Origin of the sequence: Mobiluncus mulieris (assembly GCF_014204735.1) — a bacterium.
In the GTDB taxonomy this organism is placed as follows: Bacteria; Actinomycetota; Actinomycetes; order Actinomycetales; family Actinomycetaceae; genus Mobiluncus; species Mobiluncus mulieris.
Genome location: NZ_JACHMA010000001.1, coordinates 2,133,844 through 2,364,529, shown reverse-complemented (window position 1 = coordinate 2,364,529; position 230,686 = coordinate 2,133,844). Strand labels below are relative to the sequence as shown.

Below are 230,686 nucleotides of genomic sequence, written 5' to 3'. Positions count from 1 at the left end.
CGTATTACCTTTCCTTTTTGGACTCGACGGCTGGATGGGAATCATCAGCGCGACTCTCGCTGTGGCCATAATCTTACTGTTCATTGGTGGTACCATGGGAATCCTGGCTGGCAAACCACCGTGGCTGCGAGCTTTACGCCAAGCCGCCCTGGGATTCGGCGCCGCCACCGTGACTTACCTGTTGGGAAATCTCGCCTCTAACGTCCAGTTTTTTTAGGAGTCACCGTGTTGGAAATCTTGCTCTGGCAACCCAATCCTCCCGAAGAGCTGTTAAAGAATGGTTTGCCGGAACTCTTTAGATTCATGGACTTGACCGGGGTTTTCTTAAACGGCATCCTGGGAGGTCGACTCGCGCGGCAAAAAGGCTTCGACCCAGTAGGTTTCGCGGTGTTGGCCATTATGAGCGCCTTGGGAGGCGGGATTATCCGTGATGTCATGCTGAATAACGCCCCACCCGTTGCACTCACCGACCGCTATTATCTGACTATGGCCATACTCGGAGCCTGTTTGGCATGGCTGTGGAAATTCGATGGCAAATGGTCGCGGCGTGCCCTGATTATCTGCGACGGCCTGGTGTTGGGGGTCTGGGCTGCCACCGGCACCCAAAAAGCTCTGGCATTAGGATTTGCTTTTATTCCCTCGGTATTAATGGGGGTTATCACCGCTATCGGGGGAGGTATGGTACGAGATGTCACCGCTGGGAATGTACCGGCGGTTTTTGGTGGCAGCACGCTCTATGCCATTCCCGCCGTGATTGCCTCGGTTCTGGACGCGATTCTGTTCAGCAGTGGCTATCCCCTGTTGGGGATGCTCATCGCCGCCGTCGTGGGTTCGGGGATTACCGTTATGGCTTCGTGGCGACGCTGGATGCTGCCCAATATGAATGACTGGTCGATTTCGATGACCCCCAAACAATGGCGCAACTTTCAAAAAAAACGACAGCAGGCCAAACAGAAAACTCGACAAAACCAAGCGAAATCCAATCCTAAAAATCCTCCAACCGAGCCAAACCCCCAGACTTCAACTCCAGATTCGGCTTTCTGATGCCTTTTTAGCGAGCTAATTCGAAATTCCTTAAACCCTGTGGAAAACGGAGTTTTCCACAGGGTAAGCCCGGCAGAGTTGCCCCGACCAACTATTCCCTCCAGGCTAGAACTGTGTTTAGATTCCAACAAGTAACCCTCGGGGATATCGCTTTGGTTATCCTCGCGGGACTGTGTGCCTGGGCGGTGATTCCCGGCCTGGGACCTGAACTCGCTAATTTACCAACACCTGGGTTTTCTTGCCAGGTAAAACCCCATTCTAAAATTGACGTGGTTGACGCTTGGCAGGAACTTTGTTCCCTACGCTTGCGTCAAGATTCAGGACCGGGCGGGTATAAACGCGATTTCTTTGGCGGCTGGAAAGATCTGGATCACGACGGCTGTGACACTCGAGCCGAAATCTTGGCACGGGATTTTCGCCATGCTCGCTTCGATAGTGCCAAACCTTGCCGATTGGTGGGTGGGGTGTTCCACGACCCCTATACCGGGAAAACCACGAGTTTCACCGCCGCCCCGGGAGCCGTCGTACAGATTGACCACGTGGTGGCGTTAGGCGATGCTTGGGCCAGTGGGGCGAACCAGTGGAGTAACGCCCAACGGCAAAAATACGCTAATGATCCCGCCGTTTTGCTAGCTGCAGACGGAAAAGCGAACCAAGACAAAGGCAAACTCGCCGCCGATGGGTGGATGCCTCAGAATAAAAACTTCCGCTGCACCTATGCCCGCCAGCAAATCAATATTAAATACCGCTGGGATTTATCCGTAACCCCACCAGAACGCCAAGCGCTGCTGCTTGCCCTCAGCCGGTGCTGAATTGAACATGAGGGGCAGGTTTACGGCCTGCCCCTCATGAATCCGACCCCATAACGGGACGAAACGAAACCAGAAGGAGTACTCAGCTACTAGCCAAAGCTGCGGCGACTACCTGTTTAGCCTCGGCCTGAACCTGTTTAAGATGCTCGGGGCCTTGGAAGGATTCGGCGTAAATCTTGTAGACGTCCTCGGTCCCCGAGGGACGCGCCGCGAACCAAGCATCGGCGGTGGTTACTTTTAAGCCGCCAATCGCCGCTCCGTTACCGGGTGCCTTTACCAGACGATCCACAATGTCTTGACCAGCGAGCTTACTGGCCGTCACGTCTTGTGGAGTCAACCTCGCCAACTTGGCCTTTTCAGCTTTAGTGGCCGGAGCATCAACCCGTTGGTAGAAAGACTCCCCGAAACGCTGTACCTGGTCGAAGTGCAACTGCGAAGGAGTCCGACCGGTAACCGCCAAGATTTCAGAGGCCAAAAGCGCGGCCACAATCCCGTCTTTGTCCGTCGTCCACACCGTGCCGTCTTTGCGCAAGAAAGAAGCCCCGGCGGATTCCTCGCCACCAAACCCTACCGAGCCATCAAGGAGTCCAGGAACAAAGTGCTTGAACCCGACGGGAACCTCGACAAGTTTACGTCCCATCGCGGCGACCACCCGGTCAATCAAGGCTGATGACACCAGGGTTTTACCCACCGCGCAATCTTCACCCCACCCGGAGCGATGCGTGTAGAGGTATTCAATGGCCACCGCCAGATAGTGGTTAGGATTCATCAAGCCGTCAGCGGTAACGATGCCGTGACGATCAGAGTCGGCATCGTTACCAGTAGCAATGTCGTAAGGGGCAGAACCGCCCTCCATGACTTTACGCAGCGCCGCCATCGCGTAGGGCGAAGAGCAGTCCATGCGAATCTTGCCATCCCAATCCAAAGTCATGAACGACCAGGTCGGATCGACCTTTTCGTTTACTACTGTCAGGTTTAAGCCGTAGCGTTCCGCAATCGCCGCCCAGTAGTCCACCGCCGCGCCACCCAGGGGATCAGCCCCGATACGAACCCCCGCAGATTTAATGGCATCCACGTCAATCACGTTAACCAGTGAATCGACATAGGACGGGAGAAAATCAAATTTTTCTATACAGTCTGCAGCGAGAGGATGCGACTTGCGCGGCACATTACGCCAGCCCTCTTTAAGGATTTCATTCGCTCGCGCAGCTATCCACGAAGTGGCATCGGAATCGGCCGGTCCACCGTGAGGAGGATTGTATTTAAACCCGCCATCACGCGGCGGATTGTGCGAGGGAGTAACCACTATGCCGTCGGCTAGCCCTGCCCCACCCAGGCGCACTCCCCCGGGAGTGCCCGCCCCGTTGGCTTTCAAAATGGCGTGCGACACCGAAGGCGTGGGAGTATAGGCATCACGGGCATCGGTGTAGGTATGCACCCCGGCAGCAGCTAAAACCTCTAGGGCACTCTTCCACGCGGGTTCAGATAGAGCGTGGGTATCACGCCCAATGAACAGCGGTCCATCAATTCCCTGCTGGCGGCGATACTCTACGATGGCGGCAGTGGTAGCCACAATGTGAGCCTCGTTAAAAGCCCGGTCAAGGGAGGAACCACGATGCCCGGAAGTTCCGAAAACCACTTTTTGGCTTTCTTCGTTAACATCCGGTTCGAGGTCATAGTATGCGCCAAGTACGGCGGAAACATCAATCAAATCTTGCGGTTGCGCAGGTTGTCCAGCTCTTTCATGCATGTCCTCATTCTCTCACCAACTTGGGATTTTGGGAAGATTTTCACGCGGGTAGCCTGCGTTTGTAAAATCTTGGCTTTTAAAATTACTTTACTTAGTTTTTATAAATTGGAAAAATAGGCTTTAGAATGAAGTATGCTCGAAACCGAAAAACTCCCTAAAGTCGCGGTGGTTATCCCCGCTAAGGACGAAGGGGACTCCATTGCCGCCACGGTCAGAGCCTCGAAAGCCATTCCGCGTGCGGATTTATTCGTTGTCATTGACGACGGTTCTAGCGATAACACGGGAGATGCGGCTCGTTCTGCCGGTGCGGTCGTGGTGCGTCATTCGGTGAACCGCGGTAAAGCCTCGGCGATGGAAACCGGGGCGAAGGTTGTGGCCATGCGCGATTCCGAAGAAGATCCGGCTCGCTTAATTCTGTTTTTGGACGCAGATCTAGGTGATTCAGCGGCCGAAACCTATCCCCTGGTGAAAGCAGTAATGTCCGATGGAGTGGATTGTGCGATTGCAAATTTACCAAAACAAGCGGGGGCAGGAGGCCACGGTTTCGTCACTCGCCTGGCACGAAGCGCCATCCGCTGGGCTACCGGATGGGAACCAGCCCAACCGCTGTCTGGACAACGCTGCTTGCAGCCTAAAGCCTTCTTTGACTGTCTACCACTCTCCCCTAGCTGGGGAGTGGAAACCGGCATGACCATAGACCTGCTGGTACAAGGGTATTCGGTACAAGAAGTTCCCTGTGAATTGACCCACCGAGCCACCGGTAATGATTTCGCGGGTTATACACACCGTCTCCACCAGTTTCTCTATGTGCTCCTGGCGGCTACCATGCGCTTCATTCGTCATGTCCGCGCCCCGCGACAGCTACGCCTTAGTGCCAGCGATACCCAGGTATCCGGGGCTGTCTATCAACTTAAAACCACAGGATAATAGTTGACGTGGTTGACAAACTTGGCACAGCGAAAGCCCGGAGGATTGCCGCCGATTTCAATCCCAGAACAACCTAAGAGACACTACTTTGCTTCCAGGTATTTATGCGCAAACAGCGAAAGCCAGGCCGGGGCGGCGACGGTAAATCCGACTAAACCAACCAGCACCGTAGAATCATTGAGAGCCATCCCCAACATCATGGCGGTAAACCACGCCCAGATAAAGGCTTTTTCAGGCGCACTCAGTGGTATCCCTTCGGGGGCGGTTTGTGCCCGAGCAGATCCCAGAAGCCAGGCATAATCGCGTCGATAAGGATTGCGCCAGTTGGAAAACAAAGGCCAAGCTAGCAAGGCGATACCCACGAAGAAAATCGCGGTGGTTAGTCCCACTACAACGGGATTCCACCCGGCGGTAGAGAGCTGGGTGAGTTTCCCCCACAAGATTTCACCCAGCTTGCCGTCCCGCACCGAGTCCACAAAGTGACCCAGGTGGGTGCGCTGCGAGGGCGGGCGCAACCAATCCAGATAAGCCAATAGCGCCGCCAAGCCAAATGCGAACAAGAGCACCACTAGTGATAACAGAGGTTTTAAAGGTTTGGAACGCAGCTTAACGAACAGGACGACGAAAGCGGGAAAGGCGGCAAGTAGTCCCCCGAAATCTGCCCCCAAAAATGGAATCGCATCAATTGCCATTACCCCGACGGCAAACAACAGCAACACCGCAAACAGGGGGCGACGCGTATTTTCGCCGGCTAAGCCATAGATTAGCGAGCACAGCAGCAACGCACCGGTGAGGTAAATCGCAAACATCATATTGTCAATCCCGTAAAAACGTCCCCCGATGGTAGATTGGGCTCCCATCACAGCATCCAACATCATCGGCGAACCAATCCACGGGTCGAATAAGCCTATTACCAGCGACGATACGCTTATTATCGCCAAAGGGCCAAATAAAGCATTTAAGCCTAATCCCGACCAAAAAATGCTTATTATTCCAGCTACGGCAAAAGGCAACAACGCCCCAAACCAGTAAAACTCACCGACCGCCACTTCGGTTTCGCTCGACCCGGCCTCCCACCACGGCACAAGATTCATCAGAAATGAAGCGGCGGGCACCAAAGCCAGGAACAAACCCATCCCGCGCCAAAATCGCAGCAACCGACGGGGACTTTCCCAGGTGGAACCCAGATTCGGGTGCAGGCGCCGATTCAAAGACCACACCCCCGCAATCAAAACTATCGAGAGCAGGGTGGATAGCAGCGGGATAAAGCAACGTTGCGCTGGCAGAATAATGGCGGCGCGGCGCGCGGCCGATGCCAGCGTCCTGACCGACACATTTTGTTTGGCTCCAATCGGCTGACCCTTGACCTGGGGGGGAATCACCGCCCCGAAATAATCCAGAATAGTGGCACTCACATCCGCTAGTTGCACCAGGCCAGGGCGCCGGGTCGAAGCCGAAGTAGCCGCCCCACTACCAAAATAAGACCCGAAACCCAGAAACGCTTGCAGGCGCGGCTCTCCCCCAACACCCGGGGCATCAGATGCTGAAATCGCCATCAGATTCCAGCCTTGATCACGCGCCTGTTCAAGCAAGGCAGCCACCATCGAGAACTGTTTTTCCCGAGGCACCACCGTGATATCAATAAAGCTGACGCTCCCAGGCCGCAAAGCCGTGCCCAGCAAAGTGGCGAAAACTCCCGGGTCGGCATTCTGAAAATAGGCATCTGGATAATACAAATCCGACCCGGAATGCCCCGGACGCGATTTTTCATTTCGAAACCAGGTCGACACCTTAGAGCCAAAGGTATTAAGAGTGATGGCACCTAATGAATCCGCCGTCAACTGCGCCGCCAGATTCCAGTTCCTCGCAGCCTTCCCGGATCGGTTACCCACCGCCAGTGCCGCCAAGCCTTCCGAAACACTCGTCGTGTCCCCCACCGTGCGTGTTACCAGGTTGGCTTTTAGCCCGGTATCAAAAAACTGATTTACCGGTGAATCACGCCACACCGCAGTGTCCCAACGCCACTGTTGTCCCAGCACCACCACCAGGGGCGGACGCGAACCTAGCGGAGACAGCGAAGCGGCTAGGCTTTTGGGCCCGTGTGACCCACCGGGGATTTTCCCGAAGCGAGCGGCGGTTTCCCCCCCGCTGGAGGCTGGGAGGCCGTGGGCGTTTGCGGCGCACCGGGAACCTCGAAAGTCGCCCCGGGCGCCGGGCTTTCCTGGCTGGGAGGCTGGCTAGCGTTCGCCTCGCGGTCAGGCGATTTGCGGGGCGTATCCGTATCGCTTTTGTTCCCACTGTTAGTGTCGCCGGTTGCTTCGCTCGTCGTTTGATGAGTCTGACGTTTAATCGCATCGGAAGTACGGCGCCCCGACTGGTTCAAAGCCCCCGGATCTAAACCAGGAATATCGTTCTTTTGGAAGGGATCCCAGTGCAGTTCCTGTTCCGGAGCCCAAGGCTTGGTATCAAACTGGGATACGGCACTCATTGCCCCAGTTATTAGCCCCATGCTCAAAAGAATAGCCGTCAACCCTGCGACCAGATACCGCGTCGTAGGCAGGGGCTTATAGGGACGTTTCAACGGCTTTCTTGATTTAACCGTTGACTTTCCCGAGCCAGAACCGCGCAGGGTATTCATTCCGGACACGCCGGGTTTAGCTGCTCCCGGGCGCGGGGTACCCTTGGTAGCGGAGGCTGAGGTTCGCATAGTCAAATCATAGTGGAAATTGTCTTTTTTTCCGAGCTTTACGGAAATGTAACGTAATGAGAACCGGATTCTCACCGCCGAAATCTGATTCCTCGTATTGGGGCTGCCCCCGATGAAGCCAAGTGCTCTGGGTGGGGCGGTATGATTTAGCCATGATTGATATGCGCCTAATGAAAGAAAATCCCGAACCGATGCGTGCCTCCCAGCGGGCACGCGGCAATGACCCTGCCACCGTTGATGCCGCTATTGCTGCCGACGACAAGCGTCTAGAGGCCTTACAGGCGTTTGAAAATGCCCGCGCCGAACAAAAGGCATTCTCTAAGCAAATTGGGAAGGCTTCCAAAGAGGAACGCCCCGCATTGCTGGAAGAGGCCAAGCGGATGAGCGAAAAAGTCAAGACTCTAGAGGAGGCTGCTAATGAAGCCGCCACAGCGGCGAAGCAAGCCGCGATGGTGTTGGAAAATCAGATTCTGGACGGGGTTCCCAGTGGCGGCGAGGATGATTACGAAGTCCTGTCCCAGGAAGGCACCCCGATTCGTGATTTTGCCGCCGAAGGCTTTAAACCCAAGGATCACTTAGATTTGGGACTCGGCTTGGACGCGATTGATACCGACCGAGGAGTAAAGGTTTCCGGGTCGCGTTTCTATTACTTGAAGGGAGTGGGGGCTCGGCTGGAGCTGGCGATTTTGAACGCCGCGATTGATACCGCGATTGCCCACGGTTTCACCCCGATGATTACCCCCTGTATGGTTTCGCCCGCCACCATGAGTGGCACCGGATTCCTGGGCGAGCATTCAGACGAAATCTATTACCTGCCGGCTGATGACCTGTACCTGACCGGCACCTCTGAGGTGGCTCTGGCTGGCTATCACACCGATGAAATTATCGACCTGTCCGCCGGTCCAAAACGTTATTCCGGCTGGTCAGCCTGTTTCCGTCGCGAAGCCGGGTCTTATGGCAAGGATACGCGCGGGATTATTCGGGTACACCAGTTCCACAAGGTAGAGATGTTTTCCTATTGCCGCCCGGAGGAATCGGTGGAGGAGCACCAAAAACTGCTGAATATGGAACGTGAAATGCTGGCCAAAGTGGAGTTGCCCTATCGGGTAATCAACACTGCAGCCGGGGATTTGGGCTCTTCAGCCGCCCAAAAGTTCGACTGTGAGGCGTGGCTGCCGACTCAACAGCGGTTTATGGAGGTGACTTCTACCTCTAACTGCACGACTTTCCAGGCACGGCGCTTGAATATCCGTTACCGTGACGAAAATGGAAAGACCCAAACCTGTGCCACGCTTAATGGAACGCTCGGTACAACTCGGTGGATTGTAGCCATTTTGGAAAACCACCAGCAAGCCGATGGTTCGGTGCGGGTTCCTGCCGGTTTGCGCCCCTATATGGGGGGGCTGGAAGTGCTCGAGCCAGTCAAGTAATCGCTGTGCAGCGTGAGCGGCATGAGGTAAGGTTCAAAGTGGGCAGTTACGCTTCTATGGTGAGATTTCACGAGGAGAAGCTGCGGAATTTACGCCTTCCTTCCGCGCCAAGTTCGTTGCTGCTTGCCTTGGATATTGACGGCACTATTCTGGAAGAAGGCCATCCTCTATCGGAACGATTGGTACAAAATGTGCAATATTTGCGCCGAGTCGGGGTTCATATCTGTATCACTACAGGTCGCTCGGTACCCGCAACTGTACCAATCGTTCAACAACTGGGATTAAGTAATACCTGGATAGTTAGCGCCAACGGCTCGCTAATTGGACGCTATAGCACCGATACCGGATATGTTTTGACCAACCAGTACACTTTTCCGGTTCATGAGGTGCTGGCTCGGGTTTTGGATGCCATGCCGGATGCCCTGATTGGAGTCGAGGATTCCCCAGCCGGATTTCGAGTACTAAAACCCTTTCCCCCCGGAGAACTGCGAGAAACCATCGCGGTGCAATCCCTGGAGGAATTGGGCGCCAAACCAGTGTCTCGCGTAGTTGTGCGCAATCCCCTCATGAACAATGAAGAATTTGCCACCACCGTAGCCAAAATAAACCTTTCCGGCGTACAGTCCGCCATCGGGTGGCGCGCTTGGTTGGACATCAACCCCCCGGGAACTTCCAAGGCGAAAGGCCTGCAAATCGTGTGTAAAAATCTAGGCGTGGATTCCCGCCATACCCTAGCCATAGGGGATGGGGCGAATGATATTCCCCTGTTACAGTTCGTGGGCTACGGGGTGGCGATGGGTAATGCTAATCCAGCAGTGAAACACGCTGCCGATAGCACCACCCTGGCGGTGGAAGACGACGGCGCGGCGGCAGTTTTAGAGGCGATTTGTGCAATATTACCTGGTGAAACCGTATTTGAATCCCCCTCAATCGCGGACTAAATCCGAGTTTTTCGTGTCACTCACAGCTTAAAGAAACAAGAATCTTCCCACAATTCCCCAGTGACGTATAGAATTGAAACAACCGATTGAGGGAAGGTTCTAAACATGGCAAGATTCGATACTGCGGAGCACCTGCGGTGGTTATCCCATCACATGCAACAAGTCCTTGAATACGGACAACGTGCGTTTTTACCAGGTGGATTTGGATATATCTACGCTGATGGCACCACGGATAGAACCTCGCCAGTGGAACTAGATTTGACCGCTCGTTCCACATATATTTATGCGTTGGGGACATTGTTGGGAATTCCCGGCTCGGCACGCCGCTGTGACCACGGATTGAGAGCCCTGCAATACACATTCAAAGACCCCGAATATGACGGCTGGTTTAGCTTAGTAGAGCCGATGACCGAAAAGGCAGTCAAGGCACGCACCCCCGGGAAACCGGTGGGACCGGAAGAAAAACACAAGAGCTCCCGGTCTATGTCCTATCTGTTAGAAGCCGCAGCGGCAGCTACTATTGCGCAACGCCCCGGGGCGAAAGAACTGATGGAACAGGCCATTGCGGTAGAGGAAAAATATTTCTGGGACGAAACCGTCGGGCGGGTCAATGACTCGTTTAACCGAGATTTTTCCGCGATGGAAAACTATCACGGGATGAGCTCAAATCTGCACGCTGCCTCAGCTTTCCTGACGGCGGCGGATGCCACCAAGAATTCCGAGTGGATTCGACGTGCCGCACGAATTACCGAATTTGTAATCGAAGAAGCCCGAAAGAACAACTGGCGGATTCCCGAACACTTCGACGTAGAGTGGCAAGAAGACAAGGAATATCACGTTGGCACCCCCGCCGATCCGCGCCGCCCCTATGGAGTTAACGTAGGGCACTGTTTTGGGTGGTCACGAAAAATCATCCAGGTCGCGGCGGCGATGCAAGAATTGGGCGAACCGTTCCCGGAAGACAGCTTCGAGGTTGCCAAGAATATCTTCGACCGCATGGCCGAAGACGCGTGGAAACAGGACGGACACCCGGGTTTCTTCTTTACGGTGGACTACCAAGGCAAGCCCCTCATGCGCCAAAGTTTCGCGTGGGTGGCGAGCGAAGCAATTCAAGCCCTGACCGCCCTAGGTTTCGCCATGGCCGAAAGAGGCGTGAGCATGGATGAAATCGGCTACTACATGAGCTATTACAACGAGTGGTGGGACTATCTAGAGGGCTATGTTATCCAGCCGGATGGCTACTGGGTGGGAGAGTTGAATCCGAATAACCAACCTGATGATACCGTGTGGCCGGGTGCCCCCGATATTTATCACTCCGTGCGGGTACTGCTGGCTCCTCGGCTGCCCAATACCCCGTCGAAGCCTTTAGCAATTGCCAGTGGCTGTTTGGACCACCCCGTCGACCACGAACACCACATTCATATTTGGGTGTAACTGCGGGTACCCCAATTGTTTGGGGGATGGAAGCTTCACACTTCCATCCCCCAAACAATTCTAGGTTCAGAATTTTACACGTCGTCTTTACTTCCCACGAAGTGGACACGAATCGAGTTGGTATGCCCGTCTTGCCCCGGGGGCAACCCCCCGACATATATCACCACATCGCCTTTTTCCGCCAAAGACTTGGCAAGCACGGTTTTCTCGGCATCGTGAATCATGGTGTACATACGTTGCGCCAAAGTCACCGGATAGGCTTTTATCCCCCAAGCTAGTTGGAGTTGACGCCGGATTTCCTCGTGGTAGCAGAAGGCATAGAGCGGAGTAGCGGGGCGCAAGCGCGCCAAGCGACGCGCGGTAGCTCCCGAATTGGTGAAGGCCGCCACAAACTTCGCCCCGGTTTTCTGAGCGATAAGCACCCCGTGACGGGCAATAATCGACCCTAAATCCAAGTCGGTGTCACGTATCTTGGCAAAGTGGCGCGCCCCATCATTCTCGGCAGATTCGATAATTTTTGCCATGGTTTTCACGGCCTCTACCGGATACGCCCCTACGGCGGTTTCCCCGGAAAGCATCACGGCACTCGCCCCATCCCACACCGCATTAGCACAGTCGGAGGCTTCGGCACGGGTCGGGCGCGGGTTGAAAATCATGGACTCCAAAACCTGAGTCGCTACGATTACCGGTTTTGACTCCAAGCGGGAAAGTTCGATGGCACGTTTTTGTACCGTAGGGACTTCCTGCAGGGGCATTTCCACGCCCAAATCCCCACGTGCCACCATCACCGCGTCAAATGCCTGAATGATTTCCTTGAGATTCTCTACCGCTTGAGGTTTCTCGATTTTCGCAATCACCGGTAGACGTCGTCCAACTTCGTCCATAATCTGGTGAACATCCTCGATGTCCTGGGCACGACGCACAAAAGAAAGCGCAATAAAATCAACGTCTTGCTTCAGCGCCCAGCGCAAATCATCGGTATCTTTTTCGGATAAGGCTGGGACGGAAACCCCCACTCCCGGCAAATTTAAACCCTTATGGTCGGAAACCTTGCCGGGAACTTCCACCGTGGTCTGTACCTCGGTTTTGGTCACCCCAGTTACCCGCAGCCGAATATTACCGTCGTCAATCAACAGTTCATCCCCAGGACTGCAATCCCCAGGCAGGCCTTTATACGTGGTGGAAACCATTTTGGAATCCCCCTCAATATCACGGGTAGTTATAGTGAAATCCTGGCCTTTAACCAGTTCTTCGGATCCATTAGCAAAGGTACCTAGGCGAATTTTGGGGCCTTGCAGATCCACCAAAATCGCTACTGGCTGGTCAAAGTTAGCCGAAACTCGGCGCACCATGGCGATTACGGCTTCGTCTTCTTCCTGGGTGCCATGGGAACGGTTAACCCGCAATACATTCGCACCCGCTTCGATTAGACCCCGAATAGTTTCTTCCGAAGAAGTAGCCGGACCTAAAGTACATACAATTTTAGAACGTCTCATGCCTCTACAGTATCCAAGCAAAATGACTTTGGCTAGTGGTTTTACTCGCTTTTTACGCAATATTTTGAGATGGATTCATGAGGTGCTAGCCCGGTCACTTCGCTTTTTCCGAAACGGTGAACCCGTAATTATTGCCCAAGTGGCGGAGGGCGAGGGATTCGAACCCCCGGTGAGTTTCCCCACAACGGTTTTCAAGACCGTCACATTCGGCCGCTCTGTCAGCCCTCCATGCGGTGACTTTACATCCCCATTATTCTAACAGGTTGGAACCAAAGCTCTAAGTTTTCGACGTACCCGACGGTGACGCGATATAACCAGGTAAAAACTGATGCCAAGTATTAGGCAGTCAACACCGACCCAAAAGTCATAATTCCGGTCTGAAGCCGGCAAAATGGAATTGTTCCAAGTTAAGGTGCCCAAGCTACTAGACTAAGAGGTAAGGGTGAAACGAATCCGACGCAGAATCGAGGGATGATGACTGGAACAAACCAAGGCTGGAACCCAGGGAACAACCCGGGAAATTTTCCACCTACCGGCAGATCCGCCACCCCGGGGGTGCCTAATCCGGGGATGGCACCTCATGCACCCGTACCCCGACCTACTACCCTACCCGACCCCACCGAGAAAAGCCGCAAAAAATGGATTATAGCCATTGTAGCGGCGGCAGTGGTGCTGCTGGTACTGCTGATTACCTTCGGAGCCTTGTGGCTGCTGGGAGGCGATTCGCAAGGGGCACGTTCAGCCTGTACCAAAGCAGCGACGGATTTGACCAAAAAATACGAAACCCTGCAAGACTCCGTGAAAAAAGCCGAGGAACTGTTACAAAACACGGATGCGACTACCCTGACCGATCCGCAGCTACTGTCGGATTTGAAACTAAAGACACAACAAGCCGGTAAGGCGATAACCCCGCTAGCTTGCGACTCCACGATGAAACAGGAGCAGCTGGCTAAAAATGCCTCTGAGATGCTGGCCACCACTGAAAAACTATCCGCGCAGCTCGACGACCTGGATAGAGCCATTGCTTCTTTACGCGATTCCCAAAACATCAAAGATTTAGGCGAAGTGAAAACCGAGTTGGAAAACACCGTGAAAAGCGGCGATGACCTGATGAAACAGTTAGAAAAAGAAAAACTGGACGACACCGAAGCCCTGGCGGCGCTTCAGGCACAACTCGACGATGCCAAACGCCTCTTAGACCAGGTAAATTCCCTGAAATCTGCCAGCGAAGATAAGGTCAGCGACCTCTCTGAATCCATGCGCGCAGCTCAAACCCGGCTGCAAGAAGACATGGAGGCAGTCAAGAAAGCGGCAGCTAAAAAACGCGAAGAAAAAGCACGTCAAGATGCCGAAGACAAAAAGAGGCAGGAAGAACAAGAACGGCTCGAACGGGAACGCGAAGCTAGCGAAAAAGCTCGGACACACACACCTTCCCCCAGTACCACAGAAGGCGCGGATGGAGATTACGAAGGCCAACCCGATGGTACCGCCAACAAAAAACCACCGGCCTGCGCGGTGGGTTCCACGATGACCGACCCGAATGGCGGTAAGTGGCAGTGCGCAAATACGCTTGACCCCACCACCGGCACCTCTGCCCCGTCCTGGGTACAAGAGACTCCCGCCACTACTCCCGCGAACTAATTTAGGATGTAGCCGGGGATGCGGAATTCGACGGGACGCTAGGGGTTTCACTCCCTTCGGGGGTTTGAGAAGGGGACTCGGCGGGAGTTGTCGGCGGAGCGGGCGGTGCCACCGCCACAGTGGCACGCAACTGCGAGCCCAAGGCGACAATTTGGCCGGCCTTGTCCAGACTCAACACGGTACCGGGCGCGGCCGTGTCGGTTTCTTTCTCGGAAGTAATCAGGCTAACCCGGTTGGCTCCTACGAATTTCTGGAGGGCATCTAGGGTTCCGCCCTGCAGTTCGGAGGGAATCAGCACATTACCAGAAGCCAGCTGCAAATCTACCGAATCACCTTTTCTGGCCGGAGATCCCTGTTCAGGATTAGTCGACACTACCTTGTCTTTATCGATGGTGCCAGAGTTAACCGTGGAAATATTGCCTAAAGCCAGTCCGGCGGCCTTCAGGGCACTGCGAGCCTGTTGCTGGGTCAAGCCCTCTAGGGATGGCACCACCGTGTCGCCCGGCCCGGTAGAGAAAGCCACTTTCACCTTGGAGTCCTTTTTTACCATAGTTCCCGGAGCCGGGATGGATTTCACAAACAAGCCCGGCGCGATTGTCTCAGAATTCTCTCCGGGAGACATGGTCATTTTCAGCCCTGCCTCGGTCAAGGCGGTGCGTACCTCTTCTTGATTCATGCCTTTCAGCTGCGGAACCGCCACCAAGTCAGAAGCACCGCCCTCACCCCCGACGAAAATCCAGTAATACCCGAATCCCAAGACGGCGATAATCAACACTGCCAACAGCGTAAAGACCAGCGGTAACCGGCTTTTCTTCGTCGGGGTACCGGGACGCGTCAGGCTCTGAGTCCGGTAAAGATTGGAATTAGGCACTTGCCCCGGCGTAGCCGAGCCGTCCAGCGGCGCAGCAGCGGCAGGATTGGAAACCGGCGGCAACACAGTGGTACCACCCCCGGGGGCGGTGGGCGGCAATGCCCAGGTTTGGGTATCCGGCGCGGTTACTTCCATGCCGTGCAGGGCAGCATTCAAATCGGCACGCATCGCGGCGGCATCCGCGTAACGCTCCTCGCGGTTCTTAGCTAAAGCCTTCATCACCACCCGATCTAGAACAGGCGGAATATCGGGGGCAATCGAGGAAGGCAAAGGCGGCAGCTGCGAGACATGTTGAAAGGCCACAGCCACGGCCGAATCACCTTTAAACGGCGGTTTACCAGTCAACAGTTCAAACAGCAAACACCCGGTGGAATACAAATCCGAACGGGCATCTACCTGTTCTCCGCGAGCCTGTTCGGGCGACAAATACTGGGCGGTACCCACCACCGCGTCGGTTTGGGTCATGGTGGTTTGAGAATCAGACAGAGCCCGGGCAATCCCAAAATCCATCACCTTAACCTTCCCGGTAGTAGTAATCATCACATTGCCGGGTTTAATATCGCGGTGTACCAGGTTTTGGTGATGTGCATATTCCAGGGCATCCAAAACCCCGGAAACAATCTCGATGGCCTCGTCTATAGGCACGGGGTTTCCATCGGTCAACAGTTCGCGTACCGTGTGTCCCTCGACATATTCCATCACGATATAAGGAACTTGAACGGTCGCTCCATCCGAGGCGGTAAAGGTTTCTTCGCCCGTGTCATACACCGCCACAATCGCGGGATGGTTAAGATTGGCCGCCGCCTGGGCTTCGCGCCGGAAACGCGCCTGGAACACAGGGTCACGAGCCAAATCTTGGCGCAAAATCTTGATGGCAACAACCCGGTTCAATCGGGTGTCGTTGCCCACGTGCACCTGCGCCATTCCGCCGCGCCCGATGAGCTGGCGAATCTCGTAGCGTCCCCCAATAATCCTATCCGACTGGGTCAAGGCAGTCCTCCTCCGTAGCCGTTTGCGTCACAATCCTGGATTCACCCAGCGTCTGGCTGTAATTTACCCTAGCCGAAGCGCTGTGTCCTTGCGTTGAAGTTATCAATCCAATAATCAAAGTCATTAAAACTACTGCCGTAATCACAATAGCAGCAATAATTTTGCTCCTCTCGCTGCCGGAGTGTTTGTCCAAGCGACTGTCTGCCCGGCGCCGCGCGGAAGGCTCTAAACGGTGTGCCGCCTTGCGATTTTGGTTTTCTAGGGCAGTGCGGGACACGGGAATGGCGGCGCGTCTCGGGCTGGGTGGGGTGGTAGCTCCGAATCCGGGTCTCGCGGGGGAAGTCGCTGTGGAGGCGGGCACAGCTGCGGCAGGTCTGGGCGACACGGATAACGGGACTGGCGGGGCAGAGTCTCCCGGAGATGCGGCTGGCTGGGTGCTTGTTGGGGTGCCGGTCGTTGTGGAAACGTCAGCCGGGTGGGTCGCCTCCCCTTCATGAGGTGCCATCCCCAAGGCGTCCGCTCCCCTCGAGTCATGATCCGGTTCGGAAACAGTGGGGATACCCTGGGTAGGTTCTAACGGTCGGGTGGGACGCGCAAAACTCATCCGGGGAGTGAAAGCCGGGGGAACTTCGCCGTGCCACAACAGGCGAATTCGCTGCTGAATTTCGGCGGCCGAAGCGGGTCGCAGCGCGGGGTCTTTTTCCAGCATCGCATAGACCAGCTGCGCCACTTCCGGAGCAACCGTATTCGGCAGGGGCGGCACCGGGTTTTTGACGTGCGCCAAGGCGATATCAACCTGGGTGGAACCGGTAAATGGACGTTTTCCAGCCAGGGCTTCATAGGCTATCACTCCCAAGGCGTAAATATCGCCGGCTGCCGTAGCAGTGTGCCCCATGGCCTGTTCGGGAGGCAGATACTGGGCGGTTCCCATAACCATCCCCACCGCTGTCAAAGCCTCAGCTCGGGGTGCCAAGGAAATCCCAAAATCAGTTAGTTTCGCTACACCCTTGTCTGATATCAAAATATTCGAGGGTTTCACGTCACGGTGAATCACACTACCGGCATGGGCGGCTTGCAAGCCACCCGCCACTTGCATCAGTATCGGCGCGAGTTGATCCCAGCTCAAGGTGTGTCCCCCTGCCAGAATATCCGACAGAGGTCGACCCTCGACCAGTTCCATCACGATCCAGCCCTGACCTTCGGTTTCCCCCCAGTCAAACACAGCTGCCAGGTTCGGGTGGTGCAGTCGCGACGCATTAATGGCTTCGGCACGCAGCCGCGCCAGGAAGGTTTCTTGACCGCTCAGTTCATCTTTCAAGACTTTTACGGCCACCACATTTTGGCTGCGTTTATCCCAGCCGCGCCAGATTACACCCATACCACCTTTGGCCAGCACCGATACCAGTCTGTACCGGTCGTTCAAAACTGTGTTAGCTCCAATCATCAGCTCACCCCCGCCTGGAGGATGCGCTGGGCTAGGGGGGCGACGGTATGCCCACCGGTGCCCCGGATGCCCTGGGGATCTTCAATTACCACGGCCACCGCAATTCGCGGTGCTTCGGCGGGGGCAAAACCCACGAACCACAGGTCTTGCCCCGAAGCGATGCCAGTTTGAGCCGTACCAGTTTTCCCGGCCACGGTTATCCCTGGAATTGCGGCGGCCTTGCCGGAACCTGTTTTCACGACCTCTTGCATTAGAGTATTCAAATCGGCGGCGACCTGAGGTGAAACCGCGCGACCCAGTTCTTGGGGAGCGTGTTGTTGCACCACTTGGAAATCCGAGGATAAATCTTGGTTGATCAAATAGGGTTTCATCACCATCCCACGATTGGCCACCGCCGCAGCCACCATCGCCATCTGCAGCGGAGTGACCCGCACAGATTGCTGGCCTATCGCCGCATTGGCCAGGAAGGAGGGGGCTTCGGGCAGGGGGAATTGCGAGGCCACACCGGGCATAGGAATTTGGACGGAAGTAGCGAAGCCAAAACGTTTAGCCTGGTCTTGCAAGGCCTTGCCCCCCAGGTTCATCCCCAGCTGCGCGAAGGGCGTATTGCACGATTGCGCGAAAGCAAACCTGAATGGTACCTTTCCGTTTCCACACGGGTAGCCCCCGTAGTTGGACAAGGTAACATTCGTGTTTGGCAGCGGCAAGGTGGTGGGCGCATCAACCTCGGTATCGGGCTGGATTTGCCCGCTAGAGAGCAGCGCAGCAGCGGTAACAATTTTGAAGGTTGATCCGGGCGGGTACAGTTGCGATATGGCTCGATTCATGAGGGGCTTGCCCGGATTGGAACGTAATGCCTGGTAGTTATCCAGTACCTGTTTCCCATCGGCACCGCTCAAAGTATTGGGGTTAAAGGAAGGTGCGGAATACATCCCCAGGATTTCACCCGTAGCGGGATTTAAAGCAACTGCCGCCCCGGTTTGACCATGCAAAGCCTGGACACAAGCTTCTTGAATTTTGGGGTCAATCGTCAAGGAAACATTCCCACCCCGAGGTTGTGAGCCGATGAACAAGTCCTGTAGGCGTTGCAGCCATTGAGCATCGGATTTCCCGGAAAGCACGCTGCCCGCTTCTTTTTCTAGCTCGGTGACCTGGCCATGTACCGCCGCCGGGAAATAACCCGTGATATGCGCATAGTGTTCACCTTGGGGATAGGAGCGTTGATAGCTAGCATTCACTCCTGTACCAGTCGGTACAGATTGAGCCAGGATGAGTTGCCCCGCCACGATTTTGCCACGTTCTTGACCCCAATAGGCATCCGTTACCCGCCGGTTGTAGTCATTAGCATAGAGCCTGGGCGCATCAATGAAGGCGTGATAGGTCAAAGCCAACATTAGCGCCAAAACCATCAGGGTCAAAGCAAGATAGAGTCTACGAATTTGGGAATTCATCGGTTCACCACCTCGGTGGGAGCGCCAAGAATCGCCTCTACCGCACTATTTGTACCGCTCGTTCCATTATTTTGCCCGGGTTGGGATTTAGCATCCAGAGTGACTGGAGCCGGGCGGGGACGGCGCGCTGAATCTGAGATACGCAACAAGATAGCGATTCCAATCCAGTTAGCGAATAGTGAGGCTCCCCCGGCTGCTACAAAAGGTGTAGTCAGACCGGTGGAAGGAATCAGGCGCGTGATACCCCCCACCACAATGAACAGTTGCGCGCCAATTCCGAAAGAAATCGCGGTAGCCAGCAACTTCCCAAAACCATCACGCACCCCCATCGCAGTGCGCAAACCACGCTGCACCAAAATCAAATATAACAAGAATATTGCCAGCATTCCCGTCAAACCCAATTCCTCGGTTAGCGCCGAGACGATGAAATCGGAATTTGCCAAGGCGGTGCGCCAAGCCTGACCGCGTCCCCATCCATTACCGCTCAAGCCCCCTGAGGCAATTCCGAACAGTCCGTTTACCAACTGATAGGATCCCCCCGGTCGGTCGATAACCGCCGGGTTAAAAGCGTCCAGCCAGTTCGATACTCGCTCTTTGACATGTGAAAACATGGTATAGGCCAATACGGCTAGGGGTACCATCAGCAGAGCGCCGAAAATAATCCACGAGGGGCGGTCGGTGGCGACATAGAGCACCGCCACGAAAATCGTGAACATCAACAAGGCTACGCCCAAATCTTTTTGTGCCACCAGCAAAGCCAAAGAGGCTAGCCAGGCCACTAGCAGCGGAAGGAAGTCCCGCCACCTTGGCAATTGCAAAAACAGGATTTTCTTGCCTGCAATCGCCAGGGAATCACGACGGTATTCGAGGTATCCCGCAAAGAAAATCGCCAAACACAATTTCGCGAACTCGTTGGGTTGGATGGATTGACCCAAAATCCGTATCGAAATATAAGCCCCGTAGGATTTCACTCCCAGGCCAGGAATCAAGGTGGCCATCATCAGCAAAATTCCTAATACTAAGCCCGCCCAGGCGAATTTGCGGAAAAAACGGTGGTCGCGGAAACACACCAGGATGGTCAGGGCACCACCAGCCGCCACCAGGGTCATGATTAGCTGTTTATCCCCCGAAATTTGAGCCAAACTGGCCGGGGTGTTCATCCGCATATACTCCAAATCCAGCCGAGAAATCATGGCTAAACCAATCCCGTTTAAGGCCAGGGCAATGGGCATGATTACCGGGTCGGCGAAGGGCGCCAGGATGCGCAACGCCAGGTGCAAAATCAAGCCAGAAAAGGCGATACCGGCACAGTGCCAGTACCACAGCGCCGGAGCCTCCGGGTGGAATGCCATTACTGACAGGTAGCCTCCCACCCCCAGGGCGATGGCCAACAGCGTTAAGGTCAGTTCTGAGTTACGCCCCGAGCGCGCCGGATATTGAACCACAGTAGCCATTACTCGTCCTCCGCCGGTTGGGGTTTAGTCGCAGTTTCCGGGGGAGAAACCGTTGGTTTAGCGGCGTTTTTTGACCGTTTAGTCAAACCGGTTTTCCGCCAGGAATCAAGGATTTTGTTGGCTTCTTTGGGGGATTGCAACGCGATGGTAGCGTCGAGTCTATCCTGGATTACCGGAGCTAGATTGGCGTAACGTAAGCCCTGTTTTTTGACCGGATGGTACAAATCCCAGGTTCCGATTGACTGGTTGATTCCCTGGAACAAAGTAACTTCCCCGTCCTTAACACCCAAGAAATACTGAGTTTGGCTCCACTGATAGGCCTGATAGGTACCAAATCCCAGAGCCGCGAGCAACACCAACACCGTGAGGATAGTGAAAATCTTGGCTTTGAGGCTCAACTTTCGCGGGTCACGCACGGGAGCGCGTTCGGTTTCCTCCAAGGGCTTACCCCGGCGCAGCATCGCAGCGCGTTCGGCGGGAGTAGACTGCCCGATGCTAGCTCCCGCCGGGGTGGTAGAAGCCGCTCCCACCACCTGGGCGGCGGTGGGAGTGAGTTCGTCATCAGAATCCACTACATCAGCCACCACCACAGTGACATTATCCGGGGCGCCGGATTTCAAAGCTAGTGCCACCAGTTGTTCGCAGCAGGCTTCGGGATTGGGCTCAGAACGCAGGACATCCCCGATAGTCTCGGCAGAAACCACTCCGCTCAACCCGTCGGAACACAGCATCCAACGGTCGCCCATCACTGCCGCACGCATGGATTCATCCAGGGTCACTTCCCCTTTAGAGTCCCCCAATACCCGCAGCAAAACGGAACGTTTGGGGTGGTGAGCCGCCTCTTCGGGGGTGATTTCACCGGTTTCCACCAGATACTGTACAAAAGAGTGATCCGTGGTCACCTGAGTTAAATCAGCATCTCGCAACAGATAGGCACGCGAATCCCCAATGTGAACCATGCCCATCTTGTTTCCAGAACGCAAAATCGCCACGCAAGTCGTCCCCAGCCCCGCGAGTTCTTCATAAGATTCAGACAGTTCCACCAGCTCCTGGTGAGCTTCTTGAATCGCGGCGCGCAGCAAATTCAGCAGGTCATCGGCCGCGTGGGAATCCTGGTCAAGAGGAGCCAAATGCGCCACCGCCACCGAGGAGGCGATATCGCCACCGGCCGGTCCGCCCATCCCATCAGCCAAAACCAGCAAATGTGGCCCCGCATAACCGGAATCCTGGTTGTTTTTGCGCACCAAGCCAACATGGGAACGAGCCGCGTAACGTAACTGGATGGACATCAGCGTAGCTCCACTATGGTTTGTCCGAAGCGAACTGGAGTCTTGGCATTTAGCGGGGTGGGGGCGGTGATACGTACTCCTCCCACGACCGTACCATTGGTAGATCCCAAGTCCTCTACGTACCACTGGTTGTCTTGCAGATATATCCGGGCATGTTGCGCCGAGGCATAGTCATCATCTAACACCAGGGTAGAAGTGGGGGCACGACCGACAATAATCGGGCGATTAGAGAGCTGCAAGGAAGAACCCGTCAAGGGACCCTCCGTGACCAACAGGGTAGAGACCGCTTTAGATTTAGCATTTTTTTTGGGTCGTTTTTTGCTTTTAGCCGCGCGAGTTCTGCGGGTAACCATAGTGCCATAGATGTCTCGGCGTAATACCACCAAAGCACCCCCCACCAGCAACCACAGTAAAACCAGGTAGCCGATGCGCAGCAGCGTAAAGCTCAGTTCGTTCACTAGCCCTGACCTTTCGCGCCTGCTGGGTAAATGAAAACCAGTTTGCTTTGTCCGATGGTAATCGTATTGCCGTGCATCAGGGTGGCTTCGTGTACCTTATGGCCTTCGACATAGGTGCCGTTGGTAGACCCCAAGTCACGCAGGATATAGAACTGACCCTGACGAGCCACTTCGAAATGCCGGTGAGAAACACTCGTGTCTTGAAGCGAAATATCAGCAACCTCACCACGTCCCACTACAGTGAGGTCTCCGACCAACAAATAAGTCTGTCCACCCACGACTTCTAACAGGGGCTTGTCGGCATTTTCTTGCAACAGGGCTGCTTCGCTGGAAGACTCCGAATTGGGGGATACCCCGGGGTCAGCGGAAGATACCGGGGGAAAATTAGGTGTCCAGTTTTGACCATCCAGTACAGAGTGTTCCGGAATGTTTTGACCGTCTGGTACACTTTGGGCGGGGGTTTCTAGCGGCGCCACATTCTGTATCGAGTGGGCTTTCACCTCGGTTTTCCGCGTTCCTTCCGGGGCGACCAACAGCTCTATCTGCACCGATCCCACCAGAGAATAGTTTTGTTCCCGGGCATAGCTTTGGGCATCGCGAGTAAACTCGCTGAGCAAAGCCTCCTTGCCCCATTCCGTGAAAGCCGCATCGGTTTGGGGCGTGAGGAAGACCTGAAACTGGTTCGGAGCCACCGTACGTTCCCGAGACATTGGAATCGCCTGGCGATCCATGACCTGTCGGATAGCTTGAGTAATATCAATGGGTTTATCTGGCCCAGCCTTGTGAAACTTTTCAATCATCCGGTCGAAAATCTCCACAGTCCCCTCCCCTCCTCGCTTAATTAATCTTGGAAACGGGTCAATGTTATTATGCTGGGTATTTTACCGGCTTTAGATGGATTAACCCTATTCCTAGGACTTTTTTGTAAAAATCTAGCGATGATCCACTCTATGGGTCAGAAAATCTCCCAGATACTGAACCGCCATCACGATAACCCCGATAACGACTATAGAAACAATCATGGTGTCACTCTGCCAGCGGAAACGACCGTAGTTAATTGCCATTGCCCCCAGTCCGCCGCCGCCAAGCGAACCGGTAATCGCCGTATAACCAATGATGGTAATAACCAACACAGTGGTGGATTGCATGAGTGCCGGCAAGGCTTCGCGCACCTGTACTCCCCACATGATTTGGGTGCGAGATGCCCCCATCATCTGCGCGGCCTCGATTTTTCCTTTATCCACCCCCATGATGTTAGATTCCACCAAGCGGGCAAAGAACGGAGTCGCCCCGATAATCAAGGGTATAGAGGATGCCTGCCACCCGACAGTGGTGCCCACCACGAGGCGTGTAAGTGGGGTCAAAAACACGGCCAAAATCAAGAAGGGAATAGAGCGACCCAAATCTATGATGAACCCCGTAATCTTATTCACCACCACGTTGGGAATCAGTCCATCCTTACTGGTAGCAACACAAAATAGTCCCAGGGGAATCCCTAACAGCACAGCAAAAACCCCAGAAATAGCCGAGATAGCTAAGGTTTCCAAGGTGGCGGGCAGCATTTCCTTGGTAATAGCTGGGTTATCCCCCCAGGTGGGATCGCCATAACCCGTAGCAACTATGGTGAAAATATCAGACGCGAACTGAGTAAATATGGGATTAATCAAGTAAATCACCGACCTTTTTGGTTTCGATTTCGCGTTCGGTGGCATCAATACCTTTGGAACGCATTGTCGTCAACAGGTGGGAAACATTTTCCCGGGGCACCGCTAGAGCGAGACGCCCCACCTGGGTGGCACCGACAGTTTCAAAGGTTCCGGCCGCCACATCTGCCCCCTCGGCCGCCACCAGACCCATCACCGCTGATCCGGTGGGCTTACCAGGGGTGGAGTTAAATGCAATATCTATCACCGCTGCGGTTTTCCCGTTAAGTTTCGGAGTTTCGTCCAGACGCGGCAGGGGCACCAGCTCCAAAGCCAAACGGCTGTTGGGTTGGGTCAAAATTTCTTCCACCGTGCCGGACTGAATAATTTTTCCGTGTTCCAACAGAGTCACTGAGTCACAAATTTCGCGAACCACCGACATTTCGTGGGTGATGATTATCACGGTAACCCCCAGATCGTCGCGCAGCTGGCGAATCAACTGCAGCACCTGGCTGGTGCTTTCCTGGTCTAGAGCCGAGGTGGGTTCGTCGCACAACAGCACCGGTGGGTTCGTCGCCAAACCCCGAGCGATACCCACGCGTTGTTTTTGTCCCCCCGACAGTTGCGACGGGTACGAACTGGCGCGGTCTTTCAAACCTACCAGTTCCAGCAGACGCATCACTTGTTCGTGACGCTTCCCGCGCGGCACCCCTGACAAATACAGAGGATAGGCCACATTCCCAGCCGCAGTGCGTGAATCCAATAGATTCGCGGCCTGAAACACCATGCCGATATTACGTCGGGCTTCACGCAGTTGGGATTCGCTGAGAGCGGTCATTTCTTGACCGTCGACGGTAATCGAACCCTCGGTGGGCTGTTCCAAAGCGGTCAAACAGCGGATTAGCGTGGATTTGCCAGCTCCGGACTGGCCGACAATACCGTGGATAGAACCTTTGGATACCTCGAGGTTGATTCCGTCCAGAGCACGCACTATCCCCCCGGCTGCCGACTTCACGTGGTAAATCTTCGTGACATCCTTTAGCGCAATCATCGTTTCAGTCGTTTTCATCTGCTTCATTCTACCCCGTTAAACTTGGGTTCATTTTCAGGGGTTCATGAGGTGCTAGCCCGGATGTTGGACGTAAATTGAAATTTCCCCGGTCCGCTGGATCGCAGCGGGTTCCGGGGAAAGGGCGCGCCCGAAGGGACTCGAACCCCCAACCTTCTGATCCGTAGTCAGATGCTCTATCCATTGAGCTACGGGCGCAACAGTGTTTTAGTTTAAGACTTCTGGCTTAGATTTCCAAATTCGCTAAGCCTCGCGCAATTACTTACCGCCGCGCGAGAAAACTTGCTATATGTCGGTTACCCGGTTACCGGAACTCGCGAGGAACCGCAAACCCTAAAATTCCAAAGCAGACCGAAACAGCGGATTTGCGAAACTCGCACTATTACAGCAAAACCCCGCCTTATCACCAATAAGACGGGGGTCTGGCGGAGACGACAGGATTTGAACCTGCGAGGGACGGATGCCCCTAACACCTTAGCAGGGTGCCGCTTTCGGCCGCTCAGCCACGTCTCCAAGGGTTTTAACTGTACCTAAAATCTAGGTTTTTTCCAACCTGTGGGAACTCAGGGAAGACATGAGAAAATTAGATATGATGGAAAAAGAAGGATACGGTCGATTTTAGATGGGCAACTCATGAACAATTTAGTAAAAATGCGGGAAAAAGCCCGAGATCCCAACACGCCTTTGACCACTTTACAGGCCATCGCTCAAGATTACCCGACTTTACGTCCGTCTTTAGCCCTCAATCCCTCGACCTACCCTGATTTACTTAACTGGCTGCGGGAACTCAACGATCCTGAAATTAACGCAGCTTTATCCGAACGTGCCGACCGAGAGGGTCAAGAGGCAAAACCCCACCAAACAGACCAGGAAGATTCTAAAGACCCTGACAGCAATCCGCCAATCACCCAGTCGGCGCCAGTGGAAGATACCCCGGTGGACGACATTGATATCACCGACCAAATTATCGAGGTAGAACCCGACGACGTTCCCCTCGACTATGAAGTTGATTACGACGAGGAATACGAACTTAACGAAAACGCTGAATACGAGGCAGACTACCAAGAGGAGCCCTCGGCGGTGTCTAGTCCCCACCCAGCCGCCGTGACTTCCCCAGTGCCGCCCCCGGACAGCGCTATGTCCGCCCGCGTCGCCGCTCCGAAACCCGATACAGCCGACTTGGATTCCAAGGGCACCGCCCGGTCACTGTCGAGTACCGAAGTCGCCAGACGACGCCGCACCAGTTTCCTCGTGATGTGGACTTTGCTGGGACTGATAGCCGTGGCCATAACCATCGGGGTGATAATCACCAACATGGGCGGCTCGAAGCGCGGCAGCTCGGCCGATATTTCGGTAGACAGCCCCACCCCCATCACCACCGGCCACCCTGGTACGAAAGCTCCGGCTAGCGGAACAGCTACCGTCACCGAATTACCCCCCGGCTACACCGGTCCCGTGAAAACTATTGAAGTTCCCGGTGCAGTTCCCGGCCAGAGCATCAAAAAAATCGTTCCCGACCCGGAGGCAAGCGCGAAATCCTCCGCTTCCAACTCGGCATCGCCCAGTACCTCCGCCAGCGCTTCGCCCAGCGCCACCCCCACTCAAACCCCCACCAATCCTCTGGCACCGGCAGATAACGCCAAGACCTCCGGCAGCTTCACCACCACCGATGGAAACGTACGCTGCGTATTTGCGGCGGGACAAGTGCAGTGCTACGCGAACACCATTAAGGCAGCTACCAACTGTGAAACTCGACAAAACGACACGGGATACACACTGGTATTATCGGGGTCGAACACTTTGCAAGCCGATTGTGTGCCCCCGCAAAACATGCCGACCGAAACCACACTGCAGGCCAATGAAACCGCCAAAAACGGGCGATTTGCCTGTAAAAATTCACCAGCCGGCAACTCGGTGATGTGTTGGGATACTAAAGACGGAGACGGATTTGTAATCGGAAAGAACGCGGTGCGCCGCTTTGGTACCGGTTCGAAACTGCCGGAATTTCCCGGCTAAGACCCCCCGAAACTAAGAGGCGGCCACCCCGCGATTAGCGGAAACCTGAGCCATATCGAGATTGCGTACCTGGTGGAGCAGCTCGTCCAATTGGGTGCCCTGCAGCAGGCCAGCCTCGCGGAAAACCAATATAGATTGACGGAAAATCATCAAGGTCGGAATGGAAACAATCCCCGCCGCGCTGACCAGGGATTTTTGTTCCTCGGTGTTGACAGTACCGAAGTACACATCGGGATTACGGATGGAAGCTTGCTCGTACACGGGAGTAAACAACCGGCACGGCGCACACCAAGAAGCCCAAAATTCCAAGACTACGATGTCATTGTCGCTCATAGCGGATGCCATGTTCTCTTGTGTAACGACCTGAACAGCCATTTCAGAATCCTCCCTCCACTTTGAATGTTATCATAGAATTACTAATCGTCTTCCTTATAAAGCTGCGCAGCAACGATTTCCGCCAGTTGAACTGCGTTCAAGGCGGCTCCTTTACGCAGATTGTCACCACAAACCACCATAATCAGCCCCCGGTTATCCGGGACGGCCTGGTCTTGGCGGATTCGCCCCACCAAGCTGGGGTCGATTCCAGCCGCATCCAACGGAGTGGGTACGTCTTGCAGCTTGACTCCCGAGGCACCCGAAAGCGCTTGTTTTGCCTGCTCCACGGTGAGGGGGCGCGCAAATTCGGCGTGAATCGTGAGAGTGTGCGAAGTCAACACGGGAACCCGCACGCAAGTACCAGAAACCAACAAGTCCGGGATGCCCAAAATCCGGCGTGATTCATTACGCAGCTTTTGTTCCTCGTCGGTTTCCAGCGACCCATCGTCGACATAACTGCCAGCCAAAGGCACCACGTTGAAAGCAATCGGGGCGGCGTATACCTGCGGTTTCGGCCAAGACACCGCGTGTCCATCGTGTACCAGCGCGTCAGTATCCTGAGGCACTTTCACCGCTGCGAGCATAGTTTCGAGTTCTCGCACTCCCTTAAGCCCAGAGCCGGAAACCGCCTGGTAGGACGACACGGTGAGGCGGCGTAACCCCGCCAAGTCGTGCAAGACTTTCAAGGGTGGCATCGCAGCCATCGTGGTACAGTTCGGGTTGGCGATGATTCCTTTGGGGCGTTTGGCGAGGTCGCCGGGGTTTACTTCGGCCACCACGAGGGGACAGTCCGGGTCTTTGCGCCACGCCGAGGAATTGTCCACCACCACTGCCCCGTGTTCCGCAAACTTTGGGGCGAATTCGCGAGAGGCCGCAGCCCCGGCTGAAAAAATCGCGATATCCACCCCCGCGAGGTCGGCGGTGGCGACATCTTCCACCGTGATTTCCTGGTTCTGAAAAGAAACCACGGTGCCAGCCGAGCGCGGCGAAGCAAAGAACCGGTAGTGGGTGGCCGGGAAGTTTCGCTGTGCGAGAATTCGGCGCATTACCCGGCCAACCTGGCCGGTAGCGCCCACCACTGCTAAAGTTAAGTCCTGTTTCATCGTCCGGTACCTCCGTAAACTACTGCTTCTACTTCACTGGAATCCAAACCGAAAGCCGTGTGTACCGCCCGTACTGCATCGTCGAGCTGGTCGAGGGACACCAGGACGGAAAGCCGGATTTCAGAGGTGGAAATCATGTCAATGTTAATGCCGGCAGCCGAGAGCGCCCCAAAGAGTTTCGCGGAAACCCCCGGGTTGGTGCGCATCCCCGCGCCAATCAGCGAAAGCTTCCCCACGTTGCCGGTGTGCGCTATCTTGGCGTAGCCGATTTCGTTTTGAGCAGCTTCCAAAGCTACTAGGGTAGCCTTCGCGTCCACGTGTGGCATGGTGATGGTCAAGTCGGTAGCACCCTTTTGCACGGTGGACACGTTTTGCACAATCATGTCGATGTTTGCCCCGGCTTCAGCGATAATCTCGAAGATATGCGCGGCGGAACCCGGTTTATCGGGCACCCCCACCAAAGTGAGCTTGTCTTGTGAACGGTCGTGGGCAATACCGGAAATAACTGGGCCTTCCACGGTTTCCTCCTGACAGTAGTGGGTTAGGGCACTTTCAGGGACAATGCCTTGGAGTGCCGGATTAGCGGTAGTGTTAGAAATCCAGGTGCCATCTTTTTCGGAAAAAGACGAGCGCACATGCAGGGGCACCCGGTAGCGGCGCGCAAATTCCACGGCGCGCAAGTGCAAGATTTTGGCTCCATGAGCCGCCATTTCAAGGGTGGATTCAAAGTCGATGGTGCGAATGCGCCGTGCGGTAGGGACGATACGCGGATCGGCAGTAAACAAACCGTCCACGTCGGTATAAATTTCACACACATCAGCCTGCAGACTGGCGGCCAGTGCCACGGCAGTGGTATCCGAGCCCCCGCGGCCGAGCGTGGTGATATCGTCGCGCTTGTTCACACCTTGGAAGCCAGCCACAATCGCGACGTTACCCTCATTGATAGAACGAGCGATGCGCTCGGGCATCATCGAAACAATCGCGGCTTTGCCGAAGTGGTCGTCAGTGTGCACCCCCGCTTGTTGTCCGGTGAAAGACAGAGCGGTTTCCCCCAGTTCATTTACCGCCATGGCCAGCAATGACATCGAGATTCTCTCGCCCGCCGACAGCAGCATATCCATTTCGCGCTCTGGGGCGTGAGCCGTGACCTGGGCTGCCAAGTCGAGCAGGTCATCGGTGGTGTCCCCCATAGCGGAGACCACGACAACCACGTTGTGGCCGTGTCGCTTGGTTTCCACGATGCGTTTGGCCACACGTTTAATCGCTTCCGCGTCGGCAACGGAAGATCCACCGTATTTCTGCACTACCAGAGCCATCAAAACCTCCTTTGAAGGTGTTTCTGGGCTTCCCGCTAATATCTCCCACCACCGATTCCGAAAATCCCGATAATTTCCATCAAGAATGCGCGGAGCCGAAGCCATATTTGCGAGCAACAGGGTTAATCTATCGTGTTTTCAACAAAAAACAGTAATTTCGTGATTATTCCAAGCTGTGTCTTCCTTCCAGAGCGCGGCTCAGAGTCACTTCATCGGCGTATTCCAAGTCGCTGCCCACCGGAAGCCCGCTGGCCAAGCGTGAGGCCGGAATCTGGAGCGTCGCCAGCAACCGAGACAGATACGTAGCGGTGGCTTCCCCTTCCACATTTGGGTTGGTGGCGATGATGACTTCTTTGACCTCGGCATCTTGCAGGCGCTCCATCAGGGATTTGATGCGCAACTGGTCGGGTCCAATACCGTTTATAGGGTCGATTGCCCCGCCCAGCACATGGTAAAGCCCCCGGTAGGAGCGGGTTTTTTCCAGGGACGCAATATCCTTGGCTTCCTCTACCACACAGATGAGCGAGCGGTCGCGTCGAGGGTCGACACAAATCTGGCAGACCGGGTTTTCGGTGATATTCCCACAGGTTTCACAAAACCGAATCGTGTCTTTCGCGGTTTGGAGCGTCGCCGCCAGGTTTTTGATGTTTTCCGGGTCGGTTTGCAGTACCCAAAACGCGATGCGTTGGGCTGATTTCGGTCCCACTCCGGGCATTTTCCCCAGCGCATCAATCAGGTTTTGCAGGGCATCGGTGAAAATCTGGCTCATCGGGATTTGTTACTCCCGTCGAGAATTTTTCCGCCCAAGACGGCCTGAGCCGTCTCGATTCCCGGGAGCATCTCAGCGGCGGGGGCAGTGAGTTGCAAAGGTTTAGTTCCGGATTTCACCGGTGAGGTTTTGGGTTCCGGTTTCGGGGCTGCCACCGGTTTCGGGGCTGGTTCGGGTGCATGAGGTGCCCGCTCCGCTTCCTGGATTGAGGCAAGTTTTGGTGCCGATTTGGGTTCGGGTTCATGAGGTGCTGGCTCGGGCTCCGGGCTGGGCTCCGCAACGAGCGGCAGTTCAGGTTCACAATCCGGTTCCGGGGGATAGTCCGGTTCCGGGGGAAGCGACTCGGAATCCGGTGGGGCGGGCAACCGAGATACAGATTGGGGTGCGGTTGACGGCGAACTGGGAGCCCCAAAACCAGCCACCACCCCGGTTACCACTACGTTTTGGCCGGTTACCTGGGTAATAACCCCAGCCAAAGCACTAACGTGGCGTTCCCCAAAGGCTCGCAACATCCCTTGGTTTTGGAAGGCTATTTCGACGGTATTGCCCCGCATTCCTTGCAGCTGGCCGTGAGTGGACAGCAAGCTTTCGGTAGCGGAGTGATGGGCTTTTAAAACATCCATAATCTCGCCCCACCGGGATCGGATTGCCTCGTAGTTGTCGGATGAGGCTGGCATGGCGGATTCCAGGGCAGCTTTTGCGGGTTTCAAAGTGGTTTTACCCGAAACCGCTTCGCCCGAAATTCCCCAAGGCGTGGGTTTAAATTCCCAGACCGGCTCTGGTTGTGATTCTTGCGGGAACGGAGCTGGCACCTCATGAACCCTGGGAGAAACAGCGGCAGGCACCGGAATTGGCGCAGCGGACGAAACCGGTGCAGCGGACTGTTGCGAAACAGCCGTAGGGGCAGCCGGGGCGGGAACCGCAGGAAACCCGGCAGACGAGGCTGCGGCCGAAACAGCCGGTGTGGAGACAGACGATACCGGAACAGCCGGTGCCGGTGCGGACACGGCACCCCCAGACACGCCGAGCGAGACGGCCGGTTCCCCAACCTCCACGCCGAACTCCAGCAGTAACTGCGCCACCAGCAACTCCAGGGACAAACGCGGCGAAGAAGCCCCACCCATTTCACTCAAACCCGCATTGACTTGTTCGGCTGCCCGGGTCCAAGTGCGCGGGGGACGCGCCGCTACCTGAGCCCGCATGGCCGAGAGCTGGACGGCCGGAATATCACCCAAAACCGCTTCGCCACCCACCCCCGCCAACCGCAAAATCACTAAATTGCGCAGGTATTGCAAGAGATCTTCCACAAAGCGACGCGGATCGTGTCCGGTTTGAATCATGCGGTCAACCACCCCGTAAGCATCCGCCCCACAACCGTCAACCAGGGCATCCACCAATCCTTGCAATAGACCCGAATCCGTGTACCCCAACAGAGCCACCGCTCGGTCATAGTGCAAGATTGGCTCGGCTTCCCCCGCCATCAACTGGTCGAGAATCGACAGGGAATCACGCACTGAACCCCCACCGGCTCGCACCGCAAGACCCAGCACGCCATCCTCTACCGTCACCCCCTCGCGGTGACACAAATCCGCCAGATAATCGCGCAGAATCTCGGGGGCAACGAGGCGGAAAGGATAGTGGTGAGTGCGGGAACGAATCGTGCCGATGACCTTGTCCGGATCCGTGGTGGCAAAGATGAATTTAATGTGCTCCGGGGGTTCCTCTACCAGTTTCAGTAAGGCATTGAAACCCGCAGCGGTGACCATGTGTGCTTCGTCAAGGATGAAAATTTTGAAACGGTCACGAACCGGCGCAAATGTCGCGCGTTCACGCAATTCTCGGGCATCATCCACGCCCCCGTTAGAAGCCGCGTCAATCTCTACCACGTCGAGAGAACCTGACCCCCCGGTGGCTAAATCCCGGCAGGAATCGCATTTCCCACACGGAGTCGGGGTGGGTCCCTCGGCACAGTTCAAACAGCGCGCCATGATGCGCGCCGAAGTGGTTTTCCCACAACCACGCGGCCCGGAAAATAGATAAGCGTGGTTGATGCGGCCATTGGCCAGCGAGGCTTCTAGCGCCTTGGTAACGTGGTCTTGGCCGATGACCTCGGCGAAAGTGTCGGGGCGATAGCGTCGATACAGGGCAGTCATCATGTCTCTACTTTAGCGCGAGGGGCTAGGCCAAAAATTACGCTTTGCCGCATCCCCTAGGAAAGGCTGGGATTGCAAGGGAAACTCGGGATATTAGCTGGCACCTCATGCAGCGGGAGGCACCGCCAGCCTCGAGCCCCCCACGCAACGAGCAGCCGACGGGAGCGAAAATAGAGGATTCCCCGTACACCCGAAAGAGCGCCCTTATCCTTGCTGCCTTCCGGCCCTGGGGAGGTTCAGACGATATCGCCGCACGGGGAATCAAGGTCTATTTTACTGGAAGGGCGACGCGGGGGGAAATCTGGAGGGAAAATCGGAGAAAAGTTGGAGGGAATCTAGAAGGAATCCAGAAGGAATCTAGAGAGATAGGCAAAAAATTTCTTAAATAAGTAAATCTAGGAGGCGGATTTGCTTATTTAATAAAATCTGGATTGGGTTACTTGCGCCGAAACACAGCGTTTTACGCCGAGAGGACCGTATCGGCCGCTACAATCACGAATTCACCGGCTATGACCTGATTGGGACGCGGACGCGAGGGCATATCGGATTCGCCGACACAAATTGTAAGGGGAAAGCCCACATTGGCTTCGATTACCCAGAAGTTTTGGCCAGTCAAAGTGTTGGAATGCAGTTCGGCAGCCGCGATTTCCCCCGCCAAGACTGCCCCGGCGTGGGCGCCTTTTTGTGACAGTACTGACACGGCTCCCATGGAGATAAAGGTCGGGAGGGTAGCGGCGGGGTCGGTGGGGGTCGGTGGGGTAGGGACGTTTTCATGAGGCGCTACGGGGGTGGCGGGTTCATGAGGCGCCACGTGAGCCGAGGCAAAGATTCGGGCAGTTTCGGAATTCGCATAGCTACGTGCCCCCTCGTAGAGTTCGACGCGCTGCGCCAAGGCGGCTACGGCCAGCTCGCCCTGACCCCCGCGGCCCGGCTGGTTTTCCAGCCCGGCACGCAAAGCCACGCAGGCTTGCCCCACTGTCTGGCCGTTGGCATCGCGAAAATCAGCTAACGCGAAGCGGTCGGGCATCTCTACCCACCGCGCCGCGACGGTGGTGGTCGCCGCGAAATCCTCGTGAATATCTTGAATCTTTTCGTCAACCACGTCAAACACTAAAGCCGCTCCACTGCGGTCTTTTGAAATAAAAACTCCATTCTTCATGTCGCCAGCTACCGGGGTACATTTATCGGAGGCCTGCGCCAAGACCTCGTCGGCGCGAGCCTCGGAGGTCATTTCAAAACCAATCGCCCTCCAGGTAGCACCGGTGGTAAATACGTGGGAAGAAGAGGAAGCGGGAGGTTGTGACATGGATTCTCCTTAGAATATTACGGGACTGAGGTAATTCTAAACCAGTTCGGGTTTCAGGACAGAGAAATTCACAGCCATTTTAAGCTACAATAGTCACCGGAGCCGCTGAGTTGCCTAAGGTTACCCCCGAAAAACCAGACTTTTCCGCGTTATGACGCGCTAAACTAACGGGGAGTTTCCGGAACGAACCCGGTGGCTGCCAACCCAACAGTCGAAGACGATAAGTAAGGAAAACATCAATGGCAAGGATTGTTGTACTGGGTGCCGGCATCTCGGGTCATACGGCTGCCATGCATTTGCGCCGCAAGCTGTCCCGACGAGAACACGAGATTGTCGTGATTTCACCACGCGCCAACTGGAACTGGGTTCCCTCTAATATTTGGGTTGGAACCGGGAAAATGGATAAAGAAAAAGTGGTGTTCCCCCTGGCTCCGATTTATCGACGTAAAGGGGTAATTTTTCACCAGGCCGCCGCCAAGATTATCTACCCAGAAGGCCGAGATAATGACACCAAACCCCAGGTAGAAATCGAGTTCACTGCGGGGAAAAACCAGGGGCGACGCGCCTTTGTCCACTATGATTACTTGATTAATGCCACCGGCCCGAAGTTGAATTTCGCCGCCACCCCTGGGTTGGGACCAGATGCCGGAAATACGTATTCAGTGTGTACCCCCGACCACGCCCAACAGGCCGGCGCGGCCTTCCAAGAACTCGTGGCCGAGTTGAAGGCTGGGGGGCACAAGCGAATCGTAATTGGTACCGGCAATGGGTCTTGTACCTGTCAGGGCGCGGCTTTCGAGTATTGTTTCAACACGGAATTCGATTTGCGCCAGGCCGGAGTACGCGACCAGGTGGAGTTGGTTTACCTGACGAACGAAGAAAAACTGGGTGACTTCGGGATGCATGGAATGCGATTTCGGGAAAATGGTTATAGCACCGATTCGCAGCTGTGGACCGAGTCGCTTTTCCGGGAACGTCAGGTAAAGGCTATTACCGGAGCCGGGGTGCGCGAGGTGCGAAAGAACTCGCTGACCTGGGAAGATTACGATGGGAATATGCATGAGTTAAATTTCGACTTTGCCATGCTGCTGCCGCCATTTACCGGGGTTCCGCTAGAGGCTAGGAAACCGGACGGTGCCCCTATCCCGGAGATGTTCAACGCAGCGGGGTTCATGAAGGTGGATGGGAATTACGCCTCAAAACCCTACGAGGAATGGTCACATAAGGATTGGCCTTCAACCTACCAGTCCCCGCTGTATCGCAATATTTTTGCCATCGGGATTGCCTTTGCTCCTCCGCACGGGATCTCCAAGCCGCATCAGACCCCCAATGGAACGAATATCTCTCCGGCTCCCCCGCGAACCGGGATGCCTTCAGGCAGCATCGGCAAGGAAGTAGCTATGTCTATTGTGGACTTAATCAAGAAAGGCTCTAACGCTCCCCTGCACGAAGCCTCGATGGCGGTGCTGGGGGCGGCCTGTGTGGCTTCCACTGGTACCGGGCTGAAGAACGGATCAGCAGCTGCCATGGTGATGTTCCCGATTGTACCTAACCAGGAAAAGTATCCAGATAATGCAGGGCGACATCCCCGCTTGAGTTTTGGGAAAATCGGACTGTTTGGACACTGGACAAAATTGCTGTTGCACTTCGGGTTTATCTACAAAGCTAAGTGGAAGCCTTTCTGGTGGATTATTCCGGAATAACAGAGATAAGGATTTGACGTGATTTACGTTCAAAACGATGGAAACGCTTGACCTAGTTGACGAATCTTAGCTGATTTTTCAAGCCGGTTACGCTTCCTCTAAGTAATTGACGTGGTTGACTATAAATTGACATTTTGATGACTGACAATGAACTCAACGCTTAACGAAAGGAAAGCTTTATGAATGAAGAGACTTGGACTATAGAACAGATGAGTCCCGAAACCAATGAACGCATCGCCAATGCGCCGAATCCTTCCCCGGCGACTCTGCGACGTCGGCAAAATCCACTCCTGCAGCTATTCGCTTTTGCGGGTTTTAACTGGCGGATTTTGCGCTTGGTCACCATCGCGAAATTCGGTGGTCACAAATAGCGTGTGCCGCCGTTCCTTGGGTCGGGTTCATGAGGTGCGAGCCAAGATTACCGGCTAGGCTACATGGTGACCAGCCAGCCATAAAAGGCCTGACCCAGCGAGAGCCCCCCATCATTGGCAGGGATGCGCTGATGTGTCAACCAGGTCAACCCATGTTCTTTGACAGCTGCACCTATAAGCTCGGTTAATAGAGAATTGAGTGCGCTGCCGCCGGTGATACCGGCGGCAGCGCACTCATATTCTGCAGCCAGCGCACATGTGGTGGTGGCAAAGAGTTTTGCCACCACCACATGAAACCGAAACGCCAGTTCCCCCGGGCATATTCCGGCCTTTATCCCCGCTACCAGCTCGGTGATAATTCCCGCCATCGGCAGTTCCCGAGCAGCGGGGGGTACAGTCCCAATTCCCGACTGGGAAGCAGCCGCGTCGCAGCTGACTCCGGTTTGGGGCGGCGGGGAAGCCGTCCATTGCGCCACTACCGGGCCATCACTCGAGGTGGTACCGAGCTGGAATAGGTAGCGGTGAACAATCTGCGCGGCGGCACGGGGGTTTTCCGCCTGCCAACGCCTCGCAGCGGTTTGTACTGCGACTGGGGCGGCGGCCTCGTGACTTGAAATCTCGCACAGCCCCAGCAATGCCGCCACCGCATCAAAGTAACGTCCCAAAGCGCAAGACCAGGGGCTGGAACCGGAATCCACCTGGGATAACACCGTCTGGCCAAGGGGGCTGCACCAGCGTGACTCCAGAGGTAAACCGGTGGCGGAAAGCCCCAGGGAGCGCAACAGTGCCACCGCTTGACGCCACGGTTCACGCACCGCCAAGTCCGCACCCGGTAAGGGGAAATACGGCAGATGAGCCAGACGCGGCACGCCCGCTTCGCCTTGCGCCGCCACCCTGGACGTATCCACCAAGAACACTTCAGAGCCCCAGATTTTCGCGTCATCACCGTAGCCGGTGCCATCCACGGCTATCACAATAGCGTGGGGGACGCGGGTTTCAGCCAAGAGCGACAGGGCATGTGCCCGGTGATGTTGCAAAGCTAGCAGCCGTAGCGTCCGGCCAGAATCCCGAGCTGATGCCACGTAGCGCTCTGCCCAGGCAGTGGTGGCATAGTTCGGATGCAAGTCACGAATCACAATGGTGGGATGCTCGCGGTGAATCTTGGTTAACTGTCCGATAGCTTTTTCATAAGCCAACTGCGACGCCAGCGAACCCATATCCCCCAGATGAGCCGAAGTGAAAGCCAATCCATCCCTAACTAAGGTAAAAGTATTCTTCAATTCACCGCCTACTCCCAATATTACTGGATTGACCTGATTGACGCTTATGCATGGTTGTGACGCGGGGTCTCGCGATGGTTTTTCGGGCAGGGGGAAAGGCAGCGGCACGTAGCCGCGAGACCGACGCACCGGCAAAAAAGCTGTCTTTAGACTTAGGGAACTAGGTAAGGTGAGCGGCGCGGCCATAATCACCGAGTCTTCTACCGGCACGGCAATGCCCCGGTTGTGCAGCAAAAAAGTATCGGCGATACTTCCCAGGCGACGTAAGGCATCCGCATTCGTGTAACACAGGGGCTCGCTAGACAGATTCCCCGAAGTCGCTACTACTGGTCGTCCCACCCGTTCTAAGAGCAGCAAGTGCAACGGGGTGTAGGCCAGCATCACTCCCAGGTTGTCCAACCCGGGTGCTACCGAGGGAGCAATGGCCGCTCCGTGACGCACAGCCAGAACTATGGGGTGGGCAGGAGAAAGTAATAGTTGTGCTATCGGGTTTTCCGGGGTATCAATATCCACCAGCGCTCTAGCCGCCGCGAAATCCGCCACCATCACCGCCAGGGGTTTACCGTCACGGTGTTTACGCCGTCGCAATCGCGACACAGCGGTTTCATTAGTGGCATCCACCAAGAGGTGAAAACCTCCCAAGCCTTTGACCGCCACAATCTTGCCCGACCTCAAATCCGCTGCTGCCGCGTCCAGTACCGCATCCTGTTCCGCCGGACTGCGACCACCCCGAGACCCGTCAACCAGGTCAACACCTAAGTCTTGGCTAGAAAAGGGGTCTGCTAGACCGGTGGGCAGCTCCGACGCAGCGACCAGCCACAGGTGCGGGCCACAGTCATAACAGGAAATCGGCTGGGCATGAAAACGTCGATCGCCAGGGTCGCGGTATTCAGCCGCACAAGCGGCACACAATGGGAAATCCCGCATGGTGGTTTGAGGGCGGTCATAGGGCAAGTCCTCGATAATCGACAGTCGCGGCCCACAGTTAGTACAGGTGGTAAAGGCATAGCCGTAACGCCGGTTCCCGGGGTCGCGAATATCCGCTAAGCAAGCGGCACACAAGGACACATCCGGGGGTATCAAGGTGCGTGCCCCCACGCCCCCACGAGAGGCCACAATCCGAAACTCGTTTTCCGAGTCAACCACGTCAATCGTAGTTTCCTGGCACCTCATGACATAAGACAAAGGAGGTGCCTCACCAACCACCGCCGCGATAAAAGCCCTCAAAACCGACAACTCGCCCTGAGCCTCGATGAAAACCGAAAGGGAATCATTGCCGCAAAATCCAGTCAACCCCGCCCCAAAACGCGAAGCCACTCGGGCAACGTGAGGACGAAAACCCACCCCCTGAACGATACCAGTCAGAATCCAGCGTCGGCGCACCACCGTGTTGTCCATCAAGACTTTAGTGCCGCCCTGGCTTTACCTGCCAAGCCTCCCAGGCGGAACGCACGATCTGTTCCAGGTCATAGCGCGGCTCAAAACCCATAATCTGGCGAATCCGCGTGGAATCCGCAATCAAACGCGGGGGATCCCCGGCACGACGCGCACAAACCTCTGGAGTGAAATCAATCCCCGTCACCTTAGCAACCACGTCAACCACTTCTTTCACGGAATAACCGGTAGAAGTCCCCACGTTGAACACATGGTATTCCAAATCCTGACCAGCGGCTTCGGCACGGCTCATATAGTCCAAGGCCTCGAGGTGCGCCTGAGCTAAATCCTGAACATGCACATAGTCACGCACACAGGTTCCGTCCGGGGTAGGGTAATCATCCCCAAAAATCAGCGGATTTTCCCCCGCCACAATACGCTCAAACACCATCGGAATCAGGTTCAAAATCGCGGGATCACCCAAATCCGATGCCCCCGCGCCAGCAACATTAAAATACCGCAACCCAATCCAACGCAGTCCAAAGGCGCGTTGACAGGCCGCCATCATGGTTTCCCCAAACAGCTTCGTTTCTCCATAGGGATTAATAGGGCGTTTTTCAATATCTTCGGGCACGATTTCCGTGTCGGGCATCCCATAGACCGCCGCCGAGGAAGAGAAAATCATCTTGCCAACCCCGGCCTCCCCCATGGCTTGCAGCACCAAAGCCAGCCCGCCAATGTTTTGCTGGTAGTACCAGGCCGGCTTCTGAACCGATTCACCGACCTGTTTACGGGCGGCAAAATGGATTACGGCATCTACCCCACGCATGGCCGCCAATAGCTGCGGGTAACGCGAGGCATCGGCGCAGTCCAACTTCACCAGTTCCGCCCCCCCAATACGCTCGGGTGAACCGTAGGATAAATCGTCAACCACGACAATTTCATCCCCGCGTGTTTCCAACAATCGCACTACGTGAGCGCCAATATAACCGGCTCCACCAACCACCATTACTTTCACTGCATTCCTCCTAGTTCACGGTGTTTTCACCGAGGTGGAAGGTCTCGACCGCCCAGGGGAAACCCCACTGGAACAGCGCCGCCACCACCGCCAATATCACAATCATAACTTCCAAAATCCGTAACCACTTAGGTCCGGGCAGAATCGAAAAAATCCAGGCATACATTGAGCAACCCCCCTATTGCGCCGGAGTACCCGCCGGAGTACCCGCCGGAGTACCCGCCGGGGTACCCGCTGACGCATCCCCCGTCGCCCCGCCAGCGCCACCCACCGACTGCATTGCCGCGATGCCCTGCAAAGCCACCGGACGCCCCGCAGAACGCGGCACCCAATACGACAGTTTGGAATACACAATAAAACGCTCGGTACTCCCATATTCCGGGTGACAGGTCGTCAAGGTCATCAGTCGCTCAGTAGGCACCGTATCCTTAGGCTTGTGGGGCACCGGGTGGATGACCTCGCCCTGGGTGGGTAACACCACTTCGGTAGAAGACACCTGGTAGACCAGCCACGCCTGGGCAGTTTCCACCACCAGCGGATCCCCAACCTGCAGTTCCTCTACGCGGCGAAACGAGTTGCCATACGAACGCCGGTGTGCCGCCAGGGCAAAGTTGCCTACTTCTCCCGGCCCTTGAGTTTCCTGATAATGCCCAGCATATCCCGTGTCCAAAACGGCACTGGTGGTGCCCTCCATAATAGGGATTACCATTGCGTCCCAACGCGGCACATGCAAAGTACCGAAGGTCTGACCAAAGGGCGGAATCGTCACCGGCGGAGGCGGGTCAAACCGCTGTTCCTCGGTGGTTTTAGTAGCCTCTTGCACCCCCGATTTCGTGAAAGATTCCACCGCTGCGGCTCTCGCCCCCTGCACCTGCCAGGTAGTGACATAGAGCTGCCACACCACAAACAAGGCCAGCACCACCCCGGCAGTCAACATCGTTTGTCCCACCCCCGACATGACCAGCACAGAGACAGAGGTTTTCCGTTTCCGATGCGGGGAATTCGCCGCCACCGGACTGGTCGCCTTATTGGGTTTTTCACCCATCAGAGTGTCCCAGTCCGGTTCGGATTCTACTTTGGTGGGGAATGCTGGGGTGAGGTGGGGTTCATGAGGTGCTTGGGGTTCATGAGGTGCTGGCACCTCATGAACCGAGTTCGAAGCGGCCACCGAACCGGCTACCAGCGGCGACCCAACCCCCGTCGAACCCGCTTGTTCCCGCATTTCGCGGCGCTGCCGACGCGAGATTCGAGGCGGCGCAGAGTTTCCAGGAATTGAGCTTCCGGGCACCGAACTTACAAACCCTAAGCCTTCAGGCGCCGAACCAGAACCTCCCGGCATCGCATCCCCAGACATAAACCCACTCTCCCACCAAGAAAAAATTAGACACTTCAATTTTACCAATTTCCGCGTAACGCGACGAAAAGATATCATAGAAGTTAGATTTAAAATGTCTTTTACTTGATAGGGGAAACTGTGCCTGAATCAAAGAAACGCAAGCGCGACGCGAAAAAAGTCCAGTCCGACAGTGAACTGCGCCCCTCGTGGACCGAGGATATCAAGCGCTCGCCACGGTGGTATGCGCCGCTGGCGGTAACGATTATGCTGCTGGGGCTGCTGTGGATCGTGGTTTTCTATGCCCTGGCCTTGGGATTTGGCGGCTACAATCTCTTGGGTATCGGGCAATGGAACCTCGCCGTGGGATTCGGGGTTATTATGGTCGGTTTCATTATGCTGATGTGGTGGAAATAAGACCCGCAACTCATGAACGGTGACCCAGGGGACACCGACGGGCAGCTACCATCCGCGACCTAGCAAAACGAACCGGGCGCAAAACTCGAAAACAGGGTAACCGGCAGAATACCGAAAAGCTAAACCAAAGGGAGACTGGCTCGCCAACCAGTCTCCCAGAAGTTTTAAATCACACGCGCGGCAGCGAATCGCCGCCCCGACACGCCGGCACGGCGCAGCGGCTATTTATCTTCGCCTTCCTCGCCGTAATCCGTAACCACCACCAGGTCGTCGTCGTCAATATCTTCCCAAGATTCCTCGGCCCAGGGGTCTTCAACCGGACGCGACCGGCTCCACAACACAAAACCGATGACCGCAGCGGCGCCAGCCACCACAACAGTCAACAGCCAAGGGTGGCCGATTGGACACTTTTTCTTCGGTGGATTCAACGCTGTCATGACACCATCACTCGCTTTCATAACTTTACTTTTCAGGGAACCTTCACCGGTAACCGCCTTGGTTACGGCGTTTTGCGCCGCTTGGGCTCGCGGCAGCAGGTCTCGTTTCATTCTAGCAGAGAATTCCTCGACCGCATCACGAGCCAACACCACCGTGCCCGCAGCGTTTTGCGCCACGTCGCCAGAAACCCGCTTCACACAGTCCATGTCCAGGCATTTCGCGAAATTATCCAACATCAATATCCTTTCCAATATGGGTTCTGGGTTCCAGACATTTTCAAACCTAAAATCCCAACCATGCTCAAGCCGAGTCATTGACTCAGCGGGTGCAGCTGTCTCTATTTTGCACCTTTTTTGGCAAACTTGCCACCGATACACCGTTGTTTTGTATTCAGATTCAGCAACGCGCTTGTCCAGGCTTGTCGGGATTCCAGGTTTTCGACACATTTCCCGCCCCATAGCGTTGCGCCGGGGGGCGGGGGCATGAAAAGATTAGTCCATGGAAGCTATATTGCACACTTCAGAAGGTGACATCCACCTCGAACTCTATCCCCAATCCGCACCGGTAACGGTAAAGAACTTCGTGGAACTCGCCAGCGGCCAGCGCCAGTGGACGCATCCGTTAACCGGCGAGGTTTCAACCGACCCGCTATACAACGGGACGGTGTTTCACCGGGTTATTGACGGTTTCATGATTCAAGGCGGCGACCCGCTGGGCACCGGCACCGGCGGCCCGGGTTATGTCTTTGACGATGAAATCGACCCGAACCTTGCCTTCACCGAGCCGTACCTGTTGGCGATGGCCAATGCAGGCACTCGCGGCGGCCAGGGCACTAACGGTTCCCAGTTCTTCATCACGGTGGCTCCCACCACCTGGTTGAATGGTAAACACACCATCTTCGGACGGGTCACGGACGACGCTTCTCGCGTGGTGGTGGACAAGATTGCCACCACCGCCACGGATCGTACGGATCGCCCGCTGGAAGACGTGATGATTGAAACCATCGAGATTGTCGAGTAAACCTTGAGTGAATCCGAGTCCTATTCCGAGAATACTCGAGCCCCAAAGCCCCCAAAATCCTTTGTGACCTGGGGGCTTTGCCTTGCCATGTTGGTGATTTGGGTCGCGACGCTGTTGTTTCCGACGCTAATTCGCGACTTTGCTTTCATGCCGGCGGCGGCTTTGTTTGAACCGTGGCGGTTTTTGTCGGCAGCTTTCTTGCATTCTATCCCGATGCCTTTCCACCTTGGTTTTAACTGTTGGGCCTTGTGGGTGGTGGGTCGCGCCTTGGAACCCATCATGGGGCATACGAAACTGCTTTTGTCCTTTGTGATTTGCGCGCTGGCAGCTTCGTTGGCGTGTTGCCTGACGGCTTTGCTGAATCTCCAGGCCTGGTTGACTTTCACAGTGGGCGCCTCAGGGGCGGTATTCGGTTTTTTCGGGATAATGTTGGCGATTCAGCGGATGCTGCGCCTGCCGTACACCGAGATGGCCGCCTTGATTGGTATCAACTTCGTTATCGGTTTCGTTTTGCCTAACGTGGCGTGGGTGGCACACCTGGGGGGGCTAGCGGCCGGACTGGCGATTGGTGGGTTCACGGCGTGGCGGTTGCGTCACGCCACTTTGGTTGAAATCCCCGTTCACGAGGTGCCAACCCCGGATAACCCCAATCCCCCTAAAGCCGTCGTCTTACACCGGGTGATTACGACCCGCGACCGCATGTACGATGTTTTGTTTTACGCAGGTTTTGTGTTGTTGCTTTTGGGCGCGAGCTGGTTGTTCTATCACTTCAACTATCACACGATTTATAGCCTGCTTGGTTTCTAGGTTTTGCGCATAACTAAGGAGCCGGCTCAGCGAATGCTGAGCCGGCTCCTTGACTTACGGCCTAGTGCCGAAGGTTATTCTGTTGTTTCCCGCTTGCGCCGGGCTGCAAGCAACCCGATGGCGCCACCGGCGGCAATCATCGCCAGGGACAGCATGCCTACTAGTGCAGCCTGAGCACCGGTTCGTGCCAGTGTCGGCGGCATCTTGGCCTGAGCCGGCGGGATGGTTGTGGCCGGGGCTACCGGCGGAGCCGGCGGCGGCGGAGTCGTCGGCGGAGTGGTCGCGGACGGGCTCACCGGCGGAATCGGCGGAGTCGTCGGCGGAGTCGTGGTCGACGGACTTACCGGAGGCGTGGTGTACGGCGGGGTATCCGGCGGGGTGGTCGGCGGGGTATCCGGCGTCTCTACTACGGTGACGGTCTGGCCAGCATCCTTGAAATCCTCGTGAGCCAGTATCGGCTTCAGGTTGGGGTTGCTAGCAGCATCTTCCATTTTACCGAGATAGGCCTTTTCAAAGACCACCAGTTCATCGCCCTGCTTCAGATTCTTAGTCTGTTCAGCGGTCAACGGAATGTCCATTGTCCACTTGCCAGAACCCGAGGCATCCGCAACCAATCCTGTCTTGGTAACCGGGGTGGACACATCCTCGCCGTCGGTCTTTCTAACCAGTTTGCCTACCAGAGTGTAGACTCCGCCGGCCTTCAAGCCGTTGTAGGAAACGGTATCGGTAATCTTCACTGCCTCGCCAGTCTTGATGGTCTTGACATCCGCACCTATGGTGGCGACAGTCTGCATTTCCAGTTTGGGTCGGCTCGAAACTACCTGCTTGGGATCCTTGGGATCTTTGTGCTCCACTATCGGCGGGTTGCTGGGATCTGTGGGATCTGGTGGCTTGGTGCCAGCATCACCGGGCGTGTTCGGAACCTCAAAGAGGCTTTCAAAGAACACCAGGTCACGCTGCGAATCCGTGGTTTCAGGAACCACCAGCGGGTTTTCTCTGTCAACTACCCAGGTGCCCTGGCCATCTTTACCGGCACTAACCTTGGTCCAGCGCGCCAGCGGCTGGCCGTCAGCACCCAGTACCGGGGTGGAATCGTCGGTGTAGACCAGTTGCGTCAGCAACCAGTATTCGCGATCCGCTACCAGACCGGAATAGGTCACGGTATCGAGAACCGGGGTGGCCTCGCTAGGTTTGAGCATCTTGGCGCCGTCCACAGTGGTAGCCAAAGTAGCCAGTTTAGGATACGTGCTCTCGAAGTGGTTAGTAGCCTTCACTTGCAGCAAACCACGTGGCTGAATCTTGACAGTCACCTTGTCGCTCTTACGGTCACTGCTCCAAGCCTTGGTTTTCGCCTTACCGTCGGCAGTCGCCCAGGTGGTGCTCATGGTGGCACCAGTCGGCATCGTACCCTCCACACCGGTTTCGGTGATGGCCACCTCGGTGCCCACAGGGAAGCCCTCGAATACGGGGCTCTTTGCAAGAGCCGGATTGCTCGAATCCACCGTCAAGGTGAACTCACCTTTCGGTTGAGTGCCAGGCTTGAGCAAAGCTCCGGCGGGTAGTTTTGCCTCGTATTCGAACTTGAAGGTCTTGGGCAGTTGCCTCGAGACATTCTCGCTCAAACCGGCACCATTCTCCACGGTCTTTTCGACCTGGAAAGAGCCGTAGTTAGAGGAAACCTTGAACCACTGGTAGCCGTCACCCTGCTGTTCGCTAGTTTCATGGTGAGACACCACCAGTTTCGCGACCTTAGAGGTTTCTCCGGCCGACAGTTTATTCAGACCATCCTTGAACTTGGTCATATCCGCTGTCTGCGGTGCGACGTAAACGTCTTGCCACACGACAACCTTCTTGCCGACCTCATGCAAGGTATCCGGGATATCGACACTCACCGTCCAGGTACCGTTGTACCCATTTTCGGGGGTGGTGGCATCCGCTTTCACGGTTTGTTCCGTGACGTAGGAAGGCACGTAGTCAATCTTCTTGGCTACTGTCTTACCAGTGGCCTCGTCCTTGACCATCTCGACAAAGTAGGTGTGCAGCACGTAGTTACCCGCAGGCATTTGCTTGTAGGTTACGGTGTCGGTGAGCACCCCACCATTTTCGAGCACCTTGCCGAACTGGCTGATGGTGTTAGTGGTGATAACTGGGTCGTAGCTAAACGAGTTTTCTGCGGTTACTTCGACATTCGCCACCGTATCACTGCCATTAGCGGTGCCACCAATCTTGACGACAGCCTCACCATTCACCTGGGAATCAACAGTAACACCGTTGACCGCAGTGAACTTCACAGTATCTTTCAGGCCTGCCTGGTTCACCGCACCTTGGACATCCTCGCTAATGGTACAGGTGTCACCCAGCGGAATGCCCTCTACCGTCTTTTCTTCACCTTCCTTTAAGGTGAACTCATCGACGCTGCCCTTTTGAACACACTTGACAGTGAACTTGTAGCTAGCCTCGGGGCGTGCCACCTTGGCGAAGGCATCCTCCCAGCCAGTTACAGTCTTGGTCAACTTCAAAGAACCGAATTGCGGCTCGGCAGTGATTGACTGCGAAGAGGACTGCGGGTCATTGTGCTTCGCTACTGGTTCAGACTTGCCCTTCGGGGTAACTTCAGTATCGTTTACCTTTTCGTAGGTGCCTTCCGCCCAGAGTTGTTCGTAAACAACCAACGCTATATCGTCCTTTACCACCTGGTTCTTCGTCAAGTCTTCACGCTTCACGGTCAGATCCATCTCGGTTTCGTAAACCTTGACATCCTCGCCGTACTTGGTCTTCTCTACTTCGGTGGCAGGTTTAGCCATCGAAGCCGTGACCTTGACAGTCGTGGCAGCCTTAGCCAAGGCGCTACCTTCGTCCCCGGCAACGCTTTGTTCGTAGAGTTGGCCGGCAATCGCGTAGGTCTTGCCTTCCTCGACATTGTAAAGACGCACGGTGTCCTTGATGGTGAAGGCATCCTTCTTGCCATCGGTCACGTCGAAGGCCTTGAGCTTGTCTACCGTAGCGTAGGTGCCCACTCCAGGCTTCTTGGACGTAACCGTCTGGTTTTCATCCTTCGGGTCTTCGTGGGAAGCCACCGGGTTGCCGTCAATCGTGAGGTACTCGTAGGCCACGAGTTTCTCGTTACGTTCGAGTACTTCGCGCGGCACAGTGAACTTCACCACGGCCGTACCAGAAACCGTCTGGGCACCGTTAGCAGCAGCCGGGGTAGTGAATTCGGTAGTGGCTTTCACTCCCGTGTCAGACAAACTCTCGGCACTAGTTCCGCCCATCAAGTTGCCACTCAGGGTGTACTTGGTCTTGGGCTGCAAGTTGAAGTATTCCACCGTATCGGTCAGTTCGACCTTGTCAGCTACCCACACCGTCTTGGACTGGCCGTACTTGAGGGTGGTTCCAATCTTGGGAGCCTTCACCACGGTGACGGTCTGACCAGCATCGTTGGGATCTGCGTGAGTCGCAGCCCAAGTCTTACCGGTCTTGAAGCCCACCGCTTCAATCTCCGAAGTGGCTTCCTTGTTGACAATATCGGTGTCGCTGTCCAAAGCCAGGTATTCATAGGCCACCAACTTGAATTCTGCGCTCGGGTCAGACCCGGCGAGTTCTTGCAAGGTTTCCTTGGGTACCGTGAATTTCACGGTTACGGACCTCAACTGGTCGCCCGTGGCGGTGAATTCCTGCATTCCAGCGGACACAACTTGATCCGGGTTAGCCTGGTTGACCAGTTTCGAGAACACGTGGTACTTAGCGCCCTCAATCAGACCCGTCTGGGTGACCCTCACCACGTCCTTTAGCTGAGCATCTCGGGTAAGGCTAATAACCTTGCCGTCGGTGCCTTTGGCTGCCTGCGCATCCGTCAGGGTAGTAGTGATACCCGGGTTATGCTCCGACACCACCGTTTGGTTCGGATCCTTGGGATCCTCGTGTGGCGGCGGTACCGGCTTGTCCGGTTGACCGGGTCGAGTCATCTTTTCATAGGCCACATACTTGTAGCCAGCCTTGAGCTTGCCCGTAATCCCGTTGAAGGTCACCTGGGCGGTGCCATCAGAGGTCTTAGCGGTGAACTCAGTGTAGCCAGTAGCCACCGGAGTCTCCGAGACTTTCCCGGTAACTGGGTTGATTTCCATCAACTTGGCATCCAAACGGTAGGACACACCCTCGGTCAGACCGGTGTACAGTACCGTGTCAATCAACGAATCGCTGGCGTGAGGCACGGTCGGGATATTGGTATTGTTCTCGACCCATTCGCGCTTCCCGTCAGCCGAGAGCACGGTCTTTAGAGACGGGCTCGTGCCGGATTTTACGGTCTGGTTTTCGTCGGTAATATCCTCGTGGCTGGCTGCCGGTTGGCTCTTGCCAGTCTTCGTGTCCTTCGGAGTTACCGTCTTGGTCTTGGTATCCACCGTGACCTCATTGGCAACCCAGAGCTTCTCGAAGACCACCAGTTCGGTATCGGCCTTTACGGTACCGGCTGGAACCGTAAATGACACCGCATCAGTCTTAACGAAGGCACCAGATTCGGCCTTGAGAGGCTCGGACACAGCGGTTATCGCCTGCATGTCTTTACCGAGTACCGGCTGACCGGTAGCCTTGTCCATCAACACGCCCGAAAGCACGTAGGTTTCCCCAGTCTTCAAGCCGCTCAAGGTCACGGTGTCTTTGATGGTGGAATCCTTGTCCGCCAGCAACAGGTTGCGTTCACTGTCTACACGCGCCTGGGTCTTAACACTCGGGGTGTAAACCGTCTGGGCGTCATCATTGATGTCGTGGTGAATCAGGAATTCTCGACCCTCTTCGTACACCGTTTCGAAAGCAACCAGCACCTTACCTTGCGTCAGTTTCGCTGGAACCTGGAAGGACAGTACCACGGAACCGGCTCCGGAGGTGATTTCCTCTTCTACCGGGCGATTTTGGTCTCCCACTCGGTAAACCGAGTTGGCCGCACCAATCACGCGCTCTACTGGAGCAACACCCGCAACGGGTTTGCCAGTGGCCTTGTCCATCAGCTCACCCCTGACCAGATAGGCCTTAAGGGTGCCATCCGGATAGGTAGCCGCCAGGTTCAAACCGGAGTAATCTACCTTGTCGTTGATGGTCACAGCCGCAGCATTATCCGCATGCTTGTTACCATCAGCCGCATCGGTAGCGGTGGTATCCAGAGAACCAACCGTAACAGTTTGGTCATCGGACTTCGGGTCTGCGTGAGTAGCCACAACCTGGCCAGATTTATCCTTGAGAATCTGGTAGACCACGAATTGAGAACCGGACTTGACCTTGTCAACCGGCAGCTTGAAGGTCATCTGGGCTTCACCAGTGCTGGTGGTGGCACCGGCTTTGCCGGCGGCAACCTCAACCTTTTGGGTCTGTCCTTTAGCCACAGGGGTATTAGAAACGAGCTGGCCGTCCTTGACCTCCATGAGGGAGCCTTCTAAGGTGTAAGTTCCGGGAGCCAGGTTAGCCCAAGTAATCTGGTCGGTGACAGTGAGGTTTTCCTTGCTGTCCTTCTTCATCTGGATTACCTTCGCCCCATTGACGGTGGCAAGGGTGCGCAGGCTCGGGTGGTACACGACCTGGGAGCCATCGTCGATGTCCTGGTGGGTCGCAACTTCTACTGTCCCCTGGTACAAGGTTTCGAAGACAACCACTGGGGCGGTCGCCAACGCGGTCTTTTGCACCTCGAACTTGACGATAGCCTTTACGGCACCGGATTCGTCAGAACTGGCCTTGTTGGCCGTAATCTTGACGGGAGTAACGTTCACGTACTGGGCGGGAACCTCGTCCCCACGCTTGACCTGGGTGCCGTCGGCCAGGGTAGCATCAGCCTGGTAGTGCAAGGTACCGGTGATGGTGTATTCCTCGCCTACGTTCAGTCCCTTGTAATCCACCTGGTCGTAGATGGTTACGGTTTCCTTGCTGGCATCGAGGTTTTTATCCTTCGGGTCGGACTTGTCGCCCGCCGCGCCGTCGTAGGCCGTGGTGGTAATCTCTACCTCTTGCACGGTGATGGTTTGGTCGGGATCGTTGGGGTCTTCATGAGATGCCACCGGAGTGCCGTCTTTCTTCTTCGCATCGAAGAGCTTTTCAAAGACCACCATATTCTGGCCAGCTTTAATGTATTCGGCCGGAACCGTGAATGTCATCTTTTGCGCGGCAATCGCACCATCCTGGTCGCTTTGGAAGGTCTTTGTCTCAGTCTTCGTACCAGGAACCACCGTGCCATTCACGTAGTGCAGTTCACCAACCAAGGTGTAGCTGTGCGACTTTTCAAAGCGTCCGTTGAAAGTCACGGTATCGACAACTGCAGCGCTCTTCTGACCAGGAACCATAGCCTGGTTTTCATCGGCAGCATCTACCGCCTTGGTCTTTAGACCACCGTTGTAGACAGTCTGCTTCTCGTCCTTGATGTCGTGGTGAACCGCAACCTTCTTGCCGTCTAGCGAGAGATCCTCGAAGACCACAATCGGCTTGCCTACCAGCCCGAGATCCTGAGCCTGCTGCGCCGTGACCGGGAACTCTAGCACGGTCTCGCCGGTGCCATCAGCCTTGGCAGTGATGGTACCCGTCTGCTTGATACCAGTGGTCGCACCCTGAGGCGTACCGTTATCTACCATCAACTCACCGGAGACATCGTAGGTCTTGCCCGGAATCAAACCGGTGGCAGTAACAGTGTCCTTGATAGTGAAGTTTTGGCTCGAATCGACGTACTTGTCGCCGTCACCATCGGTGGCATCCGTGGTGACACCGGGTACGGTTACAGTCTGACCTTTATCTTCGGGGTCAGCGTGCGAGGCGATAGCCTTCTTGGTGTCCGGCTTGTCCACCTGGAAGTCACCGGCTTTGAACAGGTACTCGTAGACCACATAGGTCTCGCCGCTTTGCACCTTGAGGTCACTGAAGGTCACGCTTTGGGTTCCATGAACCCCCGTAACAGCATCCACAGTAAAGGAGTGCGAAGATGTCTTAGCAGTAGAAACTTCCTTGCCATCGCTCAGCTTCTTCAGCTCACCGTAAAGCACATACTTGCCGGCTTCGAGCCCGTGGTATTCCACGGTGTCTATGACAGCCACATTTCCGAGTTCCGCCTTGCGGGAATCCTTACCCTTCAAAGGCTTGGCATTACTCATGTCCACCGTGGCCGGCGTATCCGCTGTAGCACTGAATCCGGGTGCTGCCGAAGCAGTGGTGCCAATCTTGGGAGAGTAAACAGTCTGGGCTTCATCCGTGATATCCGCGTGCGCAGCTACCAGGATATTACCGTCCTTGACTTCCTCGAAGGCTACCACAATCTTTTGCTGCAGCTTCTCGACCGGAACGGTGAACTTCAAGGTAACCGTGCCGCTGTGACCCTCGGTGGCTTTCTGGCTTGTCAAATCGATTGTTCCGGAAGCCGAATCCACACCTGGCAGTTCGCCGCCATCAGTACCATCGGCACTCTTGAAGTGCAACTTACCGGTAACGGTGTACTTCTTGCCACCGGGCAGGTTCCGGTATTCCACCTTGTCAAAGACCTCCACTGTGCCCGTGGCATTGGCATCCACTGTCTTGGTGCCATTCTCGGAGCCCACCGTGGCGGTGGTTCGCAAGGTTGGGGTAAAGAGCTGCTGCATCACGTCGTTATCATCCACGTGCGAGGCCACAGCCTGACCTTTCAGGGTCTCCACAGCCGCCCCAGAAGTAGCACTACCCTTTGGCAACAAGAACTCGTAGGTCACGAAGCCCTTAGCGTCATTCTTTACGGCATCTTCCAGAGAGGCAGTGTTGACTTTAATCTGGTCGTTATTCCATTCGCCGGAAGAAAGCGCATTTGAACCCGCTTCGGCAGTGGTGACATTAGCGGTACCCTCACCTATCACTAGACCCTCGTTACCAAGAGCCACAATCCGTCCATAGAGGTCGTAGCTACCCGGTGCGACATTCGTGTAGGTCACAGTATCAGCGATGCTCTGGATTTCTGGAGCCCCCTTACCAACCTGAAGCATATTGCTCTTGGTAACCGGGTTCAAAACCTGAGTCTTAAGTTCGCCCTTCCAGATCGGCTTCACTTGCTGGTTTTGCGGCAAGGTAGGTTCGACTGCCATCAAGCCACAGTTACCAGCACACTGTGGATTCCAGTAGTCACTACGGTAAACCGCCACACCAGCAGCAATTCCATCGGGATTGGCTTCGAACAGACTGACCGGGATTTCATAGGTCAAGGTGACCTTGGCACTATCGGCATTAACCTCTTGGTACACGTAGTTCCAAGTGTGACCCTGCGGGTTCTTCCAATTCAGGTACTGGTTTGGATTATTGAAGTCCGCTGCAGTCAGTTTTCCAGACTTGGAGGCATTGAAAAGACGACCCATCACAGTGTAGTTACGCTTGGGTAAATTCTTGAACTCTACAACGTCAGTGAGAGTCACCCAGTCGGTGTACTTGTTGGTGCCGTCAGACTTCTTTTCGCTCAAATCAATCTGGCGTACTCCATTCACCTTCTTCGCGTCCGTCAAGTTGGTACCTAACTCCGAGGTCACCTTGGAGAAGCAGTCCCAGTTATTAGTCATCTTGACTTCGACCTTGGTCTTACCGCTGACATCAAAATCGATGGCGGCCTGAGCCTTATCATCTTCTACCGCATCGAAGTCATAGCGCTTGGAAACGTCGATTCCATCTAAGGACTTCGCGCTCATATCAACCGAGTGACGCCAACGCCCGTAGAACAGCATCTTGTAGTCATTGAAGCCCTTGTCAAGCTCCGCTACCGTACACTTCGAACCGATAGCCACCTTTACGGGCAGGTCAATCTTGCCGTTAAGCGGTACCTTCCAGATGCCCTCCGGGTGAGCCTTATCAGCCACCGGCTTATCGTTACAAGTCACCTGCATCTCTACAAAGTTGCGGGTCACGAAGCCGCCCCAAGCCTGGTAGTAGCTGTTCCAGTAATTGAACTTGTCTACCGAGAGACCCGGATCCCCGTTGTTATTGGAGGACTGCGCCACCTTTTCTAGGGACAAGTCCACATAGGTCTGCTTGACCTCGTTGGTCGCGGTCAAGATTTGCTCGGAGCCGTTCTTACCGATGGTGAACTTACCGGCAGAATCGCCTTGCTTGCCAAAGACGAAGGCCTGTTCAGAGTCCACCAACACCGGTGCCTTCACGGATGTCGCGCCCTGGGTAGTCTTGGTTTCGGCCAAACTCCAGGTGACCTCCACATTGGCTCCCACAGCGGCAAAGTCACCAGTGGGCTTCACTTCGCGAATGCCGCACTCGGAACCAGAGGCAATCTCGCCGGATTCGAAAGTTTCGCCCTGCTTCAAGGAGAACGTGTTCCACTTCTGGGGAGCTTCCGCACCCTTCGGTCCACACCACCATTCGAAGTTGTAGGTCGCATTGAGAGGCAACGCCAGTTTATCGCTGTTTTTAACTTCCTTCGTGACCTTGAACTTCCCGGTGGAATCCGTGAAGTCGTTAGTGGCTGTCAAGCTAGCCGTCTGAACCTCGGATTTCTGGATGACGAAGGTCTTTTGCGACAGGGTGTGTGCCCACTTCGCGCCCTTCACCTTCGGATCTACCTCGGAGACCTCGCACTTGTAGCCCACCGGAATCTGTTGGGAGGATACCGCAGCCTCGCCCACATTCAGGATGCCCTGCTTCACTTCCGCCTTGGAATCCTTGGGATCCTTACAGGTGTACTTGAAGTCGAAGCTGCTGGGTTTTTCGATATAGGACTGCGCGGTGGTCTTCTTTTCAATCTTGAAGATACCGAAGTCGCGGGTATAAGTGTTCTCGACGTTCACCGTCTTCGCCTCGACGGTGGTGATTACCTTAGCGGTATACCCCGGTTCTGACTTGGTCTGGTCGGCTTGTTTGGTTTCAACCGTCAGAGCCTTACCCCCGTCCTTCATGGTCACGGCCAGGCTGTAGTTTGCCACCGCCGCGTTCTTTTCGGTGACGGTGCATGAGGCACCAACGGGAATGGGCACGCCGTTTACATCAGCCTCGAAATTCTTCGAGTCCTGGCCGCCCTTTACAAGCTCATCTTTAGCGATGACATGCTCGGCATCATCAGTCGGATAAGTACAGGTCACATCGAACTTAAAGCCCTTGTCGGCTGGGACGTGGTATCCATCAGTCTTATTGGTGACAGTCTTGTGAATCTTAAACGAGGTGCTCGGAATATCGAATTTGTTCGTAGCAACCACATTTACCGGAGTGCCCTCGGTTTCCACCTTGAAGGTCACCCCATTGGCATTAGTGTGTTTAACACCATTGTGATCCGTGACGGAACCGCTGGAAACAGGCTTACCGTCAATAGTCCACGTGGTAGAAACCTTTTCAGCGTTCTTCGGGTTAACCTTGTTTTCCCACAGGGTACACTCGGTGCCCACCGGCAGGTTTTCCACCTTGACTGGGTCATCAGCGCTCTTGAGCTTCGCGTCACCGGAACGAACTTCCTTCGGGGTTTTACAGGTGTAACCGAAGCTGAACTGCTGGTCTTGGTACTTGCCAGCGTTGTTACCATCGAGCGTCTTCTTGAACTGGAAACCAGTAATTTCTTCCACGTAGGTGTTCGTGGCGCTTACCGTCACCATCTGGCCATCAGCAGTGAACTCCGCCGAGGTCAATCCAGTCACGGTCTTGTCGCCCACCTTAATGGAGGTGCCGTTTTCCTGGTACTTCACCGGATTGCGATTCGGGTCATTCACCAGCTTCGGCAAGTCCTTCGGATTAGCCTCGCTTACGGTACACTTCGAGCCCTGCGGCACGGTGATTATCCCGGAAGGTTGACCAGCCTTGACATTGATGGTGTCAACCCCAGTTTGTGCTCCGAAAGGAGCCTTCTGGGTAAAGGTCTTGCCATTCGGCGCTTTACAGGTGTAGGTGAACTTGAAGCCATCCTCGAAAGCCAGGTTTTCCGTGGAGGAGATCACTTTTTGGATTTGGAAGGTGGCCTTGTCGTAAACCGCCTTGTTAGTCGCGGTAAAGGTCAAATCCTTGAACCCGGTAGCGGGGATGGTGACATCGATGCCGCCATCGGTACGAGCCGTAGCATTCTGACTCCAGCTGACGGGGTCGAAGGTTACGCCCGCAACAGTGGCTGGCACCTCATGAACGGAGCACTTGGTACCGACCTTCATCTTGCCCTCCGGCAGGGTCTTGGTTTCCCCACCCTTAAGAGTTACCTTCTGGTCGTCGAGACCCGGGCACTTCACGGTGAACTCGAAGTCTTTGGACTTCACGTCCTTGTCGTTTTGGGCATCACCAGCCAGCTCCTTGTGCAGACTGAAGATGCCATATTGAACCGTAAGGTCGTTGACGGCCTTGACGTTTACCTGCTGGACATCGCCCTTTTCACCGCCGATAACGACCTTACGGACATTAGCGGCATTATCCGGATCCACCGCATTGGTGCCATCCCCTTCCCAAGACAGGGTGCCAATCACGGCCTCGGTCTTAACCGGGGTTTCCTTAATGAAGCATACCGATCCAACCGGGGCATCCTTAATGACAGTCTGCGGTGGCGCACCCGCCTGCAGCGGTACCGTCACAGCCTGAGTCTTTGCTCCCAGACCATTGTCGGCTGGGTCATAGCAGGTCACTTCGAACTGGTATTGATGGTTAGGCAAGGGGTTGGCCTTGGCGTCTTTGGAGACATCATGGCCGTTGACTTTGGCAATCTTTTGCAGTTGCAAAGCGCCCTTGTTGCGATCATAGGTGTTGGTCGCGGTTATGGTTACATCCGCGTCGCCAGTAGCTGGCAGAGTGAAGTTCACCCGCTTCGCGTCCTTGTCCACGCTGGTATCCACGCCCTTGCCGTCTACCTGGTAATCCAAGGATTTCCAAGTGTGGGACTTGAAGGCTTGCTCGCTAGTCTCCTCAAGGTGACACTTCACCCCGGAAAGAATCTGGGGGGTCTTGAGTTCCGAGGATTCCCAAGTGTACTTGTTGTCCTTATTCAAGGTCACCGACTGGGTCTTGTCCCCACAGGTCACCTGGAACTTAAAGTCGCCGTCCAAAGTCTTGTCAGCCTTTATGACCTTCTTCAGGGTGAACTTCACCTGGTAAGGCGTGTAGGTGTTGGTGGCCACCACCTCAGCAGTCTGACCTTCCTTGATGGTAACCATGCCAGAGTCACTGGTGGTCGAACCAATCTTCCAGGTCGGAGCCGTCGGGGCAGCAAAGCCAGTCGGAGCCGTTGGAGCGGTCTCTTTCAGGGTACAGGTAGCATCCGTCGGAATGTCCTTGACTTCCACGGTCTGCTTGTCCTTGGTCAAGTCGAGCTTGCCTTTACCGTTTTTGACGGTCTTGCCGTCAAGAACACAGTCGTAGGTGAACTCGAACTTGCCATTATTGGCGTCGGCAGCCTTCGCGAAGTCAATTCCTTTGCCCGCAACTGCCTTGGTCAGTTTGAAGCCGCCCACCTCGCGCTTATAGTCGTTGACCAGCTCTACCGTGTTCTTGGCCTTGTCTTTTTCGGCTGACAGACCCTTAGTCGAAACCTGGTTGGGGTCTTTGACCTCGAGCTTCCAAGTGTGACCGGCCACCTTCGCGGAAGTTTCATCCTCAGTTACGGTGCACTTGGCTCCTACCGGAATCGCAGTACCGGTGTCGTCGGTCTTGAAGGTCTTGGACTGGCCGTTGGTCAAGGGCTCGTCAGTAGCAATGGTATGCTCCGCCTTATCGGTCGGGTAGACACACTTGATACTGACCTTGAAAGACTTAGAATCGGCAATCTCCGAATTGTTGTCCTTAGTGACGGTCTTCTTGACAGTCAACTCCGTGCCGGAAACCTCAAAGGTGTTCTCTGCCGTGATAGACACAGCCTCGTTTTCCTTGTCGACCTTGAACTTCACAGCATTGTCGTGAGGGGTGCCCTGGTGGTCTGTCTGCTTAGAACCAACAACCGGCTTAGCCGCGCCAACCGTCCAGGTGGTAGAGATTTTCTCGCTAGGCTGGGTTTTTTCTACCGATTCTTCCCACAGGACGCATTCGGTACCTACCGGCAGGTCGGTGACATTCACCGCCGGGTCATTAGCCCCCAGTTGTTCGGTCTTTACCGCAGTCTTTTGACCATTAGGCAACTTGCAAGTGTAGCCGAAGTTGAACTTGCCAGGGTGGTTGGCCACATTGTTGCCGGAAACTGCCTTAGAGAACTGGAAACCGGTGGTTTGTGGCACGTAGAGGTTCTTGGCGGTAGCCGTCACCACTTCCGTACCTTTCGTTACTGTGAACGACGCCGAAGTCAGACCCTTCCCGCCCGGGGTGAACTGAGTACCGGAGTACTTCACCGGGTTTGCTCCCTTGTTGTCCACTGCCGGAGTAGTCTGCGGGTCTGCCTCAGTTACCGTACACTTCGAGTCGGTCGGAACAATAATTTCCGCAGATTCCTCACCGGCAGCCACCGAAACGTACTGGGCAGATGCCTGGTTGTTGAATGGCGTGGCTTGGGTGTAAACCTTGCCATTAGGCGCCACACACCGGTAGGTGAATTGGAAGTCACCCAAGAACTTGGTCGCCACCGGGTCGACGGTCTTCTTGATCTTGAAAGCAGCCTTGTTATAGGTGACATTGTTCACGGCATTGATGGCCACATTCGGGGCTCCCACAGCGGGAATCTCGACGGAGACACCGTTATCGGCGACGGGCGTACCGGAACCCTGCCAGGTCAACTCAGAGCTTACGCCGGTGACCTTAGCTGGCACCTCATGAACGGTGCAGGCCGTGCCCACCTTGACCTTTTGACCAGTAGCGGTCGCGTAATCAACCGGCGCGCCACCGGGGATAACCGTGACAGTCTGTTCGGACAAGTCGCCACACTTCACCTTGAAGTTGACGGGAGTCTTGGTGACATCCTCATCGGCAGCAGCCTCGCCCGTGAGCGTCTTTTGCAAGGTAAAGGTGCCGTAGTGAACCTCAAGCCGGTTCGTGGCCGTAACCGACATGGCCGGGGTCTTGCCCTGGTCTTCAGCAATCACCACGCGGCGAGCATTAGCCACCCCATCCGGGGAGGTGACGGTAGTACCCGCATTCTCCCAGGTCAGCTGGTTGGTCACATCCGGGGTGTCCGCCACGGTTTCTTTCACGAAGCACACGGTGCCGACCTTGGCCTTTTCGACCACGGTCTTGGTTTCACCGGCTTTGAGAGAGACAGCCTTGGTGGAAAGTTTTTCACCCACCTGCTCGCCCTCACCGGGCTGGTAGCAATCCACCGTGAAGCCATAGGACTTGTTGTCCCACGGGTTCGCGGCATTGTCCTTGACGGAGACGGCCTTGGTCAGTTGCAAGGAACCCAGCTGGTGGTCATAGGTGTTGGTCGCGGTGACGGACACGCTCGCGTCGCCAGTCTTGGGCAGGGTGAAGGATACGCCCTTGGCGGGTGCCTTATTGCCTTTGGTTACGCCAGAGCCGCTGACCGTGTATTCCACGGACTTGTGGTTGTAGTTGGCGATGTCGGCCGTGCCGGTTTCCACGATGGTGCAGGTTTCACCCGACAGAATCGGCTTGCCCGCAAACTTCGAGGAATCCCAGGAGTAATCATTGGCCTGGTTCAAAGTCACGTCGACAGAGGTCTGAGCGCAGCTCACTTGGAAGGTGAAGTCGCCGTCCAGTTTCGCCTGGTCATTGGCTTTCACAAGCTTCTTCAGGTCGAATTTCACCTGGTAGGGCGTGTAGGTGTTGGTGGCATCCAGCGTAGAGGTATTGCCCTCGGTGATGGTGGCAGTACCGTCGGCGGCTTGGGCTCCGTCGAGCTTCCAAGACAGGGTGGGGACGGCGTATCCATGAGGTGCTTTCACCTTAGGTTCGCTGACCACACACTTGGCGCCAGCCGGGATACCGGTAATCTCGGTCGACATCTGGGTGGCAGAAAGACTAATCGTGCCATCCTTGACCGGCTTGCCGTCTAGCTTGCAGTTGTACTTGAACTCGAACTTGGCATCATTAGCGGCCAGCGCGGTGTTCGCGTCCACACCCGCGACGAACTTGCTCAGTTTGAAACTGCCGACCTTACGCTGGTAGTCATTGGTGATGGTGACGGTCTTGCCAGCCTTGGGTACCTTCACCTGGGTGGTGTAGGTCTTGACAACCGTAGATCCGTCCGCAATCTGCACACTCCAGTTGTGACCCGGCACATCCGCGCTGGCCACATCCTCGGTGACGGTACAAATCGCACCCACCGGAATCGGGTTCTTGCCGGACTTGTCAGTCTTGAAAGTCTTTTCCTGGTTGTGCTTGAAGACACCATCCTTTTCAGCGTCAGCAATGGTATAGGTTTGCCCGTCAGTTGGATAGACACAGGTGACATTCACCGTGAATTGCTTGCCTGCGGCAACCTCCGAAGCCTTGTCAGCCTTGACCAGTTTCTTGACTTTCAGTTCAGTGCTGGGAATATCAAACTTATTCTGGGCGGTGACACTGAAGGTGTCTTTTTCAGACTTAATCTCAAAGTTGACTCCATCGTGGGTGTTACCCTGAGCATCCTTGACCTTTTCAGTCTTGATTTCAGAGCTGCCCTGGAGCCACTTGGTTTCGGGCTTTGCTTCGTCCTCTAGCTTCTTGAAGGAATCCTCCCACAGGGCGCACTTGGTGCCCACCGGAAGTTTAGTAACCTTCTTGTTGCCCTTGTCAGACAGGTTTTGGCTACCAGAGAAGACCTGCTTGTCACGAGCCTGGCAGTACCAGTGGAAGTTGAACTTGTCCTGGGTGTGCTTGCTGGCGTTGTTACCCACGACGGACTTGAAGAATTCAAAGCCGCCTTCCTGGGAGACATATTCGTTGACGGCCTCGAACTCGATCACTTGGTCTTTCCCGACGGTAATCGCCTTCGAAGCAAGCCCTGGCACCCCTTGGAAACTGGTGCCTTGATACTTCAAGGGGTTCTTATCGTCGGCCACTACCGGCTTTGGAGCATCCTTGGGGTCGGCCTCGGTGACAGTACAGGTCGAGTCGGCTGGAACTGTAATCTCGGCAGAGGCTTCGCCGGCGGGAACATCTACCTCGCCGTTCAAGGCCAAATCCGGTTTCACCGTCTTGCCAGCCGGAGGGGTGCAGTTGTAAGTGAAGTGGAAGGCTCCCTCGAAGCTGGTGCCTTGCGGGACGACGGATTTGCGAATCTTGAACTTGCCAAGGTTGTAATCCACCTGGTTGTTAGCGGTGAACACCACGGGTTGCGCCCCAGGCTCGGTCTTAGCGACATTCACGGTGATGCCGTTGTCATCCGCAGGGGTGTAGCCGTTGCCTTCCCAACCAGCGAAAGTCGAGCTTAGACCGGGGATTTCGGCTGGCAACTCATGAACCGTACAAGTGGAGCCAACCTTTACCTTGCCGTCAGGCAGCGCCCAAGTGGCACCGGGCTTAATCTTCACGACTTCGTTGTAGGCCTCGCCGCAGTTGACGCGGAAGTTGAAGTCTGTGTTCAAAGCCTTGGCATCGTCGGCCGCGTCACCCGAGAGTTTCTTGGCCAGGCTAAATGTGCCGTACTGTACCGTCAGGTGGTTCTTGGCGCTCACCTTGACCCCGGAAGTGCCCTTCGAGTCGGCCTTGATGGTGACCTTGCAGGCCTGGGGGTGTTCGACACCCTGCTTGTCCGTATAGGGTTCAACGGCCTCACAGCCATTCTCCCAGTTCAGCTGGTTAATCACGTCAACAGTGTCAGCTGTGTTTTCCCAAACATGGCACACAGAACCGACCCAACGACCGCGATGCATCTGGCCTTTCTTACCAGCCTCGACCTCGACCCTGTCGTGGTCACTCCAGTTCATCACCGGGTTCGCACAGTCGGCTTCGAAAGAGTAACGCTTGCCATCCCACGGGTTTTTAGCATTGTCCGCGATGGTGACGATTTTTTCAACTTCAATCGATCCCTGCTGGCGTCGGTAGCTGTTGGTCGCGCTTACCGCCACACTCACATCGCCCTTTGGTGGGAAAGCAAAGGTGACGCTGTGCTTGGCTGCATCCGTGGCGGCCGAGGCATTGCTGACGCTGTATTTCACACCTTGGTAGGTGTAGCCCTCGAGTGTCGGCAACACGGTTTCGGTGACGGTGCAGGACTTCGCCGAAAGGCGCGAGAACTCGGGTGTGCTCGCGGAATCCCAGGTGTATTTATTGTCCTGGTTGAGTTTCACATCTTTAGTGGCACCTTGACCACAGTCAACGTGGAAGCCGTATTCTCCACCTGGCTGGGTGTGGTCATCGGTGTTCACAATCTTGCGCAGGTTGAACTTCACCTGGTAAGGGTTATAGGTGTTGGTGGCTTCGAGCACCGGGTTTTGGGTGGCATCGGTCTTTTCAACAATCTTAATCACGCCCGATGCGTCAGCCCCGTTAACCTTCCAGGTGGGGCTTTCGGGAGCCCGGAAGCCGCTGGGAGCGGTCACAGCCTTTTCGGTCACGGTACAGGTCGCGCCAGCCGGGATATTGTTGGCTTCCGCCCCGGTTTGCGGGGTGACTTCCAATGTTCCGGTCTTGACGGATTTGCCGCCCAGGGCGCAGTCATAGGTGAAGACAAATTTACCACCGTTAGCTTGGAGTGCTTCGGCCGTGTCTAGGCCTTCCCCGGTCACAACTTTGGTCAGTTTGAACCCGCCCACCTTGCGGTTGTAGGTGTTTTCGACGGTGACAGTCTTGCCCTCGGCGGGAACGGTGATGTTTTCAGCCTTATTGGCATTGGAATCCGCGATGTTTTTTCCGCCCACCTTCAGTTGGATGGCCAGGTTGTGGCCTTCCAACTCGGCGCTGGTGCGGTTTTCTTCCACGGTGCATGAGGCGCCAACGGGAATCTTGATGCCGTTTTCGTCGGCTTCGAATTTCAGAATTCCGTCAGCTTTGAGTGCTTTGTCGGTGGCGACAACGTGGTTGGTCTTATCCGTGGGATACACGCAAGACACGCTCACGCGGTATTCCTTGTTGTTATCCACGACAGCCTGGTCACCTTTCACGACCTTCTTTTGGACAGTCAGGATGGTGTTGGGAATATCGAAGGAGTTATTGGCTTCGACGACGATGGCCGCGCTTTCCTTGTCGACAGTGAACTCCACGGCGTTGGCATGATTGTTGATGGTTTTGCCTGTTACGGCTTGTTGGCCGGGCAAAGTCCACTTGGTCTGGTTATTTTCGTTAGCCTTCGGGGTAGCGACGTTTTCCCACAAGACACACTTGGTGCCCACCGGCAAATCGGATACCGTGTGGGAGCCGTTGTCTGCGAGCGTCACTTTACCGTCGATGGCTTTGCCTTCACGTGGCTGGCAAGACCAACCGAAGTTAAAGGTGTCACTGGCGTGGTTGGCCTTGTTATTACCGGTGACCTTCTTGGAAAGCTGGAAACCGGTGGTCTTCGGGGTGTAGTGGTTGGTAGCAGAGACCGTCAGAACCTGATTCTTGCTGGGGCTAAACTCCCCGGAGGTTTGGTCTTGACCAGCGGGATTAAAAGACAACTTGTTGTACTTCAAGGGGTTCTTGGAAGCATTGTCCTTGACACTGGGCAGGCTTTTACTCTCGGTGACATGGCACTTAGAGTTGGCCGGAACGGTGATTTCCTCGGAGGATTGACCAGCGGTTACCTCGATGAAGTCTTTGACCGCCTGAGCGCCATAAGGCTTGGTATTGGTATAGACGTTCTTGTCCGGGTCGGTACAAGAGTAGGTGAACTTAAAGTTACCGTTGAACTCGGTGCCCTGGGGCTGGACGAGTTTTTGAATCTTGAACTTCGCGGTGTCCTTGGTAACCGTATTGGTAGCCGAGACAGTTAGCTCGGGTTCACCGGCGGCGGGCACAGTAATCTTTAAATCATTGCCTTCCTGGACACTGTTATTGCCCTCCCAAGCGGTCAGCTGCGAGGTGATACCTTTGATATTCGCAGCATCCTCATGAATACGGCACTGAGTACCGGCCTTGACTTTTTGCTTGGTGTAAGTGGTGAAGTCCACAGCCTGATCGGGACGTACTTTTACGGTCTGTTCGTTTAGGCCGACACAGTTAATCTTGAAAGTGAATTCGTGGTTCTTTACTTTCGCGTCCCCAGCAGCGTCCCCGGTGACCTTCTTGGAAATCTTGAAGCTGCCGTAAGGAACTTGGAAGTCGTTGGTGGCTGTCAGGGCAATGCCCGGAGTGCCACCGTTATCCGCAGTTATAAAGACCCCGCGTGCCTTGGTGTGCGTCCGGGAAGCACCGTCGGTGTAGGTAACACTGTCGCCCGCACCAGTCCAGGTCAGGTTCGGCCTCACGTCACCACCGACTTCATTTTCCCACACCAGACACATGGTGCCCACCGGCAGGGTCTTGTTAGCGAGAAGCGTTGGCGTGTCGGGCTTGACATTTACCGGCCTAATCCAGACGGCGCTGGCCGCCTCGGCACCAGTACGCCTACGTTCAAAATTAGTTTGGCCTGCCCAAGAGTTTTGGCCGGGGCGCGGTACGAAGCAGTCCGCCTCGAAAGAGAAATTCTGGTTTTTCCACGGGTTGTCTTTAGCATTAGTGCTGACGCGCTTGGTGACCTGCAGCGATCCCTTCTTGAGCTCGTAAGTGTTGGTCGCAGTCACCACTGCCGTCGCCTGAGAGGCACTGGGCAGCACGAAAGACACGCCGTTGTCCTCCGGCATACCGGTCGTTCCTTGCACTGAGAAGCTCACTGATTGCCAATCGTGGTTGGGATGCTGGTGTTGCGAGACTTCCTTCACCGTACACTTGGTGCCGGCCTTGAGCGCTTTGCCCTTGAGTTGCGTGAATTCCCACTGATAGCCGTTTTCTCGCTTCAAAGTCAGGGCATCGCTGGGGTAACCCGCACAGTCCACAGTGAAACGATAGCCGCCGTCACCAAGAGTGGAACCGTCGGTGGTACGAAATTCTTTCTTGAGGATGAACTTCGCGGCATGATCAGCCTGGTAATTGTTAGTGGTGTTCACGGTAACCTGGGTGGAATTCGTCGGCACTGTGAAATTGGTCGTGGCGATGACACTGTGGCCACCAGCCCCCACCTGAACGTTCGTGGGAGCATTAAGCTGACCCGCTTGGTTCACAACCGTGAAGGATACCTGTTCAGGGGAGAACTTCAAATTTTTAGACTCGTAGCGCTCTCTAACTTGGCAGATAGAACCGGGAGCCACCGGAACTTCCTGAGCCGAGCCGTTTCCTGTGACAGAAGCCGGGCCACCTGTCGCCGGGGCGTAAAGGGTCTTGCTGGCAGTGGGTTTACCGTCCTGACTAATACAGTTCACATCGAAGCGTACATTGCCCTCGGCGTTCGCGGTTTCACCGCTGGCCACCTTGTTGATAACCAGCTTGGCAGCACCCTGCTTAACTTCCACGGTCTGGTCGGGGTTTTCACCTTCGTGAGAAACAACAACGCTCAACGGACCGTACCATCCGCTTTCCACCTTTTTGTTTTTCTCGTATCGAGGATCAGTGGTAAGGATGTACTCCTCGTAATAATACTTATCACCGGCTTTCATGTCAGAAACTTTAAGCTGTACCGGAAATATTCCTTGGAAGCTCCCTGCAGGAATATCCTTAATATCTTGCAACATAGGCCTCACCGGCATCTCTATGGTCTTCCCATCGCGGACTCGCTTAAGCTTACCAACGAGATAATAATTATCTTTGGAGATAGCGAATTTGGCCAATCCACTGTATGTCACACTATCTGTGAGAGTAATAGTGTCATTCTGACCGTATTTAGAGATATCTACTGTTTCCGGACCCCCGGGATTTTGGTTATTACCGTTAACCAATACAGTAGTGCCAACCTGCGGATCAGAAGAAGCCGTGGTACCCCACTGAATCTTCAAGGAACCAGAAACAGTTATTTTTTTAGAAAGAACAGTAACCTGCGCTTGGGTATCGTGACTCGGCTTATCCAAGAAGTACGCATCTTGCGCGTTATTCAAAGTACCGGCGAATGCAACGCTGAACTGGTCTTGATTTTTAACCAGGAAATGTACTCCCCTTTCAGCCTCTTCCAGACTTACTCTATCGACAGGTTTACCTTCAGGAGTAGTCGCACCTGTAACCCGCAAGTAAACACTGTTACCTATAGCCCTACGAATCTCGGAGCTCTTGTCGTAGTCATTCAGTTGCAGGAAAATTACCTTAGATTTACCATCAGGAGCTGTATCCACAGAAATCTGATCCAGGTGCATAGACTTCAGTGCCTGAACCACACTTGGACGAGTTTTATACGCTGACTCAGCAGCGCTGATAAGTCCTGCTGAAGATCCTGGTTCAGAAACCCAGAGTCTTCCTATTCTATCCCAAGAGCCAACCATACTTGGAAGACCCATAACAACAGACCAAATAGCGTTTTGATATTTGGCATATTCTTTAGGTTGAGCGAATTGCTTGTAATGCCAGGCCAGAGCCTTGACAAGCTCAGCCTTTTCTGGATGCTTTTGAGCCCACTCCAGGGTAGAAGGATGTGTATAGATATTGTGTGTACCAGGCTGTAACCCCTTAAGAGGTTCCACACAGAAAGAGTCGGCACCATCAGCCTTTATGTTGCCAGATCCTTCGCCGGCATATTGTATCAGCCTGCCGATAGTGTAGTCATTTTGTTTTACACCTAAATACCAGGCTTTCTTATTATGGTTATCATAGCGAGCTTCGTTAACCAAAACTAGAGAACCGTCAGGGACAATCGGCCCGCTCTGTTGGCAGTTACGCCACTCATCAGCGCCTATAGCACCCTTCGCGTACTTCTTTTCCAGGAATTCGACAGCTTGCCTCCGCATATTCTCAAACTGGATATTCAATTTAGTCCGGAACTTGTCCGCAATATCCTGGGGAACGCGGTTCTTTGTCACAAATTCATCGAGCTGCTGCAAGGCATCTTTCTGTATCTCATCAACCTGCTTATTAACATCTTCAATAGCTTTATCTTTGCTCTTCTGGGGATCGAACTTTACTTTTAATTCTTTAGTCTTCAGCTGAAACGCACTAAACAGCACAGCGCGATCCTGGCCGACAGCCGAGCGATCCTTACCCTGATTCTTATCCGCCTTATTTGAATCTTCAGCGCTATCCTTGCCTTGCTTAGAAACAGCAGACCGATCCTCGAGAGATTTTGATTCTTTATCGAGATTACCAGCCTTGTGTCCTTTTTCCTCTACAAATTGACTAGAGGGTTTTGTTTCCGACGGTTTTTTCGTCTCTTTAGGCTCAGTCTCAGTAGTACTAGTCTCTGCGGGCGTAGGCTTAGCTAGCTCAGGTGCAGATTCAGAATTCGAAGAGGACTCAGAGCCATTGGGGGGGACATCCTTGGCCTGGGTTTCGCCCCCCTCCTTAGAGGCTAGGGACTCTTTAGGGTTCTCCACTGGAGACTCAGCAGTCTGTTTCTGTTCTTTTCCCGTTTTCTCGTTGGGGAGTTGCGAATCAGAAAACTCCTTATCCGCCGCCGCCGCGGCATCACCAGCAACGTCATCGAAGCTCAGTTCATCCAACGTCAATTTTAACGTATCTTCAGTATCATCGGCATCGTCCACATCAGAGGGGGAATCCACTGAACGATCCGCAGAACGGGACTTCGAGCTATCCACTGAGAAACTCTTAGATCCATTTGGATAAAGTACCCACGCGCCATAGCGCCTTCCCAAGTATCCAGGTCCTCCTTCATCCATCTGGATGAAATCTTCTAAGGATTCACTAAAAATCCTGTCATCACGTACAAAGCAGGCGCGGGGCAAGTACTGCGCCGTAAAATCACCCAGTTGTTCCGTCTTCCCGTACATCTTTTGGGCATAGACACGGTCTACCGTGGTAAAGAGGTTTGTACTTAGAGCCGCATAGTACAGGTCTGCATTTTGTCCAGCCAGACCTACGTTAGCTGTGCCACCACCACTGATGTTAACCTCAGGATGTACTTTTCCTATCACCGCCGGTTCGGCCGCCATGGAGGGCATGACGAGGCCGCCGACGGTCCAGGCCACTGCGACGGAGGCAGCGACGAAGGCCGCCCCCCAGTTCCGAGTCGTTCGCCTCCGTTTCCCTTTCCCTACTTTAATGAGTCCACTTACTGGCATCCTGCCCTGCGTTCCCCTAGTTTTGTCACCCATTAGAGAATCCCTCCGTTGTAATTACTGTCCGGCAATCGAGCCTTAAAGTCTGACAGCTCTCCTGTCTATACACCTGGTAAGTTTATCAGAGCATTCAGGTAATTCCTAGATTACTTTAAGACATGTACTGACAAGCTTACCTACATCCATAATTACTTCGGTTATCTTCGGGGTACCTTTAGGTAAAGCCAAGAATTTCAAGTAAAAAACGCACTAATTGAGGGATGTTTCCAGGGTTTTACCAGGTTTTAACCCTGGAAATGTATGTTCCAATCCGGAATTTTTTGAGAGTAAATTAAGTGTAAAATATGAGTATCCACACTGGTTATCGCGCATTTCCCTAGATTTCTGAGATTTTGCTGAAATTTATAAGCCAAACCTGAAAACTACTCCACTTCGCTCCGCCGCTGTCCCAACCCGGCAACATGTAAAGAAAAACTCGTATTTCTTACATCTTGTTCTGGAGCGTAAAACCACTTTACATGTGAGAAACTCGGCGCGTCCTTCGCCATGCCCCGCACGCTTCCATAGATAAACTTAGGCGATTTACCGTGGTTTAAACCCAAATCCCGCAACTCTAAAACGCTCTGACCTAGAGTTTACTCCATCTGTGGAGCTAAGGGGACTCGAACCCCTGACCCTCTGCTTGCAAAGCAGATGCGCTACCAGCTGCGCTATAGCCCCTCATGAACCCGCCGAACCGGCAGAAAACTTGCGATACCAAGACACCGCGCGGTAGCGACTCCCGCAGCCTCGGGCGAACTGCCCCACCACAGTGTGGGCCTGGCTGGGCTCGAACCAGCGACCTCAGTCTTATCAGGACTGCGCTCTAACCAACTGAGCTACAGGCCCGTAGGCACGTAAAAATAGTAACCGAAAGCTGCGGTTACATGCAAATTCAGATTTCGACCAGCGCTCCAGGAAACAAGGCCTGGCAGAAATTCAGGAAAAATTGGGGGTGAGGCTCAAATATACAGAGCCTCACCCCCAAAAAATCCTTGATTTCTGCCAGCACTACAACCAAACCCACAGCGGAACGCAAATTCCCCACAGCAAAACCATCAGTACCCAGTCACGAACCCGCCAACGCACCTGGTGCAACTCGGTACGCTGCGGCCGCGCCCCAAACCCACGCGAATCCATCGACAATGCCACTCGCTCGCCGTGTTGCACCGCCAAAATCATCAGCGGAACCAGGGAAGCTACCCACCGCTGCATCGACCCCAAGGGGCCGAAGCGTTTTCCAATCCCGCGCAGCGCCTTCGCCACCCGCAACAGGCGAAAATCCTGGGTAAAACGCGCCACAAACGCCACCGCCGCCGTCCCCGCCGAAGTCACACGGTAGGGCACCTTGAACGTAGTACTGAGCGTTATCAACAAATCCTGCGGGTCGGTGGCAATCCCCGACACCAACACCAACCCCAATAGGGCACCCACCCCGGTGGCGGCACTGGGCGCATCATGAATCGAATACACCTTCGAGATGCCTTCCACCGCGCCGGCCCGCGACAGACTAAACAGCAACAATCCAGAGACTACCCACGGCAACAGCACACACAGTGCTGTGCGTCCCCACCCGGCGCGCGCCGCCAAACATGCCAGAGATCCCAGTGCCAGCAAAACCAGGTTAAAACGCAGGTTTTGCAACACGAATATCATCACCATCAGCGGCAACAGCGCGACAAACAATGTCACCGGGTTCAAACCGGTAAACAGCCCCGCGCGTTTTCGCGGACGCGGCGTAACCGACGCTAGCGCGGTAACTGTCGTAAAGGTAGCTACTGGGGCAACGTTAAAGTCTCTCACCTCAAGGTGGTTCGGTTGGGGTTTGTCGTTGTGTGGATGGTTGGTTTTCCCCTGGTTCATGAGGGGCTGACGTGAAATCACCGATTCGCCTGAATCCACATCCCGACCGGATTGCGCCAAGGCGGCCGGGGCGGCCGGGGCAGCGATGGTGGGAGCAGTCGGGGCAACCGATGAGGTTGCGTCGGGGGTTTCCCTTGCGGACGTGGTGATAGATGCGGATTGGGGCAGAGCCACCAGGTGGGTGCAGTTTGCCAAGGCCAGTTCCAGGTCATGAGTCGCCATCAGCACCACCCGCCCATCGGCGCGCAACTGTTGGATGAAATCCATCAGTTCACAGGTATTTGCCCAATCTTGGCCATAGGTCGGTTCGTCCAAGACGATGACCTGGCGTTTTTCAGCCACCATCGTGGCGACCGAGAGTCGGCGCAATTGCCCACCGGAAAGTGTCAGGGGATGCTGGGTGCGTACCTGGGTCAGATGGAAGTTTTCCAGCAGTTCAGCGACGGTTTCCGGGCTGGTTCCCCCGACCGCGAGTTCGCGTTCCACCGTGGATGCGACCATCTGGTGTTCCGGGTTTTGGAACACGTATCCCACGCGGTGGCGGCCACGTGCCGGGGGTTTGCCGGCAATCTGGGCGCGGGTCGCGCGGAAGCGCACCAGCCCCGCCAGCGCCGACAAAATCGAGGTTTTCCCCGACCCGTTGGGCCCGACTATCGCCACAAATTCCCCACCGTGCAACTCTAGGTCAATCGCCGGCGATCTCCCCGGCACCTCGAAATCTTCGAGCCACACCAACGCTTCGCCCTGGTCACCGCCGCGATTCCGTTCGCTTTTGCCCGCGCCCGCAGCCGCGTTCCATTCTTCTTTTCCGCTTTCTCGTTCCCAGGTTTCGGTGCCGTCCTCGGCAGTAGTTTTCCGCCAATAGCTGACCTGTTCGTCGCACAGGTCACTCAACTGCGGCAACTCAATGCCCGCCTCTGCACACGTCAGCGGGGGAGCTTCCCCCTCGTCCGAGCGGGGGCGAAGCGAATGCGCAACACGAGTGCGGGACTGAGGGGTTTTATTTTGGTGCTCCGGCGGCAACAGCGAATCGTCGCTGTTGCTTAATCGCCTACGCCGTTTAGCGTGTGGCTCATGCGGCTCCGCCGCTGCCACACGCCCCACTTCTGTCCCGCACGTGTGCGCATCGCGAGCCGCCGCGCCGCCACCACCGACGCCACCGCCGCCACCGGGCTTGGCGCAACGAGGATTCGCCCCAAACCGCACCGCGCGCGGCAACCAAATCCCGCACTCCGCCAACGCCGCAGAATGCCCAAAGAATACTTCGCGCGGACTGCCAGCGGCAATAATCCGCCCGCCACTATCCAAGGCAATAACCTGGTCACATATCGGCAACACCGGGTCGAGGTCATGGTCTATCAACACGACCCCAGTACCGTCCGAAACAAGCCTGGACACCAAATCATAAAACTCCACGCGCCCTTGGGTATCAATCGTCGAGGTCGGTTCGTCCAGTACTAGCAACTTCGGGCGCGTCACTGCGGCCGCCGCTATCGCCAGCCGCTGGCGCCCACCCCCGGACAAAATCCACGGGTCGTCCCACAATCGGTCTGTCAACCCCACCAGGCGCGTGGCTTCGACCACCCGCGCCTCGATTTCCTCTACCGGCACGCACAGGTTTTGCAGCGGAAACGCAATGTCATCATGCACGCTGCGGGTTATCACGGCCGCATCGGGGTTTTGTCCCACATAGGCCACGTTTTCGGCCAGGAACTGTACACTGGCATCGGCAATCTCCGTCCCGTTCACGCGCACGCTCCCGACGTATTCCGATGGCAGACAGTGTGGAATCAACCCGCAAATCGTGCGCACCAGCGTGGTTTTTCCACATCCCGAAGGCCCGACTATCGCGGTGACCTGCCCAGCCAGGTGCTCCAAGTTGACCTCGTCCAACACCCATTTGTCTTGCCCCAAATAGCGCACGGACAGCCCTTTGACTGTCACTTGCGCGGTGTTTCCGGTGGCTTCGGTTTCACGAGGTGCCAGTCCGGTTTCCGCGCTTTCGCCGGAAATCCCTGCTGGCGCCTCATGAACACCCGTCCCGCCGACAGCAGAAACACCAAAGTTTGTGAATCTAGTCGACGACTTGCCTAATTTCAGAGGTGTCCACCACCACGGGTTGATGTGCTTTGATATGCGTCAACGCCACCACCCCGGCAATCGCAATAAACCCACAAGCCATAACCGCCAGGCCAACCCCGGGGTTGAAACGCTGTCCCTCGCCCAGCACGAAAATCCCGAAACACACCGCTATCACTGGCGAAGTAATCGTCATCGAGGCCACCACCATCTCGGCCTGACCGGTGGCATAACCCTGTTGCACCATCCAGCCCGCCGTCACCGAGCCCACCAGCAAACACGCCAAAATCCCCCAAAACAAAGGGTTGTCCAGCCAGTTGTGCTGGCGCGCAAAGTTAATCAAAGTTCGCACCAAGGAAGCCTCGAGCCCATAGAACATAGCGCCGCCCGACCCCCAGAACAAGGATCGCCATGTTTTCGGTCCGTGCGTCCCCAACCCCCCGAAACTGGCCGCCAACAGGTAAATCACCAACGCACCTGCGAAAACCTTCCACACCGTCAACTGGGATTCACCCGCCGCATAGAACGAGACTATCGCCGTAAAAATCGCGGTCGCCCCCACCGTCACCGCAACCAGCCCGGCCTCAGTGCGCCCAATGCGCCGCCGCGCCAAACGCGCCTGGAGAATCACCGACCAGGGGAAAGCCATCAACCCCACGGGCTGCACCACCGTGACGGGGGCAAAGAACAGTGCGGTTATCTGACACCCCAAGGACACCCCCATAAAAGCCATCCCCTGCCACCAACGTGGATTCTTCAGGCTGGCCCACAGTTGTTCGCCTTTCAGCGAGTGCCGGTTCTGGTTGTGGCGCACCTCGCGGCGAATCGCGCTGTTTTGGTAGCGCGCCGACAGAGCAAAGCAAAACGAACCGATAAGCTGCAAGACAATTGCCAGGGGAATGCTCTGCACGTAGCCCCTCGCTTTCTGTAGTATTAGTCGGTTATGGGTCTTGTCTGAGCCACAGGTTGCGGCCTTGCCTGGCTATTCTACCCGGTTAAACTCCGCTAGTCCTGCGCAAGAAAATTCATATTCTCCCGTTTCCCCGCCAGGAACGGCGCCACCACATTGTCAAACCGCGACAGCGCCGAAGCAATCGCCATGTGCATATCCAAGTACTTATATGTCCCCAGGCGCCCCCCGAACAACACATTAGGCTCGGTGGCCGCCGCCACCCGATAGGCTTCCAGGCGCTTACGATCCGCGGCCGCGTTAATCGGGTAATACGGCTCGTCGCCGGGGGCGGCGAAACGCGAGTATTCCCGGGCAATCACGGTTTTATCCTGGGGATAGCAATCGGCGCGCTCGGGGTGGAAATGACGGAATTCGTGAATCCGGGTAAAGGGCACCTCGCGATCCCCGTAGTTCATCACCGCACAGCCCTGGAAATCCCCGGTGGGCTTGACCTCCAGCTCCAAATCTATCGTGCGCCAGCCCAGTTCACCCTCGCGGTATTGGAAATACTGGTCAATCGGGCCAGTGTACACCACCGGGACTTGCCCCACGGTCTGGGACTGGCAATAGGCGCTGTCGGGGTCGAAGAAATCCGTATTCAGTTTGACCTCGATATTCGGGTGATCGGCCAGGCGCGTCAGCCAGGCTCCGTAGCCATCGGTGGGAAGCCCCTCGTGAACGTCATTAAAGTAACGATTGTCATAGTTGTAACGCACCGGCAAACGCGACACAATCGCGGCGGGTAACTCGGTGGGATCGGTTTGCCACTGTTTCGCGGTGTAGCCTTCAAAGAAAGCCTCGAACAGGGGTTTACCCACCAGGGAAATCCCCTTGGTGCGGAAGTTGTCCTCGATATGAGCGGGGTCGATATCGGCCGCCTGCGAGGCAATCAACGCTCGGGCTTCATCTGGGGTATAGGCGGCGTTAAAGAACTGGTTGATGGTCCCCAGGTTCACCGGCATCGGGTAAACCACGCCTTTCACGGTGGTGTAAACGTGGTGGACATAGGGGGTAAAGGTGGTAAACCGGTTGACGTATTCCCACACGCGTTCATTAGAGGTGTGGAACAAATGTGCGCCGTATTTATGCACTTCAATCCCGGTTTCCGGGTCAGGTTCAGACCAGGCATTCCCACCCAGATGGTCGCGGCGGTCAATCAGGGTTACTTTTGCGCCGACCTCAGCCACCTCGCGTGCTATAGTAAGTCCGAAGAGTCCGGACCCCACAATCAGTAAATCAGTCATGGTTTCATCCTACCCGCCACGGTGGCTGGTCGCTGTTGGTCGCTACCGTGCGTCGGTTTTCGGCTTCATGAGGTGCCATCTCTAATCGAGGCAAAACGCGGAAAATCCAACCCGGCACACACTCCCGACGACAAACCCAAGACAAAACTGCCCGGCATGTAGTTTCGGTGACAAACCCAGGATAATCCCGACCCGGCACGCAATTTTGGTGGCGGATCCTGGATAAGGCCGGTTCGGTACTCAGTTTCGGTGACAAACCCAAGAAAATCCCGACCCGGCACTCAGTTTCGGTGGCGGATCCTGGATAAGGCCGGTTCGGTATGCAGTTTTAGTGGTAAAACCGGGATAATTCAGGGTTTTGGTGGGGGAATTGTGGCAATTTCAGGAAATAATAGCCGCACCTGTAGCCAAATCGGCCACCCTGTCCCGAAAAATCCTGAAATCACCACCAACCCCCACCCGAAAATCCCCGAAAACCCCCGAAAACCCCGGATTCGACACCAACTCCAGCCTGAACCGGTAACAAACCCCGAATTCGCCACCAACTCCAGCCTGAACCGGTAACAAACCCCGAATTCGCCACCAACTCCGGTCTGAACCGGTAACAAACCCCGGATTCGCCACCAACTCCGGTCTGAACCGGTAACAAACCCCGGATTCGCCACCAACTCCGGCCAACGTATCAAGGCGTTTAGAATCCCCGCCGGTGACAAACCCCGGATAAGGCCGGTTCGGTATGCAGTTTTGATGGTAAAACCGGGATAATTTAGGGTTTTGGTGGGGAATTTGTGACAATTTCAGGAAATAATAGCCGCACCTGTAGCTAAATCGGCCACCCTGTCCCGAAAAATCCTGAAATCACCACCAACCCCCACCCGAAAATCCCCGAAAACCCCGGATCAACCAGCGAGAATTGCCGGTGATTGTCCTCATAGCCGTAGACCATACCCGCCCTGAATCCGACACCGACTCAAACCTGAGGCTCTCGACAACACAACAACGCAACCCGTACCCTGTACCCCGACACCGACTCAAACCTGGGGCTCTCTGCGGTATTTACGTTTTTCGATTATTCCCGCTAGTCTTTTCTGAGTCTTATCCCATTCGCGCCAAATATGCGCGTAACTCAAACGCAGTACCTGGTAACCAAGCTCCTCTGAAGTAAAATCACGTTCCCTGTCCTTGTGGTAATTTTCATCCTGAGTATGGTGCGCCCTGCTGTCACATTCCACAATAAAAGACTTCCCAACCAGTAAATCCACCCTTCCCACCGACCGGATGCGTTCTTGGGTTCGCACCGGCAGATTGCGGCGGTTAAACCACAGGCGCACTCGGGTTTCACTGCCGGATTCCGCTCCAGGCGCAAAATGTCGCAGTAACTTTCGTTTCTGCGCAGACTGCCTAGCAATGAGAGCCTCGCCATCTCGATAAGTAATCAAACCCATATTTACCGCTGATTCCAGCATCACCAGCGCGGTCTCGGCATCATGGTGTTTCATTACATCGACTAGACAATCTTCCACCGAACGTATCGAAAGCAGTCTGGAATCAGCACCTCGATGCGTGATTACCCCTGATTCAGCCAGATTCGGCTGAGCATTTCTCCAGCTTTTCACGCATATGTGAAGGCTTCTCTGATATTGCGGGGGAATCCACAGTCCGTGGACATTACAACCGGAGATGCAGCCCAGTTGTCCTCCATGCTTGATGGCCGCTATTGCCCCAGGGTCGGCATGTTCATACGCGTACCATCCCCGGCGGATTTCTTTTAGCTCACCGGTGAACACAAGCTTCTTCAGTTGGCGCCAATTCACACCTTTTGCCCGCAACGAACCCGTAGTTTCTATTCCCGCATAAGAATCTTTAATCACGTTTAATATTGTTACATATTTTTCATTGCTTTTGTTACTTGTAAAGTGTTCCTGTGGAAACGCATCCGCCCAGTTTGAGGGCGTGACAAAACCAGGATAAAACCGAGCCGGAGCGCAGTTTTGGTGGCGGATCCTGGATAAGGCCGGTTCGGTATGCAGTTTTGGTGGTAAAACCGGGATAATTTAGGGTTTTGGTGGGGGAATTGTGGCAATTTCAGGAAATAATAGCCATACCTGGAGCCAAATCGGCCACCCTGTCCCGAAAAATCCTGAAATCACCACCAACCCCCACCCGAAAACCCCCGAAACACCCGAAAACCCCGAAAACCCCGGATTCGCCACCAACTCTGGTCTGAACCGGTAACAAACCCCGGATTCGCCGCCAACTCCGGTGTCGGAGATACGGGGATCTGCTGCCTCCCCGGTAACAAACCCCGGATAAGGCCGGTTCGGTATGCAGTTTTGGTGGTAAAACCGGGATAATTCAGGGTTTTGGTGGGGGAATTGTGGCAATTTCAGGAAATAATAGCCGCACCTGTAGCCAAATCGGCCACCCTGTCCCGAAAAATCCTGAAATCACCACCAACCCCCACCCGAAAATCCCCGAAAACCCCCGAAAACCCCGGATTCGCCACCAACTCCGGCCTAAACCAGTAACAAACCCCAGATTCGCCACCAACTCCAGCCTGAACCAGTAACAAACCCCAGATTCGCCACCAACTCCGGCCTGAACCAGTAACAAACCCTGGATTTGCCGCCAACTCCGGTGTCGGAGATACGGGGATCTGCTGCCTCCCCGGTGACAAACCCCGGATAAAGCCGGTTCGGTATGCAGTTTTGGTGGTAAAACCGGGATAACTTAGGGTTTTGCTGGGGGAATTGTGGCAATTTCAGGAAATAATAGCCACACCTGGAGCCAAATCGGCCATCCTGTCCCGAAAAACCCTGAAATCACCACCAACCCCCACCCGAAAACCCCGAAACACCCGAAAACCCCGGATTCGCCACCAACTCCGGTCTAAACCGGTAACAAACCCCAGATTCGCCACCAACTCCGGCTGAAACCTCGTTCAACCAGTCGTGTTCCCCGGTAACAAACCCCCGGATAAAGCCGGTTCGGTATGCAGTTTTAGTGGTAAAACCGGGATAATTCAGGGTTTTGGTGGGGGAATTGTGGCAATTTCAGGAAATAATAGCCGCACCTGTAGCCAAATCGGCCATCCTGTCCCGAAAAATCCTGAAATCACCACCAAACCACACCTACCCTTCAAAAAGCCTGAGGCCGCGACCAAGCCAAACTGGGAGTCCCGAGGCCTTCTAGGTTTACGGCCAAACCCTCGACTATTCCGCACACTCTCATCAAACCTGAACACCTAAAAGTCCAGGTAAAACCGCAAATCAAGGAGCCTAAACCAGAACCGCCACTATAGCACGCGGCATAGATCTCGCTCAAGCCGACTACCACCTGTCAAGCGCAGGTTTAATTTGAGCGTTGGGGCTGCGGTGGAATTCTTGGACCGAATTTGGACTGAGGAGGAGTCTCTCATGTTTAGTGTTGAGCAGCGTCGTGTGGCTGTGGAGTTGTTTATTAAATACGATTACAGTGTTTCCGCTGTGATCAGGGAGTTGGGTTACCCATCCGCTAACTCGCTACGGTCTTGGTGGCGCGAGTACCAGGAAACCGGAGTTAATGCCCATCAATTGGGTAATCGGCAGAAATACGTGTTTTGAGGGTTAAAACTATAAAAGCGTGTCTAAATATCCGGTTTCCACCCGAGCTCCACAGCTTTAGTGTGTCCGGTTTGTGACAAAACCAAGAAAATTTGGGGCCAACACGAAAGGGCTTGTGACAAAACCAGGAAAATTCAAGATAAGTTGACCGATTTAGTTCATGGTTGAGGCGGTTTTTCCTGAATTCGTCACAGCCGGATACGAATATTGCCGCCAGGCTCAGAAATCACTGCTACATTTCGGGTTAAAGCTTAAAAAGTGTGTCTAAAAATCGAGGTTTTGATTGGTATTCCAATGAAAAGTCGAGGTGTCTAAGCTTTTTGGGCTTAGCGGGTCGGGGTTGGGGTTAATAACCGAATTATGTGTCTTATTTTGGGATTTTTGTCTGGTATTCCAATGAAAAGTCGAGGTGTCTAAGCTTTTTGGGCTTAGCGGGTCGGGGTTGGGGTTAATAACCGAATTATGTGTCTTATTTTGGGATTTTTGTCTGGTATTCCAACGAAAACTCGGGATTGTTTAGCTATTTTTGCTTATTTCATAACCATGCTTGACATTTCTCAAAAGCGTGTCCTAAGCAACTGCACTCCTGTCGCTGGCTTATAAGCCCCAAATGACGTGCCCAAACGCCAAGGAGAGGCGAAATAAGCACTTAGGTAGTAAGCCACACCCCCGAAAATCCGCCAGCAACACGCCCGATAAAAACATACATATTTGTGCCAGTTACCCTCAATCTGCGGCTTCATGAGGTGCCATTTTTCTAGCTGGCGATGCTCCCCAAAAAGAGTTAAATCGTTTCGGGGACAGCATGGCTGTCCCCGAAACTCATTTTCACATCCAGTGCCGGCCTATTTTGCGGCGCGAATAATAACTTCCAGCGGCGAGCTCAGTTCCTCGAACAGACGCACCGTCAACTGGTAGGTACCCACGGCTTTAAGCGGCTGGTCAACCATAATCTTGCGCTTGTCGATTTCCACGCCCTTTTGTGCCTTGGCGGCTTTCGCAATCTGGTCGGTGGTAATGGAACCGAACAGGCGGCCATTCGCACCGGCCTTGGCATCAATCAGAATCGGGTCACCCTCGGTAAGCTTCGCCTTGACCATCTGGGCAGTCTCCATAGAGGCAATTTGCTGGCGAGCCAGCGAGGCCTTCAACCGATCGATAACCGTCTGGGATCCCTTGGTCCAGGGCATTGCCATGCGACGGGGAATCAAGTAGTTGCGGGCGTATCCGGGACGAACTTCAACCACATCCCCGGCCACGCCGAGCTTTTCGACTTCGTGGGTCAGAATAACCTTGGTGTTTTGAGTCATTGCAATCCTCCCTTTAGCGAGCCGAGCTCGAGTAGGGGAGCAGCGCCATTTCGCGGGCGTTCTTAACGGCCTTGGCAATCAAACGCTGCTCCTGGGTGGTGACACCGGTGACCCGACGGGCGCGAATCTTGCCGCGATCCGAAATGAACTTACGCAGCAAAGCGGTGTCTTTGTAGTCAATCGGCCCTACTTTATGAGCCTTTACCGGGGTGAATTTCTTCCGGCTGATGGGTTTGGATTTCCGGGCTTTGTTACCCATAGTTTCTCCTTGTATTTCCTAGTTTCAAACAGCCACTAACGGGCTTAAAGTTTGTGAATATTCACGGTTGTTGCTTAAAAAGGCGGGTCTTGGTCAAAGTTTGACTGGGGGGCACCGCCACCGAATCCGCCGGCGGGAGACCCCCAAGGGTCGTCCGCCCCGCCCTGGCCGCCGCCCGAGCCACCTTGGTTACCACCGGAGCCATATCCGGGCTGGGATGGCGCTCCCCCGCTACCTTGACCACCGGAGCCACCGAAACTATTGGCATAGTTTCCGCCAGCCGAACCGCCGGATCCGCCATAGCCAGCACCGCCATAGCCGCTCTGGCCGCCGAAACCGGCATCACGACGCTGATTGCGCTCCACATGAGCCGTGGCGTAACGCAACGAGGGTCCAATCTCGTCTACGGTCATCTCGATTACCGTGCGACGTTCGCCCTGCTGGGTTTCCCACGAACGCTGTTGCAGACGCCCCGAGGCAATAACCCGCATCCCCTTTTTCAGGGATTCCGCGATATTCTCGCCCATTTCGCGCCACGCCGAGCAGCGCATAAACATGGCCTCCCCATCTTTCCAAGAGTTGGTTGACCGATCAAAAGTGCGCGGGGTCGATGCTATCGTAAACGAAGCCACCGCCGTCCCGTCGCCAATCCACCGGACTTCCGGGTCTGCCGTGAGATTACCCACAATCGTGATAGTTGTTTCGCCAGCCATTGTTCCTCCTTACTTAATTCGCGAAATCTCGCCCTAAACTGCCAGTTATTTTCAGCTTAAACCAGACCCTGGGGCAAAAATTTCGCTATCTCGTCAGGCGTCGCGGCGCAGCAACTTGGTTCGTAAAATAGATTCATTGAGCGACAACTGTCGGTCAAGTTCCTTGGCAACTTCCGGGGTGGTTTCCATGTCAACCACAACGTAAATCCCATCAGTTTTCTTTAAAATGGGGTAAGCCAAACGGCGTTTGCCCCACACATCGAGCTTTTCAACCTTCCCCCCCAGGTCGTTAACCTGGCCAAACAGGGCGCTCATCGAAGGTTCCACGGTGCGCTCGTCAACCTCGGGGTCGACAATCACCATCATTTCGTATTTTCGCAAGGTTTTCTCCTCTGGTCTTTGCGGTTACGGTCCTTCCGTAACAGGAGTTCGCCCGCCCGACTAGCCCCTCATGAAGCCGCGACAAACAGGCCAAACCAGTCTACCGTTTCCGGCGCACTTACACCAATTGTTCCCCCACCCGAGCGCCAAGATAACACCCCCTCAGATTTTCCACTACAATCGATACGTTAAATCGTAAAGGAAGAGAGAAAATGACCAATAAGATTGGATTTGACCGTCAAAAATACATCAAAATGCAGTCCGAACACATCGCCCAACGCCGCCGCGAAATCGCCGGGGATGACGGGCGACTCTACCTAGAGATGGGTGGAAAGCTGTTCGACGACTACCACGCCTCACGGGTGCTGCCCGGTTTCACCCCGGATAATAAAATCGCGATGCTGCGCGAACTCAAGGACGAAATCGAAATCCTGGTGTGTGTCAGCGCGCTCGACTTGCAACGCCAAAAAATCCGCGCCGACTTGGGGATTACCTACGAAGACGACGTGTTGCGCCTAATTGACGTGTTCCGCGAGGGCGGTTTCCTGGTAAAGAACGTGGTGATGACACGCCTGGAAGACGACAACGTGCCGGCGCTGGCCTTCAAGGAACGCCTGGAACGCCTGGGACTAAAGGTAGCGCGACACCGCATTATTCCGGGCTATCCCACTGACACGCAACTGGTGCTGTCTGATAAAGGTTTGGGACGCAATGACTATGTGGAACTGGAACGCAACCTGATTGTGGTCACCGCGCCCGGTCCAGGTTCCGGGAAACTGGCCACCTGCTTATCCCAGGTGTATCACGACCACCAGCGTGGTATTAACGCGCGTTACGCCAAGTTTGAAACCTTCCCAATCTGGAACCTGCCGCTGGAACACCCGGTGAATCTGGCTTATGAAGCGGCGACAGCCGACCTCGATGACATTAACCTGATTGACCCGTATCACCTGGCGGCTTACGGCAAACAAGTCACGTCCTATAACCGTGACATGGAGACCTTCCCGCTGCTCAAAACCATGTTGGAACAGATTGCAGGGTCTTCGCCCTACCAGTCGCCCACCGACATGGGCGTGAATATGGCCGGGTATTGCATCCAGGATGACGCGGTGTGCCAAGAAGCCGCGCGCCAAGAAATCATCCGCCGCTATTACAAGGCGCTGGTAGAGGAAGCCAAGGAAGGCCGCGACGGCACGATGTCGGGGCGGATTGCCTTGATTATGGCCAAGGCGGGCACTTCCACGTGGCAACGCAAAGTGGTGGGCTCAGCTCTGGAGATAGAGCACGCTACTGGCCAACCCGGCAGTGCTCTAGAACTGCACGACGGCACCATAATCAAAGGCAAAACCTCGGCTTTGCTGGGATGTTCGGCGGCTATGGTGCTGAATGCCCTGAAATACTTGGCGGGAATCGACCCAGAAATCGACCTGCTGTCGCGCGCCTCGATTGAACCGATTCAGACTCTGAAAACCGAACATTTGGGGTCACGTAACCCACGGTTGCACACCGACGAGGTGCTGATTGCCCTGTCGGTATCCGCCGCCACGGATCCCAATGCCCGCGCCGCTTTAGGCAAGTTAAAGGAGCTGGAAGGCTGCAACGTCCACACCACCACTATTTTGGGTTCCGTGGACGAAGGGATTTTCCGCAATCTGGGGATACTGGTTACTTCCGAACCCAAGTTCCAGCGCAAGAGCTTGTATCGCAAGCACTAGGGCTGCGGGCGAATTTCGGTTCGCCGCGCGCCGGGTGTTCTTTCGTTCGGAGCGCCTTTTCATGAGGTGCCAGCCGGGATTTAGGCATTTTGCCGAATTTTCGGCTGGCACCTCATGAATTCCAAACCCAAAAGCAATACCCGCTAACCGGTGATATCGGCCTCGGTGCTGCCAGTGTCGGAACCACCTGAGTTACCACCGGGGTTACCACCTGAGTTACCACCGGGGTTGCTCGGCGCGGGATTATCTGGCGCCGGGTTATCTGGCGGGGGATCACCCGGCGCGGGGTTGCCTGGCGGAGTGGCACCACCACCAGCACCGCCACCAGCACCCCCGTCGGCACCGCCGTCGGCACCCCCGGTTTCACTGGGATTCGTCCCCGGGAGCCCAGGGTTACCTGGTCTGGTTTCGTGCGGAGCCGGATTGCCGCCCTCAGAGCCAGCACCACCCACATTGCCTGGATTCTCGGCGGGAGGCGAACTGGGCGATTCTACCGCCTCGGGGGCTTGCGACGGGCGCGAGGGGATGTCGGTGAAGTCGGGGGCACTGGAGCGCTTCACTTGGGCGTGCCCAATCTTGCCGACTTTGCCGAATTGCTCGACTTCCATGTCTTTCACCGCCCGGGACATGTATTGTTTCCACAGCCACGCCGGCCAGTTCGCCCCCATGACTTCCCTTTCGCCGCCGAAGGGGGTGATTTGTTCCTCGGTGCCACCCGGTCCGACTTGATACATACCCACCACGGTTACCGCCTGGGGGACGAAACCTACCATCACCGCCGACTTGTTGTCGGACGAGGATCCGGTTTTAGCCGCAGCTGGGCGCCCAATCTGGGCTATAGCGGCGGTGCCGCCGGGTGCAATCACGTCTTCCATGGCCTGGGTGGCAGTCAAGGCCACGTTTCGATCGAGCACTTGTTCGGGGGTAAAAGACGGCATGTACACGATATCCCCGCTCGCGTCAGTGACCTGGCGAATCAGGTGCACTACTTCGCGTTTACCTTCGTTGGCAATCGTGGTATAGGCCGTGACTAAGTCCAGGGCGGTGGGGGAAGAGGAACCCAAAATATTCGTCAGCACGGCATCCAGACCGGGGGTTTTCTCGGACAAACCCAGGCGAATCGCGACCTCCTTGGTCAAGTTCGGCCCTATCTTGGCGTTTATGAGCGCATAGGGCACGTTTAGGGATTTGGCGGTGGCGGTGGCCAAGGTGACATTACCGTAAGAATATCCCCCGAAATTCTGAATCGGTACCCCTTGAATAATGGCCGGGGAATTCGCGTTGTAAATATCATTGATACTGCCGCCTTGTTCCAAATACGCAATCAAACCGAAAATCTTAAATGTCGAGCCGGCCTGGAAGTGGTCTTGGGTCACCGCATTGGACTGGATTTTCATATAATCCGCACCGGGGTACTCGGCGATGATTTCGCCGTTTTTCGGGTCAACTGACACCATCGACACCCGCAGGTTCGGGGCGTGTCCCTCCGGCAGTTTCGCTACTGAGTCCACCATCAGTTGCTGTTTGGACTGGTCGATGGTGGTGACAATCTTGAGCCCCTGGGTGTCGATTTGTTCCTCGGACAGCCCGGCCAAGTCTTTGAGTTCCTGGCGAGCCTGGAACATGAAATAACCGTTTACCCCCCCAAAATTCTGTTTACTTTGTGAAGGCGGGCGCACGGCGGGGAATTCGGCGAAACGTTTTTCTTCAGGCGTGATATAGCCGGATTCCGCCATGTAAGTCAGCACCCGCAGCCACCGTTTCTTGGCCATCTCGGGGCTGACCGCCGGATCCCAAGCGGAAGGAGCTGGGATAATCCCTGAAAGCATCGCGGCCTCTGACACGGTCAAATCCGAGGCGGATTTCCCGAAATATGCTTTGGCGGCAGCCTGGATGCCATACGAGCCGCGGCCGAAATAAATCGTGTTCAAATAGTTACCCAGGATTTCTTCCTTGTCCTGTTGCCGGTTGATTTTCAACGCCAAAATCGCTTCCTTGGCTTTCGCCCAGTAACGTTGAAACACATTGCCTTTCGACGTGTTTTCCGACATATAGTAACGCTCTATGTACTGCTGGGACAGGGTCGAGGCTCCCTGTAGGGAACGTCCGCGCGCATTGTTGATAAACGCCCGGATAATGCCTTTCAAATCGACCCCAGAGTTTGTCCAAAACGTCCGGTCTTCGGAGGCCACCACGGCGTTACCCACGTATTTAGGCAGTTTCGTGGTGTCGACAATTTCGCGGTTGACCTCGGCAAATTTTCCAATCTCGGTTTTACCGTCCGCATAGTAAACCGTGGTGACCTGGGAGCGGGCAAATTGGGATGGTTTGGGAATCTCAGTGGTGGCATAGGTTATCAAAAACGTCGCAAATGCCCCCACAATTACCAGTAAAAATAGCAATAGCAAGCTCAAGAACGTATTGCGAACATAGTGGTGCTTGCGCCGCTGCGGGCGAACTTGACGCACACTTTGGCCTGTGACCCGCCTGGGTTGTACCCGACTGGGACTCATGAGCCCTCCCTTCCTGTAGCCTGACCATTGTGACATTTCTCCCACCATTCGCGCAGCACAGTTTCGGCGGTCTCGTGTCCCACCAGGCCGTTTTCCATGCGATACGCCAAGAGATACTTATAGGCCTTGCCTACCTGCGGGCCGGGGGAAATCCCCAGGATTTCCATGATTTCCGAGCCGTCAAGCTCCGGGCGTACCGCGTCGAGTTCCTCTTTGGCCTGCAGTGCCGCAATCCGCGCCTCTAGGTCGTCGTAGGCGGCCGACAGACGCTCGGCTTTACGCACATTGCGGGTGGTGCAATCCGCGCGGGTCAACCGGTGTAAACGTTGCAACAGGGGTCCTGCGTCGGTAACGTAGCGACGCACCGCCGAATCCGTCCACGGCTGTTCCCCGTAGCCATGAAAGCGCTGGTGCAGCGCAATCAGACGCGACACGTCACGAATCGTGGCTTTGTCGTATTTCAACTCCCGCAGCCGGCGCCGCGCAATCTTGGCTCCCACCACATCGTGCTGGTGGAAGGTCACCACTCCCCCGCCCTCAAAACGCCGGGTAGCGGGTTTCCCGATGTCGTGCAGCAAAGCTGCCAGGCGCAGCACCAAGTCGGGTTCGGGAACCGGACCGTCTGGGCCGGTCTCTTGCGCGATGGCTTGTTCCAGCACAATCAGGGAATGTTCCCACACGTCCTTGTGGCGTTTGTGTTCGTCTTGCATATCGCGCAAATCCATCAGTTCGGGCACTACTTGCGCGGCCACATCGGTGTAAACCATCAGTTCCAACCCGCGCCGTGGCCAGGGCGAGACCAGCAGCCGGGAAAACTCTGCCTGGATGCGTTCGCGCGAAACAATCTGCAGGCGCTCGCGCATATCCTGCATGGCGGTCAGCACGCTGTAGTCAATATCAAATCCCAGTTGGGCGGCGAATCGCGCGGCGCGCATAATCCGCAACGGGTCGTCGTTGAAGGATTCCTCGGGGGAAATCGGGGTGCGCAACATCTGTTGCTCCAAGTCGCGTTCGCCCCCCGTCGGGTCGACTAGCGTCATTTCGGGCAGGCGCAGCGCCATCGCGTTGACGGTGAAATCGCGTCGCCACAGGTCGCCTTCCAGGGTGTCACCGAATTTCACGAGGGGCTTGCGGGAATCTCGCTGATATTCATCGCAACGATAAGTCGTAATCTCGAAGCTGGCGTCGCCTTTGCGTGCCCCGATAGTGCCGAAGTTGCGTCCCACGTCCCACACGGCATCCGCCCAGGGCCGCAAAACGGTTTCGATTTCTTCGGGTCGCGCCGAGGTCGTGAGGTCGAGGTCATGAGGGGCTTGTCCCAATAGAGCATCTCGCACCGGCCCGCCTACCAGAGCAATTTCGAAACCGGCGCCGGTAAAAACATCCCCCAGGGGTGCCACTAGTGGCACCAATTCGGAAATCACGGCTGTCGGGTTTTTTCCTTGCACAATACCCACGTCGCTCCTTCTGTTGCGTTAGTCTTTTTTTATTTTAGCCCATGGGGTGACACGAAAAATATGCGGATTCCTTGGGTAAAGCCCCCGGGTGGCTTTAAAGTTGAGGTATGCCACCATTGCCGCCGGGTAACCCCCCCCGTGACGTGAACGTGGAGCCCGCCCCTCCAGGCTTTTATCGTTCCCGTTCAGGTCGGCTGCTGCCCATTGTGGAAGAGGTATCAGCAGGCGGATTAGCGGTTGACCTGGTTGACGGCCAGGTCTGTGCGGCGCTGATTTTGCGCCGGGCTCGCACGGGGCGTCTGGAGTGGTTGTTGCCCAAGGGCCATGTCGAGCCTGGGGAAACTCCCGGACAGGCGGCGGCGCGTGAAATCGAAGAGGAAACCGGGATTCACTGTCGCCCGGTGCGGTTTATTTCCGCGATGGATTATTGGTTTTCCGGTCCGGATCGGCGGGTTCACAAGGTGGTACATCATTTCTTGTGTGAAACGATAGGTGGCGAGATTACGGTGGAAAACGACCCGGATTGCGAGGCTACCGCTGCGGGGTGGGTGCCGCTGGTGGTGATGAATCAGCGTTTGGCGTATCCGGCGGAGCGTCGTATCGCCGCGATTGCTATGAAATTGCTGGGGGTCAAGCAATGAGCCGCAGTATCAGCCGCTAGACCGCTAAGCTAGCTTTGTGGTTCAGTTTGGTTTTTCGCTCCGTGACTTGGGGTTCGGGGTGCTGTTGGGAGCGCTTTCATTAGGTGCCATCCCACTGGTGTCCCCCGTCTCCCCTGATGCCCTGGCCGTAAATCTGTCAACCACGTCCACCACCGAAATGCCTAGTTCAAAGGAAAAACCAAGGGAAAAAGATGTGAACATGGCGGTGGTGGATATTGCGGAAATGACACCGGTACTGCACCCAGATACCCCCGTTTTCCACCTTAAAGCTACGGTCACCTTGCCAGCCGGCACCGATTTCCAAGCCGATGTCAGCCTATCGGTGGCCTCTCGCACGCCAATAACCCGCCAAGAACTCGCGGATTGGGCGGTGGATAAAACCCGCAAAACCACCTTGAAAACCGTGGCCACCATGGAAAATGTCTCGCTTTTTGCTGCGAAACCCCGGGAACTAGAATTCAAGGTACCTCGCCAAGACTTGCCTTTGGGACACAGCTCCGAGTGGGGACCACGTTTCTTGGAAGTCAGCGTCACCCCCCACCTGAAGAGGAAACCAGCTCAAGAACCGTTTTCCGCCAGGTCATTCTTGGTGTGGGATTCCGGGGCAGCCTTTAAACCCTCGCAAATGTTGGCTTTAATGCCGGTGGTGACCACCCCAGCTGATGCGGCACAAAGCGGGCAAGTACTGCCAGATTTCGCCGCTCACCCCGCCCCGCGACAGGTCAAACTCTGTGAACTAGCCCAGATTGCCCCCCTCACTCCGGTTTTCGACCCGCTACTCATGAACCCCCACGGAAAAACCCTGGCCACCGTCAGGCGAGCATTGCAACTCAAAGAAACCACCCCGAAGAAAACGAATTCAAAACCCGGCGCAACCGAAAAAACTGACAACCACGTCAACAATTTAAACCAAGAAACTCAAGGGCTATCAACAAACCAAAACCCGCCTTATCACCCGACCCTGGCTGAACTGCAGCGCACGGGTCAATGCGGCAATATGCCCCCCGCCTACCTGCCGCCCGGGGATTTCGCCGCCGCCAACACCGCTTGGCTCAACCACCATCAACCCGGCACAAACAACTCCCCCCACCAAACCAACCCCGAGGTCACTTCGAACCGGAAACTGCTAACAGCTGCGCAACACCTCGCCGCGCGCCTGAACGACACCCCAGGGATAGCTCACTGGCAAGAAAACCTGATATTGTGGCCCCAACTTTCAGGTTCACCCACCCCCAACATCGCGACAGAAGTCACCACCTGGGGCACCAAAGCACCCCTGGTGGTGGAATCCGACGCGCAATACACCGAAACCCCGAAACCAGAAACCTACCAAACCGATGCCCGCCACGAAATCGAGGTAAACCGCAACACCACCACCCTAGGCTGGGTCGCCGACCGAGAACTCAGCGACTTGCTAAACAACGATGCGACACACCTAGGATTCAAAACCAATAACACCCCCTCACCACTATTGTTACGCCAATGGGCGCTGGCAACCACCGCCGTGTTAACCCGAGAACGCCCCTTTGCACCCCGGCTATTTGTGGCCGGGACTAGTCGCGATTACGCGGCCACCCCGGCACAAACCACCGTTATCAAAGCCTTGATAGAAGCGCGGTGGTTAGAATTCCCCGACTGGCGCGAAGTCAGCCCAGATAACCGCGGACACCTTAAACTGACCCCACCCCCACCCCCTAAAAAAAACGAGTTCACGACGCTGACCAGCAGTGACAATACCGGGCGGACGATTTATGCCAACCCGGCTTGGAACCTGGCACAAAACCTGGAACGCAGCGCCGCCCTGGAAACCGTGTTGGAAAACAGTGCGGAATTCCGCGAAGCCTTCCAAGAAATCCAGGTCAGATCCATGTGTGCCAGCTGCGAAAACACCTTGCCCAACACGACCCTAAGCCCCGGCAACCACACCGCGAAACCCCGAGAGGACAACCACCCGGATTCCGCCACTAATCCCGGATGGCACCTCATGAACCCGCCACACCCCGGGGCAACCGCCCTGATAGACCCCGACGTGAGCGAAAAATTACTGAACCTGGTGAAAGCCCAGCCGGCCTCGGTGATAAACCTAATCGATAAAGAAGCCAAGATACCGATTTCCGTAACCAACAACTACGACACCCCAGTAGACGTGCGGGTGCGACTGAAACCCAGCAACTCCCGGTTACAATTCGACCAGTCGCCCCAACTGCGAATCCCCGCCCACGCCACCGCGCAAACCCGGATTCCCGTCACGGCGGTCGGACACGGGGATATTACGGTGCGCGTCACCCTGGGCAACGAGGCTGGGCAAGAAATCGGCCGCCCGGAAGAAATCCAGCTGCGGGTGCACGCCCAGTGGGAATCCACCGGAGTCTATGTCCTGGCCGTAATTCTGACTATAGTGCTGATAGGTGGGATTACCCGCCGGATTGTTAAAGGCCGCAAACCCAAGCGAGAGAAGTCATGAGTGATACTAAAGATTCGAAACCGCAAATGGCACCTCGTGACCAGGAAGGCGAAGCTGCGACCGACCCGGGCACGCAAGTCGCCGCCGGCGTAGAGTCAACCAATCGCGGTAAATCCTCGGTGATTATGGCGGCCGGCACCCTGGTCAGCCGGATTCTGGGGTTCGTGCGGCAGTGGCTGTTGGTCGCGGCAATCGGCGGCTACGGGATAGCCGATGCGTTCAACACCGCCAACACCTTGCCCAACACCCTGTACAACCTGCTGGCCGGGGGGATTTTAAACGCAATCTTGGTGCCGACCATTGTGCGCACCCTGTCGCAAAACAAAGGCCACGAGGGCACCGACCGGGTGAACGCCCTGTTGACCCTGACAGCGATTATCCTGTTGGGTTTGACCGTGTTGACCGTGGCGTTGGCCTGGCCGATTGTGTTGCTCTTTGGCGGGGGGATGCACCCGCAACTGTTTTCCTTGACAGTGATTTTCGCGCTGTGGTGCCTGCCCCAGATTTTCTTTTACGGGGTATACGCCCTGTTGGGACAGGTTTTGAACTCGCTTTCCAGTTTCGGCCCCTACATGTGGGCGCCGGTGGTGAATAACCTGGTGGGTATCGCGGGTCTGGGGGTGTTCCTGTTTCTTTACGGGACGGCACCGGCACATAACTTTGATGTTTCCGCTTGGGACACCTCGCGTATCGTGCTGTTAGCCGGGTCGATGACCCTGGGGATTGCGCTGCAAGCCCTGATTTTGGTGTTTCCTTTGCAGCATCTGGGTTTCCAGTTGCGCGCGAACTTCCACTGGCGCGGTTTGGGTTTCCGGCGCACCGGGCGGGTCGCAGCCTGGGCTTTTGCGGGGTTGCTGGCCAATTCGGTGATGACTCTGATTGTGACTCGTATCGGCTCCGAAGCCAACGGAGTGGGGCAGGCCGCCAACCAGTTCTATCCCGCCACCTCGATTTACGGCTATGCCACGATGCTGTATATTTTGCCGCAATCCCTGGTGACCATCTCGGTTTCCACCGCGTTCTTCACGGCGATGGCCTTTCACGCCACCCAAGGTGATTTCGCGGCGCTCTCCGCCGACTACCTCCAGGCGGTGCGCCTGTCTTCCCTGTTCACGATACCGTTGGCGGGAATGTTGATTGTGGGGGCACTGCCTTTAGCGAATTTCACGGCCTCGGCGTTGCCCCCCGACCAGGCTCGGGCGATGGCCGTGGTTTTAGTGACCATAAGCCTGGGGATTCCCGCCCAAACAATTTTCGTCACGAATACCCGGGTATTGTATTCCCTAGAGGACACCCGTGCGCAGTTCCTGTCGACTTTGCCGTTTCCACTGTTGACAGGGTGTTTAGCGGTGTTCGCGTATTTGGCGCTGTCCCCGGAGTGGTGGCTGGAGGTCACGGTGATTGGTGAGCCTTTGGCGCAGTTCCTGGCGGCCTGGTGGGGTTTCAGGATGTTGCGGCGTCACGGCCTGGATTCTAAGGTATTACACCAGATAGCGGAGCATTACTGGCGGTGTGTGGCAGCGACGGTTTTGGCGGGGCTGCCGGCGACAGTACTGTTTGCATTGCCGGTTCCCGGTGCGGGGTGGTCAATCGGGGCGACTTTCACCTCGGGTTTGGGGCGTTGCCTGGTGGTTGGTCTGATAATGGTTCCACTGTATATCCTGTTCACCTGGATTTTTGGGGTACATGAGGTACGGCGCGTGGCAGCGACGAAGTCGCGTGAGCCACGCGCTAAACGGCGGAGGCGTTAAAAAACGGCCACGATTGGCCGTTTTAGCCGAAGCACCTTAAAAAACCGGCAGCGACGAAGTCGCGTGAGCCACGCGCTAAACGGCGGAGGCGTTAAAAAAACGGCCACGATTGGCCGTTTTAGCCGAAGCACCTTAAAAAACCGGCAGCGACGAAGTCGCGTGAGCCACGCGCTAAACGGCGGAGGCGTTAAAAAACGGCCACGATTGGCCGTTTTAGCCGAAGCACCTTAAAAAACCGGCAGCGACGAAGTCGCGTGAGCCACGCGCTAAACGGCGGAGGCGTTAAAAAACGGCCACGATTGGCCGTTTTAGCCGAAGCACCTTAAAAAACAACTCACGGCGGCAACCCACCGTAGCCGGAATCGTCAATGAAAACGTGCACGGTTAAACATAATGACGCATATCCTACTACGGACTTGAAGCCGGAATCGGAGTTCCTTGTTGGTTTTGGTTGGTAAAATATGGGTTGACTGTACTCGGTTTTGTGCGCGTTGCGGATTGGAGGTGCATTGTGACTGGTAGTGGGCAACATGTGGCGGCTATGGTGCGTAGCTACGCGGCGGGGGATGACGAGAATTTTTATTCAGTTGCTCTTCAGGTGGCGGCACGCGAAGCGAAGGCAGGACATCACGTGTTGGCTAATGACATTAAAAATGCGGTTGATACTTCCAGGGAATCTAAGACTTTGTGCCAGGTTACGACACTGGCGCAGCCGCGTGGTGAACTCTCCGAACTGGTAGAGGCTACTTACCCGGAGGTCAGGCTCAACGAGCTGGTGGTTGCGCCGGGATTGTTGTCCCAAATAAAACAAGTGTTGGCGGAACAGCGGCAGCGAAAAAAACTGCTTGACTATGGGTTTGTTCCTGCGCACCGCCTGCTGTTGGAGGGCCCGCCGGGTACTGGCAAAACAATGACCGCCGCTGTTATCGCCTGCGAGCTGGGGATTCCGATGTTCACGATTCGTCTCGATAGCCTGCTTAGCAAATTCATGGGCGAGACTGCCGGCAAGTTGCGATTGGTTTTTGATGCGGTTTCCAGGAATCGCGCGGTGTATTTTTTTGATGAGTTTGATGCTTTAGGTGCTGATCGTGGCGGTAATGATGTTGGGGAGGCGCGCCGGATATTGAGCTCTTTCCTGGTTTTCTTGGAGCAGGCCAGCAACGAATCTATAGTGATAGCCGCCACTAATCACCGGGATTTTCTGGATTACGCCTTGTTCCGACGCTTCGATGCGGTGCTTACTTACGGTCTGCCCGATGTGCGTCAGGCGGTGACGGTGATGAAAGCGCGTCTTGGCGGTCTCGCTGCTGGTGTGAGCATGGCTGGTCTTGGTGAGTATACGTCAGGGTTAAGCCACGCGGAATTGGTGAAGGCGGCTGAGGTTGCTGCTAAGACGGTTCTGTTGCGTGGGGAACGTCAAGTCGGTCGCGCTGATTTGGTGGATGCATTAGTTGCTAGGAGGGCGGCGCGTCGTGCCTAGTAACGAACCTGGTTTGAATCATTTGCTTATACAAGGCTATGCGCAATCCAAGGTTTTTAATCGGGGAGGCGGTGGGTCGCCGCAGGTTCGGCCGGTGAATCGCGGTGAGCACGGCTTGCGTCTTAAACAGGCGGCGAAGCTGGCTTTCCAGGCTTGTGAGCAGAACCGTAAGGCTCTGCCCCTTAGCGAGGAACTGCGCGCAACGGGCACAGTGATTACCCTGGAGGGGGAAGAAGCAGACTGTCCCTTGAAGCTGGATTCCCTAAGCAGACGCACCAGCGAACAGAATAGTAAACCTAAGTGGATGCTGTTATCGGCTCGTGCAGCGGAGCAGGACACACCGGAACGTGCCACTGTGTGGGTTAGTGATGAGTATCGACAGGATTTCTTGAAACTGTTTGCGGACTATCTTGACGATACCAAGAACACCAAGAACGGCAAACCGAGTAACCAGGAACTGGTAGCGAATATTTCACGTATCCGGCAGGGAATCTTAGAGGATTTATGGACATCGTCCTCGCCATTACCTCCGAGGGGCGTGAAGTGTTGGTGGGAGGTGTGGCTCGACGCGACTAGTCCCCAGGTTGATAACTGGCAGAAGTACGTTAAAGTGTCTGGTCTCAAGGAAAAGAATCAACGATTACGGCTGAATGACCGCTTGATTGTGTGGGTGGAGACCTCTCGGGAACAGGTTCAGACTTTACTGTTCTCCGCTGTGCCAATCACGGAACTTCGGCAGCCCGAATTCATCGATATGATTGCTGATCTCTCGCCAGAAGAAAAAGATGACTATGTCTTGGAACTAGCCGAAAGAACCGTTCCGGCTCCCGATGCTTTCCCGGCGGTTTGCGTTTTGGATACCGGGGTGCTCTATACCCACGAACTGTTACAACATTCGTTAGCACCGCAGGATTGCCACTCGATTTTTGGTGGTTCTGGCACGGATGTTTTAGGGCATGGCACGATTATGGCCGGTCTCGCGCTTTACGGAGATTTGAACCCAATAATGGGGAGCAGTGGAATTGTTTCGCTTCACCATCGTCTTGAATCTGTCAGGATGTGGCCTGGTGTCGGTGAAAAACCGGTTGACCCGTTTGATTATGGTACGGCCACTGTTACGGCAGTGACTTATCCCGAGATAGCATCTCATGAACGTCGCAGAGTATTTTGCCTGGCGCTAAGCAGTGACCCGGATAATCCCGGGGAGCCCTCATTGTGGTCGGCAGCGGTGGATGCGCTTGCGGTTGGCACCGATATTACCCGCGAAGGCCGCGAAATCCAGCTACTCTCCACACCAGACCCGCACTCGACGCGGCTTTTCCTGGTAGCGGCTGGGAATGTGGCCAGATACTCCGATGATTACCGCACGAATTGCGTGAACTCGCCTATCCATGACCCCGCCCAGGCCTGGAATGCGCTCACGGTTGGAGCCTACACCGAGATGACGAAGACTCCGACACATCCACAATACCAAGGGTGGCAACCGGTGGCCGAGGAGGGAGATATTTCCCCGCATACCAGCACCTCGGTGTATTTCGACCAAAACCGGTGGCCTATAAAACCCGATATTTGTATGGAAGGTGGCAACGCGCTCAGTGACGGCAAGGGGCTTATCGAGCCTCGAGTGTCTACGTTGTCCTTGCTTTCCACGAGTAGAAAAAACACGACTGCGCTGACAACCGCTAACGCCACCAGCGCCGCCACCGCCCAAGCCGCGCGTCTGGCCGCTCTCGCGATGAGTCGATACCCCGACTATTGGCCAGAAACCATCCGTGGTCTACTCACCCACGAGGCGCAATGGACCAAAACCATGAAAAACCGCCTCGCTGTGAACAACAGCAAGAAAGCCCGCCAGAACCTGCTGCGCGAATTCGGGTGGGGCGTACCCACAGAAAGTAACGTTCTAAATTCCCAGCTCAACGCAGTAACCCTGGTTACCCAAGATAGCTTTATTCCATTTACCGGCAAGGACTACGCTATGCCGCATTTTCGGTTGCATTCCCTGCCGTGGCCTCGCGAAGTTCTCGAAGACTTGGGCGAAAACCCAGTGCAGCTGCGCATCACCTTATCATACTTCATTGAGCCCTCTGCCTCCCGGCGGGGTTGGCGCAACAAATATGCTTACGCTTCCCACGGGCTACGCTTCGACCTACAGGGCTGCCTAGAGACTCAAAACGAATTCATTAGTCGCATCAACCGGGAACCAAGAAGCTCAGGAGACAGCACCCGAGCCAAAGACTCCCAACGATGGCTACTTGGGGAAAGAAACCGCCATCTTGGCTCCCTGCACCAAGATGAATGGATTGGGACAGGCTCCGAACTAGCCCACTGCCACAATATAGCGGTTTATCCCGTGGGTGGTTGGTGGAAAAACAACACTCGCAAGAATCGTCGCGACCTAGCTATCCGCTATGCCCTAATCACCTCGCTACGAACAGAGACAGAAAACATCGACCTATACACGCCAATCGCTACACAGCTACCCATCCCCGTGGCAGTTCCCGTGGGAACTCCTGCGGCTGGTTATGTTTCTGGAAACTAACTTTAGCCTCAGTTCCCTTGACAGATTGAAACCTAATGGGGGGTAATGTGGGAAAACACGGTGGTGCCGGGCTTACGCCCGGCACCACCTTTTCTCATCATCAATCTGAAAATCTGAATCTTTGTCTCGCACCCAGAAACCCGGGAATATAAGCCTTGGAATCCAGATGATTCACGCGGTGCCGCATCGTCTATGCGCCCGCACCGCCACGCAGAATCGAAGCAAGGAAAATACCCCGGTTCTACGCTGTGCGGGGGTGGTCTTTGACCGCCCCCGCACAGTCTTTGTTTCGTTGCTTGTGTCGCTGTTTTCGATGGTGTGGCGAGCGACGGCGCGCGAGCGCACCAAGGCACCAAGGCGCGGAGGCGGCGCAGCACAGCACAGCCAGGGAAATAGTTGTGAAATAAGGAAGCGGCCAGCCTGGTTAGGCTGGCCGCGATTTCCTTAATCGTCCTTCGGCGGATTCTTACGCAGCTTCTCATTTATGAGAATTACTGCTAGAATTGCCTCAGGCAAGGAAACCAGGAATACGATGAAGTCGCTCATCGTGACCTCCTTGTTCCTTAAAGCCCCGGCCACTACCGGGGCTTTTACCATGCGTCAAGGCAGGCTGCCTTAACGCAGCCAGAGCCTTTCCCTGGCCAGACTAGGATACAAGCCCCGGCTCGAGACACAAAACACTTTTCCACAGCCTGTGGAAAAGAACTGGTTAGTACTTATACGTGGGCAGTGCCGGAGATGGCACCTCATGAACCAGTAGAATAAAACCTACAGAGAGGAACACCATGAGCGAAACCCCACCCCCAGCACCGCAGACGCAGCCACCGCAAACAACGGCTCCGGGCGACCCGGGCGACCCGGCCAACCCCAGCCAAGCCGAATCGCGATTCACGATAATCAGTGTAGTCCAGGGCATAATCGCGGTGTTCGTGGTGGCGATGCTGGTGTGGATGTGGCCACGACCCGCCACTACGAACGCGAAACACAGCCTGGATTTGTCGACAGACCCGAATATGGCCATTGTGCCAGAGGCCGAACCGGCACCGATACCCATCGCCGGGGTGACCTCGGTTTCAGGGATAAAAGACGGCTGGGATCACCCCGAACTGGCCGGGCTGGCGGCGGACGGGAAACCGGAGACCTCGTGGCGAACCGCCTCGATGCGCGACGCTACCCTGGTGGGAGGGCGCGGCTACGGACTGGTGATAAACCTGGGGGAAACCCCGGTGCGGGTGCGTAAAGTAGTGGTGACATCTTCGGCTCACGGCGGACAACTGGAGCTACGCCAGCCCGCCGATGGCCAGCCCGCCGATAGTCAACCCGCCGGGGGCACCCTGCTGGGCGCTTTGCCGCTGAGCAACACCACGGCATTTAACCTGGACACCCCAGTGCTTACCAAACAGCTGGTGTTGTGGTCGACGAATCTGCCGACCGCGCCGGGCGGAGGCTTTCGCCTGATGATATCCGAGGTACAAGTGTTGGGCTAGGATGGAAGCAAGTTCGTTCCTGAAGGAATTGGAGGGATTATTTTGTACGACGTGATTATTATCGGTTCGGGACCGGCCGGGTACACTGCGGCCGTCTATACCTCGCGTGCCGCGCTGAAAACCCTGATTGTGGCAGGTTCGGTGGGTTACGGCGGAATGCTGATGAACACGACTTTGGTGGAAAACTATCCCGGTTTCAAAGACGGCATCCAAGGACCGGATTTGATGGAAGAAATGCGCGAACAGGCACAACGTTTCGGGGCGGAAATGATTTACGAAGACGCCACTGCCTTGGATTTGGCCGGCGACGTGAAAACCGTGACCACCGACGATGCGACCTACCAGGCGCGGGCGGTGATTATCGCCACCGGTTCGGGCTACCGCACCCTGGATGTTCCCGGCGAGGCCGAACATCTGGGTCACGGGGTGTCCTATTGTGCGACTTGCGACGGGTTTTTCTTTAAGGGGCAGCCGATAATGGTGGTGGGCGGCGGGGATTCCGCGATGGAAGAAGCCACGTACTTGACGAACTTCGGTTCCTCGGTGACCCTGGTGCATCGTCGCGAAGGATTCCGCGCCTCGAAGGCTATGCAGCAAAAGGCGCTGTCCGACCCCAAGATTCAGTTTAAGCTAAACCGGGTGGTAGATTCCATCAACGGAACCGACAAGGTCGAAACCGTGACCTTGCGCGACACGGTGACCGGTGAAACCGAGACGGTCGAGGTCGGCGGCTTGTTCATCGCGGCGGGTCATATTCCGCGCACCGAGTTGGTGCGTGACCAGCTGCGCTTGGACGACCTGGGCAATATTTGGGTGGATTCCCCCACCACCAAGACTTCGCTGCCGGGCGTGTTCGCGGCCGGCGATGTCACCGACGCGCTGTATCGCCAGGCGGTGACTTCGGCGGGGACTGGGTGCAAGGCTGCGATTGACGCCGAGCGTTACTTGAAGGATCTCGAGGCGCAAGCTCGGTCTTAGGGTGGCGGTTTTCGCCGTTATCATGGGGTTTCACGAGGGGCTTGCCCGTTTTTGTGGCAATAAATGCTGTTACCCATTACAATAAGTAAAATAGCACGTTCGCGCACAGGAAGGTTGATATTATGTCAAACGCTTTGGAAGTTAACGAAAGCAATTTCAGTGAAGAGGTTTTGCGATCCGAAACCCCGGTTCTAGTGGATTTCTGGGCCACCTGGTGTGCGCCCTGCCGCCAGATGGGACCCATTATTGACCAGTTGGCCGCCGAATACGGCAATGACCTTAAGATTGTCAAATGTGATGTCGACCAGAATCCGGCCTTGCAAATGAAGTACCAGATATCGTCAATTCCGGCTTTCCACCTGTTCAAGGGCGGCGAGTCCATCGCCGAGTTCATTGGGGGTCGCCCGAAGAATCAGCTGCGTGACGAAATCAGCACCGCTTTAGCATAAGTAATATCCCAGTTTTCCGCTTTAAGGGGAACTGGGATTATTATTTTAATTTTTACGAGTTTATTTTTTATCTGCGCCTAAGGCTTGGATTAATCTAAATTAACGAGGTTTTATTTATGGATTCAAATACGCATTCCCACATTGATTGGGCTCCGGCTTTCTCGGCTCGCGCCCAGAACCTGAAAATCAGCCAAACTCGCGCCCTGTTCGCGGTGGCTTCCCGCCCAGAAGTTGTTTCTTTGGCCGGGGGAATGCCGAATCTGAAGGATTTACCATTACATGATATCGCCCGTTCTTTCGGGACACTGTTCGACCAAAACGGGGCCACCGCGATGCAATACGGCGGCGGCCAGGGATACGAGGCGCTGCGCGAGCAAATCACCGACATCATGAGCTTAGAGGGAATCTCAGCTTCCGCTGCCAATGTGACCATTACCTGCGGGTCACAACACGCCCTGGACTTGGTAACCCAGTTGTTTGTTGACCCGGGCGAACCCATCCTGGTGGAAGCCCCGTCCTATGTGGGGGCACTGTCCGTGTTTCACTCCTACCAGTGTGACGTGCACCACGTGTTGATGGACGATGATGGACTGATTCCCGAGGCTCTAGAGGAAGCCGCCACGGCTCTGGAGGCGGCCGGACGACCGGCCAAATTCCTGTATACGGTGCCGAATTTTCACAACCCCGGGGGTATGACCCTAGCGGAAACCCGCCGCCCCCAGATAGTCGAAATCTGTGCCCGCCACGGGATTTTGATTCTCGAAGACAACCCCTATGGTTTGCTGGGTTTCGATGGGCACCTGTTCCCCGCCTTGCAACCCCTTAACCCCGAGGGGATTATCTACTTGGGGTCGTTTTCCAAGATGTTCGCCCCCGGGTTTCGTATCGGCTGGGTTTTAGCGCCCAAGCAAATCACCGAAAAACTGGTAGTCGCCAACGAAACCGCTATCCTGTGCCCCCCGATGGCCGCCCAGATGACCATATCTACGTATCTGCGGGATTTCGACTGGTATGGCCAAGTCGACAAGTTCCGGGTCATGTACCGAGGCCGGGCGCGCGCCGCCCTGGAAGCCCTGGCAAAGTTTTTGCCGGATTGCACCTGGACGCAACCTAAAGGTGGCTTCTATACCTGGGTGCATTTCCCGTCGGGTATCAACACCTGGGATATGCTGCCACGCGCGGTACAAAATCTGGTGGCCTATGTTTCCGGTTCGGCTTTCTATACTGACGGACGCGGCACCGATTACCTGCGTATCGCCTACTGCTATCCCCCCGAGGAAGAAATCCGCGAGGGTATCCGTCGCCTCGCTGTCACCGTAGCACAAGAAAAAGAACTCAATGGCGCGAAATAAATTCGACGATTCGGTTCAGGTCGGCTTCGTCGGCAAACTCGATAGAAATACTGCCCTTGTGCTTGCCCACCTGCAGGTTAACCCGAGTTTGCAGTAAATCTTCCAGTTTCGTTTTACTTTCCATGAGGTGCTCGCTCAACGCCGGCTTCACCCTCGGTTTGCGTTCCCGCTTCGGTTTCTCGGCCTCGCCCAAGGAAACAATTTCCTCGGTTGCTCGAACCGACAAGCCCTCCGCTACGATTCTGTCCGCCAAAGCAGCCATCGCCTCATGATTACCAATACCCAACAAAGCCCGAGCGTGACCCGCCGAAATCACCCCCGCCGCCACCTTAACCTGCACCGTTGCCGGCAGTTTCAATAAACGCAAGGTATTAGAAATCTGGGGGCGGGAACGCGATAATTTCTTCGCCAAAAGCTCTTGTGTAATTCCGAACTCCGCAATCATCTGCTGGTACGCAGCGGCCTCTTCCAAGGGATTCAAATTCACACGCTGCAGATTCTCCAGCAACGCATCCCGACGCATATCCTCATCCGCTGTTTCGCGGATAATCGCCGGAATCTGACGTTTACCCGCCAGCTTCGAGGCTCGCCAGCGGCGCTCCCCCATCACCAGCTCGTAGCGTGATTCGCCACCAGAATCCTCTAAAGGACGCACCACAATCGGCTGTAACACACCCACAGATTTAATCGATTCAGCCAATTCCCGCAAGGCCTCTTCATCGAAAACCTCACGCGGCTGATTCGGATTCGGCACCACCGACTGCAACGGAAGCTCGGCCATACGCATCCCCGGCACCGCCACCAACTCGGGCTCTCCTTTAGATTTCGAGTTACCCTTAGCCTTCGTCTGGGTGCGCGGGGAACGCGGATTCAACAAATCATGTACCTTCGCGTCCTCCGGGCTAGCCTGCGAGCCATGCTTTGGCGGCACAATCACATCCACCCCGCGACTGGCCGGAGCCGGCGGAATCAAAGCCCCCAGACCACTGCCCAACGCGCGTTTCTTTGCCATCCTAACTTTCCTTTTCCTGTAACTTCCGCAACAACTCCACCCCGGCCATCTGATACGACAGTGAGCCCTGGGAATTCTTGTCGTAAGACACCACCGTTTTCTGCCACGACGGAGCCTCTGATATCGTCACCTGACGCGGAATTGTCGTCTCTAAAGTCTGATCCGGGTAATGCGAACGCACATCCGACTCTACCTGGGAAGACAGATTCGTGCGTCGATCGAACATTGTAACCAAAAAGGCCAGCACATCCAACTTCGGGTTCAAACCCGCTTTAATTTTCTCTACCGTATCCGTCAACAGGGAAATCCCCTCCAAGGCGTAATACTCTGCCTGAACCGGTATCAACACCCACCTAGCCGCGCAAAACGCATTCAAGGTCAACAAACCCAAAGATGGCGGACAATCAATCAACACCAAAGTACCCTGGTGATCCTCGAGATAGGTATCCAACACCAACTGTAGATAATAAGCGCGTTCCTCGTCATCTGCCAGTTCCATCTCAATCCCGGCCAAATCCACCGTAGCCGGAACCACCAGTAAACTCGGTTCATCCGGGCAGGGCTGCGCCACATCCTGCAGTACCTTTTTCCCCGCCATTACCTCGTATAGAGATGGTGTCCCCACGGTGTGTTCAATCCCCAGAGCTGTCGAAGCATTACCTTGGGGGTCAGAATCCACGACCAACACCTTCACCCCGCGCTGCGCCAAAGCCACCGCCACGTTCGCCACCGTCGTGGTCTTACCCACCCCACCCTTTTGGTTAGCCACCGCCACCACATGATTCTGGGTCAGCTGCGGGACATCCAAGTCACTGACTTTGCGCCGTAGCTCCATCGCTTTACGCAGGTCGCGGGCAATCGGAGTGTCGTCCTCTGATTTAGGGACATGAGGGCGAAGATTGCGATGAATCGAATGTTCACGTTCGGTGTGAGGCACGAGCACCTTGGGGCGTTCTTCAAAGTCCACTGTTATTCCTTCCTTTGTAACCAGTTTAGTGCATGTTTCGCCCTGAAAAAATCGTTTCCCTTTACACTTTTAATCCACAAGTTATCCACAGATTTATCCCCGTTAAATCAACAATCATCAACTTTTTTCCACAGACTACTCTTCTCTGCGCTTGGTAGTACGCAAAAATTTTACTCTCACCGGTTCGCTTTTTCATGAGGTGCTTTTGGCGCTCTGGCCGTTCGCGGGTCCGCGTCGGCCACCTCCGCCTGGCGGCTCGCGGGTGCGCGCTCGCGGGACGGAGAGGGGGTGTTTTAGTGCTTCGGCGGCGGCGGCAAATCGTTGCCGCCGCTTAATCGCCTTCGCCAGTTACTGCGCCGATATGCGGCTGACACCGCGCGGCGCAGCCCCTCAACTTTTTGCTTGCGCAAAAAGTTTCACCTCTCAGTCTCGCTTCGCGTCGCACTCCGCTTAGCCGCTCGCAGGGACGCATCCGCTTGGCGCTCTGAATCGAAACGGCCGGGCTAGCTATGGTTTGTCCTATAACTCTTAGCGGCTACGCCGCTAAGAGAAATGTCGGTAAACCATGAATCGCCACGCTGTGGCGCGCGGGCAAAGCCCGCACATCGCCACAGTCACCGTGTGGAGGCGGCTAGCGACAGCAACGATTTGCTGTCGCCGCCGAAACTCCGCAAACGGCGAAGCCGTAATAGCCACCCCGCACGAGCGCCTCGCTCGATAAAACTCCAAATGTTTCACGTGAAACATATAAAATCCCGCACCACCATCCCATCCTGGCCTGGGCATCACCGCCACGAAACCGTTTCACGTGAAACATTTGATGCATAGTCTGAGTGAGCGATGGTGGTGCGGAAACGTGCGACGCGAAGCGAGACTGAGGGGTGAAACTTTTTGCGCAAGCAAAAAGTTGAGGGGAAACTTCCCCTCTTCGTCTCGCGAGCGCGCACCCCTAGCGGCTAAGCGAAGTCGTAGAAGCGTAACGCGAGCGGCTAAGCGGAGTGCGACGCGGAGCGAGACTGAGGGGTGAAACTTTTGTGTCAGCAAAAGTTGAGGGGCTGCGCCGCGCGGTGTCAGCCGCATATCGGCGCAGTAACTGGCGAAGGCGATTAAGCGGCGGCAACGATTTGCCGCCGCCGCCGAAGCACTAAAACACCCCTCTTCGTCTCGCGAGCGCGCACCCGCGAGCCGCCGGGCGGAGGTGGCCGACGCGCACCCGCCACCCACCCGCACGCCAAACAAAAATGGCAATTGGAAATTACAAATGTTTGGCGAGGCACGCGATGCGGGCTAGATCGTAATTGATCGAAGTGATACGATTTCCAGATGATTAGCCATTTGAAGGTTTAGCCTACAGGCATTTCTGACTGTAGGCTAAACAAAAATATTCAAGATTACTAGCACCACACTAGGAGGTGTTCCAAGTAAGGCTAAAAGCGTGCTTCTGAATGAGAATTAGAAATCTGAGATGTATTCTTAGTGTCGCGGTGAATGTATCGCCAAATTGCAACAGCAAAAACAACTACTACAACCACGGTTACGATACTAAGAATGATTCCGAAAATACTTGTTACGACTGCCGCTTGCATACGTTAATCCTTTCGATGCGACGAGTAAATCAATTGTGGGTTGTATACGCAGAAGAGCCATCGACATTGACTTGCATCCAAGCCGTCCACCCAGCTGGGAAGCCTTTAAATGCGACATCAAAATCAGCCGATAAGCGCACCTGCGTGTTACTTATACGATCAAATCTGAAATTGGTCATAAATCCGCACAAGATGCGATGATTGTACCTGCCATAGTCAGTAATTTTGCTTCCCTTTTGACAGGTTCAACTCGTGGGTTCATGGAATCCAACATGTGCCCAGCTTTATACCTTTTAACTAGGTTCTGTACTGTGTCCTTTTCGACGCCGTAGCTGATGAACTCCGTGAGTATTGAAAATTCTTCCGTTTTCGTCAACTGAACCACATCATCAGTTTGTCATTGTCTTATCCTTTCAATTTTTCCGTCACCTATGACGGGTGGGTAGGTTATGAATCTGAGTACCTGTCTACGTCTTATCAGGTACTCATACCTCATAATGTACCATAGTCTTTCCACGTCAGACAACAGTTCCGAGGCCAAAAAATAGCCGCTACTCTAATTTTTTAGTAGCAAAAAAACACAGCGGTTGTATCGAGCCTGCGCAATTTCATATCTTTCACATAATCCGGCCTCGAAGCGGTGATGCAGGGCAGCAGGTGGGCTGGTGGTGCATGATTCTTTATGTTTCACGTGAAACATTTCGAGTTTTATCGAGCGAGGCGGACCCGAGAGCCGTCAGGCGTGGGTGGCGGACAGCACCCGCGAGCGGTCAGAGCGCAACAAACACAGGTGAACCTTCAGGGAGCAATAGCAGGTTATAAGTTAGGAGTGTTTGGTGAGGCGCGCAACGCGGGTGATTTCACCGGTAACCGGGGTGACCACTTCGAGGATTTCGGGGAAAGTCACGTGGCATTTGCGAAACACGTTATGCTGTTTCGCCGCCTCGACCTCGCCGGCCACGGATTCACCTTTCAAAAACAGCATGGTTCCTTTGGGTCGCACCAGGGGTGCCACCCAGCCCAGCAAGGTACTCAGGTTCCCTACCGCCCGGGCGGTCACAAAGGGGAAATGTTCTTTCCCGTGTAAATCCTCTGCCCGAGCTCGCAACACTCGCACATTATCTAGGTCGAGTTCCGCACTGACCCACTCTAGCCACTGGCAGCGTTTATCCATGGACTCGATTAGGGTCACATCCAAATCCGGCCGGGCGATAGCCAGCACCAGACCGGGCAGCCCGGCACCGCTGCCTACGTCAGCTACGGAAGTACATTCGGGCAGAAAATCACTGAGCACCGCGCAATTCAAAATATGGCGCGACCAAATCCGCGCGGGTTCTTTGGGTCCGACCAACCCGCGTTCCAGGCCTTCGTGGCACAGCAGTTCCACGAAATACCGCATGGCATTGCGTTGAAATCCAAAGTAACTGCCGACCCCTTCGGGTTCCACCTCGGGATGAATTTCAAGGGAGTTGGCCGCATCCTCCGGATGGCTACTCATGAATCCGATTCCGCGTCGGTGGCTTCGTAATCCGCATCGTCACTGTCGGCTTCATCGAGGGAAAGCACCACATAGCGGTTGGGTGCCACCCCTTCGGATTCCGAATAGAGACCCAGGGCGGCGGCCGCATCGTGACAGACCTTACGTTCGAAGGGATTCATCGGGGCGAGGCGCACCGGCTCGCCGGTATCCTTGACCTGGGCGGCTTTCTGTTCCACCAGGGCTTGCAGTTCATCACGGCGATCCGCGCGGTAACCGATAACATCGAGCATCAACCGGGAACGCTCCCCCGTCTGGGTTTGCACCGCCAGGCGGGTGAGCTCTTGGAGGGATTCCAGGACTTCCCCGTGACGACCCACCAGGCGACGCAGACGCCGGTCAGGTTCCCCGTCAGTGACGATTTCAACCAGGGCACGCCCGTTTTCCACGTCTATCTCGATATCCCCATCCAAGTCAGCGATATCCAGCAATTCCTCGAGGTAGTCGGCCGCAATATCGCCTTCGGCCTCGAGACGCTCTAACTTAGTGCCGCGATGCGCGACGATTTCGGTTTCTTCTTCGATGATTTCAATGTCGTTCATATCATCAATGGCAGTCATGGTAATCCCCGGTTTCTCTTGTGTAACTAGTGTGATGTATTCCTCTTGTTGTTTTTCTGCTTCTGTTTCTTCTTCTTGGCTTGACGTTCAGCGGCGCGTCGTTCGGCTTGTTTCTGGGCGCGCTGGGCGGCGGTCAGTCCATCTTTCCCGACGACATCCTCGCGCGCCGCCTCGGTTTCGGCACGTTCCTCGGCCATATCGGCTTCGAACTGGGCTTTGTACTGTTCCCACCCCTTCTGGCCGGGCTGCATCCGCTGCCCCGCCGTGTTCCCCACAGCATCGACAGTGCCCAGGTTTATCTCGGGTAAACCCAGTTCCATGCGGTGTTTTTCCAGTAAATGAATGTGGTTCAAGCGGGCTTGACGAATTGCCACCTGGACGCCCTTGTGGTTAAGGCCTTCCTCGTTAAGTTCAATGCGTTCGAGTTCAGCCGCCAGTTTAGCTTCTTCCTTTTCGCGGAAGGCTTCGAATTTCTTTTCATGAGCTGCCTCGCGCCACTTTGCGGCAGCCGAACCGCGAGTGGGGAAAGCGCGCATAATAAAGAACTGCTGCAAAATCATCCAGGTATTAGAGGTCACCCAATACACCAACAGCCCAACCTGTACCACCGGCCCAGTAAACAGGTACATCAGCGGCATCAGGTACATCATAGACTTGGTGGATTTCACCATGGGATTGTCAGAATTCAACTGTTCTTGACTCATGTTCTTCATAGTCAAAAACGCGGTTTGGAACAGCATTGACAGCACCAAATAAGCCACCATCAAGCCAACCACAATCTTCGTCGACATTATGGAGCCCGGCCCGAACATGGTCAAACCCAGTGATTGCCCAAAGAAAGTGGAATGCCACAAATCCTGGGCTTGTACTTGCCCCATCCCACCGATGGAATCATGCCCTGGCAGCACCCCATCCGCAATGGGTTTCATATTGTACAAAAGTCGGTAAAGCGCAAAGAAAACCGGCATTTGAAACAGTATCGGCAAGCAAGAGGCACTCATAGAGGCTCCGTATTTACGCTGTACCGCGCGGGTTTCCTCTTGCATCCGAATCATAGACTGCTGGTCGCGCTTACCCTTGTATTTCTTTTGGATGGCGCTCATCTCAGGTTGTGCCAAGCTCATAGCACGGGTGGCCTTGATTTGCTTCACGAACAGGGGCACCAGCAGCAAACGCACGAAAACTGTCAAGCCCACAATTGACAGTACCCAGCCGACTCCAGCCCCGCTGCTGACACCAGCCAGGGCTAGCAACTCGTGAATCCCGCGCATAATCCAACCGATAACCCACATAAAGGGATAGAGAATCTTGTCGTAAAGCGCAAGATTACCGGGTCCCGCAGCGGGAACAATAGTTAGCAACACGGCAGAACCTCCGAGAATTTACCGTCACGCACGGCAGGGCTTTCAGCGTAGGCGGCAGCGGTGACAGAACCCGGGGCATGCCACGGGTTTTTCCACGCTCCACGCACCGGTGGGTAGTCGACCCCCCCGTCGCTCAGGGGGTTGCAGCGCATGAGGCGCCATCCGATAAGCAGCAGCCCTTTGCCCAGACCGTGCACTTCCAGAGCAAGGTCGGCATAGCGGGAGCAGGAAGGGTAATATTTGCATCGCGGCCCGATTACTAACGAGAAACTATGCTGGTAGAGATGCACCAGAAAACGAGCGCTATTGGCCGGGAGATGCCAAATGCTTCTGCATAAATGTGTTACGCTCATCGTTCTCAATTCTTTTGCTGGGGGCGTTGCCAGCCTGCAATAAGTGATTCTAACTGACTATCAAGTTCACGGTATGCTACCTTATCGGCGGCGGGTCGAGCCAGGAAAACCGTCAGACTGCCAGGGGGAAATTCACCTAAATGTTCGCGTACTGCTCCCCGCAGCCGGCGCTTCACCAAGTTACGTCTAGTGGCCAGTCGTACCGACTTCTTGGGCACCACCAAACCAATCCTGGCGGGATAGCTAGAATCTTGCCAGTATTGAAAACCAATGAAATGCCTTTGAGTGCGGCGCTGCCCGCGTCGCATCACCAGACGATATTCAGTGGCTTTCACCAAACGGTTTACTTTGGCCAGCAAAACCTAGACCGCGAGTTGCTTCCGGCCGCGACGACGACGCGCGGAAATCACGGCGCGCCCGGCGCGGGTAGCCATGCGGTTGCGGAAACCATGCTTCTTAGCACGGCGACGGTTATGTGGCTGGTAGGTACGCTTAGTCACTTTCACTCCTGCATAAAATATAATCCCGAGAACTTTCCCGAGCCTCAAGTTGGTCACAAGACAGACCCCAATTGTAGTGAATAAGCCGCCAGCGGCGCAAATTCAGGTGAAAGCCACCTAAACTTGCGAGGGCACCCCCAGGAAAAAAATTCGCTAACACCGCAGAACACCCGGAAGTTACAAGCGTGTAACTTTATCCACAGACTGTGGAAAACTTTGTGGATTTAAGAATTTATGCCAAGCTTTAGACAGATTTTCTCCCGTCGCAGTGAAAGGTGTGTTAACTTGGTCGCTTCTGGTACCTCCACATCCTATGAAGCCGGGGATTTCTTAAGTCCAGCCCTGGATGAACTCCGGGAATCCGGGAAAATTAGTGATTTTGATTTGGTGTTACTGCGCCAATCCAAGGCCTTGGCACACAACGAAGATGCCGCAGTACTGGCGGTGCCCGGGACGATGGTCAAAGGCATTATTGATGCCAAGTACACCCCGGATTTGAAAGCCGCATTTTCAAAAATTTTGGGTAAAACCATCAATAACCTGGTAATCACGGTTGATGAAGGCCTGGTAAAACAGAATTCCGCCACCACGCCGGGCGCCACCCCGAAAAATATCGGGATAACCTCACCGCTTACGTCGCCAAACGGGATGGCGCCTCGTGAAAACAACCCCAACCTCGAAAACCCCAACCCAAACCCGTCCCTAACCACCCCCAATACCACCCCCACGGGCAACCTGGCCAACCCCGCCACCATCCCCGCCCCGATACCAGCCAGTATGCAAATCGACCGTAACACCGGGCTAAATCCCATGTATACCTTCGAATCATTCGTGATTGGATCGTCGAACTCGTTTACGGCCGCCGCCGCCGAATCCGTGGTAGTTTCACCCGCCCAGGCCTATAACCCGCTGTTTATCTATGGCGGTTCCGGCCTGGGGAAAACTCACCTGTTACACGCCATCGGTAACTATGCCCTGGAACTGTATCCCCAGGCCAAGGTGCGCTACGTGTCCTCTGAGGAATTCACCAATGACTTCATCAACGCCATTGCCACCCAGACTTTCCCAGAATTGCAAGCCAAATATCGGGAAGTGGATTTCTTGCTGATTGACGACATCCAGTTCCTGCAAGGTAAAGAACAAACCCTAGAGGAATTTTTCCACACATTTAACACCCTGCACACCGCGCGTAAACAGGTGGTGATTACCTCGGATGTGCCCCCCAAGGAACTGAAATCCTTCGAGGAACGCATCAAGAGCCGCCTGGAGTGGGGGCTGCTGACCGATATTCAACCGCCGAACCTGGAAACACGCATCGCGATTTTGCGCCGCAAATCCGCCCAGGAGAATCTGCAGGGCTACGACGACGCGGTCTTGGAATACATTGCCTCGAATATTTCTTCGAATATTCGCGAACTAGAAGGTGCCCTGTTGCGGGTTACGGCCTATGCGGCTTTGTCGGGTGGTGGTTCCGTGTCGCTTGACACCGCGAAAGAGATTTTGCGCGATTTCATTACCGGGCGCAACACCCGCGACATCACCCCACAGATGATTATTGAACAGACCGCGCAGTATTTCGGGTTGGAGGTTGACGAAATTATGTCCACCGACCGGTCGCGTACCGTGGTTAATTCGCGCCAGGTCGCGATGTATTTGTGTCGGGAGTTGACCGAGTTATCGCTGCCGAAAGTCGGCGAGGCTTTCGGGGGGCGTGACCACACGACGGTGATGCACGCGGTAAAGAAAATCGAAAAAACCATCAACGAGGATTCCCAGACATACCAGTCGATTACCGAGATTACGAACCAAATACGGCGCGCTGCGGTGCGCGGGTGAAACTCAAAGAGCACCACCGCCACCGCGCGAAGGCGTTAAAAACACCCCTAATTTGGCCGTTTCCGAATTACCTTAAACGACGCAGCCGCAAGCATCACGGGCAAAGTCCAGGTATGGTGGGGTTCATGAGGTGCATACCAGGATTCCCCGCAAATTGCCGTAAATCTGTCTTTATCTTTAATTCCTCGGATTATTTTCCCCAGCTTGTGGAATCACCCGGTGGAAACCTGGGGATGACGGTGGAAAAACCCTTGGGAAAACTTGTTGATAAGCCTGTGGGTAAGTGGGGGTTGGCTTGGGGAAGAATCTGGGGATAACTTTACTTCCACAATTCGACCCCTGAAACCACGGTTTTATCAACATAACCACACATTTGTAGTTCTGAGCCGTAGCCAGAAAAAATCGGGTTTTCCCCAGGATTCACATGCCCTATGACAATTACAATTCTTTAAAAAATTTTTTTACTGCGACTCTCCAACAAAGGACCGCGTGTTATAGGCTAGGCTTGAATAGCTTTGAGAACCCTTGGAGGAATCGTGGAATTAATCTTGAATCGAGAGGTCTTAGCCGAGGCGGTAGCGTGGAGTTCCCGCACCATTTCCCAGCGTCCTGCCGTGCCGGTTATGGCCGGGGTGCACATTGCGGCCACCAGCGCCGGGGTGGAATTCGCGTCCTACGACTACAATGTTTCGGCTCGGGTCACCGTTGAACCCCTCGAGCTCATAACCGAGGGCACGGTGGTGGTAGATGGCAAGCTCCTGAGTGAAACCGCTAGAGCCTTGCCGAATAAAATCTCCGAGGTAAGTTTCAAAACCGAAGACAATTACCTGCACATCACCTGTGGGTCATTTCACCAACAACTGTTGGTTATGCCCGAAGAAGACTATCCGCAGTTACCGCAATTGCCCCAGGTCGTTGGTCAAGTTGATGCCGAGGTGTTCTCTCATTCCATCTCGCAGGTTTCCATCGCGGCTTCGCGCGATGAAACCTTGCCGCTTTTAACCGGAATTTCTCTCGAGATTCGCCCCGAGAAACTCTGTGTTCTGGCCACTGACCGCTATCGCATGGCTTTGAAAGAAATCCCCTGGCAGGCCACAAATCCCCAGATAAATCAGGATTTGGTGGTAAAGGCTAAGAATATTGCGGACGCGGCCAAGAATATTGCCAGTAGTGGCAGTATTTCCCTGGCAGTGGACGGAGAGGATGAGTCCTCGGCGCTGGTGGGACTCTCGGCCGGGGGGCGCTTGTTCACCAGCCAGGTCAATGACGGAAACTATCCCGATGTGCGCCGGATTTTCCCCGAGCCGATTAATATTGTGGCCGTGGTGAAAGTCAGTGATTTCGTCGCCGCCGCTAAACGTGTTGCGATTGTTTCCGCCAATCTTTCCAACCAACAGATAACCCTGTCCTTTACCCAAGGTACCCTCGAGTTCCGAGCCGGCAGCGGTGGGGAAAACACCGCCACCGATGCGATTCCAGTGCAGCTAAACGGCGCGGATATCTCGGTGTCTTTCAATTCGCGGATGCTCATCGAAGGGTTATCGGTGGTAGATGAACCCTATGTGCGCCTGTCCTTTAAAGACGAAACCAAACCGGTGATAATCACTGGACAAAAAGAAGAAACCGGGGATGATAGCCTCGACTTCCAATACCTGATTATGCCGATTCGCACTGCCATCTAGCCACCCCCTTCCGCCTTCCCACCGGTTTTAGGCGGGTTTTGGGGCTAAATTTCGGGTTTTTCAGGAGGATTAGTGTTTGTCACCAACCTGGCTTTGGACTGGTTTCGCAGCTATCGACAACTGGTTATCAGCCTGGAGCCGGGGGTTAACGTGTTCCTGGGAGCCAACGGTCAGGGCAAAACTAACCTGGTAGAAGCCTTGAATTATCTAGCCGTGTTGTCCACGCACCGAGCCGGCAACGATGCGGCGCTGATTTTTCGTGGCAACCCCGAGGAAACCCCGCATGCCGGGATTATTCGCGCCCGGGTCAGTCCCGGCATCACCCCCGAGCCGCGCAGCGATTTGCTGGAAATCGAGATTGTGTCAGGCAAAGCCAACCGAGCCATGTTGAACCGACACAAGGTGCGTCCCCGTGACCTGGTGGGACACCTCTCGACGGTGTTGTTCGCCCCCGAGGATTTGGAGCTTATCAGCGGTGATCCGGGGGTGCGACGCAGTTTTTTGGATCGCATCGCGCTGCAGTTGCACCCGGTGTTGGCGGGGGTGCAGGCGGATTTACACAAGACCTTGCGCCAGCGCGCGGCTTATCTGCGTGATGTAGCGCGTCGTCATGAGGTGCTAGACGAAATCCAGCTTGAAATTTGGGATGATGCCCTGGTGCCACTTTTCGCTAAAGTGATGCGTTCGCGCCAGGACATAACTTTGGAACTCCAGCAGCTTTTACCTGGAATTTACGCCCAAATCGCCGGACAAGCCCCTCATGAATCCGAAACAAACCCCAACGAAGCCACCCCGACGGCCGAAAACCCCGCCACCGCGAGGATGACATATCGAGACAATATAAGTAAAACCTTGGGAATAGATGCTTCCGCGCGTCAAATCATGTTTGCCGATACCTCGGTTTTAGAAACCCAGATTCGCGCGGCACTGCGGTCGCGCCACCTTGACGAGGCGCGGCGCGGGGTAAACCTTTGCGGGACACACCGCGATGACCTTGAATTTTGCCTGCATGATTTTCCAGTTAAAGGCTATGCTTCGCATGGAGAAACCTGGTCTTTTGCCCTGGCCTTGCGCCTGGCTGAATTCTATTTGCTGCGGCAACGTCTGGGGGATGCCCCCGTATTGTTATTGGATGATGTGTTTGCCGAATTGGATTCACACCGGCGCGCTGCCATATTGGGGGCTATCGAGGCGGCCGATCAGGTGTGGATTACCAGCGCTGTCGGCACTGAACTCCCCGAGGATTTACACGCCCAAGTGTTTCGGGTGGTACTCAATCCCCAGCGAGAAAGCCAGGTTTTACCCCAGCCGTTTGACAACAACCCCGACCCCAGCGAAACCATCACCCCTTTTGGAAGGCAGGACAGTGGTGACACAGATTGACTATGCAAAGGGATACCCTCGGATGCGCGCGAAACTGCCGCGCCAAATTCTGGCTAAATACCAAGAGATTATGTTCAAAATGGGGTTCTATCCCCAGGCCGGCCAGGTGCGCGGCTTCGGGGGAACCGGGGCGCGACCCAGTGATGCCCTCGATATACAAAGCGAACTCGACAGGGAATATCGCGAGAAAATGGCGGTTCGCCTAGGGGTCAAGCCCGAAGAATTACGGAAATTCATTGCCGATAATCCCGGCGTGGCGCGGCTGGGAACCGGGGCGCGACCCAGCCGCTATGATCCGCAACCCTTGGGTTTTCTGGGGAAACACTTCGTGAAACGCCAGGGTTGGCAGCGAGCTTTGGATATTCAAGAGGTCATGAGTCGCTGGTCGGAATATGTCGGATCGGAGATTGGTGCACACACTAAAATCGAGAGTTTCGAGGCCGGGAAACTCACGATTCGTTGTGATTCCACCGCTTGGGCGACCCAGCTCAAATGGCTGATACCGCAAATCGAAAAACGCCTGGCCGAGCGTCTTGGGTCGGACACAGTCAAGCAAGTAATCATTCGCGGCCCGGTAGTCCCTTCGTGGAAACACGGCCGCCTCTCGGTTCCGGGTCGCGGCCCGCGTGACACCTACGGTTGAATTTCCATGGTCGGATTTATTGATTCTCTGCTTTGCGGCTTCTTCGCCGCTAGCGCAAGCGGCGGTTTAAAACCCGTTTTACGGGTTAAAGCCGCGAAAAGGGGGTTTTTGTGGCGCTGAGGGGCATTTGGTTTAAAAAAGTGTAGGATTATGGAGGCGGGTACGCCGGTTATAGAGGCGAGCGTGCCGCAAACGAGCGTGCCGCAAACAAGGAGAAACTGTGAGCGATTTTGAAAAGCCCGAGGAACACTACGATGCTGCGGACATTACCGTACTGGAAGGCCTGGAAGCCGTGCGGGTACGTCCCGGAATGTATATCGGTTCCACCGGGGAACGCGGCTTGCACCACCTGGTTTACGAGGTCGTGGACAACTCGGTGGATGAAGCCCTGGCCGGGTATTGCGACCATATTGAAGTAACTCTACAGGCCGACGGCAGCGTGAAAGTCTGTGATAACGGGCGTGGAATCCCCGTAGCGGAACACCCCACCGAGCATCGCCCCACCGTGGAAGTAGTGATGACTATCCTGCACGCCGGCGGGAAATTTGGCGGATCGTCCTATGCGGTATCCGGCGGGTTGCATGGCGTGGGTATTTCGGTGGTCAATGCGCTGTCTACCAAGGTTTTAACCACCGTGAAACGTGACGGCTACGAGTGGCACGTGGAATTCGGCAACGGCGGGCAGGTCACTAAACCTTTGGAGCGCGGGAAAGAAACCACTGAAACTGGCACCGAACAGATTTTCTATCCCGATCCCGCGATTTTCGAAACTGTGGAATTCGATTATGAAACGCTGCGAACCCGTTTTCAACAGATGGCTTTCCTGAACAAGGGTCTGCGTATCACCATCACGGATGAGAGACCCAATGTGACCGATGAAGGCGATTTCGTCACGGGGGATGCGGATGCGGATGCGGATTCCCCCAAGGTTGGACACCGCCATGTCAGTTATTGCTATGAAAACGGCCTGCATGACTATGTGAGTTTCATTAACTCCACCAAGAAATCCGAGGTCGTCCACCCGGAGGTCATCGACTTCGAGGCCACCCAGGATGACTCTATGGCCTTGGAAATCGCCTTGCAATGGACGGGAGCGTATTCCGAATCGATTTATACCTATGCCAACACGATTAACACCACCGAAGGCGGCACCCACGAGGAAGGCTTCCGCTCCGCGTTGACTTCTCTGATGAACAAGTATGCCCGTTCGCTGGGGGTGCTAAAAGATAAGGACGAAAACCTTTCGGGCGACGATTGCCGCGAAGGGCTCACAGCCGTGATTTCGGTGAAACTGCGCACCCCCCAGTTCGAGGGTCAAACCAAAACCAAACTGGGCAACACCGAAGCTCGCACTTTCGTGCAGCAAACCGTGTATTCCCAGCTTGGCGACTGGTTCGACGCACATCCCACCGAGGCCAAGGCTATTTTACTTAAAGCCCAATCCGCCCAGATTGCCCGCAACGCGGCGCGTAAAGCGCGCGATGCCACCCGGCGTAAAACCGCCCTGGATAGTTTTTCCATGCCGGGCAAACTGCGGGATTGTTCTTCGCGGGATGCCTCGCAGTGCGAAATCTTCATCGTCGAGGGTGACTCCGCTGGGGGTTCGGCGGTGGCGGGACGTGACCCCGCCCATCAGGCGATATTGCCGCTGCGCGGCAAAATCTTGAATGTGGAGAAAGCCCGGCTGGACAAGGCCTTGGATAACAAGGAAATCCAAGCACTGATTACGGCTTTCGGCACCGGGATTGGGGAAGATTTCGACCTGGGCAAACTGCGCTATTACAAGATTGTGTTGATGGCGGATGCGGATGTGGACGGCCAGCACATCACCACCCTGCTGCTGACCTTGCTGTTCCGCTATATGAAGCCACTGATTGAGGAAGGCCACGTGTTTTTGGCCACCCCGCCGTTGTATCGTTTGAAGTGGTCGAATCGTCCCCACCAGTTCGTATACTCCGACAAAGAAAAAGAAAAACTGTTGGACGTGGGTTTGGAAGGCGGGGCGCGCCTGCCGAAAGAAGGCGGGATTCAACGCTACAAGGGTCTGGGCGAGATGGATCCCAAGGAATTGTGGGAGACCACCATGGATCCGCAGGTGCGCCTGCTCAAGCAGGTCACTATGGACGAGGCCGCCTCGGCTGATGAAACTTTCGCCCTGTTGATGGGCGAGGACGTGGCTTCGCGCCGGTCGTTTATTCAACGCAACGCCCAGGATGTGCGTTTCTTGGATATCTAGATTCTTACGGGGGTGGGTGGTTCATGAGCAGCCAGCCCGACTGGCGCCTCATGAAACCAAAACCCACCACCGAAAAACCAATAAAACACTGTAAGGAAAGAAACCGTGGCAGATAACGAAAACAACGACCAGGTCACCTCCGACCCCACTGCTCCTGTGGTAACCGAGGCCGAATCCAACCGGGTTATGCAGGTTGACCTGGAAAAAGAGATGAAGAAGTCCTATCTGGACTATGCGATGAGTGTGATTGTTGGCCGTGCTCTGCCCGATGTGCGTGACGGCCTGAAACCCGTGCACCGTCGCGTGATTTACACCATGTATGACGGGGGCTATCGCCCGAACGGCGGATTTTCCAAGTGTATGCGCGTGGTGGGGGACGTCCTGGGGCACTTCCACCCCCACGGGGACGCCTCGGTGTATGACGCGTTGGCGCGCCTGGTGCAACCCTGGTCGATGCGCTACCCCCTGGTGGCCGGGCAAGGGAACTTTGGCAGCCCCGGGAACCTGGGGCCGGCCGCTCCGCGTTACACCGAGTGTAAGATGGCGGCGCTGGCGCTGGAGATGGTGCGCGACATCGAAGAAGACACGGTTGATTTCATGGACAACTACGATGGGCGCAATCAAGAACCCACCGTGTTGCCCTCTAGGGTGCCGAACCTGTTGATGAACGGGGCGGAAGGCATCGCCGTGGGGATGGCTACCCGGATTCCCCCGCATAACCTGCGCGAAGTCGCCGATGCGGCTCAGTGGTACCTGGAGCACCCGGAAGCCAGCCGCGAGGAATTGCTGGAAGCCGCGATGCAACGCATTAAGGGACCGGATTTCCCCACGGGGGCGACCATCCTGGGGCGGCGTGGCATCGAGGATACCTACCGGACGGGACGCGGGTCTATCGTGCAACGCGCGGTGGTAAACGTGGAAGAGCTGCATGGGCGCACGTGCCTGGTGGCCACCGAGCTGCCGTATCAAGTCAACCCGGATAACCTGTTGATGAAAATCGCGCAACTAACCAAAGACGGCCAGTTGCAGGGGATTGCGGATATTCGCGACGAAACCTCGGATCGGGCTGGCACCCGCCTGGTGGTGGTGTTAAAGCGCGATGCGGTGCCGAAAGTCGTGTTGAACAACCTGTATAAACGCACCCAGCTGCAAGATGCTTTCCCCGCCAATATGCTGGCGCTGGTAGATGGGGTGCCGCGTACCTTGTCCCTGGATGGGTTTATTCACTATTGGGTGGTACACCAGGTGAATGTGATTCGCCGGCGCACCGAATTCCGGTTGCGCAAAGCCCAGGAACGCCTGCATATTTTGCAGGGCTACCTGGCGGCCTTGGATGCCCTGGATGAAGTGATTGCATTGATTCGCCGCTCGCCCACGGTAGAGGATGCTCGGGTCGGCTTGATGGATTTACTTTCGGTCGATGAAGTACAGGCCGACGCGATTCTGGCTTTACAGCTCCGGCGGCTCGCGGCTTTGGAACGGCAAAAAATCTTGGATGAACACGCCGAGTTGGAAGCGAAGGTCGCTGATTTCCAGGATATCTTGGCTAAACCGGAACGCCAGCGCGCGATTGTCAGCACCGAGTTGGCCGAGATTGCCAACAAGTGGGCGGATGAACGCAAAACCGCGATTGTGCCTTTTGCCGGGGAAATGTCAGTCGAAGACCTGATTCCCGAAGAAGACATGGTGGTGACTATCACTCGCGGCGGCTTCGCCAAACGCACCCGCGTCGATGCCTATCGCTCCCAACGCCGGGGTGGCAAGGGGGTCAAAGGCGCGCAGCTGCGCGAAGATGACCAGGTGGAACACTTCTTTACGTCGTCGAGTCATGACTGGATTTTGTTCTTTACGAACTTTGGGCGGGTTTACCGTGCGAAAGCCTACGAGATTCCCGAGGGCGGGCGTGATTCCAAGGGTCAGCATGTGGCGAATCTGCTGGCCTTCCAGCCCGAGGAACGCATCGCCCAGGTGTTGCATATTTCTTCTTTCGAGGATAAAGAATACCTGGTGTTGGCGACCAAGCGCGGGTTTGTCAAAAAAACTCACTTGACCGACTATGACACGAACCGCACTGGCGGGTTGATTGCTATTAAACTGCGTGAGGATCCGGAGGGTGAACCCGACCAGCTGGTTTCCGCCGTGCTAGCTGATGATACCGAAGATTTGATTTTGGTATCCCGCGATGGTCAGTCCCTGCGGTTTACTGCCAGTGACGACCAGTTGCGACCCATGGGACGATCCACGTCCGGGGTGACCGGAATGCGGTTCCGCGACGATGACGAACTGTTAACCATGGACGTGGTGCGTCCCGGGGCGGATTTGTTCGTGGTGACCGAGGGTGGCTATGCCAAGCGCACAGATTTATCCGAATACCGCGTCCAGGGTCGCGGCGGCCTGGGGATTAAGGTCGCGAATCTGGTAGAGGCTCGCGGGAAACTGGTAGGAGCATTGGTTACTGACGAGGAATCCGAGGTGCTGGTGATTATGGCCGGCGGTAAAATCGTGCGATCTAGGGTGGACGAAGTGTCCAAGACCGGGCGCAACACCCAGGGCGTGATTTTCTCGCGAGCCGACGGGGATGACCGGGTTATTGCGGTAACTTTGAACGTGGATAATTCTGGGGATGAAGAAGAAACTGATTCAGAAAATCTTTCTGAGGTGGACACACCCTCGGTTTAGCACTGTAAAATTAGGGTAAAAACGGATTGAGACCGCTAAAGCCAGGACTTAGACTGGAAACAGCACCCCGGGAGGCAACTAATGACAAGGATTAAGCCCAACAAGGCCAGCAAAGGCGACGCCTTGGTGCCACCACCCCCGCCACCCCCGCCACCCGCAGACTCTGTCCCGGCAGACGAAACGACCGTCAACCCTGATACCAGTCCTAATCTTTCCGATACCACCGCTGGTTCTGACACTTCCACCCTCGGTTTAACGGAAAACCCTGGCGGGTCGACAGAAAATCCCAAGCCAACCACCCCGACGGACTCAACGGCGGGTGCCACCGCTGGTGAGACGCAAAGTGAAGTAAAGAGCGAGGCGACTGGCGACAATCCCGACTTTGCCACGGACTGGAAAAAACTCGCCCTCGGCGATGACCCCGAGAATATCGACGGCCCGGTTTCCCCTTATCAGCTAGAGGAATCACCCGCGACCCCGTCCGCCTCGTCGCCGTCCGCCGCCGGGGAGTTTACTGGTGGGGTCGCGGTTCATGAGGTGCCATCCTCGACGGCGCCCGAACCGGGTCGCGACCCGGTTGAAACCGGGGATACGACCCCAAACAGTCTTGACGCTGTTCGCGAAATCCCGGCGGGGATAAACCCCGAGATTACGCCAGACACTGCGTTGGCACCTCATGAAACGGTACCAAGCCCGAAACCACCAACCCCCGCCGAAACAGACCCCGCCGAAACAGACCGCGCCGAACGCGAAAAACGTGCCCAAGAACGTGCCGCCGCCCGCGAAGCCAAACGCAAAGAACGCGCCCAAAACAAGGCCGCCGCGAAAGCCAAACAAGCCGCCCTGAAAGCCGAATTCGCCCAAATACCCGACGCGCGGCGGGTGAAACTGACCCTGACGCGGATTTCACCCCTGTCCGCCACTAAAATCGGGTTCCTGGTGGCGGTCGCCCTTGCGCTGGTGCAATTGGTGGCGGCCGGACTGCTGTGGATAGTGCTGGATATGCTGCACGTGTTTTCCTCGATGCAGGGCTTCCTGCAGGCGCTATCCGCCACCGCCTTGGTGAGCCTGATGGACACCCTGCAACTGTCGCGGTTCCTGGCATTGGTGGCGTTAAACGGGGTGCTGCAGATTTTGATATTCACGGTGCTGACCTGGCTGGCGACGGTGATTTACAATATCATCGCCCGGATGGTGGGAGGGCTGCACGTAGTGCTGACTGACGACTGATGAAACCGACAAAACCGACGAACCCAAGAAAAGGATAGGAAAATTGGATAAACAATCCGCAAACAAAGCCGAGCATGCGGACGCGATGTCGCGTCCCATCACGCTGTCTTTCGTGATTCCCTGTTACAACTCTGAAGACTATATGGATGCGTGCGTGTCCTCGATGCTGGGTGCTGGGGAAGATACCGAGATTATCATCGTTGACGACGGTTCCACCGATAAAACCGCAGAAAAAGCCGACCGCTGGGCCGAACACATGCCCGACACGATTCGCGTTATCCACCAGGAAAACTCCGGGCACGGTGGGGCGGTTATGGCGGGGATACGCGCGGCGCGCGGCGAATACTTGAAAGTTGTAGACTCTGACGACTGGCTGGATCGGGTGGCGCTGAACCTGTTGATGGCGAAGTTGCGCACTTTTATTGCCCACAAGCAAGGCGTTGACCTGGTTGTGTGCAACTATGTTTATGAACACGTTTTGACCGGTTCGCGCAAAGTGATTCGTTATCTGAAAGCCCTGCCGATGAACAAGATTATGGGCTGGAACTCTGTTAGGCGCTTTGGGGTGGGGCAAAACATCTTGATGCACTCGGCGGTCTATCGCACCCAGGTGCTGCGCGATTCCGGGATGGAAATGCCCAAGCACACGTTCTATGTGGACAATATTTTCGTCTATGTGCCCCTGCCCTATGTAAAGAAGCTGTACTACTTGCCGGTCAACCTGTACCACTATTTCATTGGTCGCGAAGACCAGTCCGTCAACGAGAAAGTCATGCTGGGGCGTTTGGATCAACAGATGCGGGTCACCAAGATGATGGCCGAAGCCTATGCCCTGCCAGACGAGGTGCGCAATCCCCACCTGGCGCGCTATATGGAAGGTTTCCTGGCTTTGATAGTCACCGCGTCTTCGATTTTCGCGGTGTTACGCGGGGATCGCGAAGCGCTGCGGATGCGCGACGAAATGTGGGAAGCCATCGAGGCCAAATCCCCGAAGATGGCCGCGATGCTGCGCCACAACCCGCTGGTGTGGGGGGCGAATGTGAAGAACCCCGCCGCGCGTTCGGTACAGGTTAAGCTCTACCGTATCGCCCAGCGATTGTATCGGTTCAATTAACGGCATCAGGCTGTGGATATCCTGTGGAAAGCGCTGGTGGAGGGAGCCGAAAAACTGCGTGTTGGCTCGCTTGATTTTAAACCTTAATGTGTGCTAGAGGCGGCCGGGATTGGATGTTTATGCAGGTCAAAACACATTTAATGGTTTAAAGATTAAATGGACGCTTTAAGGTTTTAAAAAAATTGGCCGCAGAAAAATAATTCACAATCCCTGTGGAAAACATGTGGGGATTTTTGCTAAAGCTCACAAGGATTGGCACCTCATGAACCCGAAAGAACCACGCAACCGCCGGGCAATCCACAGGAAAACCCACAAACAATCCACAGGAAAACCCACAGTTATCCACTTACTGTTCACCTGTTTTCCACGAATCATGTTTGCTTTTGACGCGGAATCCCGCTAAGTTGAGCCCAGAAAGGAAACCCGTGAGCGAAACCACCGTACTTGACCGTGTCCCCCCACATAACCTGCTGGCCGAGCAATCCGTGATTGGGGCAATGATTCTGTCAAAAAACGCCATCGCCGATGTCTACCAGATTCTGCAAACCACGGATTTCTATGAAACCAAACACCAAGTCATCTTCGACACCATTATGGATCTGTATTCGGCCGGTGATTCCGTCGACCCGCTGACCCTTACCAGCACCCTGGAAAAAACCGGGAAACTGGGGCAAATCGGGGGGCTTGACTATGTTTACACCCTGACCCACGTGGTGCCCACCTATGCCAATGCCAGCTATTACGCTGAAATCGTGCGCGACAAGGCAACGCTGCGCGGCCTGGTGGAAGCTGGGACACGAATCACCCAACTGGGCTGGGCCTTTGATGAAGGCGATGCGAAAGACCTGATAAACACCGCCCACCAAGAACTCGACCGGGTGTCACAACGACGCACCTCTGAAGACTACAAGGCGCTTAAAGACCTGATTCCACAGGTCACCACCGAAATCAGCAACACCGAACCAGACCCCAATATGGTACGTACCGGTTTCCGCGACTTCGATACGGAAATCCAGGGGTTGCGCCCCGGCCAGATGATTATCGTTGCCGCCCGCCCCGGGATGGGGAAATCCACGTTTTCGCTGGATATCTGTCGCTATGCCGCGATACATGAAAACAAGACCGCCGCGATATTCTCGCTGGAAATGTCGTATGCCGAGATTATTAAACGCTTGATTTCGGCGGAGGCCTCGGTGCCGCTGTCGGCGATAAACGCCGGGGTGTCATCGGCGGATGGCACCCAATCCCAGGCCTATTGGACCAATATCGCCAATGCCACCAACCGGATGTTCGAAAAACCCCTGTATATCGACGACTCGGTAAACCTGACGATGCCCGAGATTCGCGCCAAATGTCGGCGTTTAAAATACAACCACGATCTGTCGATTGCGGTGGTCGATTACTTGCAACTGATGAAAGGCCGGGGCTCCGCCGAATCGCGCCAACAAGAAGTTTCCGAAATTTCGCGTTCCTTGAAATTATTGGCCAAGGAACTGGAAATCCCGATTATCGCTGTCGCCCAGCTGAACCGTGGCCCGGAATCCCGTACCGACAAGAAACCTATGATGAGCGACCTGCGGGAATCCGGATCCTTGGAGCAGGACGCGGATATGGTGCTGTTACTGCATCGCCCCGAGGCCTATAATCCCGATGATCGCCCGGGTGAAGCCGATTTGTATGTCGCTAAGCATCGTAACGGTCGCACCGGCACAGTTCACCTGACTTTCCAGGGGGCGCTGTCGCGTTTTGTGGATGCGGCGCGGGTCGCATCCGACGAGGCTCCGCCGCCGGAGGATTACTAGAGCCGGGATGGTCGCGATTGTGGTCACTGGCTGAAATGAGTGAAAAATGCTTTTTGGCGAGGAATTATCCGTGCAGAAACAAAAAATTCACTTTTTCGGCCAGCGCGACGCTAGGAATGCGAGATGCGCTGGCGCAAGGCCGCTGCGGAACCGGGATTAAACCAGGCCATCGGCACTTCCATCATGGTGAAAGCCCCCGCCCAGCCGTGTTCGCCACCCCGGAAAGCCGCGCGCGCGGCGGAAGCCAGCACATAGGCGGTGAACTCGGCGTTGTCATCCATGTCAACTTCCATTTTGATTTGCTCGTTGATGCCCTGTGAAGTTGAGCCCCGGGATATCACCAGCCCGGCGTGGGTGCGCCGCGAATGAAACTCGCGCATCTCGTCGGGACCCACGAAGGTCACATGCGTGTCGTAATCCTTGAACCAGCCGGGCATGTTGAGGATGCGTTCGCGCAACTGGTCGTGATCCACCCGGTCTTCGGCCACGATATACACATCCAAATGATGCAGAGCTTTGCGGGAATCGTCCCACACCGGTTCATTGTTCAGCACGGCCATCAGGGGTTCTTCTTTCGGCACCTGATAGACGGCCGCGTCCAGCACCCCGTCGAAAGCCTTGGCGGCGTTCGACCATTGCATCGAAATGCCGCGTCCCCAAAAGGTCCACAATTTCGACTTGGGAAAGAAGCCCTCGGAGACGGTGCGAATCAGGGACATGAAACCCGGTTCCCAGCCGATGGCACACAGGGAAACGTGTTTCGCACTGCGCGCCGCCGCATCCAGTTTCTCGAAGTATTTTTCGAAGGGCAGATATACCGGCTGGAACACGGGTTCTTTCACGAAGGCCGGCAGGGTCATGCCGTATACTTCCGTGGTTTCCTCGGCTGGTTGGTTTTGATTTGTGTCGGCCGATTTTTCGATTGGCTCCAACCCGGCTTCCGCGTCGCGCCGAGCGTTGCGTTCGGCCAAGTCTTTGGCCAGGCGCTGCAGTTCCTCGAGGCGCAGTTGTTTTTCGGCTTCGACTTCTTCGGGTGTAGGGGGGTCGCCGCGCAGCGGGTGGGAGTCCACGGTGTGGAAGTATTTCGCGACCATCGGTGCGACGTCTTGCAGACCCGTCCCGAAAGAGTCGCAGCAAATCATTACGTCGATTTTCCCTACGAAATCAGCGACATCCTTGGTGGGATAGACTTTCGCCATCGAGTTTTGCAGTTTTGCGGGGTCTCGTTTCGAAAAAATCGCCACGAGTTCCATGTCTTTTATTTTGGTGACCGCTTTGGCGGTGGCTTTTCCGATAACACCGAAGCCAACAACGCCCACGCGGATTGGTTGGTCGCTTTCCATTGTTCCTCCTCTGTGAGTGGCGTAGTTTAAGTTAATTTTAGCTTCATGAGGTGCTTTTTTGGGGAATCCGGCGCATATGGCAATAAAACAACTCTGGGTTTTGGTAAATCTGGCCGGTTTTCGAGGGTGATTCCGGATATAGAAGGTAAAAATCCCAGGTCAGAGCGCCGCGAGAGTTTAGAGCCAATTTTGGGAAATAACTTGTTTTAGGCTTCCCATATGGTAGAGATTCGAGTTCACGGGCGCGGCGGGCAAGGCGTGGTGACCGCCGCCGACTTGATGGCTTACGCAGCCTTCGCGGATGGCCACCACGCCCAGGCCTTCCCGTCTTTCGGTTCGGAGCGCACCGGGGCTCCGGTGGTCAGCTACTGTCGGATAGAAGACCGCGAAATTCGTTCGCGCGAACCGATTTTGCAACCCGACGTGGTGATTGTGCAAGACCCGACCCTGCTGGCGATTATGAACCCGTTTTCCGGGTTGAAACCCGGGGGTTACGCCTTGGTGAACTCCCAGAAATCCCCCCACGAACTGGGTTTGGACAAGGTAGTGAGTTCCCTGCCCGAGGGGCATTTCCGCACCATGCCGGCCACCGAGATTGCAATAGAGATTCTGGGTCGCCCTATGCCGAACGCCGTGATGCTGGGGGGGTTGGCCTCTTTGACCGGCATTGTGAAACTGGATTCGGTGTCCGACGCGATTCGGGAACGTTTCAAAGGCAAGGTGGGGAACCTCAATGTCGAGGCCGCTGCTGCCGCCTATAAATACTTAAAAGGGGAAGAGGAAAAAACATGCTGAAACAAATCGAAGGTTCCCAGGCGATTGCCCGCGCCGTGGCGGCGTGTCGTCCCAATGTGATTTCGGCCTATCCCATCAGCCCGCAAACCCACATCGTAGAGGCGCTCTCTGCCTTGGTGAAATCCGGGCAACTGGAACATTGCGAATACGTGAATGTGGAAAGCGAGTTTTCTGCCATGAGCGCCTGTATCGGGGCTTCCGCCGTGGGGGCTCGGGCCTATACGGCGACCGCCTCGCAGGGTTTGCTCTATATGGTAGAGGCGGTTTATAACGCCTCCGGGCTGGGGATGCCGATTGTGATGACGGTGGCGAACCGCGCTATCGGCGCACCTATTAATATATGGAATGACCACACGGATTCCATGAGTCAGCGTGATTCGGGGTGGCTGCAACTGTTTGCCGAAAACAACCAAGAGGCCGCTGACCTGCACGTTCAGGCCTTTCGGATTGCCGAGGAACTCTCGATTCCGGTGATGGTGTGTATGGACGGGTTTATTTTGACCCACGCCGTGGAACAGGTTGACCTGCCCGAACAAGACCAGGTCGACCGTTTCCTGCCGCCCTATGAGCCTCGGCAAGTTCTGGATCCCGATGACCCGATTAGTATCGGCGCGATGGTCGGACCGGAAGCCTTTACTGAAGTGCGCTACCTCGCCCACCACAAACAAATGGAAGCCCTGGAGCTGATTCCCCAGGTACAGCAGGAATTCAAGGAAATCTTTGGACGGGATTCCGGCGGCCTGGTTCACCCCTATCGCTGTGAAGATGCGGATGTGATTGTCACCGCCTTGGGTTCGGTGATTGGCACCATTAAAGACGTGGTGGATGAACGCCGAGAGAAAGGCGAAAAAATCGGGGTGTTGGGGATTTGCTCGTTTAGGCCCTTCCCCCTGGCGGCCGTGCGTGAAGTGCTGCAAACCGCGAAAATCACGGTGTCCTTCGAGAAGGCGTTTTCGGTGGGTATCGGCGGAATTGTTTCCACACAGTTGCGCGCCGCCATGAGGGGCCGGCCATTTACCTGCTATGACGTGATTGGTGGTCTGGGGGGACGCAATGTGACCAAGAAATCCTTGAACGCCATGCTCGACGATGCGATTGCCGGGCGGCTGCAACCCTTGACCTTCCTAGATTTGGACATGCAACTCGTGAACGCCGAACTGGAACGCGAACGCACCACCCGCCGATCCGGACCTATGGCCGAAAACGTGATGCGCGACGCCGTGGAACGCACCAACGCCAACCTGGCCGCCCAAGGCGCGAGACCACCGGCCGACAAAGTCGGCATCGCCCGGGTGGCCGCGCCCTCTACCAGGGCAGACGCTATCAATGTTTTACCGGAAGGGAATAACTGAGATGACTGAAAACAATACGACCAGCGAAACCACGGGAATTCGTCAATCCCAGGCCACCGAGATTCCCGCGCGGGAACAAGTCAAGTTCTATCAGGTCGGATCCTATGCGATAGGTAACCGCCTGGCCGATCTGAAGTGGCGCTCCTGGCAATCCAGCCCGCACCGGAAGAACTCGCTGACTTCCGGGCACCGCGCCTGCCAGGGTTGTGGGGAAGCCCTGGGGGCACGCTACGCGGTGGATACGGCCTCGGTGGTGGCCAATAATCGTATTATTGCTATTAACGCCACCGGCTGCCTGGAAGTGTTTTCCACCCCGTATCCGGAAACCGCGTGGACGATTCCCTGGCTGCATTCCTTGTTTGGGAACACGGCGGCGGTTGCGTCCGGAGCGGCCGCAGGCTTGCGCGCCATGGGGAAACCCGATATTCGGGTTATCGCCCAAGGCGGGGATGGGGGCACCGTGGATATCGGGATGGGATGCCTGTCGGGCATGTTCGAACGCAATGACGACGTGTTATATATTTGCTATGATAACCAGGCGTATATGAATACCGGAGTGCAGCGTTCCGGCGCCACCCCACCCACCGCCCGCACCGCCACCACCCAGCCGGTCGGGCCGCGCCCCGGCAACGTTTTCACCCAAGGCAAGAATATGGCGCGCATCGCGATGGCGCACGAGATTCCCTATGTCGCCACCGCCACCGTCGCCGATCTGCGTGACTTGGAATACAAGGTAGAAAAGGCCATGAGTTTCCGGGGAGCCAGGTACATTCACGTCCTGGTGCCCTGTCCGCTGGGCTGGGGCTCGAACTCTAATTTGACCGTGACCCTGGCTAGATTAGCCACCCAAACCGGGCTGTTCCCCGTTTTTGAAGCCGAAGGCGGGGAAATCACTTCGGTAACCAAGATTCGCCGTCCCGTGCCCGTCGAGGAATATTTGCGCCCCCAGCGCCGGTTCGCGCATATATTCAAAGGCCCGGGATCCGAGGCCTTGATTGCGCGCCTCCAGGCGATAGCCGACCGCAACATCAGCCGCTACGGTTTAGTCGAGATGGATGCCCTGGACGAAGACGTGCAGCGTCGAATTCTGCAAGCACCTCATGATCCCACCGGACGATTCGCCGCCGCGAGAACCTGCCCCGCCCCAATACCCACCAAACCACCCAGCCCGGCACCGAGCATCGCGCCTAACTCTGCCCCCGGCGCCGCGTCGCACGGAAGCGCGTCACCCACGCCACAACCCGTCCCCAGCGCCTCCTAGGAAAGGAAAAGCCATGACTAACACCGTTAATAAGAACCAGAAACAAACCACGAAACTGCCTTTCGCCATCAGCCTGGAGGTTGGGTCGTCGCTGGAAAACGAAACCGGGTCGTGGCGCACCGAGCGACCCGTGTATGTCCACAACCTGCCGCCGTGCAACAAGGCCTGCCCCGCCGGGGAACACTGCCAAGAATGGCTGTTTTACGCGGAAGAAGGCCGCTACCAGCAGGCCTGGGAAGTCATGATGCGCGACAACCCACTGCCGGCCGTGATGGGGCGGGTTTGCTATCATCCCTGCCAGACGGCGTGCAACCGGGGCGAAGTCGACGAAGCCGTGGGAATCAACTCGATTGAACGCTTCGTGGGGGACAAAGCCCTGGAAGAAGGCTGGAAAGTCGAGCCGTTGACCCCCGACACCGGCAAGCGGGTGCTGGTGGTCGGGGCGGGTCCTTCCGGCTTGTCGGCGGCGTATCACCTGCGTCGTGCCGGTCATGAGGTGCTAGTCCGGGAAGCCGGGCCGATGGCCGGGGGCATGATGCGTTTCGGGATTCCGTCCTACCGGCTGCCGCGCGGCGTGCTGGATCAGGAAGTCGCCCGGATTGCCGCAATGGGGGTGCGTTTCGAATATGGCGCGAAAGTCACGGACGTGGCGGCGGTGGCCGCAGAATTCGACGCGGTGTTCCTGGCGATTGGTGCCCAGATGGGGCGCCATGCCGATATCCCCGCCGGGGACTCCGCGAAGGTACTGGATGCGGTCGATGTCCTGGCCGGGATGGAATCGGCCGAGAAACCCCAGTTGGGACGGCGTGTCGTCGTGTACGGCGGGGGGAACACGGCGGTGGATGCGGCGCGTACCGCGAAACGCCTGGGAGCCGAGGAAGCGATTATTGTCTACCGGCGTACCCGCGACCGTGCCCCGGCACATGACTCGGAGATTATGGAAGCCGAAGAGGAAGGCGTGATGATGAAGTGGCTGTCGACCATCAAACACGTCGACGGCGGGGAAATCAAAATCGAAAAAATGGTCTTGGATGAATCCGGTTTCCCGGTCGGAACCGGGGAATACGAGGATTTGGGTGCGGATACGGTAATCATGGCGCTGGGGCAGGAAACCGATTTAGGTTTGGTGGCGGGGGCGCCCGGCATCGAGGTGGAACATGGCGTGGTCAAAGTCAACGCCCAGATGATGACCGGGATGCCCGGGGTTTTCGCCGGGGGCGACATGGTGCCCTCCCAGCGCACGGTGACAACCGCGATTGGACACGGGAAATTGGCGGCAAGGTGTATCGATGCGTATCTGCGCGGCGAGACATACGAGTCCGCCCCGGCCGCGCCCGACGCGAAATTGGGCTTTATGAACACGTGGTATTACGCCGATGCGCCCCGGCGGATGCGTGGCAAGTTGGTGGGGGCGCGTCGCGCGTCGAGTTTCGACGAAGTGGTACAGGGTTTGGATGAAGAATCCGCCGTTTTCGAGGCACGCCGCTGCATGTCTTGCGGGAACTGTTTCGGGTGCGATAACTGTTTCGGGGTGTGTCCGGATAATGCGATTAAGAAAATCAAACCCACCCAGTACGTATTTAAATACGATTATTGCAAGGGTTGCGGGATTTGTGCCGAGGAGTGCCCGTGCGGGGCTATCGACATGGTTTTGGAGGCCAACTGATTCTTTCATGAGGCGATGACTAAAACGGCAAATCGTGGCCGTTTCTTAACGTTTTCGCCTTGCGATTGCGCCGTTATGTGATTTCGGCGCGCGCCGCCATCCGGGTCGCGACCAAAACCACTGGTCGCGACCCGGTAGTAATTTCGGGGTTTTCCACAGGGGGTGAATTTCGGGGTTTTCCACAGGGTAATCGTTTTTCGGTTTTCGTTTAGGCGCCGTTCGCCTAGCGTGGGTTTCGTGATACTCAAGGGGGTTCATGAGGGGCTGGCCGGGGATTTGGGATGGCCCCTCATGAACCCGACCCACCTAACGGAAGGGAGACAAAACGATGGCGGGTCTGTGCTATACGGGCGGTTTTATTACCCGATTTCACGCCGTGATGAACAGTTACCGTTTGGCGCGAAACCGCAGCTGGATGGGGCGCGCGGCGGCGGCGTATGACGCGAAGTACGAGGCTTTGGACGGGCGGCTGTGGATTTTGGGTGGGGTGCTCAATGAACTGGAGGGCGCCAAGGGGCACTTGGAGGCGTTGCTGTGAGGGCTGGAAACGGGCGGGAATATTCCGGGGAATACTTGTTTTCGGGTGGAAACACGGCTTTGTGTGTGGATACGGAACAGGTAAAAGCCATGGTTTCAGGTTTGGAAGACGCCACCGAACAGATAGGCGGGTTGGCCGGGTATTTAGCCTCGCAACGCGCCGGGTTAGAAGCGCGGTATTTGGCGCGGATGAACGCGCTGAGCGCGGCTGCGGCGGCGGGCGACGAGAATGCTGGCTTGGCGATGGCGCGGCTGAGCGCCGCGTGGGGGCAGTATACGAGCCTGAGCAGTGTGGCGGAATACGGGGAAGACGGGGTGCTGCGTTTGGGAGCTGAAAACCGTAAGCTGGCAGTGTTGCTGCGCCGTGCCACCGGGCTTTATGAGCTGAGCGAAACCCAAGTGCTGCAGCTGATGGCACCGAGTGCGGTTGAGGGTTCTTTGCTGATGTTGGCGGAAAAACTGGTGAAGGATATTGGTTTTCCGCCGGTGTTTACTTTGGGTGGTAAACGTTATTACGCCAAGGACATGAATGAGGGACAAAAGGCGGCGGTGTTCCTGTCGTGGCTGCAAGCCAAGTTAGGGGAAAAGCAATATGGCAAGTCGCAGTCGGTGATTTTACGGTTTGCGGGCGGCCGGCAACGCATTGAGGTGTTGGGGTTCGAGGATTCCCCCGAGCTTGATAAGTATTTCGGGGTGTATTTACGCACCGGAGATATGAAGTCTTGGGATTTTATTCAAGATATGAAAGACGCGGCCTGGCGCACCGCTCACCAGGAGTTCTGGAAAGAAAGGTTAGGAAACCAAATCCAACTGGAGACCAGTTTGGGGGGCTTGGAGTTGGTGGCGACCAATTTGGGGCTTATGGAGCTGCGGGAAGTGGTGCGGGGTAAAACCCCGCAAGATTTGCAAGTATCCATGATAGTCGCGGGATTAAGTCAGTTTTTGGCGTCACGGCAAGAAAAATCCCGCCGTCAGAAAGAGCGTGATTTTGCCAAGAGTAAAACCGCTCGAGCCATCGGGGTGGCGGCCAGTGAACGCCTGGCGCTCAAACAGTTGCGGGTTGATGGGGGTGCGGTTTTGGTGGAAAACCCCGACGGGAGTATTTCGCGGGGGCTGCCCCGGGATGTTGGGGATATTTTCCGTTATGCCCAAACTATCGACCCTAAAGAAGGGGCGGCTTTCGAGATTCAGCAGTGGGAAACCGCCACGGGGCAGCGCGGGGCGCGGGTAGTGTTGCGCGGCACGGATTCTTGGGATGCCGGCTCGATACAGCCCCAGGACATGTTGACTAATACCGAGGCGGTGGCTGGGCTGCCCACCGGGATACACCTAGCGGTGATGCAGGCTCTGCAACGAGCCGGGGTCGGTTCCGACACGCCGGTGGAACTGGTAGGGCACTCCCAGGCGGGGATTATTGCCTCTAATCTGGCTGCCGACCCGAGAGTCAGGAAAAAATTTAATATTAGGAATGTGATTACGGCGGGTTCCCCCGTGGCTAATGCGAAAATTCCCCAGTCCATTCAGGTGTTGAACCTGTATAATAACGCGGATGTGGTGCCGATTACTGAGGGGATGAGGAACCGGCCTTCGTCCACTCACCTGACGGTACAGGGCAAATACACCACTACCATGGATATCGGGAAAAATCACAGTGCCGAGAATACCTATGCCCCGATGGCCGATGATTTGCAGGGAAAACACTATGCAAAGTATGAACATTACCTGGAATGTCGTGACAAAGTTATGGGCTTGGATCAGAGAATCGTCAAGGCTACCACCCAGAGGTTTGAGTTAAACCGTGATTTGGAATCCTTAAAACCACTGGAAAAAAGCCATTAAAGCAAATCCAACAGGAAACAAATTGTCAATTTTCAGGTATTTTTCAGCGTTATTCTGCGGAAAAGTCCTTGGAAGCCCACCTGAATTTAGGTATCATGTGAATGTAAGTGTTAAGGAGTGCTTACAGATAGATAAGGGCAGGTGAGTATGGATATGAAACCGACTACCCAATGCAAGGATGTTGTTACAGGAGAAGGCGCGGCCACAGCCGCTCGTTCCGCTGTAGGCGGGCGTGTCCATTTGGGGCGTTTCCTGGTAGGTGGGGTAGCACTAGTAGGCATGGTAGCCGTGTCGATGGTAGGTGGTGCCAAAGTTATCCAGGATGTCGACCGTACCCCTCTGGTGGGAGTGGCCGAATCTACCGCCAATCCAAACCCTGATGCGGGTCTGAATGACCCGGCCGGCCCCGGCGCAGCCCCTGCTCCCAGCCAGCCTGGCCGTGTTGGCGGCGGCGGTGCGGCAGCCACTGCTATCCAAGTGTCCCGGCGTGCCTTCCCCGGTAGCGCTGCGGAGGTTTACTTAGCGCGTCTGGATAATCCGGTTGATGCCCTCGCGGCATCCGTCATGCCCAATGGGCCGATTCTGTTGGTGCCCACCGACGGTAACGTGCCCCCCGCAGTTTTCGAAGAAATCAAACGTCTGAATCCCGGTAAAGTAGTTTTGCTGGGTGGCAAGAGCGCTATCAGCGACAATGTTGCTGGCCAGATTACCACTTACACTGGCAAGAACACCGTGCGGGTTTCCGGTGCTAACCGGGTTGCTACCGCTGCCGCTATTGCTAGCTATGCCTATCCGGGCGGGAATCCCACGGTTTACGTTGCTGATGCTATGGGTGCCGACGGCAAGGGCTCGCCTGATGCGGTGGCCGCTGGGGTGTTGACCGACGGTCCGATTATTACTGTTACCGCTAACGGTGGGGATATCGCTACTGCCGCGCAAACCGTAAAGGCTCTTGGGGCTAACCGGGTTGTGGCCTTGGGTGGGAAAGCCGCTGTTTCTGATGCGACTCTCAACCAGGTTGCCGGTGGTTCCGCCACCGACCGGATTTCCGGGCCTAACCGCTACCAGACTTCCGTGGCTATCGGCCAGCGGGTCTTTGGTACCAGCGCTGGTAATGTTTACTTGGCTTCCGGCACTGACCTGGCCTATGCCCTGGTTGCCGGTTCGCTGACTGACGGTCCGATTATCTTGGTTCCCGGTGCTGCGGATGGTAATACTCGTGGATTGGTGACTTCCTTTGGTAATCCCAATGTTAACGCGATAGGTGATGGTTCCTCGGTCAGTGACTCGGTGCTGCAGGTGGCCGCTGGTTACGCCCAGCCGCAAGCCGCCCAGCAACCGCAAAAGTCGAGCGCACCGGTAGCGGGAGTCAGCCAGGTTTACACCAAGTACTCCATGCAACCCTCGCCAACTGATGGGGCGCGTGAGGAAGCCATCTACAACGCTATCAACGGAACTCGTACCGGCCACGGGGTGCCCGCTTTGACTCGCGACCCGGTTATGGACGATGCTGCTCGCGCCTGGGCACAGCAAGTAGCCCGCACTGATGTCTTCGTTCACTCGAATGGGGCTTTGAAGTACGCGGACTTGTTCCCTGCCGGTTGGAGGTACGCCGGCGAGAACATGGTTGGGTACTACAATATCGAGCCCGGTCCTTACGCCGCTGGATGTAACGACCTGTGGGTCAAGTCCCCCGGCCACTACAAGAACCTGATTGACGGACGTTTCAACCGTACCGGTGTCGGGGTGGCGACGGGACGCACCTGGGTGTACGCAGTCCAAAACTTCGGTCAATACTAAAAATCTTATTCTCATACTCCTTTCATTCGGGAAAGTCGGCGCGTGGCGCCGGCTTTTCCGCGTGTGGGGGGTGTAGTTCTCATTTATATACGAGAAGCTGCGTAAGAATAAGCCACAAGCTGAAGAATAAGTTACTATGTTTCGACGCCCAGCTGCCAACACCGCATAGTACAATTAACCGATGCCACGCAAGCAGCAGACCGAGGATATTGGGGTGTACCACCTGGGGGAAACCCCGGTGAGGTTGCAGCGCAAAAACGTTCATCACCTGCGGCTTCGGGTCACTGACCGGGGTGATTTTTTCCTGTCCATTCCGCGGCGTGCCCCGTTGGCCACCGCCCGCGAGTTCCTGGAGGAGCAACGCGACTGGGTTGAAAATCAGCGCCACCGGCTGCGGGCAAAGCACGCTAATGCCCCAAGGTTTGAAACCGGCGAGGAAATCGCCTGGTGGGGTCAGACTTTGACCCTGCAGGTGGTGATGTTCGACCCCGCTGGCGGAGGTTCGGATCCGAAAGGTGTCGGGTCGGCTACGGCTTCACGAGGTGCTATTCGGGGTGGCGATTGGCTCGGTCAGGCGTGCCTTGCGGGTTTCGAGCCGGTGGGGGTGCCGGGTGGAGCGACGCCTGCGGGGGAGGCGGTTTCATTAGGTGCCATTCGGGGCTCGCGAGCGGAATCCCCAAAGCCGGGTTCGCGAAAATCCAAACCGCGCGCCAAAGCAGAGGTGCGTGGGGACACCTTGCGACTCATGACCCCGCCGGGAACAAACGCAACCCAACGTGAAGGTGCCGTCGACCAGTTGCGCCGTGCCTCGATGGAAACCCGACTAGCCGCGTTGCTGCCGAAGTGGGCGGCGGCTTTGGGGATAGCGGAAACCGGCGCGGTGCGGATTCGGCGCATGAAAACCCGGTGGGGTTCTTGCAATCCGCGTACCCGCGCTTTGACGTTTAACCTGGAGTTGAGCGCGCGCGACCCGAAGTTCCTGGAATACGTAGTGGCGCACGAGTTGACGCATTATTTTCATTCTAATCACGGCCCGGAGTTTCATGCGCTGCTGGGTGCGCATCTGCCGGGTGAGCGTGCTTTGCGCCGGGAACTGAATTCGCGCCAACCCTAGGCTCGCGTTAGGGGCTTCGGCCGGGTGTTTCGGGTTTTTGGTTGTGACCGGTGCGTTTCGAATCTTTGGTCGCAAGCCGTGCGTTTCGCCCGGGTGCTTCGGGTTTTTGGTCGTAACCGGTGCGTTTTTGGCCACATCGTCGCAATATACGAAGATGTGGCCAGAATCGCACCATTTGTGTTATGACCGGGGTTTCCTCTACCTCTGCGACCCGGCTTCCACAATTGCGTAGCATATGGTGTGTTTCTTGGTGTTTGTGCTGGTAGATGGGGTTTTGCTGGTGTTTTTGGCATCCTGATGTCCGGGATTTAGAGGATTTTAGGTTGCTGTTACGACACCGCAATCTCAAATTATCGAAATGTAGCAGTGATTTCTGGACTTGGCGGCAATATTTGTACCCGGCTGTGACGAATTCAGGAAAAATCGCCTCGACCATGAGCTAAATCGGCCACCCTGTCTTGAATTTTCCTGATTTTGTCACAAGCCCCTCCATACTGGCTCCAAAATTTCCTGATTCCGTCACAAACCAAACACACTAAAGCTGTGGAACTCAGGCGCGTTTCGGCCGTGTGTTTCGAACCCTTGGTCGTAGCCGGTGCGTTTTTGGCAACATCGTCGAGTATTACGCGGATGTGGACGAAATCGCACCGGTTACGTTTTGCGCTCCGAGTTTTTAATCCCGGGTCTACGGGTATTCTGAGCTACTCTAAAGCTACTCTAACATTGTTAGAGTAGCGACTTTTGCCCGGTATTCTGGGGGAAACTCGGCTACTCTAACACCTACTCTAACAATTTGATGTTAGGGCTTCCGCCCTGGTGGCGCGTCCCGCTTCCCCGACGATAACCACGGAGCAGTCCTCGAAACCGCAAAACCTAAAAAGTTGCTCGACTCAAAACCTATTTTGGAACTTTTTTGCTAGAATTGAACAGTGATGAACTTACTTGCGAAGGAACTAAGCTGGATCCCCGAATGGGGGTAGGATTCTTGGCTAATCTTAGAATTCCCTTGCTCCTGGGGTAGAGTTCCTCGCAAACTTTTTACCGAAATCCCTTCGCCAGCAAATCCGTTAGGACATGCGGGTTTCTGCGAATCGAGTCGACAATGAGTTCCACTGTTTGCTGGGAATACACGTATGACAGTGCCTTCTCTCCTTTCGTGGCTCGGTTGTATCCGTAGCGAGGGTCAGTTTTCAGGTTGTAGAACTTGACCATGATTGTCCAATGGTGGTTGTTGAATTTATCTTGGATTCTATCCCTATAGGTAAACGTTACGCCGTGTTTCTGCAGCTGCCGGTTGACCTCCTCCCAAACTTTGCGTGCCGTGTAGGGGTACTTGTTTTGCAAATCCACGGTTTGTTTAGCGATGGCAATTCCCACATTTGCCTCTTTGTCGATTCTGACTGCCAAATCAGCTTTTTCTACGTTCTTTACAACTATCAGACTGGTTTCATAGTAAGACGCGTAGCGTGATGAACCGTCTTCACCAGGAATAACGGCTGCGTTGTAGAGTTCTAGCAGTCTCTCTGCCACTTCGGGGCTGTATTTGGCGCGAACGACCTCGTCGTTAATAATGTCGCGCTTCACGGACAGATTCAGGTAGTTTTCCGGGATACGGTTGCTGATGTCGATTCCGTGAAGGGCTCGCAGTTTGTCTTGATAGTTTAAAACCGATGATTACAGCAAGGGTCCATAAAGGATTTCGTATTCCTCTGTGATGAAATGTGTGCTGGTGTTGCGCAGGTTGATAATCTGGGTCATATTTTGACGCAAGGGGTCATTTTCGTTGGTAAAAATTTTGCGCAAACAGTCTTCGAGGGACAGGGTGCGATTTCCCTTGTGCTTGTAGTAAATCGAGTCTTGACCTTGGGTCTTGAGAAGGTGCGCCTTCAACATCAACTCCCAAGCCGAGCAAAGGAAAATCGCGCAGCCCTCCGCGTGATACCGAATGGTTGTTCGGTTGTATAATTCGATAGCCAGCATAAACATCTCTTGGGACTTGTCCAGGAGTCGTCTGGGGGTTTCCTTTGCACACATACGGGGGTTATCTCATATTACTGTGACGAGGCGGCTGTCCCTGTGGTAGAAATGCCGGGTTGATTTTGGACATTTGTTGGGTTCATGAGGTGCTTGCCTGAGTGTGTCGCTTCGGTTTGTGTTCGGCGGCGGGTTCATGAGGTGCTTGTGTCGCTGCGGTGCGGCGGCGGTTTGGGGTGTGTGCTCGCGCTTGGCTGCTTGGGGTGTGCGCACGAGAGGCGATGGGGGAAGTATTCCCCCAACTTTTGCTATATAATTATAGCAAAAGTCTCCCCCCTCAGCCTCTCGTTTGCGCCGCACCCCCTACGCAGCCGCCGCGCCGACCGCCGCAGCACCAACCAAACACTATATGATACAATAAAAGCGGGAGGGGAGAACCCAGAACCACAGAAGTAGAAACCAACAAGAGACAACTTTGGTACCCCAACCAACCCAGCCCTCTACCCCCAAACCTTGTTAGCGGAATAAGTTAACACAAGCCGAAACAAAACGTAAAACAAAATTACGAAACCCGTTGCCACCAGCAGCAATAGCTGGACGGGTGATAAACCTTACGTAAACTACTAGCAAAACAAGCCGGAATGTGGCATCATGGGGCTTGTGTATCACAAGGATACCAATTGGGTGACCCACGAGAGCCCATGCTTGAATAGGGTTCGCGCTTGGGAACGGAGCCGCCCAACTAACAGTTAACAAATCCGAAAGGAAAAGTTATGCAAAACCAACCTAAAAATCGCGGGGGGGGGGCAGCCTAAATAGACTGGGTATCGCCACCCTTACCGGCCTCCTCGCTGCGGGTCTCACCCCGGCATTAACCAACCTCGCCTTCGCCGACGACCCTAAACCAGTCGAAATAACAGGCAGCGGTGAAGCTACTGCAAAGGTGACTATTAAAGGCGCCGTCGCTGCTAAAGGTGTCGACGGCCTAGCAGGCGCGGAGTCGGGTTTGCTTACCGGTTTGAAATTAGATGAGACTCTCAAGACTATTTACAAGGTAAAAATCGCCGGCGACACTACAACTAATGCTGAAGACAATAAGTGCCCGAAACTCGGCGCCGAAAAGGACGAGGCGCTCGTAGACATCGGTGAGAAGGGAGCTTTCACCCATGAAATCAGCTTCCCGGCCACCGGCGCTCCAGATGATGAAAAGAATTGCAAATACACTATTTCCGTAGTGCCGGCAGATACAGCGGAGCCTGCCGGGTGGGAAAACACCAAAGATGTGTATGCCTTCACCGTTAAACAACAAAAAACCAGCGATAAAATCACTGTCAAGGGTACTGGTTCGTCGGATGCGGTTGAGCTCAAAAAAGGCACCGCAGATAGTCAAGATGATAATGGTGGGGATGCTATTGCATTTGCGGCTCAGTTCCACGCCGTTGTCTTCGATTTGAACAAAGACAAGTCAGGTGGCGACCCGTCTTGGGATAAGGCTGGTGAGAATAAGGCTGCTAAAGTGGTGGTTCTCACCAAAGACAATGATAGTTTCAAGAAGCTTTCTGAGGGGGTCGATGACCCTGCCGGCATCCCCACAGGTAAAGCCTTCGCCGGCTGGTACACTGCCGCAGAAAACGGCGACAAACTTGCTAGTGCAAGTAAAAACGCGGATGTGTCTGGTAAAACTAAACTCTTTGCGCACTACGACGAGTTGGTTAAAGTAAACTTCCTTAAAGAAGACTCCACCAAAGCCGAAGGCGACGCTGTGGCTAAAACCATCGAAGTAGCTAAGGGTGGGGATTTGAAGTCTAAGAAAGCCGACATCCCGACCGATGCCACCTCGCTGTGTGTTGATAACGCCGGTGGTAAGACTGTTGAGAAGCGTCTCACCGGCTGGAAGAAACTCGAAAACGGCTCGGCTACAGGCTCCGAGGTAACTACGGAGTCTCTCACGGACACCAGTGCTCCGACGTTTGACACGGAGACTAGCTATGTGGCGCAGTGTCAGAAGCGCCCCGTTGTTACCTTCAAGAACTCAGACAACACTATTGACGGCAAGGTTGAGTTGGTTGTTGATGCTAACGGGAAACTGGCGGAAAGCGACATCCCGGGAGACAACAGTTTCTGCACCAGTACCGGGCAGGTGTTCAAAGGCTGGAAAGGCAACACCGACAGTGGTTTGAAATCTAAGGCAGAATTGAAAGCAGAGACTTTCAATGATAGCGCGTCTTACACCGCGTCTTGCGCAGTCCCGTCAGTAACCTTCAACGCCGGCGCCGGCGGCAATTTCAGCAAGAAGCAGGTCGATATTGTGGATGACTCTGTAACCGTACCTAACGGTAGTGATGAAGCTAAGAAGAACGACCGCGTGCTGATGGGCTGGAGACTCACCAAGAAAGGTGAAAGCAGCCAGGCAGAACTGAACACGGTCTACAAGGTCGGCAATGATAACAAGCTTGAGGGTTACACTCCGGCTGATGGCGACGAGTTGACCGCCGTGTGGGGCGTGAAAGTCAAATTCAACTCCAACGCTGATACCACTTCTGGTGGTAGCGCTGTCATCAAGTTCAAGGACGGCAAACCCGATGCTACCGGTGATGTTGAGTATGTTTTGGTTGAGGAAGGCAAGACCATTCCGGCGGGTGTGGTTCCCGGTGACAAACTCGCCTGCGTAAAGAATGGCACAACCGAGCACGCTGTTAAACAGTGGAACACCGGTAGTGGTGGTTCTGCCGCTGCGTTTGTTTTATCTACGAAGGTCAACCCGAATAGCACTGATGAGTTGGTTTTGACCGCCGAGTGTGCGGAGCCGATTACCGTGAAATTCAACCCGAATAAGGGTGATTTCGTGAAAGACACTCAGGGCGTTGACAAAGGTGTGGTGTCTATTACTGTCGGTAAAGGCGGTACTATCAATCCTCTAGACGGTGCGAAGGCTCTGATTCGTGAGGGCTACAAGTTCTCTAAGTGGTGCGACGGAACCGGCTCAGATAATGCCACTTCCCCGACTAAAGCCGACGGCACAGTAGATAACGGAACCTGTGACACTGCGTCTAGCTTCGAAGCTTTGAATGCGGGTAAGACTGTGTTCGCCGTGTGGACGGCTGAGGCGGATAAGAAGATTGAGTACTACGATTCTAAAGGCAAAGTATCAGGTGCAACAGCTGTAGTTACGGATTCAGCTGTGAAGTATAACTCGGTGCCGTCCAAGAAGGATGGTAAGGATGAGTATTGTAAAGACTCTGGTAAGCCTGTTTTCGACTACTGGACACTGAATTCCAACAACGAGGCTACCCCTGCGCAATACAAGTTCGAGGAACGCGTGACCGATGATGTGGAACTGAGAGCTGTTTGTAAAGCCAAGGCTGCTGACCCGACCCCGGCTCCGAACCCGTCTAATCCGTCGGTAACTCCGGGTGGCTCCGGTTCTGGCAGTGGTTCTACTGGTGGTAGCACCGGTGGTTCTTACTTTGGTGGCGGTTCGTTTGGCGGCGGGTCTTCCACCCCGTCCACCCCAGCTAAAGACAAGAAGGATGATGGGAAGAAGAAACCCGGTGACAAGAAGCAGCAGCCTGTGGTGAACAAGTTCGACAAGCAGTTCACTAAGAAGCTGGATTTGCCCAAGAACGCGGTGGTGCGTTCTGCTGGTCAAGACCGGGTCGCGACCTCGCTAGCGGCTCTGTCGTTGGCGAAGAACCACGACACCGTCGTGTTGGCGACGGGTAGTAACTTCCCCGATGCTTTGACTGGTGGTGCCCTGGCGGGTGCGTTGAAAGCTGGGGTGGTGTTGACCACTAGCAGTACTTTGGAGCAGTCCGTGGTAAACGCTTTGAAGGCTCAGGGCACTAAGACTGTCTATATTGTGGGTGGTCAAAGTGTGGTGTCTGCGGGTAAGGAAGCCGCGTTGCGTGCTGCTGGGTTCCAGGTGGTTCGTTTGGCTGGGGCTGACCGCTATGAGACAGCCGCGTTGGTTAAAGCCGAGACCCTGAAGCGGCTTGGTGGTAAGGCCGTGGTGTCTTGTAATGCTACTGGGGCTAACTTCCCGGATGCCCTGGCGTGTGCTTCGGCCGCGTCCCTGTCCGGTGGGGTGGTCGACCTAGTACGTCCGGGTCAGTCTGTGGCTGCGGATAAGGTGGCTGGGAAGACGATTTGTGCTGGTGGGTCAGCCTGCGCTGCGGCTTCGGGCAGTGTCACCAAGGTTGTGGGTTCCGACCGCTACGAGACCGCCTACAAGCTGGCGGAGATGACCCCGGCTAAAGGCAAGGTCATGGTGGCTAACGGCCAATCCTACGCAGACTCTTTAGTGGCTGGTGCTTTGGCTGGGTCTACGGGGGCGAACCTGGTGTTGTCCAACGCGAAACGCGTGAACGTCCCGGCCAGTACCACTAGCGCTCACCTGTTCGGCGGCAACGCTGTCCTACCGGACAACCTACCCATGTACACCAAGTAGTTGCTTGTTGTGTCGCCCCGGGGCTCTGGTGCTTTGGGGCTCTGGGGTGACACGGCCGGGCTAGCTATGTTTTGTCCGATAACGCTTAGCGGCAAAGCCACTAAAAGAAAATACGGAAAACATGAATCGCCCTACGTTAGGGGTGCTTCGGCGGCAACAGCAAATCGTTGCTGTTGCTTAATCGCCTTCGCCGGTGACTGTGCCGATATGCGGCTTGCGCCGCGCGGCACAGCCCAGACAAGCCCCGCAGCACCATAGAGCGAAAGCGCGCGGGGAAGGCGGACGGTGAAGAGCCTATGGGTGCTCGTAGTTTCCCTTAGAAACGAAGTTTCTTAGGGAAACAGAGCAGAACCCCATCAGCTCGAACCGCCGCCGACCGCGAGCCGCAGCGGCGCAGCACCGAGCGGCAGAAACGCAACGCCGACCGCGAGCCGCAGCGACACAAGCGGCTCATGAAACCGCGAGCCGAGGCGACACAAGCAACACAACAAAGACTGCGCGGGGGCGGCCGTACACCACCCCCGCACAGCGTAGGATTCGAGTCGTTTTCCTTACTCTAATCCTACGTCTGCGGCGCGGGCATAGACGATGCCACCGCAGTGTTATCTGGATTCCAAGGCTCATACCCCAGGACACTGGGTGCAAGCCCAAGGATTCAGACTTCAGATAATTGATGAGAACGGGAGTGCCGGGCATAAGCCTGACACTCCCGCTTTATGCCTAGAACCCCGAATGGCACCTCATGAACAACGCCGTGAAGCGCAGCCAAAAGACTACTTAGCGCAGTGATGCTCTACCGGGCGATATTAGAGGAATTCCGGCGGCGGTAAATCGTCACCGCCGCCGAAGTGCCTCCACGCCTGGGACTGCGCCGTTATGCGACTTCGTCGCGCGGCGCAGTAGGCTGCAAATCGACCCACTCCCAGGGCTCGACCCGCACCCCGGTATAGAACGGCGTGTCCACGCGGACGAACAAGCGGGCTTCGACCTCGCGCTGTTTGCGCAACACACCCATGACCCGATCCATCTTGTCCGCCTCCAGGGTTACGGTCCATTCCCAGTCGCCCAGGGCGAAAGCCGCCAGCGTGGAAATCGCGACATCGTTGTAATCCGCGCCGTTCAGGCCGTGTTCCTTCAAGATTGCGGAGCGCCGGGCGGCGGGCAAATAATACCAGTCCCAAGACCGCACGAAAGGATAAACCGTCATGTATTTGCGGGGCGCAAAGCCGCCCCAACACGCCGGCAGATGGGACTCGTTGAACTCGGCGGGCAGGTGGCGGCTCATGGCACACCACACGGGTTCCAGCAAGGCTCGCTGTCCGTGGCAGGTTCCCAGGGCACCGACCCGGCGGTAGGCGGCCTGTAGCGCCTCGGGGTTGTCGTCCAGTGCCCAAATCATCAAATCCGCGTCCGCGCGGAAACCGGAAACGTCATACCAGCCGCGCACCACGGTGCCTTTCAGGCACTCTTCCAGGCGTGCCTTGATGCGTCCCAAATGCTCCGCGTCATCGGGCAGCGGGCGGGTGCGCTTAAATACCATGTGCAGGGAATAGTTTTCCCGCGCGTTGACCTCGCGATAGTCGACCGCGTAGTCGCGCGGGTCGCCGGTAATTTCCGGGGCGGTTGGTACGTGTGCGGGGATGTGTCCGGGGTGTCCCATGTTTACTCCTTATAGACGCTAGAAATGAATGCGGTTTTAGCTTCCAGTCTAGTGCGTTTCGAGAGTCTTAACCGTGCAGATGGCGCGGGTAGCGGCAGCAATCCACCCCGCAGTTTTCACCCAGGGCGGGATAGGTGCCGGGTTCCACTACCAGTTCGGGGTGCTCCCCGCGTGCCAGGGCGGCGCGTTCAGCCACTAAGTCCGCCAGTTGGTCGAGGAACCCCGGATAGGATTCGGCGGTGGCGGTGCGCACATAGTTCAGGCCGACTTCCCGCGCGGTTTGCACGGCCTCGGTGTCCAGGTCAAACACGACTTCCATGTGGTCAGAGATAAAACCGATAGGGGCGACCATCACGTTGCGGATGCCAGATACCTGCAGGTCAGAGAGGTGGTCGTTAATATCGGGTTCCAGCCACTGTTGGTGTGGCGACCCGGAGCGGGAGCAAAATGCCAGTGACCAGGGCAGTTGCAGGCCGCCGGCGCGCAGTTGCCGGTTGATGGCGTTGGCGATGGCGAGGTGTTGCGCCAGGTATGTCCAGCCTGTCCCGAGGCAGTCTTGTTGTTTGGTGACTTGCGCCAGGCCGGTTATGGTGTCTGGATCAAGTTCGGGGTGTCGCGGGGTCGAGTGCCCTTCGGGGTGGGGGCGGTCGTCGAACAGGGCGGGTTTGTGGGTCGCTTTGGTGTCCCTGGGGGTGGCTTCGGGTTCACGAGGTGCCATCCGAGATGCCGACAAGCCCCCATTTTCGTCAACCACGTCAATTTCAGAAACCCGTCCCCCCGAGTTTCTGGCCATCTCGAGTGGAATAGAATGCGTCACATAAACCAGGTGGGTTTTCGGGGGAACAGTCCCGGCGGGACTCGACTGTGAGTCGGCTAGCTGGGCTAGCGCCTCATGAACAGCCGCCACATTAGCGGCTACGAAACCCGGCGTATTCGCGAAAGGCCGCACCCGGTCGAGCGTTAACTCTATTTCGGGGTGTTTTTCTTGGAATGAGGCGAGAGCCGCCGCCAGATTCTCGCGGTATTGGCGGCATCCCGAGTAAGACGTGTAGGCCGCCGTGAACAGCGTCAAAATCCGGCGCGCCCCGCGCCGCGCGAGGTCTTCGAGAGTTTCCGTGAAATACGGGTGCCAGTTGCGGTTGCCGATACCGTAAATCAGGTTATCGCCCAGGCGGTGACGCAAAGCCGCGAGCAACTCTTGGTTGCGGCGGTTAATGGGGGAACGTCCCCCGAACAGTTCATAGTGACGTCCCACTTGACGCAGCCTAGAATCGGGGATTCCCGCCCCGCCGGTGGCGTTGCGTAAAAATGGCAACACATCCTCTGGTCGGTTGGGTCCACCATAGCTGACCAGCATTAAAGCATCGTAGGGGGAAACATCGTACATTACTCTACCTTACCCGCTGAACGCATCCTCTAAAACTTCTGGGGTTAGACCCCACACGGTGGCCAGGGCATCCACCCACTGGGAACCCAGGCCGGATTCAGCCGCCATATGCGCCGACACCGTCGGGGTGTGAGCCAGTTTCTTGACGACATGCCAAATCGCGCGTTCCGCATCCTCACGGGCGACGGTTTCGCCGGGGGGCAGGGCGGCGATTTCTTCACAAGCCGCCGCCTCGAACAAGGCACGCAGCCGCACAATCACCGGATCCATGTGCCGCGCGGCCACTGCCGCGTCATAATCCGCGAGGCCTTCCTCAATGAGTTCATTGGCGCGCTGGATTTGGGATATCGCCAGGGCGGGGACGTGGGCACGGATATCCTCGAGGTTCCACATTTTCACGCCCGACAGTTGGTGGACTCGCGGATCCACGTCGGCGTGCAGGGCAAGATCCAGGATTACCAGGGGGCGGCGGCGATTTGGGGTGGCCGCCGCGACCTGGTCGGCTGACAAGACCGGGGAGCCTAAACCACGACAGGCCAAAACCAGGTCGGCCTCCTGTAGCGCCGCCACCGTGTCCTCGGGTTCCACCACGCGGGTGCGGTGAATTTGGGCGAAAGACACGACCCGGCGCGAGGTTTGAATATTGGCAATGTCGCGCACGCCGCGCGCCCGCAGCTGCGCCACGGCCGTGCCGGCATAGGCTCCGGTGCCGACCAGCAGGGCTTTCAGGCCTTGCCAAGAGGGCACGCCGGTCGGGTTTTCGTCAACCACGTCAAGCGGTGATGTGTGTGTTGCGGCGGGGTTGGCGGGTGGCACCTCATGAACAGTCAGGGGCAAGTCCCGGGCGGCCAAATCGAGGGCGACGGATACCACCGAGCGACCCAACCCAGTTAACTCGGTGTGGGTGGCGACGCGCCGCGAGGTCGCCAACGCGCCTTCGAACATCTTTATCATCAGGCCTTTTATAGTGCCTTGGTCGAGGGCAGCGGTGAAAGCGCGGCGCACCTGGCCGGCGATTTCGGCTTCGCCCACCACCATGGAATCCAGGCCGGAAGCCACCCTAAACAGATGCTCGGCGACTTCCCGCCCTTCCAGATAATTCCAGTTCAAATCGGTTCCATCAAGCGGCACGAGTCGAATCTGGGGCTCGGCCGAAACATAGATTTCCACGCGGTTACATGTCACCAAAGAGACCAGGGAATGCACCCCCGGGGTGTCGCGCCACTCCGAGGTATGCGTTTGCACCAGGTCAGCGGCGCGCGCAACCTGGGAAATCGCGTGGGTCAGGTGGTTTACCGTGTAAAGTTGGAATGGCATCGCCAAACATACTAGCTAAACGCTTTAATTATGGCCATATGGTCAGTATCAAAGCTTTGCCTAAGCTGAGGGCGCGCCGCTGTAAACCCGGTTTGAACTGGGGTTATATGTGTTATTAGACGGCGGGGTTGGGGGTTTCGCTAAACTGGGATTATGGCGGCGAATACAGTCCTTTTAAACACCCCGATGTTGTCTAATTCCCCTTTCCGGGCGGCTCTAGCGGGAGTTCGTCCCGCCCAGACCCCGGTGTGGTTCATGCGCCAAGCCGGCCGCTCCCTGCCGGAATACCGCGCGGCTCGCGCCGGGGTGGGGATGCTGATGGCTTGTACCACCCCGGACTTGGTCGCCGAGATTACCCTGCAGCCGGTGCGCCGCCACGACGTCGACGCGGCAGTGTTCTTTTCTGATATTGTGATTCCCTTGTATTTGTGCGGAGTGGGAATTGACATGGTTGACGGAATCGGGCCGGTTTTGGATTCGCCGGTACGCTCGGTGGCTGACGTGGAGCGCCTGGTGGGACTGGAGGTTTCGGACTGGTCGGTGATCGAGGACGCGGCCGCGTTGGGGCGCCGCGAGTTGGCCTTCGAAAAAGTCCTGTTGGGTTTCGCCGGGGCGCCGTTCACGCTGGCCTCGTACCTGATTGAATCGGGACAGCCCGGGGTGTCGAAGGCACAACGTCGGGCGTGTCGGCGCACGCGCGAGTTCATGAGGTGCCAGCCGCAAGCCTGGGCAAAACTTGCCACTTGGTGCGCCCGCCTGTCCGGGGAATTCCTGGCCGCCCAAATCCGGGGCGGAGCCGAAGCGGTGCAGCTGTTCGATTCCTGGGTTGGAGTCTTGACGGAATCGGAGTACCGCGAGTATGCCCAGCCCTATACCCGGATGGCTCTCGAAGCCGCGAAAGGTGTCAACCACGTCAACTTTGCAGTCGCGGCTTCACACCTGTTGGAAGCGCTGGGGGAGACTGCTGATGTGGTGTCGGTCGGGACGGATATTTCCCTGGATACGGCGGCGGCGCGCCTGCCCGAAACAGTCCTACAGGGCAACCTTGACCCCGAGTTACTGATTCAAAGTGACTCCGAAAAGATATGGTCAGAAGCTGACAAGGTTCTCCAGGCGGGGCAGGCGGCTCCGGCGCATATTTTCAATCTCGGCCACGGAGTGAAACCCGAAACCGACCCCGGATTGTTGACCGAGCTGGTAGCCCGCGTCCACGCCTGGCGGCCGGTACTAATCTGAATTTCGGAGACATTCCGGCTTGGGGAACAATGACCAGTTATTCGGGTGGAGTGGATGGTATCCGTGTGACCCGGTTTTGAGATTACTTTTCACGAGGGGCTGGCCTGGTTTTCCCGGCGAGGATGCGGGGAATGTGACAAACTGGGAACTAAGAGAATAAGCCAGTGAAGCCAGATGGCACCTCATGAAAGGAACCCCCGTGACCAACCCGGCGCAACACCCCGAGCCGAACCAGACAACCGCAACCGCGCCCGCAGCGGATGGAAAGGGCACAGATACCAAGCCCACTGAAACCAAAGCCGGCGCGCTCGCAGACCAGGGTTTCGACATGATAATCCTCGGCGGCGGACTCGGCGCACTCACCGCCGCGTATACCGCCACCAAACAGGGCTTGCGACCCCTGATACTCGAAGAACGCGGGCGACCCGGCGGCCTGGTGTGCTCCGGGGTTTTCGGCGGGGCAACTGTGGACATCGGCGCGGAATCCTACGCCACGCGCACCCCCGAAGTAACCGGCCTGTGTCGGGAACTGGGGCTAGAACCAGTGCCACCCGTGAGTGACTCGTGGGTGTGGGATCATCGGCGCGGTGCGCCCGTACGGATTCCCTTCGGAACACTAGGAATCCCAGCCGACCTCGACGACCCGGTTTTCGTCGAGAGCCTCACCGCCGTGGCCGGGCCCCAAGCCGTCGCGCGGGCTCGCGAAGACCTCACCCTGCCCCCCGAAGTCGGCGCGGATGCCACCAACCTGGCCGACCTGGTCACCGCGCGCCTGGGGTCAGCCGTCCTCGAAGCCTTCGTCACCCCCTTCGCCGGGGGAATACACTCCACCCACCCCAGCGGGCTAGACCCGCGCAAAGTCACCCCCGGCCTTTTGGAAGCCCTCGCGCGCGAAGGCAGCCTGACCGGGGCGGTACGTGCCACCCGCGATCCGAAGCGCCCCGTGGTAATGATGCCGCGCGGGGGCATGTTTCGCCTGGTAGACGCCCTGGTCGAAAGAATCCTTGCGGCCGGGGGGCGCATCGACAACCACGTGCGCGCCCTGCACCTCGAGGCCGGCATTGGCCAAGACAACCCCCGCTGGGTGGTGTGGTGCAAACACACCGTGTCGAACCGGAAAATCCCCGGCGGCCCGCCCGCAGAAAGCGGCAACGCGTTTGGCCTGGCCACCGACCGCGTGGTCGTGGCGCTACCCGCCAACCCGGCCTTGAGGATTCTCAATTCGGCCGCGGCCTCGATGCTTCGCCTGCGGTTTCACGCCCAGCGTGCCGGGCGGGATGCTTCGGTGCGTTTTGACGCGGGCGCATTAGAGGCCATCGGGGATTTGACCACCGGCTTTGAGCTCCACCCCGGCACTCCGGTGATGAACGTGACCCTGGCGGTGAACAGCCCCGAGTTGGATTGCACCCCGCACGGTTCCGGCATGTTGGTCGGCCCCCCTCCCGCCGGCGACCCCGCAGCCCTGCAAGCCAAGGCGATTACGCACTATTCCGCCAAATGGCCCTCTACGATGGTCGGCGCCGCCCCGCACACGCATGTGCTGCGAATCTCTTATGGCCGCGAGGGTGACCCCAAGGGCTTCGTCTATGGGATTACCGTGGAACGCGCGCTCGCTGATGCCTCCCGGATGTTGGGGGTGCGGCTTCATGAGTCGCAAATCCTGGATTCAAGACGAGTGTTTTGGGGCGACGCCATGACCCACCCGGATTTGTCCGAACGGGCACGAATCCGCGAAATCGAGGCGGCGGCGGCGCGGGTCGAAGGCCTGGATTTAGAGGGCGCCTGGGTGGCGGGCACCGGCATCACTGCCGTGGTCGCCCACGGCTTGCGATTCAACCAGTAGCGTAGGCGCGGGGCGCCGCCGCCAAATCATATTCATCTTCGATGCGCTCAAACAGAGCCTGTTTAAAGGCTTCGCCCACAGAAATACATTGCAACCGGGCATAGCTGGTCGCCAAGTCTTTTTCTGCTGCGGTCAGGCGAATAGAAAAAGCCATCACACCCACCCCCATTCATAGTACATTGTATGGCTTAGCGTATCTTGTTCGTATAATGCAGCCCAGGCAGTTTTCCACCGTTAAGGGCGCACGCGGTGACTAAGGGAAAATCCAGTACATGATAGTCTTCAACCTGTGCCTGAAAGCAACTATGAGATGCTCCAACGAGCTGCTGGTTGGCCACCCGAGTTGCACAGGTTTAGTGACCCAGCTTGTTTAGGATTTTCTGGGTTTCGGGGTTGATTTCTGGTTGGGCTGTGATTTGCTGTCCTCCGGGTAGGCTTATGGTGATTTCCCGGAGGGGTCGTAGGGTTCGGACGAGTTTTTTGGGTGTTATTCCGGTCTTTTGGTACAAATACCGGGATACGGCGAGGGCGGCCATGACGATGGTCAAGTGAGCTTCGATAGCGTCTTTTTGCCGGTGGAATATCGGGCGTGCTCGCAGGTCGGTTTTCGACATGCGGAAGGATTGTTCCACGTGCCACAGTTCGTGATACGAGTCGATAACCTCTGTTGCGGGCATCAACGTGGCGGGAAGGTTTGTGACGTAGCCTTTAAGTCCTTCGAGTTTCTGGGCGCGTTCAAAGGCTTTCTCATCAAAACTACAGCCACTACGAGTGGTTTTGACGAACCTGGGTCGACGTGCGGGTTTTATCCCGTCTACCGCGTCTAGGGCGCGACGACGCTGCGCCTCTAAGGTAACAGAGTCTCTCCTGGCGCGTTTCGCGGAGTACTGCCACACCGCCCGCCACGACGTGCCCATCGTAGGGTTCCATACGGGTTCGACCTTCAGCTTCTTGTTGTTGACTTTACTGTTGGCATGCCGGGGTGTGACCGTGTCGATAATCTGGCCGTCGGCGAAGTAGTCTCCGTTCCAATAAAAATGCGACTCTAAATCATGGGGTGCTTTGGTTTGCCTAGAACCGACAATGAATTTGAATCCGGCTGCGTCCAGAGCCTTGAGGTTCTCGTTGCTGAGCATGCCCGCATCGGCTACCACAACGAAAGAATCCAGGCCGTGACGGTCTTGGAACCCTTTGATAACCGGCAGAAGGGTTTTGGTTTCAGCCTTGTTACCCTCGAAACACCCTATTTCCAGGGGGAACCCGCTACGGTCTACCAGCAGGCCGACCACAATCTGGGGGTCAACACGTCTTTCTTTCGAGTAACCAACTTTACGCAAGCCCTGGTTTTCCCCGCTGTCCTCGTCCTCACATTCAGCCTCGAAATACAGGGTAGTCACATCATACAAAACCAAAGAAAGGTCACCAGACCTCGAAGCGTGTGTGAAGCAGGCCTCAGCCAACCGAGAACGATAATCCCGCCCCGCGCAGCGTTGTAGACAGTTATTGAAAGTATTACGATGCGCCACCTCAACACCGAGTTCCCCAAGAATCCGTATCGTATCCGACTTAGACGCAGGCTCCACAATACGAGCCAAAACCAACTGCTCAAACACGCTATCGTCTATAGCCTGGTCGAACCCAACAGCCCGATACGCCCCCCGGAGCACCGCCCACAGTAGTGCTGATGACTGATGCTGCACTTTCGGCGTAGAACAAAAACCGGTATCCAGGGAATTGAAATCGAATTCCAGCTACCCAGGACGCAGCTCTTTGCGCCCTATCTCAAGTAAAACCGCGAGTTTAGCCTCATCATGAGCCGAACCAAGATGCTTCAAAACCCGGTTCACCCGACCTTGCTTTTCCACTATCTGTACCGCCACAGCACCCGAGGCCGTTCTCACTTTACGCAAAAAAGGCGACATAACCCTAGTCTAACCAAAAACACCACCACCAATTAGTGACCCAAAACCACCAACCCAAAACCCCACCACCAGCACAAACACCCCAAAAAACACGCCATATGCTACAAATATGTGCAACTCAGGTTAAGGGCGCACGCGGTGACTAAGGGAAAATCCAGTACATGATAGTCTTCAACCTGTGCCTGAAAGCAACTATGAGATGCTCCAACGAGCTGCTGGTTGGCCAGCTTTGCCAGCCTGGACACAAAAATATAACTGCCGGGTTCCACTTTTCGAAGATATTTATGAGGTTGCCATACTTGGAGTATATGACCGTAACGCAGATCATTTCATCGGTGGACACGGTAGTGGATGCTTAAAAGACGGTGGAGGTAAGTCGAGACACACAGAGTTTCCCGCCGGCTGGAAGCGGGAAAAACTGCGCCAGGCTTACTATTATCTGTTGGCGCAAAATCCGGATTTGGTTGGTCATAACCTAGTGTTCATGTCTCCATACGATGGGGTGTTAGTTCGCCTGGAGTTTCCAATAATTGCGGGGCTTGACCCGACACGAAGTCTGCACTTCTTTCCCATTAAAGGCAGAGGCGTGCGATGCTGGGTAAATGGGGTTGAAATTCCTGTAGGACAGAAACGTCAAAAGTGAGGTAAAATCATCTTATGCGCGCGTATCCGACCGAGATTATTGCGGACTTGGCTGACCCTACTGGTGATAAAAGTCTGCTGGGTCGTTTGGCGGCGTGCCTGGTGGATGCGGTTCCCGAGTCTAAATACTGGTTCCTGGATGCCTACACTTGGGGCGAGGATTGCTTCGACAAGGTCTACCGGCTCATAGACATCGCCGCGACTCTGCGAGCCACGATTCCCAGCAAGCTGTTACAAGAAACTATCGAATACATGTCACATGCCAGGGAAGATGTAAACCACGTATTTCTGGAAACTGTCGAAACCCTAAAAACTAAGATAGCCGTACCTGCCTAAAGCTCTTTTACCTATTAAGCTGGGCAAAATATAACTCCTAGGTTGCGACCAGTAGCACGGCGCGGTTTTGTCCGCAGAGAGCCTCGATTGCCGGGGGCTAATTTCGTGGCATCGTAGTGTTTTTGAACAGCGCTTTAGTGTCGCGTTTGAACTGGTTAGTGCGAAATACCCTAGTCAGCTGCGTTGAGATCCGTCATGATGGCGGCCACGTTAAGAAGTAAGCGGCTATCGAAGTAGGCGCCGGTGCGGGTTCACAGTTTCCGGTAGGACACCGTTTAGGAATTCACGAGTTGCGAGACGCGGGATCGGCTTACCCCCAGGATAACGGCGCAGTCTGCTACCGTGTAGCCTTGGTTGCGCAGTTGGCGAGCCACGTTGCGGGATTGTTTGGCGGCATTCGCACTCAGCAAAGCGGCCTGGACGGTGGATTGTTTGGCGGCTCTGACCGCTTGTTCCAAGCCCCCAAGGCAGGGGATTATGTTTATTGTCCAGGTGCTGTGATTGACCTCTGGGGTTACAGTATCCAAGAAGTCCACCACTTGTTGGCGAGCCTTAGCCAGGCTTCGCACCGAAGTGTGCTGGTCGGGTCCGATTTCCAGCTCCCAGCCGCCCTCCCAGCGGGTCGCGGTCACATTCAGCTCACTCATAGCCCTTCACCTTTTCTATAGCATTGAGCGCGTCGCGGGTCACCTTTGGTGACACCTCGCAGGTTTTCGTGATTACCACCGAGGTTGAACCGTTACGCCACATCTCGTGGTCGCCTTTGCCCGGTCGGGGGATGAAACCCGCTTGGCGAAGCAAAGCCGCCAGTTTACGGTATTTCATAGGCTTAGTCACCCTACAAGTTTAGCCCCCCTAAACTATACCTGTCTACCGCCCGGCGGGAGGTGCGTACGGTTTTTGCTTAAAACGACCAACCGTGGTCGCCCCAACAGTAAACAATAGTGTAAGTAAGTTTCATCCGGTAAGCCGTGCCCCTGGCGGCATTCGCACTCAGCAAGGCGGCCTGGACGGTGGATTGCTGGACGGTGGATTGTTTGGCGGGTTCGCTAATCGGATTACACCAGAGTCTTTGGCCAGCACCTCATGAAATAGCCACGCCCGGGGGAATGGTTTAAACTAGCACTATGCACATGATTGGGAGCGCGCAGCGGCCGCTGGTGATTGGTACCAGAGGCTCGAAACTGGCGCTGACTCAAACCCGGATGGTGGCCGCTGACCTGGAGCAACGCGGCCTCGCGGTGCGAATCGAAACCTTTGTCACCGAGGGGGATACGAACCGCGCTTCACTGTCCAGCCTGGGTGGGGTGGGGGTTTTCGCCGCCGCGCTGCGCGTGGCACTGCTTGAGGGGCGCTGTGACCTGGTGGTGCATTCCTTGAAAGATTTGCCGACCGTGGAGGTTCCCGGCCTGGTGGTTGCGGCCATCCCGGCGCGGGTTGACCCCGCCGATGTGCTGGTGGCTCGCGACGGGCTGCGTTTGGCGGATTTGCCCGCCGCCGCGCGGGTGGGCACGGGTTCGCCGCGTCGCGCGCGTCAGTTGGCCGCCGTGCGTCCCGACCTTTCATTAGTTGATATTCGCGGTAATGTGCCCACCCGGATTGGTCGCGTGCGGGGACTCGGGACGCGAGCCGAGCAAATCGGCCTGGATCAAGGCCGCGCCAAGGAAGACCTGGATGCGGTCGTGTTGGCGCGCGCCGGGCTGCGCCGCCTGGGCGTCGAAGACGTGGCCACTGATGACCTCTCGGAAACTATTCTGCCCGCCGGGGGTCAAGGTGCACTCGCCTTGGAAACCGTCGCGGATGGACTCGCGGCGGAGGAAGGCCGGATTTTGGCGCAAACCCTGCGAATTGTGGACGATGAGCCGACACGTCTGGAAGTTAGCGCGGAGAGGGCATTATTGCGCTACCTGGAGGCCGGGTGCGCCGCCCCCCTGGGGGTGCGCGGCCAGTTGACTTGGGAAAACAACGCCACAGAATTGCTGGCCGGAGTTCTGGAGCTGCGTGCCCGAGTGGTGGGAGACAACGGGGAAAGTGTTGAAGTCAGCGGGGAAACCACGGTTTTGCTGGGCACCGACGCAGACCAGCGGGATTTCGCCCTGGCCGCCGCCGAGCAACTCGGCGTGGATTTAGCCACAGAATTGCTGGCCAACGGCGCCGGGGAGATGGCGAACCTCCAGGCCGCCAAGGAATCCGGGACGACACAGTCCTAAGGTTCAAGGGTCATTATCCGTTCGCGATACATCGGAAGATTCATGGGATAGCTCCAAGTAGATTGGTGCCGGTGTGTCGGATTTTGCGATGGGGATTCGCCCTACCTGCATAAACGCTTCGGCTCAAGGTTTTCTTTGAAAAAGGGCTGTGGTAGTGGCGATTTTCTAGGTTACAATGATTGCAGTTGCTTTTGCTGAGAGCGTTGCCTGGACAGGGAAGTCAAGGGTTTGCAGCAGCTTAGTACAGGTGGTCACGGACAAGGCCTTAGTTTATTTTAGGGAAGGAAACAGTGATGTTATCAGGAATTTTGCGTAAGGTGGTTCCTCTGTTCGGGGCATTGGCCTTGATGGCGGTGCCGGTGACAGGGGTTAGTGCGGAGAATGACGAGTCTGGGGATGGGAGTATCTCCAGTAGTGATTTGGATTTTTGCTTGGATGCGTCTTCGTTTTTTAAGGCGAAGGGGGAGACGCGTGAGGCTCGCGATGTGTCGGTGGATTCGTTGGAATCTAGGCTACGGGCGAATGTGAGTGCTTTGGCTGAGGTGTACCGTCAGCATCCCGATGCGGTGGGTTTCGCTTGGAGTGTGGAAAATGCGGTGGTTCCGGTGGCTCGTAGTGAGGTGCGGGCTGTGGATGCTGGTTTGCGCAGGGTGCGTAGCGTCGGCGGGGATGATTTGCGGGTGAAACCGAAGGCCGATACGGGGTTTGTTTCGGTGGCGCAGTTGTGTCAGCGGTTTGTTAAAGCGAAGCGGCTGGCTGAGCAGCATAGGGTGTATATGTTTTACCGGATTAACACGGAAACTCAAATGTTGGATGTAGAAGTGGAGGAATCCGCTCCGGCAGCGGTTTTGGGCGCGCTACAGTCTGATGCGTTGATTAATGTTACATACTCGGAACCATTCGAGTTACTGGGCAATCGTTATGATGATAGACCTCCTTTTGCCGGTGGGGGTTTACCCACTTATAACGGTGATAGGTGTTCTCTGGGATTCAAAGTACAGAACATTGACAGTGGACAGAATTATATGACTATAGCCGGTCATAGCGCTATACTTGGAAGCAGGTGGTATTACGGCAACAAATATGTGGGTTACGCGGTGACAAATTATATGCAACAAGCACCGTTTAACCTGGATATTGCTATGCTGACTGGAGCAAATTATAGCCATACTATTTTTAGAGGAAACGGCAGTTCGTATGCAAGTGTTATTGGTTCTCTGCCTGGGGGTGGAATTGTAGGTGCGAACATTGGCATATCCGCCGGAAAGAGCAACCGGGAATTCGTCGGAACATACAAAGGTGTCACACATGATGAAACCAGCAACACTGCAGGATGTGCTTGGCTTGCCGGGGTTAATTACTGTAACTTGAGAACTGTGATTATCGCTAATGGAGATACTCTAAAAGGTGGCGATTCAGGTTCGCCCGTGTTTGCCTATACTAATAGTTCCAGCCAAGTCTATGCCCTAGGTACTGTAACTGGTTTTCGTGCTAGTCGTAGTAAAATATACTACACAGATATAGAGGCATTACTTAACACAACTCACAGCCGGATAGCGACATCATGAGGAGAAAGACATTAGCTGTGATAATTCTTGCCTTGACTGTTTTAATGGGTGGATGTGCTGATAATGTAGCGATTACTAAAGCATCGACTGAGGTGAAGTTGAGGAAAAGTGAAATTGCCTATCCTTGGTTTTATGAAAAAGGTGTTGGATATGAGGGAGATTTATCTGCAATCGCCGAAAAAGTTAAAACGGGCAATTCGGATGCTATTACCGAGGTTATTACCACGTTACATCAACTCATTCAAGCTTATCATCCTGATAAGGTTGGATTTAGTTTTTCATTACGTACTTACCCTTACGCATTTGCCATGGATTTGGTGGGTAACAAGAAGGCTGAGGTATTGAGTTGGAAAGAAATACTAGAGAATCTGGGTATAGAGGATGAACCAGGTGTAGTGCAACTAGTAAATCTGTTACCTAGTAGCGAGCAAGCCGTTAAGGTTAGGTATGTAAAGAATAGCCTGGAAAGCCTGTGTCTGGCCTATAGGAAGTTTATGGTTTATGCCGACAATTTGTGGTATCTGAACAAGAAGGAGTATAAAGTTTCCTTTAATCGAGAAAAAGATATGATAAATTTTAGACTGTATAGACGGGCGATTCTTCCATTAATCGGCGGAGATTTCAGCCCCGAAGATAAGCGCATATCCGCTTTTAATCCGAATATTTGGGATTTTGAAAAGCTCATAAATGCCAAATATAAAGGACTAATTTATTATTCTGAGTTCGACTGAAACCAGCTTTAAGTGTTGAAGTGAAAATACTGTAGTATGGTTTTGGTCGACTCCGGGATGGCATTGGAGTTTATCTTGAGAAAAATATCTGTATTACCGATAATACTCGCCGCAGCATTGACGCTGGTTGGATGTGTAAACGGCTCTGTGGAAATGAAGCTCACTGCAGGGGATGGGAAGAGGCAGATTGAGCTGGCGTATCCGTATATTTATGAAAAGGGTATTAACTATGATGGGGATTTGTCTGCACGGGAAGTGATGAAGTGCCTCGGAAACGTCAGGATGTATTGGTCTTCAAAACCATCAGAATTTAACTCTTTTTTGTATGGATCACCGCTTTGGGACTCGACTATACCACAAATTAAAAGTCAAGCTTGGTTCAACGAAATCAAACAAAAAGTAAAGGCTAAAGACCAAAAGGCTATAGACGAGCTGAACGATACTCTAGCTCAGCTAATTCAGGTTTACCAACCGGATAAAGTCGGATTTGAGATTCATCAAGATGTTTCTTCTAACTTTGGACTCTCCCTGGCTGGAAAACCCGCCGAAAATAAGATGTCATGGGATCAAGTTGTTTCTAAGTTAGGACTGAATAACGAACCGGGTGTCGCCGAGATGGCAAATCTGCTCACAAAAACTGGTAAAAAGATACGAATCAAATATGTAAAAAACAGCTTGGAACAGATATGTCTGGCCTACCGGAATATACAGATTGACCTGGCCGGAACCAACTTTCTCTTGCGTGACTTTCACTCTATAGATTACGACCAGGAAAAGAATATGCTCAATTTCCGTTTGCGCTCCGATATAAAGGAGCCATATGATGGTTATGTCCTGACACCGCCAGAATTTATTTCAAAGCTTAATCCACCGGAACTCAATGTGCAAGCCTTAATAAAAAAGAAATACAGCCAGCTAATCTACTACTCGGAGTTTTGACCCAAGCGAACTGTCCACCCCCAGGTAGCGCGGCCCGGTTTTTTGGCTATGCGCCGGAGAGATGGCGAACCTCCAGGCCGCCAGCCGCTCCAAATAGGTCAGGGCGCGGGTAATCGGCAAAACGCGACAAACCCCAAATGGCACCTCATGAACTAGGAGACAACGGAGGAATGGCCTAGACTAGGGGTATGCACAGTATTTGGAATGCCCAGCTTTCGCTGGCTGCCCAGCGGTACGGCTCGAAACGAGCGGGGGGAATGAGATGAAACCAAAACTGTTGGTACCCAGGGTGCCCCAGGACATCCTGGCCAAAGAACTAGCCGAAGCGGGACTGCCCGTTGCGTGCGCGCCCGTTACCAAAAAGGTTCCGACCGCCTCCGAGGACTGGTTTGATCCGATGCAACGCCTGCAACAGGGTGAATACGACTGGGTGGTGCTCTCTAGCGTAGCGACCGCCAAATTTCTCGATGAACACTATGAACTGGGTGAACTGCTTGCGCAAGTCCAGGTCGCGGCCGTTGGCAGTGCCACCGCCGATGCGATTCGCGCCTACGGGGGGCGCGTTGATTTCGTCGGACCCGACCCGGCCAGTGCCGAAACCCTGGTGGAAGCCTTCCCCTCCGGTAGCGGCAATGTGCTGTTGCCCTGTGCGGTGGGAGCCGCCCCGACCCTGGCGGAGGGCTTGAACCGTAAGGGATATGACGTGGAACGGTTGCGGCTCTATGAATCGGTTGCCCTGGATGAACTGCCACTGACCTGGGGGGAAGCCCTGGCGTTGGGCGAACCCACGGTGGCGCTGATTACCGCCGGATCTGTCGCCCAGGCCGCCCATCGGCAACTGTCCAAGGCGGGGGTCAAGTTGTGGCCAGTGCCGATGGCTTTCGGGAAATCCAGCGCGAAGGTGTTGCGGGAACTGGGGTGGCCGGCCGGCGCGGTGTGCCCCACCACCAACACCGAGGGGGTGCTCGCGGCCTACCGCGAGATTGTTGCGGGCTTGGACAAGGCTGATTGAAGGTTCATGAGGTGCCATCCAAACAAGGAGGATTAGTTATGGGACTGTCGCAGGCCGCAAATCTGGGGGTAACCAAGACAATGGCGAACCCCGTCGGGGGAGCCGAGCCTGGTTCTGGAACCGGGGAAAGCGTGAAATCTTCGGGATGCGGCTGCGGCTGCGGCGAGGCGATGCCCGGGGAGGCCAGTGTGGTGGGCTCGGTGTGGGAGCCCCGTGACGCGTCTGGCAAAGTCGTGCCGAACCGGGAACTGCCCCTGGAGGCCACCCCGATTATGCGCCCGCGCCGCTTGCGCACCACCCCGGCTATGCGCCGCCTGGTAGCGGAAACCCGGTGGCAACCACGTCAACTGGTGATGCCCGTGTTTGTGCGCGACGGAATCGATGCCCCGGTAGAGATTCCCTCGATGCCCGGCCAGTACCAACACACGCCGGAATCGCTGGCGGAACTGGGGCGACGCGCGGCGGACGCGGGGATTGGCGGCATGATTGTTTTTGGGGTGCCCCGCGACGGGGACAAAGATTTTACTGGATCTTCGGCCTGGGATCCGGCAGGGATTCAAAACCGGGGGCTCGAAGCGCTGGCGAAAGCCGTGGGCGATGACCTGGTGATTATGGCCGATAACTGCCTGGATGAAACCACCACTCACGGGCATTGCGGGCCGTTGCGCCAGGACGGCACGGTCGACAACGACTGGGCGGTGTCCTGTTACGCCGCAACCGCCGTGTCCCAGGCGCGGGCGGGGGCGCGGGTGGTGGCGCCCTCCGGGATGATGGACGGCCAGGTTGGCGCGATTCGCGCGGCACTCGACGAAGCCGGGTTTACCGACGTGGCAATCATGGCTTATTCCGCCAAGTATGCTTCGGGACTGTTTGGACCCTTCCGGGATGCGGTCGGGTGTTCACTGCAGGGCGACCGTCGCGCCTATCAGCAAGACCCCGCTAACCGCCGTGAGGGTCGGCGGGAAGCCCTGCTGGATTTGGACGAGGGCGCGGATATCGTCATGGTGAAGCCCGCGAGTTTTTACCTGGACGTGTTGGCGGATGTGGCCGCCGAATCCCCGGTTCCGGTCGCCGCCTACCAGGTCAGCGGGGAGTATTCCATGATAGAGGCGGGTGCAGCGCGCGGCTGGATTGACCGGGCGCGGGTTATTGATGAGTCCCTGACTTCGATTGTGCGCGCCGGGGCGGATATCGTGCTGACTTACTATGCCCTGGAGGTCGCCGAAGGCTTGGCATGAGGCGCGGTCTAAACCGCAGGAATAACTGAACTAATAGTTGACGTGGTTTACGAATTTGCGGTCGTGTCGGGGGTGGCGCCTCATGAACGGGTGCGGCGCCGGGAACCCGAGGTAGCCGCCGTCGTCGTCGTCGCTGCCACCGCCATCGCTGCCGACAGTGCCAACTGCACGGAAGTCGGCGGGGACAGGCGGGGGTGAGAGGCGCAGGGGGTGAGAGGCAGGGTCGAGTGGGGTCGAGTGGGGTCGGAACCCCAGGTGGGGTCGAAACCGGGGGCGAACAGCGGGAAATGCGTAAAATTGTCAATCACGTCAACCTTTTAATAACGGAATGAGAGGAAAAAATGAGCCAAAACGAAGCAATGTTTGCGGCCGCGCGGGCGGTGATTCCCGGCGGGGTCGATTCACCGGTGCGAGCCTACGGTGCGGTGGGGGGCACCCCGTCTTTCATTACCCGAGCCAAGGGTGCGCGCGTGTGGGATGCGGATAACAAAGACTACGTTGACTTAGTCTGTTCCTGGGGGCCGATGCTGCTGGGTCACGCCGATGCGCGCGTGGTGGCGGCAGTGCAGGAAGCCGCCACGCGAGGCCTGTCTTTCGGGGCGCCCACCGAGGCTGAGACCCTGCTGGCCGAGGAGGTACGCCGGCGCGTCCCCCTGGCCGAAAAAGTGCGTTTCGTCTCCACCGGAACTGAGGCCACCATGACCGCGATACGCCTGGCGCGCGGGGCGACCGGGCGGGATTTGATAGTGAAATTCGCGGGGAACTATCACGGACACAGCGATTCGCTGCTTTCTGAGGCGGGATCCGGGGTGGCGACCGGGGGGCTACCAGCCTCCGCCGGGGTGCCGGGGGCGATAGCCGAGCTGACTATCGTGTTGCCGTATAACGACGTGACAGCCTTGCGAGAGTGTTTCGCCGCGCGCGGGGACGCGATTGCCGGGGTAATCGTCGAGGGAGCGGCCGCGAATATGGGCGTCGTTGCCCCGCGGGGTGATTTTTTGCCAGAAATTGCCAGATTGTGTCACGAAAACGGCACTTTGATGATTCAAGACGAGGTCTTGAGCGGATTCCGGGTCTCGGCCTCGGGATGGTGGGGTCTGTCCACCGGGCGCGAGGTATTGCGCCAGCCCGGCGCGCAGAACCCCGGCGTGGTTTTCGACACGGATTGGACCCCGGATTTGCTGACCTTCGGCAAGGTTATCGGCGGAGGAATGCCACTGGCCGCCCTGGGCGGGCGCACGGAACTGATGGAACAGCTGGCACCGGCCGGCCCGGTTTACCAGGCCGGGACTTTGTCGGGCAACCCGTTGTCCTGTGCGGCTGGATTAGCCACCTTACAGGCGGCTGACCAGCAGGTTTACGCCGCAGTGGATCAGGTGGCCGACACGGTGGCGGGGGCATTGCATGAGGCGCTAGCCCGGGAAGGCGTGCCGCACAGCATCGGGCGAGCCGGATCCTTGTTCTCGGTATTCTTTAGCGAGTCCCCGGTGGTGGATTATGCCGGGGCGAAGCGCCAGGAGACCTGGCGGTTTGCCCCGATGTTTTGGGAATTCCACCGCCAGGGTGTCATGCTGCCGCCCTCTGTGTTTGAGGCCTGGTTTGTGTCGGCGGCGCACCTGGGAGACGACGCCGCCATGAACCGGATTCTAGACGCTATCCCGGCGGCAGCTCGCGCCGCCGCCACCGCGACCCCACCGGAAAAATAAGCCTATAAACCCAGGTAAACCAGCATTTAAAACCATCATAATTCCTGTAATCAGCCCACAGAAAGGTAAATCCATGACCATCGAATTTCCCACCGAACACATTGACCTGGGTACCCTGGAACCCCCGGTAGCCCTGGGATCCCTGGATGGGAGATACCGGCGAGTAGTGGCGCCGCTGGTGGATTGGTTCTCGGAGGCAGCCTTGAACCGGGCGAGGTTATTTGTCGAAATTGAGTGGTTGACATGGTTGACGGATAACCGGGTTTTGGAGGGCGCCCCGATTTTATCCGATGCCCGAAAGGCATATTTGCGGGGACTGGTGTCCGAGTTTGGTACGGAGCAAATTGCCACGCTCGCCGTCACCGAAGCCCAGACTAAACACGATGTGAAGGCGGTGGAATACTTGCTGAAGCAGGCTTTGGAGCAAGCACCTCGTGAACCCGCAGATACCACCGAAGAATGTGCCACCACGGGGACAACCGGGGATAAATCGACAACCACGTCAACCACAGACTTGACTCGACTCAAAGAAATAGTGCATATATTTTGCACCTCTGAGGATATCAACAATCTGGCCTATGCGCTGCTGTTGAAACACGGAGTTCAGCGTGTTTGGCTGCCCGCCGCCCGGGTCTTGCGCGACCAAATCGCGTGCCTCGCGCGGGAAACCGCCGAGGTTCCCATGCTGGCGCACACTCACGGCCAACCCGCCACCCCCACCACCCTGGGTCACGAACTGGCGGTGTTCGCGTGGCGAATGAATCGGCAACTGCGGCGGGTCGAAGCCCAAGAATACTTAGGGAAGATTAACGGCGCCACCGGGAATTTCGCCGCCCACACCGTGGCGGTACCCAATGCCGATTGGCCGGCTCTCTCCCGTGGTTTCGTCGAGGAGCGCCTGGGTTTGACCTGGAACCCGTTGACCACTCAGATAGAGTCCCATGATTACCAGGTCGAACTGTACGCCACGGTCGCGCATTTCAACCGCATCGCCCACAACCTGGCCACTGATTGTTGGACATATATTTCGCGCGGCTATTTCGCCCAGGATTTGGCCGCGCAAGGGTCAACCGGGTCATCCACTATGCCGCACAAAATCAACCCAATTCGTTTCGAGAATGCCGAGGCTAACCTAGAAATATCCTCCGCCCTGTTCGGCGTGCTCGCTGAAACCCTGGCGACCACCCGGATGCAACGCGACCTCACGGATTCCACCACCCAGCGCAATATCGGCACCGCCTTCGGACACTCCCTGTTGGCTATTGATAATCTGCGACGCGGGCTGGCGGGGCTGAAGGTGGATGTTGATGTGATGGCGCGCGAACTCGACGAAAACTGGGAAGTACTGGGCGAGGCGGTGCAACAGTGTATGCGCGTGGCTGGAATCGCCGGGGTACCTGGCATGGAAAACCCCTACGAACGGCTCAAAGAGCTTACGCGCGGACGGCGAGTTGACGGGGCTGGGCTGCGCGACTTCGTGGCCGGGCTCGGTCTGCCCGCCGATGTTACCGCGCGCCTGCAAGCCCTGACCCCCGCGACCTACACCGGGCTCGCTGCCCAACTGCTGCGCTATCTGGAAGATTAAGTTAGCATTCCAGAGTTAGGGTTACGAGAGAAAGGAATCAGCAATGGCGAGAGTAACGTTGAAACTGTGGGGTTTGACTTGCGATAAGTGCGTCCAGCACGTGACCGAGGATTTAAGCGAATTAGAGGGGATCTCTCAGGTGAAAGTCACTCGCGGCGAGGACAAATCCGGGACGGCTGTGGTCACCGGTGCGGCTATCCCGGCAGATGAGGTGCTAATTGAGACAGTAAAAGGCGCCGGGGACTATACCGTGGAAGCCATCGAGCGCCAATGACCAAAGCGGTAAATACAGCGGCAAACACCGGGGAAGTAACGCTAAAAATTGGGGGCATGACCTGTGCTTCGTGCGTGGCGCGAGTGGAAAAAAAGCTTAATCGCCTCGACGGGGTAGAGGCGGAAGTCAATCTGGCTTTAGAGACCGCCCACGTCACGTTATCCCAGTCAGTAGCGGTAGCTGACCTTATTTCGACGGTAGAGAAAGCTGGGTACACGGCGCAGCTTGCGGGGGATGTTGCGGGGGGTCACGCGGGTCATGAGGTGCCAGCCGAGGTGGCGCCTCATAAAATAAACGCATCTTCCCAAATAAGCCAATTAACGCAGAGTGATAAGGGGTTAAAGTCAAGCCGACACGCCGATGGGAACCCTAAATCCCCGCGAGCGGTGGGCGGGGAAGCCGCAGTAAAAGACCCTAAAACCTCCCGGAGTCACGGCTTGGCGAAATCACTGGTAATAGGCCTGATTTTAGGTCTACCTGTGATGATACTTTCGATGGCTCCCGCGCTGCAGTTTCCTGGTTGGCAGTGGCTAGTGGCCGGATTATCCTTGCCGGTCATAGGCTATTGCGCTAAGCCGTTTCACCGCGCGGCTTGGCAGGCACTGCGCGGGGGCACGGCCACTATGGACACCCTGGTGTCCCTGAGTATCCTGGTCGCAACGATTTATTCCTGGGCGGCGGTGCTGTTCACCCCGGCAGGACATATCGGGATGACGATGAATATGTCCCTGAATCCGCTGGAAGCCGCGAGCCACGTGGACGGGATGGGGCACGCGCCCGAGATTTACTTTGAAACCGGCGTGATGATTACCGTGTTCCTGCTGATTGGGCGGTTTTTAGAGGCACGAGCCAAATCCCGCGCCCGGGAATCCTTGGATGCCCTGCTAAATCTAGGTGCGAAAACCGCCACTCGCGTGAGGCGCGCAACGGGCGACACGGCAGCGGCGGGTGTGGTTTGGCAAGAAACTGTGGTTGACGTGGTTGACTTAAAGCTGGGGGAGTTCTTCCGGGTGCAACCCGGCGAGAAAATCGCCACCGACGGGCGGGTTATTGAGGGGGTATCCAGCGTTGACGAATCCATGTTGACCGGCGAATCTATGCCGGTAGCGAAGACCACCGGGGATACGGTAATCGGAGCAACGATAAACACCGAGGGTACGCTGATAGTCGAAGTCACCCGGGTGGGGTCGCAAACCCGCCTGGCGCAAATCACGCGCTTGGTCACTTTGGCTCAGGCCGGCAAAGCCCCGGTAGCAAGATTGGCCGACCGAGTGTCGGCGGTGTTTGTGCCGGTGGTAATAGGTATCGCAGTATTGACCTTTACTGGCTGGTTGCTGGCGGAAAAACCCCTGGTATCCGCCTTGAGCGCCGGAATCAGTGTGCTGATAGTGGCCTGTCCCTGTGCCCTGGGCTTGGCGACCCCCACCGCCCTGCTGGTGGGATCCACTAGAGCCTCGCGGGCGGGAATTCTCTTGTCTGGCCCGCAAGTTCTGGAAGAGGCCCGGGGAATCAACACGATAGTTTTCGATAAAACCGGTACTTTGACTCGCGTAAAACAAATATCTCGGGTTGACTTGTTTGACAAAAATACGCCGGGGATGGGGCTGGCACCTCATGAATCCGAAACCCCACCCCAGCCAGGCAAGTTCACCGAGGAAATCAAACCCGAAGCCGCCCCGGCCATCAGCCAACTGCGGGAACTGGGCATCGAGCCGGTTATGCTCAGCGGCGACACCGCAGGGCGCGCCCAGCGCGTGGCAGACGCGGTGGGCATCGAACAGGTCGTCGCCGAAGTCACCCCCGAAGGGAAACTAGCAGTGGTGCGCGACCTGCAAGACGAAGGCAAAACCGTGGCCATGGTAGGCGACGGAGTGAATGACGCGGCCGCCCTGGCTCAAGCCAACCTGGGAGTGGCGCTGGCCAGTGGCACCGACGTGGCGCTCGCAGCCGCAGACATCACCCTGGTAAACCCGAGCCTCACAGCCGTACCCGCAGCAATCCGAATTTCGCGCGCAACCCTGCGAGTAATCAAACAAAACCTGGCCTGGGCTTTCGGATACAACATCTTAGTGATTCCCCTCGCGGCGGCGGGATTATTGCACCCGATGCTCTCAGGGGCACTCATGGCAGCCAGTTCGGTGATAGTGGTGACAAATTCCCTGCGACTGCGCCGTTCAAAAATCCTGCCCGACACGTAGGCTGACCGAGCATCGGCTCAAATCCCCCGCCCGTTGGGGCGCACGCGAGAGGCGGTAGGGGGAGTTCCCCCTCGCGTTTTGCGCGACTATTGTCGCAAAACGCTCACCCCCCAGGCTCTCTGAGGTGCCCCGTGATCCGGGCTTGCCTGGTATTCCGCGCCGCTTATTGAATCAGAAATGTTGCCTCTGGGCGCAGGAAGGCAATGCCCTGGTCGAAAGTTGCCAGCAAAGCATCGTGATGCAGGGCTAGCTCGGCTAAGTAAACGTCGGTAACCTGACGGAATCCCCGAACTCCTGTCCAGTTGGCGTCATCATAGTGCAAATCGTCAGGAATCCTTTGTACTTTGGGAATAGCACAAAAATCGGTCAACAGCTGGCATGCGACAGAGAAATCGAAATGGTTTCTGATTATGAAACGGAATAACGCGCCTTCCGTAATGGGACACGTCAGAACCGTATCCGCTTGCGCAAACCACCGCAGAACCACATCATGGTGCTGGTGGGTGCTGATGTTAAAGGCTATCAGCGCATTGGCATCAATCAGGTAGTTCGTCATCTTCGTCCTGCGCTAGAAATGTCTTGACTTCCGCAGAAGTCACTACCCGCCCCAGGGAAAGCGATGACCACCCGGTATTGGGATCTTTCACAACCCTAAACGGAGGATGTACAGGAGTGGATTGCGCCGAGACGATGCCCTCACGGATGAAACTAGCGGCCAAGTCGCTAAAGTCGACACCGCGTGCAGAAGCGAGCTGACTGACTTTTTCCGCCAAATCAGGGGGTAATTCCACAGTGATGCCCATGTGCTAATTATCGCAAACACAGGTTTTTCTCACAAGGGTGGTGTTTGCACTGGGGGTTTGCCCGGGCTGGGGCGCTCGCGAGAGGCGATAGGGGGAGTTCCCCCTCGCGTTTTGCGCGACTATTGTCGCAAAACGCTCACCCCTCAGCCTCTCTGAGGTGCCCCGTACCGCCGGGCTTGCCTGGTATTCCGCCGTTTTCGTCCCGGGTGGCAATGTTTATTCTCCGTGCTTCGGGCTTGCCTGGTATTCCGCGCTCCGTGTTCTGGGCGCGTCCGGCTTTCCGGATAGGCTTGTGTTCGCTGGTGGTGAACAGCGTGCGGGGGGGGGGTGCTTTATTAGTATTTTCTTACCCGATTGTTTTCTAACGTTAGGAGTTTGATTATGGGTGTGAAGAGATGGCTGGTGGGGCTGGTTGCGGCTGGTTCTATGCTTGGTTTGGCTGGCGTGTCAGCCGTGCCGGCGGTGGCTGGCGGGTTGGCGCATGAGCGTTTGGCTGGCTCGTCTGGGGTGGAGACGTCGTCTGGCGGTGGCGAAGCACTACGTGGGGAAGCACCGTGGCCGGTGGTGTATGTGGCTTCTAATCGTAACCCGGTGGATGCCCTGCCGGCGGCGACTATCGGGGATGGCCCGGTGGTGCTCACTGATGGTAAGGGTCTGAATCTGGGTGGGGTGAAGCCCGGCAAGATTGTGTTGCTTGGTGGTGTTGGTGCGGTGCCGCAGGCTATCGAGGATCAGGCGAAAGCTACAGGTGTCGAGGTGGTTCGTTTGGCGGGGGCGGATCGTAATGCTACGGCGGTGGCTATCGCGAAACAGGTGGGTGAAGGTTAATGGCACCCCGAAGAATGTGTATGTGACGAAGAATACGGGTTCGGGTTCCCCGGATGCGGTCGCAGCGTCAGTGTTGCGTGATGGCCCGATTTTGACGTTTACGAATGATGCTTCCGCAGCTGCCTTGCCGGGGGTCGTCTCCGAACTGAAAGCCGGTAAGGTTACTGCCCTGGGTGGTGGTGCTGTCGTACCGGATACCATTCTCAACACGGCTGCTGGTGGTAAGGCGACGGCTCGTTTGGCGGGGGCGAACCGGTATGAGACCGCGTTCACTATCGCGAAGTACGGGAAGGTTCAAAAGTCCGGCAGTGTGGTGTATTTGGCGTCGGGTACTGGGTTGAAAGACGCGATGGTCGCTGGTGCCGCGAAAGACGGGGTTATCCTGTTGAGCCCATCTAATGGGGAGGGTGTGAAAGCGAAAGCCGACGCCCTGGGTGCTAGCAAACTCATGATTATCGGCGGAACCGGCGTCATGCCCGATACTACCGTCCAAGCCGCCACCACCGGCATAATTCCGAAACCTAAACTGAAAGACATGACCCTCGCAGAAATGCGCGCCAACTACCCATTAGCAGGCGAACCCGAGCACTTACCGAGCGACATCGCTTCGTATTCGTACTGCCTGGACGATGGAGACGAATTCCGTATTTTCTACGATGCAATTGGGATGCCGATGGTTTTTAAAGCCGAACCTTACACTGACATGACTCCGCAACGCCTTCTGGATATGTGGCCTTGGATGTTTAAGGATTTGAGCGACGCGCAACGTTGGTTTACCGATTCGAATTACCGAAATTACGGTGACATGACGGATCCTACGGCTATTTACGGTTTTGGAACGTTCCTTGCAGCCAAACCCAAACCCAACAACGTGGATGCAGATCACTTTGCTTTTTATCTTTCCCAGTGCCGTAAAGGCGCGGAACACCCCGAATGGGCCAAACCCTTCCCCTACGGAAAACGCTTCGAAGAAGCAGGCTATTCCTGTGCCGGTGACAAAACTGGTTTAAAGTGTTTCTATTGGAATGATGGGGACTCGACCGAAAACAATCCGCACTGGTGGACAGCTATACCTTAGCCGCATCTGAAACTGGCTGATGGTCAGAAACTCGCATTCCTGACCACGTTGGGGGTGTCTGCCATCCGGCAGACACCCCCGCAGCTTTATTCCCATCTTCTTGAGTGAAGCCCATCTAATCTTGGCGCCTGTGTCCTATTGCCCCTCGGGCCTCGCATCCGTCCAGGTGGTCACGGATCCACGTTACGAGGAGGAGGCGTTGTTTTTTTTGGGGATACTTTTTAGGTCTTTGCGAGCGGCATTGATCCAGCGGACTTGATAAGTCATTTGCTTGGGTCACTCGTCTTCCATGACTTCGCGCATAATCTCATCCGTGGTGTAACGGGTGCCGTCGTCTTCTTTCAGGGCTTGCATATAGTCCTGAGTCAGGTTTGCTGCACACCCGTATTTTGAGCGTTTTTGCTACATGTAACAAAATCGCTCAAAGTGAAGTAGACTAACGGTGTGGAAATCCGCCGGGACGTTTATCTCAATCAGCTCATTGACCGAATGCAAAACGGGATGATTAAAGTCATTACCGGGGTTCGGCGCTGCGGAAAAACCTACCTGCTGTTTAGGCTTTTCGCCGATTATCTGCGTCGGGAACTGGGCGTAGATGATGAACACATTATTGAACTCGCGCTGGATACGGAAGATGCGACAGCTTACCGCGACCCCGGCGTGCTTAACGATTACCTGAAATCCAGGCTCCTTGACAAAACCTCCCAATACTACGTGCTCATTGACGAAGTCCAGTATGCGATTACAAGCCAAGAGCTGAAAGGAACGTCGGTCCCGCGCCTTTACGGGGTCTTGAATGGGTTGCTCCGTTCCCACAACGTGGATGTTTACGTGACAGGCAGTAACTCGAAGATGCTTTCCACTGATGTGCTGACCGAGTTTCGCGGACGCGGGGACGAGGTTCGGGTGCGGCCACTGTCTTTTGCAGAGTACATGAGTGGATTCGAGGGGGACCGGTATGGCGGTTGGGCGGAGTATGTGCTCTATGGGGGAATGCCGCTGGTGCTGTCGATGCGCAGTGACCAGCAAAAGTCGCGCTACCTGGAACGCTTGTTTGCGGAAACTTATTTAAAGGACATTATTGCCCGGAACGGAATTGAGAAAACTCAAGAGTTAGAGGACTTGGTGAATGTGCTGGCGTCCTCGGTTGGTTCGCTGGTGAACCCGTCGCGGATAGAGGCGACGTTTAAGAGTGTCCTGAAGTCAAAACTCTGCGCGAACACCATCGCGTCCTATATCGGGTATCTAAAGGAGTCTTTCCTGGTCGAGGCGGCGTCTCGCTATGACGTGAAAGGTCGGAAGTATATCGGGAGTCCGCAAAAATACTATTTCGAGGACGTGGGGCTGCGTAACGCCAGGTTGAACTTTCGCCAAGTCGAGGAAAACCACCTGATGGAGAACATTATCTATAACGAACTGCGCCTGCGGGGTTTCTCGGTCGATGTCGGTTGCGTGGAAAAACAGGCTCGTCAAGATGGCAAAGTCATACGGAAAAACCTCGAGGTAGATTTCGTGGCAAATCTGGGTTCGCGGCGCTGCTACCTGCAATCGGCCTGGCGTATCCCGGACTTGGAAAAGGAACGCCAAGAGAAAGCTCCGCTTGTGGAGGTCCCGGACAGTTTCAAGAAAATCTTGCTGGTGCGCGATACCGTGAAACCCACCTATGACCAGCACGGAATCCTCACTATGAGTGTCCTCGATTTCTTGCTTAATCCCAACAGTCTCGATTAGTTCCCGGGGTTAGTCCCGTGCCGGGGTAAGTTTTTTTAGTGGTGGTGGGCGCTTCGTCGCGGGGGCGCACGCGAGAGGCGGAAGGGGGAGTACCCCCTCGCGTTTTGCGCGACTATTGTCGCAAAACGCTCACCCCCCAGGCTCTCTGAGGTGCCCCGTGCTCCGTCGCGCCCAACACCCCGGTTCGGGTCGCGTATGGTGATAAAAGGTGGGATTTGGGCTGTAGCTGCCATTATTGGCATCTACAGCCCAAATCTTCCTAGTTATCCACGCCTGGGGGAATCTCGCGGGCGTGTATGAATGAATGGTTTAGGTCCTGAAAATCGCCAATATTGGCGATTTTACGTACTTACTTTCGCCAAATTGTGGGATAATCAGGACATAGTTAGTCGTATCGCGATGTGTGCGTGGAAAGCTTTAGGGGCTAGTCGTGAGTGGAGAGGGAAGAATGCAGCGTTTTTTAATGAAAAAGCTGTTGGAGTGGCGGGACTTGCCGGGGCGTAAGCCTCTGGTTCTAAATGGAGCCAGGCAGGTGGGAAAGACCTGGCTGCTGCGTGAATTTGGTCGACAGCACTTCGAGAACGTGGCCTATATCAGCTTGGACACTAATCCGGGTTTTGCTGCACAGTTTGAGGCTGGGTTCGACATTGACCGCCTGCTGCTGATGATTCAAGCCGAGACCGGGGAAGTGGTCACCCCCGGGAAAACTTTGATTATTTTTGACGAGATTCAAGAATGTCCCCCGGCGCTGACTTCGCTGAAGTATTTTTGCGAAAACGCTCCGGAACATGCCATTGCTGCGGCCGGTTCGCTGCTAGCGATTACCTTTCATAAAGGTAGTGGTTTCCCAGTGGGGAAAGTTGATTTACTGAATCTTTTTCCCTTGAGCTTCCGCGAGTTTTTGGAGGCTACTGGGAATACCACGTTGCGTGAAGTTATTGATGCCGCTGATTGGAAATTGCTGAGTGCCTTGTCCACTAAGCTCCAAGATTTACTCAAACGGTATTATTTCGTTGGGGGGATGCCTGAATGTGTGGCATCTTTTGCGCAATCTCACGATTTCAGCCGAGTCCGTCAGATTCAACAGGCTATTCTCTTTGGTTATGAACGCGACATTTCCAAGCATCTCGGCGCAAAAGCTGAGCCTGCTCTCGCGGCTTGGCATTCGTTGCCAGCACATCTGGGGCGAGAAAATAAGAAGTTCATCTTCGGCAACGTCAAAGAAGGCGCGAGAGCGCGCGATTACCGCAGCGGCATAACTTGGCTGACCGAAGCTGGTATAGCAACCATGGTGCCGAGGGTTTCTAAACCGGGCATTCCGTTGCGAGCTTATGCTGATGACGCAGCGTTTAAATTGTTTGCCCTGGACGTGGGGATTTTGGGGGCATTGGCGGACATCGATTCTGCCGCCATAGCGGCTGGGCACACCTTGTTCACAGAGTTCAAGGGGGCTTTGACGGAACAATACGTGTGTCAGCAGTTGCTTTCGGAAGGTGAGTTCACGCCCTATTACTGGTCAGCGCCAAACTCACAGGCAGAAATCGATTTCTTGGTGCAAGCCGGGGAAAACATTTACCCCTTGGAAGTCAAAGCTCAGGAAAATCTGCGTTCAAAAAGCCTGCGTGCCTTTTTTGAACGCTATCCCGAGACCGCCCCGCGCCGGTTCAGCTTTTCGGATTTCCGTGACCAAGATTGGATGAAAAATGTGCCCCTTTATGCGGTTGGCAACTTCGAAGCCTGGACAAATACCCGGCGGAAATGAATGCGCGCGTGTTCGTCGGGTTAGACCCGTGTTGTCACAGTGACGTCTCTATTCTTGTGCCGAGGTAGGGTTTTGGTGGTGTGCGGAATTGTCGGGTGGTGTTCGCTGGTGGTGAACAGCGTGCGGGGGGGTGCTTTATTAGTATTTTCTTACCCGATTGTTTTCTAACGTTAGGAGTTTGATTATGGGTGTGAAGAGATGGCTGGTGGGGCTGGTTGCGGCTGGTTCTATGCTTGGTTTGGCTGGCGTGTCAGCCGTGCCGGCGGTGGCTGGCGGGTTGGCGCATGAGCGTTTGGCTGGCTCGTCTGGGGTGGAGACGTCGTTGGCGGTGGCGAAACACACGTGGGGGAGCACGTGGCCGGTGGTGTATGTGGCTTCTAATCGTAACCCGGTGGATGCCCTGCCGGCGGCGACTATCGGGGATGGCCCGGTGGTGCTCACTGATGGTAAGAGTCTGAATCTGGGTGGGGTGAAACCCGGCAAGATTGTGTTGCTTGGTGGTGTGGGTGCGGTGCCGCAGGCTATCGAGGACCAGGCGAAAGCTACAGGTGTCGAGGTGGTTCGTTTGGCGGGGGCGGATCGTAATGCTACGGCGGTGGCTATCGCGAAACGGTGGGTGAAGGTTAATGGCACCCCGAAGAATGTGTATGTGACGAAGAATACGGGTTCGGGTTCCCCGGATGCGGTCGCAGCGTCAGTGTTGCGTGATGGCCCGATTTTGACGTTTACGAATGATGCTTCCGCAGCTGCCTTGCCGGGGGTCGTCTCCGAACTGAAAGCCGGTAAGGTTACTGCCCTGGGTGGTGGTGCTGTCGTACCGGATACCATTCTCAACACGGCTGCTGGTGGTAAGGCGACGGCTCGTTTGGCGGGGGCGAACCGGTATGAGACCGCGTTCACTATCGCGAAGTACGGGAAGGTTCAAAAGTCCGGCAGTGTGGTGTATTTGGCGTCGGGTACTGGGTTGAAAGACGCGATGGTCGCTGGTGCCGCGAAAGACGGGGTTATCCTGTTGAGCCCATCTAATGGGGAGGGTGTGAAAGCGAAAGCCGACGCCCTGGGTGCTAGCAAACTCATGATTATCGGCGGAACCGGCGTCATGCCCGATACTACCGTCCAAGCCGCCACCACCGGCATAATTCCGAAACCTAAACTGAAAGACATGACCCTCGCAGAAATGCGCGCCAACTACCCATTAGCCTATGAAAAAGGCAAGAATCCTGATAGACGTGCTGGCGCTATGCTGGAGTACTGCGTCGGGCATCAAGGATACAGCTTTTTCCTCGGTGAGTCTGAATCTCTTTCCCACCTTGGACTCAGGGAAAAAGAGCCTATGAAGATGACCGTAGAGAAATATATGTCAATGCTCGGTTGGACAAAGGCTGAAGTGCAAGAGTATTGGAATACCCTCGTAGGGGCTAATAACGACCCCACTGTGTTGTATGGTAGAAACGCTTTTGGAGTTCCTGTAGTCAAGTATAACGGTGGCGATGTTTGGTCTGTGAAACCCTCGCAGTGTCGTAAAGGCGCGGAACACCCCGAATGGACCAAACCATTCCCTGTCGGGAAACGCATAGAGGGTGGCAATGGATTCCTCTCCTACTCTTGCGCTGCTGACGAAACATCAGGCAAGTGCTTCGCATGGGGTACAGGCTTTGATGGATATCTCCATGGAACAAGTGAATCTAATCCTACCTGGATTTCGGTAGCTGATGATTGAGCCCTTTGTGTGGGTTGAGTCTCTCACCTGACAATGAAGCGGTCTAATTCTCCGTTCATCGTTGGGGGGGTGTCTGCCAGATGGCAGACACCCCCCCACACGCATTTATGCCTAAAACTGCTAATGAACCATTTCGCTGCCTAGCCGCGTAAAATTCGCCGGAATCCTCTAGAACCTAGTTGCAGATGCAATAACGGGGTGATTAAAGTGATTACCGCAGAAGTTAGCAAAATCTTGCAATAGTACGCGCTAGCTGGTGATGTTCAGTATGCGATTAGGGGCGAGGAATAAAAAGAAATTCCTTCCGCGTCTCAAGCGGAAGGAATTTCCAATTGCGTAGCGTTATTTATGCGGCGAAATAGCGCGCAGCCGCTTCCCTCTGATTGTCGGCTGAGTCGCGGATGTGCTCAGCATAAAGTTGTTGTTTAGTTGGCGGCATCGAGCCAGACTACCAAGTTGCCCGTAATGCTTCAGGATTCACGGTGGATTTCCAACGGAGCAGGCTCGGGTAGATGACTGACACGTGACAGCACCAGGTAGGAAACCACCAGAATTACCAGGTAGGGAATCCCGGCATACCAGGCCACCGCCAGACCCGCCCAAGGCAGGGCAACAAACACCGCGATACTAATCAAAATCACCAGCCAGTTCACCACCGGATACCCCCACAGGCGCGCTGGAGGACGCTCATCAGTAATCGAAGCGTAATGCTTACGGAACTTTAAATGTGTCAGCATGATAATTACCCAAGTCACCAAGATTCCCACGGTGGCACAACCGTAAAGGTACATGAAAGCCTCGGCGGGACTGACAATCGCCAGCACTGAAGCCACCACGAAACACAAGGTAGCCAAGGTAACTGCCCCGCGCGGCGCCCCGTTTTCGGCGGTACGAGCCGCGAAAGCCGGAGCCATCCTGTCCAAGGCCAGAGAATGAATCATGCGGGAACCCGAATACAGGCAACCATTGGCCGCCGACAGCGCCGCGATCAACAGAATCGCGTTCATCACATGCCCGGCGGCGGGAATACCTACCATGTCCATTACTTTCACGAAAGGCGAGGCCTCGGCATTACCGGAAGCCTTCACAGTTTCCTGCCAATCCTGCAGAGCCAGGATTACACCAATCCCCAGGACGTAAAAGAACAACAGGCGCCAAATCATGGTTTTCGCGGCACGCGGAATGGAGCGACTGGGATTCTCCGATTCCGCCGCCGCAATCGACACGTTTTCGATACCGCCGAAACTGAACACCGCCATGCAGGTAGCCAGCAGGACGCCGGTCAAACCCAGGGGAGCGAAACCGCCGTGAGCCGTGAGATGGCTCAAGCCCACTGGTTCGGGATGCGCGGGGGAGCCGGTGAAAATCAGCGACACGCCCAGCAGGATGAACACCACCACGGCGGTGACCTTAATCATCGAAAACCAGTATTCGGCAAACCCATAGAGCCGTACCGTAGCCAGGTTTAGCCCGACAATGAACAGGGAACATAGCACGGTGCCCACCCCGATGTGCAAGCCGGGAAACCAGTGCTGCAGGTAGGTAGCCGAAGCGGTTACTTCCGCGCCGACGGCCACCAGCATCTCTATCGCCAGATTCCAACGCGCCAGGTATCCCCCGCTTTTCCCCAGGAAAGAAGCCGCTACCGCTCCGTGCCCGCCGGGAATCGGATAGACCGAGACGATTTCCGCCAAGGCCCACACGACTGCGAGCGCTACCATTCCCGCCAGGCAATAGGACACAATCGTGGCTGGACCCGCAAAAGAAATCGTAGAACCTGATCCCAAAAACAATCCGGTTCCCAGGGCGCCCGACAGCCCAATCATGGCAATCTGACGGTGGGTCAGCCGGCGTTTCAGTTGAGTGTGCGGGGTGTTATCCCGGGGTTTCTCGCTGTTGCCGGGGATGCGGTTGGATTGTTTTTTCGCGTCTTTTTGGCTCATGACACGCAATTATGTCACGGGTCGTAGGGGAAAAAGAATTTGCCCAACTTAGGTTAGCCTTGTAATGATGCGGTTTCAGGTCACGGCCCGGCAAACTCCGGTCCGGCTTTCGCGCTGCCACGCGCTTCGGTTACCAGCCCGAAACCTAGGGGTTTCACGACTTCCACTTGCACAATCCAGCCGTTTACTTGGCATGATGCCAGCGTGGCACGGTTTTTCGCGGCGTATTCTGCGGCGGTGGCGCAGCCCGAGCCGCCGGTCAACACGTCGGTGGCGGCCATAAGTGCCGTTAAATCGGCGGCTTCATGAGCGGCGGTCGCACCGGCGGCCGCCACTGCGATTTGCGCCACTCCCAGCATCAGAGAGACCCCCAGCAGGATTAACCCCACCGCCATGACGGTGCCACTGCCACGTTCCCCTCGCAGTTGCCTGGTGAAACCACCGAGGCAAACGCCCGCTTTACCAAGAATCTTCACGGGCTATCACCGCCTCGGAACGAGCCGTCATTCCCAGCAGTCCCAACATGGATGGCAACTGCCGTGAGGCCACACAGTGCACGTCTTTCCCGACAGAACCTACGGTCAGGTTCCCCCCGCGACCCAGGAGTTGTTCCCCGGCCGCCAGCGCCTTGCCGGTGTCTTCCCCGATAGCCACGGCGCGGCAAGCCGCTCGTGCCGCCGCACTGACCTGTACCTGGGTCATGCCTGCCATCCCGGTCAAACCCAAAGCAACTATCACTAGGATTACCGCCGGGAAAGTCAAAGCCAGTTCGGCCGTGGCCATGCCGGACTCCGAACCCAAACGGGTTCGCAGTCCGACACGCCGTGACGCGTTCACGCGGCTTTTACCTAACTGACGTGTTTTCATCAGATTTGCAGCGCGGTTTGGATAATGTGCTGCAGGGCATCCTTGATTTCCCCGCCCTTCATAATCATCAACAACAGCCCGGCAAAGGCCGCCGCCGCAAGTGTTCCAATTGCGTATTCGGCGGTAGCCATGCCTTCTTCGGCGCGCAGCTTCCAGGCCAAGAAACGCGAGAGTTTCCCCCATTTCCCAACACTCTGCCCGGCAACCTGCCCGGCATCCACCGCCACCGCAGCATTGTCGATATTCTTCGGATTCTTTTCCATTATTTTCTCCTTCATTCTCTTGGAAATTGTCGACTGGGCACCCAGTCGACCCGCCCCGCAGATTTGCGGGGAAGTCTAGTTCGCCAGCAGTCCCTCCAGGGTGGAAACCACCACCGGCACGATTCCCAGCGCAAAAAACGCCGGCAGTAAACACACCCCGAGCGGCACCACCAGCCGCACCCCGAGTTTCTCGGCGGCATTGACCGCCTCGTGGGTCAAATGCGCCCGGGTTCGCGCCGCGCCGCGCACCAGCAGCGGCACGGGCGAGGCTCCCTCCTCCCAGGCGGGTTGCAACACGTCGGAAAGCTGTTCCCATTTCCCATCCGAATCCGACCAGGCTTCCTCCCAGCTCGCCCCCAACAGCAGCATCCGCGCCACTACAGCCAAATCTGTCTCGCTACTGGCGGCACTCACGGCCTGCAAAGAGGCCGTCAACGACACCCCGTTTTCCTGGCAGGCCGCGATAATATCCATTGCCAGGGTCGGATCCAGGCCGCTAACCCCCGGGTTCATGGCACGGCGAATCATCGCGTGTGACCACAGATTGCCCACCACCATCAACACCGCTCCGACCACGAAAATCCCCGTGTTCAAGCCCCCAGACAACGCCATCCCCAGCACGTCTACCCCAATGAAACTGGCCATTACCAGCGCCGCCAGGGGCAGCACCCCCAACAACCGGGCGGTGGCACGCGGGCCGACCTGGGCAGCGTGACGTTTCGCCCCGGCTTCAAGTTGGGCGGCAATCCCATCGGCCACCCGGGTCAAAATCTCGGCCAAAGGCGCTCCGACCTCGGTGGATACGGCGGTAGCAATAAACATGGCGCGCAGAGCGGCCGCTGTGGCTTCTTTGTGGTGCAGGGTTGCCAACGGATTGCGCGCAACCTGCCCCCGGAATCGGTGGCGCCAGTTTTCGTGGGGATTCTCGGCAAAGGCTTTTGCCGCCGCAAAATCCAAATCTGGGTGTAAACGACGCAAAGTCACTTCCCAGGCCGAAGCAATATCCGCCCCGGCAATCAGCCGCGTCGCGACCTCGGCGCACAGCATTCCCGCGTCAAGTTCTTTTAGTTTCGGTTTCATGAGGCGCGAGCCGATTTTTCGGCGTTTCCTCTGCTTTGGTGCCTGGCCTAATTCAGCGTCGACTTTGCGGATATTCGCGCCTATTCCCGCGATAATTCCTGCGCCGACCAGCAGCACCACAGCCACAACTAAAGATATTTCTTGGGTGTTATCCATCCAATCGCCTCCTCCCCAGAGCTATCCCCTCATGAACCCCGACGCAACCAACAGCTCCACCAGAACCTCCAGCGGACGGCGGGGTGTCACTGGCACCGTCGACACCACCTGCGGCACCACCCGCCCCAGCACTAAAACCGCTGTCGCCGCTGGGAATCCGCGCGGGTAAACCCAGTCGTGCGGCGAACTCTGGCCAGGCCGTGAGCCCCCGTGCCACCCCGTCGGCGCCAATCTCTAACACGGCCTCGGCGGCCAACTCGCCGCGCGCATTGCGACATAACCGCGCTAGTTGCACTACTTGGCGTCGCACTCGCCCGTTCTCTGCCTGGAAGCGCCGCAAATGCACCACCACCTCGAAGGCCGGCAGTGCCTGGGCGCACACGGTGTCGCGGCTCATCCCCGCCAAAGCTCCCAAGGCCTCTAGTCGGGCGGGCACTTCCACGGCCGAATTGGCGTGAATCGTAGCCCAGCCCCCGCGATGCCCCGTATTCAAAGCCGAAAGCATCTCGCGCACCTCCGGGCCGCGAGCCTCGCCCAGAATCAGCCGATCGGGTCGCATCCGCATCGCGGCTTTCACTAGATCCGACAGCGATACCCCGCCGGCACCCTGTACATTGTCCTTGCGAGCCTGCAGGTGGACCACATGGGGGTGATTGGGACGCAACTCCGAGACTTCTTCGATACAAATCAGGCGTTCCCCGGGGTCAATCAGCCCCAACAAACACGCCAGCAACGTGGTTTTCCCGGTGCCCGTAGCCCCCGTGACCAGCCCGGATACCTTGCCTTGGACAAGTCGCCCCAGGACTTCGGCCAGCCACGGGGTAATCATGCCCGAGGCAATCAGCTGTTCTGGACTCATCGCCAGCGGAGCCGGCACGCGCAACGACAACACGGTGGAAGCCCCGGAAAGCGGGGGTAACACCGCGTGCAGGCGCACCCCGGAAGGTAGGGTCGCATCAACTATCGGAGTCGCATCATCCAGGCGTTGCCCAGCGGCCGCAGCCATCCGCACCGCCATTTGCCGCAAAGACCCAGCGGAATCCAGATGGAAATCCTCGACGCGTTCCAGGCCGTGTCCCGCATCAATCCAGGCTTCTTCGGGCGAATTTACCAGCACGTCGGTCACTCCGGGTCGTGACAGCAAGGCACCCAGCGGGGCATCGATGCCTTCGAGAGATTGACGTAAACCCCGCGCCCCCGCTGCCAGCTCAGACGTGGTGGCGAAAGGGGGAGCGACCTGCAGGAATGCTTCCTCCGGGGCGGTGCCGGTCGCCACTGCCCGGCGCATCGCGAGCACACTCATGCTTCCACCTGCCAGCCGGTTGCGTTGGTGGGGGCGGATTCATGAGGTGTAATCCGCAACGATGGCCACTGGTTTTGAAACGCGTCCAGGTCTTGGTACACGCGATGGGCGATGGCCTCAAATTCGCGACGCACCGCTTTACGCGCCGGCCAATAGATACCTTCTTGATTCCACAGTTTTTGGTCTTTGGGGTGATTAGCGAGGCGGAATACGGGGATATCTAGATGTGTCGCTTTTAAAGCATGGTTGACCTGGTTGACGGGAAGGCTCCCGGCGGATTCTTGCATCAAGTACGTCGGCACTTTGTTCGCTGCTTTGCTCGGGTGCAACACCACGTCTTCCCAGGCCAAAACGGTTTGCCGGGTGCAGTTTCCCACCCAAATCTGGGCAGCCACCGCCAAATCCAGTGGATTTACCGCCATCCCGAAGTCCACTACGACCAGACGAAAAGCCTGGGTGAGGGCACGGAGCACCGCTTGAGCTTGCGAAAGCTGGCTGGGGGGAATAAAACCCGAGCCGCTGAGCACCGCGACCTCGCCCCACCGGGGGAGTCCCGCCGCGAGACGGAAAGGGGCGGGCAGCCCGGGGCGCAGTAGCTGGCGCCAATCCCAGCTAGTGCCGTGAAACGGAGCCAAATAGGCTCCGAGCGGTAAAGTTGAGCCGCTGAAATCCACTAGACACACGGTATTTTTCCAGTCGGAATCAGTATAGTTTCCTAAATCGACAGCGCCAGAGGTTTTAGATGTGATTTGTTCTTGGCTCCAGGCAACCTCGAAACAAGACTGGGCAAGCAAGGCCGCTGTGACGGTCGTGTTCACCCCGGAAACCAAACCGCGCACCCCGATCACTTGAGCCTGGGGTCGTTTAGAGCTGAGCAAAGCGAGGACTTGCTCTTCGTCTTGGGGCAACACCAGGTCACTTTTAGAGCCGCTGCCAGCCAAAGACACCGCCACGGCGTGGCGGGGCGCGAGATGGCGAACTTGGGGGGATGTCAAAACCAGAGCGGTGCCTGGCCAATAGCCGGGCGAAGGCTGGCGGTCAACCTTGAGGACGATTCCCGCCAAGTGAGCCAGGCGAGTAACGTGTTGAACCAACTGGGTTTCATCCCGAGTACATAACAGCGTGGCGATGTTTTCCATGACCCCAGTGTGGCGGGCGGCAGAGGCCGAGAACCAGGCACAGATTATTTTCCTGTGGATTAAAGGGGTTTTAGCCCGGTTGTGGAAAACTGAGAAAACCACTATCTGGCCAAGGAAAACTTCTGTTTTCAGGACCTGTTTAGCGCAAACTTAGGAAGTGTTATGACCGGCGTTATACAATCGAATTGTGTCTGATACGCCCCAACCACCGTTTCAACCGCCCGCAGATTCGGGGCGGGTCGGTTTCCCGTCGCGCCGTAATCGTCGCGGCGGTGCTGGGGAGTGGCCGGTGGTACCGGTGCCAAACCAGGGGATGCCCACGCCGGGTCATCGCGGCGGACAGCCCCTAAACCCAGGTCGAGGAATGCCCGGAATGCCCGGGGCAGCCGCGCAACCGGGGCAGCCGCGACCGGCAGGACGACCCGGAATGCCCGGCTCGGTTCCACCCGGTGGAATGCCGGGGATGCCGGGAATGACACCAATGCCGGGACAACCCCAACCCGTAATGCCGGGGATGCCGGGTATGCCTGGCGCAGGAATGGCGCGACAGCCCCACCCTGGCCCGCCCGGGATGCCGGGTCAAGGTGGCGCACCAGCGATGCCGCGCCGAAATCCCACGCCGGGAACCCCCACTAGTCCAGCGTTTTCTTCGGGGAGTGCCAGCCAATCCGGCATGCCCCTCATGAATCCGAGACCATCAGCCGCACCGAACCAACCCGGCGTGGCTGCAAACCCCGAGGCTTTTCAAGCGACACCGTCAGTCGCGCGAATGACGAGTCGATCCAGGCGCCAAGCCGGCAGCATATCCGCTGCCGGGCAGGGCGCGTCACCCGCGTCACCCACCCCGGCCGCCCCGGCCGCTCCGGCCGCCCCGACCGGCAGAGCGGCGCGACCCCGGCCAAAACCAGCCCCCAGTCGAGCCGCGAATCGCGCGCCAGGTGTGTCGAACCCGGCACAAAATCCAGTGCCGCTGACATCGTCTGAACCAGACGAATTGACTGCATTTTCAGTCGAGGCGGTGCCGGATTCTCTAAATCAAGGCGCACCTGTTCCAGGGCAAGCCCCCGCCCAGACCCCGAATCAAATCCAGCCTGAGCCGGGGGAAACGATAGAGTTGACGGCGCCGGACGCTGTGGATGATGCGCCGGACTTGGGTGCGGGTGACTTGACCAATCCGGCCGGGGTCGAACCGAGCGCCGCGCCTGGCGCGAAGCCTTCGGCTGAAACCGCCGATTCCACTGCCCCGGTTCGTGACCAATCCAAGCCCCCAGCGGAACCCAAAGCCCCCAAACCGCCGCCCAATACCTTGAAATCCAACCTGATTGGGATTTTCTCAGGGCTTTTCATCACGCCCGTAGCGATGAGCTTTATGATTTACGGCTGTAAAACCATGATGGATGCCGCCCATGCCGGCGGGATTCCCGCCGTGATTCTGGGGTTGTTTGAAATCCTCGCGGCGACTTCGCTTTTTGCCTTGACTGGCGTGGTGACAGGGTATTTCTCGTCGTTGTCTTGGGCGGTTTCCGCCTTGTGGCCGGTGTTGCTCACGGTTTTGGCCGGTCCCATTCGTTCCCTGGTGGCCTCGCATAACGACACGTTAACCGGGGTTTCGGATCGTTCCTTGTGGTGGGATTTCCTGGGTGGGGTCTCGACTTTGACGGCTTCAGGTTTGTTCCCGACCATGGCGATTGTGATGGTGGGGGCTTCCTTGGCTTCCCAGGTGGCGTATCTTTCGGGGCGCGAAATGACCCGCAAAGAACACCAGGTGATGGAAACGGTAGATAAACAGCCGGGCGAGCCGGTGGTGCCGCGGTCGCGCCACCGCGATCATTTCCTGTCCATAGTTATTGCCCTGGTGTGTAACACGGGGGGGATGCTGTCTTTGATTCCGCTGCATGATCGTCTGGCGGTGATTACAGGCGCGACGGGGCATATCACGGAGTTCCCGCCGGTGGCACAGTATGGTCTGCCGATTTTAGGGATTTTGCTGTTGTTTATAGAGGTTTACGCGGGTTCGCGTTCGGCGGCGGGTCTGTTCGTGGCGGGTTTCGTGTGCGGGGTTATTCCCGGGGTAGTTTTGACTTTCGGCGAGGTTTCCACTTCCGGGTGGACCGAGCATATGGTACAGTTTTTTTCCGAGCGTCTCACCGCTTCGATGCACGTGTCGGGCGGGCCTTTGACTGCCTTCGGGTTTGTGTTGATAGCTTGCGGTTTAACCCTGTATTGGTGTCGCCAGTCGGGTAAGCGTGATCAGCTCGAGGAGCTCGCCGCCACTGGGGTCATTTAGGGTTCATGAGGTGCCATTTACGTTCCGGGCGTAAGTTATAACGGTGTGGCAGCAGAGTATCACGGGGGTTTTGAGCTAACTTAGAGGGAGACTGTCGACAGGAGAGACCCGTGAACGAAACCGATAATCAGACCCAAGACCTGCCAGAATATCTGCGCAAGCAAGAGCCAGATTTGACAGGAAATGCCATCTTTCTCTCTGAAGAGAGCCTAACGGAAACACCGGTGATTCTTCCCGAAGATTCGTCAACCACGTCCACTGCTGGTCGTGAGGATTCAGGGGAAACCCCGGGGGTCGATACCCCGGATGTGTCGCCCACTACGGTGGTGGATGTGCCGCCTCAACCGGTCGAAACGAGGGAACCGGAAGCAGTGGCGGCGGTTAAGGACACGGCTAACTCCCCGGAAAATTCAACTCTATCAAGTCCCGTCTTGGGGAAAACGAAAAATCCCGAGCCGCAAGACCCAGAATCGGAAGATAACGCGGCGGGCGAAAGCCCCGCCGCAGCTGAGGAAAGTCCCGCCCCGGTAGAGAAAAGTCCGGTTTCCTCCGAGGCACCTCATGAAACCGTAATCCAACCGGAGGACGACGCGGTGCCAGACCCGGAAACGGCGGTCGCGCCACCGCGAAGCGCGGACTCGAACGAGGCTGCGCCGGGCGAAAAGCCTGCCCCTGTCCTCGGCGTGCCCAGTCCCTATCCGCAACCAGAATTGCCGCAAGAACCGCAGGTAGCTGCGCAAGCCGAGGCCAATTTCACCACGGATGGGGATTCGGAAACCACGGTGGTACGTCGCAAATCCCTGCTGGGAGGGCAAACCACCGAAACTATTGCCCCGCTTAATCCCCCGACGGGTGAAACTGGAGAACCCCAGTGGCAGCCGCGACCCGCGCAACTGCTGGGCAAGGAAGACACCCAGCTCAACGAGGCCACCGTTTTGGCCGGCGCTTCTATCAAGCCCGCGAAAATCTCGCGCGCGGGGGCACATTTCGGGTCTTTGCTGACCTGTCTGTTGGCCTTGCCTTTTGCCTGGGCTTTCCTGAAGCACTCTCACGGGTTGCTCTATGCAACCGCAGAATCCACTTTTAATACGGGTCGCTACTCGATAGAAGGCCTGAGCTACCTGGTATTAGGCCTGGCGCTGGTAGTGATAATGGGACTCGCGGCTCGCTTGTCCTCGCTGGGTCCCTTCCTGGTGGGAATCCTGGTGACTCTTGGCGGATTATCCTTTGTGGTGATGCCGGTATTTATCAAGAATAACCTTGATTCAACCTTGACGTGGTTGTCGAATTCCAAGCTTATTCCTTTCCAGAACTTGTCTTATTTCTTGGCCTCTTCGGGTTTCTCGGGGGATTTCCTGGCGATGGGGGTCGCCCTGTTAATGATTGGGGTTGTGGGTCACACCGCGCGGCGTCGCGGTCGCACCGACCAAATCGCGGACAAGGCCCTGGCCAAGACAGAAGCACTACAATAAAACGAAAAGCCAGGGTTTCGGATGGCGCCTCGTGAAGCCTGCGACTTCACGAGGCGCGAGCCGAAACTCCGGTGAATTTTAGCTGGCGCGCGGTCGCCACCAGAATCCGCGCCAAAGAATACCGGGAGGGATAAGTGGTCGAAGAAACCAATCTGGCGACTATGCGCATCCGCACCGGCGAGTTTTTCGAACGGGTCATGAAAAAGCTGGGCGATAAAGTTAACCGGGTCACCATGGAGGAACGGTTTCAATTCTCCAACTCTGGCGACCCCTTGAATCGGGTTTTTGCCTTGAAATCCGGGAAAGTAAAGTTGACGCGGTTGTCAACCCTAGGGCGTGACCACCTGTTGGAAATCCTCGGTCCGGGTGACGTATTCGGCCTGGAAGCACTGGTGGGCGAGAATGTGTGGTTCTATACCGCTACCTCTATGGAATCAGTCGAGGTCACCTGGGCGCACGTCGAGGATATGCGCCAGGTTCTGGCCGACAACCACAATTTAGAAATGCAACTGTTGCGATCCTTTGCGGCGTTAACCCAGCAACGCTATGAACGCACTATGACAATCCGGGACTTGGACGTGCCCGGACGTTTGGCAGCGGTTTTGCTGTATCTGGGGGAGCGTTTCGGCGAAACCAGCGAAGGCGGACTGGTGTTGCCACGCGGGCTGACCCAACGGGAACTGTCACAAATGATTGGAGCCTCGCGGGAAACCGCGAATAAAATCCTGGCGGATTTCTGTAATCGCGCCTGGATTACCCACGAAAACCGGCTAATTACCATCATTGACTGGGAACGGTTGAACCGACGTGCCTCTTGAACCAGCGACGCGGTTACGGCTGCCCCGCTTGGCTTTGGTGACTCCCGGGGGGATATATTTTCACGAGGTGCCAAGAATTTACGCTGGCACCTCGTGAAACCGACCCCTAGAGGGGACGTTTAAAGTAACCCACCAGCGAATCCGAACCACCCGGACCGGGCACAACCGCAACCAGCTCCCAGCCGTCTTGACCGAACTGGTCAAGAATCTGTTTCGTGTTGTGAACCAGCAGCGGAGCTGTGAGATATTCCCATTTCGTCATGTCTGCACTCTATCCTATTTTCACGGCAGTAGCGCGTTTCGAGGCTCGCACATGCGCCAAAACGTGAGGAGCGTGTTTAGTGCGCAATTCCTCGGCCAAAGTGTCGTCGGCTTCACGCAACCATTTCTCCCAGGACTTGACCTCGGGATAGTTACGCAACATGGCGCGGCGCTCCCGCTCTGTCAAGCCCCCCCACACCCCGAAAGAGGCGCGGGAATCCAAGGCATCGGCAAGGCATTCGATACGCACCGGGCAGCCGAAGCAAATCGAGCGAACCTCGCGCTGGGCAGCTCCTTGAACGAAAAGTTGATCTGGGGGGATATCCGCGCACAGAGCTTGCGCGGCCCACGTCTGGTCTCCATTGACTGACATACTCATCTTTCTACTAGACGTCCGTAACGTCTAAAATCTTAGTCAGGAAACAGTAAAACTTCAAGGCCGCTCTGATGATTGGGCGGGCGAAGCCATGCTTTTTAGGGTACAATCCCAGGTCAACACGAATTAGGCCACCACGGGTGGCGGCGGGAAGTCCTGACATTCACCCCGGACGCAACGCGGGGAAACTTCGCTTGGCAGCGGCACAAAATGCCGCCGCCAAGCTGGTTTTGAATCTAGTGGAAACCCGAGCGGAGAGGCTCTAAACTTGAGACATGGGGAATGAAACCGTGAACACCGGGTGTCCAGTACGCAAAATTCGGGTGGTAGGACTGCTGATAGCCTTTGTGGCGGCCTGTGCTGTGGCCGGGATTTTTACCGCCGGGCTGGCCTTGCCGGTGGTGGGAACCGCCGCTCTGGTCAGCGCCAAAGGAATGCAATCCTTCGACGATTTACCCAGTGATTTCACGGCTTCGCAGCCTTCGATGAAATCCATTATCACCGCTGCCGACGGCACTCAAATCGCTGAATTTTTCGCGGAAAACCGGATAGCGGTGCCGTTGAAGGACGTGGCGCGTACCCTGCAACAAGCCGTGGTGGCCATCGAAGATCGCCGCTTCCTGGAACACCGCGGGGTGGATATTGAGGGCATGAGCCGTGCGCTGTTGTCGAATCTGGCAGGCAACAACCTGCAGGGAGCCTCTACCTTGACCCAGCAGTATGTGAAAAACCTGCTGATAGAACAAGGCCGGGCTGCTGGCGACCCGGATATGATTGATGCCGCCTCCGAGACCACCATTGAACGCAAGGCGCGGGAAGCCAAACTAGCACTGTCCCTGGAACAAAAAATGTCGAAATCTGACATCCTGGAAGGCTACCTCAACATCGCCCAGTTCGGACCGTCGGTCTACGGGGTGGAAGCCGCCTCGCGACATTATTTCTCGAAATCCGCTAAAGACCTTTCTTTGGCTGAAGCCACGCTTTTAGCTGGAATTCCGCAATCACCTAATGGACACGACCCCGTAACCAACCCGAAATCCGCCACCCTACGCCAACACGCGGTTTTAGCGGCGATGGTGCGCGACGGATATATCACCGCCGCGCAACGTGACCAAGCGGCCGCATTCCCCATAGCGAAACTGTTGAAAGTCTCGAATGCCCAGCAAGGCTGCGGTCTGGCCGGCAACGCGGCGTATTTTTGTTCCTGGGTGGTGGGCGAGATTCTGTCTTCGCCGGAATTCGGAGCGACCTACGCCGAACGCCAACGTTTGCTGTTGCGCGGGGGGTTAGAGATTAAAACCACCCTGGATCCCAAAACCCAACAAGCCGCTTTTGACGCAATAACCGGGCGTATCCCCGTAGGCGACCCCTCGGATGTCAAGATTGCACTGTCCAGCGTTCAACCGGGAACCGGCAAAATTCTAGCGATGGCGCAAAACACCAATTTTGGGGTTGAACCCGGTAATAACGGGGTGACCGAGACTTCGTATAATGCCGATTACAACCACGGGGGTAATGCGGGTTTCCCTACCGGGTCAACCTTCAAGGTCTTTACCCTCACCCAGTGGTACCAAGAAGGCCACGGCGGGCTGGATGTGGTTGGCGGTCGCTACCTGGTGCCGCGACACGAATGGAATATCTCTTGTGCTCCGGAACTGGCGGTGGACTATTCCTTTTCGGAAACCGGCGAACTCAAGCGCGGTGCGATGACCGTGGAGAGTGGTACCGCGTACTCAGTCAACGGGGTGTTTATCGATATGGCCTCCAAAATGGATTTGTGCGATATTGCGAATACTGCCGCAAAATTGGGTGTTACCAAGCCTAACGGGACACCGCTGACCCCCAACCCGGCTTTTGTGATTGGGGCGGGTAACGCCACCCCGCTGCAGATGGCGAATGCCTATGCGACTTTCGCGTCCCACGGGGTGTTTTGTTCGCCGGTAGGCATCACCTCAGTGACGGATTCCACCGGGAAATCCTACGATGTGCCCACCGCGAACTGCCACCAAGTGTTAACCCCGGATGTGGCCGACAAGGTGGCTGTTACCCTGCAAGGGGCACTGCGCAGAGGACCGGGTTCCACCGCCGCGATTTCCCGCCCGGCGGCGGGTAAAACCGGCACCACCGACGTGAACGACAATACTTGGTGCGCGGGTTTCGTCCCGCAGCTGTCGGCCGCCATCTGGGTGGGGCATTCTAACGGTAATATTCCGGTGGGTCACCAGGTTATCGGGGGACGCTATTACGGCTCGTTTTTCGGTGCGTCCCTGGCGGCTCCAGCCTGGGCGACGTTCATGAATGGCGCTTTGAATGGCGTGCCAGTCGCCCCATTACCTCAGGTGAGTTTGGGAGGGGGACGTGCCTTTGCGAAAGTGACGGATTCTGATGCTACCATCAAGCCCACTCCGAATGTCAGCACTCCGACCCCGGGTGCCCCGGGAGCCCCGGGTGCCCCGGGTGCCCCGGGTGCCCCGGGAGGAAACGGCCGCGGGGGATTACATAACGGTGGTTCTGGCAACGCCGGGGGTAATGGTGCCGACAATCCGACTACCCCCGCTCAACCTGGTGGTGGCGCGAATGGTGGCACGAATGGTGGCGCGAATGGCGGCACGAATGGTGGCGCGGACGGCGGTAGCGGAAATGCCACGAGCCCCGGCGGTTCGGGGGATTCCACGAACCCGGGCGGCAACCCGGCTCCTCCCGCGCCGGCTCCGGCACCCGGCGGGGCGACGCAATGAAAACGGATACTTATCAAATGGTAACTTTTCTAAAGTAGTGACAGTGGCGGCCAGTCGTGGCCGTCACTGCGGTTGCGAACGTGGCCTAGGGAAGTTCCGGCATAGACAGAGAGGGAAGTTATGGCCTTAGGACAGTGGGTAGCGCTTGGTGGCATAGCCGCAGGCACAGCAGCCTGGGCAGCTGAGCGAGCTTCCCATGACTATCAGTTGGTTCGATTCCAGGTTCCCGCCCGGGTTTGCGGCTCGCGCCTCATGAATTCGGCGCAAACATCGGCTTTTCCATCCCCGAATCCTACGCGCGACGCGGTGGACGGTGGCACAGCGGCGACTGAGTCGACCCCCGGGGCGGTGCCTCCGCTGCGGATTTTGCACTTGAGTGACACGCATTTGTATCGTGGGCGCGAGGATTTAACGGCGTGGCTGCGTCGTTTGGCGACTCGCGCCGGCCAGGATTTTGACTTCGTCGTGTTGACCGGGGATATGTTGGCCACCAGTTTTGGCGACGCGCACCTGGCCACGCGGGCTTTCGCGCCGCTGGTGGCCAGCGGGGTTCCGGGGGCGTACGTGTTTGGGGCTCATGATTATTACGCAAACCGGGCGGGGAATCCCTTGGGATACCTGGTAAAGGGCGTGGCTGGGCGGCTCGCTGGATTGCGTGGATCCGGTCGGTGTTTCGCGGCGGCTGGCTCGGCTGGTTCGGCTGGTTCGGCGCGCGCGGGTATGTGGAGTGACGCGCGGCGGGTTTCGCGGCGGGTTTCGCGGTCTGAGCGAACCGGAAGTCAGGGGGGCTCCGGGGATTTTGGTCGGGTATTTCGCGATTTCCTGGCGGATTCCCCGTGGGTGGATGTGAATAACCGCCAGACGGAGGTATCGGCGGCGGGGTGGCGGGTGGCTTTGGCGGGGGTCGACGATCCGCATATCGGTCGCGATGTTTTCCCGGGGTTTCCGGGTGCGGGTGCGGCTGGTGGGGTGTCGCTTCGGGCGGATTCATTAGGTGCCATCGGGAATTCCAGCGCCGGGCGGGAGGGCGAGTCGCCCGGGAATCGTGCGCGATTGCGGATTGGTTTGGCTCATGCGCCTTATGCGCGGGTTTTGGATGCTTTCGAGGCGGCGGGCGCGGATGTGGTGTTTTGTGGGCATACGCATGGGGGTCAGGTGTGTTGGCCAGGGGGACGTGCCTTGGTGACGAACTGTGATTTAGGGTCGCGTTTTGCCTCGGGGGTGTTTTCTTGGGTTGACGGACAGCCAAGCCGGGTGATGGAACCCGGTGCGATGCGGGTGAGTGTGAGTCCTGGGCTGGGGACTTCGCCGTTTACGCCGTGGCGCGTGTTTTGTCCGCCGGCCGCGTTTTTGGTGGAGTGTGGCAGAAATCAGTGAAGAAATGTGGTTTTGCGGGGATTCTTCCCCGCAAAACCACGATACTCACTCTTTTTTGCCACGTATGTGGTGAGTTTCCAAAAATGGCGGCTTGCCGTTATACTCGAAGAGTTACACACGGGGTGTAGCGCAGCTTGGTAGCGTGCTTCGTTCGGGACGAAGAGGCCGCGGGTTCAAATCCCGCCACCCCGACCGAGCGAGCATCCAAACCGAAGGCGAAGCCTTCGAGTTTGTGATGCGAGCGAGGGAGGGGTACGCAATCGCGCAGCGATTGCAGGTACCCCGATTTTTTTCTTTGAATTCTTGTTGTGGGTTGGGTACGCAATCGCGCAGCGATTGCAGGTACCCCGGCTTTTTTCTTTGAATTCTTGTTGTGGGTTGGGTACGCAATCGCGCAGCGATTGCAGGTACCCCGGCTTTTTTCTTTGAATTCTTGTTGTGGGTTGGGTACGCAATCGCGCAGCGATTGCAGGTACCCCGATTTTTTTCTTTGAATTCTTGTTGTGGGTTGGGTACGCAATCGCGCAGCGATTGCAGGTACCCCGGCTTTTTTCTTTGAATTCTTGTTGTGGGTTGGGTACGCAATCGCGCAGCGATTGCAGGTACCCCGGCTTTTTTCTTTGAATTCTTGTTGTGGGTTGGGTACGCAATCGCGCAGCGATTGCAGGTACCCCGACTGTTTGTTTTCCCAGGTGGTAGCCTGTTTGATTTTGTGTTACATGGTCGTGTTTCATTTTTCGCGTACCCCGTGCGTACCCCCGTTTACTGCGCTGATGCTGGTGACGGGGCTGGGGCTGGTGGTGTTTTGGATGACTTGGTTGAGTGTGGCTAGGGAGGTTTGGTCGGCTTTGGTTCCTAGCCAGTGGGTGTAGCGTGATGTGGTGGTGAGGTCGGCGTGTCCGGCCCAGGCTCTTACGGTGGCGAGGTCTATTCCAGCGGCTAGCCAGATACAGATGGCGGTGTGGCGTAGGTCGTGGATGGTTGTGTGTGGTCAAATAAAAGTGAGCCGTTTGAGCGGTTGGAATTGAGCTACTTGGTGGCTCAGTTTTAGGGGCTGGCGGGTTTGGGTGTTTCCTCGTGTTGTGGGGGACACTGGCTCGTTCGTGGCTTAGGTTCCTGATGAATGATTTTTTCTATTAGTCAGGAAGGAAAGGAATGACGATACCAGTGTCCATTCAAGAACATATCAGACCTGAGTTGCACAATTGGAGTGACCCATTTTAGGTGTGGGGGTTGAAGGGGATTTTCTGCAGGATTTGTTGGATTTCGTCTGGTATGGGGTCGTCTATCGGGATTTCTGTGTTACCGATTCTGGCTAGTGTTCTGCAGATTGGCCCGAGTTTCCGCACGAGTTTCTTGGTGGTGATTCCGGTCTTTTGGTACAAATAGCGGGAGACTGCCAAAACGGCCATGACCACAGTCAGATGCGCGTCGATAGCGTCGCGTTGCCGGTGGAAAATCGGCCTGGCACGCAAATCGGTTTTGGATATGCGTCAAGGACTGCTCCACGTGCCACAGTTCGTTATACGAGCGATGAGAGGGTGTCAAATAGATTGTGTAAGTGGTGGGTGAGATGAAAGGATGCTGATTATGTCTATGAGTGCTGTTGATGATAAGGCTGCTGTTGTGGCGGTGGAGGGCGCGGCGGGTGAGTTGCGTCGTGAGTTTTTCAGTGATGAGTTGCTTGACCGACTGTTGGATGCCACGTCTCGTCGAGGCTGTACCCGCCACAACACTAACCCATAACGGAGTGACCCAAAACCACCACCCCAAAACCCCGCCACCAGCACAAACAGCCAGAAAACCCACCATATGCTACAAATATGTGCAACTCAGGTCATGAAGTCCACGTTGCCATAATCGCTTTCCGCTATCACCCCCGCATCCATGAGGCGCTGGCTCAAAATTGTAGAGGGTGCGGCGAGTGCATGGCTATCCAAAATCGCCAGTGTCTGTTATACATTGCGTAATTCCATGAGAATGTCACCGATTGGGGCAGAAATTTCTTCTCCGTTCAGTCTTTGGTAACGTTGGTGAGCTTCTGACCATTTATCGTAGGGAAAGTCACCCGGAATCTGCTTGCGAGCTTTCGCAGTTTGCGCCCGTTTACTATTCACAGCCAGATACTTTCCTATAACCTTTTCCCACCTGTCTTGGACTTGCTTTGTCTCTGGTGCACCACCCATATCCTCAAAGTGCCAAATCAGCCAAACCTCAAAGCATGGAATCGAAGTAATCAGCACGCACGACTGTCGCGATTGCCTCAAGTCTTTGATTTCTTTTCCGAAATTGTCTTGGTCGAAAACGGCCCAAACTTTGGTGTACTGGGCACCTTCTCTTTTGGCCTCGCGGGAAAACTTGTTGGCGGCTTCTACTACTTGTTTAGGCGAGGCTCCTTTAATCGTCTTAATCCGCAGGCTGGGAACAGATCTTCTAAAGTGCTCAAAGTACTGCCTCTCGGTAACCTCTCCATTGGTGACAATCAGGAACGTAGGTCTGGCACTACGTGAATGTCTCCTAGCCATCTGTCAAGACCTCGTACAAATCGGCAGTGTTGATGTTGGGAACGCTCCCGAATGCGCCTTGGAAGTATTGCTTGGCCAGATTTGATTCTTTTCGAATTCCTTTATCGATTTGGTACAGTACACAGCCCTCACCTGCGCTTTTCTCGGTAAACCACGTTTCATGAGGCGCCAAGGCAGAATCGGGATACCTATCCAACAACGTCACATCATGGGTGTTGAAAATAAGCTGGGCACCTTTAGCATTAATCGCTTCATTCTTAAATAGTTCCACCAATTCCCGCACCAAAACAGGATGCAGCGATTCATCGAGTTCATCGCAGACCACGACAGCTCCCTTTTTCAAACCATATATAGCTGGAATCGCGGTGTTCAGCCAGGAAATAGTGCCTCTGGATTCGTCGACCAGGTTGAAACTAACCGTCTCGCCATCAGCTGGGGCAACATGCTGCAACACGATACTTTTCGCAATCTGTTCCAGTTCCTCTTCGGGAAGTTCACCGATTTCTCCGGTCTCTCCGAGTTCGGCACCTCCCCTTAAAATCTTGCTAACCGCGTTAGCGATTTCTATGTATTTAGCCGGCACCTGATGCTCATCAACTGAGATTCCGCTTATCCCCAGGTCGGCTAGCTTCAAAGTCTCTACCGCCAGCTTGACCCAGCTTCTGTCGCCGAGTAGCACATTGGTCAACCAGTTATGCCGAACCATTTTGTCCACCTCATCGGGCCAGATAAACAGGAATCTAGCTAAACCATTTACGAACTCCATGACCGCCTCAGATTTGAACATCCGAGCCAGATTAATGAAAAGTACATCCGGATTGACGCCAATTTTTTCCAGTAAAAGGTCGGGGACACCCGCAACAATACCCTTGGAACCGAATCTCTCAATCAGTTTCACTGGTCGCGACTTTCGCCACCTGGTAAGGGTTTCTTCCTGGACGCCGGAGCTATCAACTGCTACCTGGTATCTCCACCTCACGTCATCGAGAACCACCTCTAGTTCGTAGCATGTAGGCTGGGGATTCAACTCGGGAAACAGTCTATTCGGTTGGTGAAGTTCAGATGGAGACCGGTGTGCGTCTCGGATTGACCTGATTAACAGAGCTAATGCCTCTAAGAAAGTAGTTTTCCCCGAAGCGTTACTTCCGAAGATTCCCGCGACACGCTGCGTGTGTTCCGCCCATGAATCGCCCTTGGGAGGAGTTCTTCGCCGTTCCAAAACAGCATCCGACATGCTTAAAGTGGAGCGGGTTGCGAACCCCTTGTAGTTTTCAACGGTGAAAGATAGCAGCACAACTCAAAGTCTACAATACTTATTTGCATTTTTTGCAAATTATCCGCAAATTTTGCGTTTAGCGGGTGCGCGGCACTTTGGGGTTCATGAGGTGCTTGCGCAGGTTTGGGCACAAATTTGTAATGTGGACTTGCTTACAATTAAAAGCTTCGCCCGCAGCCCCCGGATGGCACCTATAAAATCCAACACTCACACCTCGGTCAGAGCCTGAAGCGTGCTGGTATTTGCCGCTTCGGCTAAGGGGTACGCAATCGCGCAGCGATTGCGAATACTCCGACAGGCAGAGCGACCCTTGGCGGTTAACTTTCGTACAAAGGTATCTTAGCGTTACCCCAGCAGAGCGAGTGGGACGATGGCGATGCCGTCGGGGCGGCGGAATGCGAACTGTCCGGTGGTGATTACGATGCGTTCGACCAGCCGTTTTCCGATTTGTTCGCCCAGCCAGTGCAGGTGCTTCAGGTCGTTTTCACTCACGGTGGTGGCTAATTTGACCTCGAAGGCAATGACTTTCCCATCGTAGCGCTCCAAAATCAGGTCGATTTCGTGTTCCCCGGCGCGGGTGCGCAGGTGGTAGCATTTGGCTTCAGCGGCTTGTCCGGCCGCACGCACAGTTAAAGTAGCCAGTGCCTCAAAGAGCTGCCCGAAGGTTTCCATACTGCCGGGGTTGCCACTGAGCAGTGTTTCGGGGGTGGCTCCCGTCAGAGCAGCGGCGATACCGGGGTCAAATAGTTGATGCTTGGGTCCGAAAGTGAGTCGTTTCAGGGACGTTCCAGTCGGTGCCCAACCGGGTACCGGATCGAGAATCCACAGTTGGGTCAACAACTCGCGAATATTCTGGGTGGTGCTTTTCGCAGGTTTATCGGGCTCTCCGGGACTAGCGGCACCCAAAATGGCAGAGTAGCTGGCGGTGGTTGAGGATGCGGCGGCGTAGGCACTCATCCAGGCTCTAAGATTTTGGGGTTTACGCATCAACACGCCTTGTTCGGGGATGTCATGGTCGATAATGCGCTGAATATAGCCATCTATCAAAATCCGTCGGGCGCGCGGGGAGGCGCGGAAAATCTGGGGCATCCCGGTCTCACAGATAGCCTGGGCATAAGCCAGGAGTCCAAAATTGGTTTCCCCGGATATTTCCGCGTCGCCTAAGAACAAGCGGCTAATGAACACGCTGGGGCTGGTGCTGGGACGCTCGGCCAGGCTCAAGGGGCGCAGTCGCAGCGAAGCGATACGTCCCGCTCCGCTGTGTGTGTCCACCCCGGAAACGGGCGTGGCGCTGCCGGTTAGCAGGAACCTGTTGAGTGTTTGTTGATCCACGAGGCGGCGTACCGCGTCCCACACGGGTGGGTATTTCTGCCATTCATCTATGCAGGTTGTTGCGTATTTAGTCAGCTGGTTTACGGTATCGGCGGCGATGAGTTGTCCCACCTCGGGATTATCCAAAGCCAGTACATGCTCTACCCACCGCTGTGCGGTTTCGGTTTTCCCTACGCCCTTGGCGCCGTCAATCGCAATCGCGGGCAGCTGCGGGAACAATTCCCGTAGTTCTTCGTCTAAATACCGGGGTAGATAGTCCTCGGGAGCGCCAGGAATTTTCGTGAGCATACCGGCATTTTATCAGTCTATCGGTCGATTTGCCGGAAACTTATCGGTCGTTTTGCCGGGAACTTATCGGTTGGTTTGCCGAGCTGTCACCAAGTACTTTGCCGAGATAGCGCTGGTCGCTTTACCGGTTTCATGAGGTGCTATTCGATACCACCAGCACTGTCACTAGATGCGAGCTTTCTCATATTCCGTGGAAATTTAGCCAGCAAGCCCTCCGGTGGCCAGCAGGGCTTCACAGATTTGGAGTTGGGAAGGAAGTATCCCGCGTCGGTGAGGGGGTGGGAAATTGCTTGGGAGCGGTTTATCCCGTCTCGAAGGTCGAACAGTAAGTAACTGGCCGAAAGTACTACAAGAACTAGCCCTAAACTACCCCGAAAGGTTCAAAACAAACTAACAAACCAAACCCCACTTAAAAAACTTGACAAGCTTACATATAGCCCGAAATCCGGTTATCTCGACCTCGAGATAACCCTGTGACCTTGAGTTTTGTTATTGAGAATCGGTGAGAATTTGCTTATGTGTTCGTGGTCTCGACCCGCAGTAACGCTGCTAGAATTCCCCTAGCCGCTGCGTGGAAAGGATTTTGATGCTGACCGATTTGCCGCTCGAAGAATTGCAGGTTTTTGAACCCGATGTGAAACAACCCCAGGATTTCAAGGATTTTTGGGATAAAACCTTGGCGCAAGCGCGCGAGACCCCCGCTGGGATGAGCCTGGAACCAACCCCGACCCCACTGGAGACCCTGGAATACTATGATGTGACTTTCCCGGGATTTAACGGCGATTCCATCAAAGGCTGGCTGGCGGGGAAGCCCGGGTTCACCCAGGCCGACCCGCAACCCGTAATTGTCGAGTATCGCGGCTATGGTGGGGGTCGTGGCCTGCCTGGCGAGGAACCTTTCTGGCCCTCGAGCGGCTTTGTGCATTTTTTGATGGATACCCGCGGCCAAGGCGGGGATTGGGGCAGCGGCGGGGACACCCCCGACCCGTATCCGGTGAGCCCGCATGCTTTGGGGTTCTTCACTAACGGCATTGAGTCGCGCGAGACGTATTATTACCGCCGCCTGATAACAGACGCAATCCGGGCGGTGGACGGGGTGTTGACCTTGCCTTTTGTTGATTCTAAGCGCGTGTTTTGTGCGGGTGCCTCTCAAGGTGGGGGGCTTGCAGCTATCACTAGTGCGTGGCATCCGCAGGTGCGCGCGGGACTGGCGGATGTGGCCTTCCTGGGGAATCTGTTACGTGGGGCGATGCTCACTGACACAGTGCCGTACTACGAATTGGCTCGGTATCTGCGGGTGAAACCACAGCGGATAGAGGCGGTACGCGAGACTCTGGCGTATTTCGACGCAGTGAATTTCGCGCGCCTGGCCGCCACACCGTGCTACTTTTCGGTGTCGCTGCAAGACGAATACGTGCCGCCGTCTTGCACGTACTCGATTATCAATCAGTGGGCGGGCGATAAATCGGTAGAGGTCTATGAATTCGCCAAACACCAGGGGGTGGGTTTGACACACCGCTACAAGCAGCACGCCTGGCTACAGCAGTTCCTGGATATCTAGCGAGGCGCTCGTGCCACCCCAGAGCGTCGAGCGACAAGCACCTCATGAATCCGCACCACCCTATCGGTGGTAGGGCGAAACCAAGTCGGTGAGTCCTTGCGAGGACTGCGCGACCGCCTGGCCGGCCTCGAGGGTGGAGCGAGCCCCCGCCGCGCTTTGTTGAGCACTCTCCGAGACGCTGCCGATGGCACCAACGATTTGTTGGGTGGTGCCCGCAGCGCCTTGTACCACCGCCGACATTTCGTTGGTGGTGGCGGTTTGCTGTTCTACGGCCGAGGCGATGGTGGTTTGCGAATCGTTGATGCGCTCGATAATCTCCGAGATTTGGGCGATGGCCTCGGTGGCTTTAGCGGAGTCTTCCTGGATAGAGGCTACCCGCTGGGTGATATCGGCAGTTGCATTGGCGGTTTGCGCGGCCAGGTCTTTGACTTCCCCGGCGACCACCGCGAAGCCTTTGCCGGCATCCCCGGCACGCGCCGCCTCGATGGTGGCGTTTAGCGCCAACAGGTTCGTTTGTTCCGCAATCGAAGTAATCGACTGGGTAATCTCGCCAATTCCTTGGGAGGAAGCCTCGAGAGTAGTGATGACCTCGCTGGCTTGACCCACCGTAGTGACAGCCTCGGCGGCAACCATGGAAGCCGAATTCGCGGACTCGGAGATTTGGCGAATCGCTTGCTGCATTTCCTCCATCGCCACGTTTAGGGTGCCCATATTGCTGGCGAGCTGCTGGGCTTGCGCATTGGTTTGCTCGGCTTGCTCCTGGGTTAGCGCGGCGGTTTTATCCAGTTCGGCGGCGGTTTCGCTCAAGCCCCCGGCGTGTTCGTTCAGGAAGGCGGCGGTTTCACCCACCGAGTCGATTAGCGAGTTAACCTGTTGGTTTTGACCATTAAAGGCTTGGGCGAGTTCCCGCATTTCCGGCACGCCACGTTTATCGTTGAGTTGGAAGTTCAAATCATAGGGATCGTGGTTACGCAGCGCCGAGGTGTGCCCCGAAAGCGGGCGGTTTACCCGACGAAGTACCGTAAAGAGGAATACGAGCATTCCCAACGCTAGGAGGGTGAACACAGCAATCAGGGCGTAAATGGTCAGGTTTTGAAAAAAGGTGGCTTGCGTGATTTGATTCTGGCCTTGGGAGCCCATCCCGGATTCTATGGTGTTGAGATTGTTTAGGGGTGAGTCCACGGCGCGTTTGGCGTTCGCATAGGATTGGCCGAACACTAGGTCGGAGGCGAGTTTTTGTTGTTTTGCGGCGTCTAGATTTTTTTCTTCGGGGGTGAAGTTGTAGTTTTCCATATCCGGAGGGAGGGTGGAAAAATCTTCGCCGCGAGAGAGGGCAGCTAGCGCCATGGCGTGCAGTTCGTCTTGGTCGGTTTGCTTGGTGGCTTCTTTTGATTTGTTAATCAAGTCGAGGAGTTGGGGGGAGCCGCCATTCTCTTTGATGAGTTTTTCGCCGTATTCGCGGTCTTTCAAGACGTATTTTTGGTTGAAATAGGTCGAAAGTGCTTCCGACAGACCGGAGACTACGTAGACACGGGAGGTGTCGGTTAGTTCCACTGAGGCTGATTTGAGGGTGGCGATGCCGATTTCGCGTTCGGCGGATTGGTGTTGTGCCGCGTTTACGGTTTTGGAGGCGAAAATGGAGCTGATTTGAACTCCGAGACCCACCAGCGCCAGGACTATGACAGAGGTTATGGTCATTTTTACCATGAAAGAGAATCGCATTTTTTCACTCCTTGTTAGGCAATTGGCGGGTTTAGGGTGGCGTAGTTCAAAGCGAATGATTCCACGCCCCAGGGTGCCATGACTTGTTTGAGGATTCCTTGATCCATGAGTTTTTGCAGTCCGGCTTGGGTGGCTTTCGCTAGAGGTTCATTGTTTTTAGCGGTGGCGAGGCCTTGCGGAGCCATTTGGAAGGATTCGCCGACGGAGGCGAAGTTTTTGTTTCTGGTTTCGGCGTACTTGATGATTGCGCTTTCTCCGATAATGGCGTCTATGCTGCCGTTTGCTACTTCGTTGATGAGTTTGTCTTGGTCTTTGTCGGCGACGATTTTTATGGCGTTTTTCCCGGTTTCTTTACAGGTTTCGCTTAAATCGTGCAGTTGTTCTTCTTGGGAGGTGTTTGATTTGGCGGCGATGGTGAATCCGCAGGGGTCGCCGTAGTCAAAATTTTTGGGGTTGTTTTTTTGAGTTCCGTAGATGAACCCAGACTGAATATATGCTACCATGTTCAAGTCTCGCATGCGGGATTTTTTCACGGTCATGGCGGCGGCGGCCATGTCATAGGTTCCGTTGTCTACTTGGGAGAGGATCGAGTCGAAGTCGACGTCGCTGAATTGGACGTTCTTGATACCCAAAACTCGGGCTAGGGCTCTTACTACATCCACTTCGTAACCGGTTGCTTGGTTTTTATCGTCAAAGAATCCGGCCGGAATGTAGGGGGAGTCGATGGCGACTTTCAGGAGTTCTTTGTTTTTGGCAGGGACTAGGGATGAAATTTCTTTGTCTTCGGGGATGGTGGACGTGTCGAATGAGTCTACGGCGTGGTTTGCTTTCCCGGCGCAGGCGGTCAGGGAGAGACATAGTGACGCGGTGCATAAAAGCGTAAAAATTTTACGAATCTTATTCATGTTTAGTATCCCTTGCGTGGAATTATGTTGAGTTCTGGGCACTTGTTGTTTTTGAATACGCAAAAGAGCCACAGAACTTTAATGTGCATGACTTGAATGCGCTCCTATTGTAGCTCTATAAATGTTCGCGGGGTTTGTTTTTTAGATATTTTCGTAAATCGGCTAGCCGATCAGAGTTGTGACCAGGAGCCTAACATAACGTCCGTAAAACTTGAGCCACTTCATATCAAGTTTAGCTAGCACTCTTGGGTCAAGAGTGCTAATATTGATGTTGTCAGATAAGACGCCGGTTGGTCGGGTTGGCCACGCGGACTTGGTTGGGTTCACGAGGTGCCATCCGAAAAGCCGGCTCGGGGTCAATCCCGGCGGCAACGCCGGGAATCACGGGCGGAAACACCGCCCGGGAATCGCCCCGTCAAAATTGAGAGGATGATAAAAATGACAACTTTACGTGACCCGTTCCAAGAACTAGATCGGCTGTTCAACACTTCGCATGGCCCGGCGGCACCCGCAATGCCGCTTGACCTGTACCGCGATGGAGACAAATTCGTAGCGAAGGTGGATTTGCCTGGCGTGAATCCCGCGTCTATTGATATCGACGTGGAAGACCGCACCTTGACCATCAGCGCTAAGCGCGAGGCGGACGACAAAGACGACCGCCAGTGGCTGACCCGCGAACGCCCCTCAGGCACCTTCGCGCGCCAGTTGACCCTGGGGTATGGCCTGAGCCTGGATGCGATTGCGGCCGATTACAACGGTGGGGTGCTGACCGTAACCATCCCGATTGCCGAAGAAAACAAGCCGCGCAAGATTTCTGTCAGTGTGGGCGACAACGCCGACAAGATTATCGAGAACTAGCCTCGGTTTGCAACCGCCGGGGTTTCCCGGTGGTTGACCTGGTTGACGGGGTTTACCTGGTTGACTAGGGGGTGTTGGGTTCATGAGGTGCCATTTGGAATGGCACCTCATGAACACTTTTAACCCATTTCAAAAACCAGCGCGAGCAATCAGCCGAAAAAACGGCGCCGCGTGAAAACAAAGCCCCAACCCGGGAAACCCCGCCGCTACACGTTAAACTTGAATTCGACCACGTCCCCGTCTTGCATGACGTAGTCTTTGCCTTCCTGGCGGATTTTGCCCAGTTCCCGAGCCTTATGTAAATCACCGATTTCGACCAAATCGTCATAGCTGATGATGTCGGCTTTGATAAAGCCGCGTTCGAAATCGGTGTGAATCACCCCGGCGGCCTGGGGGGCAGTCCAGCCCCGGTGAATCGTCCAGGCACGCGATTCCTTTTCCCCGGCGGTCAGGAATGTTTGTAAACCGAGCGTGGCGAATCCTACACGCGCCAACTGATCCAAACCGGATTCTTGCAGTCCCGCATCCGCTAGCATCTCGCGGGCGTCGGCCTCGTCCAACTCCACCAGCTCGGCTTCGAAAGCGCCGTCCAAAAACACGGCTTCCGCCGGGGCAACCAAGGCGGCCAGTTCCTCGCGTTTAGCCTGGTCAGCGAGCCCTTTAGCGTCCATGTTGAACACGTAAATAAAAGGCTTGGAGGTCATCAACTGGAATTCGCGAACCAGCTCCCCATCCAGTTCCCCGGCGGTAATGGCGGAGGAAAGCGTGCGCCCGGAATTCAGGATTTTCTCGCACTGTTCGGCGGCGGCCAGCACTTCTTTGGGGGTTTTCTTGCCGGAAACCTCTTTGCGCAGGCGGGGAATCGTTTTTTCCAAGGTCTGCAGGTCGGCCAAAATCAGCTCGGTGGAAATCGTTTCGATATCACTAGCCGGGTCGATTTTGCCTTCGACGTGAACCACATCGGGGTCGGTAAAAGCCCTGGTCACCTGGCAGATAGCGTCGGCTTCACGGATATTGGCCAGGAACTGGTTGCCCAGGCCCTCGCCCTTCGAGGCGCCTTTTACTATCCCAGCGATATCCACGAAAGACACGGTGGCGGGCACGATTTTCTGGGAGTTGAACATTTTCGCCAACACGCCCAGGCGCTTGTCCGGCAGGGGCACCACGCCCACATTCGGTTCAATAGTGGCAAAGGGATAGTTCGCCGCCAGCACGTTCGCGCGGGTTAGCGCGTTGAAAATCGTGGACTTGCCGACATTGGGCAGCCCCGCAATACCGATTGTTAAAGCCATGCCTCCAGCTTAGCGGCTGGCGGGTGGCTTGGGGACATTTATCATTCGAACTGGGTGGTGCCCGCAGTAGTGCCCGGTTCACGGGCTGGCACCTCATGAATCCGCAACGAAACCGCCTGGCGCGCCTGTGGCAAACGGTTAGCGCAGGTTGGAACCCCGCCAGGCCGCGCCCCGCGAGGTTAGCGCAGGTCGCGCGGCAGGGCAAAACGGGTGGTTTCCTCAAGGGTTTCCACCGGTTCCACGTCGTCGAAGCCGTGCGCCGCGAGCCACTGCAAAACCTCGTCTACCAATACTTCCGGCACCGACGCCCCGGAGGTCAACCCCACGGTTTTGGCGCCCTCGAACCAGTCTGCGCACAGTTCCCCCGCCCCGTCGACCCGGTAGGATGCCCCCGCTCCGGCCTCGCGCGCGACTTCCATCAGGCGCACCGAATTCGAGGAGTTCGCCGAGCCAACCACTATCACTACGTCGCACTTCGGGCTCATGGCTTTGACCGCACCCTGGCGGTTTTGCGTGGCGAAACAAATATCGCCCGAAGGGGGGCTTTCCAGTCCGGGGAAGTGTAGTTTCAGTCGCGCTACCGTTTCATTGGTCTGGTCTACTGACAGGGTGGTTTGCGACAGCCACACCATTTTGCGTTTGCCGCTGGTTCCGTCGTTTTTTTCGCCCGTTGCATCAGTTTCGTGGTTGACGTGGTTGACGGATTCATGAGGTGCCAGTTCGGGTTGCGAGCCCGGCACCACATTTCTTGCCGGATTTGGGCTAGATTCGCCAGGAGCCAGCCCAAAATCTTGGCGCTCCTTCGGGCTTGGCGCCGGGTTTTCCCCCGGGGTTTCGGGCTGATTCCCGGTCAAAATGCTGACATCCTGGTTCGTGTCAATCACCCGAATCCGGTCGGGGGCGACCCCTTGGGTGCCCTCGACTTCCTCGTGGCCTTGGTGGCCAATCAGGATAATGTCGTATCCCTGGTCGGCGAAGCGTTTGGCCTCGCGGTGTACCTTGGTGACCAGGGGACAAGTCGCGTCAATAACCTCGAGGCCGCGCGCTTCGGCTTCGGCATACACCGCCGGGGCTACGCCGTGAGCCGAGAAAATCACTCGTGATCCGGATGGCACCTCGTGAAGTTCGGAAACGAAAACCGCTCCGGCCGCCGCTAACGTGCGCACCACGAACTTGTTGTGCACGATTTCCTTGCGGACGTAAACGGGGGCGCCAAAACGCTCCAAGGCGCGTTGCACCACGGTAACCGCGCGGTCGACCCCGGCGCAGTACCCGCGCGGGGATGCCAATAAAACCTTGCCCATCACGTGTTATCTTAGCCGAGCTTTCGGGTGGGTACAGTGCGGGGGGCGGCAGGTGGGGGTGGCAGAGGTTTTTACCGTTGCACGAGGTGCCATCCGAAAAAGCGCCTTAAATACGATGTGACCTGGTCTTATATCCCCAGTAATTGGGCTGGCGACGAAGCGAATTTTTGGGGCGTGGCGGGTGTGTAAAGTAGAGGACATGGAAGATAGAAATGAACGCCTCCTCGCGCCACGGGCCTTGCAAACTACCCGGGATAACCCCTGGCCTTTGGCGCTTTTGCTCGAGAAAATGGATGACTACATTGACCGGATGGCACCCACCTGGGTGGAAGCCCAGGTCATCGAGTACAACCAGCGTCCGGGCAACCGGATGTCGTTCTTTCGCGCCAAAGACCTGGAGGCTGACATGTCCATGCAGGTCAAGGCCTTTGGCAATGTGATTGCGGCGGCCGGACCGGCGATGCAAGCGGGGGCGCGGGTAGTGATGCAGGTCAAACCGGATTTCTATACTAAAACCGGGGATTTGTCGCTGATGGCTGCCGAGATTCATCCCGCCGGGATGGGGGGGATGCTAGAGGAGCTGGAACGACTGAAACAGCGCCTCGCAGCGGAGGGTTTGTTTTCCCGGGAACACAAGAAAGAACTGCCGTTTTTACCGCGCCGGGTGGGGTTGATTTGTGGACACAAGGCTCGTGCTCAGGCTGATGTTAAGGAAAACGTGTGGCGAAGGTGGCCTTTGATGGAGTTCGAAGTGCGCGAGGTTGCGGTACAGGGCGAGAATTGTCCTCGCGAGGTTGCGGCAGCCATAGCTGAACTGGACACGGTGGCGGATATCGACGTGATTGTGGTGACTCGCGGCGGGGGGGCTTTCGAGGATTTGCTGGGGTTTTCTGATGAAGGCGTGGTTCGCGCGGCTTTCGCCGCTCAAACCCCGATTGTCTCGGCGGTGGGACACGAAGAAGACACGCCTTTGCTGGATTTTGTGGCGGATTTCCGAGCATCTACCCCCACGGATGCCGCTAAACGTATCGTGCCGGACTGTGTCGCGGAATCGGAATTGATGGAACGGGGGCGGCAAAAAATGCGCCAGGCGGTGGGGACGCGGGTTTCGGCCGGCCTGGAGTGGCTGCAGGCTATGCGCAGCCGTCCCGTGATGCAAAATCCCGGGGCGGCGCTGGAACAGCGTCGCGGTGATATTGCCCACGGCGTGGAAATCATGCGCGCGCGAATCGCCGAGATTTTGGCGGTTTTCCGACAGGATTTGGCCGCCGACCGGGCGACTTTAACCGCGATTTCGCCGCGTGCCACTTTGGAGCGCGGCTATGCGGTGTTGCGCACTCCCGGACGGGCCTTGATTACCGATGCGACCACCGTAAAGAAAGGTGATTTGTTGGAGGCTGTCTTGGCTCGGGGTTCGCTGGTGGCTTCGGTGGTGGGTGCGAACCCGGGTGCGGGGACGGCACAGTAGTTTTTTTACGAAAATAACTGATAAAGGAGGAATAACATGGCAGCAAAACAAACCGACAAGGACGCAGCCAAAAACCCGGACACAGCCGCAGACGCGCCGGATTTCGCGGATATCGCGGGCATGTCTTACGAACAGGCTCGCACGGAGCTGATTGGGGTGGTACAAGGCCTGGAAAACCCCGAGGCGCCCCTGGAGGACACGATGCAACTGTGGGATCGGGGCGAGGCCTTGGCGGGGCACTGCCAAAAAATTCTCGATGCCGCTGCCGCGAAACTCGCGGCACGCCAGGCCGAAAGCGCCTAGCCTTCAAAGACGCGAGGATATAGCTATTCTTCATTCGGTTAACACAATCTGTGGTGGGAACGTACTACATTCCCACCACAGATGTTCATCCTGCTAGAGCCTTACCCTACAGATACAAGCGTTGGATAGCCTTTTTCTTCTCATATTCTTTCCGAGCTTGCTGGGTGGAATCAAGACGAGAAACCTCGGCTACTGCCACATCCCACCAGCTGGAGCTGGGTGGATTCGGGCCATACAAATCCGTTTCAATGTGAATCATGGTGGCTCGGTCGGAAGCCTTAGCCTTACGGAAGGCTTCCCGGAATTCATCCATAGTGGATACGCACAGCACGTCTAGCCCCCAAGACTGCGCGTTCTTGGCGATATCTACCGGAATATATTCACCCGGTTCATTGTGCGCCGCTCCACCACCCATGGTGTAGCGGGTACCGAAACGTTGGGAACCATGGGATTCAGACAAAGCTCCGATGGAAGCGAAACCGTGGTTTTGCAACAGTACATAGATTACTTTCAGACGTTCCTGTACCACAGTGGCCAGTTCCATCGGCAGCATCTGATAGGTACCATCACCCACAATTGAAACCACTTCCGATTCGGGGTACGCCAGTTTCACCCCCATTCCGGCGGGAATCTCGTATCCCATAGTGGAGAAAGCGTATTCCACGTGGTACTGCTTGGGATTCTTGGCTTGCCACAATGCCTGCAGGTCACCCGGCATGGAGCCGGCGGCGTTGATGACAATATCGTCGTCATCCATCATTTCATTCAAGGCACCAAAGACTTCGAGCTGGGAAGGCAAGGGCTTGTGGTCTAGATGATAGAGCTCGCGGGTAACTTTCTCCCAGGCAGCCTTTTCCTGGGTGATTTTCTGGGTGTATTCGTCGCAGACGTGCCAGCCCTCCAAGGCTTTCGTCAAGTCGGTCAGGGCTTCACGGGCATCAGCGACCAGCATTTCTCCGGCATTTTTAATGGCATCAAATGCTTTGACATTGATATTGACAAAGGAAACGTCCGGGTTCTTGAACGCAGTGCGTGATGCCGTGGTGAAGTCCGAATAGCGCGTGCCCACCCCAATAATCAAATCCGCCTCGTCAGCCAGGTGATTAGCGCTGTCGCATCCGGTGGAACCCACCCCTCCCACGGCCTGAGGGTGGTCGAAGTTGATAGCGCCTTTACCTGCTTGGGTGTCAGAAACTGGTATTCCGGTGGCAGCGGCGAAATCGCGTAGCGCCTGGGAGGCCTCGGAGTATTTCACGCCCCCGCCGGCCACAATCAGGGGTTGCTTCGCGGCTTTAATGGCCGCAACTGCCCGATTCAGGGAAGCCCGATCCAGGGGGGAACGGCGAATATGCCACACGCGCCTCATGAACGCCTTGACCGGGAAATCGAAGGCTTCGGCCTGGACATCTTGGGGCAGCGCCAAGGTGACTGCCCCGGTATCCGCCGGGTCGGTCAAAGCGCGGAAAGCCTGCATCAGGGATGGAATCAGCTGTTCGGGACGGTTAATGCGGTCAAAGAACACGCTGACCGGGCGGAACGCATCGTTTACCGAGATGTCAAGGGTCTGAGCGTTTTCTACCTGCTGCAATACCGGATCGGGAGTGCGGGTGGCGAAAATATCACCGGGGAACAACAGTACCGGCAAACGGTTTGTTGTGGCCAAAGCTGCACCTGTCACCATGTTGAGCGCACCCGGGCCAATCGAAGAAGTACACATATAAATGCGCTGCCGGTTAGTGGCCTTGGCATAAGCGGCAGCTGCGTTGACCATACCCTGCTCGTTACGGGGCATGATATAGGGTAAGGAACCGCCGTCTGGTTCCGGGTCGATTTCGTTTTGAAGTATTGCCTGACCGATACCGCACACATTGCCGTGTCCGAAGATACCGAAAGCCCCGGAGACGAAGCGGTGCTCTTGCCCGTCATGTTCAATATATTGGTTCACCAGGAAACGAACGATGGCCTGGCCTACTGTCAAACGTACTGTTTCTACGTTGGTCATTATTTCACCTCTGATTTGTTGATTGGAAAGAAAGGAACCCGGGTGTCAATCTCAAGGCCTTCCCACGCCTGACGCATCCAGGTATGAATCGGATCATCGCTCATCAACCACACCGAATCCTCGGCGGGGCCACCCATGACATTCAGGTAATACATGTCATAGCCGGGTGCGGCCGCAGAAGGACCGTGATAGCCATGTGGCACCAGCACTGTGTCCCCCGAACGAACTTCGGTACACACATCAATGGGGTGACTGGGGGAATCGTAAATCCGCTGTAAACCGAAACCAGCGGTTTTCTGGGCACTGTCAGCCAGGCCACCTTCGCGGATTTCGTAATAATAGATCTCCTCCAAAACCCGCTCGGTGTCGGTGTGTTCATCGTGTTTGTGTGGGGGATAGCTCGACCAGTTCCCCCCAGGGGTGAGTACTTCGGTGACTAGCAGGTGCGAGGTCTCTAAGGTGTTACCAAGGGCGTAGTTGTTGACTTGCCGGGTCCAGTTACCGGAACCGCGAATCCCGCAGTTTACTTCCGCCGCAGGACAGTAGCGCAGGGGAAAATCTTTGGTCGCCTTGGTCGCCGGGAGGGCAAAACGGCCTTCATGAGTGGCAGTGAGCGTGAATTCAGTGTGACGTGGAACATAGAGGTAATCAGTGACACCTGTCCAGACAGATTCCCGTCCTCTTAGTTCAAAACTTTCGCCAGCAATCTGGATTTTTGCTGCGCCCTCAAAAGGAAGCACCAGCATTTCTTCCTCGCCGGTGTCGATGTGTTGGTTTTCATCTTTTTGTAAAGCTAGTACGCGCAGTGAGCACCATGTCCATCCGGCTCGTTGGGCAGAAATCGAGGTTTGAAATTTACCAGTGGCGGTGCTTCCGGCCTTGACCACATATTTTTCATTGTCACTCATAGTAACCCCACAGTGTTATCGACGGCTTTTGCCACGTCGTTGTCGGCTGGGAACAGGAGGGAACGACCAATTACCAGGCCGAAAACATTCGGTTGTTGCAAGGCGATTCGCCACTTTTCTAAAGCCGCGTCGGCATCTTTTGATACCTCGCCACCTAGGATGAGTGATGGCAGGGTCGATGCCTCCATGACCCGTTCCATGTCATCCACACAGGGCAGCTTTAGCCAAGTGTACGCGGAACTGCGTCCCAGCCCAGAGGCGATAGCCATGGATTTAATCACCGCCTCGGGGGTTAGGTCATTGACAATTGAGCCGTTAACCCAGTTGGACATAAACGGCTCAATCATTGTAACCAGGTGTTGCTGGGACATGGCATTGACCACGTCAGCAGTCGCTTTGAGGGTGTTGGCGGTAGCCGGATCTGCCAGGTTGATTCGGGTCAGGGTTTTACCGCCATCGAGATGCGCGGCCGCAATCCCGGCGGGGTCGTAACAGTTGAATTGGTCATCCATTTCAAACTTGGCTCCTTGCAAGCCCACCCGGTTCATGGAGCCGTAGACCAGTTTTCCTTCCAGGGCTCCCAGAAGAGTTAAATCCTCAATGATGTCTGCGGTGCCTAGAAAACCGTTAACTCCAGGTCGGCTCAGCGCTTCGACGCAGCGTTCCAGGACATCAATACGGCTGGCCATGGCGGTACTGTTTCCCCCCGCGCCTAGGGCACCTCTCGCGGGGTGGTCGCAGGCAATAATCATGAGTCTCTCGCCGGTTTTGAGTTTGCCCGGTTGACGAGACTCCAGCGCCTGCGCAATCCGTTGCGGTTCGTACATTCTAATTTCGGGAATCTCTTTTATAGCTACCATTTCTCTGCTTTCACTAGTTAGATGAGCCTCGCCGCTCAAAACTGCACCAGGTGCGGGTGTGTCCCTTTCGTGCACGCCCGTCCTTGGCCTTAACCACAGCAAGTATCTCTTGTTGTAACCTGCTATGTCAAGTATATGTTAGTACATTAAACGTCAAAAAACAACACCAGAGGTTACAATTTTCGTCGGTAGGCTTCGTGGTTCTTGGATTTAGCGCATACTTCCTGTTCATAAGTGGTTTTTAGCTTGCTAGATTTCCGTCATATCCTGTTACGCTAGTGCGGTAACTTCCCAGCTGTAAAGGATCAGTAAGTAGGTGTAAAGTAGCGTCTGGGCAGTAAATTGCAGACAAATGCAAATTTTCACTTTTTCTGTCTTGACAATATGCTGGTGTAAGGGTAAATTTGTGCTCACATAGGGCGGCTTGGCGTTATTGCTTCGCTGTTTAAGTTCCGGTTTCATGGTTGATGCCGGATGTCGATATAGAAAGAGAGTAGCCATGAGCAAAAACAGAACTATAGGTGTGGGCGTAATTTCTCTAGGTTGGATGGGGCGCCTACATACTCGTGCTTACAAAACAATGGCGGAAAAGTTCCCCGAACTAGACGCGAGCATTCGTCTCGTTGTAGCGTGTGACCCCGTTGAGGAAAACCAGAAGCTGGCTACTGAAGCGCTTGGTTTCGAGAAGGCGGTTTCCGACTACCATGATGTTATCAACAACCCTGAGGTGGACGTAGTCTCTATCTGTTCACCGAACTTTTTGCACCACGAAATCGGTATTGCTGCGGCCAAGGCCGATAAGCCATTCTGGATTGAAAAACCGATGGGTGTGTCAGCGGTAGAGTCTCGGGAGATAGCCCAAGCAGCCGCCGAGGCTGGGATTGTGACATCGGTTGGCTTCAACTACCGCCACGTTCCCGCCATCGAAGAGGCGCGTAGACTAATCGCTGCAGGCAAACTCGGACGCATTACCAACGTTCGTTGCTGGTTGTTAGCGGACTATGCATCTAGTCCCAAAGGAGCTTTTACTTGGCGATATGAACGCAAGCGAGCCGGTTCTGGTGTTGTTGGCGACTTGTTGAGCCATGGAGCTGACCTAGTGCAGTATCTATTGGCGGATCGAATCAAGTCGGTTTCGGCTCTCACTGACACCTTTATACTTAATCGCCCAATCCCGCTTAAGCAAGGTGTTGGTCATACCGGGTGGGTGGTTTCCGACGAGACCCGTCCTGTCGAAAATGAAGATTACGTTGCTGCTATGATTCGTACTGATGCAGGTGTCGTAGGTACTTTGGAATCCAGCCGTGTTGCGGTCGGTCCGCGTGCTGAATACATCATCGAAGTTTACGGTACTGATGGTTCAATCCGTTGGAATTTCGAGAAGCTCAACGACCTTGAGGTGTGTCTTGGCCAGGACAATGGTGAAGTGCATGGATATGTCCGATCGATGGCCAACCCACATTATCCCAATTTTATGCGTTTCCAACCCGGTGCGGGCACCTCAATGGGATTCGATGATCAGAAGTCCGTTGAATGTTACAAATTCTTAGCTGGCGTATTGGAAAACAAACAACTTGGTCCATCCACAGCCGATGGTTGGGCAGCAGCAGAAGTAGATGAAGCCATCGTTGCTTCTGCTGCCGATGGCCGCTGGCATGATGTTGCTGTCGTTGACGGTCCATTGACCTACAACTTGGGCTTTGGCGAGTAAATAAGGAGGGACAATGTCAGGAAAAACAATGCTTTCTAAGCAGGAAGTAACGAAACTTACAGCCGACACCCCGATGTCGGGCAAGCATCGCGGGATTGCTTTGGTTGCTGCCACAGCCACATTGGGTTCCTTCCTGTTTGGTTACGACACTGGCGTTATCTCGGGAGCTTTGCCGTACATGCACATGCCGGTACAGGCCGATGGTTTCCTGTTGAGCTCGTTCACGGAAGGCCTTATCGGCTTCTTTCTACTGGTAGGTGCGGCGTTTGGGGCGCTATTCGGCGGACGTTTATCTGATAAATATGGACGCCGCCACAACATTATTATGTTGGCTATCCTCTTTGTGATTGGGGCGCTAGCCTGTACATTCTCGCCGAACCTGGTGGTAATGTACATCTCTAGGTTCATCTTGGGTATGGCTGTTGGCGGTGCCTCTGCCACGGTTCCGGTTTATCTGGCCGAGGTAGCTCCGAAGCGAATTCGGGGTACAATCGTGGCAATTGACCAGCTCATGATTGTAACTGGACAACTTTTTGCATTTATCTTTAACGCGATTATCAACCTGGTTCAGGGCGGGCCGAAAGTAAATGTCGAGGCCGACCCGTCGGGCACTCTGACCACGCTTGGGGTGCAGCCGTGGTCTAACATCACCAAGTTCCACAACATTATGGGTACCGATGAGTATCAGGCGTTTGTAGAACAACTCGTCTATCACGGTGTCCACGCTGGTAACGGTTCGACCTGGCGTTACATGCTCGTGCTTTGCACCGTTCCGGCTATCGCCCTGTGGCTGTTGATGCGTTTGATGCCGGAGTCACCGCGGTGGTATGCGGTCAATAATAAGTACATCGAGGCCATCGGTGCGCTTAAGCGGGTTCGTGATCATCGTGACGGCGCGATTGAAGACGAGGTAATGGAAATTGTTGAAAATAACGAACAAGATTCCACGGCTCGCAAGGGGAAGCTGGGGGATATTTTCCGCATTCCTTGGGTGCGCAGGTTGTTCCTGGTGGGGATGCTGTTGGCAGCTTCCAACCAGCTCAACGGGGTAAATACGGTGATGTACTATGCGCCAAAGGTGCTGGAGTATGCAGGTATGGATACCACCGCCGCGATTACCGCGCAGGTAGCCAACGGTGTCATGTCGGTTGGTGGCTCGGCGCTGGGTCTTTATCTAGTTTACAAACTGCGGCGTCGCACGATTTTGTTGGGCTGTGTCGCGGCGGTGTTCGTCACCCTGGGTACTATAGCGGTTTTGTTTGGGACTATGATTCAACCGCACATGGACCAGGGTACGGTGCCGCCTCCGATTGCGGCTTATCTGATTCTGGTGCTGATGGGTATTTTCATGTTGATTGTGCAGTCTTCCAACGGTCCGGTTGTGTGGACGATGCTGGGTGAGATGTTTCCGGCTCCGGTTCGTGGCGTTGCTAACGGCAGTGCGGTTTTCTTTATGTGGATCGTGAACGCTTGTGTGACGCTGCTGTTCCCGTTGCTGATTGACAACCTTGGTGGTGGTTGGACCTACGCTATCTTCGCGGTCATTAACGTAGGTGTCTTTTTCTTGTTGTGGAAGTGGATGCCCGAGACCAGCAACCTCTCGATAGAAGAAATCGAGGTGGAGATGAAAAAGGAGTTCATCCGTTCTGGTGACAAGGTGACTGATTTCTAAGCAATAGGTAGACAGTAGGCAACAGTAAACAAGCAAAAGGCTGGGTTCGAGGAGTCGGACTCAGCCTTTTGTTGCGTTGTTGCTAGAGTTGGTTAGTGGTGGGATTTTGGGTTGGGAAGCTCGCTTTGGGGGTGGCGTTTGCGTTCATGAGGTGATGCGAAAAGTGAATTGTGTTTACATTTATGTTTAAAGAATTTGGCTAAATCAGAACAAAGTACCTCATGAACCGTAACAAAAACGCCAGCCATTAGACCTCAAGTGAAGAGGGCTGTATAGTAGTAGATGCCGCGAGCGAGAAACTCCTCGGGGCGAAAGTACACGGTGGTGCGAGGTGCATCACCAAGATGGACTTCGCACCGGAGAATAAAGGAGTACCGCATGAGCGCGATTACACTTGAAAAGACGGCTTCTGTAGAGAACCTCGCGACGAGCAATCAGGCGCGCGGGAAGCAACTGGCCACGATGCTGCTAATGCTGCTGGCTGTTGCCATTTTGGTCGCTTTTTGGGGCTTGCTTACCAACCCGATTTTGACCATAGTTGCCGGCTTGGCTACCGGGATTGCTGTTCCCACCATGATTATTAGCTACCTTATTAATGGCTAAGAAAAGAATGCGTGGATGCTAAGTCCTGGATTTTATCCAGGCGAAGTTTACTTTAGCATTAGATGTATGCCGTTGGTGATGCTAGGCCGTCACCAACGGCATTGTTATATGCGTATTGCGCTGCATCATAACAGTGACTCGCGTATTCGATAATACGCCCCGTCTCGTCGTAGGCGGTTCGTTTCGTGGTAACAAGAGCGGCTGCGGGGTTGACATGTAGCATTTTTACCTCATAATCCGTGGCATTCTTAGCCCCAACCTGCTGGTACCCCGATTGCAGCTGCACTCCCGACTGAGCCAGACATTGGTAGAAGCCATCGCGTGCCAGGTCTGTCAGTGAGGGCGCAATGTCAGAGGGCACATAGTTATGCATCAGGGCAAAACGTGAATTATCTAGCCAGCGCAGCCGCTCAAAGAAAACAATCTCGCTGCCGACTTCACAGCCAAGTTTTTCGCTAATGTCATCGTCAGCGAAACGAACCTCGTAACGCAGCACTTCCGTGCGGGTGGTGTGCCCCGCGCGAATCAAATCATCATTTAGACTCGAGAGTTTCACCTGGCGCTGCACTGGGGTAGGGGAGACTCGTGTGCCCACCCCGCGACGACGTGACAGCAACCCTTTGGCCGCTAAATCTTGGAAGGCACGTCGCACTGTGGGTCGAGAAATTTTCAGCCGATTTGCCAGGGAAACTTCGTCTTCGATTGTCTGGCCGGGCTGAATTTCGTGTTTGGTAATCATATGTTCCAACTGCAGCGAAATCTGCTGATGTAGGGCAGTGTGTGAGTCACGATCAATTGCAAAATTCAGGATGTGGGGTTCGTCTAAGTTCTCCTTATCGGATTTGGCAGCTTTCATGTCACTCTTTCGTTCGCATAGGGGGCATCTCTGCGGCAGTAATACTCACTGGCTTCACGGGTGTACAAACGCCACAGGCTCTCTTAGAGTGCCGCAGTTCACACGCACATAACCTATTCTGAATAATACCATCTACTGTCAAATACTAATAACAAACCAGTAAAATTGTGGGATTTATCGCGGATTTACCTACTTTTCCAGCATTCCTAATTTCAATACCGCACATTTGTAAGCCCAGTTGTATTGACAAATATGAAACTTTGTTATATGGTTGAGAATGTTCCGCTTGGATACACGACGAAGTGAGGAGATGTAGGCATGGTAGTTCATGATGTTCTGACAGTTGGTCGCAGCGGGGTGGATGTGTATCCGCTGCAGGTAAACACTCCCTTGAATGAGGTGAAAACATTCCAGAAATTCTTGGGCGGCTCGCCGATGAACGTGGCGGTTGCGGCCGCGAGGCTCGGTGAGGATGTTGCGATTTTGACTGGGGTGGGTGATGACCCCTTTGGCAAGTATGTTCGCGACGAGATGCGACGTCTTGGCGTTAGCGATGAGTTTGTCATTACTGACTCGAACTTGAACACCCCGGTTACCTTCTGTGAGTTGGTAGCGGAGGCTCCTTTCTTCTTCTACCGAGAACCCTCCGCGCCGGACTTGCAAATCAAGGTGTCTGATTTGCCTGAGGAAACCGTCAAGAACTGCAAGGTTTTCTGGTTTTCTGGCACCGGCCTGTGCGAAGACCCTTCCTATACCACCCATGTCGAGGCTCTAAAGATGCGGGGACGTAAGTCATACACGATTTTTGATATGGATTGGCGCCCCATGTTCTGGGCAGACCCCGAGGAAGCTAAGAAACGTTATGCGCAGTGCTTAGAGTTTACGGATGTGGCGGTGGGTAACCGTGCCGAATGTGAGATAGCGGTAGGAGAAAAAGAACCCGATCGCGCTGCTGATGCGCTCCTAGAACGCGGCGTGAAGATTGCTATTGTAAAGCAGGGCAGTGAAGGAGCCCTAGCTAAGACTGCGGATGAACGAGCGGTAGTACCGGTGCTTCCCGCTACGGTTATCAATGGTAGTGGTTCGGGCGATGCTTTCGGTGGTTCCCTGATTCACGGTTTACTGCAAGGATGGGGCTTGGAAAAGATTATCCAGGGATGCAACGCTGCCGGAGGAATTGTGGCCTCGCGTCTAGAATGTTCTACGGCCATGCCCACCGAGGCAGAAATTTGGAAGGCAATTAATGCCGGTACGTGTGATGTCCTGAACCAGGAAGCTTGAACCCTTTCCCGCCAGTTGCATAAAAATATCTAAGTTCTTGAAATATTAAATGGAGGAAAAATGTCAGGAAATATCCCAGAAACAATGAAGGCTGCCGTGTTGCGTGACCCCCAGGAGGGTTTGCGCGTGGAGACAATAAAGACTCCCCGGCCGCGCAGTCGCGAGGTGCTGGTCAAAGTGGCCGCGTGTGGAATGTGCCACTCTGATCTTCACGTTATCCACGGCAAGATAGCCTTCCCCTACCCGTGTGTTCTTGGCCATGAGGTGACAGGTGAGATTGTGGAGCTCGGTTCTGATAACGACCACACTGGGTTGAAGGTGGGGCAAAAGGTATCGGGAGCTTTCCTGATGCCCTGTGGGCAATGCAGCCACTGTGCCGAAGGTCGCGATGACTTGTGCGACACGTTCTTTAACCTGAACCGTCTGCAAGGAAAACTCTACGATGGACAGACCCGCTTGTTTGGGACAAACGGAGAAGAAATCGCTATGTACTCGATGGGTGCCCTGGCGCAGTATTGCGTGATTCCCTCCACCTCGGTGGCAGTGCTGCCAGACGATATCGACCTGGTTCCGGGGGCAATTTTGGGATGCGCGGCGATGACCGCCTACGGTGCGGTACGCCGTGGCGCTGACTTACGTTTCGGGGAAACTGTAGCCGTGGTAGCCACTGGTGGAGTCGGCTCTAACATTATCCAAATCTCTAAAGCCTTCGGAGCCAGCCAGATTATTGCCGTGGATGTGGCGGATGACAAGTTGGAAGCCGCCAAGCGGCTGGGGGCTACCAACGTGGTTAACTCCACCAAGGAGGATGTCCACGAAGCGGTCTTTAAGCTTACTGGTGGTAAAGGCGTTGATGTGGCATTTGAAGCTTTGGGGCGTCCGGAAACTTGGGAATCTGCCTTGAATGCTTTGTCCGATGGTGGTCGCATGGTTCCGATTGGTTTAGGCGCGGGCGTTCAGACGGCCGGGGTGGAAATTAACCGCACGGTGCGCCGCGGACAATCGATTTTGGGATCCTATGGGGCACGGACTCGCGTGGATTTGCCCAAAGTTATCGAGATGGCCGCCAAAGGGTACATCGATTACTCTCGGATTGTCACCCGGCGTTTCTCACTAGAGGATGCCGGTAAAGGATACGATGAACTGGCTGCGGGCAAGATTCAAGGCCGCGCAGTGGTTGACATGTCATTGTAAAAATATCATTTTGAAAAACGGTGGCTGCGAGGTGATACTCGCAGCCACCGCAGATTTGTTTGGCCATCACAGACCTTTAGCCGCCTCAACCAGGGTCTTGGCACTCATTTCCAGGCCTTCTACAGTGCCATATTTGACATCCTCGTGTTCAATGGAAACATTCATATCCGAGTTAATCTTGGCAATCTTCTGGCAGAAAGCAGTCCAGAAATCCAAGTCATGACCACCTCCGACATAGACGAATCTCCAGGCGGGGTTTTCCGGCCATACCTGGCACCAGTGGTTCATGGCACTGGGGTAGCGTTCGTCCTCGTTTTCTGGCCAGTGGACAAACTCGGTGTCCAATACTCCTTTCGTGGCGCAGCCCTTTTCAATCTTGGTATCCTTGGCGTGAACATGGAGAATATGCTTGCCCAGGAAATCGAGGCATTCCAAAATATCCATCTGCTGCCACATCAAGTGTGAAGGATCCATATTCACCCCAATATGTTTTACCCCGGTGCGCTTGAGGAAACGCATGAAATTGTGGGGGGTAAAGATGGTGTTGTGCGGGTGGAGCTCCCAGGCGATTTTCACCCCTGCATCGCCGGCGCGTTTATCCACCTCAATCCAGTACTTATCGACTACAGATTCTTGGTATTCCAAGATTTCACCATAAACACCATCCCAGGGGTTTATTACCCAGGACGGGTACTTAGCCTCTGAATCTGAACCCGGCGCACCGGACATGGTAACAACTTCGCCGACACCCAACAACCCGGCTAGTTTGATGGCTCGTTTCAGGTCATAGTCGTGTTTGGGTCCAACATCAGGCAGGGGGCTGAGCGGATTACCGTTGGCGTTCAGGCCGGCCAGTTTCATCCCCTTTTCCGCAAATATCCCCAGATAGTCTTCACGAGCAGCCTTAGAGCTGAGAAGCAAATCAACGTGTGCGTGTGGACTGGGTACAAAACCGCCAACATTAACTTCGGCACCGTTTAACCCCATTCCTTTGGCAATGTCTAAAGCCTGTGCAAGCGGGTATGCTCCGAGGCACTGTGAGTAAAAGCTGAGTGTTAAAGACATGGTTTTCTCCTTTTCAGGTGGTTGTTTAGTTGATTTTTACTGCTTTACCAGCGTTGGCAGCAGATTCAGCAATTGCTTGTTGGATGCGCATCGCACGGTATCCGTGATTGAAACCAGGAACTTTTGGTAGACCCTCATCAATTCCTGCTACCTGATTCAAGAAGGCTCGAGCCTGGTAGGTAAACTGGTCTATCTGGGTGACCCCTACGCCACCGAAAGCCATCGAGGAGCCGTTGGCGAAATACGGAAACTCGGGATTGACCAGGATACGACGCTTGCCGGACAAACCTGAAGAACCTGCTAAGTCCGATAGTTTTATCTCGGCGGCGCGAGACATATCGAAATATGCCTTCCCTTTAGTGCCGCTGACTTCAAACTCTAAACCATTCGCATCCCCAGCTGAGACCCGGGAAACCGCTAATGAAGCCACTGCACCGGACTTGAAAACCGCAGTGAAAGTGGCGGCATCATCGTTTTCTACTGTCTCGGTGGCGGCGGCTTCGGCGGAGATACCACGTCCCCCAGAAATCCCTTGGACTGTGGGGGACGTTTCTTGATAACCGTAGTGAAAGCACCGCCGCACACATAGTCAATAGAACCGCAGATAAACTCGGCAGTGTCGATGAGGTGTGAACCCACATCACCCAAAGCTCCCGAGCCCATTGGCCCCTTATAGCGCCATGCGATTGGTGTGCTTGGGTCTAGACCGTAGTCGCACATGTAACGACCAGTAAACTGAATTAGTTCCCCGAGTTCGCCGCTCTGCGCCATCTTCGCGATTTGTGCAATACCGGGTTGACGGCGGTAGCCGAAGCCGATGCCGGTGATTACATTTGCCTCGCTGGCTGCTTCAACCATAGCCTTGGCATCTTCGAGATTGTCAGTTAAGGGCTTTTCGCATAGCACGTGTTTGCCTGCCTTGATTAGCTCAACGGCGATTTCGCGGTGCATCGAATTTGCCACAACAATCGAGACGACATCAATACTAGGGTCGGAGGCAATCTCGTGCCAGTCAGTCACCGCTTTTTCGTAACCATATGCCCGTGCAGCGTCTTTAGCGAAGGGTTGATAGGCATCACAGATTGCTGCGTAACGCAGCGGGGGAAGCTTGTCAGTTTCATAAATAGTGGTGGCTTGGCGCCAGGCGTTAGCGTGGGTGCGACCAGCCATGCCAGCACCGATTACAGCAACAGAAATTTTCTGGCTCAATTTCAGACTCCTTTATCCGAAGGCGGGTTAATCACATAATTAACGCGCGTTAATTATGTGATTTACCCAGCGCTAGGGTACCTGTCAAGACAAATAGGGGATAAATCGGTTTAATGTTAGCTATTTACCCGAGAAGAGTCTCGAACCATCAGTCGGGGGGTGACGATACACTCGGTAGCAGCGCCGGGGCTACCATCGAGAATCTTAAAGGAAAGCTCCGCTTGCCGCTGTGGGTTCTGGTCGATTGAAGTAAGTTCAAACTGGGGATGATCAGCTAGGTAGGTGTTGTCATAGCTGATAACGCAAATGTCGCTACCTGGCATCATGCCGGCTGCCTTAATAGCAGAAATCACGTCAATGGCAATCAAGTCGTTTTGCACCAGATAACACTCGCCCCGTTCTATATTTAAACGCCGGCGGAGATAAGAATCGTGAGACTTGATGATAAGGTCAATGCCACAGTCCTTGGTTGCAGCCTTGATTGCTTCCAGACGGTACTGGGAGGCGCTATCTGCCCCGGAATCAGCCACGTAGTTAATCCGCCCTATCCCTCTCGAAAGCGCATGACTGCTGATTAATTCTGCCGCTTCATACTCATCAATATGTACAGCGCTGATATATTCGCCCATAGACGGCACCCCCACAGCGACAACGGGATACTTCACGGCCAAATCCTCGAAGTGCTGTGCTGGACAGTACGGAGTAACTAGAATGATTCCTTTTACTCGCATCTGTTCGAATTGATCTAGCAGCTTATCAAGACGTCCTGATTCTGGTGAGGCAGTGGCAGCAAGCGTAACCAGCCCCCGATTATCTGCCTCGTTTTGGTAGGCACAAACCAGCGACTCGAAATAAGGATTTCTAAGGTTGGGAAGAATCATTCCCACCAGTGTGCTGCGCGAGGAAGCCAGCATAGCTGCAGTGAAATTTCTGCTGTAGCCGAGTTCTTTGGCAATTTTTTTGATTCTCTCGGCTGTGTCGGGAGCCACTCGATTCGAACCCGAGAGAGCCAGCGATACCAACCCTCTAGAAACTCCCGCTGCCTTGGCCACATCCGTCTGTGTAATCTGTCGCATCACACACCATAACGCACACTCGAAGCTCTTCGCACCAAGCTAGTTGGTAGTACGAGCTGGGTATCTTTTTTTCGACCTGAAATTCTTTGCTTCAGTAAAGCGACACTTTTCGCAGTCATCCGATTCGTGTTTTGATCTATAGAAGTGAGTGCAAGACCAGGGATTGCCGCCAGATAGGTGTTATCGAAGCCGGTGATACCAACATCAGCGCCAACTGACAAGCCGCTGCGCATAACTGCTGAAGCGCTACGGAACGCTGTCATGCCGTTGTGTGCCACTATTGCTAGCCCCTTGCCGTGCTGCTTGAGTAATTCGCTAACCTTTGTTTCCACTGCTTCATCTGGAATAACGAAGCTGTTTGAGGTCATGCCAGTGCTCGCAATCGCTTCGTAATAGCCAAGCTTGCGCAGCTTTGTGGAAGCACTTTTCATGTCAGAAAGCGTGCACAGGTGAATAATGTTTGTGTATCCGGCTGTTATCAGTTCCGTAGTTGCCAATCTAGCTCCCCCAATATCATCGGCGTAGATCAAATCGGCACCTTCGGGGCTGGTAGGCGCGGTTAAAACCACGCTAGGAGTGTTACGAACCACCGTGGAAAAATCGGACTCAATTCTCCGGGGAGCAACGAGTAGCAAACCATCCACACCGAAATCTACAAACCGGTTTATTGCCCCGCGTTCGCTCTCGGAATCGGTGGTCATAACAAACAGGCCGATGTCATCACGGTCACAAGCCTCGCGAAGCTTTTGTGCCAGCACCCCAAAAAAAGCATTGGATAAATCCGGCAGCAATAACCCGTAAACCCCGCTGGATGCCGTTGCTAACTTGCGGGCGGCCGTGTTTACCCGATAACCGGTCTTTTCGATTGCCTTAAGGATAGCCTGACGGGAGGCCACAGCGACACGTTTGTCGCTATTTACCACCAGCGAAACGGTTTGCCGGGAAACTCCCGCGATGCGAGCAACATCGACTTGGGTAGCTCGCATCGCGGGGTCTCCTTTTTCTAAATTAATATCTAGGCGGTATTTTAGGAAAATTCCTGCTACAGACGCGTTAGTACACGCTGGTTCATCTCATCTGCCCACTCATGCCACCCGAAGATACACACGGAAAACACGCCATCGAAGCCCACCTCACGCAGCGCGGTGAAGAGCATCTCCCAGTTCACTTCGCCCTGGCCGAGTTCGTTGTGCTGGTGGACACGCGCGTCAACACCAGGTGGATTGACTATATAACGATTTCCGTCATTTGCCACGTGATTGTACGCATCGGCGACGTGTACTTCGAACAGTTTTTGGCACTGTGGTGAATCATGCGGTCAATGTCGCCCTTTCCTTGAGAAATGTGGAAGGTGTGCGGGGCGCAGTATTCGTATCCCAACCAGTCTTTGTTAGCGCCACGGATTATCTGGTAGGCATCGTTATGTACCTCGACAAAATCGTAGGGATGGGGTTCCATAGCCAGTCTGATGCCGTATTTTTCAAAGTCTGGAGTTAGTTCTTCTATGGATTTGTACCACTGATGTTCGCAGGCCAGCGCTGTGTTCGGATTACCTGAAAACTCGCTGACTATCTGGCGCACATTCAGGCGATCAGCGGCCTCAAGGAGGCTGCGCCAGTTACGAACCTGGGCTTGACGTTCTTGTTCATCCACAGCCGACCAGTTGAACACTGGGTTAAGGGTCTCGATTTTTACACCGGTTTCCTTTTGTGCTTTTAGTAAATCATCGATTAGCTCGTTGTCCCACTTGGGGTGTCGGTGCCAGAAATGGAATTCCTCGTTTGGGGAAAGCTCTACATAGTCGAAGCCGAGTTCGCGGGCTTTATGCAGTGTTTGAGCTGTGGACATGATTTGATAATACATATTCGGGTCTAGGGCAATCTTGACCATGACAATTCTTTCTTAATGTTAGGTCTAAAGCGTCTTCGTTAACGCGCGTTAATATTATTCTAGCTCCTTTTGTACAGCTAGTAAACCATCCGCAACATGGTACGGGGGGAGTCCGCGCAGCCCGCTGCGGGGACTCCCCCCATAGTTACTAGGCATAGAACTCTGGCTTGTCGATCATCTTGACGTTAATCTCAATTCCACCACTTGCTTGTGACTCCAGTGCGGCATCCACCACGCTTGTAGCCGCATAGCCATCCCAAGAGGTAGAACCGGTGTGTTCTCCGCGAGCCATCGCGTTAATCCACTCTTGAACCTCGATATTGAAGACCGTCTGAAAACGGTCGATGTGCGAGCGGCAGATGGCGTTACGGTTGCCGTAGCCGTCGCGCACATAAATCCCCTCTTGATCGCCCAATCGTGCGGCGGCATTCTCTAAAACCACCTCGAATTCAATCGAATAACCCCACTCCAGGTTCACATACACCTCGTCATCGAGACGAATCCCGGACTCGGTGTACATAACCAGCACTATCGGTTCTTTCAAGGTGCTATGTGCCAGCGAGGTCGGCGCACCAGATCAACGCGCACCCGTGTAATTTCCTCGCCAGTCATCCAGCGCATGTTGTCGATTTCGCGAATGGTGGTGTCGGCAGTCAGCTCGGTTCCGCTGCTATAGACTTTGATGCCAATCGAAGCCGAGACTGCTTGCGCCGCCAGGGCTCCAGCGCCTGGTACCGTAACTGAGGCACCTCGAGCAAACGGATAGTATTAGCAGGTGGACATTGCATTCGTGATACTGATGACCATCCTGGGAGCCTGTGTGCAAGGTGTGGCCGGAATGGGATTTGGCTTGGTGTTAGCGCCAGTTTTCGTCTGGTATTTCGGCTCCATAGACGGGATAGTTATGGTCAACATCCTCGGATTAGTTAACTCTACCAGCCTGGCCGTAATGCTGCGCAAAGACATCAACTGGCCAGTTGTGGGATGGTTCATATTAGCGCAAACTCCCGCAATTGTTATTACAATTTTGTTGTTAAGTGTACTCCCCATAAAAATCTTAGAGATTACGCTCGGTGTTTTGATGCTGGCAATGGTGGCAGCGGCGGTGTTTTCCTTCAAACTGCCGCGCCTGCACGGCAAAACACCCCTGTTCTGCTTCGCAGCCTTGGCGGGGGCTCTCTCGGCGGCAGTGGCACAAGCCGGCTCGGCTGTCACAGCCTATGCCCAAACCACGCGCTGGAGTCAGCGAGAATTTTCGGCCTCGATGCAACCGGTTTTCGTAGCAATGAACCTGGTGGTGGTGCCCACCAAGTACTTGACGGGTATGGCGGGGGTTTCCGAAAAACTGTCTTGGGGGATTATCGGGCTTCTGGTTTTGGCGGTAATCACGGGGAATTTTATGTCTATCGTGCTGCGCAAAATCGTTAAATCCAGCTGGGCTCGTAACCTGGCGGTATTCTTAGGTTTGGTGGGGGTAATCCCGGTTTTGTGCCGCGCTTGTTTTGGAAGCTGTTAAGACAAGTTACTAAAATTTGTGCCTTAGAAATCTAAAAAGTGCCGATTACCCCTTTACTTGTTAGTACAAGTAGTGGTAGTCTATATGACATAGAGAGGCTATCAGATAGCCAAAGTCGGCTATCTGTGATGATAAGAAAGGTCTTGTTATGGTCAATATTGGTCTCATTGGTGCCGGAAGAATAGCGCGCGTGCACGCCAACACGATTGCGGGGAATCCGGATGCCAGAATCGTGGCGATTGCCGACCCTTACCAGCCGGCAGCTAAGGAGATAGCCGAGCGTTTTGGTGTCAGCGTTTTCTCCGATGCCCAAGATTTATTTGCGTTAGACAATCTCGACGCGGTGGTAATCTGTTCACCCACCCCCCAACATCCCCAACACGTCGTGGCTGCGGCTCAGGCCGGTTTACCCGCCCTGTGCGAGAAACCCGTGGCCTTGAGCTACGAGGCTGCCGTTAAGCTCGAAAACGACCTTAATGGTTTGAACCCGAAGGTGATGCTGGGATTCAACCGGCGTTTCGACCCTTCGTTCGCGCACATCAAGAAACTGGTGGAGGCCGGGGAAATTGGCCAAGTGGAACAGGTCACCATTACTTCGCGTGACCCCGAACCACCCAGCGCCGAATACGTGGCCAGTTCCGGCGGGATTTTCAAGGACATGACAATCCACGACTTTGACATGGCGCGCTTTTTCCTAGGAGACATTGTAGAAGTCTTTACTTACGGGCAAAACTTTGATCCCAGTATTAAAGCCGCCAACGATTTCGATGCCGCTATGATTTTGCTGCGCAACGCGGCGGGCGTGGTTGCCACCATTATCAACTCGCGCCACTGTGCCCCCGGCTATGACCAGCGCCTGGAGGTCTTCGGTGCCGACGGCGTACTGAACGCCGATAACGTGCGCGCCACCACTGTGCAGGTTGCGAAGAAAGAATTTTCAGCCTCGAAAGAGCCCTACTTGAATTTCTTCCTGGAACGTTACACCCAGGCTTACACCAATGAGCTCAACACGTTCCTGACGGCCATATCCAAAGGCGAAACGCCAACACCAGGTATCAGTGACGGTATTAAAGCGCTGCAGATTGCTGAAGCAGCGGAGGAATCCGCCAAAACCGGCAAGTCAATCAAATTATCGTAAGTCACAAGTTAGCACACAAAGAGAAGAAAGGTATATGTCATGAAGATTGCGGGAGCCCCGATTAGCTGGGGTGTATGTGAAGTTCCGGGCTGGGGATACCAGATGACACCGGAGCGGGTTTTGACTGAAATGAAGGAAATCGGTCTGACTGCCACCGAATTTGGGCCACAAGGCTGGTTGCCTCTGGATGCCGAGGCTCGCGGCAAAGAAGTCGCGAAATACGATTTAGACGTGGTGGGGGCGTTCTTCCTGGCCATTATGCACGACCCGAAGGTCGATCCGATTCCAGCCGTGGAAAAGGAACTGGATGCATTTGAGGTCGCGGGTGGAAAATACCTGATTCTGGCAGCGGATTCCGGGGCGGAAGGCTACGACAGTCGCCCGGTATTGGACGAAAAAGGCTGGGAAACCCTGTTCACTAACTTGGATCGGATTTCGGCGGTTTGCGCTAAGCGCAATGTGATTGCCTGCCTGCATCCTCACTGGGGCACCATGGTGCAAAATGTGGATGAGGTTGAACGAGTTATGGATAATTCCAAAGTTGGTTTGTGTCTTGACACCGGTCACCTGGCTTGTGGCGGTGCCGATGTAGTGGCCTTGGTTAGCAAGTATGCCAATCGTGTTGACGTGGTACACGCCAAGGATATTCACAAAGAGATGACCGATAAGCTTTTGCCCGGGGAACTCAAGTGGGGCGAAGGCGTGCGCGCCGGCATGTTTGCTCCTATTGGTGAAGGCGACATGGATTTTGGTGCTATTGTCAAGAAGCTCAATGAAGTTGGTTTTGACGGCTATTGGGTTTTGGAACAAGACATCATGATTGATGGTGAGCCACCAGCGGGTGGCGGTCCTGTTATCGATGTGAAGAAGTCGTTGGAAGCCTTGAGAGCTTTTGACAAGTAGAGTAGCTGAATAGACCTAAGGGCACCCCTGCCAAGGGGGTGCCCTTAGCGCGTCTTAGTCATAGCGGGAAAACATGCCCGTTTCGGCAGTCAGCCTAGCCTTCAAAGACGCTGACGGAGAGTACCTCGACCTGAATCTTCTTGCCGGTGGGTGCCAGGTATTCCACCTGGTCGCCCTCCCGGTGTCCGAGCAGTGCCGCCCCTAGGGGAGCATCGGGCGAAAACACGTCAATATCCATGCCCTCGTCGGCGACGCGCGAACCTAACAGGAAACGTATTTTACGTTTACCAACCTTGGCTTCCACGACACAACCGGGGGAAATCGTGCCATCGTCGGTGGCCTCGCCGACCTCGGCATGTTTCAAGATTTCTTGCAGCTCAAGGATGCGGGTTTCATTGTGAGCCTGCTCGTCACGAGCCGCGTGGTAGCCACCGTTTTCTTTCAAATCGCCTTCGCGGCGCGCCAAGTCGATTTTCTTGGTGATTTCAGCGCGAATCGAACCGCTGCGTTCATCTAGCTCCGACTGGAGCCGGTCAAAAGCAGCCTGGGTCATCCATTTTTTCTTTCCTGCCTCGCTCATGGGTCTCACCTTCCTTAAAACAGTGTGGATGATAAAAAAACAGCGCCTGCGAGCTAGAAACCGGGTTTCTGTCGCAAGCGCTTTCCACTGTACCAGAAACCCGCAAGAGATATATACCCATGGACACATAATGTCAACAACAGTTGACAAGGGTGACGGGGGTTGCGGTGCACGGGCGGCGGCGGTTCGAGCTGGTGGGGCTCTGCTCTGTTTCCCTAAGAAACTTCGGGGCTGGCGCCTCATGAACCCTAGTTAACGTAATCCTGGGGGCGGGCGGGAGCGGCGAAATCGAGAATCTCGGGGCGGGAATCCCCTAAGGTGGCCGCCGCGCATTTACCCATGTAATACGCCAGATTCACCGGCACTGCGTTGCCGATTTGCTTGTATTGGGCGCTCATGCCGCCGCTGAATTGCCAGTCATCCGGGAAGGTCTGGATTCGGGCGTATTCGCGCACGTTGAGCGGGCGGGTTTCCTCGGGATGGCAACGCTCGGTTTGTTTCTGGGCGGGGGAACACGTCAAGGTCAACGATGGTTCGTCCCAAGAAAGGCGCCGAGCCATCCCGGTTTTGCCCCCGCTCAGGTGATACGAGCCGCCCAGGTATTCGCGGGCAATATCATCTGGCAAATCCCGCCAATACCCGCCGGGCGGCACCAGGGACAACACCTCACGTTTGCGCTGGGGATATGTCTGCCCCGGGCTTTGCGGCCGATCCCCTATCGCATCCCACAAGCTCACTATGTAGTTGCGCTCGCGCGGGAAAAACAATTCGTCCCCGATGTCGCTGCGCACCCCGGCGAGCATCAGTCGCTCACGTTTTTGCGGGACATCGTGGTATTGCGCACGCATGAGGCGATAGCCCACGCGGTAGCGTTCCCCGTGCTTCCCGCGTATCTCGGTGAGGGTATTGAGCATGGTTTGTAGCGTGCGTCCCGAGTCGTGGCGCAAGAGGCCGCGCACATTCTCGCCGATAAACACCTTGGGCGTAATTTCTGACACCGCGCGGGCAAACTCGAAAAACAGAGTGCCGCGAGTATCCTCGAAGCCCCGGGAGTGTCCCGCATAGCTAAAAGCCTGGCAGGGGAAACCACCCTCTACCAGGTCGACTTTCCCGGCGAAAGCGCGGAAATCCAAGCTGGCCACGTCACCGGCCGAAACATTCCAATTCGGGCGGTTGAGTCGCAAAGTCGCCACCGCATCCTTGTCCAACTCGGAGAGGAGCACATGCCGGAAACCCGCGTTTTCCAGGCCAAGGGCGGTGCCACCCGCCCCGGCGAAAAGATCTACCGAGGTAAAACCGTTGGGCTTTGGGTCTTTGAGTACCCGGAAGTGTCGACGTGTTTCATCACCGTGCACCCGGCAATCTCGCTTCGCTATGAGTGCCTCGATTTCTTGGCGGTCAAAGAAGCGTTTGCCCCGAGAATCCCGGGTTGCCCGGATAATCCCGCTTTTGTCCCAGCGGCGCAAGGTGTCGATAGACACCCCCACCTGGGCAGAGGCTTGCGAAATCGAAAGCAAATCCACGACTCCAGTAAACCAAATAACCCCTGCCTAGGCAAGGGTTACACGCCGGTTTTGGAGTCTAAACTCCCCACCATTTAGACATAAAAAGGTAACCTCAACCTATGAGCACCTACAGATATGGTATCGACTTTTTCGATGATGCCATCTTAGAGACAGGAATCGACACGCTCCTGACTCGAGCCCGCAAAAAAGTTGACCCCTATAAAAACGTGGTGGATCCCTTTGCAATTTTGTTCCAAGCCGCGATAACTTATTCCAAAATCTCTAACTGGCAAAGGCTTGAGCTCGCCCGCCAATCCAATAAATCCCTGACCAACGCTTTGGGGGATTTCCACCAGGCCATGCTCGGCAAACTTCCCGGTTGGGAATCAACCGGAACCAGCGGCGGACTCGTTGACCTCAAGCATCTCCTACCTTTCGGAGTGCGCCAAACCCCGACCCTAGCCGAAGTGAAAAACAAGTTCAACACCATGAATGCCAGTGGTCAACTCAAACAATTTGAAACCTTCCAAGACATCCTCCGGATTCCGGAATACAAAAGCTACACCTGCTACCTCATCCAAGTAATCCAGCAAGCGCCTCATGACGACATTCCCTGGAAAATTCCGGGTCGCGGCGAACAAGAAAACATCCGTATCATCAGCGCGCCGCGAGTTTACGCCCTCTCAACCGGAGATGACCAGGCTTTTGCGAAGTTTCTGCGCGCGGTCATCCAAGTTTTAGAACAGCGCCACGGCCTCACCTTTGACGTCGAAGACGAACACGCCTTGACAGATTTACTTGCAAGGGTACCCGGGTTCAGCTACTGAGCCAGATGAGAGCCGGAAAACCAGGACTGGCGCCTCGTGAACCCTAAGAAAGAACCGAGAAATACGCCGCCACGCAGTGACACGCCCAGGCCGCCACCGTCCAAGAATGAAAAATCTCGTGGAAACCAAAATACTTTTGCGAAGGATTAGGCCACTTCAGCGCATAAACCACCGCGCCCACCGTGTAGGCCAACCCCCCGGCCACCAGCAGCCAAAACGCCGGCAGAGAAGCCGCGAAAATCTGGGGCAGGTACATTACCGCCGCCCACCCCAAAATCACATACAGCAGAGTGGAAAACCAGCGCGGCGAACCCGGCCAAATCAAAGACACCGCGATACCCAGAACCGCTCCAACCCACACTACAGACAACAAAATCGTGGCCTGGGAGGGCGTGAGCAAACCCACCGACACGGGCGTGTAAGTCCCGGCAATCAACAGAAAAATATTGGCGTGGTCAAACCGGCGCAACACCCCGTCCACCCGGCGCGACCAAGACCCCTGGTGGTACACCGCGCTCATTGCGAAAAGCACCAGTGAAGCCGCCAGATAGATGGCACACGCCGCCTTTAGCCCCCACGGAGCCAAGACCAGCAACACGATTGAAGCCGCCAAGGAAAGCGGGGTGGCCACGGTGTGAATCCAGCCGCGCAACGCGGGTTTACGCCGCATCGTCTTCCAATCCCAACGCGGAAAACGGTAAGGCCTGCCGGTTTTTGGATTAATCGGATGCGGGAAACCCTTGGGGATTCGCTGGGAGAGGCGGTTGCGCCGTTCCAGGTGAGCCGTGGTGGCATCCGGATGGGCAGTATGTACGTCCGACCCGTAAATCGGAATCGGAGCAGCGGTAGCTTCCGGGACGAAGTCGAGGGTGGCGGGTGGCACCTCATGAACCGGGGCGACCGGGGCGGTGGAAGTGGGCGAAGCAGCCGAGGTGGCGGGTGGCACCTCATGAACCGGGGCGGCGGGGGCGATGGAAGTGGGCGAAGCAGCCGAAGTGGCGGGTGGCACCTCATGAACCGGGGCGACCGGGGCGGCGGAAGTGGGCGAAGCAGCCGAAACGGCGGATGGCACCTCGTGAATCGGGGCGACCGGGGCGGCGGCCAACACCCCCGCATCGGCAGGCACCCCGCAAACCGCAGCGGACACCGGCGAACCCGCTGAATTCCCAGTATTACCAGGATTTTCTGGTGCTGGAACCATCAAGCCACCTCCGATGCCACAACTCACACCCATTTTACGATTAAACTGATTATGTGAATACCGCCCCAAAAAAGTCAAAACTCGGGCTGCTTTACGAGATTTATGCCCGCCGGCTCGCGCGCGAAATCGACCCTGGCAAAGTCCCAGCGCATATCGGGATTATCCTGGATGGCAACCGGCGTTGGGCGCGTGCCGAGGGTGCCCCGGACGTGAAGGGACACCAGCGCGGCGCCCTGAAAATCCGGGAAGTCCTGGAATGGTGCGAGGCTTGGCCAGTGCGGGTTGTCACCTTGTGGATGCTCTCGATTGACAATCTGCAACGCGACGCGGCGGAACTGGAGCCCCTGCAGGATACGATTGGGAAAACCGTGCAGCGGCTGCAGCGAGCCGGGAAGTATCGGCTACGGGTTTTGGGGGATACCAGCCTGATTGACCCGAAATTAGCGGAGATCCTGGCGGCGGCACATGAAACCGGGCCGGCAGAGGCGATGGTGGTGAACATCGCGGTGGCCTATGGGGGGCGCCAAGAAATTGTCGCCGCTGTCAAAGAGTATCTGCACGAGCAGGCCGCAGCAGGGCACGGGCTCGCGCAGGTCGAGCGCGAGATTACCCTCGAGGATATCGAGGCGCACCTGTACACCAAGGGGCAACCCGACCCTGACCTGGTGATTCGTACCAGTGGCGAGCAGCGCTTGTCCGGGTTTCTGCTGTGGCAGTCGGCAAATTCGGAGTTCTATTTCTGCGAGACGTACTGGCCGAGTTTTCGCCACATCGACTTCTTGCGGGCGTTGCGTGACTATTCGTCGCGGGAACGGCGCAACGGCAAGTAGATTTCTTCGTATGCATGAGGTGCCAGCCCGGGTTGGAAGCGTATATTTCTTATGCGACCATGACGGGAAAACGGGCGTGTTTGGGTGAAACCCGGGGGTGTGAAACAATGGGAGCATGGCAGATTCGATAAATCCGGGCTTCGTGCCCGAAAATATTCTCTACCATCCCCTTGTCGAGGCACCCGATATTCCCGGATGGAAGCGGGTCGCAACCGGGAAAGTACGCGAAATCTTTATTCCCCAGGACGCGGCGGGTCTGAGCAGTGCCGAGAAACTGCTGCTGGTTGCCACTGATCGGATTTCCGCTTTCGACTTTGTGTTGGACACCCCTATTCCAGGGAAAGGCGCCGTGCTAACCCAAATGTCACGCTGGTGGTTCAGCCAACTCTGCGGGGTGATTGACACGCATTACCTGGATGAAAACGTGCCGACAGTCGTAGCGGGTCGCGCCATGGTAACCCGGCGACTGGACATGTATCCCGTAGAATGCGTGGCGCGAGGATACCTGACTGGTTCGGCTCGCGCCGAATACGAAGACACCGGAATGGTGTGCGGGATTCCCCTGCCGCCAGGGCTGCAGGAAGCCTCGAAACTTTCTGAAGCTATCTTTACCCCCGCGATTAAAGCCCCCCAGGGGGAGCACGATGAAAATGTTTCGACCGACCGTATCGCCCAACTTCACGGGCGCGCCGTGGCGAAAAGCCTGACCGACTTGACCTTGCTGGTTTACCGTAAGGCGGCGGAAATCGCGGCGGAACGTGGCATTATCCTGGCGGACACGAAATTCGAATTCGGGGCTTTGCCTGGCCGGCGCGCTTATGGGGACAACTTAGAGGGCGCGGCGCACGCCTTTATCCTGGCTGACGAGGTTATCACCCCGGATTCTTCCCGGTTCTGGCCCGCCGACCAGTGGGTGGAAGGCCAACCCACCCCCAGCTTTGACAAGCAGTTTGTGCGGGACTGGCTGAAATCACCGGCCTCTGGGTGGAACCGGCATTCCAATACCAGGCCACCCGCCTTGCCGACAGAAATCGTGGAAAAAACTACCGACAGGTACCTAGAGGCCTTCCGGATATTGACCGGGAAGTCACTGGTGTAAGCAAAGCAAGGGGTGAACGATGTCACATCGCCACCCCTTAAAAAACCTTAAAAACACCGCAAAACACAAAGGAAAGGGAAACATGGGAAAGATAATTGTAGAGGTCATGCCGAAACCAGAAATCCTCGATCCGCAAGGCAAAGCTATCAAGGGTTCGCTGGCTCGCCTGGGAATCACCAGTTTCGAGCATGTACGCCAAGGCAAGCGTTTCGAACTGACCACTGCGGGGGACGTGACCGAGGCCGACCTCGAAACCGCCCGCGAGGCCGCCGAAACCCTGCTGTCTAACCCCATTATCGAAGACGTCATCAGTGTAAGGAAGGACGCATGAATACACGCATCGGGGTAGTGACTTTCCCGGGAACCCTGGATGACCAAGACGCGCGGCGCGCCGCCCGCCTGGCCGGAGCCGAAGCGGTGTCACTGTGGCACAAAGACAAAAACCTGCACGGGGTCGACGCGGTGGTGCTGGCCGGAGGGTTTTCCTACGGTGATTATTTACGTTGCGGGGCTATCGCCCGGTTTTCCCCCGTCATGGACTCCATTATCGAGGCCGCCGGCCAGGGAATGCCCGTTTTGGGGATTTGCAACGGCTTCCAGGTGTTGACCGAGGCGCATTTGCTAGATGGCGCCCTGATGCGCAACGAGGGACAAAAGTTTATTTGCCGCGACGAAACCCTGGTGGTCGAAAACAACCACACCGCCTGGACCCGGGCGCTGGGAACCCAGAAAACCATTGTGATTCCACTCAAACACGGCGAAGGAAACTTCCGAGCCGACCCGGAAACCATCAAACGCCTGGAGGGCGAAGGCCAAGTCGTGTTCCGCTACCAGGACAATCCCAACGGCTCGCTGAATGACATCGCAGGAATCTGTAACCCGAAAGGCAACGTGGTCGGGCTGATGCCACACCCAGAACACGCCGTGGAACCCGGTTTCGGGGCGAGCCTCGGGGGCGAGAATCGACGCGGCGTGGACGGCTTGGGAATTTTTGTTTCGGCCATCCAGGCGGTGTTGGGGTGAGCCGGTTTTTCGGATGGCCCCTCATGAAACCGCCGTTTCACGAGGAGCGTGCCGCCACGGCGACGAAAACCACACTGGCGCCCAACCGAAAACAGTAGTGAGCGGACAAAAACCACAGGCAAGACGACAACAGGAACAACAGAAACCCGGAGGAACGCAAACATGAGGACTTACGACACCATCACCGACGCTGCCAACACCCCTGACCAGGCGCAAGACTATCGCGGACTGGGCTTGAAAGACGACGAATACGCCCGGATTCGCGAGCTTTTGGGACGCCGCCCCACGGCTGCGGAACTGGCTATGTACTCCGTGATGTGGTCCGAACACTGTTCATACAAGTCGTCAAAGAAACACCTGAAAGAACAATTCGGGGGGAAAACCACGCCTGAAATGCGCCGGCGGCTTTTGGTGGGCATGGGACAAAACGCCGGAGTCGTGGATATCGGTGACGGCTGGGCGGTGACTTTTAAAGTCGAGTCCCACAACCACCCGTCTTTTGTGGAGCCCTATCAGGGGGCGGCCACCGGGGTGGGCGGGATTGTGCGTGACATTATGTCCATGGGGGCGCGTCCAGTCGCGGTTATGGACCAGCTGCGTTTCGGGGCGATTGACCACCCGGATACCGCGCGGGTGGTGCACGGCGTGGTGGCGGGCGTGGGTGGTTACGGTAACTGCCTGGGGTTACCCAATATTGGCGGGGAAACCGAGTTTGACCCGTCCTATCAGGGGAATCCTTTGGTGAACGCCCTGTGTGTCGGGGTGATGCGTTGTGACAGTATCCACCTGGCGAATGCGCAGGGTGCGGGGAACCTGGTGATTTTGTTCGGGGCGCGCACCGGCGGGGACGGCATCGGCGGGGCATCCATTTTGGCCAGTGAATCTTTCGAGGACGGCATGCCCACCAAACGTCCCTCGGTGCAGGTTGGGGATCCGTTTATGGAAAAAGTCCTGATTGAATGCTGCTTGGAGTTGTTTGCTGCTGGGGTGGTAGAGGCCATCCAGGATTTGGGGGCGGCCGGGATTTCGTGTGCCACCAGCGAGTTGGCGGCGAACGGGGATTCCGGGATGCACGTGAACTTGGAGCGTGTGCTGTTGCGTGACCCCAGCCTGACGGCCGGCGAGATTTTGATGAGTGAATCCCAAGAACGCATGATGGCGGTGGTGACACCCGAAAACCTGGCGCGTTTCCAAGAGATTGTAGGCAAATGGGATGTGGAATACGCGGTTATTGGCGAGGTCAACGATTCAGGACGCCTGACGATTGACCACGATGGACACCGGATTGTGGATGTGGATCCAAAAACTGTGGCGATTGACTCGCCAGTCTATGACCGACCCTATGCTCGGCCAGCCTGGCAAGATGATTTGAACGCGCGTACGGTGTCAGCCGCTCGTGAAGCCGGAAAACTGGCCTTTCGGGGCGATGGCGACCCGGCGGTCTTAGCCGAAGAAATCCTGGCGATTTGCGCCACCGACGCAGGCGCGGCCTCTAAGGCCTGGGTCACCGACCAATACGACCGCTATGTGCGCGGCAACACCGCGCTGGCGCAGCCCGACGACGCCGGCGTAATCCGCGTGGTCGAAGAAACCGGGCGCGGGGTGGCGCTGAGTACTGACGCGAACGGGTGGTACACGAAACTGGATCCCTATGCTGGCGCGCAACAGGCTCTGGCCGAGGCCTACCGTAATGTGTGCACCGTGGGGGCGACCCCGGCCGCGGTCACCGACTGCCTGAACTTCGGGAACCCCGAATGCCCCGATGCCATGTGGCAACTGGTGAGCGCGATGACCGGCCTGGCCGACGGGTGCCAGCGCCTGGGCGTACCGGTGACCGGCGGAAACGTGTCGCTGTACAATTCGTCAGGCGACGTGATGGGCACCGAGGATTACTCGATTAACCCCACCCCGGTAGTGGGGATGCTGGGGCTGATGGACGATGTGCGTCGCGCGGTGCCCAGCGGTTTTGCCGCGCCGGGGTGGCGGGTAGTGCTGTTGGGGACGACCCGACCAGAACTGGACGGCTCGGCGTGGGCGCGGGGTCACGGCTGTTTCGGGGGACACCCGCCGGTGGTGGATTTCGATGCGGAAGAAGCCCTGGGGCAAGTGTTGATTTTTGGGGCAGAGCGGGGATTACACCTAGCGGCTCATGACCTGTCCACAGCGGGATTGGCCGGCGCGCTGGTGGACATGGTGTGCCGGGGCGGGTGCGGCGCCGAAATTGACCTAACAAAGTGGGGTGGGGAGCTTGGTTCGACCGAAAAGTTATTCTCGGAGTCGCAGGCACGTGCGTTGGTCGCGGTGGCGCCAGACCGGCTTCATGAGGTGCTAGCCCGAGCCGAAGCCGTCGGAATTGCAGCCTTAGAGATTGGTGTGACCGGCGGGGATTCCTTGCGTTTAATGGTTGATGGCGGCGTGGTGGAACTGTCGGTGGCTCAGTTGCAAACCGCGCGGGAAGCCGTGTTGCCAGGCTGTTTTGATTAATATTTGCTGGCATTTTTAAGTGGCAACCCGTCACATATGAGGTACAATATGTGCTTGAAGCAGGATGCAGAAGATTTACG

Annotated in this window: 179 protein-coding genes, 6 tRNA genes, 1 other RNA gene and 3 pseudogenes (1 of these 189 cut by a window edge); 93 read left to right on the top strand and 96 right to left on the bottom strand. The window is 55.8% G+C overall.

Going from position 1 to position 230,686, the window contains the following annotated elements:
• The 3 genes from F4555_RS10340 to F4555_RS10330 all read left to right on the top strand — a co-directional run.
• Nucleotides 1-217, top strand: the end of a protein-coding gene (locus F4555_RS10340; protein WP_004013951.1) for a VIT1/CCC1 transporter family protein. Its footprint begins 1,001 nt before the window's first position; only the last 217 of its 1,218 coding nucleotides appear in the window; its start codon lies off the left edge, out of view; it ends in the stop codon at nt 215-217.
• An 8-nt stretch (nt 218-225) separates the two neighbouring features.
• On the top strand, nt 226-1,044 hold the full coding sequence (locus F4555_RS10335; RefSeq protein WP_004013415.1) for a trimeric intracellular cation channel family protein: 819 nt from the start codon (nt 226-228) through the stop codon (nt 1,042-1,044).
• A gap of 113 nt (nt 1,045-1,157) precedes the next feature.
• Nucleotides 1,158-1,856: an HNH endonuclease family protein gene (locus tag F4555_RS10330; RefSeq protein ID WP_115325658.1), complete on the top strand. Its 699-nt coding sequence runs from the start codon at nt 1,158-1,160 to the stop codon at nt 1,854-1,856.
• A gap of 82 nt (nt 1,857-1,938) precedes the next feature.
• Here F4555_RS10330 and pgm read toward each other — a convergent pair whose 3' ends face one another.
• The gene (pgm, locus tag F4555_RS10325; RefSeq protein ID WP_004013419.1) at nt 1,939-3,606 is read right to left on the bottom strand and encodes a phosphoglucomutase (alpha-D-glucose-1,6-bisphosphate-dependent); all 1,668 of its coding nucleotides are present in this window, start codon (nt 3,604-3,606) and stop codon (nt 1,939-1,941) included.
• A gap of 132 nt (nt 3,607-3,738) precedes the next feature.
• Here pgm and F4555_RS10320 point away from each other — a divergent pair, with 132 nt between their 5' ends.
• Nucleotides 3,739-4,533 (top strand): glycosyltransferase family 2 protein, encoded by a 795-nt coding sequence (locus F4555_RS10320; RefSeq protein WP_004013421.1) that lies wholly within the window; start codon nt 3,739-3,741, stop codon nt 4,531-4,533.
• Nucleotides 4,534-4,616: 83 nt separating this feature from the next.
• On the opposite strand, the gene F4555_RS10315 is transcribed toward F4555_RS10320, so the two are convergent.
• Together F4555_RS10315 and F4555_RS10310 are read right to left on the bottom strand one after the other, a co-directional pair.
• Complete coding sequence (locus tag F4555_RS10315) at nt 4,617-6,575, bottom strand: serine hydrolase family protein (RefSeq protein WP_248613772.1); 1,959 nt, start codon at nt 6,573-6,575, stop codon at nt 4,617-4,619.
• 41 nt (nt 6,576-6,616) lie between these two features.
• Complete coding sequence (locus F4555_RS10310; protein ID WP_231282643.1) at nt 6,617-7,240, bottom strand: hypothetical protein; 624 nt, start codon at nt 7,238-7,240, stop codon at nt 6,617-6,619.
• Nucleotides 7,241-7,392: 152 nt separating this feature from the next.
• On the opposite strand from F4555_RS10310, the gene serS reads away from it, so the two are divergent.
• The 3 genes from serS (at nt 7,393) to F4555_RS10295 (ending at nt 11,045) form a co-directional block, all read left to right on the top strand.
• Nucleotides 7,393-8,670: a serine--tRNA ligase gene (serS, locus tag F4555_RS10305; RefSeq protein ID WP_004013425.1), complete on the top strand. Its 1,278-nt coding sequence runs from the start codon at nt 7,393-7,395 to the stop codon at nt 8,668-8,670.
• Nucleotides 8,671-8,726: 56 nt separating this feature from the next.
• A complete protein-coding gene (locus tag F4555_RS10300) occupies nt 8,727-9,611 on the top strand; it encodes an HAD family hydrolase (RefSeq protein WP_081455711.1) in 885 nt (294 codons plus the stop codon).
• Between the two features lie 105 nt (nt 9,612-9,716).
• A complete protein-coding gene (locus F4555_RS10295; RefSeq protein WP_115325659.1) occupies nt 9,717-11,045 on the top strand; it encodes an AGE family epimerase/isomerase in 1,329 nt (442 codons plus the stop codon).
• A 74-nt stretch (nt 11,046-11,119) separates the two neighbouring features.
• On the opposite strand, the gene pyk is transcribed toward F4555_RS10295, so the two are convergent.
• Both pyk and F4555_RS10285 read right to left on the bottom strand, forming a co-directional pair.
• On the bottom strand, nt 11,120-12,541 hold the full coding sequence (pyk, locus tag F4555_RS10290; protein WP_004013428.1) for a pyruvate kinase: 1,422 nt from the start codon (nt 12,539-12,541) through the stop codon (nt 11,120-11,122).
• Between the two features lie 140 nt (nt 12,542-12,681).
• A tRNA-Ser gene (locus F4555_RS10285) sits at nt 12,682-12,769 on the bottom strand.
• Between the two features lie 243 nt (nt 12,770-13,012).
• Between F4555_RS10285 and F4555_RS10280 the strand changes: the two genes are divergently transcribed.
• On the top strand, nt 13,013-14,182 hold the full coding sequence (locus tag F4555_RS10280) for a coiled-coil domain-containing protein (RefSeq protein WP_004013957.1): 1,170 nt from the start codon (nt 13,013-13,015) through the stop codon (nt 14,180-14,182).
• A 1-nt stretch (nt 14,183) separates the two neighbouring features.
• Here F4555_RS10280 and pknB read toward each other — a convergent pair whose 3' ends face one another.
• From pknB to F4555_RS10225, 11 genes are all read right to left on the bottom strand, one after another.
• A complete protein-coding gene (gene pknB / locus F4555_RS10275) occupies nt 14,184-16,043 on the bottom strand; it encodes a Stk1 family PASTA domain-containing Ser/Thr kinase (RefSeq protein WP_004013430.1) in 1,860 nt (619 codons plus the stop codon).
• Entirely contained in the window at nt 16,027-17,487 is a 1,461-nt protein-coding gene (locus F4555_RS10270; protein ID WP_004013958.1) for a serine/threonine-protein kinase, read from the bottom strand. Before F4555_RS10270 ends, pknB begins: the two co-directional genes overlap by 17 nt.
• The gene (locus tag F4555_RS10265) at nt 17,487-18,938 is read right to left on the bottom strand and encodes a peptidoglycan D,D-transpeptidase FtsI family protein (protein ID WP_004013432.1); all 1,452 of its coding nucleotides are present in this window, start codon (nt 18,936-18,938) and stop codon (nt 17,487-17,489) included. Before F4555_RS10265 ends, F4555_RS10270 begins: the two co-directional genes overlap by 1 nt.
• Nucleotides 18,935-20,392 (bottom strand): FtsW/RodA/SpoVE family cell cycle protein, encoded by a 1,458-nt coding sequence (locus F4555_RS10260; RefSeq protein WP_004013959.1) that lies wholly within the window; start codon nt 20,390-20,392, stop codon nt 18,935-18,937. Before F4555_RS10260 ends, F4555_RS10265 begins: the two co-directional genes overlap by 4 nt.
• Entirely contained in the window at nt 20,392-21,681 is a 1,290-nt protein-coding gene (locus tag F4555_RS10255; protein ID WP_004013434.1) for a PP2C family protein-serine/threonine phosphatase, read from the bottom strand. The genes F4555_RS10260 and F4555_RS10255 overlap by 1 nt, the downstream gene beginning before the upstream one ends.
• Nucleotides 21,681-22,139 carry an FHA domain-containing protein FhaB/FipA gene (locus F4555_RS10250; RefSeq protein WP_004013435.1) on the bottom strand — a complete coding sequence of 153 codons (459 nt, stop codon included), beginning with the start codon at nt 22,137-22,139 and terminating at the stop codon, nt 21,681-21,683. The genes F4555_RS10255 and F4555_RS10250 overlap by 1 nt, the downstream gene beginning before the upstream one ends.
• On the bottom strand, nt 22,139-22,957 hold the full coding sequence (locus tag F4555_RS10245) for an FhaA domain-containing protein (protein WP_004013436.1): 819 nt from the start codon (nt 22,955-22,957) through the stop codon (nt 22,139-22,141). The genes F4555_RS10250 and F4555_RS10245 overlap by 1 nt, the downstream gene beginning before the upstream one ends.
• A gap of 114 nt (nt 22,958-23,071) precedes the next feature.
• A complete protein-coding gene (locus tag F4555_RS10240) occupies nt 23,072-23,815 on the bottom strand; it encodes a methionine ABC transporter permease (RefSeq protein WP_004013437.1) in 744 nt (247 codons plus the stop codon).
• Nucleotides 23,799-24,851: a methionine ABC transporter ATP-binding protein gene (locus F4555_RS10235; RefSeq protein WP_004013961.1), complete on the bottom strand. Its 1,053-nt coding sequence runs from the start codon at nt 24,849-24,851 to the stop codon at nt 23,799-23,801. Before F4555_RS10235 ends, F4555_RS10240 begins: the two co-directional genes overlap by 17 nt.
• Before the next feature lie 125 nt (nt 24,852-24,976).
• Nucleotides 24,977-25,049: transfer RNA gene (locus tag F4555_RS10230), tRNA-Arg, on the bottom strand.
• Between the two features lie 225 nt (nt 25,050-25,274).
• Nucleotides 25,275-25,364, bottom strand: a tRNA-Ser gene (locus tag F4555_RS10225).
• A 120-nt stretch (nt 25,365-25,484) separates the two neighbouring features.
• Between F4555_RS10225 and F4555_RS10220 the strand changes: the two genes are divergently transcribed.
• Nucleotides 25,485-26,867, top strand: a complete 1,383-nt coding sequence (locus F4555_RS10220) for a variant leucine-rich repeat-containing protein (RefSeq protein ID WP_039885697.1) — start codon at nt 25,485-25,487, stop codon at nt 26,865-26,867.
• A gap of 12 nt (nt 26,868-26,879) precedes the next feature.
• Here F4555_RS10220 and F4555_RS10215 read toward each other — a convergent pair whose 3' ends face one another.
• The 7 genes from F4555_RS10215 to F4555_RS10185 all read right to left on the bottom strand — a co-directional run bounded on the left by F4555_RS10215 (nt 26,880) and on the right by F4555_RS10185 (nt 33,889).
• Complete coding sequence (locus tag F4555_RS10215) at nt 26,880-27,242, bottom strand: thioredoxin domain-containing protein (RefSeq protein ID WP_004013441.1); 363 nt, start codon at nt 27,240-27,242, stop codon at nt 26,880-26,882.
• A gap of 41 nt (nt 27,243-27,283) precedes the next feature.
• On the bottom strand, nt 27,284-28,345 hold the full coding sequence (locus tag F4555_RS10210; protein WP_004013442.1) for an aspartate-semialdehyde dehydrogenase: 1,062 nt from the start codon (nt 28,343-28,345) through the stop codon (nt 27,284-27,286).
• Nucleotides 28,342-29,661, bottom strand: coding sequence for an aspartate kinase (locus F4555_RS10205; RefSeq protein WP_103758782.1), 1,320 nt, complete (start codon nt 29,659-29,661; stop codon nt 28,342-28,344). The genes F4555_RS10210 and F4555_RS10205 overlap by 4 nt, the downstream gene beginning before the upstream one ends.
• A 163-nt stretch (nt 29,662-29,824) precedes the next feature.
• On the bottom strand, nt 29,825-30,430 hold the full coding sequence (gene recR, locus F4555_RS10200; RefSeq protein ID WP_004013965.1) for a recombination mediator RecR: 606 nt from the start codon (nt 30,428-30,430) through the stop codon (nt 29,825-29,827).
• Nucleotides 30,427-32,586, bottom strand: coding sequence for a DNA polymerase III subunit gamma and tau (locus F4555_RS10195; protein WP_115325661.1), 2,160 nt, complete (start codon nt 32,584-32,586; stop codon nt 30,427-30,429). Before F4555_RS10195 ends, recR begins: the two co-directional genes overlap by 4 nt.
• Nucleotides 32,587-32,753: 167 nt before the next feature.
• Nucleotides 32,754-32,849, bottom strand: an RNA gene (gene ffs / locus F4555_RS10190) — signal recognition particle sRNA small type.
• Nucleotides 32,850-33,043: 194 nt separating this feature from the next.
• The gene (locus F4555_RS10185) at nt 33,044-33,889 is read right to left on the bottom strand and encodes a hypothetical protein (protein WP_103758780.1); all 846 of its coding nucleotides are present in this window, start codon (nt 33,887-33,889) and stop codon (nt 33,044-33,046) included.
• A 239-nt stretch (nt 33,890-34,128) separates the two neighbouring features.
• On the opposite strand from F4555_RS10185, the gene F4555_RS10180 reads away from it, so the two are divergent.
• Nucleotides 34,129-35,592 carry an NAD(P)/FAD-dependent oxidoreductase gene (locus F4555_RS10180; RefSeq protein ID WP_004013447.1) on the top strand — a complete coding sequence of 488 codons (1,464 nt, stop codon included), beginning with the start codon at nt 34,129-34,131 and terminating at the stop codon, nt 35,590-35,592.
• Between the two features lie 179 nt (nt 35,593-35,771).
• Nucleotides 35,772-35,963 (top strand): hypothetical protein, encoded by a 192-nt coding sequence (locus F4555_RS10175; RefSeq protein ID WP_004013448.1) that lies wholly within the window; start codon nt 35,772-35,774, stop codon nt 35,961-35,963.
• Nucleotides 35,964-36,022: 59 nt separating this feature from the next.
• Here the strand turns inward: F4555_RS10175 and hypF are convergent, their stop codons facing one another.
• The 4 genes from hypF to F4555_RS10155 are packed head-to-tail and all read right to left on the bottom strand — an operon-like array spanning nt 36,023 to nt 40,989.
• Nucleotides 36,023-38,641, bottom strand: coding sequence for a carbamoyltransferase HypF (gene hypF, locus F4555_RS10170; protein ID WP_115325663.1), 2,619 nt, complete (start codon nt 38,639-38,641; stop codon nt 36,023-36,025).
• 7 nt (nt 38,642-38,648) lie between these two features.
• The gene (galE, locus tag F4555_RS10165) at nt 38,649-39,635 is read right to left on the bottom strand and encodes a UDP-glucose 4-epimerase GalE (RefSeq protein ID WP_004015912.1); all 987 of its coding nucleotides are present in this window, start codon (nt 39,633-39,635) and stop codon (nt 38,649-38,651) included.
• A gap of 10 nt (nt 39,636-39,645) precedes the next feature.
• Nucleotides 39,646-39,801 carry a hypothetical protein gene (locus tag F4555_RS10160; protein WP_004013451.1) on the bottom strand — a complete coding sequence of 52 codons (156 nt, stop codon included), beginning with the start codon at nt 39,799-39,801 and terminating at the stop codon, nt 39,646-39,648.
• 12 nt (nt 39,802-39,813) lie between these two features.
• On the bottom strand, nt 39,814-40,989 hold the full coding sequence (locus F4555_RS10155; RefSeq protein ID WP_004015913.1) for a class E sortase: 1,176 nt from the start codon (nt 40,987-40,989) through the stop codon (nt 39,814-39,816).
• A 120-nt stretch (nt 40,990-41,109) separates the two neighbouring features.
• Here F4555_RS10155 and F4555_RS10150 point away from each other — a divergent pair, with 120 nt between their 5' ends.
• Nucleotides 41,110-41,385, top strand: coding sequence for a cell division protein CrgA (locus F4555_RS10150; protein WP_004013970.1), 276 nt, complete (start codon nt 41,110-41,112; stop codon nt 41,383-41,385).
• 221 nt (nt 41,386-41,606) lie between these two features.
• Here the strand turns inward: F4555_RS10150 and F4555_RS10145 are convergent, their stop codons facing one another.
• A complete protein-coding gene (locus tag F4555_RS10145) occupies nt 41,607-42,059 on the bottom strand; it encodes a hypothetical protein (RefSeq protein WP_004013971.1) in 453 nt (150 codons plus the stop codon).
• A 262-nt stretch (nt 42,060-42,321) separates the two neighbouring features.
• On the opposite strand from F4555_RS10145, the gene F4555_RS10140 reads away from it, so the two are divergent.
• Both F4555_RS10140 and F4555_RS10135 read left to right on the top strand, forming a co-directional pair.
• A complete protein-coding gene (locus tag F4555_RS10140; protein WP_004013455.1) occupies nt 42,322-42,843 on the top strand; it encodes a peptidylprolyl isomerase in 522 nt (173 codons plus the stop codon).
• A gap of 3 nt (nt 42,844-42,846) precedes the next feature.
• Nucleotides 42,847-43,650 (top strand): rhomboid family intramembrane serine protease, encoded by an 804-nt coding sequence (locus F4555_RS10135; RefSeq protein ID WP_004013973.1) that lies wholly within the window; start codon nt 42,847-42,849, stop codon nt 43,648-43,650.
• A gap of 74 nt (nt 43,651-43,724) precedes the next feature.
• Here the strand turns inward: F4555_RS10135 and F4555_RS10130 are convergent, their stop codons facing one another.
• From F4555_RS10130 to F4555_RS10100, 8 genes are all read right to left on the bottom strand, one after another.
• On the bottom strand, nt 43,725-66,632 hold the full coding sequence (locus F4555_RS10130; protein WP_260400005.1) for a DUF5979 domain-containing protein: 22,908 nt from the start codon (nt 66,630-66,632) through the stop codon (nt 43,725-43,727).
• Nucleotides 66,633-67,276: 644 nt separating this feature from the next.
• Nucleotides 67,277-67,349, bottom strand: a tRNA-Ala gene (locus tag F4555_RS10125).
• A gap of 94 nt (nt 67,350-67,443) precedes the next feature.
• Nucleotides 67,444-67,517 (bottom strand) — tRNA-Ile (locus F4555_RS10120).
• Nucleotides 67,518-67,679: 162 nt separating this feature from the next.
• Nucleotides 67,680-70,475: an ATP-binding cassette domain-containing protein gene (locus F4555_RS10115; protein WP_255312834.1), complete on the bottom strand. Its 2,796-nt coding sequence runs from the start codon at nt 70,473-70,475 to the stop codon at nt 67,680-67,682.
• 130 nt (nt 70,476-70,605) lie between these two features.
• Nucleotides 70,606-71,520 carry a DMT family transporter gene (locus tag F4555_RS10110; protein WP_004013463.1) on the bottom strand — a complete coding sequence of 305 codons (915 nt, stop codon included), beginning with the start codon at nt 71,518-71,520 and terminating at the stop codon, nt 70,606-70,608.
• A gap of 95 nt (nt 71,521-71,615) precedes the next feature.
• The gene (glf, locus tag F4555_RS10105; RefSeq protein ID WP_004013464.1) at nt 71,616-72,806 is read right to left on the bottom strand and encodes a UDP-galactopyranose mutase; all 1,191 of its coding nucleotides are present in this window, start codon (nt 72,804-72,806) and stop codon (nt 71,616-71,618) included.
• Nucleotides 72,807-73,629: 823 nt separating this feature from the next.
• Nucleotides 73,630-73,752, bottom strand: a complete 123-nt coding sequence (locus F4555_RS11400; protein WP_004013468.1) for a hypothetical protein — start codon at nt 73,750-73,752, stop codon at nt 73,630-73,632.
• Nucleotides 73,753-73,837: 85 nt separating this feature from the next.
• Nucleotides 73,838-74,677, bottom strand: coding sequence for an endonuclease domain-containing protein (locus tag F4555_RS10100; protein WP_004013470.1), 840 nt, complete (start codon nt 74,675-74,677; stop codon nt 73,838-73,840).
• Nucleotides 74,678-74,882: 205 nt separating this feature from the next.
• On the opposite strand from F4555_RS10100, the gene F4555_RS10095 reads away from it, so the two are divergent.
• Nucleotides 74,883-75,041, top strand: a complete 159-nt coding sequence (locus F4555_RS10095) for a hypothetical protein (RefSeq protein ID WP_184076207.1) — start codon at nt 74,883-74,885, stop codon at nt 75,039-75,041.
• A 1,181-nt stretch (nt 75,042-76,222) separates the two neighbouring features.
• The gene (locus tag F4555_RS10090; RefSeq protein WP_004015380.1) at nt 76,223-76,408 is read left to right on the top strand and encodes a transposase; all 186 of its coding nucleotides are present in this window, start codon (nt 76,223-76,225) and stop codon (nt 76,406-76,408) included.
• An 845-nt stretch (nt 76,409-77,253) separates the two neighbouring features.
• Here the strand turns inward: F4555_RS10090 and rplI are convergent.
• The 4 genes from rplI to rpsF all read right to left on the bottom strand — a co-directional run bounded on the left by rplI (nt 77,254) and on the right by rpsF (nt 79,071).
• Entirely contained in the window at nt 77,254-77,718 is a 465-nt protein-coding gene (rplI, locus tag F4555_RS10085; RefSeq protein WP_004015930.1) for a 50S ribosomal protein L9, read from the bottom strand.
• A gap of 13 nt (nt 77,719-77,731) precedes the next feature.
• On the bottom strand, nt 77,732-77,977 hold the full coding sequence (rpsR, locus tag F4555_RS10080; protein WP_004013477.1) for a 30S ribosomal protein S18: 246 nt from the start codon (nt 77,975-77,977) through the stop codon (nt 77,732-77,734).
• A gap of 74 nt (nt 77,978-78,051) precedes the next feature.
• Nucleotides 78,052-78,690, bottom strand: a complete 639-nt coding sequence (locus tag F4555_RS10075) for a single-stranded DNA-binding protein (RefSeq protein WP_004013478.1) — start codon at nt 78,688-78,690, stop codon at nt 78,052-78,054.
• A 93-nt stretch (nt 78,691-78,783) separates the two neighbouring features.
• Complete coding sequence (gene rpsF, locus F4555_RS10070; protein ID WP_004013479.1) at nt 78,784-79,071, bottom strand: 30S ribosomal protein S6; 288 nt, start codon at nt 79,069-79,071, stop codon at nt 78,784-78,786.
• 212 nt (nt 79,072-79,283) lie between these two features.
• Between rpsF and F4555_RS10065 the strand changes: the two genes are divergently transcribed.
• The gene (locus F4555_RS10065) at nt 79,284-80,786 is read left to right on the top strand and encodes a DUF1846 domain-containing protein (RefSeq protein ID WP_004013480.1); all 1,503 of its coding nucleotides are present in this window, start codon (nt 79,284-79,286) and stop codon (nt 80,784-80,786) included.
• 143 nt (nt 80,787-80,929) lie between these two features.
• Here F4555_RS10065 and F4555_RS10060 read toward each other — a convergent pair whose 3' ends face one another.
• Both F4555_RS10060 and F4555_RS10055 read right to left on the bottom strand, forming a co-directional pair.
• Complete coding sequence (locus tag F4555_RS10060; RefSeq protein ID WP_115325669.1) at nt 80,930-83,299, bottom strand: transglycosylase domain-containing protein; 2,370 nt, start codon at nt 83,297-83,299, stop codon at nt 80,930-80,932.
• On the bottom strand, nt 83,296-84,756 hold the full coding sequence (locus F4555_RS10055) for a CCA tRNA nucleotidyltransferase (protein WP_115325671.1): 1,461 nt from the start codon (nt 84,754-84,756) through the stop codon (nt 83,296-83,298). The genes F4555_RS10060 and F4555_RS10055 overlap by 4 nt, the downstream gene beginning before the upstream one ends.
• 206 nt (nt 84,757-84,962) lie before the next feature.
• On the opposite strand from F4555_RS10055, the gene F4555_RS10050 reads away from it, so the two are divergent.
• The 9 genes from F4555_RS10050 (at nt 84,963) to F4555_RS10010 (ending at nt 97,921) form a co-directional block, all read left to right on the top strand.
• A complete protein-coding gene (locus tag F4555_RS10050; RefSeq protein ID WP_004013483.1) occupies nt 84,963-85,397 on the top strand; it encodes an NUDIX hydrolase in 435 nt (144 codons plus the stop codon).
• 37 nt (nt 85,398-85,434) lie between these two features.
• The gene (locus F4555_RS10045; protein WP_115325673.1) at nt 85,435-87,882 is read left to right on the top strand and encodes a DUF6049 family protein; all 2,448 of its coding nucleotides are present in this window, start codon (nt 85,435-85,437) and stop codon (nt 87,880-87,882) included.
• Entirely contained in the window at nt 87,879-89,633 is a 1,755-nt protein-coding gene (murJ, locus tag F4555_RS10040; protein WP_103758776.1) for a murein biosynthesis integral membrane protein MurJ, read from the top strand. The genes F4555_RS10045 and murJ overlap by 4 nt, the downstream gene beginning before the upstream one ends.
• Nucleotides 89,634-90,144: 511 nt before the next feature.
• Entirely contained in the window at nt 90,145-91,113 is a 969-nt protein-coding gene (locus F4555_RS10035) for an AAA family ATPase (RefSeq protein ID WP_036342784.1), read from the top strand.
• Nucleotides 91,106-93,655 carry a S8 family peptidase gene (locus tag F4555_RS10030; RefSeq protein ID WP_004013487.1) on the top strand — a complete coding sequence of 850 codons (2,550 nt, stop codon included), beginning with the start codon at nt 91,106-91,108 and terminating at the stop codon, nt 93,653-93,655. The genes F4555_RS10035 and F4555_RS10030 overlap by 8 nt, the downstream gene beginning before the upstream one ends.
• Nucleotides 93,656-94,440: 785 nt before the next feature.
• The gene (locus tag F4555_RS10025) at nt 94,441-95,142 is read left to right on the top strand and encodes a hypothetical protein (RefSeq protein WP_004015938.1); all 702 of its coding nucleotides are present in this window, start codon (nt 94,441-94,443) and stop codon (nt 95,140-95,142) included.
• 42 nt (nt 95,143-95,184) lie between these two features.
• Nucleotides 95,185-96,120: a thioredoxin-disulfide reductase gene (gene trxB, locus F4555_RS10020; RefSeq protein WP_004013490.1), complete on the top strand. Its 936-nt coding sequence runs from the start codon at nt 95,185-95,187 to the stop codon at nt 96,118-96,120.
• Nucleotides 96,121-96,242: 122 nt separating this feature from the next.
• Nucleotides 96,243-96,569, top strand: a complete 327-nt coding sequence (trxA, locus tag F4555_RS10015; RefSeq protein WP_004013491.1) for a thioredoxin — start codon at nt 96,243-96,245, stop codon at nt 96,567-96,569.
• A 116-nt stretch (nt 96,570-96,685) separates the two neighbouring features.
• On the top strand, nt 96,686-97,921 hold the full coding sequence (locus tag F4555_RS10010) for an aminotransferase-like domain-containing protein (protein WP_004015939.1): 1,236 nt from the start codon (nt 96,686-96,688) through the stop codon (nt 97,919-97,921).
• Here F4555_RS10010 and F4555_RS10005 read toward each other — a convergent pair.
• From F4555_RS10005 to rpmH, 8 genes are all read right to left on the bottom strand, one after another.
• Nucleotides 97,905-98,933, bottom strand: a complete 1,029-nt coding sequence (locus tag F4555_RS10005) for a ParB/RepB/Spo0J family partition protein (RefSeq protein ID WP_004013493.1) — start codon at nt 98,931-98,933, stop codon at nt 97,905-97,907. The genes F4555_RS10010 and F4555_RS10005 overlap by 17 nt on opposite strands.
• A gap of 1 nt (nt 98,934) precedes the next feature.
• Nucleotides 98,935-99,900 (bottom strand): ParA family protein, encoded by a 966-nt coding sequence (locus F4555_RS10000; RefSeq protein WP_004013494.1) that lies wholly within the window; start codon nt 99,898-99,900, stop codon nt 98,935-98,937.
• A 2,409-nt stretch (nt 99,901-102,309) separates the two neighbouring features.
• Nucleotides 102,310-102,984: a 16S rRNA (guanine(527)-N(7))-methyltransferase RsmG gene (rsmG, locus tag F4555_RS09995; RefSeq protein ID WP_004015943.1), complete on the bottom strand. Its 675-nt coding sequence runs from the start codon at nt 102,982-102,984 to the stop codon at nt 102,310-102,312.
• Entirely contained in the window at nt 102,981-103,583 is a 603-nt protein-coding gene (locus tag F4555_RS09990; protein WP_004013499.1) for a Jag family protein, read from the bottom strand. The genes rsmG and F4555_RS09990 overlap by 4 nt, the downstream gene beginning before the upstream one ends.
• 26 nt (nt 103,584-103,609) lie before the next feature.
• Nucleotides 103,610-104,947, bottom strand: a complete 1,338-nt coding sequence (gene yidC, locus F4555_RS09985) for a membrane protein insertase YidC (RefSeq protein ID WP_004015394.1) — start codon at nt 104,945-104,947, stop codon at nt 103,610-103,612.
• On the bottom strand, nt 104,938-105,300 hold the full coding sequence (gene yidD / locus F4555_RS09980) for a membrane protein insertion efficiency factor YidD (protein ID WP_081455765.1): 363 nt from the start codon (nt 105,298-105,300) through the stop codon (nt 104,938-104,940). The genes yidC and yidD overlap by 10 nt, the downstream gene beginning before the upstream one ends.
• A gap of 5 nt (nt 105,301-105,305) precedes the next feature.
• Complete coding sequence (gene rnpA, locus F4555_RS09975; protein WP_231282841.1) at nt 105,306-105,635, bottom strand: ribonuclease P protein component; 330 nt, start codon at nt 105,633-105,635, stop codon at nt 105,306-105,308.
• Between the two features lie 27 nt (nt 105,636-105,662).
• The gene (rpmH, locus tag F4555_RS09970) at nt 105,663-105,800 is read right to left on the bottom strand and encodes a 50S ribosomal protein L34 (RefSeq protein WP_004013502.1); all 138 of its coding nucleotides are present in this window, start codon (nt 105,798-105,800) and stop codon (nt 105,663-105,665) included.
• A gap of 234 nt (nt 105,801-106,034) precedes the next feature.
• Here rpmH and dnaA point away from each other — a divergent pair, with 234 nt between their 5' ends.
• The 8 genes from dnaA (at nt 106,035) to F4555_RS09930 (ending at nt 118,603) form a co-directional block, all read left to right on the top strand.
• The gene (gene dnaA / locus F4555_RS09965) at nt 106,035-107,636 is read left to right on the top strand and encodes a chromosomal replication initiator protein DnaA (protein ID WP_004013503.1); all 1,602 of its coding nucleotides are present in this window, start codon (nt 106,035-106,037) and stop codon (nt 107,634-107,636) included.
• Between the two features lie 536 nt (nt 107,637-108,172).
• On the top strand, nt 108,173-109,318 hold the full coding sequence (gene dnaN, locus F4555_RS09960) for a DNA polymerase III subunit beta (RefSeq protein WP_004572096.1): 1,146 nt from the start codon (nt 108,173-108,175) through the stop codon (nt 109,316-109,318).
• A gap of 72 nt (nt 109,319-109,390) precedes the next feature.
• Complete coding sequence (recF, locus tag F4555_RS09955) at nt 109,391-110,701, top strand: DNA replication/repair protein RecF (RefSeq protein WP_115325675.1); 1,311 nt, start codon at nt 109,391-109,393, stop codon at nt 110,699-110,701.
• Nucleotides 110,685-111,344: a DciA family protein gene (locus F4555_RS09950; RefSeq protein ID WP_255312835.1), complete on the top strand. Its 660-nt coding sequence runs from the start codon at nt 110,685-110,687 to the stop codon at nt 111,342-111,344. The genes recF and F4555_RS09950 overlap by 17 nt, the downstream gene beginning before the upstream one ends.
• A 220-nt stretch (nt 111,345-111,564) precedes the next feature.
• Entirely contained in the window at nt 111,565-113,580 is a 2,016-nt protein-coding gene (gyrB, locus tag F4555_RS09945; protein WP_004015401.1) for a DNA topoisomerase (ATP-hydrolyzing) subunit B, read from the top strand.
• Between the two features lie 105 nt (nt 113,581-113,685).
• Nucleotides 113,686-116,259: a DNA gyrase subunit A gene (gene gyrA, locus F4555_RS09940; protein WP_004015403.1), complete on the top strand. Its 2,574-nt coding sequence runs from the start codon at nt 113,686-113,688 to the stop codon at nt 116,257-116,259.
• A gap of 81 nt (nt 116,260-116,340) precedes the next feature.
• Nucleotides 116,341-117,489: a DUF3566 domain-containing protein gene (locus F4555_RS09935; protein WP_115325677.1), complete on the top strand. Its 1,149-nt coding sequence runs from the start codon at nt 116,341-116,343 to the stop codon at nt 117,487-117,489.
• A gap of 43 nt (nt 117,490-117,532) precedes the next feature.
• Nucleotides 117,533-118,603, top strand: a complete 1,071-nt coding sequence (locus tag F4555_RS09930) for a glycosyltransferase family 2 protein (RefSeq protein ID WP_231282842.1) — start codon at nt 117,533-117,535, stop codon at nt 118,601-118,603.
• Nucleotides 118,604-118,846: 243 nt separating this feature from the next.
• On the opposite strand, the gene F4555_RS11395 is transcribed toward F4555_RS09930, so the two are convergent.
• Nucleotides 118,847-118,978, bottom strand: a complete 132-nt coding sequence (locus F4555_RS11395) for a hypothetical protein (protein ID WP_255312836.1) — start codon at nt 118,976-118,978, stop codon at nt 118,847-118,849.
• 50 nt (nt 118,979-119,028) lie between these two features.
• On the opposite strand from F4555_RS11395, the gene dnaB reads away from it, so the two are divergent.
• On the top strand, nt 119,029-120,405 hold the full coding sequence (gene dnaB, locus F4555_RS09925; protein WP_004015952.1) for a replicative DNA helicase: 1,377 nt from the start codon (nt 119,029-119,031) through the stop codon (nt 120,403-120,405).
• A 110-nt stretch (nt 120,406-120,515) separates the two neighbouring features.
• Here the strand turns inward: dnaB and F4555_RS09920 are convergent, their stop codons facing one another.
• A complete protein-coding gene (locus F4555_RS09920) occupies nt 120,516-121,748 on the bottom strand; it encodes a diaminopimelate dehydrogenase (RefSeq protein WP_004013518.1) in 1,233 nt (410 codons plus the stop codon).
• Between the two features lie 219 nt (nt 121,749-121,967).
• Here F4555_RS09920 and F4555_RS09915 point away from each other — a divergent pair, with 219 nt between their 5' ends.
• The 8 genes from F4555_RS09915 (at nt 121,968) to F4555_RS09880 (ending at nt 132,112) form a co-directional block, all read left to right on the top strand.
• The gene (locus F4555_RS09915; RefSeq protein WP_004013520.1) at nt 121,968-122,543 is read left to right on the top strand and encodes a 2-oxoacid:acceptor oxidoreductase family protein; all 576 of its coding nucleotides are present in this window, start codon (nt 121,968-121,970) and stop codon (nt 122,541-122,543) included.
• The gene (gene porA / locus F4555_RS09910) at nt 122,537-123,895 is read left to right on the top strand and encodes a 2-ketoisovalerate ferredoxin oxidoreductase subunit alpha (RefSeq protein WP_004015407.1); all 1,359 of its coding nucleotides are present in this window, start codon (nt 122,537-122,539) and stop codon (nt 123,893-123,895) included. The genes F4555_RS09915 and porA overlap by 7 nt, the downstream gene beginning before the upstream one ends.
• Before the next feature lies 1 nt (nt 123,896).
• Entirely contained in the window at nt 123,897-125,156 is a 1,260-nt protein-coding gene (locus F4555_RS09905) for a thiamine pyrophosphate-dependent enzyme (protein ID WP_004572137.1), read from the top strand.
• Nucleotides 125,157-125,169: 13 nt separating this feature from the next.
• Nucleotides 125,170-126,822: an NAD(P)-binding protein gene (locus tag F4555_RS09900; RefSeq protein ID WP_004015956.1), complete on the top strand. Its 1,653-nt coding sequence runs from the start codon at nt 125,170-125,172 to the stop codon at nt 126,820-126,822.
• Between the two features lie 328 nt (nt 126,823-127,150).
• On the top strand, nt 127,151-127,360 hold the full coding sequence (locus F4555_RS09895) for a hypothetical protein (protein ID WP_004572127.1): 210 nt from the start codon (nt 127,151-127,153) through the stop codon (nt 127,358-127,360).
• Entirely contained in the window at nt 127,357-129,198 is a 1,842-nt protein-coding gene (locus tag F4555_RS09890; RefSeq protein ID WP_004015958.1) for a PGAP1-like alpha/beta domain-containing protein, read from the top strand. The genes F4555_RS09895 and F4555_RS09890 overlap by 4 nt, the downstream gene beginning before the upstream one ends.
• Before the next feature lie 153 nt (nt 129,199-129,351).
• On the top strand, nt 129,352-130,998 hold the full coding sequence (locus tag F4555_RS09885) for a cell wall-binding repeat-containing protein (protein ID WP_255312837.1): 1,647 nt from the start codon (nt 129,352-129,354) through the stop codon (nt 130,996-130,998).
• Between the two features lie 181 nt (nt 130,999-131,179).
• Nucleotides 131,180-132,112, top strand: coding sequence for a M48 family metallopeptidase (locus F4555_RS09880; RefSeq protein WP_004015960.1), 933 nt, complete (start codon nt 131,180-131,182; stop codon nt 132,110-132,112).
• A 1,038-nt stretch (nt 132,113-133,150) separates the two neighbouring features.
• Here the strand turns inward: F4555_RS09880 and F4555_RS11610 are convergent.
• Nucleotides 133,151-133,462, bottom strand: a complete 312-nt coding sequence (locus F4555_RS11610; RefSeq protein WP_346387938.1) for a hypothetical protein — start codon at nt 133,460-133,462, stop codon at nt 133,151-133,153.
• A gap of 162 nt (nt 133,463-133,624) precedes the next feature.
• A pseudogene (locus F4555_RS09870) lies at nt 133,625-134,146 on the bottom strand (DUF3644 domain-containing protein); the annotation flags it as partial.
• A gap of 889 nt (nt 134,147-135,035) precedes the next feature.
• Here F4555_RS09870 and F4555_RS09865 point away from each other — a divergent pair.
• Both F4555_RS09865 and F4555_RS09860 read left to right on the top strand, forming a co-directional pair.
• Nucleotides 135,036-138,533: a cell wall-binding repeat-containing protein gene (locus F4555_RS09865; protein WP_255312918.1), complete on the top strand. Its 3,498-nt coding sequence runs from the start codon at nt 135,036-135,038 to the stop codon at nt 138,531-138,533.
• A gap of 588 nt (nt 138,534-139,121) precedes the next feature.
• Nucleotides 139,122-139,322: a hypothetical protein gene (locus F4555_RS09860; RefSeq protein WP_127891461.1), complete on the top strand. Its 201-nt coding sequence runs from the start codon at nt 139,122-139,124 to the stop codon at nt 139,320-139,322.
• Between the two features lie 85 nt (nt 139,323-139,407).
• On the opposite strand, the gene hemQ is transcribed toward F4555_RS09860, so the two are convergent.
• The 3 genes from hemQ to F4555_RS09845 form a co-directional block, all read right to left on the bottom strand.
• Nucleotides 139,408-140,193 carry a hydrogen peroxide-dependent heme synthase gene (gene hemQ, locus F4555_RS09855; protein WP_115325680.1) on the bottom strand — a complete coding sequence of 262 codons (786 nt, stop codon included), beginning with the start codon at nt 140,191-140,193 and terminating at the stop codon, nt 139,408-139,410.
• 67 nt (nt 140,194-140,260) lie between these two features.
• Complete coding sequence (locus F4555_RS09850) at nt 140,261-141,580, bottom strand: ferrochelatase (RefSeq protein ID WP_115325681.1); 1,320 nt, start codon at nt 141,578-141,580, stop codon at nt 140,261-140,263.
• A 9-nt stretch (nt 141,581-141,589) separates the two neighbouring features.
• A complete protein-coding gene (locus tag F4555_RS09845; protein ID WP_004013544.1) occupies nt 141,590-142,897 on the bottom strand; it encodes a glutamyl-tRNA reductase in 1,308 nt (435 codons plus the stop codon).
• 153 nt (nt 142,898-143,050) lie between these two features.
• On the opposite strand from F4555_RS09845, the gene hemE reads away from it, so the two are divergent.
• Together hemE and F4555_RS09835 are read left to right on the top strand one after the other, a co-directional pair.
• Nucleotides 143,051-144,133 carry a uroporphyrinogen decarboxylase gene (hemE, locus tag F4555_RS09840; RefSeq protein ID WP_115325682.1) on the top strand — a complete coding sequence of 361 codons (1,083 nt, stop codon included), beginning with the start codon at nt 143,051-143,053 and terminating at the stop codon, nt 144,131-144,133.
• Between the two features lie 184 nt (nt 144,134-144,317).
• Nucleotides 144,318-145,976, top strand: coding sequence for a protoporphyrinogen/coproporphyrinogen oxidase (locus F4555_RS09835; RefSeq protein ID WP_004013547.1), 1,659 nt, complete (start codon nt 144,318-144,320; stop codon nt 145,974-145,976).
• Here the strand turns inward: F4555_RS09835 and relB are convergent.
• Together relB and F4555_RS09825 are read right to left on the bottom strand one after the other, a co-directional pair.
• Complete coding sequence (relB, locus tag F4555_RS09830) at nt 145,966-146,130, bottom strand: type II toxin-antitoxin system RelB family antitoxin (RefSeq protein WP_248613779.1); 165 nt, start codon at nt 146,128-146,130, stop codon at nt 145,966-145,968. The two genes, F4555_RS09835 and relB, sit on opposite strands and share 11 nt — an antisense overlap.
• Nucleotides 146,131-146,329: 199 nt before the next feature.
• Nucleotides 146,330-147,898 (bottom strand): annotated as a pseudogene (locus F4555_RS09825) (IS1634 family transposase).
• 178 nt (nt 147,899-148,076) lie between these two features.
• Here F4555_RS09825 and F4555_RS09820 point away from each other — a divergent pair.
• Nucleotides 148,077-148,541 (top strand): hypothetical protein, encoded by a 465-nt coding sequence (locus tag F4555_RS09820; RefSeq protein WP_169757468.1) that lies wholly within the window; start codon nt 148,077-148,079, stop codon nt 148,539-148,541.
• A gap of 14 nt (nt 148,542-148,555) precedes the next feature.
• Entirely contained in the window at nt 148,556-148,876 is a 321-nt protein-coding gene (locus tag F4555_RS09815) for a hypothetical protein (protein WP_004013550.1), read from the top strand.
• Between the two features lie 275 nt (nt 148,877-149,151).
• On the opposite strand, the gene F4555_RS09810 is transcribed toward F4555_RS09815, so the two are convergent.
• Together F4555_RS09810 and F4555_RS09805 are read right to left on the bottom strand one after the other, a co-directional pair.
• Nucleotides 149,152-149,523: a hypothetical protein gene (locus F4555_RS09810; RefSeq protein ID WP_004013551.1), complete on the bottom strand. Its 372-nt coding sequence runs from the start codon at nt 149,521-149,523 to the stop codon at nt 149,152-149,154.
• Nucleotides 149,516-149,713: a type II toxin-antitoxin system HicA family toxin gene (locus tag F4555_RS09805; RefSeq protein WP_169757470.1), complete on the bottom strand. Its 198-nt coding sequence runs from the start codon at nt 149,711-149,713 to the stop codon at nt 149,516-149,518. The genes F4555_RS09810 and F4555_RS09805 overlap by 8 nt, the downstream gene beginning before the upstream one ends.
• Nucleotides 149,714-149,847: 134 nt before the next feature.
• On the opposite strand from F4555_RS09805, the gene F4555_RS09800 reads away from it, so the two are divergent.
• From F4555_RS09800 to F4555_RS09745, 12 genes are all read left to right on the top strand, one after another.
• Nucleotides 149,848-149,994, top strand: a complete 147-nt coding sequence (locus F4555_RS09800; RefSeq protein ID WP_169764916.1) for a hypothetical protein — start codon at nt 149,848-149,850, stop codon at nt 149,992-149,994.
• 9 nt (nt 149,995-150,003) lie between these two features.
• Entirely contained in the window at nt 150,004-151,086 is a 1,083-nt protein-coding gene (gene hemC / locus F4555_RS09795) for a hydroxymethylbilane synthase (protein ID WP_115325683.1), read from the top strand.
• A 317-nt stretch (nt 151,087-151,403) separates the two neighbouring features.
• The gene (locus F4555_RS09790; protein ID WP_311768832.1) at nt 151,404-152,654 is read left to right on the top strand and encodes a chymotrypsin family serine protease; all 1,251 of its coding nucleotides are present in this window, start codon (nt 151,404-151,406) and stop codon (nt 152,652-152,654) included.
• A 17-nt stretch (nt 152,655-152,671) separates the two neighbouring features.
• The gene (locus tag F4555_RS09785; RefSeq protein WP_255312839.1) at nt 152,672-153,385 is read left to right on the top strand and encodes a hypothetical protein; all 714 of its coding nucleotides are present in this window, start codon (nt 152,672-152,674) and stop codon (nt 153,383-153,385) included.
• Nucleotides 153,386-153,421: 36 nt separating this feature from the next.
• Nucleotides 153,422-154,324, top strand: coding sequence for a hypothetical protein (locus F4555_RS09780; RefSeq protein WP_004015973.1), 903 nt, complete (start codon nt 153,422-153,424; stop codon nt 154,322-154,324).
• Nucleotides 154,325-154,586: 262 nt separating this feature from the next.
• Nucleotides 154,587-155,336 (top strand): uroporphyrinogen-III synthase, encoded by a 750-nt coding sequence (locus tag F4555_RS09775; RefSeq protein ID WP_004013559.1) that lies wholly within the window; start codon nt 154,587-154,589, stop codon nt 155,334-155,336.
• A 38-nt stretch (nt 155,337-155,374) separates the two neighbouring features.
• The gene (gene hemB / locus F4555_RS09770; RefSeq protein ID WP_115325685.1) at nt 155,375-156,574 is read left to right on the top strand and encodes a porphobilinogen synthase; all 1,200 of its coding nucleotides are present in this window, start codon (nt 155,375-155,377) and stop codon (nt 156,572-156,574) included.
• Nucleotides 156,575-156,616: 42 nt separating this feature from the next.
• Complete coding sequence (locus F4555_RS09765; protein WP_174222562.1) at nt 156,617-156,772, top strand: hypothetical protein; 156 nt, start codon at nt 156,617-156,619, stop codon at nt 156,770-156,772.
• 143 nt (nt 156,773-156,915) lie between these two features.
• Nucleotides 156,916-158,280: a glutamate-1-semialdehyde 2,1-aminomutase gene (gene hemL / locus F4555_RS09760; protein WP_115325686.1), complete on the top strand. Its 1,365-nt coding sequence runs from the start codon at nt 156,916-156,918 to the stop codon at nt 158,278-158,280.
• Nucleotides 158,281-158,353: 73 nt separating this feature from the next.
• Nucleotides 158,354-159,865 carry an adenylosuccinate lyase gene (gene purB, locus F4555_RS09755; protein WP_115325687.1) on the top strand — a complete coding sequence of 504 codons (1,512 nt, stop codon included), beginning with the start codon at nt 158,354-158,356 and terminating at the stop codon, nt 159,863-159,865.
• Between the two features lie 43 nt (nt 159,866-159,908).
• Nucleotides 159,909-160,139 carry a heavy-metal-associated domain-containing protein gene (locus tag F4555_RS09750; protein ID WP_115325688.1) on the top strand — a complete coding sequence of 77 codons (231 nt, stop codon included), beginning with the start codon at nt 159,909-159,911 and terminating at the stop codon, nt 160,137-160,139.
• On the top strand, nt 160,136-162,337 hold the full coding sequence (locus tag F4555_RS09745; protein WP_115325689.1) for a heavy metal translocating P-type ATPase: 2,202 nt from the start codon (nt 160,136-160,138) through the stop codon (nt 162,335-162,337). The genes F4555_RS09750 and F4555_RS09745 overlap by 4 nt, the downstream gene beginning before the upstream one ends.
• A gap of 163 nt (nt 162,338-162,500) precedes the next feature.
• On the opposite strand, the gene F4555_RS09740 is transcribed toward F4555_RS09745, so the two are convergent.
• Nucleotides 162,501-162,893, bottom strand: coding sequence for a PIN domain-containing protein (locus tag F4555_RS09740; protein ID WP_004013566.1), 393 nt, complete (start codon nt 162,891-162,893; stop codon nt 162,501-162,503).
• The gene (locus F4555_RS09735; protein WP_004013567.1) at nt 162,874-163,140 is read right to left on the bottom strand and encodes a hypothetical protein; all 267 of its coding nucleotides are present in this window, start codon (nt 163,138-163,140) and stop codon (nt 162,874-162,876) included. Before F4555_RS09735 ends, F4555_RS09740 begins: the two co-directional genes overlap by 20 nt.
• A gap of 381 nt (nt 163,141-163,521) precedes the next feature.
• Here F4555_RS09735 and F4555_RS11605 point away from each other — a divergent pair, with 381 nt between their 5' ends.
• The 5 genes from F4555_RS11605 (at nt 163,522) to F4555_RS09715 (ending at nt 170,259) form a co-directional block, all read left to right on the top strand.
• Nucleotides 163,522-163,968, top strand: a complete 447-nt coding sequence (locus F4555_RS11605) for a cell wall-binding repeat-containing protein (RefSeq protein WP_260400003.1) — start codon at nt 163,522-163,524, stop codon at nt 163,966-163,968.
• A gap of 22 nt (nt 163,969-163,990) precedes the next feature.
• On the top strand, nt 163,991-165,046 hold the full coding sequence (locus F4555_RS09730) for a cell wall-binding repeat-containing protein (protein WP_376698547.1): 1,056 nt from the start codon (nt 163,991-163,993) through the stop codon (nt 165,044-165,046).
• Between the two features lie 444 nt (nt 165,047-165,490).
• Nucleotides 165,491-166,777, top strand: coding sequence for an ATP-binding protein (locus tag F4555_RS09725; RefSeq protein WP_115325690.1), 1,287 nt, complete (start codon nt 165,491-165,493; stop codon nt 166,775-166,777).
• A 463-nt stretch (nt 166,778-167,240) separates the two neighbouring features.
• Complete coding sequence (locus F4555_RS09720) at nt 167,241-168,539, top strand: ATP-binding protein (RefSeq protein ID WP_249288415.1); 1,299 nt, start codon at nt 167,241-167,243, stop codon at nt 168,537-168,539.
• Between the two features lie 184 nt (nt 168,540-168,723).
• Nucleotides 168,724-170,259: a cell wall-binding repeat-containing protein gene (locus F4555_RS09715; protein WP_115325692.1), complete on the top strand. Its 1,536-nt coding sequence runs from the start codon at nt 168,724-168,726 to the stop codon at nt 170,257-170,259.
• A gap of 470 nt (nt 170,260-170,729) precedes the next feature.
• Here the strand turns inward: F4555_RS09715 and F4555_RS09710 are convergent, their stop codons facing one another.
• The 7 genes from F4555_RS09710 to F4555_RS09680 all read right to left on the bottom strand — a co-directional run bounded on the left by F4555_RS09710 (nt 170,730) and on the right by F4555_RS09680 (nt 177,010).
• Nucleotides 170,730-172,202 (bottom strand): amino acid permease, encoded by a 1,473-nt coding sequence (locus F4555_RS09710; protein WP_004013573.1) that lies wholly within the window; start codon nt 172,200-172,202, stop codon nt 170,730-170,732.
• An 80-nt stretch (nt 172,203-172,282) separates the two neighbouring features.
• Nucleotides 172,283-172,678 (bottom strand): Rv3654c family TadE-like protein, encoded by a 396-nt coding sequence (locus F4555_RS09705; RefSeq protein ID WP_050756890.1) that lies wholly within the window; start codon nt 172,676-172,678, stop codon nt 172,283-172,285.
• The gene (locus F4555_RS09700; RefSeq protein WP_004013575.1) at nt 172,662-173,069 is read right to left on the bottom strand and encodes a TadE family type IV pilus minor pilin; all 408 of its coding nucleotides are present in this window, start codon (nt 173,067-173,069) and stop codon (nt 172,662-172,664) included. The genes F4555_RS09705 and F4555_RS09700 overlap by 17 nt, the downstream gene beginning before the upstream one ends.
• Entirely contained in the window at nt 173,069-173,332 is a 264-nt protein-coding gene (locus tag F4555_RS09695) for a DUF4244 domain-containing protein (protein WP_248613782.1), read from the bottom strand. The genes F4555_RS09700 and F4555_RS09695 overlap by 1 nt, the downstream gene beginning before the upstream one ends.
• 75 nt (nt 173,333-173,407) lie before the next feature.
• Entirely contained in the window at nt 173,408-174,568 is a 1,161-nt protein-coding gene (locus F4555_RS09690) for a type II secretion system F family protein (RefSeq protein WP_004013577.1), read from the bottom strand.
• The gene (locus F4555_RS09685) at nt 174,561-175,871 is read right to left on the bottom strand and encodes a TadA family conjugal transfer-associated ATPase (RefSeq protein ID WP_004013578.1); all 1,311 of its coding nucleotides are present in this window, start codon (nt 175,869-175,871) and stop codon (nt 174,561-174,563) included. The genes F4555_RS09690 and F4555_RS09685 overlap by 8 nt, the downstream gene beginning before the upstream one ends.
• Complete coding sequence (locus F4555_RS09680) at nt 175,868-177,010, bottom strand: CpaE-like family protein (protein WP_004013579.1); 1,143 nt, start codon at nt 177,008-177,010, stop codon at nt 175,868-175,870. The genes F4555_RS09685 and F4555_RS09680 overlap by 4 nt, the downstream gene beginning before the upstream one ends.
• A 187-nt stretch (nt 177,011-177,197) precedes the next feature.
• On the opposite strand from F4555_RS09680, the gene F4555_RS09675 reads away from it, so the two are divergent.
• The 3 genes from F4555_RS09675 to F4555_RS09665 all read left to right on the top strand — a co-directional run bounded on the left by F4555_RS09675 (nt 177,198) and on the right by F4555_RS09665 (nt 181,587).
• Nucleotides 177,198-179,297 carry an adhesin gene (locus tag F4555_RS09675; protein ID WP_115325693.1) on the top strand — a complete coding sequence of 700 codons (2,100 nt, stop codon included), beginning with the start codon at nt 177,198-177,200 and terminating at the stop codon, nt 179,295-179,297.
• Between the two features lie 110 nt (nt 179,298-179,407).
• Nucleotides 179,408-180,769, top strand: coding sequence for a hypothetical protein (locus tag F4555_RS09670; protein WP_004572121.1), 1,362 nt, complete (start codon nt 179,408-179,410; stop codon nt 180,767-180,769).
• A 134-nt stretch (nt 180,770-180,903) separates the two neighbouring features.
• Nucleotides 180,904-181,587, top strand: coding sequence for a Crp/Fnr family transcriptional regulator (locus tag F4555_RS09665; RefSeq protein ID WP_004013583.1), 684 nt, complete (start codon nt 180,904-180,906; stop codon nt 181,585-181,587).
• Nucleotides 181,588-181,693: 106 nt separating this feature from the next.
• Here the strand turns inward: F4555_RS09665 and sp36 are convergent, their stop codons facing one another.
• Entirely contained in the window at nt 181,694-181,849 is a 156-nt protein-coding gene (gene sp36, locus F4555_RS09660) for a Sp36 family protein (protein WP_004013584.1), read from the bottom strand.
• A 9-nt stretch (nt 181,850-181,858) separates the two neighbouring features.
• The gene (locus F4555_RS09655; protein ID WP_004013585.1) at nt 181,859-182,227 is read right to left on the bottom strand and encodes a WhiB family transcriptional regulator; all 369 of its coding nucleotides are present in this window, start codon (nt 182,225-182,227) and stop codon (nt 181,859-181,861) included.
• Between the two features lie 137 nt (nt 182,228-182,364).
• Here F4555_RS09655 and F4555_RS11380 point away from each other — a divergent pair, with 137 nt between their 5' ends.
• From F4555_RS11380 to F4555_RS11375, 5 genes are all read left to right on the top strand, one after another.
• Entirely contained in the window at nt 182,365-182,490 is a 126-nt protein-coding gene (locus F4555_RS11380) for a hypothetical protein (RefSeq protein ID WP_004015992.1), read from the top strand.
• 9 nt (nt 182,491-182,499) lie between these two features.
• The gene (locus tag F4555_RS09650; protein WP_115325694.1) at nt 182,500-184,962 is read left to right on the top strand and encodes a transglycosylase domain-containing protein; all 2,463 of its coding nucleotides are present in this window, start codon (nt 182,500-182,502) and stop codon (nt 184,960-184,962) included.
• A gap of 120 nt (nt 184,963-185,082) precedes the next feature.
• Nucleotides 185,083-186,339 carry a metallophosphoesterase gene (locus F4555_RS09645; protein ID WP_115325695.1) on the top strand — a complete coding sequence of 419 codons (1,257 nt, stop codon included), beginning with the start codon at nt 185,083-185,085 and terminating at the stop codon, nt 186,337-186,339.
• 118 nt (nt 186,340-186,457) lie between these two features.
• Nucleotides 186,458-186,531, top strand: a tRNA-Pro gene (locus F4555_RS09640).
• A gap of 512 nt (nt 186,532-187,043) precedes the next feature.
• Nucleotides 187,044-187,211 (top strand): hypothetical protein, encoded by a 168-nt coding sequence (locus tag F4555_RS11375; protein ID WP_036342873.1) that lies wholly within the window; start codon nt 187,044-187,046, stop codon nt 187,209-187,211.
• A 348-nt stretch (nt 187,212-187,559) separates the two neighbouring features.
• Here F4555_RS11375 and F4555_RS09630 read toward each other — a convergent pair.
• Nucleotides 187,560-187,866, bottom strand: a pseudogene (locus F4555_RS09630) (IS1634 family transposase); the annotation flags it as partial.
• A gap of 69 nt (nt 187,867-187,935) precedes the next feature.
• Here F4555_RS09630 and F4555_RS09625 point away from each other — a divergent pair.
• Nucleotides 187,936-188,085, top strand: a complete 150-nt coding sequence (locus F4555_RS09625; RefSeq protein WP_169305152.1) for a hypothetical protein — start codon at nt 187,936-187,938, stop codon at nt 188,083-188,085.
• Nucleotides 188,086-188,294: 209 nt separating this feature from the next.
• On the opposite strand, the gene F4555_RS09620 is transcribed toward F4555_RS09625, so the two are convergent.
• The 3 genes from F4555_RS09620 to F4555_RS09610 form a co-directional block, all read right to left on the bottom strand.
• Nucleotides 188,295-188,864: an RloB family protein gene (locus tag F4555_RS09620; protein WP_004013597.1), complete on the bottom strand. Its 570-nt coding sequence runs from the start codon at nt 188,862-188,864 to the stop codon at nt 188,295-188,297.
• Nucleotides 188,857-190,098, bottom strand: a complete 1,242-nt coding sequence (locus tag F4555_RS09615; protein WP_004013598.1) for an AAA family ATPase — start codon at nt 190,096-190,098, stop codon at nt 188,857-188,859. The genes F4555_RS09620 and F4555_RS09615 overlap by 8 nt, the downstream gene beginning before the upstream one ends.
• Nucleotides 190,099-190,485: 387 nt before the next feature.
• On the bottom strand, nt 190,486-191,760 hold the full coding sequence (locus F4555_RS09610; RefSeq protein ID WP_115325696.1) for an ATP-binding protein: 1,275 nt from the start codon (nt 191,758-191,760) through the stop codon (nt 190,486-190,488).
• 586 nt (nt 191,761-192,346) lie between these two features.
• Here F4555_RS09610 and F4555_RS09605 point away from each other — a divergent pair.
• Complete coding sequence (locus tag F4555_RS09605; RefSeq protein ID WP_004013601.1) at nt 192,347-193,321, top strand: acetylxylan esterase; 975 nt, start codon at nt 192,347-192,349, stop codon at nt 193,319-193,321.
• Between the two features lie 60 nt (nt 193,322-193,381).
• Here the strand turns inward: F4555_RS09605 and F4555_RS09600 are convergent, their stop codons facing one another.
• From F4555_RS09600 to F4555_RS11370, 3 genes are all read right to left on the bottom strand, one after another.
• A complete protein-coding gene (locus F4555_RS09600) occupies nt 193,382-195,019 on the bottom strand; it encodes a methyl-accepting chemotaxis protein (RefSeq protein WP_249289990.1) in 1,638 nt (545 codons plus the stop codon).
• Nucleotides 195,020-195,057: 38 nt separating this feature from the next.
• Nucleotides 195,058-195,948 (bottom strand): transporter substrate-binding domain-containing protein, encoded by an 891-nt coding sequence (locus F4555_RS09595; RefSeq protein ID WP_115325698.1) that lies wholly within the window; start codon nt 195,946-195,948, stop codon nt 195,058-195,060.
• Nucleotides 195,949-196,222: 274 nt separating this feature from the next.
• Nucleotides 196,223-196,345, bottom strand: a complete 123-nt coding sequence (locus F4555_RS11370) for a tegument protein US11 (RefSeq protein ID WP_115325699.1) — start codon at nt 196,343-196,345, stop codon at nt 196,223-196,225.
• Nucleotides 196,346-196,386: 41 nt separating this feature from the next.
• Here F4555_RS11370 and F4555_RS09585 point away from each other — a divergent pair, with 41 nt between their 5' ends.
• Nucleotides 196,387-196,806: an Hsp20/alpha crystallin family protein gene (locus F4555_RS09585; protein WP_004014040.1), complete on the top strand. Its 420-nt coding sequence runs from the start codon at nt 196,387-196,389 to the stop codon at nt 196,804-196,806.
• 206 nt (nt 196,807-197,012) lie between these two features.
• Here F4555_RS09585 and ychF read toward each other — a convergent pair whose 3' ends face one another.
• Together ychF and ispH are read right to left on the bottom strand one after the other, a co-directional pair.
• Entirely contained in the window at nt 197,013-198,098 is a 1,086-nt protein-coding gene (ychF, locus tag F4555_RS09580; RefSeq protein WP_004014041.1) for a redox-regulated ATPase YchF, read from the bottom strand.
• 179 nt (nt 198,099-198,277) lie between these two features.
• Nucleotides 198,278-199,402 (bottom strand): 4-hydroxy-3-methylbut-2-enyl diphosphate reductase, encoded by a 1,125-nt coding sequence (ispH, locus tag F4555_RS09575; RefSeq protein ID WP_004016006.1) that lies wholly within the window; start codon nt 199,400-199,402, stop codon nt 198,278-198,280.
• A 199-nt stretch (nt 199,403-199,601) separates the two neighbouring features.
• Here ispH and xseA point away from each other — a divergent pair, with 199 nt between their 5' ends.
• Nucleotides 199,602-200,870: an exodeoxyribonuclease VII large subunit gene (xseA, locus tag F4555_RS09570; protein WP_103758750.1), complete on the top strand. Its 1,269-nt coding sequence runs from the start codon at nt 199,602-199,604 to the stop codon at nt 200,868-200,870.
• A 36-nt stretch (nt 200,871-200,906) separates the two neighbouring features.
• Complete coding sequence (locus tag F4555_RS09565; protein WP_004014048.1) at nt 200,907-201,173, top strand: exodeoxyribonuclease VII small subunit; 267 nt, start codon at nt 200,907-200,909, stop codon at nt 201,171-201,173.
• A 106-nt stretch (nt 201,174-201,279) separates the two neighbouring features.
• Here F4555_RS09565 and iolD read toward each other — a convergent pair whose 3' ends face one another.
• Genes iolD through F4555_RS09550 form a run of 3 tightly spaced genes read right to left on the bottom strand, consistent with a single transcriptional unit; the run spans nt 201,280 to nt 204,943 of the window.
• Entirely contained in the window at nt 201,280-203,175 is a 1,896-nt protein-coding gene (gene iolD, locus F4555_RS09560; protein WP_004013611.1) for a 3D-(3,5/4)-trihydroxycyclohexane-1,2-dione acylhydrolase (decyclizing), read from the bottom strand.
• Nucleotides 203,175-204,083, bottom strand: a complete 909-nt coding sequence (gene iolB / locus F4555_RS09555) for a 5-deoxy-glucuronate isomerase (protein WP_004016008.1) — start codon at nt 204,081-204,083, stop codon at nt 203,175-203,177. The genes iolD and iolB overlap by 1 nt, the downstream gene beginning before the upstream one ends.
• Nucleotides 204,080-204,943, bottom strand: coding sequence for a Cgl0159 family (beta/alpha)8-fold protein (locus tag F4555_RS09550; protein WP_004013613.1), 864 nt, complete (start codon nt 204,941-204,943; stop codon nt 204,080-204,082). Before F4555_RS09550 ends, iolB begins: the two co-directional genes overlap by 4 nt.
• 499 nt (nt 204,944-205,442) lie before the next feature.
• On the opposite strand from F4555_RS09550, the gene F4555_RS09545 reads away from it, so the two are divergent.
• The 3 genes from F4555_RS09545 to F4555_RS09535 all read left to right on the top strand — a co-directional run bounded on the left by F4555_RS09545 (nt 205,443) and on the right by F4555_RS09535 (nt 208,929).
• Nucleotides 205,443-206,654: a Gfo/Idh/MocA family protein gene (locus tag F4555_RS09545; protein ID WP_004014050.1), complete on the top strand. Its 1,212-nt coding sequence runs from the start codon at nt 205,443-205,445 to the stop codon at nt 206,652-206,654.
• A 13-nt stretch (nt 206,655-206,667) separates the two neighbouring features.
• Nucleotides 206,668-208,326 carry an MFS transporter gene (locus tag F4555_RS09540; RefSeq protein WP_004572084.1) on the top strand — a complete coding sequence of 553 codons (1,659 nt, stop codon included), beginning with the start codon at nt 206,668-206,670 and terminating at the stop codon, nt 208,324-208,326.
• A 378-nt stretch (nt 208,327-208,704) separates the two neighbouring features.
• Entirely contained in the window at nt 208,705-208,929 is a 225-nt protein-coding gene (locus tag F4555_RS09535; RefSeq protein ID WP_103758749.1) for a hypothetical protein, read from the top strand.
• A 58-nt stretch (nt 208,930-208,987) separates the two neighbouring features.
• Here F4555_RS09535 and F4555_RS09530 read toward each other — a convergent pair whose 3' ends face one another.
• Nucleotides 208,988-209,785: a GntR family transcriptional regulator gene (locus F4555_RS09530; protein WP_255312840.1), complete on the bottom strand. Its 798-nt coding sequence runs from the start codon at nt 209,783-209,785 to the stop codon at nt 208,988-208,990.
• A 318-nt stretch (nt 209,786-210,103) separates the two neighbouring features.
• On the opposite strand from F4555_RS09530, the gene iolC reads away from it, so the two are divergent.
• Complete coding sequence (gene iolC / locus F4555_RS09525) at nt 210,104-211,066, top strand: 5-dehydro-2-deoxygluconokinase (protein WP_103758747.1); 963 nt, start codon at nt 210,104-210,106, stop codon at nt 211,064-211,066.
• An 84-nt stretch (nt 211,067-211,150) separates the two neighbouring features.
• Nucleotides 211,151-212,260, top strand: coding sequence for a zinc-binding dehydrogenase (locus F4555_RS09520; protein ID WP_103758746.1), 1,110 nt, complete (start codon nt 211,151-211,153; stop codon nt 212,258-212,260).
• A 66-nt stretch (nt 212,261-212,326) separates the two neighbouring features.
• Here the strand turns inward: F4555_RS09520 and F4555_RS09515 are convergent, their stop codons facing one another.
• From F4555_RS09515 to F4555_RS09490, 8 genes are all read right to left on the bottom strand, one after another.
• Nucleotides 212,327-213,325: a sugar phosphate isomerase/epimerase family protein gene (locus F4555_RS09515; protein ID WP_103758745.1), complete on the bottom strand. Its 999-nt coding sequence runs from the start codon at nt 213,323-213,325 to the stop codon at nt 212,327-212,329.
• Between the two features lie 25 nt (nt 213,326-213,350).
• The gene (locus F4555_RS11485; protein ID WP_255312841.1) at nt 213,351-213,908 is read right to left on the bottom strand and encodes a Gfo/Idh/MocA family protein; all 558 of its coding nucleotides are present in this window, start codon (nt 213,906-213,908) and stop codon (nt 213,351-213,353) included.
• Nucleotides 213,803-214,534, bottom strand: coding sequence for a Gfo/Idh/MocA family protein (locus tag F4555_RS11480; RefSeq protein WP_255312842.1), 732 nt, complete (start codon nt 214,532-214,534; stop codon nt 213,803-213,805). Before F4555_RS11480 ends, F4555_RS11485 begins: the two co-directional genes overlap by 106 nt.
• Nucleotides 214,535-214,650: 116 nt before the next feature.
• Entirely contained in the window at nt 214,651-215,610 is a 960-nt protein-coding gene (locus F4555_RS09505) for a LacI family DNA-binding transcriptional regulator (RefSeq protein WP_103758744.1), read from the bottom strand.
• Nucleotides 215,610-216,596, bottom strand: coding sequence for a LacI family DNA-binding transcriptional regulator (locus F4555_RS09500; protein ID WP_103758743.1), 987 nt, complete (start codon nt 216,594-216,596; stop codon nt 215,610-215,612). The genes F4555_RS09505 and F4555_RS09500 overlap by 1 nt, the downstream gene beginning before the upstream one ends.
• A 56-nt stretch (nt 216,597-216,652) precedes the next feature.
• The gene (locus F4555_RS11475) at nt 216,653-216,865 is read right to left on the bottom strand and encodes a TIM barrel protein (RefSeq protein ID WP_311768829.1); all 213 of its coding nucleotides are present in this window, start codon (nt 216,863-216,865) and stop codon (nt 216,653-216,655) included.
• On the bottom strand, nt 216,838-217,500 hold the full coding sequence (locus F4555_RS09495; RefSeq protein ID WP_311768828.1) for a sugar phosphate isomerase/epimerase family protein: 663 nt from the start codon (nt 217,498-217,500) through the stop codon (nt 216,838-216,840). Before F4555_RS09495 ends, F4555_RS11475 begins: the two co-directional genes overlap by 28 nt.
• Nucleotides 217,501-217,648: 148 nt before the next feature.
• Nucleotides 217,649-218,044 (bottom strand): hypothetical protein, encoded by a 396-nt coding sequence (locus F4555_RS09490; RefSeq protein ID WP_004013621.1) that lies wholly within the window; start codon nt 218,042-218,044, stop codon nt 217,649-217,651.
• Nucleotides 218,045-218,275: 231 nt separating this feature from the next.
• Between F4555_RS09490 and F4555_RS09485 the strand changes: the two genes are divergently transcribed.
• From F4555_RS09485 to F4555_RS09475, 3 genes are all read left to right on the top strand, one after another.
• Complete coding sequence (locus F4555_RS09485) at nt 218,276-219,016, top strand: sulfite exporter TauE/SafE family protein (RefSeq protein WP_004572086.1); 741 nt, start codon at nt 218,276-218,278, stop codon at nt 219,014-219,016.
• A 148-nt stretch (nt 219,017-219,164) separates the two neighbouring features.
• A complete protein-coding gene (iolG, locus tag F4555_RS09480) occupies nt 219,165-220,154 on the top strand; it encodes an inositol 2-dehydrogenase (RefSeq protein WP_115325701.1) in 990 nt (329 codons plus the stop codon).
• A 39-nt stretch (nt 220,155-220,193) separates the two neighbouring features.
• Nucleotides 220,194-221,057 (top strand): sugar phosphate isomerase/epimerase family protein, encoded by an 864-nt coding sequence (locus F4555_RS09475; RefSeq protein WP_004013624.1) that lies wholly within the window; start codon nt 220,194-220,196, stop codon nt 221,055-221,057.
• 94 nt (nt 221,058-221,151) lie between these two features.
• Here the strand turns inward: F4555_RS09475 and F4555_RS09470 are convergent, their stop codons facing one another.
• Entirely contained in the window at nt 221,152-221,637 is a 486-nt protein-coding gene (locus tag F4555_RS09470; protein ID WP_004013625.1) for a GreA/GreB family elongation factor, read from the bottom strand.
• A 248-nt stretch (nt 221,638-221,885) separates the two neighbouring features.
• Entirely contained in the window at nt 221,886-223,160 is a 1,275-nt protein-coding gene (gene dcm, locus F4555_RS09465) for a DNA (cytosine-5-)-methyltransferase (RefSeq protein WP_115325702.1), read from the bottom strand.
• A gap of 101 nt (nt 223,161-223,261) precedes the next feature.
• On the opposite strand from dcm, the gene F4555_RS09460 reads away from it, so the two are divergent.
• Nucleotides 223,262-223,969 (top strand): Eco47II family restriction endonuclease, encoded by a 708-nt coding sequence (locus tag F4555_RS09460; protein ID WP_115325703.1) that lies wholly within the window; start codon nt 223,262-223,264, stop codon nt 223,967-223,969.
• Between the two features lie 43 nt (nt 223,970-224,012).
• Here the strand turns inward: F4555_RS09460 and trhA are convergent, their stop codons facing one another.
• The gene (trhA, locus tag F4555_RS09455; RefSeq protein WP_174222563.1) at nt 224,013-225,170 is read right to left on the bottom strand and encodes a PAQR family membrane homeostasis protein TrhA; all 1,158 of its coding nucleotides are present in this window, start codon (nt 225,168-225,170) and stop codon (nt 224,013-224,015) included.
• A gap of 53 nt (nt 225,171-225,223) precedes the next feature.
• On the opposite strand from trhA, the gene uppS reads away from it, so the two are divergent.
• The 5 genes from uppS (at nt 225,224) to purL (ending at nt 230,606) form a co-directional block, all read left to right on the top strand.
• Nucleotides 225,224-226,000, top strand: a complete 777-nt coding sequence (gene uppS, locus F4555_RS09450) for a polyprenyl diphosphate synthase (protein ID WP_115325704.1) — start codon at nt 225,224-225,226, stop codon at nt 225,998-226,000.
• A gap of 115 nt (nt 226,001-226,115) precedes the next feature.
• A complete protein-coding gene (locus F4555_RS09445) occupies nt 226,116-227,099 on the top strand; it encodes a phosphoribosylaminoimidazolesuccinocarboxamide synthase (RefSeq protein WP_004016020.1) in 984 nt (327 codons plus the stop codon).
• An 82-nt stretch (nt 227,100-227,181) separates the two neighbouring features.
• The gene (gene purS / locus F4555_RS09440; protein WP_004014057.1) at nt 227,182-227,430 is read left to right on the top strand and encodes a phosphoribosylformylglycinamidine synthase subunit PurS; all 249 of its coding nucleotides are present in this window, start codon (nt 227,182-227,184) and stop codon (nt 227,428-227,430) included.
• Complete coding sequence (gene purQ / locus F4555_RS09435; protein WP_115325705.1) at nt 227,427-228,122, top strand: phosphoribosylformylglycinamidine synthase subunit PurQ; 696 nt, start codon at nt 227,427-227,429, stop codon at nt 228,120-228,122. Before purS ends, purQ begins: the two co-directional genes overlap by 4 nt.
• 162 nt (nt 228,123-228,284) lie before the next feature.
• Nucleotides 228,285-230,606: a phosphoribosylformylglycinamidine synthase subunit PurL gene (gene purL / locus F4555_RS09430; protein ID WP_115325706.1), complete on the top strand. Its 2,322-nt coding sequence runs from the start codon at nt 228,285-228,287 to the stop codon at nt 230,604-230,606.
• The last annotated feature ends 80 nt before the right edge of the window (nt 230,607-230,686 follow it).

What these genes read in the sequence shown, in the direction of transcription:
- F4555_RS09915 (WP_004013520.1), top strand. Translation starts at nt 121,968, where the DNA reads ATGGTAGAGATTCGAGTTCACGGGCGCGGCGGGCAAGGCGTGGTGACC.
- ychF (WP_004014041.1), bottom strand. Translation starts at nt 198,098, where the DNA reads ATGGCTTTAACAATCGGTATTGCGGGGCTGCCCAATGTCGGCAAGTCC.
- recR (WP_004013965.1), bottom strand. Translation starts at nt 30,430, where the DNA reads ATGAGCCAGATTTTCACCGATGCCCTGCAAAACCTGATTGATGCGCTG.
- F4555_RS09780 (WP_004015973.1), top strand. Translation starts at nt 153,422, where the DNA reads ATGGTTTTGGTCGACTCCGGGATGGCATTGGAGTTTATCTTGAGAAAA.
- serS (WP_004013425.1), top strand. Translation starts at nt 7,393, where the DNA reads ATGATTGATATGCGCCTAATGAAAGAAAATCCCGAACCGATGCGTGCC.
- F4555_RS10235 (WP_004013961.1), bottom strand. Translation starts at nt 24,851, where the DNA reads ATGAAAACGACTGAAACGATGATTGCGCTAAAGGATGTCACGAAGATT.
- F4555_RS10175 (WP_004013448.1), top strand. Translation starts at nt 35,772, where the DNA reads ATGAATGAAGAGACTTGGACTATAGAACAGATGAGTCCCGAAACCAAT.
- trhA (WP_174222563.1), bottom strand. Translation starts at nt 225,170, where the DNA reads ATGGTTCCAGCACCAGAAAATCCTGGTAATACTGGGAATTCAGCGGGT.
- F4555_RS09610 (WP_115325696.1), bottom strand. Translation starts at nt 191,760, where the DNA reads ATGCTCACGAAAATTCCTGGCGCTCCCGAGGACTATCTACCCCGGTAT.
- F4555_RS09695 (WP_248613782.1), bottom strand. Translation starts at nt 173,332, where the DNA reads ATGGAAAAGAATCCGAAGAATATCGACAATGCTGCGGTGGCGGTGGAT.
- pgm (WP_004013419.1), bottom strand. Translation starts at nt 3,606, where the DNA reads ATGCATGAAAGAGCTGGACAACCTGCGCAACCGCAAGATTTGATTGAT.
- F4555_RS09735 (WP_004013567.1), bottom strand. Translation starts at nt 163,140, where the DNA reads ATGGGCATCACTGTGGAATTACCCCCTGATTTGGCGGAAAAAGTCAGT.
- F4555_RS09700 (WP_004013575.1), bottom strand. Translation starts at nt 173,069, where the DNA reads ATGAAAACACGTCAGTTAGGTAAAAGCCGCGTGAACGCGTCACGGCGT.
- F4555_RS09500 (WP_103758743.1), bottom strand. Translation starts at nt 216,596, where the DNA reads ATGCGAGCTACCCAAGTCGATGTTGCTCGCATCGCGGGAGTTTCCCGG.
- F4555_RS09775 (WP_004013559.1), top strand. Translation starts at nt 154,587, where the DNA reads ATGAAACCAAAACTGTTGGTACCCAGGGTGCCCCAGGACATCCTGGCC.
- F4555_RS10185 (WP_103758780.1), bottom strand. Translation starts at nt 33,889, where the DNA reads ATGTCACAACCTCCCGCTTCCTCTTCTTCCCACGTATTTACCACCGGT.
- F4555_RS10065 (WP_004013480.1), top strand. Translation starts at nt 79,284, where the DNA reads ATGACCAATAAGATTGGATTTGACCGTCAAAAATACATCAAAATGCAG.
- F4555_RS09815 (WP_004013550.1), top strand. Translation starts at nt 148,556, where the DNA reads ATGCGCGCGTATCCGACCGAGATTATTGCGGACTTGGCTGACCCTACT.
- rpsR (WP_004013477.1), bottom strand. Translation starts at nt 77,977, where the DNA reads ATGGGTAACAAAGCCCGGAAATCCAAACCCATCAGCCGGAAGAAATTC.
- F4555_RS09585 (WP_004014040.1), top strand. Translation starts at nt 196,387, where the DNA reads ATGACAACTTTACGTGACCCGTTCCAAGAACTAGATCGGCTGTTCAAC.
- F4555_RS11395 (WP_255312836.1), bottom strand. Translation starts at nt 118,978, where the DNA reads ATGATTCGTGGAAAACAGGTGAACAGTAAGTGGATAACTGTGGGTTTT.
- F4555_RS09535 (WP_103758749.1), top strand. Translation starts at nt 208,705, where the DNA reads ATGAGCGCGATTACACTTGAAAAGACGGCTTCTGTAGAGAACCTCGCG.
- iolD (WP_004013611.1), bottom strand. Translation starts at nt 203,175, where the DNA reads ATGACCAACGTAGAAACAGTACGTTTGACAGTAGGCCAGGCCATCGTT.
- F4555_RS09680 (WP_004013579.1), bottom strand. Translation starts at nt 177,010, where the DNA reads ATGGAAAACATCGCCACGCTGTTATGTACTCGGGATGAAACCCAGTTG.
- F4555_RS10215 (WP_004013441.1), bottom strand. Translation starts at nt 27,242, where the DNA reads ATGGCTGTTCAGGTCGTTACACAAGAGAACATGGCATCCGCTATGAGC.
- F4555_RS10160 (WP_004013451.1), bottom strand. Translation starts at nt 39,801, where the DNA reads ATGTATGCCTGGATTTTTTCGATTCTGCCCGGACCTAAGTGGTTACGG.
- hemC (WP_115325683.1), top strand. Translation starts at nt 150,004, where the DNA reads ATGCACATGATTGGGAGCGCGCAGCGGCCGCTGGTGATTGGTACCAGA.
- F4555_RS09520 (WP_103758746.1), top strand. Translation starts at nt 211,151, where the DNA reads ATGAAGGCTGCCGTGTTGCGTGACCCCCAGGAGGGTTTGCGCGTGGAG.
- F4555_RS09895 (WP_004572127.1), top strand. Translation starts at nt 127,151, where the DNA reads ATGGCGGGTCTGTGCTATACGGGCGGTTTTATTACCCGATTTCACGCC.
- F4555_RS09740 (WP_004013566.1), bottom strand. Translation starts at nt 162,893, where the DNA reads ATGACGAACTACCTGATTGATGCCAATGCGCTGATAGCCTTTAACATC.
- F4555_RS09645 (WP_115325695.1), top strand. Translation starts at nt 185,083, where the DNA reads ATGGCCTTAGGACAGTGGGTAGCGCTTGGTGGCATAGCCGCAGGCACA.
- iolB (WP_004016008.1), bottom strand. Translation starts at nt 204,083, where the DNA reads ATGAGTGACAATGAAAAATATGTGGTCAAGGCCGGAAGCACCGCCACT.
- purS (WP_004014057.1), top strand. Translation starts at nt 227,182, where the DNA reads ATGGGAAAGATAATTGTAGAGGTCATGCCGAAACCAGAAATCCTCGAT.
- F4555_RS09540 (WP_004572084.1), top strand. Translation starts at nt 206,668, where the DNA reads ATGTCAGGAAAAACAATGCTTTCTAAGCAGGAAGTAACGAAACTTACA.
- F4555_RS10090 (WP_004015380.1), top strand. Translation starts at nt 76,223, where the DNA reads ATGTTTAGTGTTGAGCAGCGTCGTGTGGCTGTGGAGTTGTTTATTAAA.
- F4555_RS10010 (WP_004015939.1), top strand. Translation starts at nt 96,686, where the DNA reads ATGGATTCAAATACGCATTCCCACATTGATTGGGCTCCGGCTTTCTCG.
- F4555_RS09495 (WP_311768828.1), bottom strand. Translation starts at nt 217,500, where the DNA reads ATGGTCAAGATTGCCCTAGACCCGAATATGTATTATCAAATCATGTCC.
- sp36 (WP_004013584.1), bottom strand. Translation starts at nt 181,849, where the DNA reads ATGACGAAATGGGAATATCTCACAGCTCCGCTGCTGGTTCACAACACG.
- F4555_RS09600 (WP_249289990.1), bottom strand. Translation starts at nt 195,019, where the DNA reads ATGACCATAACCTCTGTCATAGTCCTGGCGCTGGTGGGTCTCGGAGTT.
- F4555_RS11400 (WP_004013468.1), bottom strand. Translation starts at nt 73,752, where the DNA reads ATGGTCTACGGCTATGAGGACAATCACCGGCAATTCTCGCTGGTTGAT.
- F4555_RS09565 (WP_004014048.1), top strand. Translation starts at nt 200,907, where the DNA reads ATGGCAGCAAAACAAACCGACAAGGACGCAGCCAAAAACCCGGACACA.
- F4555_RS09990 (WP_004013499.1), bottom strand. Translation starts at nt 103,583, where the DNA reads ATGACTGCCATTGATGATATGAACGACATTGAAATCATCGAAGAAGAA.
- F4555_RS09505 (WP_103758744.1), bottom strand. Translation starts at nt 215,610, where the DNA reads ATGCGACAGATTACACAGACGGATGTGGCCAAGGCAGCGGGAGTTTCT.
- F4555_RS10155 (WP_004015913.1), bottom strand. Translation starts at nt 40,989, where the DNA reads ATGTCTGGGGATGCGATGCCGGGAGGTTCTGGTTCGGCGCCTGAAGGC.
- F4555_RS09515 (WP_103758745.1), bottom strand. Translation starts at nt 213,325, where the DNA reads ATGTCTTTAACACTCAGCTTTTACTCACAGTGCCTCGGAGCATACCCG.
- F4555_RS10195 (WP_115325661.1), bottom strand. Translation starts at nt 32,586, where the DNA reads ATGATGACTGCCCTGTATCGACGCTATCGCCCCGACACTTTCGCCGAG.
- iolG (WP_115325701.1), top strand. Translation starts at nt 219,165, where the DNA reads ATGGTCAATATTGGTCTCATTGGTGCCGGAAGAATAGCGCGCGTGCAC.
- relB (WP_248613779.1), bottom strand. Translation starts at nt 146,130, where the DNA reads ATGGCTTTTTCTATTCGCCTGACCGCAGCAGAAAAAGACTTGGCGACC.
- F4555_RS09655 (WP_004013585.1), bottom strand. Translation starts at nt 182,227, where the DNA reads ATGAGTATGTCAGTCAATGGAGACCAGACGTGGGCCGCGCAAGCTCTG.
- F4555_RS10140 (WP_004013455.1), top strand. Translation starts at nt 42,322, where the DNA reads ATGGAAGCTATATTGCACACTTCAGAAGGTGACATCCACCTCGAACTC.
- hypF (WP_115325663.1), bottom strand. Translation starts at nt 38,641, where the DNA reads ATGGACAACACGGTGGTGCGCCGACGCTGGATTCTGACTGGTATCGTT.
- F4555_RS09530 (WP_255312840.1), bottom strand. Translation starts at nt 209,785, where the DNA reads ATGAAAGCTGCCAAATCCGATAAGGAGAACTTAGACGAACCCCACATC.
- F4555_RS10260 (WP_004013959.1), bottom strand. Translation starts at nt 20,392, where the DNA reads ATGGCTACTGTGGTTCAATATCCGGCGCGCTCGGGGCGTAACTCAGAA.
- F4555_RS09745 (WP_115325689.1), top strand. Translation starts at nt 160,136, where the DNA reads ATGACCAAAGCGGTAAATACAGCGGCAAACACCGGGGAAGTAACGCTA.
- F4555_RS09835 (WP_004013547.1), top strand. Translation starts at nt 144,318, where the DNA reads ATGAAAGGAACCCCCGTGACCAACCCGGCGCAACACCCCGAGCCGAAC.
- F4555_RS11605 (WP_260400003.1), top strand. Translation starts at nt 163,522, where the DNA reads ATGGGTGTGAAGAGATGGCTGGTGGGGCTGGTTGCGGCTGGTTCTATG.
- hemQ (WP_115325680.1), bottom strand. Translation starts at nt 140,193, where the DNA reads ATGGGACACCCCGGACACATCCCCGCACACGTACCAACCGCCCCGGAA.
- dnaA (WP_004013503.1), top strand. Translation starts at nt 106,035, where the DNA reads ATGCCAAGCTTTAGACAGATTTTCTCCCGTCGCAGTGAAAGGTGTGTT.
- rsmG (WP_004015943.1), bottom strand. Translation starts at nt 102,984, where the DNA reads ATGAGTAGCCATCCGGAGGATGCGGCCAACTCCCTTGAAATTCATCCC.
- F4555_RS09935 (WP_115325677.1), top strand. Translation starts at nt 116,341, where the DNA reads ATGACAAGGATTAAGCCCAACAAGGCCAGCAAAGGCGACGCCTTGGTG.
- purB (WP_115325687.1), top strand. Translation starts at nt 158,354, where the DNA reads ATGACCATCGAATTTCCCACCGAACACATTGACCTGGGTACCCTGGAA.
- purQ (WP_115325705.1), top strand. Translation starts at nt 227,427, where the DNA reads ATGAATACACGCATCGGGGTAGTGACTTTCCCGGGAACCCTGGATGAC.
- F4555_RS09650 (WP_115325694.1), top strand. Translation starts at nt 182,500, where the DNA reads ATGGGGAATGAAACCGTGAACACCGGGTGTCCAGTACGCAAAATTCGG.
- hemL (WP_115325686.1), top strand. Translation starts at nt 156,916, where the DNA reads ATGAGCCAAAACGAAGCAATGTTTGCGGCCGCGCGGGCGGTGATTCCC.
- F4555_RS10280 (WP_004013957.1), top strand. Translation starts at nt 13,013, where the DNA reads ATGATGACTGGAACAAACCAAGGCTGGAACCCAGGGAACAACCCGGGA.
- F4555_RS10145 (WP_004013971.1), bottom strand. Translation starts at nt 42,059, where the DNA reads ATGTTGGATAATTTCGCGAAATGCCTGGACATGGACTGTGTGAAGCGG.
- F4555_RS09545 (WP_004014050.1), top strand. Translation starts at nt 205,443, where the DNA reads ATGAGCAAAAACAGAACTATAGGTGTGGGCGTAATTTCTCTAGGTTGG.
- hemE (WP_115325682.1), top strand. Translation starts at nt 143,051, where the DNA reads ATGGCGGCGAATACAGTCCTTTTAAACACCCCGATGTTGTCTAATTCC.
- F4555_RS09720 (WP_249288415.1), top strand. Translation starts at nt 167,241, where the DNA reads ATGAAAAAGCTGTTGGAGTGGCGGGACTTGCCGGGGCGTAAGCCTCTG.
- F4555_RS09620 (WP_004013597.1), bottom strand. Translation starts at nt 188,864, where the DNA reads ATGGCTAGGAGACATTCACGTAGTGCCAGACCTACGTTCCTGATTGTC.
- F4555_RS09475 (WP_004013624.1), top strand. Translation starts at nt 220,194, where the DNA reads ATGAAGATTGCGGGAGCCCCGATTAGCTGGGGTGTATGTGAAGTTCCG.
- F4555_RS10025 (WP_004015938.1), top strand. Translation starts at nt 94,441, where the DNA reads ATGAGCGAAACCCCACCCCCAGCACCGCAGACGCAGCCACCGCAAACA.
- F4555_RS09860 (WP_127891461.1), top strand. Translation starts at nt 139,122, where the DNA reads ATGCCACCGCAGTGTTATCTGGATTCCAAGGCTCATACCCCAGGACAC.
- ispH (WP_004016006.1), bottom strand. Translation starts at nt 199,402, where the DNA reads ATGGGCAAGGTTTTATTGGCATCCCCGCGCGGGTACTGCGCCGGGGTC.
- purL (WP_115325706.1), top strand. Translation starts at nt 228,285, where the DNA reads ATGAGGACTTACGACACCATCACCGACGCTGCCAACACCCCTGACCAG.
- F4555_RS10255 (WP_004013434.1), bottom strand. Translation starts at nt 21,681, where the DNA reads ATGTCCATCCAGTTACGTTACGCGGCTCGTTCCCATGTTGGCTTGGTG.
- glf (WP_004013464.1), bottom strand. Translation starts at nt 72,806, where the DNA reads ATGACTGATTTACTGATTGTGGGGTCCGGACTCTTCGGACTTACTATA.
- rplI (WP_004015930.1), bottom strand. Translation starts at nt 77,718, where the DNA reads ATGACTCAAAACACCAAGGTTATTCTGACCCACGAAGTCGAAAAGCTC.
- trxA (WP_004013491.1), top strand. Translation starts at nt 96,243, where the DNA reads ATGTCAAACGCTTTGGAAGTTAACGAAAGCAATTTCAGTGAAGAGGTT.
- pyk (WP_004013428.1), bottom strand. Translation starts at nt 12,541, where the DNA reads ATGAGACGTTCTAAAATTGTATGTACTTTAGGTCCGGCTACTTCTTCG.
- F4555_RS09685 (WP_004013578.1), bottom strand. Translation starts at nt 175,871, where the DNA reads ATGAGTGTGCTCGCGATGCGCCGGGCAGTGGCGACCGGCACCGCCCCG.
- F4555_RS10205 (WP_103758782.1), bottom strand. Translation starts at nt 29,661, where the DNA reads ATGGCTCTGGTAGTGCAGAAATACGGTGGATCTTCCGTTGCCGACGCG.
- F4555_RS09470 (WP_004013625.1), bottom strand. Translation starts at nt 221,637, where the DNA reads ATGAGCGAGGCAGGAAAGAAAAAATGGATGACCCAGGCTGCTTTTGAC.
- F4555_RS09880 (WP_004015960.1), top strand. Translation starts at nt 131,180, where the DNA reads ATGCCACGCAAGCAGCAGACCGAGGATATTGGGGTGTACCACCTGGGG.
- F4555_RS09690 (WP_004013577.1), bottom strand. Translation starts at nt 174,568, where the DNA reads ATGGATAACACCCAAGAAATATCTTTAGTTGTGGCTGTGGTGCTGCTG.
- F4555_RS09715 (WP_115325692.1), top strand. Translation starts at nt 168,724, where the DNA reads ATGGGTGTGAAGAGATGGCTGGTGGGGCTGGTTGCGGCTGGTTCTATG.
- xseA (WP_103758750.1), top strand. Translation starts at nt 199,602, where the DNA reads ATGGAAGATAGAAATGAACGCCTCCTCGCGCCACGGGCCTTGCAAACT.
- F4555_RS09885 (WP_255312837.1), top strand. Translation starts at nt 129,352, where the DNA reads ATGAAACCGACTACCCAATGCAAGGATGTTGTTACAGGAGAAGGCGCG.
- yidD (WP_081455765.1), bottom strand. Translation starts at nt 105,300, where the DNA reads ATGAGCGTAACACATTTATGCAGAAGCATTTGGCATCTCCCGGCCAAT.
- F4555_RS09605 (WP_004013601.1), top strand. Translation starts at nt 192,347, where the DNA reads ATGCTGACCGATTTGCCGCTCGAAGAATTGCAGGTTTTTGAACCCGAT.
- iolC (WP_103758747.1), top strand. Translation starts at nt 210,104, where the DNA reads ATGGTAGTTCATGATGTTCTGACAGTTGGTCGCAGCGGGGTGGATGTG.
- F4555_RS10220 (WP_039885697.1), top strand. Translation starts at nt 25,485, where the DNA reads ATGAACAATTTAGTAAAAATGCGGGAAAAAGCCCGAGATCCCAACACG.
- F4555_RS09810 (WP_004013551.1), bottom strand. Translation starts at nt 149,523, where the DNA reads ATGAGTGAGCTGAATGTGACCGCGACCCGCTGGGAGGGCGGCTGGGAG.
- F4555_RS10130 (WP_260400005.1), bottom strand. Translation starts at nt 66,632, where the DNA reads ATGCCAGTAAGTGGACTCATTAAAGTAGGGAAAGGGAAACGGAGGCGA.
- F4555_RS09625 (WP_169305152.1), top strand. Translation starts at nt 187,936, where the DNA reads ATGAGTGCTGTTGATGATAAGGCTGCTGTTGTGGCGGTGGAGGGCGCG.
- F4555_RS09920 (WP_004013518.1), bottom strand. Translation starts at nt 121,748, where the DNA reads ATGGAAAGCGACCAACCAATCCGCGTGGGCGTTGTTGGCTTCGGTGTT.
- F4555_RS09900 (WP_004015956.1), top strand. Translation starts at nt 125,170, where the DNA reads ATGACTAACACCGTTAATAAGAACCAGAAACAAACCACGAAACTGCCT.
- F4555_RS09445 (WP_004016020.1), top strand. Translation starts at nt 226,116, where the DNA reads ATGGCAGATTCGATAAATCCGGGCTTCGTGCCCGAAAATATTCTCTAC.
- F4555_RS09845 (WP_004013544.1), bottom strand. Translation starts at nt 142,897, where the DNA reads ATGCCATTCCAACTTTACACGGTAAACCACCTGACCCACGCGATTTCC.
- F4555_RS10295 (WP_115325659.1), top strand. Translation starts at nt 9,717, where the DNA reads ATGGCAAGATTCGATACTGCGGAGCACCTGCGGTGGTTATCCCATCAC.
- murJ (WP_103758776.1), top strand. Translation starts at nt 87,879, where the DNA reads ATGAGTGATACTAAAGATTCGAAACCGCAAATGGCACCTCGTGACCAG.
- F4555_RS09615 (WP_004013598.1), bottom strand. Translation starts at nt 190,098, where the DNA reads ATGTCGGATGCTGTTTTGGAACGGCGAAGAACTCCTCCCAAGGGCGAT.
- F4555_RS09750 (WP_115325688.1), top strand. Translation starts at nt 159,909, where the DNA reads ATGGCGAGAGTAACGTTGAAACTGTGGGGTTTGACTTGCGATAAGTGC.
- F4555_RS10320 (WP_004013421.1), top strand. Translation starts at nt 3,739, where the DNA reads ATGCTCGAAACCGAAAAACTCCCTAAAGTCGCGGTGGTTATCCCCGCT.
- porA (WP_004015407.1), top strand. Translation starts at nt 122,537, where the DNA reads ATGCTGAAACAAATCGAAGGTTCCCAGGCGATTGCCCGCGCCGTGGCG.
- F4555_RS10300 (WP_081455711.1), top strand. Translation starts at nt 8,727, where the DNA reads ATGGTGAGATTTCACGAGGAGAAGCTGCGGAATTTACGCCTTCCTTCC.
- F4555_RS09460 (WP_115325703.1), top strand. Translation starts at nt 223,262, where the DNA reads ATGAGCACCTACAGATATGGTATCGACTTTTTCGATGATGCCATCTTA.
- F4555_RS09850 (WP_115325681.1), bottom strand. Translation starts at nt 141,580, where the DNA reads ATGTACGATGTTTCCCCCTACGATGCTTTAATGCTGGTCAGCTATGGT.
- F4555_RS10060 (WP_115325669.1), bottom strand. Translation starts at nt 83,299, where the DNA reads ATGAGTCCCAGTCGGGTACAACCCAGGCGGGTCACAGGCCAAAGTGTG.
- F4555_RS10270 (WP_004013958.1), bottom strand. Translation starts at nt 17,487, where the DNA reads ATGATTGGAGCTAACACAGTTTTGAACGACCGGTACAGACTGGTATCG.
- F4555_RS09710 (WP_004013573.1), bottom strand. Translation starts at nt 172,202, where the DNA reads ATGAGCCAAAAAGACGCGAAAAAACAATCCAACCGCATCCCCGGCAAC.
- F4555_RS09595 (WP_115325698.1), bottom strand. Translation starts at nt 195,948, where the DNA reads ATGAATAAGATTCGTAAAATTTTTACGCTTTTATGCACCGCGTCACTA.
- F4555_RS09905 (WP_004572137.1), top strand. Translation starts at nt 123,897, where the DNA reads ATGACTGAAAACAATACGACCAGCGAAACCACGGGAATTCGTCAATCC.
- F4555_RS10310 (WP_231282643.1), bottom strand. Translation starts at nt 7,240, where the DNA reads ATGCGAACCTCAGCCTCCGCTACCAAGGGTACCCCGCGCCCGGGAGCA.
- F4555_RS10075 (WP_004013478.1), bottom strand. Translation starts at nt 78,690, where the DNA reads ATGGCTGGCGAAACAACTATCACGATTGTGGGTAATCTCACGGCAGAC.
- F4555_RS10265 (WP_004013432.1), bottom strand. Translation starts at nt 18,938, where the DNA reads ATGAATTCCCAAATTCGTAGACTCTATCTTGCTTTGACCCTGATGGTT.
- F4555_RS10210 (WP_004013442.1), bottom strand. Translation starts at nt 28,345, where the DNA reads ATGAAACAGGACTTAACTTTAGCAGTGGTGGGCGCTACCGGCCAGGTT.
- hemB (WP_115325685.1), top strand. Translation starts at nt 155,375, where the DNA reads ATGGGACTGTCGCAGGCCGCAAATCTGGGGGTAACCAAGACAATGGCG.
- F4555_RS10005 (WP_004013493.1), bottom strand. Translation starts at nt 98,933, where the DNA reads ATGGCAAAGAAACGCGCGTTGGGCAGTGGTCTGGGGGCTTTGATTCCG.
- F4555_RS10180 (WP_004013447.1), top strand. Translation starts at nt 34,129, where the DNA reads ATGGCAAGGATTGTTGTACTGGGTGCCGGCATCTCGGGTCATACGGCT.
- F4555_RS09550 (WP_004013613.1), bottom strand. Translation starts at nt 204,943, where the DNA reads ATGGTAGCTATAAAAGAGATTCCCGAAATTAGAATGTACGAACCGCAA.